Origin of the sequence: Tsukamurella sp. 8F, assembly GCF_029167375.1 — a bacterium.
Lineage (GTDB): Bacteria > Actinomycetota > Actinomycetes > Mycobacteriales > Mycobacteriaceae > Tsukamurella.
Map to the genome: position 1 here is coordinate 1 of NZ_JARFTP010000008.1, position 175,794 is coordinate 175,794.

Annotated in this window: 151 protein-coding genes and 1 tRNA gene; 50 read left to right on the forward strand and 102 right to left on the reverse strand. The window is 69.8% G+C overall.

Features of this window, described 5'->3' with window-relative positions; all coding sequences use genetic code 11:
- Positions 1 to 172: 172 nt before the first annotated feature.
- Positions 173 to 664: an FxsA family protein gene (locus tag P0W64_RS08255; RefSeq protein WP_275479606.1), complete on the reverse strand. Its 492-nt coding sequence runs from the start codon at positions 662 to 664 to the stop codon at positions 173 to 175.
- A gap of 92 nt (positions 665 to 756) precedes the next feature.
- Here P0W64_RS08255 and P0W64_RS08260 point away from each other — a divergent pair, with 92 nt between their 5' ends.
- The 5 genes from P0W64_RS08260 (at position 757) to P0W64_RS08280 (ending at position 5,569) form a co-directional block, all read left to right on the forward strand.
- Entirely contained in the window at positions 757 to 1,761 is a 1,005-nt protein-coding gene (locus tag P0W64_RS08260) for an iron-siderophore ABC transporter substrate-binding protein (protein WP_275479607.1), read from the forward strand.
- 117 nt (positions 1,762 to 1,878) lie between these two features.
- A complete protein-coding gene (locus P0W64_RS08265; protein WP_275479608.1) occupies positions 1,879 to 2,838 on the forward strand; it encodes an amino acid ABC transporter permease in 960 nt (319 codons plus the stop codon).
- Positions 2,835 to 3,590 (forward strand): amino acid ABC transporter ATP-binding protein, encoded by a 756-nt coding sequence (locus tag P0W64_RS08270; RefSeq protein ID WP_275479609.1) that lies wholly within the window; start codon positions 2,835 to 2,837, stop codon positions 3,588 to 3,590. The genes P0W64_RS08265 and P0W64_RS08270 overlap by 4 nt, the downstream gene beginning before the upstream one ends.
- A gap of 27 nt (positions 3,591 to 3,617) precedes the next feature.
- Positions 3,618 to 4,544 carry a transporter substrate-binding domain-containing protein gene (locus P0W64_RS08275; RefSeq protein ID WP_275479610.1) on the forward strand — a complete coding sequence of 309 codons (927 nt, stop codon included), beginning with the start codon at positions 3,618 to 3,620 and terminating at the stop codon, positions 4,542 to 4,544.
- The gene (locus P0W64_RS08280; protein ID WP_275479611.1) at positions 4,544 to 5,569 is read left to right on the forward strand and encodes an LLM class flavin-dependent oxidoreductase; all 1,026 of its coding nucleotides are present in this window, start codon (positions 4,544 to 4,546) and stop codon (positions 5,567 to 5,569) included. Before P0W64_RS08275 ends, P0W64_RS08280 begins: the two co-directional genes overlap by 1 nt.
- Before the next feature lie 16 nt (positions 5,570 to 5,585).
- Here P0W64_RS08280 and P0W64_RS08285 read toward each other — a convergent pair whose 3' ends face one another.
- The gene (locus P0W64_RS08285) at positions 5,586 to 6,275 is read right to left on the reverse strand and encodes an NAD(P)H-dependent oxidoreductase (RefSeq protein ID WP_275479612.1); all 690 of its coding nucleotides are present in this window, start codon (positions 6,273 to 6,275) and stop codon (positions 5,586 to 5,588) included.
- Positions 6,276 to 6,327: 52 nt separating this feature from the next.
- On the opposite strand from P0W64_RS08285, the gene P0W64_RS08290 reads away from it, so the two are divergent.
- Positions 6,328 to 6,777, forward strand: a complete 450-nt coding sequence (locus P0W64_RS08290; RefSeq protein ID WP_275479613.1) for a MarR family transcriptional regulator — start codon at positions 6,328 to 6,330, stop codon at positions 6,775 to 6,777.
- Positions 6,778 to 6,817: 40 nt separating this feature from the next.
- On the opposite strand, the gene P0W64_RS08295 is transcribed toward P0W64_RS08290, so the two are convergent.
- Entirely contained in the window at positions 6,818 to 7,387 is a 570-nt protein-coding gene (locus P0W64_RS08295) for a TetR/AcrR family transcriptional regulator (protein ID WP_275479614.1), read from the reverse strand.
- A gap of 92 nt (positions 7,388 to 7,479) precedes the next feature.
- On the opposite strand from P0W64_RS08295, the gene P0W64_RS08300 reads away from it, so the two are divergent.
- Positions 7,480 to 8,652, forward strand: a complete 1,173-nt coding sequence (locus P0W64_RS08300; protein WP_275479746.1) for an alpha/beta fold hydrolase — start codon at positions 7,480 to 7,482, stop codon at positions 8,650 to 8,652.
- Positions 8,653 to 8,690: 38 nt separating this feature from the next.
- Here the strand turns inward: P0W64_RS08300 and P0W64_RS08305 are convergent, their stop codons facing one another.
- From P0W64_RS08305 to P0W64_RS08335, 7 genes are all read right to left on the reverse strand, one after another.
- Positions 8,691 to 10,037, reverse strand: a complete 1,347-nt coding sequence (locus P0W64_RS08305; protein WP_275479615.1) for an NtaA/DmoA family FMN-dependent monooxygenase — start codon at positions 10,035 to 10,037, stop codon at positions 8,691 to 8,693.
- Positions 10,022 to 11,137, reverse strand: coding sequence for an LLM class flavin-dependent oxidoreductase (locus P0W64_RS08310; RefSeq protein WP_275479616.1), 1,116 nt, complete (start codon positions 11,135 to 11,137; stop codon positions 10,022 to 10,024). Before P0W64_RS08310 ends, P0W64_RS08305 begins: the two co-directional genes overlap by 16 nt.
- Positions 11,134 to 12,249: an LLM class flavin-dependent oxidoreductase gene (locus P0W64_RS08315; protein WP_275479617.1), complete on the reverse strand. Its 1,116-nt coding sequence runs from the start codon at positions 12,247 to 12,249 to the stop codon at positions 11,134 to 11,136. Before P0W64_RS08315 ends, P0W64_RS08310 begins: the two co-directional genes overlap by 4 nt.
- 78 nt (positions 12,250 to 12,327) lie before the next feature.
- A complete protein-coding gene (locus tag P0W64_RS08320) occupies positions 12,328 to 13,500 on the reverse strand; it encodes a CoA transferase (RefSeq protein WP_275479618.1) in 1,173 nt (390 codons plus the stop codon).
- Positions 13,497 to 14,669: an acyl-CoA dehydrogenase family protein gene (locus P0W64_RS08325; RefSeq protein ID WP_275479619.1), complete on the reverse strand. Its 1,173-nt coding sequence runs from the start codon at positions 14,667 to 14,669 to the stop codon at positions 13,497 to 13,499. The genes P0W64_RS08320 and P0W64_RS08325 overlap by 4 nt, the downstream gene beginning before the upstream one ends.
- Positions 14,670 to 14,868: 199 nt before the next feature.
- Positions 14,869 to 18,468, reverse strand: a complete 3,600-nt coding sequence (gene cobN, locus P0W64_RS08330; protein WP_275479620.1) for a cobaltochelatase subunit CobN — start codon at positions 18,466 to 18,468, stop codon at positions 14,869 to 14,871.
- Between the two features lie 42 nt (positions 18,469 to 18,510).
- Complete coding sequence (locus P0W64_RS08335) at positions 18,511 to 19,089, reverse strand: TetR/AcrR family transcriptional regulator (protein WP_275479621.1); 579 nt, start codon at positions 19,087 to 19,089, stop codon at positions 18,511 to 18,513.
- Positions 19,090 to 19,287: 198 nt separating this feature from the next.
- On the opposite strand from P0W64_RS08335, the gene P0W64_RS08340 reads away from it, so the two are divergent.
- The 4 genes from P0W64_RS08340 to P0W64_RS08355 are packed head-to-tail and all read left to right on the forward strand — an operon-like array spanning position 19,288 to position 23,515.
- Positions 19,288 to 20,349 carry a beta-ketoacyl-ACP synthase III gene (locus P0W64_RS08340; RefSeq protein WP_275479622.1) on the forward strand — a complete coding sequence of 354 codons (1,062 nt, stop codon included), beginning with the start codon at positions 19,288 to 19,290 and terminating at the stop codon, positions 20,347 to 20,349.
- 5 nt (positions 20,350 to 20,354) lie between these two features.
- Positions 20,355 to 21,401 (forward strand): precorrin-3B synthase, encoded by a 1,047-nt coding sequence (locus tag P0W64_RS08345; protein WP_275479623.1) that lies wholly within the window; start codon positions 20,355 to 20,357, stop codon positions 21,399 to 21,401.
- A gap of 9 nt (positions 21,402 to 21,410) precedes the next feature.
- Positions 21,411 to 22,046: a precorrin-8X methylmutase gene (locus P0W64_RS08350; protein WP_275479624.1), complete on the forward strand. Its 636-nt coding sequence runs from the start codon at positions 21,411 to 21,413 to the stop codon at positions 22,044 to 22,046.
- Entirely contained in the window at positions 22,043 to 23,515 is a 1,473-nt protein-coding gene (locus P0W64_RS08355; protein ID WP_275479625.1) for a precorrin-2 C(20)-methyltransferase, read from the forward strand. The genes P0W64_RS08350 and P0W64_RS08355 overlap by 4 nt, the downstream gene beginning before the upstream one ends.
- A gap of 46 nt (positions 23,516 to 23,561) precedes the next feature.
- Here the strand turns inward: P0W64_RS08355 and P0W64_RS08360 are convergent, their stop codons facing one another.
- From P0W64_RS08360 to P0W64_RS08375, 4 genes are read right to left on the reverse strand one after another with little or no spacing between them, the layout of a single operon-like run.
- Positions 23,562 to 24,152 (reverse strand): cysteine hydrolase, encoded by a 591-nt coding sequence (locus P0W64_RS08360; RefSeq protein ID WP_275479626.1) that lies wholly within the window; start codon positions 24,150 to 24,152, stop codon positions 23,562 to 23,564.
- Between the two features lie 24 nt (positions 24,153 to 24,176).
- The gene (locus tag P0W64_RS08365) at positions 24,177 to 24,977 is read right to left on the reverse strand and encodes a metallophosphoesterase (RefSeq protein WP_275479627.1); all 801 of its coding nucleotides are present in this window, start codon (positions 24,975 to 24,977) and stop codon (positions 24,177 to 24,179) included.
- Positions 24,974 to 25,321 carry a hypothetical protein gene (locus tag P0W64_RS08370; RefSeq protein WP_275479628.1) on the reverse strand — a complete coding sequence of 116 codons (348 nt, stop codon included), beginning with the start codon at positions 25,319 to 25,321 and terminating at the stop codon, positions 24,974 to 24,976. Before P0W64_RS08370 ends, P0W64_RS08365 begins: the two co-directional genes overlap by 4 nt.
- 18 nt (positions 25,322 to 25,339) lie before the next feature.
- A complete protein-coding gene (locus P0W64_RS08375; RefSeq protein WP_275479629.1) occupies positions 25,340 to 25,927 on the reverse strand; it encodes a TetR family transcriptional regulator in 588 nt (195 codons plus the stop codon).
- Positions 25,928 to 26,016: 89 nt separating this feature from the next.
- Between P0W64_RS08375 and P0W64_RS08380 the strand changes: the two genes are divergently transcribed.
- On the forward strand, positions 26,017 to 26,877 hold the full coding sequence (locus tag P0W64_RS08380; RefSeq protein ID WP_275479630.1) for an SAM-dependent methyltransferase: 861 nt from the start codon (positions 26,017 to 26,019) through the stop codon (positions 26,875 to 26,877).
- Here the strand turns inward: P0W64_RS08380 and P0W64_RS08385 are convergent.
- Genes P0W64_RS08385 through P0W64_RS08400 form a run of 4 tightly spaced genes read right to left on the reverse strand, consistent with a single transcriptional unit; the run spans position 26,852 to position 30,259 of the window.
- Positions 26,852 to 27,610, reverse strand: a complete 759-nt coding sequence (locus tag P0W64_RS08385; protein WP_275479631.1) for a cobalt-precorrin-6A reductase — start codon at positions 27,608 to 27,610, stop codon at positions 26,852 to 26,854. The two genes, P0W64_RS08380 and P0W64_RS08385, sit on opposite strands and share 26 nt — an antisense overlap.
- Entirely contained in the window at positions 27,607 to 28,359 is a 753-nt protein-coding gene (cobM, locus tag P0W64_RS08390) for a precorrin-4 C(11)-methyltransferase (RefSeq protein ID WP_275479747.1), read from the reverse strand. Before cobM ends, P0W64_RS08385 begins: the two co-directional genes overlap by 4 nt.
- A complete protein-coding gene (gene cbiE, locus P0W64_RS08395) occupies positions 28,356 to 29,477 on the reverse strand; it encodes a precorrin-6y C5,15-methyltransferase (decarboxylating) subunit CbiE (protein ID WP_275479632.1) in 1,122 nt (373 codons plus the stop codon). Before cbiE ends, cobM begins: the two co-directional genes overlap by 4 nt.
- Positions 29,474 to 30,259 (reverse strand): SDR family NAD(P)-dependent oxidoreductase, encoded by a 786-nt coding sequence (locus P0W64_RS08400; RefSeq protein ID WP_275479633.1) that lies wholly within the window; start codon positions 30,257 to 30,259, stop codon positions 29,474 to 29,476. The genes cbiE and P0W64_RS08400 overlap by 4 nt, the downstream gene beginning before the upstream one ends.
- 41 nt (positions 30,260 to 30,300) lie before the next feature.
- Here P0W64_RS08400 and P0W64_RS08405 point away from each other — a divergent pair, with 41 nt between their 5' ends.
- On the forward strand, positions 30,301 to 30,705 hold the full coding sequence (locus tag P0W64_RS08405) for a TIGR03618 family F420-dependent PPOX class oxidoreductase (protein WP_275479634.1): 405 nt from the start codon (positions 30,301 to 30,303) through the stop codon (positions 30,703 to 30,705).
- Positions 30,706 to 30,794: 89 nt separating this feature from the next.
- On the opposite strand, the gene P0W64_RS08410 is transcribed toward P0W64_RS08405, so the two are convergent.
- Positions 30,795 to 31,367 carry a TetR/AcrR family transcriptional regulator gene (locus tag P0W64_RS08410; RefSeq protein WP_275479635.1) on the reverse strand — a complete coding sequence of 191 codons (573 nt, stop codon included), beginning with the start codon at positions 31,365 to 31,367 and terminating at the stop codon, positions 30,795 to 30,797.
- Between the two features lie 92 nt (positions 31,368 to 31,459).
- On the opposite strand from P0W64_RS08410, the gene P0W64_RS08415 reads away from it, so the two are divergent.
- A complete protein-coding gene (locus P0W64_RS08415) occupies positions 31,460 to 31,921 on the forward strand; it encodes a nuclear transport factor 2 family protein (protein WP_275479748.1) in 462 nt (153 codons plus the stop codon).
- A 22-nt stretch (positions 31,922 to 31,943) separates the two neighbouring features.
- Here the strand turns inward: P0W64_RS08415 and P0W64_RS08420 are convergent, their stop codons facing one another.
- Together P0W64_RS08420 and P0W64_RS08425 are read right to left on the reverse strand one after the other, a co-directional pair.
- The gene (locus P0W64_RS08420; protein WP_275479636.1) at positions 31,944 to 33,377 is read right to left on the reverse strand and encodes a sugar porter family MFS transporter; all 1,434 of its coding nucleotides are present in this window, start codon (positions 33,375 to 33,377) and stop codon (positions 31,944 to 31,946) included.
- A 43-nt stretch (positions 33,378 to 33,420) separates the two neighbouring features.
- Positions 33,421 to 34,560, reverse strand: coding sequence for a Xaa-Pro peptidase family protein (locus tag P0W64_RS08425; protein ID WP_275479637.1), 1,140 nt, complete (start codon positions 34,558 to 34,560; stop codon positions 33,421 to 33,423).
- Positions 34,561 to 34,613: 53 nt separating this feature from the next.
- Between P0W64_RS08425 and P0W64_RS08430 the strand changes: the two genes are divergently transcribed.
- Entirely contained in the window at positions 34,614 to 35,543 is a 930-nt protein-coding gene (locus P0W64_RS08430) for a 5'-3' exonuclease H3TH domain-containing protein (RefSeq protein WP_275479749.1), read from the forward strand.
- A 9-nt stretch (positions 35,544 to 35,552) separates the two neighbouring features.
- On the opposite strand, the gene P0W64_RS08435 is transcribed toward P0W64_RS08430, so the two are convergent.
- Positions 35,553 to 36,365 carry a DUF4333 domain-containing protein gene (locus tag P0W64_RS08435; protein WP_275479638.1) on the reverse strand — a complete coding sequence of 271 codons (813 nt, stop codon included), beginning with the start codon at positions 36,363 to 36,365 and terminating at the stop codon, positions 35,553 to 35,555.
- Between the two features lie 88 nt (positions 36,366 to 36,453).
- On the opposite strand from P0W64_RS08435, the gene P0W64_RS08440 reads away from it, so the two are divergent.
- Positions 36,454 to 36,588, forward strand: a complete 135-nt coding sequence (locus tag P0W64_RS08440; RefSeq protein WP_275479639.1) for a hypothetical protein — start codon at positions 36,454 to 36,456, stop codon at positions 36,586 to 36,588.
- A gap of 143 nt (positions 36,589 to 36,731) precedes the next feature.
- Positions 36,732 to 38,141 carry an aldehyde dehydrogenase family protein gene (locus P0W64_RS08445; RefSeq protein WP_275479640.1) on the forward strand — a complete coding sequence of 470 codons (1,410 nt, stop codon included), beginning with the start codon at positions 36,732 to 36,734 and terminating at the stop codon, positions 38,139 to 38,141.
- A gap of 37 nt (positions 38,142 to 38,178) precedes the next feature.
- On the opposite strand, the gene P0W64_RS08450 is transcribed toward P0W64_RS08445, so the two are convergent.
- The 9 genes from P0W64_RS08450 to P0W64_RS08490 form a co-directional block, all read right to left on the reverse strand.
- Positions 38,179 to 40,917 carry a DEAD/DEAH box helicase gene (locus tag P0W64_RS08450; protein WP_275479641.1) on the reverse strand — a complete coding sequence of 913 codons (2,739 nt, stop codon included), beginning with the start codon at positions 40,915 to 40,917 and terminating at the stop codon, positions 38,179 to 38,181.
- A gap of 66 nt (positions 40,918 to 40,983) precedes the next feature.
- Complete coding sequence (tatC, locus tag P0W64_RS08455; protein ID WP_275479642.1) at positions 40,984 to 42,003, reverse strand: twin-arginine translocase subunit TatC; 1,020 nt, start codon at positions 42,001 to 42,003, stop codon at positions 40,984 to 40,986.
- Between the two features lie 60 nt (positions 42,004 to 42,063).
- Positions 42,064 to 42,330 (reverse strand): Sec-independent protein translocase subunit TatA, encoded by a 267-nt coding sequence (gene tatA / locus P0W64_RS08460; protein ID WP_275479643.1) that lies wholly within the window; start codon positions 42,328 to 42,330, stop codon positions 42,064 to 42,066.
- 90 nt (positions 42,331 to 42,420) lie between these two features.
- A complete protein-coding gene (locus P0W64_RS08465; RefSeq protein WP_275479644.1) occupies positions 42,421 to 43,380 on the reverse strand; it encodes a WYL domain-containing protein in 960 nt (319 codons plus the stop codon).
- Positions 43,381 to 44,370, reverse strand: coding sequence for a WYL domain-containing protein (locus P0W64_RS08470; protein WP_275479645.1), 990 nt, complete (start codon positions 44,368 to 44,370; stop codon positions 43,381 to 43,383).
- A gap of 18 nt (positions 44,371 to 44,388) precedes the next feature.
- Positions 44,389 to 45,747, reverse strand: a complete 1,359-nt coding sequence (gene pafA, locus P0W64_RS08475; RefSeq protein ID WP_275479646.1) for a Pup--protein ligase — start codon at positions 45,745 to 45,747, stop codon at positions 44,389 to 44,391.
- A 66-nt stretch (positions 45,748 to 45,813) separates the two neighbouring features.
- The gene (prcA, locus tag P0W64_RS08480) at positions 45,814 to 46,536 is read right to left on the reverse strand and encodes a proteasome subunit alpha (RefSeq protein ID WP_275479750.1); all 723 of its coding nucleotides are present in this window, start codon (positions 46,534 to 46,536) and stop codon (positions 45,814 to 45,816) included.
- A 2-nt stretch (positions 46,537 to 46,538) separates the two neighbouring features.
- Positions 46,539 to 47,321: a proteasome subunit beta gene (gene prcB, locus P0W64_RS08485; RefSeq protein WP_275479647.1), complete on the reverse strand. Its 783-nt coding sequence runs from the start codon at positions 47,319 to 47,321 to the stop codon at positions 46,539 to 46,541.
- The gene (locus P0W64_RS08490) at positions 47,318 to 47,515 is read right to left on the reverse strand and encodes a ubiquitin-like protein Pup (protein ID WP_275479648.1); all 198 of its coding nucleotides are present in this window, start codon (positions 47,513 to 47,515) and stop codon (positions 47,318 to 47,320) included. Before P0W64_RS08490 ends, prcB begins: the two co-directional genes overlap by 4 nt.
- A 107-nt stretch (positions 47,516 to 47,622) precedes the next feature.
- On the opposite strand from P0W64_RS08490, the gene P0W64_RS08495 reads away from it, so the two are divergent.
- Positions 47,623 to 48,009, forward strand: coding sequence for a hypothetical protein (locus tag P0W64_RS08495; protein ID WP_275479649.1), 387 nt, complete (start codon positions 47,623 to 47,625; stop codon positions 48,007 to 48,009).
- On the opposite strand, the gene P0W64_RS08500 is transcribed toward P0W64_RS08495, so the two are convergent.
- The 5 genes from P0W64_RS08500 to P0W64_RS08520 form a co-directional block, all read right to left on the reverse strand.
- Positions 47,982 to 48,473, reverse strand: coding sequence for a nitroreductase family deazaflavin-dependent oxidoreductase (locus tag P0W64_RS08500; RefSeq protein WP_275479650.1), 492 nt, complete (start codon positions 48,471 to 48,473; stop codon positions 47,982 to 47,984). The genes P0W64_RS08495 and P0W64_RS08500 overlap by 28 nt on opposite strands.
- A 2-nt stretch (positions 48,474 to 48,475) precedes the next feature.
- On the reverse strand, positions 48,476 to 49,969 hold the full coding sequence (dop, locus tag P0W64_RS08505) for a depupylase/deamidase Dop (RefSeq protein WP_275479651.1): 1,494 nt from the start codon (positions 49,967 to 49,969) through the stop codon (positions 48,476 to 48,478).
- Between the two features lie 17 nt (positions 49,970 to 49,986).
- On the reverse strand, positions 49,987 to 52,584 hold the full coding sequence (locus P0W64_RS08510) for an FHA domain-containing protein (protein WP_275479652.1): 2,598 nt from the start codon (positions 52,582 to 52,584) through the stop codon (positions 49,987 to 49,989).
- A gap of 74 nt (positions 52,585 to 52,658) precedes the next feature.
- Positions 52,659 to 54,407, reverse strand: a complete 1,749-nt coding sequence (gene arc, locus P0W64_RS08515) for a proteasome ATPase (protein WP_275479653.1) — start codon at positions 54,405 to 54,407, stop codon at positions 52,659 to 52,661.
- 45 nt (positions 54,408 to 54,452) lie between these two features.
- On the reverse strand, positions 54,453 to 55,280 hold the full coding sequence (locus P0W64_RS08520; RefSeq protein ID WP_275479654.1) for a tRNA (adenine-N1)-methyltransferase: 828 nt from the start codon (positions 55,278 to 55,280) through the stop codon (positions 54,453 to 54,455).
- 66 nt (positions 55,281 to 55,346) lie between these two features.
- Between P0W64_RS08520 and P0W64_RS08525 the strand changes: the two genes are divergently transcribed.
- Complete coding sequence (locus tag P0W64_RS08525; RefSeq protein ID WP_275479655.1) at positions 55,347 to 56,171, forward strand: thioesterase family protein; 825 nt, start codon at positions 55,347 to 55,349, stop codon at positions 56,169 to 56,171.
- 22 nt (positions 56,172 to 56,193) lie between these two features.
- Here P0W64_RS08525 and hisG read toward each other — a convergent pair whose 3' ends face one another.
- Together hisG and P0W64_RS08535 are read right to left on the reverse strand one after the other, a co-directional pair.
- Positions 56,194 to 57,039: an ATP phosphoribosyltransferase gene (gene hisG, locus P0W64_RS08530; RefSeq protein ID WP_275479656.1), complete on the reverse strand. Its 846-nt coding sequence runs from the start codon at positions 57,037 to 57,039 to the stop codon at positions 56,194 to 56,196.
- Positions 57,040 to 57,095: 56 nt separating this feature from the next.
- The gene (locus P0W64_RS08535; protein WP_275479657.1) at positions 57,096 to 57,359 is read right to left on the reverse strand and encodes a phosphoribosyl-ATP diphosphatase; all 264 of its coding nucleotides are present in this window, start codon (positions 57,357 to 57,359) and stop codon (positions 57,096 to 57,098) included.
- Between the two features lie 62 nt (positions 57,360 to 57,421).
- Here P0W64_RS08535 and P0W64_RS08540 point away from each other — a divergent pair, with 62 nt between their 5' ends.
- Positions 57,422 to 59,308 carry an alpha/beta hydrolase gene (locus tag P0W64_RS08540; RefSeq protein ID WP_275479658.1) on the forward strand — a complete coding sequence of 629 codons (1,887 nt, stop codon included), beginning with the start codon at positions 57,422 to 57,424 and terminating at the stop codon, positions 59,306 to 59,308.
- A gap of 48 nt (positions 59,309 to 59,356) precedes the next feature.
- Here P0W64_RS08540 and P0W64_RS08545 read toward each other — a convergent pair whose 3' ends face one another.
- Positions 59,357 to 60,199: a helix-turn-helix transcriptional regulator gene (locus P0W64_RS08545; RefSeq protein WP_275479659.1), complete on the reverse strand. Its 843-nt coding sequence runs from the start codon at positions 60,197 to 60,199 to the stop codon at positions 59,357 to 59,359.
- A gap of 102 nt (positions 60,200 to 60,301) precedes the next feature.
- Between P0W64_RS08545 and P0W64_RS08550 the strand changes: the two genes are divergently transcribed.
- Positions 60,302 to 61,060 (forward strand): SDR family NAD(P)-dependent oxidoreductase, encoded by a 759-nt coding sequence (locus P0W64_RS08550; protein WP_275479660.1) that lies wholly within the window; start codon positions 60,302 to 60,304, stop codon positions 61,058 to 61,060.
- A 19-nt stretch (positions 61,061 to 61,079) separates the two neighbouring features.
- Here P0W64_RS08550 and P0W64_RS08555 read toward each other — a convergent pair whose 3' ends face one another.
- The gene (locus tag P0W64_RS08555) at positions 61,080 to 62,297 is read right to left on the reverse strand and encodes a glycoside hydrolase family 27 protein (RefSeq protein WP_275479661.1); all 1,218 of its coding nucleotides are present in this window, start codon (positions 62,295 to 62,297) and stop codon (positions 61,080 to 61,082) included.
- A 37-nt stretch (positions 62,298 to 62,334) separates the two neighbouring features.
- Positions 62,335 to 62,991, reverse strand: coding sequence for an HAD family phosphatase (locus P0W64_RS08560; protein WP_275479662.1), 657 nt, complete (start codon positions 62,989 to 62,991; stop codon positions 62,335 to 62,337).
- A 109-nt stretch (positions 62,992 to 63,100) separates the two neighbouring features.
- Between P0W64_RS08560 and P0W64_RS08565 the strand changes: the two genes are divergently transcribed.
- Positions 63,101 to 64,132 (forward strand): iron-siderophore ABC transporter substrate-binding protein, encoded by a 1,032-nt coding sequence (locus tag P0W64_RS08565; protein WP_275479663.1) that lies wholly within the window; start codon positions 63,101 to 63,103, stop codon positions 64,130 to 64,132.
- A 10-nt stretch (positions 64,133 to 64,142) separates the two neighbouring features.
- Here P0W64_RS08565 and metH read toward each other — a convergent pair whose 3' ends face one another.
- Entirely contained in the window at positions 64,143 to 67,763 is a 3,621-nt protein-coding gene (gene metH, locus P0W64_RS08570; protein WP_275479664.1) for a methionine synthase, read from the reverse strand.
- A gap of 89 nt (positions 67,764 to 67,852) precedes the next feature.
- Here metH and P0W64_RS08575 point away from each other — a divergent pair, with 89 nt between their 5' ends.
- On the forward strand, positions 67,853 to 68,713 hold the full coding sequence (locus tag P0W64_RS08575; RefSeq protein WP_275479665.1) for a PAC2 family protein: 861 nt from the start codon (positions 67,853 to 67,855) through the stop codon (positions 68,711 to 68,713).
- Position 68,714: 1 nt separating this feature from the next.
- Here the strand turns inward: P0W64_RS08575 and P0W64_RS08580 are convergent, their stop codons facing one another.
- From P0W64_RS08580 to dapA, 7 genes are all read right to left on the reverse strand, one after another.
- Positions 68,715 to 69,026 (reverse strand): hypothetical protein, encoded by a 312-nt coding sequence (locus P0W64_RS08580; RefSeq protein WP_275479666.1) that lies wholly within the window; start codon positions 69,024 to 69,026, stop codon positions 68,715 to 68,717.
- 59 nt (positions 69,027 to 69,085) lie between these two features.
- Positions 69,086 to 70,327: a cysteine--1-D-myo-inosityl 2-amino-2-deoxy-alpha-D-glucopyranoside ligase gene (gene mshC / locus P0W64_RS08585; RefSeq protein WP_275479667.1), complete on the reverse strand. Its 1,242-nt coding sequence runs from the start codon at positions 70,325 to 70,327 to the stop codon at positions 69,086 to 69,088.
- 65 nt (positions 70,328 to 70,392) lie between these two features.
- Complete coding sequence (locus P0W64_RS08590) at positions 70,393 to 71,223, reverse strand: SCO1664 family protein (protein WP_275479668.1); 831 nt, start codon at positions 71,221 to 71,223, stop codon at positions 70,393 to 70,395.
- Positions 71,220 to 71,804 carry a DUF3090 domain-containing protein gene (locus tag P0W64_RS08595; RefSeq protein WP_275479669.1) on the reverse strand — a complete coding sequence of 195 codons (585 nt, stop codon included), beginning with the start codon at positions 71,802 to 71,804 and terminating at the stop codon, positions 71,220 to 71,222. Before P0W64_RS08595 ends, P0W64_RS08590 begins: the two co-directional genes overlap by 4 nt.
- Before the next feature lie 87 nt (positions 71,805 to 71,891).
- Positions 71,892 to 72,560, reverse strand: coding sequence for an MSMEG_4193 family putative phosphomutase (locus P0W64_RS08600; RefSeq protein ID WP_275479670.1), 669 nt, complete (start codon positions 72,558 to 72,560; stop codon positions 71,892 to 71,894).
- Positions 72,557 to 73,168, reverse strand: coding sequence for a hypothetical protein (locus P0W64_RS08605; RefSeq protein WP_275479671.1), 612 nt, complete (start codon positions 73,166 to 73,168; stop codon positions 72,557 to 72,559). The genes P0W64_RS08600 and P0W64_RS08605 overlap by 4 nt, the downstream gene beginning before the upstream one ends.
- A gap of 64 nt (positions 73,169 to 73,232) precedes the next feature.
- On the reverse strand, positions 73,233 to 74,129 hold the full coding sequence (gene dapA / locus P0W64_RS08610) for a 4-hydroxy-tetrahydrodipicolinate synthase (protein WP_275479672.1): 897 nt from the start codon (positions 74,127 to 74,129) through the stop codon (positions 73,233 to 73,235).
- Positions 74,130 to 74,199: 70 nt separating this feature from the next.
- On the opposite strand from dapA, the gene P0W64_RS08615 reads away from it, so the two are divergent.
- Positions 74,200 to 75,057: a LysR family transcriptional regulator gene (locus tag P0W64_RS08615; protein ID WP_275479673.1), complete on the forward strand. Its 858-nt coding sequence runs from the start codon at positions 74,200 to 74,202 to the stop codon at positions 75,055 to 75,057.
- Here the strand turns inward: P0W64_RS08615 and P0W64_RS08620 are convergent.
- Positions 75,044 to 75,904 carry an undecaprenyl-diphosphate phosphatase gene (locus tag P0W64_RS08620; RefSeq protein WP_275479674.1) on the reverse strand — a complete coding sequence of 287 codons (861 nt, stop codon included), beginning with the start codon at positions 75,902 to 75,904 and terminating at the stop codon, positions 75,044 to 75,046. The genes P0W64_RS08615 and P0W64_RS08620 overlap by 14 nt on opposite strands.
- Positions 75,905 to 76,000: 96 nt before the next feature.
- Between P0W64_RS08620 and P0W64_RS08625 the strand changes: the two genes are divergently transcribed.
- The 4 genes from P0W64_RS08625 to P0W64_RS08640 all read left to right on the forward strand — a co-directional run bounded on the left by P0W64_RS08625 (position 76,001) and on the right by P0W64_RS08640 (position 78,899).
- Positions 76,001 to 77,014, forward strand: coding sequence for a hypothetical protein (locus P0W64_RS08625; protein WP_275479675.1), 1,014 nt, complete (start codon positions 76,001 to 76,003; stop codon positions 77,012 to 77,014).
- 8 nt (positions 77,015 to 77,022) lie between these two features.
- Positions 77,023 to 77,259 (forward strand): DUF5703 family protein, encoded by a 237-nt coding sequence (locus P0W64_RS08630; RefSeq protein WP_275479676.1) that lies wholly within the window; start codon positions 77,023 to 77,025, stop codon positions 77,257 to 77,259.
- A gap of 6 nt (positions 77,260 to 77,265) precedes the next feature.
- Positions 77,266 to 78,348 carry a quinone-dependent dihydroorotate dehydrogenase gene (locus tag P0W64_RS08635; protein WP_275479677.1) on the forward strand — a complete coding sequence of 361 codons (1,083 nt, stop codon included), beginning with the start codon at positions 77,266 to 77,268 and terminating at the stop codon, positions 78,346 to 78,348.
- A gap of 83 nt (positions 78,349 to 78,431) precedes the next feature.
- Positions 78,432 to 78,899, forward strand: a complete 468-nt coding sequence (locus tag P0W64_RS08640) for an SRPBCC family protein (RefSeq protein WP_275479678.1) — start codon at positions 78,432 to 78,434, stop codon at positions 78,897 to 78,899.
- A 66-nt stretch (positions 78,900 to 78,965) separates the two neighbouring features.
- Here the strand turns inward: P0W64_RS08640 and P0W64_RS08645 are convergent, their stop codons facing one another.
- Together P0W64_RS08645 and P0W64_RS08650 are read right to left on the reverse strand one after the other, a co-directional pair.
- On the reverse strand, positions 78,966 to 79,505 hold the full coding sequence (locus tag P0W64_RS08645; protein ID WP_275479679.1) for a YbhB/YbcL family Raf kinase inhibitor-like protein: 540 nt from the start codon (positions 79,503 to 79,505) through the stop codon (positions 78,966 to 78,968).
- A gap of 11 nt (positions 79,506 to 79,516) precedes the next feature.
- Entirely contained in the window at positions 79,517 to 80,863 is a 1,347-nt protein-coding gene (locus tag P0W64_RS08650; protein ID WP_275479680.1) for a M20/M25/M40 family metallo-hydrolase, read from the reverse strand.
- Between the two features lie 110 nt (positions 80,864 to 80,973).
- Between P0W64_RS08650 and P0W64_RS08655 the strand changes: the two genes are divergently transcribed.
- Both P0W64_RS08655 and P0W64_RS08660 read left to right on the forward strand, forming a co-directional pair.
- Positions 80,974 to 81,059, forward strand: a tRNA-Leu gene (locus P0W64_RS08655).
- 231 nt (positions 81,060 to 81,290) lie between these two features.
- Positions 81,291 to 82,634: an MFS transporter gene (locus P0W64_RS08660; RefSeq protein WP_275479681.1), complete on the forward strand. Its 1,344-nt coding sequence runs from the start codon at positions 81,291 to 81,293 to the stop codon at positions 82,632 to 82,634.
- Positions 82,635 to 82,659: 25 nt separating this feature from the next.
- Here P0W64_RS08660 and P0W64_RS08665 read toward each other — a convergent pair whose 3' ends face one another.
- Positions 82,660 to 83,154 (reverse strand): gluconokinase, encoded by a 495-nt coding sequence (locus tag P0W64_RS08665; protein ID WP_275479751.1) that lies wholly within the window; start codon positions 83,152 to 83,154, stop codon positions 82,660 to 82,662.
- A gap of 96 nt (positions 83,155 to 83,250) precedes the next feature.
- On the opposite strand from P0W64_RS08665, the gene P0W64_RS08670 reads away from it, so the two are divergent.
- Positions 83,251 to 84,687, forward strand: coding sequence for an SDR family oxidoreductase (locus P0W64_RS08670; RefSeq protein ID WP_275479682.1), 1,437 nt, complete (start codon positions 83,251 to 83,253; stop codon positions 84,685 to 84,687).
- A gap of 4 nt (positions 84,688 to 84,691) precedes the next feature.
- Here the strand turns inward: P0W64_RS08670 and P0W64_RS08675 are convergent, their stop codons facing one another.
- Entirely contained in the window at positions 84,692 to 86,173 is a 1,482-nt protein-coding gene (locus tag P0W64_RS08675) for an NAD(P)/FAD-dependent oxidoreductase (RefSeq protein WP_275479683.1), read from the reverse strand.
- Between the two features lie 56 nt (positions 86,174 to 86,229).
- Between P0W64_RS08675 and P0W64_RS08680 the strand changes: the two genes are divergently transcribed.
- Positions 86,230 to 87,012 (forward strand): SDR family NAD(P)-dependent oxidoreductase, encoded by a 783-nt coding sequence (locus P0W64_RS08680; RefSeq protein WP_275479684.1) that lies wholly within the window; start codon positions 86,230 to 86,232, stop codon positions 87,010 to 87,012.
- Positions 87,013 to 87,016: 4 nt separating this feature from the next.
- Here the strand turns inward: P0W64_RS08680 and P0W64_RS08685 are convergent, their stop codons facing one another.
- The 4 genes from P0W64_RS08685 to P0W64_RS08700 form a co-directional block, all read right to left on the reverse strand.
- Entirely contained in the window at positions 87,017 to 88,795 is a 1,779-nt protein-coding gene (locus P0W64_RS08685; protein ID WP_275479685.1) for a hypothetical protein, read from the reverse strand.
- A 100-nt stretch (positions 88,796 to 88,895) separates the two neighbouring features.
- Positions 88,896 to 89,615, reverse strand: a complete 720-nt coding sequence (locus P0W64_RS08690) for a nitroreductase family protein (protein ID WP_275479686.1) — start codon at positions 89,613 to 89,615, stop codon at positions 88,896 to 88,898.
- Entirely contained in the window at positions 89,608 to 90,105 is a 498-nt protein-coding gene (locus P0W64_RS08695) for a DUF2505 domain-containing protein (RefSeq protein ID WP_275479687.1), read from the reverse strand. The genes P0W64_RS08690 and P0W64_RS08695 overlap by 8 nt, the downstream gene beginning before the upstream one ends.
- Positions 90,105 to 90,785: a flavodoxin family protein gene (locus P0W64_RS08700; RefSeq protein WP_275479688.1), complete on the reverse strand. Its 681-nt coding sequence runs from the start codon at positions 90,783 to 90,785 to the stop codon at positions 90,105 to 90,107. The genes P0W64_RS08695 and P0W64_RS08700 overlap by 1 nt, the downstream gene beginning before the upstream one ends.
- A gap of 81 nt (positions 90,786 to 90,866) precedes the next feature.
- Between P0W64_RS08700 and P0W64_RS08705 the strand changes: the two genes are divergently transcribed.
- The gene (locus tag P0W64_RS08705) at positions 90,867 to 91,697 is read left to right on the forward strand and encodes a class I SAM-dependent methyltransferase (RefSeq protein ID WP_275479689.1); all 831 of its coding nucleotides are present in this window, start codon (positions 90,867 to 90,869) and stop codon (positions 91,695 to 91,697) included.
- Positions 91,698 to 91,762: 65 nt separating this feature from the next.
- Here the strand turns inward: P0W64_RS08705 and P0W64_RS08710 are convergent, their stop codons facing one another.
- The 11 genes from P0W64_RS08710 to P0W64_RS08760 form a co-directional block, all read right to left on the reverse strand.
- Positions 91,763 to 92,989: an acyltransferase gene (locus P0W64_RS08710; RefSeq protein WP_275479690.1), complete on the reverse strand. Its 1,227-nt coding sequence runs from the start codon at positions 92,987 to 92,989 to the stop codon at positions 91,763 to 91,765.
- 19 nt (positions 92,990 to 93,008) lie between these two features.
- On the reverse strand, positions 93,009 to 93,848 hold the full coding sequence (locus P0W64_RS08715) for an ABC transporter permease (protein ID WP_275479691.1): 840 nt from the start codon (positions 93,846 to 93,848) through the stop codon (positions 93,009 to 93,011).
- Positions 93,845 to 94,675 (reverse strand): ABC transporter permease, encoded by an 831-nt coding sequence (locus P0W64_RS08720; protein ID WP_275479692.1) that lies wholly within the window; start codon positions 94,673 to 94,675, stop codon positions 93,845 to 93,847. Before P0W64_RS08720 ends, P0W64_RS08715 begins: the two co-directional genes overlap by 4 nt.
- Entirely contained in the window at positions 94,672 to 95,643 is a 972-nt protein-coding gene (locus P0W64_RS08725) for an ATP-binding cassette domain-containing protein (RefSeq protein ID WP_275479693.1), read from the reverse strand. The genes P0W64_RS08720 and P0W64_RS08725 overlap by 4 nt, the downstream gene beginning before the upstream one ends.
- The gene (locus P0W64_RS08730; protein WP_275479694.1) at positions 95,640 to 99,977 is read right to left on the reverse strand and encodes a type I polyketide synthase; all 4,338 of its coding nucleotides are present in this window, start codon (positions 99,975 to 99,977) and stop codon (positions 95,640 to 95,642) included. Before P0W64_RS08730 ends, P0W64_RS08725 begins: the two co-directional genes overlap by 4 nt.
- The gene (locus P0W64_RS08735; RefSeq protein WP_275479695.1) at positions 99,974 to 105,307 is read right to left on the reverse strand and encodes a type I polyketide synthase; all 5,334 of its coding nucleotides are present in this window, start codon (positions 105,305 to 105,307) and stop codon (positions 99,974 to 99,976) included. Before P0W64_RS08735 ends, P0W64_RS08730 begins: the two co-directional genes overlap by 4 nt.
- Before the next feature lie 18 nt (positions 105,308 to 105,325).
- Positions 105,326 to 110,629, reverse strand: coding sequence for a type I polyketide synthase (locus P0W64_RS08740; protein ID WP_275479696.1), 5,304 nt, complete (start codon positions 110,627 to 110,629; stop codon positions 105,326 to 105,328).
- Between the two features lie 4 nt (positions 110,630 to 110,633).
- Positions 110,634 to 115,292, reverse strand: a complete 4,659-nt coding sequence (locus tag P0W64_RS08745) for a type I polyketide synthase (RefSeq protein ID WP_275479697.1) — start codon at positions 115,290 to 115,292, stop codon at positions 110,634 to 110,636.
- Entirely contained in the window at positions 115,289 to 120,538 is a 5,250-nt protein-coding gene (locus P0W64_RS08750; RefSeq protein ID WP_275479698.1) for a type I polyketide synthase, read from the reverse strand. The genes P0W64_RS08745 and P0W64_RS08750 overlap by 4 nt, the downstream gene beginning before the upstream one ends.
- A complete protein-coding gene (locus P0W64_RS08755; protein WP_275479699.1) occupies positions 120,535 to 122,310 on the reverse strand; it encodes a fatty-acid--AMP ligase in 1,776 nt (591 codons plus the stop codon). Before P0W64_RS08755 ends, P0W64_RS08750 begins: the two co-directional genes overlap by 4 nt.
- A gap of 220 nt (positions 122,311 to 122,530) precedes the next feature.
- A complete protein-coding gene (locus P0W64_RS08760) occupies positions 122,531 to 123,244 on the reverse strand; it encodes an alpha/beta fold hydrolase (protein ID WP_275479700.1) in 714 nt (237 codons plus the stop codon).
- Positions 123,245 to 123,335: 91 nt separating this feature from the next.
- Between P0W64_RS08760 and P0W64_RS08765 the strand changes: the two genes are divergently transcribed.
- Positions 123,336 to 124,364 carry a nucleoside hydrolase gene (locus P0W64_RS08765; protein ID WP_275479701.1) on the forward strand — a complete coding sequence of 343 codons (1,029 nt, stop codon included), beginning with the start codon at positions 123,336 to 123,338 and terminating at the stop codon, positions 124,362 to 124,364.
- Between the two features lie 24 nt (positions 124,365 to 124,388).
- The gene (locus tag P0W64_RS08770; protein ID WP_275479702.1) at positions 124,389 to 125,042 is read left to right on the forward strand and encodes an ASCH domain-containing protein; all 654 of its coding nucleotides are present in this window, start codon (positions 124,389 to 124,391) and stop codon (positions 125,040 to 125,042) included.
- Here the strand turns inward: P0W64_RS08770 and P0W64_RS08775 are convergent.
- On the reverse strand, positions 124,985 to 126,241 hold the full coding sequence (locus P0W64_RS08775) for an adenylate/guanylate cyclase domain-containing protein (protein ID WP_275479703.1): 1,257 nt from the start codon (positions 126,239 to 126,241) through the stop codon (positions 124,985 to 124,987). The two genes, P0W64_RS08770 and P0W64_RS08775, sit on opposite strands and share 58 nt — an antisense overlap.
- A gap of 113 nt (positions 126,242 to 126,354) precedes the next feature.
- Here P0W64_RS08775 and P0W64_RS08780 point away from each other — a divergent pair, with 113 nt between their 5' ends.
- Positions 126,355 to 127,569 carry an acyl-CoA dehydrogenase family protein gene (locus P0W64_RS08780; protein WP_275479704.1) on the forward strand — a complete coding sequence of 405 codons (1,215 nt, stop codon included), beginning with the start codon at positions 126,355 to 126,357 and terminating at the stop codon, positions 127,567 to 127,569.
- A gap of 19 nt (positions 127,570 to 127,588) precedes the next feature.
- The gene (locus P0W64_RS08785; protein WP_275479705.1) at positions 127,589 to 128,884 is read left to right on the forward strand and encodes a styrene monooxygenase/indole monooxygenase family protein; all 1,296 of its coding nucleotides are present in this window, start codon (positions 127,589 to 127,591) and stop codon (positions 128,882 to 128,884) included.
- A 92-nt stretch (positions 128,885 to 128,976) separates the two neighbouring features.
- Here P0W64_RS08785 and P0W64_RS08790 read toward each other — a convergent pair whose 3' ends face one another.
- From P0W64_RS08790 to P0W64_RS08820, 7 genes are all read right to left on the reverse strand, one after another.
- Positions 128,977 to 129,444, reverse strand: coding sequence for a VOC family protein (locus tag P0W64_RS08790; RefSeq protein WP_275479706.1), 468 nt, complete (start codon positions 129,442 to 129,444; stop codon positions 128,977 to 128,979).
- 10 nt (positions 129,445 to 129,454) lie between these two features.
- Positions 129,455 to 129,886, reverse strand: coding sequence for an AraC family transcriptional regulator (locus tag P0W64_RS08795; protein ID WP_275479707.1), 432 nt, complete (start codon positions 129,884 to 129,886; stop codon positions 129,455 to 129,457).
- Between the two features lie 2 nt (positions 129,887 to 129,888).
- A complete protein-coding gene (locus P0W64_RS08800) occupies positions 129,889 to 130,353 on the reverse strand; it encodes a PPOX class F420-dependent oxidoreductase (protein WP_275479708.1) in 465 nt (154 codons plus the stop codon).
- 119 nt (positions 130,354 to 130,472) lie between these two features.
- Positions 130,473 to 131,855, reverse strand: coding sequence for a DEAD/DEAH box helicase (locus tag P0W64_RS08805; RefSeq protein WP_275479709.1), 1,383 nt, complete (start codon positions 131,853 to 131,855; stop codon positions 130,473 to 130,475).
- 291 nt (positions 131,856 to 132,146) lie between these two features.
- Positions 132,147 to 133,166 (reverse strand): methylmalonyl Co-A mutase-associated GTPase MeaB, encoded by a 1,020-nt coding sequence (meaB, locus tag P0W64_RS08810; RefSeq protein WP_275479710.1) that lies wholly within the window; start codon positions 133,164 to 133,166, stop codon positions 132,147 to 132,149.
- Positions 133,166 to 135,418, reverse strand: a complete 2,253-nt coding sequence (gene scpA / locus P0W64_RS08815; RefSeq protein ID WP_275479711.1) for a methylmalonyl-CoA mutase — start codon at positions 135,416 to 135,418, stop codon at positions 133,166 to 133,168. The genes meaB and scpA overlap by 1 nt, the downstream gene beginning before the upstream one ends.
- Positions 135,419 to 137,215 carry a methylmalonyl-CoA mutase family protein gene (locus P0W64_RS08820; protein ID WP_275479712.1) on the reverse strand — a complete coding sequence of 599 codons (1,797 nt, stop codon included), beginning with the start codon at positions 137,213 to 137,215 and terminating at the stop codon, positions 135,419 to 135,421.
- Positions 137,216 to 137,312: 97 nt separating this feature from the next.
- Between P0W64_RS08820 and P0W64_RS08825 the strand changes: the two genes are divergently transcribed.
- A complete protein-coding gene (locus tag P0W64_RS08825) occupies positions 137,313 to 138,005 on the forward strand; it encodes a TVP38/TMEM64 family protein (protein ID WP_275479713.1) in 693 nt (230 codons plus the stop codon).
- Here P0W64_RS08825 and P0W64_RS08830 read toward each other — a convergent pair.
- The gene (locus P0W64_RS08830; protein WP_275479714.1) at positions 138,002 to 138,688 is read right to left on the reverse strand and encodes a phosphonatase-like hydrolase; all 687 of its coding nucleotides are present in this window, start codon (positions 138,686 to 138,688) and stop codon (positions 138,002 to 138,004) included. The two genes, P0W64_RS08825 and P0W64_RS08830, sit on opposite strands and share 4 nt — an antisense overlap.
- Positions 138,685 to 139,425 (reverse strand): GntR family transcriptional regulator, encoded by a 741-nt coding sequence (locus P0W64_RS08835; RefSeq protein WP_275479715.1) that lies wholly within the window; start codon positions 139,423 to 139,425, stop codon positions 138,685 to 138,687. The genes P0W64_RS08830 and P0W64_RS08835 overlap by 4 nt, the downstream gene beginning before the upstream one ends.
- A gap of 144 nt (positions 139,426 to 139,569) precedes the next feature.
- Here P0W64_RS08835 and P0W64_RS08840 point away from each other — a divergent pair, with 144 nt between their 5' ends.
- From P0W64_RS08840 to P0W64_RS08860, 5 genes are read left to right on the forward strand one after another with little or no spacing between them, the layout of a single operon-like run.
- Positions 139,570 to 140,694, forward strand: a complete 1,125-nt coding sequence (locus P0W64_RS08840; RefSeq protein WP_275479716.1) for a TIGR03364 family FAD-dependent oxidoreductase — start codon at positions 139,570 to 139,572, stop codon at positions 140,692 to 140,694.
- 51 nt (positions 140,695 to 140,745) lie between these two features.
- Positions 140,746 to 141,780 (forward strand): 2-aminoethylphosphonate ABC transporter substrate-binding protein, encoded by a 1,035-nt coding sequence (locus P0W64_RS08845; RefSeq protein WP_275479717.1) that lies wholly within the window; start codon positions 140,746 to 140,748, stop codon positions 141,778 to 141,780.
- A gap of 2 nt (positions 141,781 to 141,782) precedes the next feature.
- Positions 141,783 to 142,967 (forward strand): ABC transporter ATP-binding protein, encoded by a 1,185-nt coding sequence (locus P0W64_RS08850; protein WP_275479718.1) that lies wholly within the window; start codon positions 141,783 to 141,785, stop codon positions 142,965 to 142,967.
- Positions 142,968 to 143,819 carry a 2-aminoethylphosphonate ABC transporter permease subunit gene (locus P0W64_RS08855; protein WP_275479719.1) on the forward strand — a complete coding sequence of 284 codons (852 nt, stop codon included), beginning with the start codon at positions 142,968 to 142,970 and terminating at the stop codon, positions 143,817 to 143,819.
- Positions 143,819 to 144,616 (forward strand): ABC transporter permease subunit, encoded by a 798-nt coding sequence (locus tag P0W64_RS08860; RefSeq protein ID WP_275479720.1) that lies wholly within the window; start codon positions 143,819 to 143,821, stop codon positions 144,614 to 144,616. Before P0W64_RS08855 ends, P0W64_RS08860 begins: the two co-directional genes overlap by 1 nt.
- A gap of 24 nt (positions 144,617 to 144,640) precedes the next feature.
- Here the strand turns inward: P0W64_RS08860 and P0W64_RS08865 are convergent, their stop codons facing one another.
- Positions 144,641 to 145,531, reverse strand: coding sequence for a LysR family transcriptional regulator (locus tag P0W64_RS08865; protein ID WP_275479721.1), 891 nt, complete (start codon positions 145,529 to 145,531; stop codon positions 144,641 to 144,643).
- Between the two features lie 70 nt (positions 145,532 to 145,601).
- On the opposite strand from P0W64_RS08865, the gene P0W64_RS08870 reads away from it, so the two are divergent.
- On the forward strand, positions 145,602 to 146,645 hold the full coding sequence (locus P0W64_RS08870; RefSeq protein ID WP_275479722.1) for a putative sulfate exporter family transporter: 1,044 nt from the start codon (positions 145,602 to 145,604) through the stop codon (positions 146,643 to 146,645).
- A 49-nt stretch (positions 146,646 to 146,694) separates the two neighbouring features.
- On the opposite strand, the gene P0W64_RS08875 is transcribed toward P0W64_RS08870, so the two are convergent.
- The 3 genes from P0W64_RS08875 to P0W64_RS08885 form a co-directional block, all read right to left on the reverse strand.
- Positions 146,695 to 147,240, reverse strand: a complete 546-nt coding sequence (locus P0W64_RS08875; RefSeq protein WP_275479723.1) for a hypothetical protein — start codon at positions 147,238 to 147,240, stop codon at positions 146,695 to 146,697.
- A complete protein-coding gene (locus P0W64_RS08880; RefSeq protein WP_275479752.1) occupies positions 147,237 to 147,818 on the reverse strand; it encodes a hypothetical protein in 582 nt (193 codons plus the stop codon). Before P0W64_RS08880 ends, P0W64_RS08875 begins: the two co-directional genes overlap by 4 nt.
- 101 nt (positions 147,819 to 147,919) lie before the next feature.
- On the reverse strand, positions 147,920 to 149,122 hold the full coding sequence (locus P0W64_RS08885; protein ID WP_275479724.1) for a flavin reductase family protein: 1,203 nt from the start codon (positions 149,120 to 149,122) through the stop codon (positions 147,920 to 147,922).
- A 123-nt stretch (positions 149,123 to 149,245) separates the two neighbouring features.
- On the opposite strand from P0W64_RS08885, the gene P0W64_RS08890 reads away from it, so the two are divergent.
- The 3 genes from P0W64_RS08890 to P0W64_RS08900 are packed head-to-tail and all read left to right on the forward strand — an operon-like array spanning position 149,246 to position 151,562.
- Complete coding sequence (locus P0W64_RS08890) at positions 149,246 to 150,559, forward strand: amidase (RefSeq protein WP_275479725.1); 1,314 nt, start codon at positions 149,246 to 149,248, stop codon at positions 150,557 to 150,559.
- 32 nt (positions 150,560 to 150,591) lie between these two features.
- Positions 150,592 to 150,894: a hypothetical protein gene (locus tag P0W64_RS08895; protein WP_275479726.1), complete on the forward strand. Its 303-nt coding sequence runs from the start codon at positions 150,592 to 150,594 to the stop codon at positions 150,892 to 150,894.
- Positions 150,891 to 151,562 (forward strand): response regulator, encoded by a 672-nt coding sequence (locus P0W64_RS08900; protein WP_275479727.1) that lies wholly within the window; start codon positions 150,891 to 150,893, stop codon positions 151,560 to 151,562. The genes P0W64_RS08895 and P0W64_RS08900 overlap by 4 nt, the downstream gene beginning before the upstream one ends.
- A 96-nt stretch (positions 151,563 to 151,658) precedes the next feature.
- Here the strand turns inward: P0W64_RS08900 and P0W64_RS08905 are convergent, their stop codons facing one another.
- The 7 genes from P0W64_RS08905 to P0W64_RS08935 all read right to left on the reverse strand — a co-directional run bounded on the left by P0W64_RS08905 (position 151,659) and on the right by P0W64_RS08935 (position 158,210).
- Positions 151,659 to 153,032, reverse strand: a complete 1,374-nt coding sequence (locus P0W64_RS08905) for an MFS transporter (RefSeq protein WP_275479728.1) — start codon at positions 153,030 to 153,032, stop codon at positions 151,659 to 151,661.
- A 27-nt stretch (positions 153,033 to 153,059) separates the two neighbouring features.
- Entirely contained in the window at positions 153,060 to 154,019 is a 960-nt protein-coding gene (locus tag P0W64_RS08910; RefSeq protein WP_275479729.1) for a PDR/VanB family oxidoreductase, read from the reverse strand.
- Between the two features lie 25 nt (positions 154,020 to 154,044).
- Positions 154,045 to 154,785: an SDR family NAD(P)-dependent oxidoreductase gene (locus P0W64_RS08915; protein ID WP_275479730.1), complete on the reverse strand. Its 741-nt coding sequence runs from the start codon at positions 154,783 to 154,785 to the stop codon at positions 154,045 to 154,047.
- Entirely contained in the window at positions 154,782 to 155,273 is a 492-nt protein-coding gene (locus P0W64_RS08920) for an aromatic-ring-hydroxylating dioxygenase subunit beta (RefSeq protein WP_275479731.1), read from the reverse strand. The genes P0W64_RS08915 and P0W64_RS08920 overlap by 4 nt, the downstream gene beginning before the upstream one ends.
- Entirely contained in the window at positions 155,270 to 156,574 is a 1,305-nt protein-coding gene (locus P0W64_RS08925; RefSeq protein WP_275479732.1) for an aromatic ring-hydroxylating dioxygenase subunit alpha, read from the reverse strand. Before P0W64_RS08925 ends, P0W64_RS08920 begins: the two co-directional genes overlap by 4 nt.
- Before the next feature lie 25 nt (positions 156,575 to 156,599).
- A complete protein-coding gene (locus tag P0W64_RS08930; protein WP_275479733.1) occupies positions 156,600 to 156,959 on the reverse strand; it encodes a hypothetical protein in 360 nt (119 codons plus the stop codon).
- 72 nt (positions 156,960 to 157,031) lie between these two features.
- On the reverse strand, positions 157,032 to 158,210 hold the full coding sequence (locus tag P0W64_RS08935) for an acyl-CoA dehydrogenase family protein (protein ID WP_275479734.1): 1,179 nt from the start codon (positions 158,208 to 158,210) through the stop codon (positions 157,032 to 157,034).
- 180 nt (positions 158,211 to 158,390) lie between these two features.
- On the opposite strand from P0W64_RS08935, the gene P0W64_RS08940 reads away from it, so the two are divergent.
- A complete protein-coding gene (locus tag P0W64_RS08940; RefSeq protein ID WP_275479735.1) occupies positions 158,391 to 159,857 on the forward strand; it encodes an ATP-binding protein in 1,467 nt (488 codons plus the stop codon).
- 53 nt (positions 159,858 to 159,910) lie between these two features.
- Here the strand turns inward: P0W64_RS08940 and P0W64_RS08945 are convergent, their stop codons facing one another.
- The 4 genes from P0W64_RS08945 to P0W64_RS08960 all read right to left on the reverse strand — a co-directional run bounded on the left by P0W64_RS08945 (position 159,911) and on the right by P0W64_RS08960 (position 163,303).
- Positions 159,911 to 160,477, reverse strand: coding sequence for a nuclear transport factor 2 family protein (locus P0W64_RS08945; protein WP_275479753.1), 567 nt, complete (start codon positions 160,475 to 160,477; stop codon positions 159,911 to 159,913).
- Between the two features lie 118 nt (positions 160,478 to 160,595).
- Positions 160,596 to 161,975: an SPFH domain-containing protein gene (locus tag P0W64_RS08950; RefSeq protein WP_275479736.1), complete on the reverse strand. Its 1,380-nt coding sequence runs from the start codon at positions 161,973 to 161,975 to the stop codon at positions 160,596 to 160,598.
- A gap of 28 nt (positions 161,976 to 162,003) precedes the next feature.
- On the reverse strand, positions 162,004 to 162,435 hold the full coding sequence (locus P0W64_RS08955) for an NfeD family protein (protein ID WP_275479737.1): 432 nt from the start codon (positions 162,433 to 162,435) through the stop codon (positions 162,004 to 162,006).
- A gap of 55 nt (positions 162,436 to 162,490) precedes the next feature.
- Complete coding sequence (locus P0W64_RS08960; protein ID WP_275479754.1) at positions 162,491 to 163,303, reverse strand: DUF3097 domain-containing protein; 813 nt, start codon at positions 163,301 to 163,303, stop codon at positions 162,491 to 162,493.
- A 49-nt stretch (positions 163,304 to 163,352) separates the two neighbouring features.
- Here P0W64_RS08960 and P0W64_RS08965 point away from each other — a divergent pair, with 49 nt between their 5' ends.
- A complete protein-coding gene (locus P0W64_RS08965) occupies positions 163,353 to 164,117 on the forward strand; it encodes a hypothetical protein (RefSeq protein WP_275479738.1) in 765 nt (254 codons plus the stop codon).
- 78 nt (positions 164,118 to 164,195) lie between these two features.
- Here the strand turns inward: P0W64_RS08965 and P0W64_RS08970 are convergent, their stop codons facing one another.
- From P0W64_RS08970 to P0W64_RS09005, 8 genes are all read right to left on the reverse strand, one after another.
- A complete protein-coding gene (locus P0W64_RS08970; RefSeq protein WP_275479739.1) occupies positions 164,196 to 165,254 on the reverse strand; it encodes a ferrochelatase in 1,059 nt (352 codons plus the stop codon).
- A gap of 2 nt (positions 165,255 to 165,256) precedes the next feature.
- Positions 165,257 to 166,102: an NADH-dependent enoyl-ACP reductase InhA gene (gene inhA, locus P0W64_RS08975; RefSeq protein WP_275479740.1), complete on the reverse strand. Its 846-nt coding sequence runs from the start codon at positions 166,100 to 166,102 to the stop codon at positions 165,257 to 165,259.
- Between the two features lie 43 nt (positions 166,103 to 166,145).
- Positions 166,146 to 166,874, reverse strand: a complete 729-nt coding sequence (gene fabG1 / locus P0W64_RS08980; RefSeq protein ID WP_275479741.1) for a 3-oxoacyl-ACP reductase FabG1 — start codon at positions 166,872 to 166,874, stop codon at positions 166,146 to 166,148.
- A gap of 63 nt (positions 166,875 to 166,937) precedes the next feature.
- Positions 166,938 to 167,921 (reverse strand): VWA domain-containing protein, encoded by a 984-nt coding sequence (locus P0W64_RS08985; RefSeq protein WP_275479742.1) that lies wholly within the window; start codon positions 167,919 to 167,921, stop codon positions 166,938 to 166,940.
- A 127-nt stretch (positions 167,922 to 168,048) separates the two neighbouring features.
- On the reverse strand, positions 168,049 to 168,945 hold the full coding sequence (locus tag P0W64_RS08990; protein ID WP_275479755.1) for a DUF58 domain-containing protein: 897 nt from the start codon (positions 168,943 to 168,945) through the stop codon (positions 168,049 to 168,051).
- 96 nt (positions 168,946 to 169,041) lie between these two features.
- Entirely contained in the window at positions 169,042 to 170,067 is a 1,026-nt protein-coding gene (locus tag P0W64_RS08995; RefSeq protein WP_275479756.1) for a MoxR family ATPase, read from the reverse strand.
- Positions 170,068 to 170,253: 186 nt separating this feature from the next.
- Positions 170,254 to 171,705: an NlpC/P60 family protein gene (locus P0W64_RS09000; protein WP_275479743.1), complete on the reverse strand. Its 1,452-nt coding sequence runs from the start codon at positions 171,703 to 171,705 to the stop codon at positions 170,254 to 170,256.
- Positions 171,706 to 172,056: 351 nt separating this feature from the next.
- Positions 172,057 to 172,695: a DUF6676 family protein gene (locus tag P0W64_RS09005; protein WP_275479744.1), complete on the reverse strand. Its 639-nt coding sequence runs from the start codon at positions 172,693 to 172,695 to the stop codon at positions 172,057 to 172,059.
- Positions 172,696 to 172,907: 212 nt separating this feature from the next.
- Here P0W64_RS09005 and acnA point away from each other — a divergent pair, with 212 nt between their 5' ends.
- A complete protein-coding gene (acnA, locus tag P0W64_RS09010) occupies positions 172,908 to 175,718 on the forward strand; it encodes an aconitate hydratase AcnA (protein WP_275479745.1) in 2,811 nt (936 codons plus the stop codon).
- Positions 175,719 to 175,794 lie beyond the last annotated feature (76 nt).

Below are 175,794 nucleotides of genomic sequence, written 5' to 3' on the forward strand. Positions count from 1 at the left end.
CCCCCCCCCCCCCCCCCCCCCCCCCCCCCCCCCCCCCCCCCCCCCCCCCCCCCCCCCCGCCCCCCCCCCCCCCCCCCCCCCCCCCCCACGACGGGGTGTAGACGTGGCCGCCGACGAGGAGTTCCGTTGTCACGGTCGTCCAGTGTGCCAAGCGACCGGGCGGAGCGTGACGTCAGATGGCGGGCGGGAGCTCGCGATACCCGGGGCGAGGTCCGTCCGAGCGGTGCGGTGTGACGACACTGCCTTCGACGACCGGACCCGCGCCGCCGGCGGTGAACGCCGTCGCGAACACACTGCCGTCGACGAATCTCGCGATCCGCTTCGCGCCGACGTACGCGGCCGCGGGGCGCGCCAACGCGCGGCCGGGGCGGGTCAGCAGGGCCATCCCCAGCACGGTGCTCACCACGCCCGGCACTGCGAGCAGGACCACGGATGACGCGAGCAGAGCCGTATCGAGCAGGACGGGCCCGGGGGCCTCACCGCCTTCGAGCGCGGCGTTGAGGCGGCGCAGCACGTCGCCGGCGGTGCGGCGGAGCATGAGGACGGCGATGGCCAGCGCGGCGAGCATCGCCAGCACCGCCCATCCGAACCCGAGCCACCACACGAGCCCGGCGAACGCGGCCACCTCGATCAAGAAATAGGTCGCAACAGCCAGGAGCTTCATGTCCGATACAACGCGTGGGGCCGTACGGGGAGTTCCCAGACCGAATTGTTAGGTTAGGTTCGCCTGCCGTCTAGATGCGAGGAGCATCCGAAGTGCGTGAACCCCATCATCGTGGCCGTCTCCGACTCGCTGCCGTAGGCGCTGCGGCGACGCTCGCCCTCGCAGGTTGTGCGGGGCAGGGCGCGGATACGGCGCGTTCGGGTGCCGGGGTGACCATCACGCACGCGTTCGGCACGACGAAGGTCGGCTCGTCGCCGAAGCGGGTGGTCGCTTGGGGCTTCGGCAGCGCGGACGCATTGCTCGCGCTCGGAATCGTCCCGGTCGCCATCCCCCGACAGGAGTACGGCGGCGACTCGGCGGGCGTGCTGCCGTGGATCAAGGACGCGCTGGCCGCGAAGCACGCCGCGGTACCGGTGGTCCTTCCCAACAACGGCACCGACGTGCCCATCGAGCAGATCGCGTCGACCCGGCCCGACGTGATCCTCGCACCGTACTCGGGCCTGACGAAGGAACAGTACGACGCGCTCAGCCGCATCGCGCCCACCGTTGCATTCCCGGACAAGGCGTGGTCCACGCCTTGGCGCGATGTGGTCTCCATCGTGGCGAAGGCCGTCGGCCGGGAGTCCGCTGGCGAGCGGCTCGTCGCCGACGCCGATGCGCTGGTCGAGCGGAAGGCGGCCCAGCATCCCGAGCTGAAAGGCAAGACCGTGGCGGCGGGCGCCGACGACGGTAAGCAGTTCGCGGTCTACCGGCCCAACGACCCGCGCGTGGAATACCTGCGCGACTTCGGCCTCGTCGACGCGCCCAGCGTGAACGAGCTCGCCAACGGCAACGAGACCTTCTACTACACGGTCGGATTCGAGAGTATGGCCCGGTTGACGTCCGACGTGCTGGTGTCGTACGCACCGGAGAGGGCCACGCAGGACACGTTCCTCGGCCGTCCCGCCGTCGCTGCGATCCCACAGGTCTCGGGACGCCACGTCGCGACCATCACCGGCCGTGACCTGGTCACCGCGGTCTCTCCCCCGACGATCCTCTCCGTCGGGTGGGGTGTCGACCGCGTAGTCGACGCCCTGTCGAAGGCCGCGAAGGGCTGATCTCCGGCCGGATACCCGGACCGCTGTGCCGCGGCTGATTCCGATCGGACGTTGTAGCGCTCAGCCCGATTCTTAACCTGTGCCGTGGGCGCCGGCGCGCCTAGCGTCGTGCGCATCATGGCAACACATGCGATCGATCTGAAGGCGCCGGACGTCGCTCCCCCGAATGCGGATCCGCCGCGGCTCGTGGCACGCAGGCATCCTGGCCGATGGGTGGCGGCCGCCGTCCTGGCGGTCCTGGCCGCGATGGCGGCACACTCGTTCGTGACGAACCCGCGTTTCGAATGGGGCACCGTCGGGTCGTACCTCACAGCCGATACCGTCCTGCGCGGCCTGGGACTCACCCTCGGGCTCACCGCGGCGACGTTCGTTGCCGGCTGGCTCCTGGGCATCGGTCTCGCCGCGATGCGGCTGTCGTCGAACCCGGTGCTCAGCGCGGTGTCGTTCGGCTACGTGTGGCTGGTCCGATCCATCCCTCCCCTGGTGTTGCTGCTCTTCTGGTTCAACCTGGCCGCCATCTACCCGACGCTGTCGCTGGGTGTCCCGTTCGGCCCCGAGTTCGTGCGGTTCGATACGGCGCACCTGTTCGGCGGGATCCTGGCCGCTTTCGTCGCGCTCACGCTCGACGTTGCGGCCTTCGCCGCCGAGATCGTGCGCGGCGGTCTCCTCTCGGTCCCCGCCGCGCAGCTCGACTCCGCACGTTCGCTGGGCCTGTCACCGCGACGCATCTTCCGGCGCATCGTTCTCCCGCAGGCCATGCCCGCGATCGTGCCGGGCGCCGGCAATCTCCTCATCGGGACGCTCAAGTCGACGTCTCTGGTGAGCGTCATCGCCGTCACCGACCTCCTGTACTCGGTGCAGATGATCTACGCCCAGAACTTCCAGGTGATGCCCCTGCTCTTCGTGGCCACGCTCTGGTACATCGTCGCGACGACGGTGCTCGCAGTCGTCCAGTTCTTCGTGGAGCGCCGGTACGCGCGTGGGCGGGCCGGCTCGGGGCGAGCATCGTGGTCCGGCACTGCGGTCCTGGGTTCGGCGCTGCGATGGCGGCCGCGGCTCGCGGGCGGTGACCGATGAGCGCCATCGAGATCCGCGGGTTGCGGAAGTCGTTCGGGGGCCGGGTCGTGTTGGACGGTGTCGACCTCGACGTCCAGCAGGGCGAGGTCGTGGTGATCCTGGGACCATCAGGGTCCGGTAAGTCGACGCTCCTGCGATGCATCAACCACCTCGAGCGGCCCGACGCCGGCTACGTGCGCGTGGACGGCGACGTGATCGGCTATCGCGAGAGCGGTGCGGTGCTGCGTGAGCTCCCACCCGCAGCGGTCGCGCGGCAGCGGGCGCGCATCGGAATGGTGTTCCAACAGTTCAATCTGTTCCCGCACCTCACCGTCGAGGAGAACCTGCTCGAGGGACCGCTCGCCGCGGGCGCGGCGCGCACCGAGGTGACGGCCCGCGGCCGAGAGCTGCTGGCTCGCGTCGGGCTCGCCGGGCGCGAGGACGCTTATCCGTCGCAGCTCTCCGGTGGCCAGCAGCAGCGCGTCGCGATCGCGCGCACGCTGGTCATGAAGCCGGCCGCCGTGCTGCTCGACGAGCCCACGTCCGCACTGGACCCGGAGCTGGTCGGCGAGGTCCTCGACGTGGTCCGCGATCTCGCGTCCGGCGGGCAGACGCTCGTCGTCGTGACCCACGAGGTCGGTTTCGCGCGCGACGTCGCGGACACCGTCGTGTTCATGGAGGACGGCCGGATCGTCGAATCCGGTTCGCCCTCAGCAGTGTTCGGAGATCCCCGCGAGGAGCGCACCCGCGCGTTCCTGTCGGCCGTGCGCTGAATCCCCCTTCCCTTCCCGAGGAGAATCGTGTCTCTGCATCGTCGCCTGGCCGCCGCCGGAATCGCAGCCCTCTGCGCGACAGCGCTCGTCGCATGCGGAAACGGCTCCGACACAGGCGTCCCCGCCTCATCGTCGGCTGCCGTACCCACCGCCGATGTCGTCTCGTCTGTCGCGACCGACCCCGCGCTCCACTCCCGTGTCCCGGGCGGCGCGACCAGCCTGACGCTGGGCACTTCGCCTACGCCTGGAGTGAACAACCTGCCGCACGGAGGTGAGGTACCCGCTGGCCACGAGGTCGGCCTCGACGTAGACCTTCGCAACGCCGTCGCGAAGGTGCTCGGGGTGAACTGGAATCAGCAGCACGGAACGTTCTCCACCATCATCCCGGGCGTGCAGAGCGGCCGATACCAGGTGGGGCAGTCCAACTTCGGCGTCACAGCGGCCCGGCTCCAGGTGGTCGACTTCGCCACCTATCTGGCTGACGGACAGTCGTTCCTGGGGGCGCCCGGGACGAACCTCGGCACCGTCAGGAAGCTGACGGACCTGTGCGGCAAGAAGATCGCCACCGCCCCCGGTTCGACGTTCCAGGACCTGCTCGAGAAGGGCAAGAACGATTGCGCCAAAGAGGGTAAGCCCTCGTACACGGTGCAGTACTACAACGACAACGGCGCCATCACTCTGGCTCTGCAGACCAAGAAGGCCGACGTCCAGTTCGGCCCGACGCTGTCGCTCCAGTACACCGAAGGTAAGATTCCCGGCACCAAGTACCTCGGCCAGATCAGCTCCACCACTGTAGGTTTCGTGACCAAGAAGGGCTCGCCGCTCGCACGACTGTTGGTCGACGCCGTGAACAAGCTGATCGAGACGGGCGACTACGCGAAGATCTTCGCCAAGTGGGGTGTCGCGGAGACCGGGATCAAGAAGTCGGAGCTGAGCCCGGCGCCGTCGTTCTGATGGCGGTCGAGTCGCTCGCCGTCCTCACGCCGGGGAACTACCCCGACGACGATCCCGTGGCCGGTCTCGAATCCACGCTGCAGGTCTTCGAGCTCGCCGAGCGCCTCGGGTACCGCGGCGCCTGGGTGCGGCAGCGGCACCTCGAGCACGGGGTGTCCTCCGCCGCGGTGTTCCTCGCGGCGGCGTCTCAGCGCACCTCCCGCATCGAACTGGGTACCGCTGTGATACCCATCGGCTACGAGACGCCGTTTCGGCTGGCCGAGGATCTCGCCATGGCGGACGCTCTATCGGACGGCCGGGTCCAGGCCGGGTTCAGCACGGGGATGCCGCACTCCGACCTACTGGGCGACGTCGTGTACGACGGTGACTGGCGCTCTTATGATCTCGGATACGGCCGCGTACAACGCGTCGTCGGCCACCTGTCGGGCGAGTATCTCGGTGGGCCGGACGCGCTGATCTCCTCGCCCGGTAACCTTCAGCGTCCTCGTCTGCAGCCGCACCGGCCGGGACTGCGGGACCGTCTCTGGTACGGCGGTACCAGCGTGCCGTCGTCGCGATGGTCGGGTGGCGCCGGGCTGCATCTGCTCACCGGCAACATCGTGTCGGCGGCTGGATTCGACGCAGAGCTGTTCTCCCGTAGTGGGTTCGGCGGGGTCCAGCGGGCACTGATCGACGTCTATCGCGGTGCGGCCGAGAACGGCGGGTATCCGCCGCGCCGCGTCGCGGTGGGGCGTGTGGTCGTCCCGACGGACTCCGCGGACCGGGCCACGCGCGCCCGTTACCGCGAGTACGAGGCGGCGCGCCACGGTCGGACGCTCCGCGAACACGGTGACCGCCGGACGATCTTCGCTCCCGACCTCGTGGGGCCCGTCGCCGACATCGCGGAGCAGATCGCCGCCGACCCCGCCTTCGAGGGGGTCACCGAGCTCCGCCTCGAGCTCCCCTACGAGTTCCCGCTCGGCGACTACGAGCAGGTCCTCACAGACGCGGTGGGACTACCCGCCGCGCTCCGTGCCGCGGCGTAGGGTGCCGTGCGCGGATTCAGTCCGTTGCGAAGCGCTCGCCGAGGGCGGCGCCGGTTGCGGCGGCGAGCTCATGGTTGCGGGCACGAAGGTCGGCGGCCCTGTCGCGTAGATGGGCCATCGCGGGACTGCGGTCGGCCAGCGTCAGCTCGGTCTCGATGACCGTGACGTCGCCGCCGAAGATCTCGTCACCGAACATCCGCACCAGATACGGCACGGAGTGGTCCCAGCCCTCCTGCGGGGCGCCGGGCGACGCGCCGCCCCCGCGCGCCACTACGAGCACGATCGGGCGGCCGGCCAGCGGATACGTTCTTGGTGCGAAACGCGGGTCGGTCCAGAGCATGTCTATCCAGCATTTGACGTGCCCGGATACGCCCCAGTTGTACAGGGGCGCGCACACCAGGAGCGCGTCTGCCGCGAGCACTTCATCGCCCAGCTCCGTGGCCAGTGCGACCGCGGCTTGTTGCGCGGGCGTCGGAGTCTCGGCGCGGCGGCCCATCAGGGCGTCGGTCCACATCGCCGGCGAGACAGGGCTCTGTGTGAGGTCACGGCGTACGACACCAGCGCCGGGAAGTCTTGCTAGCCAGGCCTTCTCGACTTCGTCGGCGATCTCGCGTGTGACCGAGGCCGCCCCCTGGATGCTGCTGTCGACTCGGCAGAGACTGTGTACGGTCTTCATCTCATTGGACACCCACAAATACTCTGTCATACAGATGATCGTGTCAACAGATGATTTATGCGAGGGGTGATACCTTGTGCCGATGCGAGCACCGAAGAGTGTCGAACAGGATCTCGGCTGGGCTCTGTTCACGGTCGTCCGCCGGTATCGGAGACTCACCGACGGTCTATTGAACGATCTGCCGGGCGGTCCGCGCGGCTATCAGGTGCTGCTGGCCGCCCAGGCGGGCGGCCCGCGGAGTCAGCTGGCGCTGGCGCAATACCTCGGCCTCGATCGGACGGTGATGACGTACCTGCTCGACGAGTTGGAGCGTGCCGGGCTGGTGCGCCGCGCGCCCGATCCGGCCGACCGCCGGGTCCGCCGAGTAGAGCTGAGCGACCAGGGCGCCGCGACGCTGGCCGACGCGCGCGGCCGCCTGCGCGGCATCGAAGACGAACTGCTGGAGCCCCTCCCGGTGCCCGACCGGCACACGCTTCGCGGCCTGCTCCACCGTCTCGCCACGGGCGATCTCGGTGATGCGGGTCAGCTGTAGACAGCTACCCGACCGCGGTCGCCGCTGGATCTGGGCTCGATCAGGCCCGCGCGCCCTTCAGCACGAGATCCACCAGGCGCCCGGGCAGATCCGGCTCGATCGGTTGCCGGCTCACGAGGGCGCGGAAATGGAGGGGCGCTGCGAGCGTCTCGACCATCAGGGTCGGATCGGTATCGACGGAGAGCTCGCCTCTGCGGGTCGCTGCGTCGATCACGTCGGCGAGCGCATCGCGGCGGGAGCGCCAGAATGCCTGGAGCGCATCGTCGTACTCGGGTGAGGCCTGCGCCCCGGCGCGCAGCAGCGCCCTCCCCTGCGCCGACGAGACGAAGCCTGCGACCGCCGTCAGCAGGGCGATGAGGTCGCCGCGCAGCGATCCGGTGTCGGGCGGCGGGATCTCGGTGCGCGAATGGTCGATCAGCGCGTCGAGGAGCAGTGCCTCTCTGGTCCGCCAGCGGCGGTAGATCGAGGTCTCGTGTACACCAGCACGCCGGGCGATCCTCTGAACGGTCGCCTCATCGGCCCCGCTCTCCGCGACGACGCCGAGGGTCGCGTCGAGGACCGCCCGCCGTAGGGCCTCGCCCCGGCGCCCCAGTCGCGCGTCTTCAGCCATGAGCAGCAGAGTATCGCAACCAGCCTTGCGATATGTCGCGGCGAGGGCTACCGTCCATAACGCAAGTCTGCCTGCGATAGGAGTCCCTGGTGATGCCCCCGAAGCCTGTTCTCGACTGGCGCCCCGACGCCGCGGTGGGCTACCACCACTTCCACCCGGATCGCAGCCTGAACTTCCAGTGCAACCGCTGGGTGCAATGGATCGGTCCCGAGGCGATCGACGATGTGGCTGCGGTGGCACGATCGGCCACCGAGTACTCGCAATGGATCGACGGCTTCCTTGCTGCGGCTGGGCAGGCGCGGTCCGAGGGAAGGCGTCTCGCCGGTGCGTATTACGATCGCGCCGCCGAATTCTTCATGCTGCCGACGGATCCGCGACGACGCCCGACCCGCGAGCGGTTCGTAGGCGACATGCGCGAACTGTTCGAAGTGCAGCCGGAAGGTGTTCCGTACTCCGGCGGAACTCTGCCCGCCTACGATCTGACTCCCGCCGGCCCGGTGATCGACACCGTGCTGGTGTTCGGCGGGTTCGACAGCTATATCGAGGAGTTCCTCCCGCTCGCCACAGCCATCTCCGACGCCGGCTACCGGGTGATCGCGTTCGACGGGCCCGGGCAGGGCGGTGCCCTCGAGGACCACGGGATCGCGATGACGCCCGCATGGGAGCGCCCCGTGGGCGCGGTCCTCGACCACTTCGGGATCGATCACGGCGTCACCGCTATCGGTGTCTCGCTCGGCGGCGGCCTCGTCATCCGGGCCGCCGCCTTCGATCCCCGCGTTCGGCGGGTCGTCGCGTTCGACGTCGCGGACGACGAGCTCGACCTCGTCGCACGACAGATCGCTCCGGGCGCAGGCCCGGTCCTCCGGACGCTGCTGGCAGTGCGGGCACACCGGTTGATCGATCTCGCCGCGCGGCGCGCGGCCGCCCGAAGACCGGTCTCGCAGTGGGGGTTGTGGCAGGGTATGCACATCACCGGGACGCGGACTCCGCACGAGTTCCTGCGTGCCGCCGCCGCCACTCACACGCGCGACGTATCGGGTCGGGTGAGCGCGGATGTGCTGCTGCTCGCAGGTGCGAACGACCACTACATACCCCTCGGCCAGCTCGAGCGCCAGGCGGCGAACCTCACCGCTGCGCGGTCCGTTACCACGCGTGTGTTCACCGCCGCGGATCAGGCGGGCAACCACTGCCAGATCGGCAACGTGGGTCTGGCAGTACGTGTCGCGCTCGGATGGCTGGACACCGTTCGCGCCGCGGCCCGGTAATCGGGGTACCAGTCTCCGCGACGGCCGGACGGCACGCCTTATCCCGTCGCCCTGCCGGCACCGGCCGCATCTACGGGCGGGAGCCCCAGGTGGTCACGGAGGGTGGTACCCGCGTACTCGGAGCGGAACGCGCCGCGCTCCTGGAGGATCGGCACGACGTCGGCGGCGAAGTCGTCGAGGCCCGTCGGCGTGAGGTGCGGTACCAGGATGAATCCGTCGCAGGCGTCTGCCTGGACGTATCGATCGATCTCGTCCGCCACGCTCTCAGGGGTGCCCACGAACTGCTGCCGCGACGTCATCTCGATGACTAGTTCGCGTATCGACAGCCCATCGGCCTCGGCGCGGTCGCGATAGCGTGCGGCGATCTCTCTGGGGTCGCCCTGGCGTGTGCGGCCGAGAGTGACCGCGTCGAACGTCGGATCCTCCCGGGGTAGCGGCCCGTCCGGGTCGTAGCCGGAAAGATCGCTCCCCCATACCTGCTCCAGGAAGTTGATCGCGGTCTGCGGACCGACCTGGAGCCGTCGGATGTGACGAGCTTTCTCGTCGGCCTCGGCGGCACTGTCGCCCAAGACGAACGTCGCCGCCGGGAACACCTTGAGGTGCTCGGGATTCCGTCCGCGGGCGGCCGCTCGGCGCCCCACGTCCGCATAGAACTCGCGCCCGGCGTCGAGGGTGCCGTGCCGGGTGAATATCGCGTCGGCGTGTGCGGCCGCGAACTCCCGCCCGTCCGCCGAGTCTCCCGCCTGCAGCAGCACGGGACGGCCTTGCGGTCCGGGTGGGAGCACAGGATAGCCGTCGACGGCGAAGTAGTCGCCTCGATGCACCACACGGTGCGGCCCATGATCGTCCCACGCATCCCAGAACTCCCGGGCGACGGTCACGAACTCTCCGGCCCGGCGATAGCGGTCGGCGTGCGCGAGGAACCCGCCGCGACGGAAGTTCTCCCCGGTGAACGCGTCCGAAGACGTGACCATGTTCCAGGCGGCGCGACCGTCGGACAGGTGGTCGAGGGTCGCGAACTGCCGCGCCACCTCGAAGGGTTCGTTGAAGGTCGTGTTGATGGTGCCCGCGAGTCCGAGCCTGTCGGTCACCGCTGCGAGCGCGGCCAGCACGCCGAATGTATCGGGCCGCCCGACGACGTCGAGGTCGTGGATCCGCCCGAGGTGCTCGCGCAGCCGGAGCCCCTCCGCCAGGAAGAAGAAGTCGAACTTCGCGTCCTCGGCGACCTGCGCCAAGTGCTCGAACGAGGTGAAATCGATCTGGCTGCCGGCCTCGGGCACCTTCCAGACGGTGGTGTTGTTCACTCCCGGGAAGTGCGCGCCGAGGTGGATCGGTTTGCGGTGGCGCCCCTCGCGAACCGGGATGTCGCTCACAGGATCCCCCATTCCTTCGCCAGCAACTCGTGGCTGCGCAGGCGCGCAGCGTGGTCATGGGTCACGGAGGTGACGACGAGTTCGTCTGCGCCGGTCGCGTGGCCGAGGGCGCGCAGCCGCTCGGCGACCGTGCTGGCCGCGCCGACGAACTGTGTGTCGGTGCGGTCCGCGACCGCGGCGCGCTGCTCATCGGTGAGATCATTGCTATCGGTGGGGAACTCGATGGCCCCGTCACCGAAACGTATTGAGTGCACCCACTTCGGATACCCGGCGGCCAGTGTCGCGGCCTCCTGATCGGTGCCGGCCACCACGACGTCGGCAGACACCACCACGTGCGGCTGGTCCAGCGCCCCGGGGGTGAACGCCTCTCGGTACGCGGCCACGGCGTCGAGGGTCGTCGCCGGGCTCACGTGGTAGTTGGCGACGAACGGCAGCCCACGCGCACCCGCGACCGCTGCGCTCTCCCCCGCGCTCGAGCCGAAGATCCAGAGCGGTCCGTCCACCGCCTCCGCGACACGCGAACGCAGCGCGGTTCCGCTCACAGCGAACCGGCCCGAGATGAGATCCTCCAACTCGCCCACCTGCCGGGAGAACGATGGTGTCTCGGCCCCGCCGGGGATCAAGGCGTCGAGCCCTGCCAGCACCCTGGGCCGCGCGAGCAGCCGGCTCGGATCGAACGGTGCCGGCACGAGCACCCCGTCGACCTCCCGAGGCGGCGGGGTCGCGCGCTGCGCGTCGTCCGCAGTCGCCTCGCGAGCCTGCGCCTTGCGCTGCGCCGACCGCCCCAGCCCGAGGTCGACGCGGTCGGGGTACAGCGCGGCGAGCGTGCCGAACGACTCGGCCACCGCGGCGGTCGTGGTGTACCCGAGCTGGACGGCAGCCGAGCCGACGCGGATCGACGACGTCGCTGCGAGCACCTGCCCGATCAGTACCGCGGGCGACACGCTCGCTACGGCCACGAAGTGGTGCTCGGCCACCCAGTACCGACGGTAGCCCCACGCCTCGGCGTGGCGCGCGAGGTCGACCGCGTTGCGCAGCGCCTGGGGTGCGGAGCCACCCGCCGGCACGGGAGCGAGATCGAGGACTGAGAGGGGCGTGGGCTTCGTGGTCATGGCTCGTTTCGGGAGGTCGACGGGGACGGGGATGCGAAGCGGTGTACCGGCGTGCGCAGACCGAGCCGTGCACGCAGCGTGCCGGATTCGGGAGGCGGCAGCGGCGCGAGTGCCTCGGCGAGTCGCGGCAGGTCGACGGCGTTGACCGCCGGCCGGATCCGTGCGCCGTCGATACCCACCGCCTGCCATTCCTCGAGCAGGGCACGGAGCCCGGCGCCGGTACCGGCATAGACCAGGGTGTCGTCGGCGGACGGTTCGCGCCGGTCCAGCTTGGCGAGGCGCCGCACGGCGGTGCGCTCGCTGTCGGCGAGGAACACGGTGACGTCCGCTAGCACCGGTGTGCCCGCTCCGATTCCCGCGTCATCGAGGCGATCTCGGGTGGCGGCGGCGTCATGATCGGACGTGACGGGCGCGAACACGAGGTCCGCCGACCGTGCGGCGAGCCGGGCCTCGTCGTCGTCCGTCACGCGGAGGGCGACGACCGGCTGCCCCTGGGGTGGCCGCGGAGTGATGGACGGCCCCTTCACCGAGAAGAACTCGCCCTCGAAGTCGATGTAGTGCAACCTCTCCCGGTCTACGTACCGGCCGGAGGCCGCGTCTCGGATCACGGCGTCGTCGTCCCAGCTGTCCCAGAGGTCGCGGAGCACGTGCACGTAGTCGGCGGCTTCGCGCAGCAGCGTCTCACGGTCCCGCTGTGGTGCACGTCCGAACAGCGCGCGGGCCGCGGCGGACTCGGTGACCTGTGGTCGCACGCCGCCGCGCCCACCACTGATGTGGTCCAGCGACGCGACCGCCTTGGAGGTGTGGAACGGCTCGGTGTGGGTGACGGTCACGGACGGCACGAGGCCGATGCGGTGCGTCGCCGGAGCAACCCGGGCGGCCAGCAGGGCTGCGTCGAGCCGCCCCGACAGCCGGTCACGGGCGGTCAGTGTGAACGAGTCCTCGAACGTCGCCAGGTCTGCGCCGGCGTCCTCTGCTGCGCGCGTCAGAGCAGTCCAGTGGCGGCCCGATGTGGCCTCGGCCGCCTCGCCACCCGTCTCGGCGAACGCGGCCGGGTGCCAGCCGAAAGGCTCGAGCGCCACGCCGATGATCGGTCGTCTGCCTGTGGTCACGAATCCCACGCTAGAGCGCGCTCCGTCCGATGAACCGGGTTGCGCTCACCGTGGCTGCAACCAGGGGCGACGGGAATTTCAGCCGGGGCCCGGGGCGCTGTCCTCTCCCAGCCTGGGCGGCGCGCAGCGATACGTCGCGGGTGTGGCGCTCAGACGGATCGGGTTGGCCGCCTGCAGGATCGGGGCGTCGCGGCGCGGATCCTCGATGGTGGCCGTGGCGTCCAGGCCCAGCCGCTCGGCCAGCGCGAAGGCGTCGGCGATGTCGTTGAGCGGTCCGCAGGGCACCCGCTTCGCCGTGAGCGCCTCGAACCAGTCGTCGGCTGCGCGGGCCGCAAGTGCCCGCTCGAGGAGGGCCGCCAGTTCGTCCCGGTGCGCCACCCGCGCGGCATTCGTGGCGTACCGCTCGTCCGTCGCCAGATCGGGCAGGCCGAGTACGTGGACCAGGGCCGCGAACTGGCGGTCGTTCCCGACTGCGAGGACGAGCGGACGGTCCGCAGTCGGGAAGACCTCGTATGGAGTGATGCTCGGGTGCCGGTTGCCCATCGCCCGTGGCACGATGCCTGCGGCCAGGTAGCCGGAGGTCTGGTTGACCAGTGCCGACAGCAGCGACGAGAGCAGGGCGACTTCGACCCGCTGCCCCTCGCCGGTCCGGTCCCGGTGCCGCAGCGCGGCCAGGATCCCGACGGTGGCATGCAGCCCGGTCACGACGTCCACCACGGCGACGCCCACCTTGGTCGGCGTCCGCGGATCCGGACCCGTGACGCTCATGAGCCCGCCGACCGCTTGGATGAGTAGGTCGTAGCCGGCGAGATCGCTCTGCCCGCCGAAGCCCGTGACCGAGCAGTAGACGATGTCCTCGTTGAGCTCGCGCACCTGCTCGTACCCGAGCCCTAGGCGATCCATGGTGCCCGGCAGGAAGTTCTCCACGACGACGTCGGCGCGTGTCACGAGGTCACGCGCGGCGTCGAGCCCGGCGTCGGTCGTGAGGTCGAGGGCGACCGACTTCTTGTTGCGGTTCACCGACAGGAAGTACGTGGCCTCGCGGTCGGTGCCTTCGCCTACCCACGGCGGGCCCCAGGAGCGGGTGTCGTCACCCGTGTCGGGCCGCTCGATCTTCACGACCTCCGCGCCCAGGTCCGCGAGCAGCATCGTGGCGTACGGGCCCGCGAGGACTCGCCCGAAGTCGGCTACGAGCAGTCCGTCGAGGGCGCCGGGCGTCCGTGGTGTAGCCGGCCCGTCGGCTCCGCTCACCGGAACGCGTCGGCGCCTGTGAGCGCCCGTCCGATGGTCAACTGGTGCACCTCCGACGTGCCCTCGTAGGTGAGCACCGACTCCAGGTTGTTGGCATGCCGGATGACCGGGTACTCGAGGGTTATCCCGTTGGCGCCCAGAATCGTCCGGCACTCGCGCGCGACGGCGATCGCTTCGCGCACATTGTTGAGCTTGCCCGTGCTCACCTGCGCGGAGGTGATCTCGCCGCGGTCCTTGAGCCGCCCGAGGTGGTATGCGAGGAGGTGGCCCTTGCCGATCTCGACCGCCATGTCGGCGATCTTCGCCTGCGTCAGTTGGTATGCGGCGAGCGGCTTCTCGAACACCTCGCGCGTCTGCGTGTACGCGATAGCGGTCTCGAGGCAGTCGCGCGCGGCCCCCACAGCCCCGAAGACGATGCCGAACCGCGCCTCGCCGAGACTGGTCAGTGGACCGCGCAGCCCCTGTGCGCCCGGCAGCATCGCGCTGGAGGGGAGCCGCACACCGTCGAGCACCAGCTCCGACGTGACGGACGCGCGTAGCGACATCTTCCGGCGGATCTCCGGGGCGCTGAATCCCGGTGTGTCCGTGGGTACGACGAAGCCGCGGATGCCACCTTCCGTCTGCGCCCAGACGACCGCGACGTCGGCTACCGAGCCGTTGGTGATCCACATCTTGGTCCCGTTGAGGATCCAGTCGTCGCCGTCGCGCTGGGCATGCGTGCGCATACCGGACGGATTGGAGCCGAAATCGGGCTCGGTGAGACCGAAGCAGCCGATCGCGTCGCCGGCGGCCATGCGCGGCAGCCACTGGTACTTCTGCTCCTCGCTTCCCCAGTGGTGGATCGAGAACATGGCGAGCGAGCCCTGTACCGAGACCAGGCTGCGGATGCCGGAGTCGACGGCCTCCAACTCGAGGCAGGCCAGCCCGTACGCGGTGGCGCTCATGCCCGCGCAGCCGTAACCCTCGAGGTGCATGCCCAGGACGCCGAGTCCGCCGAGTTCCTTCGCGATCTCGCGCACGGGCAACTGCGCATCCTCGAACCAGTCGGCCACGTTCGGCCGCAGGCGCTCATCGGCGAACCGAGCGACGGTGTCACGGATCTCGAGCTCTTCGGGCTCGAGTAGCGAGTCCAACGCCAGTAGCTGATCGACTGCGTGAGAGCGGGCCATTGCTGCCTCCGGATCGTTTCGCGGGAAGTGCGTCATCCAAATTAGTCCACGGCGGTATCGGCTTGCGAGGTATCGGTTGCGCCGCGACAGCTTGCCGTGGGCCGCAGCCGGACCGCCGGTCGTCGGCACGTGCATGCTTCGGTTCCACGATGTGCGCACGTTCCCGACCCGCACCGGGGCGAGGCCGATCCGAGGCTGATCAACGGTCCTCGATGTCCCCCTCGGTCTCGAGGTAGACGCGCTGAAGCTCAGAGAGGGTCTGAGGGTCGGGTTCGGCCCAGAGCTCCCGCTGATGTGCCTCGAGAAGCCGTTCCGCGATCCCGTGTAGCGCCCAGGGATTCGACTCCTGCATGAACTTGCGGTTCTCGTCGTCGAGGACGTAGCTCTGGGTGAGCTGATCGTACATCCAATCGGCCATCACTCCGGCCGTGGCGTCGAAGCCGAACAGGTAGTCCACGGTCGCCGCCATCTCGAAGGCCCCCTTGTAGCCGTGCCGTCGCATCGCCGCCATCCACCGCGGGTTGACGACACGGGCGCGGAAGACCCGGTTGGTCTCCTCGTTGAGGGTGCGGGTGCGCACCGTGTCCGGCCTCGTCGAATCACCTACGTACGCCTGCGGATCCGCGCCCGTGAGGTGGCGGACCGTAGCGACCATCCCGCCGTGGAACTGGAAGTAGTCGTCCGAGTCGGCGATGTCGTGCTCGCGGGTATCGATATTCTTCGCGGCCACTGCTATCCGGCGGTAGGCGGCGCGCATGTCATCGGCGGCGGGTGTCCCGTCGAGGCCCCGCCCGTACGCGAACCCGCCCCATGCGGTGTAGACCTCGGCGAGATCGGCGTCTGAGCGCCAGTTCTTCGAGTCGATGAGCTGCAGCAGGCCCGCGCCGTACGTGCCGGGCTGCGACCCGAACACACGCGTCGTCGCTCGGCGTCGGTCACCGTGCTCGGCAAGCGCGGCTCGGGTGTGCGCTGCGACGTAGTTCTCCTCGTCCGGCTCGTCCAGGTCGGCGACGAGATTCACGGCGTCGTCGAGCATGGTGACGACATGCGGGAACGCGTCCCGGAAGAAACCCGAGATGCGCACCGTGACATCGATGCGCGGCCGGCCCAGTTCCTCGATCCCGATCACCTCCAGACCGCTCACGCGCCGGGACTGTTCGTCCCACACGGGTGTGACGCCCAGCAGCGCAAGGACTTCGGCAATATCGTCCCCCGCGGTTCGCATCGCGGAGGTGCCCCACACGGAGAGGCCGACCGACGTCGGGTATTCGCCGTGTTCGCCCCGGTACCGGGCCACCAGCGACTCGGCAAGCTCCTGGCCCGTCGCCCAGGCGAGCCGGGACGGCACGGCCTTGGGATCCACCGAGTAGAAGTTCCGGCCCGTGGGAAGCACATTGACGAGGCCCCGCAGCGGGGAGCCTGACGGCCCCCCGGGCACGAAGCCACCGCCGAGTGCGTGCAGCACATGGTCCAGTTCGGCACCGGTTGCGCGCAGGCGTGGCACCATCTCGGTCGCCGCGAAGTCGAGGATTGCACGTACCTGCTGCACATCGGCGTCATCGGGCACGGGGAGTTGTGCGACGGCGTCGGGGGCCCATCCCACCGCGGCCGCCGCGCGCACGAGCTCTCGCGCGCGGGCCTCGAATGCATCTGTCGCGGACTTGGTCTCGGACCCGTCCTCCACCATGCCGAGGGCCTCGCGCAGCCCGGGGACGTGCGTTCCGCCCGCCCACATCTGCCGCGCGCGGAGCATCGCCAGCACCAGGTCCGACTCGGCGTCACCGGTCGGAGCCGCGCCGAGCACGTGGAGTCCGTCCCGGATCTGCACGTCCTTGATCTCGCACAGCCAGCCATCGACATGCAGGATCATGTCGTCGAACGTGTCCTCGTCCGGTTGTCCCTCGAGGCCCAGGTCGTGGTCCAGTTTTGCGGCCTGCAACAGCGTCCAGATCTGCTGGCGGATCATCGGCAGCTTCGCCGGGTCGAGGCTCGCGACGCTCGAGTACTCGTCGAGTAGCTGCTCCAGCCGCGCGATGTCCCCGTAGCTCTCGGCTCGTGCCATCGGCGGCACGAGGTGGTCGACGAGCACGGCATGCGCGCGGCGCTTGGCCTGCGTGCCCTCACCCGGATCGTTGACCAGGAACGGATAGACGAGCGGCAGGTCGCCCAGGGCTGCGTCCGTGCCGCATTCCGCGGACATGCCGAGAGTCTTCCCGGGCAGCCATTCCAGGTTGCCGTGCTTGCCGAGGTGCACCACGGCGTCGGCGCCGAACCCGCCCTCGTCCTGCCGCGCGGCGAGCCAGCGATACGACGCGAGATAGTGGTGGCTCGGCGGTAGGTCCGGATCGTGGTAGATGGCGACGGGGTTCTCGCCGAAGCCGCGAGGCGGCTGCACCATCACCACCAGATTGCCGAAGCGCATGGCGGCTACGGCGATATCGCCCTCGCCTGTGGTGAACAGCGATCCCGGCGCCGGACCCCAATGCTCGGTGACCGCGTCGCGCAGCGCGGCTGGAAGTGTGGCGAACCACGCCGCGTACTGCTCGCCACCGACGGTGATCTCGGCCGCCTCGAGGCGTTCGTCCGTCAGCCAGTCCGGGTCCTGCCCGCCCCGTTCGACGACGGCGTGGATGAAGGCGTCCGAGTCCCCCTGCATCAGTCCGGGTATCGCGTCCAGGTCGCCGAGGTCGTACCCGGCGCCGTGCAGGCGCTGCAACAGCGCGAGCGCCGACGCCGGGGTGTCCAGGCCGACGGCGTTGCCGATGCGCGCATGCTTGGTCGGGTACGCAGACAGCAGCAGCGCGATCCGCTTGTCCGCGTGCGGGATCGACCGCAGCCGGGCGTGCCGGATCGCGAGCCCGGCGACCCGCGCCGCGCGCTCGGTGTCCGGGACGTAGGCCGGCAGGCCGTCGTCGCCGATCTCCTTGAAGGAGAACGGGACCGTGATGATGCGACCGTCGAACTCCGGGATCGCCACCTGCGTCGCGACGTCCAGGGGCGACACGCCGTCGTCGGAGGACTCCCACTGGTCGCGCGACGTGGTCAGCGCGAGCGCCTGCAGGATCGGCACGTCGAGTTCTGCGAGCCGCCCCGGGTCCCAGGCCTCGTCGTCGCCGCCTGCACTCGCGGCGGCGGGCGTCGTGCCTCCGGCAGCGAGCACTGTCACGACCAGCGTGTCGAGCGTGCGTAGCTTTTCGAACAGCGCATCGTCGGCGGTCCGCAGCGAAGCGCAGAAGATCGGTACGGCCGTCGCGCCGCGCTTCTCGACCGCGTCTGCGAGGGCGTCGATGTACGCGGTGTTCCCGGCCAGGTGCTGTGCGCGGTAGTACAGGATGCCGATCCGTGGACCGGCGGCTCGGTCACCGCTCCCGGCACGGGGCACGAGGCCCCACTGCGGCGCCGTCGCGGGCGGCTCGAATCCGTGGCCCGTGAGTAGGACCGTGTCGGAGAGGAAGTGGAAGAGCTGCAGGAGGTTCTCGGGACCGCCCTCGGCGAGGTAGGCGTGGGCCTGCGTGGCGACGCCCGCGGCCACGGTCGACGCCTCCATCAGGTCCGCGTCCGGGGCCTGCTCCCCCGAAACGACGACCACCGGCCTGCCGCTTGCCGCGAGGGCGTCCAGGCCGGTCTCCCAGTAGCGCCTACCGCCCAGAATCCGGACGACGACGACATCGGCGCCGTCGAGAAGTCCCGGCAGGTCGAGGTCGACGCTGATACGCGCCGGGTTGGCCCAGCGGTAATCGGCACCGCTTGCCTTGGCCGAGAGGAGATCGGTGTCCGAGGTCGAGAGCAGGAGGATCACCGGGCCGACCCTACCGGGCCGATGAGGGCACCCTTCGCGGCGTTACCCTTCGGCCTTCCCCGGCTGTTCGGCCGCCTCACTGGTGCTGCGGAGGATGGCGTCGAGGAGGATCCGTACCGAGTCGCGGACGTCCTCGAGTGGCGAGATGTCGCGCGCCGCGCGGGATCGCGCGACCGCACCCTCGACCGCACTCATCAACATCGACGCGAAGACGCCCGCCGCGCCCTCCTCTGCTCCGGAGCGGACCAGTGCTGTCGCCACCTTCTGCTGGCACTCCTCGTATACGGCGGTCGCGGCGCTCTGCACGCGCGGCGCTCCGTCGGCCAGCGCGGCGGCCAACACCGGACAGCCGGTCTGATAGTCGGACGCGACGAGCACGCGCTTCCACAGCTCGATGAAGCGGTCGATCCACGCGTACGGATCCCCTGTGGACGTGGCTGCGTCGATGTATCGCGACAGCCGGCGCCCCGCGAGCCCCGTCGAGGTCTCGATCAGCTCCGCTTTGCCCTCTGGGAAATGCTGATACAGCGAGTTACGGGACGCGCGACTGTGCGCGGTGAGCTCGGCGAGACCGGCATCCGCGTAGCCGTGCTGCGATACCAGGGTCAGCGCGGTGTTCACGAGCCTCTGCTTGGGCCTCCCTCGAGTCGCCATGGCGTGCGCGGCCTCCCTCGTCGCGGCGGGCGCGTCGCATGGGCGACGCGCGAACGGTCTCGATCACCGGTTCTTGTTTGAACCGGTCGGTTCATGTTAAGCATGTACATCTTACTTGAACCGACCGGTCCACACTGCTGAGCCGAGGATGGAGATCCACCCGCCATGACACGAGCCACCGCGATCGCGGCACCGCCCGCGCCGAAGCTGCAGCACACGGCGATTCTGGGCGTCGGCGCGTACCGGCCGCGCCGCGAGGTGCCGAACGCGGAGATCGTGGACGCGATCGACTCGAGCGACGAATGGATCCAGTCCCGGTCGGGTATCAAGTCCCGCCGCTTCGCGGGCGAGGACGAGACCATCCTGATGATGAGCGTCGAGGCCGCCAAGGACGCGCTGCGTGCCGCCGATATGGAGGCGGATCAGATCGACGGTGTCATCATCGCGACCAACACCCGCATGGTGTTCGGGCCGTCGATGGCGCCCCAGGTCGCGCTCGCGCTGGGACGCAACAACATCGCCGCCTTCGACATCACGGCGGGCTGTTCCGGCTTCAGCACGGCGCTCGCCAACGCCGACTCCCTGATCCGCGGCGGCACGCTGCGGAACGTGCTTGTGGTGGGCGTCGAGCGGCTCTCCGATTTCGTCGACAAGCACGACCGGACCTGCGCGTTCATCTTCGCGGACGGCGCGGGTGCCGCGGTGGTCGGTCCGTCCGAGGAGGTCGGGATCGGCGCGGTGTCGTGGGGCGCCGACGGCAACTTCACGAATGCGATCTACCAGGACAAGGACTTCTCGTCGTTCTTCGACGAGGTCGAGGAGGTGCGGGGCGGCGCCGATATCCCCGAGCGCCCGTACATCCGCATGGAGGGCCGCCAGGTGTTCCGCTGGTGCGCGACGTTCCTCCTCGGTGCGTGCCAGGAGGCGCTCACGAAGGCCGGCATGCAGGCGTCGGACATCGAGGTGTTCATCCCCCACCAGGCCAACATCCGCATCACGCAGGTCCTCACCAAGGCGCTCGAGCTGCCCGAGGACGTCGTGATCGCGGAGGACATCGTCACCACGGGCAACACATCCGCCGCTTCGATCCCCCTGGCGATGGAAGAACTCATCCGCAGCGGCAAAGCCAAGCCGGGCCAGCGTGCCCTTGTCATGGCGTTCGGTTCGGGTCTCGCGTACGCCGGCCAGGTCGTCACGCTTCCGCCGGTCTCCGACCAGGACGCCTGACCGCGGTGCAGGACGCCTGCCCCGGGGTGCTACGGCCGCATGCCGCCGCGGACGGCGCCCTGCTGCGGGTCCGGCTCCCGGGCGGGCGGATCGAGCCCGCGCAGCTCGAGGCGCTCGCCGACCTCGCGGGCGACGACGGAGACCTCGAGCTCACGTCGCGCGGGAACATCCAGCTCCGGGCCGTTACGGCTCCCGATGCGCGCGAGCGACTCGAGACGGTCGGGTTGCTGCCCTCGGTGACACACGAGCGGGTCCGCAACATCGTGGCCTCCCCGTTGTCCGGGCGGATCGGCGGCGGCCCGGACGTCCGTCCGCTGGTGCGCGAGTTCGACGAGAGATTATGCGCCACAACCGCACTCGCGGACCTGCCAGGACGTTTCCTGTTCGCCTTCGACGACGGATGCCGCGACGTCGCGGCCCTCGGCGCCGACGTCGAGCTACGCGGCGACGCGCTCTACCTCGACGGTCGCCCGACGAACCTCCGCGGCACCGTCGACGGGATGCTCGCGGCCGCAACGGTGTTCGCCGACGTCCGCGAAGACTCCTGGCGTATCCGGGATATGCCCGGCGGGGCGGACTCACTCGCGCGCGAGCTCGGAGGTGTCGTCGTCGGCGAGCGAGACGTACCCGACCCACCCGCGCCTCCGGTCGGCTGGTTGACGCAGTCCGACGGCCGGGTGACGCTCGGCGCCGGAACGCACCTCGGCCGGTTGGGCGGGCGTACCGCCCGGTTCGTGGCTGCCATCGAACACCCGGTGACGATCACGCCCTGGCGAACGGTGTGCGTCCACGATCTCGACGACGACCCGGCCGAGACCGTCGTGCGCGTCCTGGCGCCCATGGGATTGATCTTCGACGCATCGTCGCCCTGGCTGCAGGTCTCCGCGTGCGTCGGCAATCGGGGCTGCGCCCGCGCCGATGCGGACGCCATCGGCGCCGCGGAGGTGCTGGCTGACGGCGGGCCCGGCGGGCGCGTGCACGTCGTGGCTTGTGCCAGGGGTTGCGGCGCACCCCCGGGTCCACACGATCTGGTCGTCGTGGGCTCCGAATAGAGTGGCCGCGTGCACGAGTACCTGACCGACGGCGCCGAGATATACCGGCGATCCTTCGCCATGATCCGCGCGGAGTCGGATCTCTCGAGGTTTCCCGGTAGCACCGAGAACGTCGCGGTCCGGATGATCCACGCGTCGGGCCAGACCGATCTCGCCGCCGACATCGAGATCTCCGCAGGCGCGGTGGGAGCCGGCCGCTCCGCTCTGGCCGCGGGCGCGCCGATCCTGTGCGACGTGCGAATGGTCGAGCACGGGGTGACGCGTAGCCGCCTGCCCGCCGACAACGACGTGCGGTGCCTGCTGGGCGATCCCCGCGTCACGGAACTCGCGGCCCGATCCGGCACCACGCGAACGGCCGCCGCGGTCGAGCTGTGGGGCGATGCCCTCGACGGCGCGGTGGTGGCCATCGCCAACGCTCCCACCGCGCTGTTCCATCTGCTCGATCTACTCGCCGCCGGCGCCCCCAGGCCCGCGGTGATCGTCGGTGCACCCGTGGGGTTCGTCGGCGCCGCCGAGTCCAAGGATGCGCTGCGCCGTGATGCGGTTCGACTGGGTATCGAGTACGTGACGGTGCGCGGGCGTCGTGGGGGCAGCGCCATCTGCGCGGCCGCACTCAACGCCCTCGCACAGGAGGAGGAGCTGTGACCGGCGTGCTGTGGGGCGTGGGTGTGGGCCCCGGCGATCCCGAACTCGTGACGGTGAAGGCCGCACGGCTCATCAGCGAAGCCGATGTGGTCGCGTATCACTGTGCGCGGCATGGCCGTTCGAACGCCCGCGCCGCGGCCGAGCCCTACCTGCGGAGCGGCGTCGACGAGTTGCGGCTGATGTATCCCGTGACGGTCGAGGCCACGGACCACCCTCGCGGCTATCGCGGAGCGCTCGACGACTTCTACGCGGCCGCAGCGTCTTCCATCGCGGAGCACCTCGAGGCGGGACGCGACGTCGCGCTACTGGCCGAGGGCGACCCGATGTTCTACAGCTCGTACATGCACATGCACAAACGGTTGCGTACGAGGTTCGAGTGCGTGGTCGTACCGGGCGTCACGTCGATCAGCGCCGCCGCGGCCGCGACCGGCGTGCCCCTCGTAGAGGCCGACGAGGTGCTCACCGTGCTCCCGGGCACCCTGCCCGAGGGTGAACTGCGCCGTCGTCTAGCCGAGACGGACGCGGCTGCGGTCATGAAGCTGGGGCGGACGTTCGGAACCGTCGACGCGGCCCTCGCGGCGTCAGGCCGGCGCGAGGGCGCCTGGTATGTGGAGCGAGCGTCGCGCCCGGACGAGCGGGTGGCGCGCGTAACGGACGTCGACGGGAACGTCCCGTACTTCTCGACCGTGCTCGTGCCGGGCAGGATCAACGCGCCGGAGAGTCTCTCCGGCGAAGGCGAGGTCGTGGTGCTGGGCCTCGGCCCGGGAGATCCCGGTTGGACGACCGGCGAGGTCCGTCGCGAGCTCGCCCTGGCCACGGACATCGTCGGCTACCAGACCTACACCGACCGGGTGCATCCGCGGCCGGGTCAGCGCGTGCACGCCTCGGACAACCGCGTGGAGTCCGAGCGGGCCAGGCACGCATTGGAGCTCGCGGCCGGCGGGGGGCGCGTGGCGGTGGTCAGCTCCGGCGATCCCGGCGTGTTCGCAATGGCATCGGCCGTCGCCGAGGTAGCAGTCGCGGACGAGTTCGCGGGCGTCCGCGTGCGAGTGCTGCCCGGTATGACCGCGGCACAGGCCGTGGCCAGCCGGGTCGGTGCCCCTCTGGGACACGACTTCGCCGTGATCTCGCTGTCCGACCAGCTCAAGCCGTGGGACGTGATCGAGGCCAGGCTGCGCGCGGCCGCCGGGGCCGATCTCGCTCTGGCCCTGTACAACCCGGCGTCCAAGACCCGAAGGTGGCAGGTGGAGAAGGCGCGCGAGGCATTGCTGTCGGTGCGCGCCGCCGAGACCCCCGTCGTCGTGGGGCGCGCCGTCGGGTCAGATGTCGAAGAGGTGACCGTGACGACGCTCGGACAGCTTGATCCGGATACCGTCGACATGCGCTGCCTGCTGATCGTGGGGTCGTCCCGGACTCTGGTCACCGAGCGCCCGGGCGGCCGCATCGTCCATACTCCCCGCCGGTACTGAGCTCCGCGATCGGAGAACGCCGCGAGCGGCTGGATGGACCGGGCCGCTACCCGAGCACTTCGGTCGAGGTGAGCGATCCCGCCGTCGTGAGCGCGAGATTCGCGAGCGACGCGGCGTGGGCCGCGGGGTCGGCCGCGGCAACGCAGTCCTCCACGACGTGGACCGTGTATCCGAGATCCGTCGCGTGCCGGGCGGTCTGCTCGACCGTGAGGTCGGTCGCCACACCGGTCAGGTAGAGGGTGTCGATGCCGCGTCCGCGCAGCCACTCGTCGGCGCTGTTTCCCGCCAGCCCCGACAGCTTCTGGTTGTCGAACACCTCGTTCGGCTGGTTCGTCATCCCGGCGATGAGCGCCGTGCCGGCCGAGTCCGGCCGGAACGACTCCTGTGCGTCGGCGACCGCGCACATGAACCCGGTATTGCGTACCAACTCCCCCTCGCCCTCGGGAATCGTGAACCTGGTGAACGCCAAGGGTGTTCCGACGGCAGCCGCAGCGTCATGGAACCGGATCGCACGCGCCACGACCCCACTCTCGGCCACCGGGACGGCGAGCAGGGGCCCGAAGAATCCGTCGGGCTCGATCACGTTCACCTGCCAGTGCAGGGCCAGGACTGCGGAGCGCCGTGCATCGATCGTCATCCGTCGATAATGCCCTGCGCAGGCTCACACGACGTGACCCTGCAGTTCCAGGGAGCGCCAGGGGATCACGGGATTGGTGTGGTGGCCCGGATCTATGCCGATGAGTCGCCCGCCGTCGAGAGTGATGATCTCGTGTTTGGACGCGTGGTCCGAGGTGATCCGGTGCGCGATGGCGGGCGGTAGTCCCACCGGGTCGATCCAGTCGTTCACTGTGGAGTGGCCGTATACCTGACTGAACGGGAGACGGCCGGCCAGCCAGCCGGGGACCAGTTCCGTGAGCGACTGCGCCCAGAGCGGCCCGGCGGCCGGGTCGTGCCGGCCCAGCATGACACCGGGGCGGAACAGCCGGTCGTCGTGGAGCACCAGCATCTCGTTGAGTGCTGCGGCCGCCTCCTCCGCTGTCTCGGGCGCTCGGAGGGCGACTCGCCAGAACGCCTCGGTCACGCCCGCGTGGGTCACCAGTAGGTGCTCGCTGTCGGTGACGATCGCGACTCCGGCGCGGGCGGAGCGGTGGTGCACCCAGCGCCGGAGAGTGGCCGCCGAGCGGCGTCTGAGCCTCTGTGGCCAGCGGAACACGGGGGCGTGCAGGTACTGCGCCTCGTGGTTGCCGATCAGCTGCACCCATTGCGTGGGTTGGTTGCGTAGGTAGTGGTCCACAAGCGCGATCACCGCATCGGAGTCCGGTCCGCGATGTACCAGATCACCGACCTGAACCACCGTCAGGTCGTCCGGCAGGACGTCATCGCGCGCGCCGAGACGTTTCAGCTCGACCTGCAGCTCCGTCAGATGCCCGGCCACGTCGCCCATGACGGCGACCCGGCTCACCGCTCTCCTCCGGCAGTCCGCCCGACGCCGATCGGCTCGCTGAGCCCGCGCCCGGAGAGATGCCCGCCGCCCCAGCTCCCGCTGCTGTAGGCATCCAGTTCGACGCGGTACTCGCCCGCCGGGAGCGATGCGGGGACGGCGAACCGAGCCGGCGAGCCGTCCGCGACGCCGAGGTAGGTCCGCCGGCCGTCCTGGGCGATCAGGAAGACTCGCGCGTGCGCGAACTCGGCGCTCGCGCCGGGACGGCTCGCGGCCCACTCGACGGCGATGCGCGCACCGTCGAGCACCAACCGCGCGTCCACGTGGACGACGGCCGGTATGGCGCTCGACGGGCGTTGTCGCATGACGCCAGAGCGTAGTCCCTATGACGCGGCGAGTGCGGTGAGCCAACGGACGATCGGTGTCTCGAGATCGGACCTGCTCGCACGCGTTCCCGGCTCGGGCGCGTGGAGCGAGCGCGTCCCGTAGAGCCGGTCGAACAGGAGTCCCTCGAGGAGGCTTAGGAGATCTGCCGCCGCGCGCTCCGGGGCTGAAGCGCCCAGTCCCTCTAGGAGTCCCGTCGCGGACGGTAGCGAGAACAGGCAGGTCGCGAGTGCGGCGTGCAGGGCGGGGTCCGATACGGCGTCGGGCGCGAGTGCATACCGTGCGAGCGCGTCCCTGCGGCGCGAGCCCGCCAGCAGATCCAGTTGGGTAGCGATGTGTTGCGCGGCTCCGTCGACGGTGAGCGGCCCGGCCGCGACCGCGAGTCCCTCTTCGTTCGCTGCGCGCGATGCCCGCGCAAGGTGCTCGATCGCCGCAGCCAGGAGCTCTGAGCGAGTCCGGTAGTAGTAGGACGTGGACCCGGCGGACAGGCGCAGTCGGGTGTCGACAGCACGGTGCGTCACCGCTCGGTTGCCCCCTGTCGCAGCAAGATCCAGTACTGCGTCGCAGATCTCTTCCCGCCGTGACATATCTCGCATCGTCGGCCTCCCGCCTCATGGTTCCTCTATAACTGTAGAGGACTCTACGAACGTAGAGGCACAGACCCGAAGGAGCACCCATGGTCACCGAACCGATCCGTCACGTCTCGGATACCGCGCGGTGGGTCGCCGCGCTCCGGGCGGAGGAGACGGCGCGGCCCGACGCCCTTTTCCGCGACCCGCTCGCGCACCGCCTGGCCGGGGTGCGCGGCGCCGACATCGCTCGACGCGGTCGCGCGCAGCAGGCGGCCGGCGACGACGCGTTCTTCGTCGTCACGCGTACCGCGCTTCTCGACAACGCGGTGGCGGCCGCACTGCGTGGCGGCTGTGACGCTGTGGTGAACCTCGGCGCCGGGCTCGACACCAGGCCATACCGGCTGGACCTGCCGCGGCATCTGGACTGGTACGAGGCGGACGACGCCGGGCTGCTGGAGGGGAAGGCGCGGCTGCTCGACGACGAGATCCCACGATGTCGGCTGTACCGCCGGGCCCTGGACGTGACGGACGAGAGTGCCGTGCGCGCGCTCCTGGACGAGCTCAGTGGCCGGCGCATCGCGGTCCTCACCGAGGGCCTGCTGATGTATCTCGACCCCGATGCCGTCGACCGGCTGACACTGCTCCTGCACCGGTCGGACGTTGCCACGTGGTCGTTCGATCTCAGCACAGCGGGCGTGGCCTCCGTCGTTCGCGAACGCAATGCCGGGCTGCTCAAAGCGTCACCGTGGCGGTTCCTGCCCGCGACCGGCGTGGCCTTCTTCGAGCAGCGCGGATGGCAGGTCGACGATGTCTACTCGATCTTCGTCGAGGCGGTGCGGCTGGGGCGCCTAGACGGGCCTGGTGTGCGCGAGGCGGCGGCCGGCCCACAGCCCGACCCCCGGGCGCCGGGCGACGTCCCCTACAGCGCCGTCGTATCAGTCAGCCCAGTGCACGCAGCCATGTGAAAGCCTCGGCCGCGGTGGCGACCGAGCGGACACCGTCGGGGCGCGGAGGGCGGTCCACCATGACCACATCGACCCCCAGCTCGCGGGCCGCGGTGAGCTTCGCGGAGACCAGGTCGCCGCCGCTGTTCTTGGTCACCAGGACATCGATCCTATTGCGGCTCAGCAGGTCTGTTTCCCCGTCGAGCGTATAGGGGCCTCTGTCCAGCAGCAGGGCGTGGCGGCGAGGCATCCCCTTGGACGGTGGATCGACCACCCGGATCACGAACCACCAGGCGTTCAGGTGAGCGAACTCGTGCACGTCCTGCCGCCCCGTCGTGAGGAGGGCGCGACCGGCTGTCCGGGCGTCGAGTTCGGCCGCCGCAGCTGCGACCGAGGGAACCCGCTCCCAGGTATCCGCGGGGTCGGGCTGCCACGGCGGGCGCACCACCGCCACGACCGGGACGTCGCACGCTCCGGCCGCCTCGGCCACGTTGCGGGAGATCGTCGCCGCGAAAGGGTGGGTGGCGTCGACCAGTGCGCGTATCCCCTCGCTCCGCACGTAGTCTGCGAGCCCGTCCGCTCCGCCGAAGCCGCCGATGCGTGAACGCCCAGGGGGCAGGCGCGGATTGGTGACGCGACCCGCCAGGGAGCTTTCGACCTCGTACCCCGGCTCGGCATCGAGCAGCCCGGCGAGTTCGCGTCCCTCGGCCGTCCCGCCCAGAACGAGTACCTTGATCGACTCGGGGCGGGTCAATGCGTCGCCCCCCGTGTACGGGCCGCCGAGTAGAGGTAGCTGTCGGGGAACTGTTCTGCGTCGAGTACCCTGCCGACGAAGATCACGGCCGTCCTCGTGATGCCCTCCGCCGCAAGCTGTTCCGGAAGGTCGCCGAGTCGGCAGCGGACCACCCGCTCGTCCGGGCGTGACGCGAATGCCACGACGGCGACCGGGCAGTCCACGCCGTAATGCGGGGCCAGGTCGTTCGTGAGGGCTTCCGCGCGGTGCGCGGCGAGATGCAAGGCGAGCGTCACGCCTGTGCGCGCCAGTGACGCGAGGTCCTCCCCCGGCGGCATGTCCGTCGACAGCGTGGATACGCGAGTGATCAGTAGAGACTGGCCCACCTCCGGCACCGTCAGCTCGCGTCCCAGCGACGCGGCCGCGGCCGCGAAAGCGGGCACTCCGGGGACGACCTCGTACGGGACACCCAGAGCGTCCAGTCGCCGCGCCTGCTCGGCGAACGCCGAGTAGAGCGACACGTCGCCCGAGTGCAGCCGTGCCACGTCCAGCCCTGACAGATGGGCGACCTCGATGCGGGAGATGATGTCCTCCAGCGGCATCCGCGCCGTGTCGATCAGCTCGGCTCCGTCCGGGCAGCGCTCCAGCATCTCCCCCGGCACCAGTGAACCCGCGTACAGGCACACCGCGCACCGGGCGAGGGTGTCGGCGCCGCGCAGAGTCAACAGATCCGGTGCACCCGGGCCTGCTCCGATGAAGTAGACGGTCACCGGGTGACCGCCCACTGCACCAGGGGCCGTCTCGGTGACCATGCGTTCGCTGCACCGAGGGGCGTGAGATCCGATGCCACATACTGGCGCAGCGTGCCGCCGTACCGCCTGTGCAGTTCGATCGCCAGAGCCTGATTCTCGACCGTGACGACGTTTGCGACGAGCCTGCCCCCCACCGGTAATGCGCCCAGGCAGGTCTCGGCGACCTCGTTCGTCAGCCCGCCCCCGACGAATATCGCCCCGGGGTCCGGGAGGCCTGCGAGGGCTTCCGGTGCCCGGCCGACGACCACCGTCGCGCGCACGCCGGCCGCCGCGGCGTTGCGAACGACCCGCTCGGCGCGGTCCGCGCGGGCCTCGACGGCGATGAGCTCTGCTCCGTGCACCGCCGCGGACGCGATACCGACCGAACCCGAACCGGCGCCGATATCCCAGATCCGCTGTCCCGGAACGGGTTCGAGCGCCGCCACCGTGAGTGCCCGGACATCGGGTTTAGTGATCTGGCCGTCGTGCTCTAGTTCGAAGGGCTGTGGCGTCGCGGGTTCCACGGCCACGACGTTCAGATCGTCGACGGCGGTGTCGCCGCGACCGATCCGCTCGTCGTCGGCGCCGAGTCGCTCGAGCACGGTCACATCGGCCGCGACACGAGCCTCGTCGAGCAGCGAGCGCACGTCGGCAGGTGTGGCGCCGGACTCGCTGAGTACCAACACCTTCTGTCCCATGCGGACGTGGCGAACCAGTGGCGCGGCGTCGCGCGCGACGGCGGAGACGATCGCGACGTCCTGCACCGCCCATCCGAGCCGGGCGCAGGCGAGCGACACGGAGGAGACATGCGGTAGCACCTTCAGTTCGAGGTCGGGGCGCCGCCGCGCGAGTGTGGCGCCGATTCCGTGCAGCATGGGGTCGCCGCTCGCGAGGACGTGGACGCCGTCGGGCAGGGCGTCGACCGCAGGCAGGAGAGGCGTCGGCCAGGGTCTGCGCGCGGCGCGCACGTCGTCGGTCAGGAGGGCCAGCTGCCGAGGCCCGCCATGGACGATGCGGGCGCGCTGCAACTCTCGCTGAGCGGTACCCGCCAGGCCCGGCCAGCCGTCGGCACCTATACCGACGACCGTCACCGTCATCGGGGCATCCTGCGCCAGAGGGGGTGGGGCAACACGCGCATGACCGCGGCGGCGCCCCGCAGGGTGCCCGGAATCCACACGACGCGTCGGCGACGGCCCAGCGCGGCCACGGTCGCGTCGGCCACCTGCTGCGGTGTAGACGACATCGGCGCGGGCTTGACGCCGGACTCCATGAGCTCCTTGGTCATCTGCCCGATCACGAATCCTGGCCGAGCCAGAAGTACCTGGACGCCGGTGCCCCCGAGCGCGTCCGCGAAACCCTGCACGAACCCGTCGAGGCCGGCCTTCGCGCTGCCGTAGACGTAGTTGGCGCGACGGACACGCACGCCGGCGATCGACGAGAACGCGATGATCGCCCCGCGGCTCCCCCGCTCGAGGGCCTGGCCTTTGAGCATCACCGCGAGTTCGGTGAGCACGGAGACCTGCGCGACGTAGTCGGTATGCGCGATCTGCACGGCGTGTGCGGCGTCCGCCTCGGCGCGGGCCTGGTCCCCGAGGATTCCGAAGGCCACGACGGCGACGCCTATCCGGCCGTGCCGCTCCGCGATCGATCTCAGCATCGGACCATGCGAGGCGGTGTCGTCGGCGTCGAACTCGACCGCCTCCACGGCGCTGGCACCGTCGGCGAGGAGTGCCTCGCGCTGGGCCGTGAGATCGTTGGAGCGGCGGGCCGCCAGCACGACGGTGCGTTGGACGCAGATCCGCCGCGCGACCTCGACGCCGATCTCGCTGCGGCCGCCGAGCACGAGGATGACGCCTTCCGGCGTCGGCTGTTCGGGCACCGTCCCACCCTAGCCATCCTCCGTGCGGTTAGGGTGCGGGCGTGCCTACCGATAGAGCCGGGCTCGGCGCGGCCGCCGCCGAGTTCGTGACCGAGCGCCACGTCGCCAGCCTCGTGACGTTGCGCGGTGACGGGACTCCGCACAGCGTCGCGATCGCCTTCACCTACGACCCGGATGCCGGGTCGGTGCGAGTGATCACCGATGGCGGCAGCGTCAAGGCACGAAACGTCCGGCGCCGTGGCTACGCAGCCGTGACGCAGGTCGACGGCGCCCGCTGGATCACTCTCGAGGGCACGGCCCGGGTACTCGATGACCCCGAGACCGTCCGGGACGCGGAGCGCCGGCACGCCGTCCGCTATCGGACCCCGCGCGAGAACCCGACCCGCGTCGTCATCGAACTCACCGTGACCCGGGTGTTGCAGTCCCGCGCCCTCCGCGCTTCTTGATCGCTACCGGGCGTGACAGCGCTCTTATCGGCACGGGGCGTCGTCGTCCGACGTCGGGCCGGCGGCTGTCGATCGGCTAGAGGTGCGCCCTACGCAGTCTGAGTCCTGAGAAGGCGCCCGGCAGCGTGACGGGCAGCATGCGCCGCGTCCGGACCGCCGACGATGCCGGCGGTGACTATCGCCCCCTCGGCAAGCAGATAGATCGCCTCGGCAACGGCCGGATCGCTCGAGTCGACGAGCGCCACGATCTGATCGTGGAAGGCACGCTTATGGCTGCGGACCTCTTCGAGTACGGCCGGCGACGTCGATCCGAGCTCCCCATGGACGTTGACCCAGACGCACCCGCGGAAGTCGGGCGCCTGGAAGAGGTCTGCGAGCCAATCGAAGACCGCGAGGACGCGGGCGGTGCCGTCACCCGCTCGGCTCGTGGACGCGGCCAGATCCGCCCGCCATCGCCGGTCCCTGCGACGAAGCACTGCGACGACGATGTCCTCCTTCGTGGGGAACATCGAGTACATCCGCTTCAGCGGGATGCCGGACTCGGCTCGAAGACGGTCCATCCCGACGGCTCGAACGCCCCGCGTGTAGATCAGCGACTCGGCTGTGTCCAGCAGATGCTCGCGGTCGGACGCCTGTCGGTCGGTACTGAGCCGGGTGGGCATGACTGGCGCTCCTGTTGACTCTGAGAACGTGTGTTCTCTAGCGTAGTCGACAACTGGGGAACGGCCGTTCTCCATTCACGATCGGAATGCCTGTGACCGAATTGCGCTCCCCGCTGCCACCTTTCACGCCGGAAACCGCCGCGGAGAAGGTTCAACTCGCCGAAGACGCATGGAACACCCGCGATCCCGAGCACGTGTCCCGTGCGTACACGCCCGACTCGATCTGGCGCAATCGTGACGTCTTCGTTCGCGGACGTTCCGAGATCGTCGAGTTCCTGACCGCGAAGTGGGAGCGCGAGCTGGATTATGCGTTGCGAAAGAGCCTCTGGGGATTTCGTGGAAACCGCATGGCGGTCCGATTCCAGTACGAGTGGCACGATCGGGACGGGCAGTGGTGGCGGAGTTACGGGAACGAACTATGGGAGTTCGACGACGCGGGCCTGATGTCCCGGAGGGAGGCCAGCATCAATGACCTGGCCATCGCCGAGCACGAACGTCGGATCCGGGGCCCCCGTCCCGTCGACGAACGTGGCGTCGTGATCCCGATCGAATGAGCGGCGCAGCTGCGCTGCGGGATCAGTCGGTGCCCATCGACTCCAGAGTCCGGCCCTTGGTCTCGTGCACGAAGCGGAAGACGAAGAAGAGCGAGATCACCGCGAACGCCGTGTACAGGCCGTAGGCGAGGCCGAGCGTCGAGGACAGCTTGGGGAAGGTCACCGTCACGACCCAGTTGGCCGCCCACTGCCCGGCGGCCGCGAGGGACAACGCGGCACCGCGGATGCGGTTCGGGAACATCTCGCCCAGCAGCACCCAGACCACGGGGCCCCAACTGACACCGAAGAAGACCACGTACAGATTGGCGGCGACCAGTGCGATGGGGCCGGAGGCACCGTGCAGGGTGGGGTTGCCGTCGGCTCCGACGTCTGCGGTGCCGAAGCAGATCGCCATCGTCGCGAGGGTGACCGCCATGCCCGCCGAGCCCACCAGCAGCAACGGCTTACGCCCGACCTTGTCCACCAGCATGATCGCGACGACCGTCACCACGACGTTCACGACCGATGTGAACACGCTGATCTGGTTGGACTGCGACTCCTTGAAGCCGACCGCCTGCCACAGCACGTTCGAGTAGTAGAAGATCACGTTGATGCCGACCGCCTGTTGCAGCACCGACAGGATGAGGCCCACCCATACGATCGGATAGATCCCTCCGTTCGGTCGTTTGAGATCCTTCCACGACGGCTTGGTCTCACCGGCCAGTGTCTGCTCGATGCGCGTGATGGTGACTTCGAGGTTCTTCTCGCCGAGCAGCAACGAGAGCACCTTGCGGGCCTCCGGAATGCGGTGGCGGGCAACGAGGAACCGGGGCGACTCGGGGATCGTCGTCGACAGGACGCCGTACACGACGGCCGGGATCGCCATCATGAGGAACATCCAGCGCCATGCCGGCCAGCCCAGCCACAACTCCTCGGCTGCACCGCCGGCGAGGGAGGCGAGCAACCAGTCCACGAGCAGTGACGCGAAGATGCCCAGGACGATCGCGAGTTGCTGCAGCGAACCGAGACGGCCACGGATGCGCGCGGGCGAGGTCTCGGCGATATAGGCGGGCGCGATGACGGAGGCGACGCCCACGCCGAGACCTCCGATCACGCGAAACACCACGAGCGACCAGATGTCCCACGCCGAGGCGGCACCGATGGCGCTGATCAGGAACAGGACCGCCGCGATCTGCATGACCCGGAGGCGGCCGATCCGGTCCGCGACGCGACCCGCGTTCAACGCGCCGACAGCGGCGCCCAGCAGAGCCGACGCGACCGCGAGGCCGAGGCCGTAGCCGGCCACCCCGAACTCACCTTCGATCGCCTTGGTCGCGCCGTTGATGACCGCGCTGTCGTACCCGAACAGGAGGCCGCCCAGCGCCGCGACGGACGCGATGCGGACGACACCGTGCCCCGTGCCCTCGTCCTCACCGAAGACGGAGCCCTCTCCGCCGACGGAAACTCCCTCGCCCATGATTCGAGCCTCTCGACGCTGGTAGGAACGACCTCGCTCAGTACTACAGGACCGTTAGGCCATGCGGGCGCGAATTCACTGCTTCGCAACCGTCTTCGGTGACGACGACTATGTCCTCGATGCGCGCTCCCCACTCACCGCGGAAGTAGATTCCGGGCTCGATCGAGAACGCCATTCCGGGCTCGACCGGATCCGTGTTGCCGGCCACGATATACGGCTCCTCGTGGACCGACAGTCCGATGCCGTGGCCGGTGCGGTGCACGAAGCGGTCCGCGAGCCCGGCGCTCGCCAGGATCTCGCGGCCGGCGGCGTCGATCTGCTCGGCTGTCGCGCCCGGGCGTACCGCGGCGACCGAGGCCGCCTGGGCCCGCTCGAGTACGGCGTAACTCTCGGCGATCGCCGGCGACGGAGCGCCCATCGAATACGTGCGCGTCGAGTCGGAGTTGTAGCCCGACGGCACGGGGCCGCCTATGTCGATCACCACCACGTCGCCGGCCTCGATCACGCGGTCGGATACCTCGTGGTGCGGGTCGGCGCCGTGCGGGCCCGATCCGACGATGACGAATTCTGCTCGCGTGTGCCCCTCTTCGGCGATCGCGGCCGCGATATCGGCGCTCACCTCGCGCTCGGTGCGCCCTACCCGGAGGAATTCGCTCATCCGCGCATGCACGCGGTCGATCGCGGCACCGGCGGCGCGCAGCTCGATGACCTCCGCGGCATCCTTGCGCATCCGCAGTCGCCGCAGCAGGTCGGTCGCGAGCGTCGCTTGCAGCCCCAATCCCTGCGCCAGGGGCAGCAGGTGAAGTGCGGGCATGGCGTCCGCAACGGCCACGGTGGCTCCGGGACCGGGCAGGGCACCGTCGAGGGCGGCTCCGACGAGCGCGTACGGGTCGGCCCCGTCGACCCAGTCCCGGACCTGCACGTCGAGGCCCGCTCCGGGGAGGTCGGGCACCGCGGATGCTTCGACGATCGCCACCTCGAGTCGGGGTACGACGACGGTGACCGCCGCAGGCGTGATCACGAGGGCGGTCAATCGCTCGAACGACTCGCTCCTTATCCCCGTCAGATATGCGAGATCTGCGCCCGGCGTCACGATGAGTGGAGTCCCGGCATCACCGGCGAGGGCGGCAGCACGGCGGAGTCGGTCGGCGTACACGGTCGGCGGGAACAGAGAGCTGGTCATATCCGTGATTGTGTCACGATGGGCGCGTGGCGAATCCCGATGTGCGGCCCCTGATGCTGTTGGACTCCGCGGGCCTGTGGTTCCGTGCCTTCTACGCGATCCCCGATAAGGTGACGACGGATGACGGGCGATCGATCAACGCCGTTCGGGGCTTCCTGGACATGACGGCGCAACTGGTCGCCACCCACCGCCCGGGACGGCTCGTCGCGTGCCTGGATCTGGACTGGCGGCCTGCATTCCGCGTCGAGCTGCTTCCGTCGTACAAGACCCACCGCGTGGCCGAAGAGGCGGGCGATACAGCGGGAGGAATCGCCGAGGAGGTACCGGATGCGCTGTCTCCGCAGGTCGACATGATCCTCGAGGTGTTGGACGCGATCGGTATCGCCACCGGCGGTGCCGAGGGCCTGGAGGCCGACGACGTGCTGGGCACTCTTGCCGGACGCGAGGCGGTGGACCCGGTGGTCCTCGTGTCCGGTGACAGGGATCTGTTGCAGTGCGCCGACGACGGCGCCCCCGGGGTGCGGGTCCTCTACATCGGGCGGGGCATCGCCAAGGCGGAGATGTACACGCCTGCCGACGTCGCCGCGAGGTACGGTCTGCCACCCGAGCGCGCGGGACGCGCATACGCGGAGCTGGCACTGCTGCGCGGCGACCCGTCGGACGGGCTGCCGGGAGTCCCCGGGATCGGCGAGAAGACGGCCTCGAAACTGTTGCTGCAGTACGGATCCCTCGCCGCGGTTCGGGCGGCGGCAGCGCAGTCGCCCTCGCCCCTGCCTGCACGGGTTGCGGCGGCGCTCGTGGCGTCGAGCGATTACCTCGACGCCGCGTGGGACGTGGTGTGGGTACGCCGCGACGCGGAAGTCGTGATGTCCCGGCCCGACGCCCTTCCGGCCGAGCCACGTGATCCGCAGCGCCTCGCGGCGCTCGCGGAGGAACTGCGGATCACGGCCCAGGTGGACCGGCTGCTCGCGGCCCTCCGCTGAGCGACTGCGTCACGCCGCAGGCGCGCCGACCTGGTACGTGCCGTTGGAGTCCTTCACCGTGACCTTGATGGTCTGTTCCTTGCCGCCGATGGTCGCGGCACAGTCGAAGGTGTTGCCCTCCTTGACCTTCACACCGTCGGTGTTGCAGGTGACCTTCGAGACGTCGGAGGCGTTGTACTGCTCCGTGAGAACCTTCTTGACTCCGTCGTTCACCGCGGCGTTGTCGAACTTCTTACCGCCCAGCACTCCGGTCAGGAACAGGACGCCGATCACGATGGCGACGAGGACGACCAGGCCGGCACCGATGCCGCCGAAGAGGAGCCCCTTCTTCTTACCCCCGCCTGCCTGCGGCGCGGCCGTCGCCGACCCGAAGCCGCCGGGCTGGTTGGGGTCGAACTGGCCCGTGCCGAACTGCTGCCCCTGCGGGAACTGTCCCTGCGGCGGGTACTGGTACTGCTGATTCGGATCGAACTGGCCGGGCTGCGGTACGCCCGGCTGACCGCCGAACTGCTGACCGGGGTAGCCGTACTGCTGCTGACCCGGTTGCTGATACTGCTGGCCCGGGTACTGCCCGGGCTGACCTCCCTGGAACTGCTGTCCGGCGTACTGACCGCCCTGGTACTGCTGACCGATCACCGTCTGTTCGCCAGGGTAGGCAGGCCCCTGGCCCTGCTCGGGCTGGCCCTGCTGCTGCCCCTGCTCGGGGGGCTGCCCCTGCTGGGCCTGGTAGTTCGGCCCGATCTGGGTGGGCTCGGCATCGCTCGGGTCGGACTGCTGCCAGCCCTGCTGCTGCCACTGGTTGGGGTCCTGCGGATTGCTCATGGTCTCCTCCACGTCCGGCTCCGGCCCCGGCATCGCCCACTCCCCCGTGCGGCACCTAGGACCCTGCAATCGCCTCGAACATACCCCAATGCGGCACGTCAGCCATGGAAGACGCGGGGGTCACCGGTTCGCGATCGGCGTCGTCGGCATCGGGACGCGCGACACGGCGTTCGTGGAGCCGCTGCTGATGGCCGCGGCATCCCGGATCGCACGCGAGGTGTAGGCCGGCGCTCCCGGCATCGTGTGCGTTGTGCACGCGATGTGCAGTTCCGTGCGCGAATGTCCAACCGCCGTGTGTCCGACCGGGCGCAGACTCGGTGTGACACCGGCTACACCTGGAAACGCACACCTGGATTGGGAGGGTCGATGGAGACCTACGAGAGCCTGCTCGCCGCGATCGTCGCCGAGAACGGCGACGCCAGCACCGATCCCGCGACCGACGAAGTCGTGGGGATCGCGCCGTCGCGGACCCCTGCGGACCTGGACCGTGCCGTCGAGGCTGCGAAGGCGGCGCAGCCGGCGTGGGAGGCGCTCGGACATGACAAGCGCTCGGCGCTCCTCATGGAGGCCGCCGACGCGGTCGAGCGGTCCGCGGACGCGCTCGCCGAGCTCATCTCACGCGAGCAGGGTAAGCCGCTCGACGGGCCGGCGCCGAGCGCGGGCTTCGAGGCGGGCGCTTGCGCGGCATGGCTGCGCGCCACCGCGTCCATCGAGTTGAAGCCCGAGGTCGTGATCGACGACGGCGAGACCTACGCGACAGTCGAGTACAAGCCCGTCGGCGTCGTCGGTGCGATCGGCCCGTGGAATTGGCCCGCCATGATCGCGATCTGGCAGATCGCCCCGTCGCTGCGGATGGGCAACACGGTCGTCGTGAAGCCCAGCGAGTACACCCCGTTGAGTGTGCTCGCGCTGGGCGCGATCCTGGGGCAGGTGCTACCCGAGGGGGTCGTACAGGTCCTGTCCGGTGGCCGCGAGTTGGGCGCGGCCTTCTCGAGCCACCGGGGCTTCGGGAAGATAACGTTCACCGGCTCCACTCCTACGGGGAAGGCGATCGCACGATCCGCGGCGGACAACCTCGCGCGATTGACGCTCGAGCTGGGCGGTAACGACGCCGGCATCGTGCTCCCCGACGTGGATGCTGCCGCGATCGCGCCCGGACTGTTCTGGGGCGCCTTCATCAACACCGGCCAGACCTGCGCCGCCCTCAAGCGGCTGTACGTGCACGAGGATGTGTACGACGCGGTCTGCGATGCGCTCGTCGAGGTGGCGAAGGCCGCCACCGTCGGGCACGGGATCGACGAGGGCGTCCAGCTCGGGCCCCTCACCACCCCGCAACAGTTCGGCATCGTCGACCGCCTCGTGGAGGACGCCAAGGAATCCGGTGCCCGAGTGCTACTCGGCGGCGACCCCGACCGCGACGCCCCCGGCAACTTCTACCCTGCGACTCTGGTGGCCGACATCGACCCCGAGCGGCCGCTTGTGACCGAAGAGCAGTTCGGGCCCGCGCTGCCGATCATCAAGTACCGCGATGTCGACGACGCGGTCGAGCAGGCAAACAGCGTGGGCGTCGGTCTGGGCGGCTCGGTGTGGTCCGCCGATCGCGAGAAGGCCCGCGCCGTCGCGGCCCGAATCCAGACGGGCACCGTCTGGATCAACCAGCACGGCATGGTCAACCCGTTCGTACCCTTCGGCGGGATCAAGAACTCGGGCTACGGCGTCGAGTTCGGCGTCGACGGGCTCAAGGCCGTGGCCGTGCCGCAGGTGATAAACGGCTAGGCCGACGAGCATCGGAGCAGCAGGAGGCGGCGGAGCCCTAGTTCGCGTCTAGCGCGACGACGCCGCGGCGCACAAGACCGACGGCGGTGCCCGCACGCGTGGCGAGACCTGGATCGGATTCGCGGCATACGACATGGATCTGGTCGAGCAGGTCGATGACCTGGCGACACCAACGCACGAAGTCGCCGGCGGACAGCGGTTGCCCGCGCTCCCCGGCCGCGACCAGCGTCGCCGCGAGCGTGCCGCCCGAAGCCCACTGGTACATGGGTCCCACGAAGCCGACGTCCGGCTCTCGGGACACCGCGAGCTTGTGCTGTGTCTCGGCCTCGCGCAGCTCGGCCCACTGATCGGCGATCTCGCGGATCGCATTCCGCACCGCCGATGGCACGCTCTCGCCGGTCAGGATCGCTCCGCCGCGATCGCCGCGGGACTCGAACACCAGCGCAGAGACGACCGCCGCCAGCTCCGCCGGCGACAGCCCGTCCAGCACGCCATCGTCGAGTGACTCGGCGAGCAGCAGATCCGACTCGCTGTACAGGCGCCCGAGCCGGATGCCGGCGGGCGTCGGGACGAGCTCGCCCTGCTCCTCCTCGAGGTACCCGCGCTCCGCGAGCAGGGCGACGATGCGCGCGAACGTCACGGCGAGGGAATTCGTCGTCGCGCGGACGGTAGCCCGCTGCGACTCGGTCTCGCGGTGCAGGCGCGCGTAGCGCTCGGCGAGGCGGTCCAGGCCGGGTGCCTTCTCGGCGCTGTGCGCGGGGTGCTCCCGCAGCCTGGCCTTGAGGTCCGCCAGCTCGCCGTCGGTAGCAGCGGGTCGCTTGGCCCTGGCCCTTTGCCGGGGGGCATCGATGCCGGAGTTGCGGAGCGTCGATGCCAGGTCACGCTTACCGCGCCCGGACCGGAAGTCCGCGCCCTTGCCGATGCGGATGGTTCCCAGAACGTCGACCTCCGACACGAAGTCCGCGGCCGACACCCGTCCGGACCACGCGTGCTCGGTGACGACTACGGGCTTGGGGTCGCGGCTGTCCCGGGCCGGGTCGACGACGACGGCGAGGCCTCGTCGGCGGCCACCCGTCACGGCCACGACGTCGCCCCGGCGTAGACCCGAGAGCGCGTCCTCGGTCACGTCGCGGCGGTCCGCCAGGAAGTCGCGGCGCAGCGTGCGCTCGCGGGCACGTACGGCCTCTCGCAGCTTCGTGTACTCCACGTAGTCGGCGCCGCCGGCTGCGTTCTCGATCTCGCCACGCAACCCAGCGAGCTCGCGCTCGTTGCGTTCGATGCGGCGCGCGGTGCCGACGACGGAACGATCCGCCTGGAACTGCGCGAAGCTCGCCTCGAGCAGGCGCTGCGCGCCCTCGCGGCCGAGCCGCGAGAGCAGGTTGATCGACATGTTGTAACCGGGCGAGAAAGAGCTGATCAGCGGGAAGGTCCGGGCGCCCGCGAGCCCGGCGACCTCCTGCGGTCGTACACCCGGCTGCCACAGCACGACCGCATGGCCCTCGACGTCGATGCCGCGTCGCCCGGCGCGGCCGGTCAGCTGCGTGTACTCGCCCGGGGTGAGCTCGAGATGTGCCTCGCCGTTGAACTTCACCAGTCGCTCCAGCACGACGGTCCGCGCGGGCATGTTGATACCGAGCGCGAGCGTCTCGGTCGCGAAGACGGCACGCACGAGCCCCTTGACGAACAACTCCTCGACTGCGTGCCGGAAGGCGGGCAGCATCCCCGCGTGATGCGCCGCGAAGCCGCGCTCGGCCGCCTCGCGGAAGTCGTGGTAGCCCAACAACTCCAGATCGCCGAGGGCGAATTCCGCGACGTGTCTGTCGATGATCGCGCCGATCTCGTCGGCCTGTTCCCGCGTCGTCAGCGTGACCGGCGAGCGCAGGCACTGCACGAGCGCACCGTCGCAGCCCGCACGCGAGAACACGAAAGTGATCGCCGGCAGCAGTCCCTCCGACTCGAGCAACGCGATCACGTCGGGACGCGGGATCGGCCGGCGGTGTTGCGGCGGCCGACTGCGGCGGCCGCCGCGACCGCGGCCGCGCAGCTCGGACGGATCTATGCCCCGATCGAGGGCCTCGCGCTGCTTGACCTGGCGCACCAGGGCTTCATCGAGCACCGGCGTGCCCCGGCCCCCGCTCGCGGCCAGTGCCTTGACATCGAACAGGTCGTACAGCCGCCGCCCGACCAACATGTGCTGCCACAGCGGGACCGGGCGCTCCTCGTCGACGATGACCGTGGTGTCGCCGCGGACCTCGGTGATCCACGCGCCGAACTCCTCGGCGTTCGACACGGTCGCCGACAGGCTGACCAGCCGGACATTCGTTGGCAGGTGCAGGATCACCTCCTCCCACACTGCGCCTCGAAAGCGGTCGGCGAGGTAATGCACCTCGTCCATGACGACGTGCGAGAGCGCGGCAAGCGCCGGGGAGTCGGCGTAGAGCATGTTGCGCAGGACCTCGGTGGTCATCACGACCACGGGGGCGGACGAGTTGAGTGAGACGTCGCCGGTGAGCAGGCCGACCTTGTCGCGCCCGTAGCGCGCGACCAGTTCGGCATGTTTCTGGTTGGACAGGGCCTTGATCGGGGTGGTGTAGAAGCATTTCGTGCCGCCCGCGAGCGCGAGGTGCACGGCGAACTCGCCGACGACCGTCTTTCCCGCGCCGGTCGGAGCGCACACGAGCACGCCGCGCCCGGCTTCGAGGGCCTCGCACGCCGATACCTGGAACGGATCCAGCCGGAACGTCAGAAGCTGGCGGAACTCGTCGAGCGCGGTCACAGGCTCTGCCCTCCGCATCCCGCTCGCACGCTCACAGGCTCTGCCCTCCGCATCCTGCTCGCATGCTCACAGGATGTCGTCGAAGTCGGTGCTCTTGCGCAGCGGCTCACGCCGGACGGGCGCTGGAGCGCCGACGTGGTGTGAAGCGCTGACCTGACCCGACCCGCCGACCGGCGCAGGTGAGGCCACCGACGACGCAGGCGCGACGGCGCCCGACCCGGTGACCGTGGGCGATGCCTCGTCATCGGGCAACTCGCTCCAGTCCTCGCGGCCTACACCCTTGCGCCGGTCGTGGACACGCGCGATCTGCACTGCGATCTCGAACAGAACGATCAACGCGGCGGCTAGGGCGATCATCGAGAACGGGTCCGACGCCGGGTTCGCGACGGCGGCGAACACCACGAGCGCGAACATGATGCCCCGGCGCCACTTCTTGAGGCGTGAATAGGGCAGGACGCCGACCAGGTTGAGGGCGAGGATGAGCAGCGGCACCTCGAAACTGAAGCCGAAGATGACCAGCAGATTGAGCAGGAACGAGAAGTACTCCTTGCCGGACAGGGCGGTCACCTGGACCTCGCTGCCGACCGACAGCAGGAACGAGAACGCGTGTGCCACCACGAAGTACGCGAGTACTGAGCCCGCGATGAACAGCCCGGCGGCGACGGTGACGAACCAGTACGCATAGCGCCGCTCGTGCTTGTGCAGCCCGGGAACGATGAACGCCCACAGCTGGTAGAACCAGAACGGTGATGCCAGGATCACGCCCGCGGTGATTCCGACCTTGAGGCGCAGCATGAACTGGTCGAACACGCCCGTGGCCAGCAGACGGCATTCGCCGTCGCCGGTCAGGTCGGCGCGCATGTGCGCGGGGAGCGAGCAGTACGGGCCGCGGATCAACTCACCTAGGGACTCGATCGGGCCGACGCGGTGGGTGTACCAGAAGAAGCCGACGAGCGCGCCCAGGAACACGAACAGCAGGGCGAAGATCAGCCGGTGGCGCAGCTCGTAGAGATGCTCGACGATGGTCATCGAGCCGTCGGGGTTGACCTTTCCCCGGCGGCGGCGCGGGTCGAGAGGGATACGCACGGATCGCAGTAGAGGCACAACGGAACGCACCCGCTCAGGCGGGCGCGTTCATGCGTGCGATCAGGCCGACTGGCGGCCGGGGTCGGTGGGGGTCGGCTTCGCGAGTGGATCGACGGTCACGGAGTCGGCGGACTCCGACTTCGCGGCGATCTGCTGCGGCGTCGGGGCCTCGGACTGGCCGTCGTTCTTCATCTCGTTGATCTCCGACTTGAAGATGCGCATGGAGCGACCGAGGCCGCGTGCGGCGTCCGGGAGCTTCTTGGAGCCGAAGATGATCACTGCGACCACCAACACGACGATGATGTGCCACGGCTGAAGTGCGCCCATGATGCCCTTTCAAGAGTGGAACAGCGGACGGTTTCGAGCATACCCGACGGCACCGGAGGGTCGCGCTGCGCGATTCGCCGGCGAGAGCGCCTAGCTGTAGTTGGCGAGCCCGGCCCGTGCGCGTGCCACGACCGCCGCGGCGAGCGGTTCCGGAGCGAGCACGGCGATCTCGCCGCCGAACCCGGTGACGAACCGGGCCATCCACTCCTCGTCGGCATAGCGCATGGTCGCGGTGACGGCGCCGTCCGCGTCGGGCTCGCCGACCACGGTCAGCGGGTGGTATTCGAGCGCCCATGCCGCCCGGTGGCCCAGACGCAACGTCGCGGTCTCGAGCTCCGAGTCCTCGGCGTCGTCGAACAGACTCGCCTGCGACCCCAGGCCCTCGGGCACCGTCGCGGGTTCGTCGAGCGCGGTCGCCGCGTCGATGCGGTCGAGCCGGAACATGCGGATGCCGGCGCTGTCGCGGCACCAGGCGCGCAGGTACGAGCGGCCGTCGAAGGTCTTGATCTCGATCGGGTCGACGGTGCGGTCGCCCGTCGAATCGCGGGACTCCGTGTAATAGCGCAGAGCGAGCGCCCGCCGGTCCTTCACCGCCGCTCGGACCGTCGCCGTGGTAGCGGCCTCTTCTGCCTCATCGGAGGCCTGCACGACCCCGACGACGTCCGGGTCGGCGTCGGCGACGGCCGCTCGGATCTTCTCGATCGCGCGCAGAACGGCGGCGGGGTCTGCCTGGCCGTCCGTCTCGGCCAACATGCCGAGCGAGAAGAGCAGCGAGGACGCCTCGTTGCGCGTCATCTTGAGCGGTCGATCGATCCCCGCCGCGTACGTGACCACCGCGCTCGTGTCGCCCATGTCGACGTCGATCAGGTCACCCGGCATGCCGCCGGGCAGGCCACAGAAGAAGATCGCTTCGAGATCGCGCCGGATCGTCTCGGGTGTGGTGCCCAGGTCCGAGGCCGCCTTCTGGTACGTCGCGCCCGGGTTGGCCACGTAGTACGGCACCAGCGCCAGCCATCGGTTGAGCCGGCTCAGCATCGCTTCCTTGGCCATTCAGGCCTTCCCCGCTCCGGCCGCGCCGGTCAGCCTCACGATCACCGCATCCCGCAACTCCGGCGGCTCGAGCACAACGGCGTCGGGGCCGAGCCCGGCCACCTGCCGGGCGGTGTTCTCGACCGATCCGATCCGTACGGTCACCTCGGTACCCGGCCGGTCGCGGAACTCCGATTCCGCCGACGACGATGCCGCCCGCCGCAATGCGTTCCCGCGGCCGGGAGCCAGCCAGATCCGGGCCTCACCCTCCCCGTCGGTGTATTGGCTCAAGGTGTCGGCGAGCTCGTCGCGCGCGTCGAAGCCCTCGGGGGGTGTCACCGTCGCCGGGTCGTCGAGAACGGATACCGCGCCGATGCGCGAGCCCTTGAAGATCCGCACGCCGTCGCGGACCGCGTCGTGCCCCACGAGGTACCAGGTACCACGCCGGGTGATCACCGCCCACGGGTGCAGCGTGCGGTCCACGAACGGCCGGGTGCGGTCCGGGCGGTGGGCGAACCGTACGACCCGGTGCTCGGTGATGCCGGCCAGGAGGCGACTGAGCGCTGCCTCGGCCCCACTGCCCGCGGCGAGAGGCGTGCTCAGTCCTGCCGCAGCACCGGGGCCGTCGACCTCGATCCCGCTGGCCTTGAGTTTGACCAGCGCCGCCTGGTTCGCCTGCGTGAGCTCGGAGCTGCCCCACATCGCGGCGGCCACTGCGACCGCGGCGGACTCGTCCGGATCCAGGTCGATGGGGTCCATCTCGTACTCGTCCGGACGGATCCGATACCCGTCCTCACCGTTGATGCGCGACGTCTTGCCGATCTCGAGCGGGATGCCCATCTCGCGCAGGTCCTTCTTGTCGCGCTCGAACATCCGGTTGAATGCATCGTCGGACTGGTCCTCGTACCCGTCGACCTTCTCGCGGATCGTCTGCGCCGACACGTACCGCGTCGTCCACTTCAGGTAGATCAGGAGGTTGAACAACCTCGCGATGCGCTGCGTCTTGGCCACGGCACCAGCCTAATTGAGTCAGAGCGACGCGATGAGCCGCTCGACACGCTCGTCGACACTACGAAACGGGTCCTTGCACAGGACCGTGCGCTGCGCCTGGTCGTTCAGCTTGAGATGCACCCAGTCGACGGTGAAGTCCCGGCCGGCCGCCTGTGCCGCTGTGATGAACTCCCCGCGCAGCTTCGCGCGTGTCGTCTGTGGCGGCGTCGAGACGGCGTCGGCGATCGCCTCGTCGGTGGTGACGCGGGCCGCCAGCCCCTTCCGTTGCAGCAGATCGAAGACGCCGCGGCCGCGCTTGATGTCGTGGTACGCCAGATCGAGTTGCGCGATCTTGGGATCGGCGAGATCCATTCCGAACTTCTCCTGGTAGCGCTGGAACAACTTGCGCTTGATGACCCAGTCGACCTCGGTGTCGACCTCGCTGAAGTCCTGCGTCTCGACGGCGTCCAGCACGCGACCCCACAGGTCGACGACGCGTTCGATCTGCTCGTTCGGCTCGCGCGTGGCGAGGTACTCGACGGCGCGGTCGTGGTACTCGCGCTGGATGTCCAGGGCCCCCGCCGTGCGCCCGCCCGCGAGGCGCACGGCGTGCTTACCGGTGACGTCGTGGCTCACCTCACGGATGGCTCGAATCGGGTTGTCGAGTGCGAAATCCCGGAACTGTACGCCCGCCTCGATCATCTCCAGGACGAGTGCGGCACTGCCGACCTTGAGCATCGTGGTGGTCTCGGCCATGTTGGAGTCGCCGACGATGACGTGCAGACGACGGTACTTCTCGGCGTCGGCGTGCGGCTCGTCGCGCGTGTTGATGATCGGCCGGCTGCGGGTGGTGGCGGACGAGACGCCCTCCCAGATGTGCTCGGCGCGCTGGCTCAGGCAGAATGTCGCGGTCTTGGGGGTGTGCAGCACCTTGCCCGCGCCGCAGATCAGCTGGCGGGTGACGAGGAAGGGCAGGAGCACGTCCGCGATGCGGGAGAACTCGCCGACGCGGCCTACGAGGTAGTTCTCGTGGCAGCCGTACGAGTTGCCGGCCGAGTCGGTGTTGTTCTTGAACAGGTAGATGTCGCCGCCGATGCCCTCGTCGGTGAGACGCTTCTCGGCATCGAGGAGCAGGTCCTCGAGGACGCGTTCGCCTGCGCGATCATGCGTGACGAGTTGGAGCAGCGAGTCGCATTCGGCGGTTGCGTACTCGGGGTGGCTGCCGACGTCGAGGTACAGCCGGGCGCCGTTCTGGAGGAACACGTTGGACGAGCGTCCCCACGAGACGACACGCCGGAACAGGTACCGGGCGATCTCGTCCGGGCTCAGGCGTCGGTGTCCGTGGAACGTGCACGTGACACCGAACTCGGTCTCGATTCCCATGATTCGCCGCTGCACCCCTCGAACATACCGCGCGGGTCTACGGCCCACTGCGCAGCGTTGTGCGAGAGCGCCGCGGCGCAGTCAGGGCAGCAGGTCCGCGACCTCCGCGGGCCTCAGGCGCTTGAAGGTGCGGCGTGGCCGACGCCGATCCAGCAGCGCCACCTCGAGTTCCAGCTCGGTGAACGCCTTGGCTTCGCCGTTCGGCGACGTGGAGTTCCCCGAGGCGGGTGGCGGCGCGCCGAGCGCCTTCACGGCCAGCCGGAAGGCGGTCTGGAGATCCTGGTCCTCGACGTACTCCTCGGACATGACGGCAGCGACCGGCTCGGTCTGCCCGCCCATCACGAGGTACCGCTTCTCATCCGCGATCGATCCGTCGTAACCGATGCGGAAGAGCTGAGCCGGTAGCTGGGACTCCGGCGGCGGGACCTCGGCCACGCACAGCTCCACCTCGTACGGCTTCGGCTGCTCCGTGAACACCATGCCCAGCGTGGACGCATACGCGTTCGCGAGCGAACGCCCCGTGACATCGGCACGGTCGTACTGGTAGCCGCGCGTATCCGCGTGCTGGATCCCCGCACGGCGCAGCGACTCGAACTCGTTGTACTTGCCCACTGCGGCGAAACCGATGCGATCGTAGATCTCCGAGACCTTGTTGAGGGTCGCAGACGAGTTGTCCGCGACGAACAGCACACCGTCCGCGAACTTCTGAACCACGACGCTGCGGCCGCGTGCGATCCCCTTGCGCGCCAGCTCCGAGCGGTCGCGCATGATCTGCTCGGCCGACGCGTAGTACGGCATCGACATGCTCATCGGTTCTCCTCACCGCGCCGTGCTGCGACGACGCGCTCGGTCGCGGCCTCGACCTCCAGCTCGGGAACGTCCTCGGCGCCGTCCGCGGTGATGCGGACCGCCGTCGGGTACAGCCCCCGAATGACGTCCGGGCCACCGGTTGCGGTGTCGTCGTCAGCGGCGTCGAACAGGGCCTCGGCCGCTGCCTCAAGGGCACGGCCGCCGTCCAGGCCGGCGCGGTACAGCTTCTTGAGCGACGACTTGGCATAGGCGGAGCCCGAGCCGATGGCGTGGTACTGCCGCTCGTCGTGCCAATCCCCGGTGGGGTCGTAACTGACGATGCGGCCCGCATCCGCCGAGAGGTCGAAGCCCACCAGCAGCGGCAGCGCGACGAGACCCTGCATAGCGGCTGGGAAGTTGCCGCGGACCATCCCGCCGAGGCGATTCGCCTTGCCGCCGAACGTCAGCGGCACGCCCTCGATCTTCTCGTAGTGCTCGAGCTCCACCGTGAAGAGCTTGACGATCTGCTTGGCGATACCCGCCGTGCCTGCGATGCCGACCGCCGTGTGATCGTCGGTGATGTAGGTCTTGCGGATGTCGCGCTGCGCGATGAGATTACCCATCGTCGCGCGGCGGTCGCCTGCCAGCAGCACGCCACCGTCGAAGGCGAGCGCGACGATGGTCGTGCCGTGCGGTAGGTGCTCCGTGGGGGCGATCGGGGCACCCGGGAGAGACTCAGGCGACGTCCGCGCCAGATGCTCGGCGAACGATGATCCCACGCCCCGCAGCGGCCCCGTCACTGCCCGCCCTTCTGCACATACGCGCGCACGAAGTCCTCGGCGTTCTCCTCGAGGACGTCGTCGATCTCGTCCAGCAGGTCGTCGGTGTCGTCGGTGGCCTTCTCGAGACGCTCCTGCCCGGCACCTCCCGACGGCGCCGCGACATCGTCGTCCTCGTCGCCGCCACCACCGCGCTTGGTCTGTTCCTGAGCCATAACCGTCTCCTTCACCGCAAACCAATCTCCCCATCGACCCTACCGGGCGCGACGGCCGACACGCTGCGACACGACGTCAGTGCACCTGGCGCGCATACACTGCGGGCGTGGACCCCTACCTCCCGAACCACCCCCAGGAACCCGTCCTGGTGACGATCGGCGACATCCACGTCACCGCAACGCAGGTCATCACGCCGGTCGGTGCGTTCCCCCTGGAGGGCAGCCGTTGGGTCGCCGTCGACCAGGTGGGCGTCGAGCGCAGGATCCCGAGCTGGGCGGTCATCGCCACGGTGGTCGGGTTCTTCTTCGTCGCTTGCGTCTCGCTGCTCTTCCTCCTGGTCAAGGAGCAGCGGACGGTCGTCTACAGCACGCAGGTCACAGTCGTCGGCCCGCAGGGGCAGACCTATACGACGACGGTGCCCGTCGGTTCCCCGGCCGCGGCGGCCGATATAGCCGGGCGCCTCTCCTACGTCCGCGCGCTGGGCTCGGCCTGACCGCGGGTTCCGACCGGGGACAGCACGCAGACCGGTATGGGCCGGCGGGTCATCGTCTGGTACTGGGAATAGCGGCCGCGGTTGGCCCGATCGGCCAGTTCGAAGAGGCGGGCGTAACCGTCGTCGCCTGGTACGAGGGTGGTCACCCGAGCACGCATACGACGTGTGCCCACTCGCAGCCCGACCTCGCCCGCCGCACGGATGTTGTGGTACCAGGCCGGGTTACGCGGCGCTCCACCCGCGGACGCGACGACGACGTAGTCGTCGCCGTCGCTCGCGTATGTGAGCACGGTGCTGCGCGGCTCCCCCGACTTCGCGCCGACCGTCTCGACGATCAGGTTCGGTACGCCCAGCAACCTGTGCCCGACTCGCCCACCGGACCCGATGTAGATGCGTCCGTGGAGATGCAGTACCTCCGTGAACGCCTTGCGGTACGCCCGTGCCAGCTTCTTCTCGATGTCCATGGTCAGCCCTTCAGGGAATCGACGAGGTCACGTGCCGATGCGGAGTCGTCGAGCAGGCGCTCGACATGGTCGCGGGTACCGCGGAGCGGCTCCATCGTGGGGATGCGGACGAGCGAGTCCGCACCGATGTCGAAGATGACGGAGTCCCAGCTCGCGGCGGCGATGTCGGCGCCGAATCGCCGCATACATTCGCCCCGGAAGTATGCGCGAGTCGACTCGGGCGGGCTCGTGATCGCATCCAGCACCTGCTGCTCCGTCACCAAGCGTTTCATCGAGCCTCGGGCGACGAGACGGTTGTACAGCCCCTTGTCCAGGCGGACGTCCGAGTACTGCAGGTCGACGAGTGCGAGTTTCGGTGCGGCCCAGCCCAGGCCCTCACGCTGCCGGAGCCCCTCGAGCACCCGGAGCTTGGCCGGCCAGTCGAGCGTGTCCGACAGCCCCATGGGGTCGTCCGCGAGCCGATCGAGGACGCTCACCCAGGTCGCGTGGACGTGCAGCGCGCGCTCATCGTCCGATCCCGCCAGCAGCTTGCCGACCCGCTCGGCGTAGATGCGCTGGATGTCGATCGCCGTCATCCGGCGGCCGTCGCGAAGCGGTACGAGTTGCTTCAGCGAGACGTCGTGCGAGACGTCGTGCACCGATGTGACGGCATGCTCCAGCTCGAGGTCGGAGAGGTCAACACCGGCCTCTATGAGATCGAGTACCAGGGCCGTGGTGCCCACCTTGAGATACGTGGCCGTCTCCGCGAGGTTCGCGTCCCCGATTATCACGTGCAGGCGCCGGTACTTGTCGGGATCCGCATGCGGTTCGTCGCGAGTGTTGATGATGCCGCGCTTGAGCGTCGTCTCCAAGCCGACCTCGACCTCGATGTAGTCGGCGCGCTGGGACAGCTGGAACCCGGCGTCGTCACCGGACTGCCCCAACCCGACACGCCCGCTACCGCAGAACACCTGACGCGTCACGAAGAAGGGCGTGAGCCCGGTGACGATCGACGGGAACGACGTGTCGCGGCGCATCAGATAGTTCTCGTGTGTGCCGTATGACGCGCCCTTGCCGTCGATGTTGTTCTTGTACAGCTGCAACTGCGGGACGCCCGGCACGGACGCCGCGTGTCGTGCGGCCGCCTCCATGACCCGCTCCCCCGACTTGTCCCAGATGACCGCGTCCATCGGGTCGGTCACCTCGGGCGCCGAGTACTCGGGGTGCGCGTGGTCCACGTACAGCCGCGCGCCGTTCGTGAGGATCATGTTCGCGGCGCCGATCTCGTCCGCGTCGACGATGGGCGCCGGTCCGTTGTTGCGCCCCAGATCGAATCCGCGGGCGTCGCGCAGCGGCGACTCGACCTCGTAGTCCCAGCGGGTGCGCTTGGCCCTCGGGACTCCGGCGGCCGCCGCGTACGCGAGGACCGCCTGGGTCGACGTCAGGATCGGGTTGGCGGACGGGTCCCGCGGCGCGGATATTCCGTACTCCACCTCGGTGCCGATGATGCGCTGCATACCGCCCAGGCTAGCGATCAGCCGACGCGCCGCCGGATGCGGCTCCACACCAGGACCCACAAGACCACGGCCTGCGCCACCAGCGCGCCCATCGCGGTCAGCCACGCGCCGCGCGTGTGGTTCCACAGCGGGTCCAGGTCGACGATTCGCGCCTCGCCCGTTCGCGGGTCGTTGATCATGGTCACGTGCTGCAGGTCGATCGTCGAAGCCGCCCCCGCGAAGCCCCAGCGCGAGGGGAACAGCCACGACACCTGCTCGAGCACCACCCGGCCATGGAGCCCGAACAACCCGCCCGACATCACCAACTGGAGCATCACCACCACCACCAGCAGCGGCATCACCTGCTCGGGCGACCGCGCGAGCGCTGAGATCAGCAGACCCACCAGGACCGACACGCAGGCCGTCGCCGCGACCGCGACGAATATCTCGACCGTGGGGCTGGACACGACGTTGCCCTGGATGATGGGCTGCTTGATCCCGACCGCGACGATCGCCGTCATGACCGCGCTCTGCAGGACCGCCGCGACGAAGAAGACCAGCGTCTTGGCGGCGAGATAGGCCCCGGGCCGCAGCCCGACGGCCTTCTCCCGCAGGTAGATCACACGTTCACCGACCAGCTCACGGGCCGTGAGCGCGGCACCCATGAAGCACGCACCGATCACCATGAGCACCAGGATGATCGTCGGTCCGCCGCTGTCGTCGGTCGCCTCGATCTTCCGCAGCCCACTGGGCGACGGGACTATCAGCGTTATCGCGCCCAGCACGAACGGCAGCGCCACCAGGAACGCCAGATAGGCACGGTCGGCGAGGATCAACCTCGCCTGCCGCCGGGCGACCACGGACAGCTGGCGTATTCGCGACGCCCTCGGCGCCTTGACGGGTGGCGCCTCGGCACGGACCGCGGGCTGAGCCATCGTCGGTGGGTTGGCCGCGCGATACCGCTGCTCGGCCTCCTCGGGACGGCGGGCCACGAAGTCGAAGATCTCGGCCCAGTCCTTGGTGCCCATGGCCTTCCCGACACCGTCGGGCGCTCCGCAGTACGCGGTCCTGCCGCCCGGCGCAAGCAGCAACACCTGGTCGCACATGTCGAGGTGGGTCAGGGAGTGGGTGACGACGATGACCACGCGGCCGGCATCCGCGAGGCGGCGCAGCGTCTGCATGACCTGTCGGTCCAGCGCGGGGTCGAGGCCCGATGTCGGTTCGTCCAGGATCAACAGCGACGGGCCGGTGAGCAGCTCCATCGCGACGGAAGCGCGCTTACGCTGGCCGCCCGAGAGCTTGTCTATGCGGGTCTCGGCGTGCTCGGACAGCTGCAGCTCGGACAGCACACCGTCGATCACGCCGTCGCGGTCCTGCTTCGACATGTCCGGCGGCAGCCGGAGCTCGGCCGCGTACCGCAGCGCCTGGCGCACCGTGAGTCGCCGGTGCAGGACGTCGTCCTGCGGGACCATGCCGATGCGGGAGCGCAGGGCGTCGTAGTCGCGGTGCACGTCGCGACTCTCGAACTCGACGGTGCCGACGGTCGGGACGAGCTCGCCCGAGACGATCCGGCTCACCGTCGACTTACCCGCGCCCGACGGCCCGATCACCGCCGTGAGCGTGCCCGGTGCGGCATCGAGCTCCACGCCCCGCAGGAGGGTCTTGCCGCCGTCGACCGTGAGTCCCAACGTCCGGACCACGAGCCCGGCGCCCGCCAGCACGTGCGGCTGCGGGCGTTGCAGGGCACCGCCCTGCAGGACGAGGTCTGAGTTGCCCACAGTGACCACGTCGCCGTCGTGCAGCGGCGTCGGACCCGCGATGCGGCTGCCGTTGACCTGCGTACCGTTGGCCGAGCGCAAGTCCTCGAGGACCGGTCCCTGCGCCGTGGCCACCACGCGCGCATGCCGGCGGGAGACCAACATGTCGTCGATGACCAGGTCGTTGTCAGGCGTGCGGCCGATGGAGACCGCCTGGCCTGACACGGCCTGCGGGGCCGGGGCCGCGACGCGATACAGCCCGGTGTTGCCGGCCATGGCGCGCAGATGTGGCGGGAGGTCACCGACCGGCCGCGGATCGGGCACGGCCCCGGGGCCCGAGGGACCGGCGGCCGGGGCACCGGGCACGCGCTGCTGGGTGCTCGGCCGGGGCGCGGCCGGGCGGAAACCGCTCGATGCCTGCGCGGGTGGCGGCGCCGTCGGGGTGGACGGTGCGGGCGGCCGCTGCCCCGCGGGACGCAGCACCTGCGGCCGCGGCTGTCGGGTCTCGGTCCGCCTCGGCGGCTGCTGCGGAGGTCGGGGGGCCGGCTGGGCCGGCCGGGGCGGCGCGGTCACCGCCGCGCTCGGTGTGAGGGTGAGGGCCACTCCGGCCCTGGGGTCGCCGAGCTGGACCGTGATCGGCCCGCGGACGGCCACCGAGCCCTGCTGCGCCCCGTCGAGGAATATGCCGTTGGTGCTGCGATCGGTGAGCAGCCACGACTCGCCCGTGTGCGCGAGCACCGCGTGGCGGCGCGATACCAGCGGGTGATTGACCGTCAGGTCGTTGTCGGCCGTGCGGCCGATGGTCGCGGTCTTACCCGGGACCACCGTGAGTGTCTGGCCGCCCGCCGCGAGCGTGAGCGACTCCACCTGTGTGTTCATCGCCCTGAACTATATGTAGGCACGCCAGCGCCCGGCCTGCTTCGCACTTAACGAGCAGGCCGGGCGCGTGGCGGCTACAGGTACTGGCCGGTGCTGGTCTCGGTGTCGATCGCCCGCGACGCGGACGAGTTCTTGCCCGTCACCAGTGTCCGGATGTAGACGATGCGCTCGCCCTTCTTGCCCGAGATGCGGGCCCAGTCGTCCGGGTTGGTCGTGTTCGGCAGATCCTCGTTCTCGGCGAACTCGTCGACGATCGACTCGAACAGATGCGTCACCCGCATGCCTGCTTGGCCGGTGTCGAGGTGCGCCTTGATCGCAGCCTTCTTCGCGCGGTCCACCACGTTCTGGATCATCGCACCCGAGTTGAAGTCCTTGAAGTACATGACCTCCTTGTCGCCGTTCGCGTAGGTGACCTCCAGGAAGCGGTTCTCGTCGGTCTCGGCGTACATGCGGTCCACGACGCGTTCGATCATCGCCTTGACGCAGGCCTCGCGGTCCCCGCCGAACTCGGCGAGGTCCTCGGGGTGGATAGGCAGCGCGGACGTCAGGTATTTGCTGAAGATGTCCTGCGCGCCCTCGGCGTCCGGCCGCTCGATCTTGATCTTCACATCGAGGCGGCCGGGACGCAGGATCGCCGGATCGATCATGTCCTCGCGATTGGACGCGCCGATAACGATGACGTTCTCCAGACCCTCGACGCCGTCGATCTCGGACAGAAGCTGCGGCACGACGGTGGTCTCGACGTCGGAGCTGACACCCGAGCCACGAGTGCGGAAGATCGAGTCCATCTCGTCGAAGAAGACGATCACAGGTGTGCCCTCGGACGCCTTCTCGCGTGCCCGCTGGAAGATCAGGCGGATGTGCCGCTCGGTCTCGCCGACGAACTTGTTGAGCAGTTCGGGGCCTTTGATGTTGAGGAAGTAGGACTTCGCCTCGCGCGAGTCGTCCCCGCGCACCTCGGCGATCTTCTTCGCGAGCGAGTTGGCGACGGCCTTCGCGATCAGCGTCTTGCCGTTGCCGGGCGGCCCGTACAGGAGCACCCCCTTGGGCGGCCGCAGAGAGTAGTCCTTGAACAGGTCCTTGTGCAGGAACGGCAGTTCTACCGCATCGCGGATGAGCTCGATCTGCCGGCCCAGGCCGCCGATGTCGGAGTAGTCGACGTCCGGCACCTCCTCGAGGACGAGATCCTCGACCTCGGCCTTGGGGATGCGTTCGAACGCATACCCGGCCTTGGTGTCGACCAGCAGGGAGTCGCCGACGCGGAGCCGGCGACGGGTGCCGTCCTCATCGTCGGCGGCGTCGCGCTCCACCTCGACGAGCGGGGCCGCGAGGCGCACGACGCGCTCCTCGTCGGCGTGCCCGACGACCAGGGCGCGCTGCCCGTCGTCGAGCACCTCGCGCAGCACACAGATCTCGCCGACGGTCTCGAACAGGCCCGACTCGACGACGGTGAGTGCCTCGTTGAGACGCACGGTCTGGCCGATGCGCAGAGTCTCCGGCTCGACGTTCGGCGACAGCGTCAGCCGCATCTTGCGGCCCGAGGTGAACACGTCCACCGTCGCGTCCTCGTAGGTAGCCAGCAGTACGCCGTACCCCGACGGGGGCTGCCCGAGCCGGTCGACCTCCTCACGCAGAGCGATAAGCTGCGCGCGGGCGTCGCGGAGCGTCTCGAGCAGCTTCGCATTGCGGGTCGTCAGGGCCTCCACGCGCTCGCGCAGCTGCGCGTCGTTCGCCCCGGTGGCACCGTGGGATGCGGCGCGAGGCAACGGATTCGAACCGGCGGCGCCGGACGGCGCGGGGCGGTTCTCAGCGGGGTCAGTCATAGCGTGCTCCCTTCGAGCGGGGTATTACCACGCTACCGTCTCCGCTCACCCCTTGCTCGGACGCCGCCGGGGGCGTGGCGGCTCCGTACCGTCGGCGAGCCGACGCGTCGTCACGAGGAACGCCGTGTGACCTTGCATTCTGTGCTCCGGCCGGACGGCCAGGCCCACGACGTGCCATTCGCGTAACAGTGATTCCCACGTGCGGGGCTCGGTCCAGTTGGCCTGCTCGCGGATCGCCTCGACGACCTTGGACAGCTGCGTGACGGTCGCGACGTACACCACGAGCACACCACCCGGCACCAGCGCCTTGTTCACGGCCTCCAGGACATCCCACGGCGCCAGCATGTCCAGCACGATGCGGTCCACCTGCGGGCCGTCGTAGTCGGCGAGGTCCCCGATGCGCAGGTTCCAGTTCTCAGGGCGGCCGCCGAAGAACTCCTCGACGTTGCGGACCGCATGCTCCGCGTGGTCCTCGCGGATCTCCCACGATGTGACGTGACCGCTGGGCCCGACGGCACGCAGGAGCGAGCACGTGAGCGCACCGGAACCGGCCCCGGCCTCGAGCACCCGCGCCCCCGGGAAGACATCGCCCTCGGCGACGATCTGCGCCGCGTCCTTCGGGTAGATGACCTGGGCGCCGCGTGGCATCGACAGCACGTAGTCCGTGAGCAGTGGGCGCAGCGCGAGGTACGGCGTGCCGTTGACGGAGTTCACGACGCTGCCCTCGGGCGCCCCGATCAGGTCGTCGTGGCGGATACCGCCCTTGTGGGTGTGGAACTCCCGGCCGGCCTCCAGGTGAACCGTGAACTTCCGCCCCTTGGCATCGGTGAGCTGCACCCTGTCCCCGACCACGAACGGTCCGCTGTCTGCCATGGTGAACAAGGGTGCCAGCAACCCTGGTGTGACGGCGATCCGGCCCGTGCGATAGGTGTTTACACCATGGACGCGTTCTTCCATCCCGGCCCCGACGTCGACGTCGACGGGGCCCGGTACGAGGTGTTCGAGCCGACCCGTCTGACCGCGAGCGTGTGGGCCGACACGATGCAGCACGGCGCGCCGCCCGCGGCCCTCATGGTGCGTGCCCTCGAGCGCGCATGTGCGCCGGGGCTGCAGATCTCGCGCGTGACGATCGAGTTGCTCGGCGTAGTGCCCATCACGCAGTCGCGGGTACGCGCATGGGTCTCACGTCCGGGGCGTGCCATCTCACTGTTCACCGCGGAAGTCGAGTGCGCGGACCGGAGCGGGGAGTTCCGGCCGGTCGCGCGGGCTCACGCGTGGGCCCTGTCCACATCGGACACCGCAGCGTTCGTTCGCGACGTCGTCCCTGCGCTGCCCGCCGACGGCGACGCGCCGGCCCCTGCCTTCTTCGAGGCCGTGCGCGAAGCCGGCTTCCTGGGAGCCTGCGAATGGCGGTTCGTGCCGCCCGCGGTAGAGGATGGAGTCGAGGGCGCGCGACACTGCTGGGTGCGGGCCCGTGTCCCCCTCGTGGCGGGCGAGGAGCCGACCGACCTGGTGCGTGTCTTCTCGGTCATCGATGCCGCGAACGGCATCTCGGCTCGGATGGATCCGACGCGTGTGACCTGGATGAACATGGACATGACCGTGCACCTGCACCGTGCTCCGCGGCTCTCGGCCGGCTGGGTCGGGATCGCCGCGGATCAGCAGATCGGTCCTGAAGGGCTGGGCGCCACGGCATCCGAGATATACGACGCAGACGGCCACTTCGCACGCGGTTCGCAGACCCTGCTGGTCGCGGCGCGCTGACTCCTGCGCCCGCGCGCGGACGTCAGAATCGACAGCTACGGATGTCGGACATCAGGATCGCCTTCGCGCCGATATCCGCGAGTTCGTCCATCATCGTGTTCGCGTCCTTCCGCGGGACGAGGACGCGGACCGCTACCCACGCCTGGTCGGCCATGGGTGACACCGTCGGGGACTCGAGCCCGGGCGTGACCTGGACCGCCCGGTCGAGGATCTCCTTCGGGCAGTCGTAGTCCAGCAGCACGTACTGCCGTCCGAACACGACGCCCTGCAGCCGTGCCGTGAGCTGGTCGCGCGCCCGGTCCGTCGCCGAACCGGCGGCCTCGATGAGCACGCCCTCCGAACCGATCAGCGGCTCGCCGAACGGCACCAGATTGTTCTGGCGCAGCGAGCGACCGGATTCGACGACGTCCGCGATGAGGTCCGCCACGCCCAGCTGGATCGAGATCTCGACCGCGCCGTCGAGGCGGATGACGTCGGCGGCGAAACCCCGGCGATCGAGGTCGGCCCGTACCAGGTTCGGGTACGACGTGGCGATGCGCTTGCCGTCCAGATCGCCCACGGTCCACTCGGTGCCCGCGGGGCCCGCGTACCGGAAGGTCGAGCGGCCGAAGCCGAGCGCGAGACGTTCCGTGAACTCGGCACCGGAGTCGAGGGCGAGATCACGCCCGGTGATGCCGAGATCCAGCTCCCCGGACGCGACGTAGAGCGCGATGTCCTTGGGGCGCAGGAAGAAGAACTCGACCTCGTTGGCGTTGTCCAGGACGGTCAGGTCCTTGGAATCCGTACGCCGGCGGTAGCCGGCCTCGGACAGGATCGTGGCGGCGGCCTCGGAGAGGGCGCCCTTGTTGGGTACTGCGACGCGCAGCATGTGTGGTCTCTTTCCGCTGGTTCGTCGGGGCTGTACGCGGTGCGGCCTGAAAGCCGCTACAGATGCGCGTACACGTCGTCGAGAGTGAGCCCTCGCTTGACCATCATCACCTGCAGCCAATACAGCAGTTGGGACATCTCCTCGGCGAGCTCGGCGTCGCTCTGATGCTCGGCGGCGATCCAGACCTCGCCGGCCTCTTCGATGACCTTCTTACCCAGGAAGTGGACGCCGCGATCGAGTGCCTCCACCGTCCCGCTCCCGGCGGGGCGCGTCCGGGCCTTCTCCGCAAGCTCGGCGAACAGCGTCTCCATGGTCTTCACGGTCGGCCATTCTCCCATGCCCCGGCGGGACGACCGGAACAGGCCTCAATACAGTAGAGCGAGTGGACACGGACCTGGATGCGGACGGCGACGCCGGATCCGCCGACGGTCCGGACACCGTCCCGTTCAAGGTTCGCAAGGGCACCGGGCCATACCGATTCGTGCGCGGTGCGGTCGGCGCGCGCATGCGCCTCGTCAGTGCCCTGCGGGATCCGGACCGCTTCATCCAGGAGAGCCTCGACGAGCTGCACGAGCGGCACCCCTTCCTCGCGTGGCTGTGGAGCCTGCTCCACCTGGACTTCGCCGGGCTGTTCGTGGGCGGTGTGTTCCTGGAGCTGTCGTTCACGGTGTCGCTGCTCCCCCGTGGCTGGTTCTTCCAGGGGTTCATCGCCGGTATCAACGCCGTCATCGGTTACGGCGTGGGTGCGTTCGCGAAGTGGCTCATCACCGATCTGCTGGTGCGCGGGCACCCGATCCGGACGCGCCCCCGGCTGGCGCGGCTGATCCCGTTCCTGCGCGCGGCGATCGTCCTGATCAACCTCGCGGGCGTCGCGATCATGCTCGTGATCTCCCGGCGGTGGCAGGCCGATATGCGAGCGCTGATGGGACAGCCGGCAGAACACGGCTACTGGTGGCTGCTGATCCCCGCCATCGCCTTTGTCACGTCGGTCCTGCTGATCTCGGTGTTCCGCGCGCTGCGCGACCTCGCACGGCTCCTGGCGAAAGAGGGCAACAGGTACCTGCGCATCCCGCCCGCCGCCGCCCGGATACTCGGCGCATGCCTCGTGGTGCTGCTCGTGATCCTGGTGTTCGACGGGGTCGTGTTCCGTGCCTTCCGCACCGTCGCCAACTCCATCGCTTCGACGAGCAACGACGCCACCCGTGCCGGGATGCGGCAGCCGATGGAGTTCGAACGCTCGGGCTCCCCCGACTCGGCTGCGAGCTGGTCCGGGCTCGGCTACGAGGGACGCAACTTCGTGGCCGGCGGTCTCCGCAAGGCGGATATCGAACGGTTCACGGACCACCCCGTGACCGAACCGGTGCGGGTGTACGTCGGGCTCGAGAACGCGTCGACGCCCGAGCAGCGCAAGGCGATCATGCTCAGGGAGTTGCAGCGGACGGGCGCTCTGGACCGCAAGTACCTCGTCGTCATCCCCACCACCGGCAGTGGTTGGGTCAACCCGACCGCTGCGCGCGCTCTCGAGCTGATGTACGACGGCGATGTGGCACTCGTGGCCGCGCAGTACTCCTACCTGCCCAGCTGGATCTCGTTCGTCACCGACGGGCAGCTGTCGCTGGAGGCCGGGAAGAGGCTCATCGACACCGTCCACACCGCAGTCGACGCACGCCCGCAGGCTCAGCGCCCCAAGCTCCTCGTCATGGGCGAGTCGCTCGGAACGCGCGCCGGCGAGGGCGCGTTCGATTCCCTCGCGCAGATACGCGAGGAGGTCGACGGCGTCGTCTGGATCGGGCCGCCCGCCGCGAACCCCATCCACGGGGCGCTCACCCAGCGCCGCGATCTCGGCACGCCCGAGGTGCTGCCGACCTACTCCGACGGGCTGGTGGTGCGGTTCACCGACGGGGTCAAGCCGCTGACGGGCGGCCCCGAGTGGCTCGAGCCGCGCATAGTCTATGTGCAGCATGCGTCGGATCCCGTGGTCTGGTGGAGTCCCGATCTTCTCCTGCGTGAACCGGATTGGTTGCGCGAGCCGCCCGGCAGAGATCGCTCGCGGGCGATGGCGTGGTACCCGTTCGTCACGTTCTGGCAGGTGTCTGCGGATCTCGCGAACGCCGCGGGCGTGCCCGACGGCCACGGCCACAACTACGGCACCGCGGTCGTCGATGCGTTCGCCGCCGTGATGCCGCCCGCCGGGTGGACGCCCGCAGACACCGAGCGCGTGCGTGTGGCCACGATGGCCAGCGCCGCGCTCGACGGAGCCGAGAAGTAGCGTGCTGCGGAGTGCCTCCGCACGAAGCGGTTCACGAACACGCCGCGGTCAGGTGCCGAACCGCTGACTACCGACCACGGCGAGCAATGCGAGCTTCTCCGCTGCCTCGGTGTTCGGTGCCGCGGTCAGCACGAGTAGAGCCTGCGACTGGTCCTCGGTGAAGAGCACCTGACAGTCCACCTCGATCGCGCCGATCTCCGGGTGCAACAGCACCTTGTGATCCTCGAATCGGACCGCGACCTCGTGCCGGTCCCACAACTCGCGGAACTCGGCGCTGCGGTGCCGGAGATCGGCCACGATCTCACCTGCGGTCGAACGCGGGCCGAGGCGGCCATAGGCGGCGCGCAGGTTGGCGACCAGGGCGCGGCTCTGCCTGGCGTGATCGTCTGCGGGGTAGCTCCGGCGCGCTGTGGCCGGATCGGCGAACCAGCGGTGGATGTCGCTGCGGGCCAGTCCTGTTCGTCCGCTCGTATCACCGAACAGCGCACGGGCGGGCTCGTTCTGTTGAAGTGTCTCGCCGATATCCGACAGGATCAGAGCCGGTGTGTCGGAGAGCCGGTCGAGGACACGCAGCAGCGCAGGCGACACGTGCCCCGAGCCCCCGGATCGGTCCGGCGCGCTGTGGCCTGCGACCCGGTACAGATAGTCGCGCTCGTCCGCGGTCAGGCGCAGAGCCCGGGCCAGCGCATCGAGCACCTGCGTCGACGGTTGCGGGCCACGCCGCTGCTCGAGCCGGGACAGGTAGTCGGTGGACATCCCGGCGAGCATCGCGACCTCCTCGCGGCGCAGCCCGGGCGTGCGGCGGCGAGCACCCTCGGGCAGGCCGACGTCGTAGGGTGTCAGGGCCTCACGACGTCTGCGCAGGAAGTCGGCGAGTACGGATCGGTCCACGAGTTCCATCATGCCGGGGTCCGGCGACCGCCAGCCAGGGACCCGCGGTCCCTGGAGATCCGCTCTCTGGTCGGTCCACCTCGTCGCCGCCAGGCTGGGATCATGCAGATAAACGGAAACACCGTCTTCATCCCCGGCGCGACGAGCGGCATCGGGCTCGCGCTCGCGCTCCGCCTGCGCGCGGCAGGCAACACCGTCGTCGTCGGTGGCCGCAGGCAGGCGCTACTCGACGAGATCGCAGCTACGCACGGTATAGAGGGCGTGCGTATCGACACGGCCGACGCGGACAGCATCGCGGACGCGTCGGCCGAGATCCTGCGCCGCTTCCCCGACCTGAACGTCCTCGTGACGATGGCCGGCGTGATGCGCGCCGAGGACTGGCACACGGCCGGATTCCTCGCCGACGCCGAGGCGCAGGTCGTCACCAACCTGCTGGGACCGATCCGTCTGATCGCGGCGTTCACCGCGCATCTGCAGGCCCGCCCCGATGCGACGATCGTGACGGTGTCGTCGGGTCTCGCCTTCGCGCCGCTGCGCGTCACTCCCACCTACAACGCCACCAAGGCCGCGATCCACATGCTGTCGGAGACACTGCGGCTGCAACTCGCGGACACATCGGTGCGCGTACTCGAACTCGAACCCCCGGCCGTCCGCACGGCGCTCATGCCCGGGCAGGAGGAGAGCGAGTTCGCGATGCCGCTCGACGACTTCGCCGACGAGGTCATCGAGATCCTGCGTACGCAGCCGGAGGCGACCGAGATCCAGGTCGAGAACGTCAAGTTCCTGCGTTACGGAGAGGCGCGCGGCGACTACTCGCAGGTCGTGTCGACCCTCAACGAGCTGGACCCGCACGGACACTGAACACGGCCACTCGGCGCGGTCAGCGCAGGTCGAAGATCGCCGTTGCGTGCGGGGCGAGTTCGGCGCCCACCCATGCGGACGGCTCACGGGAGGTTCCACTCCAGAGATCGGTCACCGCCGGCGGCGGACCCGACCAGCCCAGCGACGACGGCGTGGCGCCCACACGGGCGGGGTGGTCCGAGTCGTTGACGAAGGCCACGGCCATTCGCCCGCCGGACAGCCGCCGGACCCATGCATCGCCCACGAGATGTGCGGGCGCCGATGCGTCCTGGTCGAGCGCGATGAGCGCGCGGTCGGCCAGCAGATTCCGCACCGCGCTCGGCATGCGTGTGAGGTCATTGCCGGCGATGAGCGGTGAGCCGAGCATCGACCACATCGCCACCTGCGTGCGGGCCTCGTCGTCGCTCACTCCGGGCAGCCCGGCGACCAGCATGTCGAGGTCGCCGGTCGCGCCGGTCGCGCCGGGCGCGGAGGCCTGATCGATGGCCTCCGCGATCCCCTGGTTCCCGAGCGGTCCCGTCCCCACTCGCCAGGCGGGCACGACGTCGTTGGTGACGCGCACCTGATTCGCCACACCGGACCACACGCCGTCCCGACCGGGAACCGCGTCGGCCACATGGCTGTTGGGGTTGATGGCGTACTCGACGGGGCGTCCCGTGTCACCGAGGGCGTCCCGCATCGTCGTGAACGCGATGATCTGTTGCTGCGGGTCGGCTGCGGCGGAGCACCAGTCGTACTTGAGGTAGTCGACGCCCCACGCGGCGAAGGTCTTCGCGTCCTGGGTCTCGTGCCCCGCGCTGCCCGTCGCCCCGGGGTATGTTCCCGCCAGCTGCGCGCACGTGCGGGCGCCCGGCGACTCGTACAGCCCGAACCGCAGCCCGCGCGCGTGCAGGTACGCGCCGAGCGCGGCCATGCCGGAGGGGAACCGGGACGGGTCCGCACGGAGCGATCCGTCGGGGGCTCGCGTGGGGGCGAACCAGCAGTCGTCGACGGTGACGGTGCGGTAGCCCGCGCCGGCGAGCCCGCTGGACACCAGGGCGTCCGCCTGTCGCTCGACGTCGCGTTCGGTGATGTTGCAGCCGAACGCGTTCCAGCTGTTCCACCCCATGGCCGGGCGCGAGGCGGCGGCGGGAAGTACGCCGGGCGGGTAGCTCAGCGGTAGGTGCGCGCCGGAGGCCGGCACGCCCACCAGCGCCACCGCGGTCGCGGCGGCTGTGGTGAGGCGCGTCCGGTTCACCGTTACGTGGGTACCGGTCGACTCTGTACGGCCGCTGTCAAACGAGCCGCAGATCGGCTACGGCCAGGCCCGCGAGGGTCGTGCGGTGCCGGGCTTCGGTGCCCGGCACCACCGGCTCGGGTCCGACGGTGACCACCGTGCAGCCCGCCGCGAGTGCAGCGCGTGAGCCGGTCGGCGAGTCCTCGAATGCGAGCGCCCTCCCGGGCTCGGCATCGGCGAGTTCGGCGCCCAGCAGGTAGGGGTCCGGCGCGGGCTTGGCCGCAGGCACTTCGTCGCCACACACCGTCGCAGCGAAGCGGTCCCGCCCGAGGGTCCCGAGCGCGTGCTCGGTGATGTCGCGGACGGTGTTGGTCACGAGCACCATCGGGATGTCCAGCCCAGCAACCAGCTCGAGGGCGTCGCGTGCGCCGTCCATCCATGGGATGCCGTCCTCGAACAGCTCGATAACGCGTCCGGACAGCCAGGCGTCCCGCGCTGCGAGGTCCGCCGGCGAAGGTTCGACGTTCCCGGCGGCGGCGAAGATCTTCCGCAGTGCGTCGCCGGTCGCGTTCCCCAGCGTGGAGAGACGCAGCTCCGGTGTCATCTCGGCACCGAGATCCGCTGCGAGTTCCTCGACCGCGATGTCCCAGAGCTTCTCGGAGTCCAGCAGCGTACCGTCCATGTCCCACAGGACGGCGTCGGGCATATTGCTCATGCGTTGCACAGTATCCCGGCTCACGGGCGAACCCGAATTCGCCGACGCCCGCCTCGAAGGGCTAGGTTATCCTGCCCTCAGTAATGCGCCGACCAAAGGAGTCCCGATCATGCACACCGGTTCGTGTGGAACGCTCGACACCCCGACCACCCGGCGCACTCTGTTCCACGGCGCGGGACTGGTGGGTTTGGCGGCCATCGCTGCGGCGTGCGGCTCGCGCGACGCGCAGGCGCCGAACTCGGGCGGGCGTACGGTCGAGCACCTGCGCGGGGTGACGCGCGTGCCGGACGATCCGCAGCGCATCGTGACGGTGGGGTACAGCGATCAGGATCCGGTCCTCGCGCTGGGCGGGAAGGTCGTAGGCGTGACGGACTGGTACGGCGACTATCGCTACGCCACGTGGCCCTGGGCGCAGAAGGCGCTCGGGGACCAGAAGCCCGAGGTTCTGAACAAGGGGCAGTTCACCGGAACTCCGGACTACCGGTACGAGGAGATCGCGGCGCTCCGCCCCGATCTGATTCTCGGCCTGTACACCTCGATGAGCCAGGACCAGTACGACCGCCTGTCCCAGATAGCGCCGACCGTCGGACCGCCGAAGGGGTACAGGTCTTTCACCGTGCCGTGGGACGTCGCGACCCGCACGACCGGTGACGCCATCGGACGCAGCGATGAGGCGCGTCGGCAGATCGCGTCCGTCGAGGATCGAATCGGGCAGGCGAAGTCGGCGCATCCCGAGTTCCACGGGCGCACAGCGGTCGTCGTCGAACGCTTCCAGCAGGGATCCGTGTGGGTCCGCGCCCAGGGGGACCCGCGCTCGCGGCTCCTCTCCGGGTTGGGGTTCACCGTGCCCGACCTGGCCGCGCGCATCGCGAAAGGCAACGACGGCGCTGCGCTGGCCGAGGAGAAGATGGGAATCCTCGATCAGGACGTCCTCGTGTGGAACGTCGGGTCCCAGCCGTCGCGGCAGGGCGAGATCGAGGCGCTCCCGATCTACCACACCCTCCCCGCCGTCCAGCGGGGTCGCTCGGTCTTCATCTCCGATCCGCTCGTGTCGGCGGCATGGACGTGGGGCACCGTCCTGAGCCTCCCCACCGCCGTCGACGGGCTCACGAACAAGCTCGCACCAGCCCTGAGAGGCTAGGTGTCCGGCCCTACGTGTTGAAGTACTTGGCCTCGGGGTGCGTGAGGACGAAGGCGTCGGTGGACTGTTCGGGGTGCAGCTGCAGTTCCTCGGAGAGTTCGACGCCGATCCGGTCGGGCTGTAGCAGATCGACCATCTTGGCGCGATCCTCGAGGGTGGGGCAGGCGCCGTACCCGAAGCTGTAGCGGGCGCCGAGATACTTCAGGTCGAAATAGTCGGTGACCGCGTTGGGGTCGGCGTCGGCTACGACGCGTCCGCCGGGCAGTGTCAGCTCCTCGCGGACGCGGCGGTGCCAGTACTCGGCGAGCGCCTCGGTGAGCTGCACGCCGAGGCCGTGCACCTCGAGGTAGTCGCGGTACGCGTTCGCGGCGAACAGCTCGTTCGCCAGATCGGCGATCGGCTGCCCCATGGTGACGAGCTGGAACGGCAGGACGTCGACCTCGCCGCGTCGCTGCGCGGTCCGGCGGTCTCGGATGAAGTCGGCGATGCACAGGAACCGCCCGCGCTGCTGCCGCGGGAACTCGAACGAATGCCGCACGGGCGCGTCGGGTTCCGGCGACTCGAGGACGTCGACGACGGGCCCGTGGCTGACCGCCGGGAAGTACCCGTACACCACCGCGGCGGAGTCCAGGATCTGCTCGGCCTTCAGCCTGTCGAGCCAGTACCGCAGCCGCGGGCGGCCCTCGGTCTCGACGAGTTCCTCGTACGTGGGCCCCTCGCCCTTTCGAGCACCACGCAGCCCCCACTGCCCCAGGAACAGGGCGCGCTCGTCGAGGAGCTGGGAGAAATCGGCCACGGGGATGCCCCGGACGATGCGCGTGCCCCAGAACGGCGGCGTGGCCACGTCGAAATCGACTGCCACGTCGGAGCGTTCGGGAATCACCGCAGGGGCGGCCTCCGCCTTGCGCTTCTCCGCGATCCGCTTGCTGCGCGCGTGCCGCTCCCTGCGCTCGCGGACCTTCTCCGCGGCCGCGATCGCCTCCGGGCTGTCCGGGTCGGGCCCCTCGCCGCGCTTGACGGCCATGATCTCGTCCATCAGCCGAAGTCCCTCGAACGCGTCCCTGGCGTAGGAGACATCGCCGGCATAGATCTCGGACAGGTCGTCCTCGACGTAGCCGCGGGTGAGCGCCGCGCCGCCGAGCAACACGGGATACTTCTCCCCCAGGCCGCGGGAGTTGAGCTCCTCGAGGTTCTCCTTCATCACCACTGTCGACTTCACCAGCAGACCGCTCATGCCGATGACGTCGGCGCGCTTGTCCTCGGCGGCGTCGACGATCGCGGCGATCGGCTGCTTGATGCCGATGTTGACGACCTCATAGCCGTTGTTGGACAGGATGATGTCGACGAGGTTCTTGCCGATGTCGTGCACATCGCCCTTCACGGTGGCGAGCACGATCCGGCCCTTGCCGGCCCTGCCGTCACCCGAGTCGTCGGCCTTCTCCATATGCGGCTCGAGATACGCGACCGCGGTCTTCATCACCTCGGCGGACTGCAGCACGAACGGCAACTGCATCTGACCCGACCCGAACAGTTCGCCGACCGTCTTCATGCCGGCCAGCAGCGTGTCGTTGATGATCTTCAGCGGCGGCACCGTCGTCATAGCCTCGTCGAGGTCCGCCTCTAGACCGTCCCGTTCGCCGTCGACGATGCGCCGCTCGAGCCGCTCGAACAGCGGTAGCTTCGCCAGCTCCTGTTGCCGCGTCTCACGCGCGGACGCCGCGGACACGCCCTCGAACAGGGACATAAGCTTCTGCAGCGGGTCGTAGTCGGCGTCGTCTCCGGTGCCGCCCTCCACGCCCCGCCGGTTGTACACCAGGTCCAGGGCGGTCTCGCGCTGCTCGTCCGGGATCCGGCTCATCGGCAGGATCTTCGACGCATGCAGAATCGCCGAGTCCAGCCCCGCCTCGGTCAACTCGTGCAGGAACACCGAGTTGAGCACCTGCCGCGCAGCAGGATTCAGGCCGAACGACACATTGGACAACCCGACGGTGAAGTGCATGCCCGGGTACGCCTCGTGCAGCCGCCGCACCGCATCGATGGTCTCCACGGCGTCGCGTCGCACCTCCTCCTGGCCGGTGGAGATCGGGAACACCAGCGGATCGATGATGATGTCCTCCAGCGACAGCCCCCAGTTCCCGGTCAGATCCGCGATGAGCCGGTCCGCGATCCGGACCTTGCCGTCCGCGGTCCGGGCCTGGCCCTCCTCGTCGATTGTCAGGCCGACAACCGCAGCGCCGTGCGCGGACACCAACTCCATGATCTTGGTGAACCGCGACTCCGGCCCGTCACCGTCCTCGTAGTTGACCGAGTTCACCGCGCACCGACCGCCCAGATGCTCGAGACCCGCCTGGATGACCGCGGGCTCGGTCGAGTCGATCATGATCGGCAGCGTCGACGCCGTCGCCAGCCGCGACGCCAGCTCCGTCATATCGACCGCGCCGTCACGGCCCACGTAGTCCACGTTCAGGTCCAGCATGTGTGCACCGTCGCGGGTCTGGTCCTTAGCGATGTCCAGGCACTGCTGCCACTCGCCGGCGATCATCGCGTCACGGAACTTCTTCGAGCCGTTGGAGTTCGTGCGCTCGCCGATCATCAGAATCGAGCTGTCCTGCGCGAACGGCACCGTCGTGTACAGCGAGCTGATCGAGCTCTCGGCCTGCGGTGCGCGCGCCGCAGGCACCAGGCCGCGCACCGCCTCAGACACCTGCCGGATGTGCTCGGGCGTGGTGCCGCAGCAGCCACCAACCAGCGTCAGGCCGTAGTCCGTGACGAATCGCGACAGCGCCTCCGCCAACTCGGGCGCCGTCAGCGGGTACTCGGCACCGTTCGCGCCCAGCACCGGCAGCCCGGCGTTCGGCATCACCGACACGGGCACCGGCGCGTGCTGCGACAGATACCGCAGGTGCTCGCTCATCTCCGCAGGCCCGGTCGCGCAATTCAACCCCACCATGTCGATGCCGAGGTTCTCGAGCGCCGTCAACGCCGCACCGATCTCGGAGCCCAGCAGCATCGTCCCGGTCGTCTCCACCGTCACATGCGTGATGATCGGGATCCGCCGCCCCGACCGCTCCATCGCCGCGTGGCAGGCCAGCACGGCCGCCTTCGTCTGCAGAATGTCCTGACACGTCTCGACCAGGAACGCATCCGCGCCGCCGTCCAGCATGCCTAGCGCCGCCTCCGCGTATGCGTCACGGATCACCCGGAACGAGGTGTGCCCCAGCGTCGGCAACTTGGTACCCGGCCCCATCGACCCCAGGACGAACCGCGGCACGCCGTCGGCGTCCGTACCGAACTCGTCGGCGACACGGCGCGCGATCGCCGTACCCTTCTCCGCCAGCTCCCGATTCCGGTCGGCGATGTCGTAATCCCCGAGGTTGCTCAGGTTGCAGCCGAACGTATTGGTCTCGACCGCATCCGCACCCACCTCGAAGTACGCACGGTGGATCGTCTCCAACACGTCAGGACGCGTGTCGTTGAGGATCTCGTTGCACCCCTCGAGGCCGCGGAAGTCGTCCAGAGACAGATCCGCAGCCTGCAGCATGGTGCCCATGGCCCCGTCTCCGATCAGAACACGGCGTTTCGCCGCCTCCAGGAACTTCGACTGCAGCGGCTGCTGATGGGTTCGGGTCATGGGACCAGGGTAATCCGCGTCGCCAAATCGAATTTCGGACCCGGGCCTCCGGGCGCGCCGGCGGGCGTGTCGGACCGTACGCTGGGAGGGTGACGTCCTTCCCGCGGCTGGAGAAGCCGATCCTGATCGCGGCCTTCGAGGGCTGGAACGACGCCGGCGATGCCGCCAGCGGCGCCGTCGAACATCTGGAACTGCTGTGGGACGCCGAGATGCTCACCGAGATCGATTCGGACGACTTCTACGACTTCCAGGTCAACCGCCCGCTGATCAAGCAGATCGACGGCGTGACGCGTGCGATCGAATGGCCCGCCACCACGGTCTCCGTGTGCCGCCCCAAGGGCGCGGAACGCGACGTGGTGCTGCTGCGCGGTATCGAACCCAACTTCCGCTGGCGCGCGTACTGCGATCAGCTGATGGAGATCTTCCGGGAGCTGCGGATCGACACCGTGGTGATCCTGGGCGCGCTGCTGGCCGACACGCCGCACTCTCGCCCCGTGCCGGTGACGGGCGCGGGTTACGACGAGGAGTCGGCCAAGCGGTTCGGGCTGGAGCAGAACCGCTACGAGGGCCCCACGGGCATCACGGGGGTGCTCCAGGACGTGTGTGTACGCGCCGGATTCCCGGCGATCTCGTTCTGGGCGGCCGTTCCGCATTACGTCTCGCAGCCGCCCAATCCGAAGGCGACGATGGCGCTACTGCGGCGCGTCGAGGAGGTGTTGGATCTGTCGATCCCGGTGGGCGAGCTGACGCAGCGAGCGCAGGAGTGGGAGGAGGCCATCTCGGAGATGACCGCCGATGACGAGGACATCGCCGAATACGTCCGGGGGCTGGAGCAGCGCGGGGACGCGGCAACCGAGATGAAGAACGCGGCTCAGGAGATCGACGGCGACGCGATCGCCGCCGAGTTCGAGAAGTACCTCCGCCGTCGCGGGCCGGGCTCGGGTCCCTGACTCAGCCGATGCGCTCGATGCTGACGACCGGCGTGGTGATGCGCCAGGTGCGCACGTCGGGATCGTCGGCGGCGCGGACCCAGAACTGCGCGGACTCTCCGACCCGGCACGCCTTGATGCCGAGGAGCGGGATGTCCTCGGAGTCCCGACGGAGCTGACTGATCCCCCACTTGTCGTCGTCCCGGTCGCTGCCGATGCCGGGCGCGCGCATCAGCGTCATCTCCGAGAGGTCGAGCACGTAGGTGGACGTGCGGGTCTGAACGGTCCACACGCCCTCGGTGAGCTCGGGCGTCAGTTCGAGCACAGTCTTCACAGCCGATGAATATAGCGGTGTACGTACGCCACCCGGGCGATCCACCCGCGATTCGCCGGTCACGAAACGGCAACGCCCAACAGTGCGTCGACGGCGCGCCCCACCGCCGCCGGCGCCGCGTCGTCCGGTCCGCCGCGGGTCACGGCCTGTTCCGCCCACGCGTCGAGGGCGGTAAGGGCGCGGGGTGTGTCGAGGTCGTCGGAGAGATGTCGGCGCACATTCGCGATCACCTCTTCGCCGTTCGGGCCCGACGGGGCGGCGAACGCCCGGCGCCACAGATCCAGCCGCGCCTGCGCCCGCGACAGCACCTCGTCCGTCCACGCCCGGTCGTCGCGGTAGTGGCCCGCGTAGAGGGCTAGCCGAATGGCCGCCGGGTCGACACCGGCCTGCCGCAGCTTGGACACGAGCACCAGGTTGCCGCGGCTCTTGGACATCTTCTCGCCGTCCAGGCCGATCATCGCGGCGTGCACGTAGTGCCGGGCGAATCGGCGCTCTCCGGTGGCCGCCTCCGCGTGTGCCGACGAGAACTCGTGATGCGGGAAGATCAGGTCGCTGCCACCGCCCTGGATATCGATGGTGTCGCCGAGCCGGTTCATGGCGATCGCCGCGCACTCGACGTGCCAGCCGGGGCGGCCCGGACCGTGCGGCGACGGCCACGCGGGCTCACCGTCGCGCTCGGCGCGCCACACGAGAGCATCGATGCGGTCGTGTTTGCCGGGCCGGTCGGGGTCCCCACCGCGCTCGGCGAAGAATCGCTCCATGGTCGGCCGGTCATAGCCGGACTCATAGCCGAACTGCGGCGTCGCATCCGCACGGTGGTAGACGTCGGGGTACTCGGGATCGTCGACGACGTAGGCCGCGCCCTGCTCGAGCAGGCGACCGACCAGCTTGGACACCTCGTCGATGGACTCGACGGCACCGACGTACTCGCGCGGCGGAAGAACCCGGAGCGCGGCCATGTCGGTGCGGAACAGCTCGATCTCCCGGTCCCCCAGGTCGCGCCAGTCGATGCCGTCGCGCGCGGCGCGCTCGAACAGCGGATCGTCGACGTCGGTGATGTTCTGCACGTAGTGCACATCGTGCCCATTGTCCCGCAGTACCCGATTGACCAGGTCGAATGTCAGATACGTAGCGGCGTGGCCCAGGTGCGTCGCGTCGTACGGGGTGATCCCGCAGACGTACATCGTCGCGATCGGACCCGGAGCGACCGGGCGCACGACGGCATCGGACGTGTCGTACAGGCGCAGCGGGACCCCGCTACCGGGGATGGACGGGACATCTACGCCGGACCACGATCGCATGTCCCCCACTGTATTCGTCGGCGGCGAGCCGCCGATTCCGGGCCGATCGGCTCGCCGACGGCGCGTCAGAACGGTGGCCAGGGAATCGGCCGCGAGGTCGAAGGCATCGGCATGACGGGGTCGTCGGCGAAGTCGGCCGCCCGCGTGAGCAGTGTCTCGACCTCGAGGGGCGTGATGAGGGCGCCGAGCTCGTCGACGTCGATCCGCTCGGCCAGGGAGGCGACCGGCACGACCAACTCGTCGGGCGCCGTGCGGCCGGCCCAACCCCACAGCACCGTGCGCAGCTTGGGTTCTCGGTGCAGGCAGATGCCGTGGTCGACGCCGTACAGGCGGCCGCCCGGCCCCGCAAGGACGTGCCCGCCCTTGCGGTCGGCGTTGTTGATCAGCACGTCGAGCACGGCCATGCGCATGAGCCGCGGGTCATCGGCGTGCGCGAGCACGACCTCGCGGTAACCGTCGGCCTCGTCCCTGTCCTCGACCAGGCCCGTCACGATCGGAAGGTAGCCGTCCGGGACGTCACCGACGTCGAACATGTCGACGGGATCGTGCTCCGCCGGCGCCGTGGCGCCGGCGTCCGCCTCGCTGTCCTCGGAGTCGTCCGCGCACTCTTCCGGGTCGTCGATCCACAGCTGCACCATGCCGGGGCCGACGGGGCCGTCGCGCAGCACGGTCGGCGGCACCACGCCCCAGCCGAGGGCCTCCGATACGAGATAGGACGCGACCTCGCGGCCCGCGAGGGTTCCGTCCGGGAAGTCCCACAGCGGGACCTCGCCCCGCACCGGCTTGTAGACGCAGCGCGTGCCCGAGTCGGCGAGCTCGCACAGCAGCGTCGCGTTGGACGCGCTCGCGATGCGCCCGAGCACCCGCAGGTCGGCCTCGCGGAGATCGCCCGTCACTGCTCGGCAGCCGACCCGAACGCCTCGCCGCGGCGGTAGCCGTTGAGGCGAACGCACATGTGGCCGTCTGCGTCCAGGGGGTTGCCGCAGATCGGGCACGGTGGCCGGCCCGCGCCGATGACGCGCTCCGAGCGGGTCGCGAACTCCCGCGCCGCCGTCGGTGAGAGGAAGACCCGCACCGCGTCGGGGCCGTCCTCTGCGTCGTCGGCGAGGACCACCGACTCGTCGAGCTCGTTCTCGGTGATGGCCAGCAGCTCTACGACGACGGAGCCCGCCTCTGCGTCCCAGCCGAGTCCCATCGTTCCCACCCGGAACTCGGCGTCCACGGGTGTGACCAGCGGGCTCAGGTCGGAGACCGTCTCGGCCTCGGGTGGTACGTCCGTCCCGAACCGCCGCGACACCTCGTCGAGCAGCGCGCCGATGCGCTCCGCGAGCACCTGCACCTGCTGCTTCTCGAGCAGCACCGAGACCACCCGCGCATCGTGCACTGCCTGTAGGTAGAACGCCCGGTCGCCCGGCTGCCCGACGGTGCCCGCGACGAACCTATCGGGTGTCCGGAAGACGTGAACCGATCTGCTCATCGGGGCCTCCTCACCCTGTTCCAACACTGATCCATCAAGATCCATTAAACCCGCTGCCGAACGGCCCGCCTGGCCGGGGCGCGCGCGTCAGACGCCCCGCTCTCCCCCGACCGTCGCCTCTTCGGGTTTGCGCTTGGGCAGCACTGCCGGCCCGGTCGAGTTGTTGACCCAGTGCACGACGGGACGATGCTCGCCGTAGGTGACCACGGACGTCGACGCCGGGTTCACGACGATGCGCTGGAACTGGTCGAGGTGGCTCCCGACGGCGTCGGCGACGATCGCCTTGATGACATCGCCGTGCGAGCACGCGACCCACACGGCGTCGGGTCCGAACTCCGCGGTCACTGCGCGGTCGTGGGCGCGGACGGCCGCGACGGCACGGGCCTGCACCTGTGCGAGCGCCTCGCCGCCGGGGAACTCGGCGGCGGACGGCTGCTGCTGCACCACCTTCCACAGCGGCTCGTTCAGCAGCTCACCGATCTTGCGACCGGTCCACGAACCGTAGTCGACCTCGGCCAGGCGATCGTCGACCGTGGCGTCGAGAGCGCGCGCCGAGAGCAGGGGAGCCAGGGTCTGTTCGCAGCGCAGGAGCGGCGACCGGACGGCGGCGACGATCTCCACGCCACCCAGCCTGGTGACCAGGTCGTCCGCCTGCGCGCGGCCGACGTCGTCCAATGCGACGCCCGGCGTCCGGCCCGCGAGAACCCCCGAGGTGTTCGCGGTGGATCGGCCGTGCCGGATCAGGATCACGGTCATGGGATCCGAGTGTAGGCACCCGCCCGAGGAGGCTGCGGGACCAGGGAGGCCGCCAGCAACAGGAGCCCCACGCAGAGAAGCAGCCCGTGTCCTATACGGACCTCGATCGGAGCGAAGAACTGCGGGAGGTAGCCGACCAGACCGACGCCGGCGACGATCGCACCGACCCGCGCCGCGATGCCCCGCAGGCGCCGGCTGAGTACGACGAGCCGGACACCGGAGGCAGCCCACATCAGCAGTCCCAGCCCGAAGATCGTCATCGCCACGGGTTGGTAACGGAATGCGTCAGCGGCCTCGATCGCGCCGGGATCCTGCTGCTGCAGCGCCGTACGGCCGAGAGCATGGAGGCCGAACGCCTCCGCGCCGTAGTACGGCAGCACGGCGACGGTACCGATCAACGCGAGCCGGGCCGCCCATCGATCGACCGCCTGTAGGCCGCATGCCGTAGCGATGAACCCGAACATGCCGAGACAGTGCGCGACCAGCCAGGCGGGTCTTGCGTACAGGGCGGCGCCGACGAGGCCCTCCTCACTGCCGGAGCCACGGAGGACGGGGTAGACCGCAAGCGCGAGCCCCGCAGCTCCGAGCGCCGCGGCGGCAGATCGCATATGTCTTGTAGTGGTTGGTGGAACTAGCGACATGACTTCTCCTGAGAGCGGTGCTCGCGTTTTATTACACCAGTCTGACCTCTTGGAAGCGGTCACGCAACCGACCGAGGGCGCGGACCGCGTCGGCGGTCGATTGCATGCCGGACGGGAGCAGCGGTAGCCGGACCGCGGGCGACGATATCCGGGCCTGCGCCGCCAGAGCCGCCTTGATGACCACGGGATTGGGTTCTGCGAAGAGGGCCGCGGCGATCGGCACGAGTTCGGCTCCGAGCGCTCGGGCTTCGTCGACCCTTCCATCGCGCCACGCTGCGACGAGAGCGACGAAGCAGTCGGGTGCGACGTTCGCCGAGGCCGTGATGCCCCCGCGGGCGCCCAGCGCCAGGACCGCGGGCAGTTGGGTGTCGTCCCCTCCGAGGACCGCATGCGGCTGCTCGGCCAACAGCCGCATCGTGACGTCGGTGACCGCACCGGGGGCGTGCTTGAAGCCGATGACACCGTCGATGTCCCCGAGCGCCCGGAGTGCCTCGATGCCGAGTGGACGTGCGGTCCGCTCGGGGGCGTCGTACACGATGATCGGCGCCGAGCTCACGCCCGCGAGCGCGCGGAAGTGCTCGACGACGCCCGCTTCGGTCGGACGCGTGTAGTAGGGCACGGTGACGAGCGCGGCGTCCGCGCGCGGGTCCAGTGCCGCCAGGTCCGAGGCGGTAGCCGCGGTTGCGTTACCGCCGGCGCAGACGGTGAGCAGGGCACGTCCGCCGCACGCGGCCGCACACACGTCGACGACGGTGCGTCGCTCGTCAGAGGTGAGCGACGCCGGCTCGCCGGTGGTGCCGAGGGCCACCAGGCCCGCGGCCCCCGCGTCGAGCGCCCGGGCCGCGAGCGACTCGAGTGCGGCGGTGTCGACGCGATCGTCTGCGGTGAACGGCGTCACCAACGGGATGTGCAGTCCGGCGAGGTTCATATGTGAAGAGTGCGGCACGCATAGCAACAGAACCAGCACACATATCCGAGGATGAGCATAAGCTGAGCCGATGCTCGACGTACGTCGCATGACCCTGCTGCGCGAACTGGCGCGACGCGGCACCATCGCCGCGGTCGCCGAGGCCCTGTCGTACACACCTTCCGCGGTGTCCCAGCAGCTGGCGACGCTCGAACGCGAGGCCGGCGTGCCGCTACTGGAACGTACCGGCCGCAGCGTCGCACTCACCCCGGTCGCCGAGACCCTGGTCGCTCACACCGAGCAGGTCCTCACGACGCTCGAGGTGGCCGAGGCGGAACTGCGCAGCGCGGGCGGGCGCGTCACCGGAAGCCTTGCGATCGGCGCGTTCGCCACGGCGATGCGCACCCTCGTCACGCCGGCGCTCGTCGCGCTGAGCACCGACCACCCGGCCCTGCACGTCGGCGTGGTCGAGGTCGACCCGGCGACGGCACCCGGCGATCTCAGGGCCGGCGGCCTGGACATCGCGCTGCTGCACACCTACGACGGCGTCCCCGAGTCGCGGGATCCGGGCCTCGAGTACCGGCCGCTGCTCGGCGAGGCACTCCTGCTCGCGGGCGGGCCGCGGACGGTCGCCGACGCAGCCGACCAGGACTGGGTGACGGCGTCGCCCGGCACACTGTGTCACGCGGCCACGGTGCGGATCTGCGAGGCTGCGGGATTCACACCTCGCATCCGGCATCACGCGGACGATTTCGCCGCGGTGATCGCTCTCGTCGACGCCGGCCAGGGCGTCGCACTGGTCCCGGAGCTCGCGGCGGATGCCGCGACGGGTTTCCGGCCGATCGGCGCACGACGACACACCTGGCTGGCCTATCGCAACGGAACCGGCGGCGATCCCAGGGTCGCCGCCGGCCTCCGCGCCCTTAGGACGGCAGCTACGTCGCGCTGACCACCCCCGTCGTGAGCAGCCCGAGGACGATGACTCCGAGTGCGATGCGGTAGCCCACGAACCAGTTGAGCGAGTGCTTGGCCACGAAGTTCAGGAGCCATGCGACCGATGCGTACCCGACGACGAATGCTATGACCGTCGCCACCAGTAGCTGCGGCCCGGACGCCTGGAGCCCGACACCGTCCGACGTGAACGCGTCGGGCAGGCTGAACAGCCCGGAAGCGGTGACCGCCGGGATGGCGAGCAGGAATGACAGCTCGACCGCGGCACGCCGTTCCAGCCCGAGGAACAGGCCCGCGCTTGACGTGGCGCCGGATCGGGACACACCGGGCACCAGCGCGAGGCACTGCGCGAGGCCCATGATCACGGCGTCCCGGGCGGTCATCTCGTCCATCGCCCGACGCTGCGTCGCGAACTTCTCGGCGAGGAGGATCACAAGGGAGAAGAGGATGAGCATGCTCGCCGTGAGCCACAGATTGCGGGCACCGCTGCGGATCTGGTCCTTGAAGAGCAGCCCCAGCACGCCGATCGGGATCGTGCCGATGATCACATACCAGCCCATGCGGTAGTCGAGTCCCTGGTCGCCCGCGGGCTCCTTGCGGATCATGCCGCGGATGACGTTGGACATCCCGATGAACCACGCGCGCACGATCTGCACGATCTTGGTGAAGAAGTACACGAGCACCGCGGCCTCGGTGCCGAGCTGGGTTACGGCCGTGAAGGACGCGCCCGCGTCGTCGCCGAACCAGATCGCCGAGACGATCCGCAGGTGCCCGGACGAGCTCACCGGCAGGAACTCCGTGAGCCCCTGAACGAACCCGAGCACGACGGCCTGCAGCCAGGTCATGTCCATCAGACTTCAGTCCCCCGCAATCGCATCACGTGTGTCTTCCACCCCGCGCACGCTACCGGGTGCCGCGCGACCGGTAGTTTCGAGATCATCATGTCTCGCACCATCACCCGGCGCCGCCGCGCGACCACCGCCCTCGGTGCGGTTGCTGTCGCCTCGGCCGTTGCCCTCTCCGGCTGCTCGTCGTCGAAACCGGAGAATCGACCGACCATCACTCCGGCGACCCCGGCCGCGGTCGCTCTGGCATCCGTTCCCGCAGGTCAGGTCGTTCCCGCCCCGGCGTCGAAGGCTATCGCGTTCGACACCGAACACCGCATTCTCGCGATGGCGTCGAACTCCGACATCGTGTTGTTCGCCGTCGACGGGGGGCTGCGGCAGGTCGCGACCGTGCCGCTGGGCCAGGGCGCGCCGGCGCATCGCATCGTCCCGGGCGCACCCGGCCACCTGTTGGTGGCCGCCCGTGACGCCGTCCTCGACGTCGACACGCAGACGCGCACGGCCCGCCCGTTCACGGTCGACGGCGACGTCCTGGACGTGACGCGACTCGCCGACGGCCGCATAGTTGCGGGCCTCGCCGACGGCCGCATCCTGGTGCTCGACACCGATGGCGGCGTGCAGAAGACCATCTCGGGCCTCGTCGAGGCGAGCCGCATACTCACACACGCCGGGCACGTGTTGGCTGCGGACCGCAAGCAGGCTTCGCTCACCGAGGTGGACCTGGACAAGGGAGTGCTGGGACAGTCGCTGCGCGTGGGCCGCGGGATCACCGAGGCCGAGGTGGACACGTTCGGTCGCGTCGTGGCGGTGGACACGGGCAAGGGCCAGATCATCGGCTACACGATGGCTCCGTTCATGGAGCGGTTCCTCTATCCCGTGCCGGATTCGCCGTTCGCCGTAGACTACGACGACGTCGCGAAGCTGACCTGGGTGTCGGTCACCGGTACCAACCAGGTGGTCGGCTACGCGCTGTCGAGCGGAATCCCGGTCGAGAAGCAGCGCAAAGCCACCGTCGCCCAGCCGGACGCGATTGCCGTGGACCCGCGCGACGGAACGGTCTTCGTCGTCTCGGCGTCCGGCGGCGGCGTGCAGGCGATACCGACCCGCTAGGAGGAGACGTGAAGGCTTCAGCCGGAGCGACCGATGCCGAGTACGACTTCCTCCCTCTTCGTCTGCCGAAAGAGGTCTCGCGTGTCACCGCCACGATGCGGCTGCAGATCGAGGCGGAGTTCGGGGGTTGGGAGCTCTCACGCGTGCGCCTGTACACCGACGGGTCGAGGCGCGTACTGCTGCGCCGCAAGCGCACCAAGACCACCAGCATGCTTCCCGAACCGAGCACCACGAGGGGTGTCTAGCCGACGATGTACCAGTACCTGCTGCGGATCCTGTTCCTTGTGCCGCCGGAGCGGATCCACCACCTCGTCTTCGGATTGATCCGTGCCGTGACGTCGGTGGGGCCGCTCCGCGACGTCGTGCGCCGAGTCGGCGCCTATCGCGACCCGGTGCTGCGCCAGACCGTGTTCGGGGTCGAGTTCCCCACGCCGATCGGGCTCGCGGCCGGCTTCGACAAGAACGCGCGTGCCGTCAACGCGTGGGGAGCCATGGGATTCGGCTTCGCCGAGATCGGCACCGTCACCGCGTATCCACAACCCGGCAATCCCGCCCCGCGCATGTTCCGGCTGCCCGACGACCACGCGCTCATCAACCGCATGGGCTTCAACAACTACGGCGCCGGCGCCGCTGCCAACGAACTCCGCAAGCGGGCGCCCGGCAGCGCTGCCGTCCCGATCGGCGCCAACATCGGCAAGACGAAGTCGACGCCGCTCGACGAGGCGCCCGAGGACTACCGTGCGAGCGCGATGCTGCTGGGCCCGCTCGCGGACTTCGTCGTCGTCAACGTGTCCTCCCCCAACACTCCGGGGCTGCGCGATCTGCAGGCCGTGGAGAGCCTGCGCCCGGTCCTCGCCGCCGTCCTCGAGACCGTGACCGCACCTGTGCTGGTCAAGATCGCGCCGGACCTGTCCGACGACGACATCGACGCGGTCGCCGACCTCGCCCTCGACATGGGCCTCGCCGGCATCGTCGCCACCAACACGACCATCGCCCGCGACGGGCTGTCTACCGATGCGGGAGTCGTGGCCTCGTACGGCGCGGGCGGCGTGAGCGGACCGCCCGTCGCCCGGCGTTCCGTTCAGGTACTGCGCCGCCTGGCCGCACGCGTCGGCGACCGCCTCACGCTCATCTCGGTGGGCGGCGTCGAGGACGCGGGCGACGTGTACGAACGGATCCGGGCCGGCGCCTCTCTGGTACAGGTCTACACGCGGTTCATATACGGCGGACCGCTGTGGGTCTCGAGGGTTCAACGCGAGCTCGCCGCCCTCCTGCGCGCCGACGGCTTCGCGTCCGTCGCCGACGCAGTCGGTGCCGATCTGCGCACGCGGTAGGCCCGCGCCGGTTGACGGTATCGCCAGGAGCCGACTAGCTTTCGATGTGCACGCCGTACACATCGAAAGCCGAGGAGTATGCAATGGCCGACCACTTGACGGCGACCCGTACCGTCGCCGCATCGCCCGCCGAGGTGTTCGCAGTCCTCGCCGACCCCGCCCAGCATCGGTTCACGGAGCCGACCGACTGGGTCCGCGACGCGGTCGCTCCCGCGCCGATCACGGAGGTCGGTCAGCTGTTCGGGATGGACATGTTCCTCGAGCAGGTCGGCGGCGCGTACCGGATGGACAACAAGGTCATCGCGTTCGAGCAGGACCGCACCATCGGCTGGCAGCCCGGGCAGACCAGGGACGGCGAGTGGGGCTCGGGCGGCTGGTTGTGGCGCTACGACCTCGCCCCGACCGACGGCGGCACGACGGTCACCATCACATACGACTGGTCCGCTGTCCCGGAGCAGGTGCGGCGCGAGTTCGGCGGCTTCCCCGTCTTCCCCGCTGCGTATCTCGATCGCTCATTGGCAGCCCTCGAGACATACGTGACGACGCGCTGATCCCCCATGGCCGACTGCTCGGGGTCTCCCGCTGGGGAGAAACGCGAGCAGGCGGCCGGGAGGCTCTCAGTCCTGCGCGTAGAGGCCGGAGATCGTGGCGCGCGCGATGGCAGCGCCGAACAGGTTGAAGCCCAGGTACGCCGGGGTCGCCGTCTCGGGTAGGTCCAGCTTCTCCACACCGAGCGCGTGCACGACGAAGATGTAGCGGTGCTGTCCGTGCCCGGCGGGCGGCGCGGCACCGACGTAGCGCCGCAGCGACGCGTCGTTGGACAGCGTCTGGGCCCCCTCTGGTAGTGCGCCCGGCTCACCGCTGCCGGCGCCGGCAGCGAGAGACGTGACCGACGCGGGGATGTTCGCGACGGCCCAGTGCCAGAAGCCGGAGGCGGTGGGCGCGTCGGGGTCGTAGCACGTGACGGCGAACGACTTCGTCTGGTCCGGAAAGCCGGACCAGGAGAGCTGCGGCGACTCGTCGGTGCCGCCGGCTCCCATGATGCCGCTGCGCTGCGGGACGGGCAGTTCCCCGCCGTCGGTGAAGGTCTCGGATGTGACGGTGAACGTGGGCAGTGCGGGCAGTCCGGCGTAGGGATCGAAGCTGTGGTCGGGCATTTATGTCCTCTCTAACTGTGCATCAGGAAGTGCTCGAAGACGTTCGTCCCGAACACTAGTGCGTCGACCGGGACCCGCTCATCCACACCGTGGAACAGGGCGGCGAAGTCCAGGTCCTCCGGCAGCTGCAGAGGCGCGAATCCGAAGCAGCGGATCCCGAGTTTCGCGAACGCCTTGGCGTCGGTGCCGCCCGACATCATGTACGGGACGGTTCGCCCGTCCGGATCGTGTGCCAGGATCGCGGCGTTCATGGCGTCCACGAGCGCGCCGTCGAACGTGGTCTCGTAGGAATCGAGCTTCGTGATCCACTCGCGGGTCACGTCGGGGCCGATGAGCTCGTCGACCGTCTTCTCGAAAGCGGCCTGCCGCCCGGGCAGGACGCGGCAGTCGACCACCGCCTCGGCGGTCTGCGGGATGACGTTGGCCTTGTACCCCGCATTCAGCATCGTCGGGTTGGCGGTATCCCGCAGCGTGGCGCCGACGATCCGCGAGAGCCCGCCGATCTTGCCGAGCGCGGCCTCGAGGTCGGGCTGATCCGGCGCGATGTCGAAGGTCGACTCCTCGTTCAGTGCCTTCAGGAACTCGGTCACGGATTCGGACAGCACGAGGGGGAAGCGGTGTCGCCCTAGACGGGCGACCGCCTCGGAGATCAGCGTGACGGCATTGTCCTCATGCAGGAACGACCCGTGTCCCGCACGTGCCTTGGCGGTGAGCCGCATCCAGCCCAGCCCCTTCTCGGCAGACTCCACCAGGTACAGGCGCCTCTTGCCGCCGGAGGGGGTGTCGACCGTGAGGGAGAAGCCGCCGACCTCGCCGACGGCCTCGGTGACGCCCTCGAACAGTTCGGGCCTATTCGCGACGAGCCACTGCGAACCCCAGGTGCCGCCGGCCTCCTCGTCCGCCACGAACGCCCAGACGATGTCGCGTGGCGGCACGGTGCCGGACGATCGCAGCTGCCGCGCGAGCGCCAGCATCATGCCGCACATATCCTTCATATCCACGGCGCCGCGGCCCCATACGTAGCCGTCCTCGACGGCGCCGGAGAACGGATGGACACTCCAATCGGCGGGTTCGGCGGGCACCACGTCGAGATGACCGTGCACCAGCAGCTTGCCCCGCGAGCGGTCCGCGCCGGGGAGCGTGGCGAAGACGTTGCCCCGGCCGGGCTGGCCGGACTCGACGTAGGTCGTCTCGTAGCCGACCTCCTCGAGTCGCGCCTGCACCCACCGGGCACACGCCTCTTCACCCTTCGTGGTCGCGAGCTCGCCGGTATTGGAGGTGTCGAACCGAATCAGGGTGCCCACGGTGTCGACGACCTCGTCGACGGCGACGGTCGGGGCTGCGGGATTGTCTGTCACGCCTACAGTCCTACCACGGGCGCGACCAGCGTTCAGGACGGCCGCATAGGCTCTGACGTGGCGATTTGGGAACCCGAGCGGCGATGGATTACTGTGGTCAACGTTTCCCGGCGCGGGTGGCGGAATGGCAGACGCGCTAGCTTGAGGTGCTAGTGTCCTATTAACGGACGTGGGGGTTCAAGTCCCCCTCCGCGCACAGTCAAAGCCCTGGATCTTCTCGATCCGGGGCTTTTGCCGTCGCCTCATCGAAACGCCTGACGAGTGGGCTTTTCCCGTTGCCGCACACCGGCGTTCCGAGATTCGTGCAGCCTGCGTGCAACCTGCTGTGAATGGGACGAACGGCTCGGCGATTCGCGCCGTTCGCCTGGGTAGCCCGAATTATGGTGATCACGCCAGACCCTTACCCCCTTACGAGGAGCAGCCGACGATGACCGAGACCAGCGCTCATCCCCCGAGCCGCAGCAGCGGAGCGGAGACCCGCCGAGCGATATGGAACACGCTCCGAGGCTCGTCCGGCAACCTCGTCGAGTGGTACGACGTGTACGTCTACACGGCGTTCGCGACATACTTCGAGGGCCAGTTCTTCGACAAGGCCGACAAGAACTCGACCATCTACGTGTACGCGATATTCGCGGTCACGTTCCTGACGCGCCCGCTCGGCTCGTGGTTCTTCGGGCGCTACGCGGACCGCCACGGTCGGCGCGCCGCCCTCACGTTCAGCGTGACGCTGATGGCGGCCTGCTCGATGATCATCGCGGTGGCGCCGACCCGCGAGGCGGTCGGCGTGGCAGCACCACTCATCCTTATCGTGTGTCGCCTCGTACAGGGCTTCGCGACGGGCGGTGAGTACGGCACGTCCGCCACCTACATGTCGGAGGCCGCGACCCGTGAGCGGCGCGGCTTCTTCTCATCGTTCCAGTACGTGACGCTGGTCGGCGGCCAGGTGCTCGCTCAGCTGGTCTTGTTGGTCATCCTCAACGTCATGCCCGAGGACGATGTGCGAACGTACGGCTGGCGCGTCGCGTTCGGCATCGGCGGCGTCGCCGCGGTCGTCGTGTTCTGGCTGCGCCGCAGCATGGACGAGTCACTCAGCGCCGAGCAGTTGACCGCGATCCGCGCGGGCCGGGACCAGGTATCGGGTTCTGTGCGCGAGTTGTTCGTCAACTACTGGCGCCCCCTGCTCCTGGTCTTCTTCATCACCATGGGCGGCACTTGCGCGTTCTACGTGTACAGCGTCAACGCGCCGGCGATGGTCAAAGCCACCTACAAGGACGCCCCGACCACCGCGACATGGATCAATCTGTGCGCGCTGATCGTCTTCATGCTGCTGCAGCCCGTGGGCGGGATCATGAGTGATCGGTTCGGCCGGCGTCCGCAGCTCATCGCCTTCGGTGTCGGCGCGTTGTTCTACACGTACGTCCTGGTGCACTTCATTCCTCAGGTGCACACGGCGCTGCTGTCGTTCCTCATGCTCGTCGTGAGCTACGTCCTGGTCACCGGCTACACGTCGATCAGCGCGCTCGTGAAGGCCGAGGTCTTCCCATCGCATATCCGGGCGTTGGGTGTCGGCATCGGCTACGCACTGGCCAACTCGATCTTCGGCGGCACCGCACCACTGATATACGAATGGGCGAAGTCGGCCGGCCACGTCGACTGGTTCATCGCGTACGTCACGCTCACCATCGCAGGCTCGCTGATCACGTACATCTTCTTCCTACGCAACAAGGCCGAGACGCACCTCGACAACGAGCGGGGTCACGCCTACGCGTGAACCGGCACCGCGTCGATTCCGGGCATCACGTCATACCCTCCTCGGCTTCGAGGTCGGCGACCAGCTCGCTGACGACGTCGGGGACGTCCCGGTCGACGTCGACGGTGACGCCTGCCTCGTCGGGCCCCAGCGACTCGAGGATGGCCAGCTGCGACGCGAGCATGCCCGCCTCCATGAAATGTCCCTGCCGAGCCTGCATCCGCTGCTCGAGGAGCTCGGGTGCGCCGGTCAGCAGCACGAAGTACACGTTCGCGCCCGCGCCGCGCAGCCGCTCCCGGTACGCGCGCTTCAACGCCGAGCACGCGACCACCACGGCACGGCCCGCTGCCGCCTCATCCGCAAGATAGCGCCCGATGCCGTCCAGCCAGGGCGCACGGTCCGCGTCGGTGAGTGGATGGCCGGCCGCCATCTTGTCGCGGTTGGCCTTGGAGTGGAAGTCGTCGCCGTCGGCGAAGGTCCGATGCAGCCGGCGGGCCAGCTCGGAGCCGACCGTGCTCTTGCCGGAGCCGGACACTCCCATCACGCAGATCTGGATAGTGGACACTTGTCGAGTACAGCACGCGACTCGCCCGCGTCCGTCACGGACGCCACGTATCGCACAGGCCCGGAGGGAACCATGCCCGCATCCATCGACCCCCACGACCTCGCCGCGTTCCACCGTGTCCTGCAGGCCGCGGCCGAGCTCGACGAGGACGACGCGCAGTCGATCGAGGTCCAGCGGGCGGTCGGCCACATGTTCAAGCGGGCGAAACGCCTGCGGCGCAAGGAGGCCCGCGCGGCCGCCCGAGCCGCGGACCGCGCAGTGCTGGAACGCACCGCCACCGGGTCGGCGGACCGCATCGACGACGAGACCGCGGGGATCCTGCTCACCACCCCGACCGTGGGCGATTCGGCGGGCGACCTGGGCACGCCGCAGAACTGCTACATCTGTAAGACGCCGTACACGCGCGTCGATGCGTTCTACCACCAGCTCTGCCCCGAATGTGCGGCGATGAGCCACACCAAGCGCGAGCAGCGGTGCGACCTCACTGGTCGCCGCGCGCTCCTGACCGGCGGCCGTGCCAAGATCGGCATGTACATAGCGCTGCGCCTGCTGCGCGACGGCGCGGACCTCACGATCACCACTCGCTTCCCGGCCGACGCCGCCCGCCGCTTCGCCGCCCTCTCGGACAGCGCGGACTGGCTGGACCGGCTGCACATCGTGGGCATCGACCTCCGCGACCCCGCACAGGTGGTCTCACTCGCCGACACGGTCTCAGAGCGTGGACACCTCGACATCATCATCAACAACGCCGCGCAGACGGTGCGCCGCTCCCCTGGCGCCTACTCTGCGCTCGTGGCGGCTGAGAACGCCGATGTGCCGGCCGAACTCGCCTCGCGCATCGTCACGTTCGGGCGCGCGAGCGCCGCACATCCGGCGTCCCTGTCCCAGGCGCTCGTCGACCATGGTGACGACGCCACGCACGCCGCCGCCCTCACGGCGCTCGCACTACGGGGCGGCTCGGCGTCCGCCGCACGCATCGCCGACGGTTCCGCGATCGATGCCGGCGGCCTGCTACCGGACCTCGTGCGCACGAACTCGTGGGTCCAGACCGTCGAGCACATCGAGCCGCTGGAGCTGCTGGAGGTGCAGCTGTGCAACTCGGTAGCCCCGTTCATCCTGTTGTCCAGGCTCCGGCCCGCGCTCCAGGCCTCGCCCGCGCGCCGCAGGTATGTGGTCAACGTGTCCGCGATGGAGGGCCAGTTCTCCCGCGGTTACAAGGGGCCCGGCCATCCGCACACGAATATGGCGAAGGCTGCGCTCAACATGCTCACCCGCACGTCCAGCGAGGAGCTGCTGGGGGACGGGATCCTCATGACCGCGGTCGACACGGGCTGGATCACCGACGAGCGCCCGCACTACACCAAGATGCGGCTGGCCGACGAGGGCTTCCGTGCGCCCCTCGATCTCGTCGACGGCGCGGCGCGCGTGTACGACCCGATCGTGCAGGGCGAGAACGGCGTCGACCTCTATGGGTGCTTCCTCAAGGACTACCGGCGATCACCGTGGTGAGCGATCAACTGAAGTCGTAGTCGGACAGCGGGAACCGATCCTGCGTGCGCACGGCGTCGCGGACCGACGTCGGGCGGAAGAGCGGCGCCTCGCCGCGGTTGTTGATCCAATAGGAGTTCGACGACGCGCAGTTCCCGAGTCGGAACACCGAGTCCTCCAGCAGCCCCTCCATGCGGGCCAGGAAGCGCGCGTTCGCCGCCTCGGTGACCTCGAACGTCGAGGCGCCGCGCCGCTCGAGCTCCCCGAACAGCCGACGGATGTGTCGCATCTGGTACTCGACGGTGTTGAACCACGACAACCCGACCCACGCATACGGGCTGGCGAGGGTGAGGAGATTCGGGAAACCGGGCACCGAGACACCTTCGTAGGCCTGGAACCTGGTGTCCCGCCACCATTTTCCGAGGTCGCGGCCGTCGCGGCCGATCACCTCGAGTGCGGGCAGGTTGGTCTTCCAGACGTCGAAGCCCGTGGCCAGAACCAGGGTGTCGATCTCACGACGAGTACCGTCCGCACCGACGACGGCGTGCGGCTCGATCCGCTCGATACCCGCGGTATCCAGGGTCACGTGAGGCTTGTTCAAGGCGCGGTAGTAACCGTTGGACACGGTAGGGCGCTTGCAACCGTAGTCATAAGACGGAGTCAGCGACTTGCGTAACGCGCGGTTGCGGATCGATGCGAACCGGTGCACTCCCGCGGCCTGCGCCGCGAAACCGTTGAGCCGCCGGAACGTTCGGTACCTCCACATGGCCACGACCATCAGGAACTCCATGAACGAGTCGGTGGTCAGACGCACGGCCCGCTGTGTCGCCGGTACCCGGGCGAACAGGCGTCGCAACGGCGCCGGGAACTTCACGTCGAGCTTCGGCATCACCCAGATCGGTGTCCGCTGGTACACGGTCAGCTCGTCGACGTCCTTCGCGAGCTCCGGGATGACTTGCACCGCCGTCGATCCCGTGCCGATCACAGCGGCCCGCTCCCCCGCGAACGAGTGCTCGGCGTCCCATCGCGCGGTGTGTACGACGGCGCCTTCGAAGGATTCGATACCGGGGATGTCCGGCACGGCCGGCTGAGACAGGAACCCGGTGGCGCACACCAGGAAACGAGTTCGAACCGTATCGCCTCCGGCCAAGGCGACATGCCAGCACGACTCGTCCTCGTCCCACCGTGCGCCGTCGACGGCGGTATTGAACCGCATGTGCCGCCGTACGTCGTACTTCTCGGCCACGCGCGTGGCATAAGCCTTGAGCTCGGGGCCCCGAGCGTACAGTCCGGACCAGTCCGGATTCGGCTCGAACCAGTAGGAGAACGTGGTGGACGGGACGTCGACGGTGAGCCCCGGGTAGCGGTTGACGTGCCACGTGCCGCCCAGGTCGTCCTCGCGGTCGAGGATCAGCAGGTTCTCGTAGCCGAGCTGCCGGAACGCGATCGCCGCGCCGATTCCGCCGAAGCCGGCTCCCACCACGACCACGTCGTAGGCATCGCTCATGGCGTCACGCTACCGCACACCGATACCGACAGGAGGTGCCGCGTACGCTGGCGCGCATGGATCTGCGGGACGCGCATGTGCTTGTTACCGGAGCGACCGGCGGTATCGGCGCCGCACTCGCGGAGGCGTTTGCGGCCCGCGGTGCGCGCCTGACGGTGACCGGCCGGGACGAGGCCGCGCTGGCCGCGGTCGCGGAGCCGCTGCACGCCGAGGCGATAGCGGCCGACCTCGCCGAGAACGACGGTCCTGCAAGGCTTCTGAGTGAGGTCGGTCGGGTCGATGTGCTCGTGGCCAACGCGGGGATCCCCGCCTCCGGCCAGGACTACGACGTCGAGGACATCGACCGCGCGCTCGCAGTGAACCTGCGTGCGCCGATCGTGTTGTCTCGCCTCGCATCCCAGCAGATGGCCGAACGAAGGCGTGGCCACGTGGTCCTCCTGTCCTCCCTGTCCGGAAAATCGGCGTCCGCGCATCTCGCGCTGTACAACGCCACCAAGTTCGGGGTCCGCGGTTACGGTCTCGCGCTGCGCGCCGACCTGCGTCCGCACGGCGTGGGTGTATCGGTGCTGCTGCCCGGCCCCGTCCGGGATGCGGGCATGTTCTCCGACGCGGGCGTCGAGATCCCCCGCTCCGGAACCGTCACCGCGGAGCGGGTCGCGCGCGCCGCGGTGCACGCGACCGAGCGCGACCGGGGCGAGGTCACGGTGGCTCCGTGGCCCCTGCGGGTCGGAACCGCCGTGGGCGCGCTGCTCCCCGGCGTCACCGCCACCATCGCCCGACGAGCGGGTGGGGACGCGATGATGGAGGCCGTGAGCCGGGGCCAGCGCGACATGCACTGAGCGGTCAGTTCGAAGAGCCGGCGGAGCCCGAACCCGAGGAGCCCGACGACTTCGAATCCGACGAACCCGGGTCCGACGACTTCGAGTCCGAGGAACCGGAGTCCGACGACTTCGACTCCGAGCCCGACGACTTGGCATCCGATGAGCTGGAATCAGACGACTTGGCATCCGTGGAACCGGAGTCCGACGACTTCGAGTCCGAGCCCGACGACTTGGAATCCGACCCGGACGCGCCGGCACCGGCCGCATCGGCGACCTTGCCCGCGGCACCGGCGACAGCGCCCGCCGCGCCTTCGGCGGCCTTCGCGGCGCCGCCTGCGGCCTCGCCGACGACGTTCTTCGCCCCGGAGTCACCCGAGTTCGTGGAGGCCCCGGACCCCGACGTGCCGGACCCGGACGTGCCGGTGGAGCCGCTACCGGAGGTCGCCGCGCTCTCGGAACCGGTACCCGCAGAATCCGTGCCAGCAGAACCCGTTGTAGCAATCGAGCCGGCACCGGCCGACTCTGCCGCCGTGGTCGAGCCCGCCGATGCCGCCTGGGTGGCGGCCTTGGCGGCACTGCCGACCGGCGTCAGCGTGTAACCGTCACCCGTGGACGAGTACGTCGGGCCGGAGACGACGGAGGCGGCCTTGGATGCGGCCGACGAGGCGCCCGAGGTAGCCGGGGAGGCCGTCGCGGCAGACCCGGCGGAGGCGCCGAACGGCTCGAGGATCGAACCGATCACGTCGGTGCCCAGCGAGCCGGCGTTCTGGCCGACCGCCCCGATAGCGCCGAGGATGCCGGCCGGCGCACCCGTGATCCACGGTCCGTAGATGCCGGCTTCGGTCTTGACGAAGTCGAGCGCCTGATCGATCTGCTTCTGCGAGTAGGACGGGTCCGTCGCCGACTTCTGGATGTCCTGCCACAGCCGCGCCTGCCCCTCGGGGCTCCAGAGCGACAGCGCGTCGACATTGCCGTCGGGCGCGGTCGGGTCCGGATGGCCCGGGCGGTCGGTGTCGGTGAACTGCTGACCGAGGTCGGCGAAGGTGTACCAGTTGCCGAACAGCGGAATGCGCGTGAGCGAGTCGGGCGCGCCTGGCGACACGATCTGGCACGGCAGGCAGTAGGTGCCGTCGACGAACGGATTGAGCGAGTTGAACGAGTTGACGCCCATGTCCAGCAGCGCCTTGGCGTAGTCGCCGACGCCGGGGACGTCCTTGAACCCTGTCGGGTCCTGCGTCAGGGTGTCCCAGATCGCCCCGACCGGGCCGAGGGGGTTGACCTGACCCGTGGTGTTCGACCACGGGATCGGGATGGTCGGGTCGATGGTGTTCTCGACGTCACCGAACTTATAACCCGAGAGCAGGGTCCAGGGCGCGACGTTGAAGTACGGGGTCCAGTAGGTCGCGCTGGCGCACGGCCCGGGGATGCCGGTGCAGTTCGCGGTCATCGGGAACTCGGCCTCGGCGATGGTGTTCAGCGGCGCGGCGACCGAGGCCGCCAGCTTGGGCACCGGGATCAGCAGCTTGGTGATCCCGTCGATCTTCGCCTTGTCGGCCTGGTCGAAGCCGATCACGTTGGTGGGCGTGTACAACCACCAGTTGCCCGACTCCTTCATGGCGTCCGAAGTCGCCTGGATGCCCGCGAGCTCGTTGGCGGGCAGGTTGTACAGCGTCTGGAGAACGTTGAGCGGGATGTTCGAGATCGAGTTCGCCGCGAGCGCGACGTCAGGCCGCCCCACGGTGGTGACGGTCGCGGCGACGCCGACGGCGACCGCGGCGGTCAGAGGCTTGCTGAAACGCACGTGTCAGCCCTTCGGTAGTAGAGATGTGTCCAGAATTTACGAGTACATTACCTTCACGTCAGCGGATTTGCGATGCCCGCCACGTAAACAGCAACCCCTGTCATCCGCCGGGGTCCAGCCAGTAGCGGTTCCCGTACGCATCACGGTGAGTGACGTCTCCGACGGGTATCCGCGCCGAAGGGCCGTATCGGCCCTTCGGCCAGCCGAGCGGCACGACGCACACGGGGGTGACATCGACGGGCAGCTCGAGCATGCGTCGTGCCGCCGTGAGGTTCCACAGCGGCATGGTTACGAGCGACGCACCGAGGCCCATCGCACGTGCCCCGAGCAGCAGGTTCTGCACTGCCGGGTAGATCGATCCCCAGTAACCGGACTCCGCGATGTGCGGCATCCGCACCAGCGGCACGCGGCCCTCGCGCACGCCCAGGCGGATGCACGCCACGACGAGGACAGGGATCTCCTCGAAGTGGTCGACCTGCCACTGCACGGCCTTCGCCATCCGTGCCTTGGCCGGGTCCTTGGCGGCCACATGTCGATACACGGTCCGCCAATACAGGTTCCATATCCGGCGGTAGCTGCGGCCGAGTCGCGCCTTCGCCGCGCGGTCCTGGACGACGACGAACTCCCACTGCTGGCCGTTCTGCCCCGTGGGGGCACGCTGCGCGAGTTCCAGCAGCTTCAGGACGATGGCGTCGTCGACGGGATCGGGGTGGACGCGCCGGATGGCTCGCTGCGTCATCATGGCGTCGACGAGGGGCATGTCGAGCCGCGCGAGCGCCTCTTCGGTCGAGGGGACGACGGCCACGGGAGTGTCAGACATGCGCCGCGATCCATTCGTTCGTGAACGCCTGGATGTCGGGGATGTGGCCGGCGAACTGGGCCGCGACCACCTTCTCCACGGGCCCCCCGAGAAGTGGCACCTTCACGCGCACCTCCCCGTCGACGCGCATCGTGGATCCGGGACCGGCAGATGCCAGCCGGGCCTTGCAGGCCCCGGAGCCGGGCGCGCCGCGCACCTCCACGGAGATCGCCCCGGTCGCGCCGTCGGCGTCGGGGGCCCACCGCTCGCGCCCGACGATCTGCAGGTCGCGCGGGTAGACCCTGGCGACCAGCGGATGCAGGCCCTCACGACGCAGGTCCTGCACGGTCTCGACGGTGACGGTCCCCGCCTCGTCCGTGCCCAGGTGAGCGAGCTCGACGCCGCCGCCGAAGTGTTCGAACCGCGCGCGCCAGTAACGCTCGTCCCCGAACGCCGAGAGCACCTGCGGGGCGGTGGCGGGCGACGTGACCGTCGCTTCGAACCGGCGCATCAGCCGTCCCGCCCGACGAGGCTGTCGGCGAGCGACTCGGCGAAGCCGCGAGCCTCGTCCAGCTGCGCTGCCGAAACGTTGGTGGGAGGCAGCGTCACGCCCAGATACTTCTCGCGGTACTCACCCGAGCCGAGGTAGCTGGTGAGGGAGAGCATCGACGTGACCTCGTTACCCGGGTACGTCGCGTGGTACTCCCCCGCGTACCGCCCGCCCTGCCAGCGCCCGAGCTTCGTGATCTCCGCGAGGTTGCCGCGCCAGCGGCCACGGCATGCTATGAAGACCGCGAAGTTGTTTCCTGCCAAAAGCTTCCGAGCGTCGTCGGACTTCAGGAACGAACGCATCGGCATGCTGGCAGCACTCCACCAGGTGGGCGAGCCCAGGCACACCAGGTCGTAGTCGCCCCCGACGACCGACTCGGGAACCGTCACCGCGCACGTGGCACGCCGTGCCTGCGCCGGCAGGACGCTGAGCATGTCAGGCCACACACGACGCATCGGGAAGGTGCCGAAGCGGCGGGCGATGCGCGGATCCTCGGGCACGATCGGCGCGGATTCGACCTCCCAGCCGCGTTCGGCGAAGACGTCGCCGGCGGCATCGAGCAGCGCGCGCGTCTGTCCCGTGTAGCTGTAGGCGAGCAGCAGCACCCGCGGCGGCCGCCTTCCGTCCGACGGTGCGCTCACGCTGCCGCCTCCCCGGCCGTTCGGCCTCGAATCGATGCGCCCACAGCGGGCATTCGGTACATCCCGGTATCCTCCGTACTCATGACCGACAAGGCCACCGTCGACCTCTCCGGCGCAGCGCAGACCATGCTCACGACGCTCTACCTCAAGGCACTCGACGCCGAGGGCCCCGCTCCGGTGCTGGGCGACCGCTTCGCCCGCGATACCGTCGCCGGGCTCGACTACGACTGGGACACGTTGGGTGTCGGTCGCGGCTGGGCGCCACTGGTCACAGTCCGCACTGCCCTGTACGACAGCTGGGCCCGAGAGTTCCTGGAGCGCAACCCCGAAGCCACGGTGGTGCACCTCGGCTGCGGTCTGGACAGCCGCGTGTTCCGGCTCGATCCGGGCCCCGAAGTGCGATGGTTCGACGTCGACTTCCCGCGCGTGATCGCGCTCCGCGAGCAGGTCTACCCCGCGCGCGACGGCTACCGTCTGCTGGCGTCGTCGGCGACGGACACGGCGTGGCTCGAGGAGATCCCGGCCGACCGTCCGACGCTGTTCCTGGCCGAGGGCATCAGCATGTACCTGACCGCGTCCGAAGGCGCAGACCTGTTGCAGCGCATCGTCGATCGCTTCCCGCGCGGCGAGCTGCAGATCGACTTCTACAGCCGCCTCACCATCGCGTCGCAGCGCCTGCACAAGCTGAACCGCACCACGGGTTCGACCCTGCACTGGGGCGTCGACCGACCATCCGATGTGCTCGGCGCGGTGACGGGGATCCGGCCGCTCGACGCCGTCACCTTCTTCGACGCGGAGACGTTCGACGAGAGCTCCCGCGGCTTCCGCGCGGCGCGGCGGGTGGCCCGAGTGCTGCCACCCCTGCGCCGCAGCCTCCAGTACCACCGCTACGGGTTCGGCCCGATCGACTGAGACCTCGGCCCCATCGACCGGGCCCTCGGATCGATGATCCACGGGGCCGGGCGCGGCGGCGGGATTCATCTCGGCCCCGCCAGTTCCTCTAGGACACCGCGGATCGCCTTCACGCGGAACTCGGGATCCGGTGCGTGAGTATGGTATTCGATCTGCAGACGCCCGCGGAAGAGCTTCGACGTGTACATGTCGATACCGGAACCGACCTGGAAGTACAGCTCGCCGTGCACGGCCGTCAGCTCCACGCCGGGCGGCATCGGTACGGGCGGGATCGCCCCGTTGTCCGTGAGCATCACCACGTCGGGTAGACCCGGCGGGTTGCCGGCGTACTGGGGTGTGAAGTGCAACAGGGACTGTGCCAGCACACCCTCGGACAGGTCGGCGCGGAACGCCTCTGCGATCTCTCGGCCGAGGGCGAGAACGTCGGTACCCGAGTCGATCTCGGCTAGATAGGTCGCCACTCCGACCGGATTCGTGCAGCCCGTGGCCGAGACGGCGGGCGTCAGTACGTAACGCAGGTCCACGGGATACAGGTAGGGCACCGGAATCCGCGCCTCGCCGCGCAGCCGCCACTCGGCGACGAGCACCGCGGCCGACAGGATCCCGTTCAGGCTCACGCGGTGCTCGCGTGACAGGGCGACCAGGGAATCGGTCTCGGCCTCGGTCAGCGTGTGCTGCGCCATCGGCACCAGCACCGGCCTGTCCGGCTCATCGCCCGTCACCGCGCGCCGGGACGGCGGCAGGTCGTACGCGAACATCGCCGGCACGAAGCGTTCGAGCCCGGAACGCCGCCCCTTGCCGACGCCCCGCTCGGCGAGCACGGTCTCGAGAGGCTCCGGCGCGGGTTTCGCCGGCCCGGGGTCGACGGTCCCCGTGGTCACCAACGCCGTATACAGCGCGAACAGCTCCTCGATGAGGGCGAACTGGTGATGTCCGTCCGCCAGCGCGTGGTGGACGTAGAGCGTTGCTGCGGTGGCCTCCCCGTCGGGCACCACCCGTAGGTGGACGAGCGCCTGGGACTGGTCGAACCTGATCCGCAGCTCGCTGCCGGGCGGATCGACGACGATGCCCTCATGCAGCAGGTCGTCGGCGACCAGGCGCCACCCGTCGCCGACGGGTTCGATCCGGGCACCGAGTACGGGCCGGGCTTCGAGGAGCGCGTCGAACGCGTCGGCCAGGGCGTCCACGTCGACGGGACCGCTCAGGTGCGCGCCCAGTCCCACGAAGTTGTGGGTCTGCGCGAACATCTCCTCGCTGCGTGCGAGGGGCCGGATCTCGGTGGCGTCGAACATCAATTCCTTTCCCGGGTCGTCATCCGCGACGGCTCGCCTTGCGGTAGCCGATGGCCAGCGGCACAGCGCATACCACGACCACCCCTACGGACCAGGCCAGCAGCTCGACCAGCGGACCGAACACCGCTCCGCCGTGCGCCAGCCCGCGCATAGCTTCGACGGTGAGGCTGAACGGCTGGTGCTCCACGATCGGCCGCAACGCCTTCGGGTACTGGTCTAGCGGCACGAAGCCGGTGCAGAAGAACATGCATAGGCCCGATACGAGCGCGGTCGCCTCGACGACGATGGTCTGCGCCGCGTACACCGCCACCGTGAGCACGGCGACGGAGAACGCGACCCCGAACGCCACCGGTACGAGCAGCCAGCCGACGGCGCCCAGGACGCCGTTCTCGAACCGCAGCCCCATGACCACGCCCGCAATGGTGAGCACGGCCGTCGCCACCACGATCCGCAGCGCCTCCGCGAGGAGCCGTGACAGCACTCCGGACGCGCGGTGCACGGGCAGGACCCACAACCGGGCGAGTAAGCCCTCGTCACGTTCGCGCATGACGCCGAGGCCGCCTACCGTCGCCCCCTGCGTCGCCGCGACCATCGCCACGAGCGGCACGCTGCCGTATAGCGCGTCGTAGCCCGCGATCCGCGTGATGCCGTCACCGAGCACGATGTCGAGCGTCACCAGGAACGCGACCGGCACCAGCGCGGTCTCGGCCAGCGTGGCGGGATCGCGCAACCACCGCTTGATGATCCGGCCCGTCAATAGCAGCGTGTTGCGCCGCAAGAGGATCGATGCGCCCTCGCCGTAGGTCCAGCGCTCGGGCGTCGGCTGCGGGACGGCCCTCACGTCCGCGCCGGCGATCATCGGTTCCTCCTCATGGACACGGCGGCGTGCAGCGCGATGCACACGATCGCGACGCCGCCCGCCCAGTACACGGACGGGCCGACCACAGCCCACGTCGCCTGGCCCGCCGCCGGTGTGGAGTCGCCCGCGAGCGCCCGGAGACCGAACACGAACTGCGAGATCGGCTGGTCCCGAACGAAGCCCTGGATCCAGCTCGGGAACCGCGCGACCGGCTGCACGCCCACCGACAGCAGCCCGAAGACCAACTGCGGCAGCATCATCAGGTGCGTCGTAGCGTCCGGGTTCTGCGTCGCGGTGCCCACCAGATCGCCGAACACCGTGAGCGATGCACCCACCAGGAGCACCACCACGCAGAAGGCGATGGTGTGCAGCCATCCGCCGTAGAAGCGGAAGCCGATCACGTGACCACAGGCCAGCGAGATGGCGAGCGCGATGGCGCACCGGTACAGGCCCGCGGTCATGCGCGCGGCGAGGGGGGTGAGCCTGCCGATCGGCATGGATCGGAAACGCCGGTCGATACCGGCCACCGAGTCGGTAGCCGAGCGGAAGCCGCTCGAGATCGCGGCGAAACAGATGGCCTGCAGCGCGATCAGCGGCATCAGGTACTGCGCATAGCTGCTCATCTCGGCGGCGTACACGCCCATGAAGTTCTTGAGCGGGAAGTAGAAGCCGATGGTGAACATCACGGACGCGGCGACCTGCGTGACGAGCTCGCCGTTGCGCAGCGTCGGCACGACGGCACGGGTGGTCAGCACCCACCACTGCTGCACCGGCGACGTCTCGGGACGCACGGCCTCCCGCGCGCCCGTGGTCGCCAGGACCGTCACGCTCCCACCTCCACCGGTCCGGGCGCGTCGCCGGTGAGCGCGAAGAAGACCTCGTCGAGCGAAGGTCGGCGGAGCGCGACGTCGTGTACCTCGACCCCCGCCGCGTCGATGCGGGAGACGGCCTCGACCAGCGTCCGCGGGCCGTCGGGCGCCGGCATCGACAGCCGGTCGGCCGCCGGTTCGAGGGTGCGCAGGTGCGGCGGGAGCAGCGAACCCAGTGCATCGACCAGTAGCGGCAGGTCTGCGCGCCGGCGCGGCACGACCTCGCAATAGGTCGCGCCCGTACGCTCCTTGAGCTCGTCGGCGGTGCCCTCGGCGATCACTGTGCCGTGGTCGATCACGACGATGCGGTCGCTGAGCTCGTCCGCCTCCTCCAGGTACTGCGTCGTCAGGAGGGTGGCGATCCCCTCGTCGCGCAGTCGGGCGACGAGGTCCCACACCCCCTGACGACTTCGCGGGTCCAGGCCGGTCGTGGGCTCGTCGAGGAATACGACCGACGGCCGCACCACGAGCCCGCACGCGATATCGATACGCCGCCGCATACCGCCCGAGTAGGTGCCGACGCGACGGTCGGCGGCATACTCGAGGTCGAAGCGGGCGAGCAACTCGTCCGCCCGGGTCCGAGCGTCGGGCTTGCGCAGTCCCTGGAGCCGGCCGAACAGCACGAGGTTCTCGCGCCCGGTGAGCATGTCGTCGAGCGACGCGTGCTGCCCCGTCAGCATGATCTCGCGCCGCACGGCCGCCGAAGCGGTGGCGACGTCGTGACCGGCGACCACGGCCCGCCCCGACGTCGGTTTCGACAGCGTCGCCAGGATGTCGACGGTCGTCGTCTTCCCCGCGCCGTTGGGGCCGAGCAGCCCCAGGATCTCGCCCGGCGCGATCTGGAAGTCGACTCCGCGCAGCGCCGTGAAGTCGCCGAAGGACTTGGTCAGCCCCTCGACCTCCACGGCCGGTCCGTGCCGGTTCATGCGGTTCCTCCTCCGGCGCCCAGCGCCGACAGGTCCACGAGCTCCAGCTCGTCGACATCCGGATCATCCTCGGCGCCCGCACTTCTCGCGAGCTCCGGTAGCGCGACCTGCAGCGCCGCGGCCAATGCGTCGACGCGCGCACGGCTGACGCGCTGCTCGTCGTACCACCAGTCCAGGTGCAGTGCACCGGCGGCGCGGTACACACGCAGCGTGAGTGCGTGCCCCAGCGCCGGCACGGTCTCCCGCACCGGGAGCGCCGTGTCGGGGTCGAACCCGACTGGCGCCGCGGGATCGTGCGGTGGCGCGTCCGGCACGGTGCCTACCACGTCGAGCTGCACGTCCGGCTCCCTGAGCCGCGCGAATGCCGCGGCGGTGGGCGCATGCAGGTACCGCAGCAGCCCGTATCCCAGGCCGTGGTGCGGTACAGCGCGGACGGCCTGGCGCGCGGCGTCGAGCTCTGCGCCCGCATCGATACCGGCAGCCGCGTCGACCGCGACCGGGTACACCGTCGCGAACGCGCCTGCCGTACGGCGCAGGTTCACGTCCGGCTCGAGCACGGCGCGGGCGCTGCCGCCCATATCGACGGCGAGCCTGCCGGGCCCGACGACGCTACCCGCGGCCCGCGCGAGCGCGGCGAGAGCGAGCTCCTCGAGCCTGATCCCGGTGCGCCGCCGGGCATCGTCGACCTCGCTCGTGGCGACGGTGCCGAGCGTCCCACCGACCCGGACCAGGTCCGAGCGTTCGGGTCGGCGGGACGCAGGGAGGTCGGGGAGCGCCAACGACGCGCCCGACAGTGCGTCGCGCCAATGAGACCGGCTCGCAAGCACATCGGGGTGTGTGGCCAGGCTGCCGCACCGCCGTGACCACTGCGCCCACGACACGGGTGGCTCGGCTAATTCGACATCGCCGCCTGCGGCACGCTGCGCGAACCCGGTCAGGAGGTCGGCCAGCAGGACGTCGCGGGACTCCGCCTCGCCGGCCAGGCCGTGCAATGCGAGCACCAGGGTCGACGGGCCACCGTCGGGATCCGTCAGCAGCTCAGCGGCGAGCGACGGTCCGCCCGCAGCAGTGAGCCGTTGAACCGACTCGGCCGTCGGCCCGGATCCGGTTGTCACGGAGACGTCGGTCGAGGGATCGACCTGCTGCTCCCACACGCCGTCGACCTCGGCGAGCCGCACGCGCAGCGCGTCGTGCCGCTCCGCTAGGGCCGTGAGGACGGCGCGCACGTCCGCGGCACCCATGTCCCGGCGCACCCGCAGCACTATGGGCACCCGCCACTGGGCGGGGTCGGCCAGGCCCGACGAGACCAGCCGGGCGAGGCTGGGAGGCAGGGGAAGCGGAGCGTCGCCGGAGGGATCGCGGGCCAGACCGCCGACCTCGTAGCGGGCTTCGAGCGCGGCCGCCAGCGAGGCGACCGTCGGGTGATCGTAGAGATCCTGTGGTGTGAGGTCTATGCCCTCGTGCCCCGCCGCCATGGCGACGCCGATCGCGATCAGCGAGTCGCCTCCCAGGTCGAAGAAGTCGCCGCCGCGGTCCACCGAGTCGACCCCGAGGCACTGCGCCCACACGCGGGCGAGCCGATCCTCGATCCCCGCGGACGGATCATCGTCGACCCGGGCGGCCTCCGCCGAGCCGAAGCCCACGCCGGAGCGCCGCTCGGCAGGGAGGTAGTCGACCCAGTAGGTGTCGCGCAGGAACGGGTACCCGGGCAGGAGCAGCCGCCGCCCGCCGGTGCCGGGCGCGAGATCCACGGCCGCCCCGGCCGCCCACAGCGCGCCCAGCCCGGCGCGGAAGGCCTCGTGGTCGTCGCGATTCTGTGCGCGGTGCCGCACGAGTCGCACGACCGCGTGCCCGTCGTCCCATCGCGGATGGCGCTGAGCGGCAGACGTGAGTGTGCCGCCCGGGCCTACCTCGACGAGCACGCGATGCGGCTGCGCGAGCACGCTCGCAAGCTCGTCGGCGAACCGCACCGTGGCCCGGATCTGGCGCCCCCACATCCCGGGGTCGGTCGCCTCCGCGCCGCTCATGGGTGCCCCGGTCACGTTGGAGAGCAACGGAATCCGTGGCTCACGGAGCTCGACGCGGGACATGTAGGCCGTGAACCGCTCCACAACGGGCGCCATCAGCCGCGAATGGAACGCGTGCGATGTGCGCACGCGGCGGGCGGCGACGCCGTCGGCTGCGAGCTTCTCCGCGAGCGCCGCCACGTCCTCCTCCGTGCCGGCCACCACGCAGGCGCCCGGCTCGTTGACGGTAGCCACGTCGAGCGCGCCGGCGGTGAGATACGGAGCAGCCGCATCGGGCGCCAGCGGCACGGCGATCATCGCACCGCGGGGCGCCTGCTGCATGAGGGTGGCACGCTCGGCGACCGCGGAGACGGCCGACGGCAGGTCCATGACGCCGGCCAGCGTCGCGGCGACGAACTCGCCCACGCTGTGCCCGACGAGAGCAGCCGGAACGACACCGTGGTGTTCGAGCAGCTTCCCGAGTGCGTACTCGACCGCGAACAGCGCCGGCTGGGTTCGATCCGTGCGTTCCAGCTCGCGCGGGCGACCACGGAAGACTGTCGCACGCAGGTCGATTCCCAAAGCGGCATCGAATCCCGCTGCGCAGCGGTCGAAAGCGTCTCGGAACACGGGTTCGCCCTCGTACAACCCCTGGGCCATGCCCACGTACTGCGAACCCTGCCCGGGAAACAGGAACACGGTGCGACCGTCGGCCCCGGCTCCGGCAGGGGCCGTCGTGGGTGGGCCACCCGCGTGTAGGGCTTCGACGGCGCCGTGGACGTCCGACGCGGCGACCGCCAGGCGTACCGCATCGGCGGGCCGCGATGCGAGCGTGTGCGCGACGTCGGCGAGGGATATCTCCGGGTCGGCGGCGAGCTCGTCGGCGAGCTGAACGCGGGCCACGTCGATCCGCTCGGGGCTGCGCGCGGAGAGCGTCAGTACGTGCGGACCGCTGGCGGTCGACGGTGTCTCGTGCCCGGGTGCCTCTTCGAGCACGACATGGACGTTGGTTCCGCCCACCCCGAACGAGCTGACGCCCGCCCGCAACGGCCCGTCCCATTCCCACGGGGCGCTCTCGCCCTGCACTTCGAACGGCCCCTGTTCGAGGTGCAGTTCCGGGTTGGGCGCCGTGTAGTGCAGCGTCGCGGGCAGCTCGCGGTTGCGCAGCGCTAGCACGGTCTTGATGAAGCCCGCGATGCCGGATGCCACCTCGAGGTGCCCGATGTTGGCTTTGACGGACCCCAGCCGGCACGGCCCCGTCCGGTCGCTCGAAGCGAGTGCGAAAGCCTGTCGAAGACCGTCGATCTCGATCGGGTCGCCGAGCGGCGTCGCGGTCCCGTGCGTCTCCACGTAACTCACCGACGACGCGTCGACGCCCGCGATGGCGTGCGCCTCTGCGATCACCTCGGCCTGACCTACCGCGTTGGGTGCCGCATACGTCATCTTGCCCGCACCGTCGTTGTTGACGGCGGAGCCGCGGATCACCGCGTGGATACGGTCGCCGTCGGCGAGCGCGCGCGAGACCGTCTTGAGTACCACCGCGCCGACGCCACTGCCGAACACCGTGCCGTCTGCGCGCACGTCGAATGGGCGGCAGCGCCCGCTCGGCGACGTCATGGCGCCTGGCTCGTGCCAGTAGCCCACGGAGTCGGGCACTCGGATCGACACGCCGCCCGCGACCGCCGCGTCGGTCTCACCCGACAGCAGAGACTGGCATGCCAGGTGCACCGCCAGCAGGGAGCTGGAGCACGCAGTCTGCACCGATAGAGCCGGGCCACGTAGGTCGAAGGCGTGCGCGACGCGGGTCGCGACGTGGTCCTTGTCGTTCTGCAGCGACAGATCGATCATCTCGAACGACGCGCCCTGTCCGATGACGCGCTGCGGGTCGAGTCGCGACATCAGATTGTTGAGGAGGTAACCGCTCGCAGAGCTGGTGCCGAACACGCCGACGGATCCCTCCAACGCGTGCGGGTCGTACCCGGCATCCTCGATCGCGTGCCAGACCGTCTGCAAGAACAGGCGATGCTGCGGATCGAGCGTGCGGGCCGCGGCCGCACCGATACCGAAGATCTCGGGGTCGAACTCGTCGAGCCCCGCGAGCGGCGCGCCGCGTCGGATGTATCCGGGGTCGGCGAGCGCGTCGTCATCGATACCGTGGGCGCGCAGAGTCTCCTCGTCCAGCGGGACGATCGATTCGACTCCGCCCACCAGATTGCGCCAGTACTCCCCCACGGTGCGGGCTCCGGGGAACCGCCCGGCCACGCCGACGACGGCGATCGCGTCGGCCAGCTCCTCGGGGCACTCCTGGGTGTCGAGACGCTGGGTCATGCGGTCTCCTTTCGTCGAGATGCGGCGCGGCGGCGGGCCGCGGCGCGCTGCTGCACACGGCTCGCGAGGGCGCTGCCGGGTGCGTCGGCCTGATCGGTCTCGGGCTCGTCCACCCCCAGTGAAGTGGCCAGCGCCGCGGCGAGGTCGGTGAGGGACGCCCCCTGCAGGAGCAGCGCGACGGGGGGCTCGATGCCGAAGTCGGCGCGCGCGGCGTTGCGTATACGTACCGCCATCAGCGAGTCCATACCGAGTTTGGTGAGCGGCTCGGCGGGATCGATGCCGCCGCCGGCGCCGTAGCCCATCACGGCCGAGATGCGGGATCGCAGTCGGTCCAGTACCGCTTCGCGCGCCTGCGCGGCAGGCATCGCGCGTACTGCTTCGAGGCCCGGCCATGCATCGTCGTCGGCCGAGTCCAGCTCGGCGACGAGCGGCGCGAAGTAGCCCTGCCCCTTCAGTTCCGGGAACACGGCGGCCGCGCGGTCCAGCCGTAGCCGGACGACGCCGACGGCCCGGTCGGTGCCGGCAAGCACAGCGTCCAGTGCCTCCAGGCCCTCAGCCGGGGTCATCGGATCGACGGCGTCGATCGCGAGGGAGCGCGCCAGGCCCACATCGGCCCACTGGCCCCACTGGACCGACGTCGCGGGCAGCCCCGCGGCGCGGCGGCGGTCGACGAGCGCATCGAGATAGCCGTTCGCCGCGGCGTAGGCACCCTGGCCCGGGGACCCGAGCAGCGACGCGACCGACGAGAAGAGGACGAACCAGTCGAGCTCTCGGTCCGTGACAGCCGCGTCGAGGCGTAGAGCACCTGTGACCTTGGGCGCCCATACACGCGCCAGCGCGTCCTGGGTCAGAGCAGCGACCAACTGGTCGTCGAGCACCGCAGCCGAGTGCAGCACCCCGCGGAGCGTGAGCCCGTCCCGCTCCGCCGCGGCGACCAGCCGCTCGGCCGTGCCCGGCTCGGAGAGATCGCCCTGCACGTACTCGGCGCCGAGCGCGTCCACCTCGGCCTGGTCTCCTGCGTCGAGCGCGCGCCGACCCGAGAGGACCACACGCCCGGCACCGACCTCGCGGAGGTGCCGTGCGACGACGAGACCGATGCCGCCCATGCCGCCCGTCACGATGTATGCGCCGTCGGCGCGCACCGTCGGCCCTGCCTCCACAGCCGCGTCGCCGGCACGTGTGAGACGGGCCGCGAAACGCTCGCCACCACGCCACGCGACGACGTCGTCCGCCCCGGCGGTCTCCGCCGTCAACACCTGCGCGGCGTCGGCGTCCTCAGGCACATCGAGGAGCGTGGGGCGCAGGCCCGCATGCTCGTACGCCAGGACCCGAACCAGGCCGCGCAGTGCGCCGGCGCCGGGGTCGCCGGGTTCGTCCGCTCGCACTGCCATGCCCTCGCGGGTCACGAGCCAAAGGCGCGGCGGCTCGCCGAGCCATCCCGTCGCGACGGTCCGCACCACGGACGTGACCTGCCAGAGCAGATCGCGCGCCGCCGTGCCGTCGACGTCGTCCTGTAGGGCGGGTACGAGCACGACGACGCCGACCGGGGGCATCGCCGGATCACCGGCCGCCTGCCCGAACGCCTCCGACACCGCTGCGTCGTCGCCCAGGGACGCCGTGACGACCCGGCGCTCGGGCGAGGAGAAGCTACGCGCGAACTCCGTGGCATCCGCGCCGACGACCAGCCAGCTACCGGGCCGCGTCGAAGCTCCCGTGGGAGGTTCGACCCGTAGCCATTCCGCTCGGAACATCTTCTGCGCCAGTGGAAGCGGGACTGTGCGCCGCTGTACGCGGCGGAGGAAGACCCCGTTCACACGTGCCGCGAGGGTGCCGTCCTCGCCGAGCACGACGACGTCGCCGAGCGCGCCCTCGGAATCGACGCTGCGGAACGACGCCCGGCATGTCACCTGGCGACCGAGCACGCCGAACACCTGGATCTCCTCGACGGACACGGGCAGGTAGGTGTCGTCCCCCGCACCGCCGAGTCGGTCGGCGGGCATCGCGGCGGCGAGCGTCTGCAGCGCCGCGTCCAGGAGGACCGGGTGCAGGACGAGCCCGCGGTGCGCAGTCGCGGTGGGCGGCAGCACCGCCTCGCCCTCCGCGACACCGTCGCCCCGGATCAGCCGGGTGAGCGCCGCGAAGGCGGTGTCGTGGTGAGCACCGGTCCGTCGCAACGCGGTGTAGAAGTCGTTCGGCGCCACCGGATCGCCGGTCACCGGCGCCGAATCGTGCGAGCGCGCGCGCACCGGCGTTCCTGTCGAGGCGGCTTCAGCCGCCACGTCGGCCACCGCGTGCCGGCGCCATGTGTCGCCGTCGCCCGTGAACACCTCCACACGACCCGTGGCGTCGCCCGTGCGCGTCAGCTGTGTCGTCAGACGCACCGAATCCGCAAGCGGGAGCATCTGTTCCACCTCGAGCCGGCGCACCGTCACCGCCGCCGGATCTACGCCGAAGGCCTGTGCGGCTCCCGCCAGCACGGCCTCCGCGAAGCCGGCAGCGGGCATGATCGCCTGGCCGTGCACCCGGTGGTCGGCGAGCCACGGCAGCGCAGCCAGGCCGACGTCGCCGCTCCATAGATCGCCGCTGCCCGACGGGACGGCGACATGGGCGCCCAGCAGTGGATGCTCACCTGAGACGCGTGTCCCGCCCGCCGGCGGCGACATCCAGTACTCACTGTGCTGCCACGTGTGCGGCGGCAGGTCGATGCGCGGCGCACCGGTGACCGGTACCCCGGCGACCTGGGCGCGGTGCACGTGGAACGTCAGCGCCTCGTCCTGGTCGCGCAGGAGCGTCGGGAGCACCCGCGCGCCACGGCGCTCCGCCAGTGAATCGGTGAGGGCGTGCGTGAGTATGGGGTGGGGAGAGACCTCTACGAACGTGCCGTGCCGCTCACCGGCCGCCGCCGCGGCGCCCGCGAACTGCACGGGATGGCGTAGGTTGTCCGCCCAGTACGCGGCATCGAACACCGGCGCCGTCTGCCCCGGCTGCACCGTCGAATACACCGGGATACGCGGCGCCCGCGGCGAGATCGACGCAAGCTCCGCACGCAACTCACCCAGAATCGGATCCACCGTCGCATGATGCGACGCCACATCCACCTCCACCCGACGCGCCAACAGATTCCGCCCCGTCACCTCAGCGACCACAGCATCCACCTGCCCCGGCGCACCCGCCACCACTGTCTGCCGCGGAGACGCGACCACGGCAACGGACACTCCCTCGAAGCGTGCGATGAGGTGTTCCGCCTCTGCGGCGTCGAGCTCGAGCAACGCCATCGCACCCTGACCCGACAACTCCCGCCGCATCAACCGCGACCGCGTCGCAATCACCGTCAACCCATCCCGCACCGACAAACCACCCGACACGACAGCAGCCGCAACCTCACCCATCGAATGACCGACCACCGCATCCGGCTCCACACCATGCGCACGCCACAACGCCACCAACGCCAACTGCACACCCACCAACACCGGCTGAATCCGATCGATACCCACCACCGGCTCACCCGACTCCAACACCCCACGCAACGAGAAACCCACCACCGCAACAAAATCCACATCGATCTCATCCACAGCAGCACCAAACGCCGGCTCCGCCACCAACAACGACCGACCCATCCCAGCCCACTGCGAACCCTGACCCGAGAACACGAACACCACACCGGGCGTGGACCGCCCCTGGGCCTCGGCCACGCCCGCGGCGGGCGTGCCCGCCGCAAGGGCGCGCAGACCCGCCACCGCGCCGGCCACGTCGCGCGCGACGACGATGCCGGACGCGGGAGCACCGTCTGCCTCACAGTGCAGGGCCGCGGACACATCGCCGAGGTCCGCCCGGCCACCGGCCAGCCACTCGGCGAGGTCGGCGGCGCGCGCCCGCATGCGCTCGCCCGTCCGGCCGCCGACGGCGAGCGTCTGAACGCCCTGGGCAGGGGCGGCCGCAACCGCGTCCGGCCCCTGCTCCAGGACGATGTGTGCGTTGGTGCCGCCGAGGCCGAAGGAGGAGACCGCCGCGCGCCGGGGCCCGGACGCGGAGGGCCACGGATCCGCCTCGGTGGGCACGTAGAGACGCGTACCGGACGGATCGATTGCCGGGTTCCACTTCGCGAAGTGCAGGTTGGGTGGCACCTGTCCGCGCTGGACCGCGAGCACAGCCTTGATGAAGCCCGCTATTCCCGCCGCGGCCTCGAGGTGTCCCATGTTGGTCTTGACCGCACCGAGGGCGCAGCGCCCGGCGCCGCCGCCGTACGTCTGGGAGAGTGCGTCGAACTCGATCGGATCACCGAGACCCGTTCCCGTGCCGTGGGTCTCGACGAGGTGGACGGACGAAGCGGGTAGGTCGCCCAGCGCGGCCGCGATCACGTCGCGCTGCGCCGGCGCATTGGGTGCCGTGAGGCCGTTGGAGCGACCGTCCTGGTTGACCGCCGAGCCACGCACCACCGCCAGCACACGGTCGCCGTCGCGTACGGCGTCCGTCAGACGCTTCAGCACCACGACGCCGCAACCCTCGCCGCGTACGAAGCCGTCGGCGGACGCGTCGAACGCGCTGCACCGGCCGCGCGGGGACAGCATCCCCCACTTCCCCAGCGCCAGCTGGGTCTCCGGTCGCAGGATCAGGTTGACGCCGCCCGCGAGGGCGAGGTCGCTCTCGCGCATCCGCAGGCTCTGGCACGCGAGATGCACGGACACCAACGACGACGAGCACGCCGTGTCGACGGCGACCGCCGGACCGCGGAGGCCGAGCAGGTAGGCGATACGCCCGACCGTCACGCTGTGCGCATTGCCGGTCGCGGAGTACGCGTCGATGGCGTCCGGGTCGCCCGCGGATGCCGCCTGGTACTCGTTGTAATACACGCCGACGGTGACCGACGCACGAGTGCCGGACGCCGCGTCGGGGGTTATCCCGGCGTTCTCCAGGGCCTCCCAGGCGACCTCGAGCAGGACTCGCTGCTGCGGGTCCATGGCCTCGGCCTCGCGGGGCGAGATCCCGAAGAACTCGGCGTCGAATCCGCGCACGTCGGGAAGGAACGCGCCCCACTTCGATGGCATGCGCCCCGGCACCTGCGGGTCGGCGTCGTAGTAGGCGTCGGCGTCCCAGCGATCGGCGGGCACCTCCGTGACCGCGTCGACGCCGCCGCGTAGCAGGTCCCAATACGCCTCGGGCCCGGCGGCGCCGCCGGGGAACCGGCAGCCGATGCCCACGACGGCGATCGGCTCCGCCGCCGCTATCTTCGCGGACTTGTCGAAACGCTCGGACAGAGCACCGCGCTGTGCGTCGGACATGCTCGCCACACGGTCGTATGTCGTTGCGCGCGCGGCCTGCTGCTCGCTCATGTTCTCTCCAGTCCTCGCCTACAGCGTCTCGACGCTGTCGAACAACTCGTCCAGCAGCCCGGCCTCATCGCCGGTCCCGGGCAGATCGTCGCCGCCCGCACCGGGATCCGGTTCGGGATCCGTTGCGCCCGCGACCATCTCGGCGAGACGCGCGGACAGCAGCGCGACCGTCGGGTGGTCCCACAGCAGCGTGGCCGAGAGCTCGACGCCGACAAGTGCCCGCGCATCGCGGAGCACGGCCATCGCCATCATCGAGTCGAGTCCGAGCTCGGGGAACGGGCGGTCGACGTCGACCGCGTCGGTAGGCATGCCGAGTTCCCTCGCCAGCACGGCGCGGATCGCGGAACCGATCGCCTCGCGGGCCTCGGCCACGCTCATCGTCGTCAGGTCCAGGGTGGCCGCGGGCAGATCCCCCTGCAGCACGTCCGGGTCCGCCACCGAGACAGCCGAGTAGCGCAGGTCGGTCAGCTCCAGCCACGGCGCACCGTCAGGACGCGTCACCCGCAGGTCGACAGCGAGCGACCCGTCGGACGCGAGCCGACGCCTGGCATCGACGACGCAAGCGTCGCGGCCGGGCGCGCCGATCGCGATGCCGCCTAGAGCGGACGGCAGCAGCAGGCCGTCGCCGACGCGTCCCAGCAGCCGTCCGACATGTACCGCGGCGTCGAGCGCCGCAGCCACGGTCGACGTGGGGCCCTCGTCCGGCAGACGGATCTCGGCCCGCAGGGCGCCGGGAGCGGCCGTGTGGCCGGTGACGCTCCACGCGTAGGGGCGGCCTTCGACGCCCCACGAGCGGGCGAGGTCCTCGGCGGCGGCCTCGCTGTAATCGGGGATCTCGGTCGTGTCGGGCTCGACATGCCCACCGTCCGCGGTACCGATCGCCGCGGATGCGTGCCGCACCCAGCGATCGACGGGAGCCGACGGGTCGGTATGCGACGTGATCGCGATCCGTCCGTCTTCGACCGCGACACGCACGGCCCGCGGCTGGTCCAGCAGCACGGGGTACTCGAACCGGATGTCCCGCAGCGCTTCCGTACCGGCGCGGGCACCCGCCGCGGCGAGCGTAGCGGCGAGTACGGACACGGGAACGAGCTCGGTGCCCTGCACCCGGTGCGGTGTGGGATAGGGCAGCGCCGACGCGAGAAGAGCGGCATCCCAGCGGTTTCCGGCATCCGATTCGGGGCCGAGGAGTGTGCCGGGCAGCGGAGCCGGCAGATCCGCGATATCCGCACTCGTGGCATCGAGCAGGTCGTCTACCACGCGGAGCGGCACCCGCGTGCGATAGGCCTCGGCCAGCCGCGGCCAGTCGGCTCCGGCGATGATCGAACGGGTCGGTGCGTCGGACCCCAATGCGTGGGCGAGGGCCGCGACCGCGGCCCCGTTCGGCATCGGCTCCAGCCCCGCCGCCGCGGTCTCGGGCTGCGCCTCGGCCCACGACGCGAACAGACCCCAGTCCACGACGGTGGCCGGGAGGCCCGCCAGCCGCCGAGCGGCGGCGAGGCCGTCGGCGTACGCATTGGCGGCCGTGTAGTGGCCGAGCCAGCGCGATCCGAGGATGCCCGTGATCGACGAGAACAGAACGAATCGGCGCACCGGATGCTCGATGGTGAGCTCGTGCAGCACGGCTGCGGCGTCGACCTTGGGTGCGAACATCGCGGCGACGTCGGCCTCCCCGAGATCGGCGAGTTCACCTGCACCGCCCGCGAGTGCCGCGAGGTATACGCCGTCGAGCGGTGGGAGATCGGATCCGAACCGCGCGAACAGCTCTCGCATCGCGTCGGCGTCGGCGGCATCCGCGGCGACGGGGATCACGCGGGTCTCACCGAGGTCGCCCAAGCCGTCGGGAAGCGTGCCGCGACGGGACACGGCGACCACCGTTCCCGCGCCCAGCTGTGCGAGTCCCCGCACCAGATCCGGGCCGATGTTGCCTGTCGCGCCCACCACGAGCTGCGCGGCGTCGCCGTCCAGCCGTGTCACTGCGGGCGCGGCCGAACCACGGCGCAGGCGCGGGACCCGGCGCACGCCGGAGCGGTAGACCACCTGGTCCTCGCGGTCCTCCGCCGCCGCCTCGGCGTGCAGGGCGCGGGCGACCAGCGCCGGCGGCAGCGCGGCATCGACGTCGATGAGCCCGGCCCACACTGCGGGGAGCTCCAGCGCCAGCGTGCGTCCCGCCCCCCATGCGGCGGCGTGTGCGGGGTTCGCGCCCTCGCCCTCGGAGGTGGCGACGGCGTTCCGGGTCAAGATCGTGAGGCGCGGCGCCGAGCCCGCGTCGCGCAGCAGAGCAGCCAGGCGAGCGACGGCGACCGTGACTTCGCGCGCGGGCGCGGGACCGATCCGATCTGGCGCGACCGGCGGCGCGTAGACCACCCGGTCCACGTCGGCGAGCGCGGCGCGAACGGCGTCCGGGTTCTCCGTGACGCTGGTTGCGGCCAGGTGCCGCGAGCCTCCGCCGAGTAACTCCGCGAGGCGCGCTCCGCTCTGGTCGGCCAGAACCAGCCAGCGCTGCGACGGTCGTGCCGCATCCGTCGCGGCGGTGAGCTCGCGAGCAGGGTGATCGAGCGTCAGGAACCAGCCGTGCGGACCGCCATCAGGCGCCGCGACGGCATGGGCGGGTGCGGCCTGGGGCGTCGCGGGCGTGATCCAGTGGCGGCCGTGCTGCCACGCCATCGTGGGCAGCACGCCGTCGGTGCGTGGCCGCCGCGGCACATTCGCGGTTCCCGCCCCGAGAACGGTGAGCAGGTTCGCGCCGAAGGTCACTCCCCCGTGGGTATCGCGCGCGAGAGTGCCGAGGACACGGTGTCCGTCGAGGCACTGGCCGAGCGGGTGACCGAGGATCGGGTGGGGCGATATCTCGACGAATGTGCCGTGGCCGGCCCCTGCGGCGACGACCGCATCGGCGAACCGTACCGGCCTGCGGAGGTTGTCCGCCCAGTACGCGGCATCGAAGACGGGGTTCGTCTCGCCGGGTCGCACGGTCGAGTACACGGGGATCCGCGGCGTCCGCGGTGAGATCGACGCAAGCTCCTGCCGCAACTCGCCGAGGATCGGGTCGACCGTCGCGTGGTGCGACGCCACGTCCACCTCGACCCGGCGCGCCAGCAGGTTCTGTGCCGTGACGGCGGCGACGACGGCATCGACCTGCTCGGGCGGACCCGCGACGACGGTCTGCTTCGGCGAGGCGACCACAGCAATCGATACATCGGCGAAGTCCTGGAGCAGCGTCTCGACGGCGTCCGAGTCGAGCTCGAGTAGCGCCATAGCGCCCTGCCCCGACAACTCGCGCCGCATCAGCCGCGACCGCGTGGCGATCACCGTGAGTCCGTCGCGGACCGACAGGCCGCCCGAGACCACGGCCGCTGCGACCTCACCCATCGAATGACCGATCACGGCGTCCGGCTCCACGCCGTGCGCGCGCCACAACGCCACCAGGGCCAACTGAACGCCAACGAGTACGGGTTGGATGCGGTCGATGCCGGTCACGGGATCGCCGGATTCGAGCAGGTCTCGTAGCGAGAAGCCCACCACCTCGCGGAAGTCCGTGTCGATCTCGTCGACGGCCGCCGCGAACGCCGGCTCCGATCCCAGTAGTGCCCGGCCCATGCCTGCCCACTGTGAACCCTGGCCGGAGAAGACGAACACCGTTCCCGGTCCGGGCGACGCCGCCACGGGCACGACGCCGGGCGCCTGGTAGCCGCCGGCAAGCGCACTGAGTCCGGCGATCGCCTGTGCCCGGTCCGCCGCGACCACGGCGGCGACGCGAGGGAACCGGGCGCGCTCGTACGCGAGCGCGGATGCGATGTCGGCAAGGTCGGCGTCGGAGTCGGCGAGCCGGTCCGCGAGACGCCCCGCGGCCGCCGCCACGCGTTGCGGTGTGCGGCCCGACACGAGCAGCGTCGAGACCTCCTGTCGGGCATCGTCGCCGTCGGCCTGCACCGGCATCGGCGCCTGTTCGACGACGACGTGCGCATTCGTGCCGCTCACGCCGAACGACGACACTCCGGCGCGGCGCGGCCGGTCCACCTCGGGCCAGGCGGTGGTGTCGGTCGGGAAGACGAACTCGGAGGCACCCTCGGTCGCGCGTGAGGTGAGCCGCGTGAAATGTAGTAGCCGGGGGATCCGGGCATGCTGGAGGGCCAGCACGGTCTTGATGAAACCCGCTATACCCGCCGCGGATTCGAGATGGCCGAGGTTGGTCTTCACAGTGCCGACGACCAGCGGCGCCGAGTCCCCGCGATCCCCGAAGACGCGATGCAGGGTGTCGAGCTCGATGGGGTCCCCCAGCGACGTCCCGGTACCGTGCGCCTCGATGTAGTCCACATCCGAGGGCGCGACGTCGCCGAGAGCCTGCCGGATGAGCGCCTGCTGCGCCGGGCCGTTGGGCACCGTCTGGCCGCTGCTGGCTCCGTCCTGGTTGACGGCCGTGCCGCGTACCACCGCGAGCACGCGGTCGCCGTCGCGCTGGGCGTCCGAGAGCCGCTTGAGCACGACCACGCCCGCGCCTTCGCTGCGCACATAGCCGTCGGCGTCGTCGTCGAACGCCTTGCATCGTCCGTCCGGGGCGAGCATTCCCCAGCGTGAGCACGCGATGCTGTTCTCCGGACTGAGCACGAGGTTCACACCCGCGACGAGCGCGGCGTCGGTCTCGCGCTTGCGCAGCCCCTGCGCGGCGAGGTGCAGGGCGGTCAGCGACGACGAACATGCGGTATCCAGCACCACCGCGGGGCCGCGGAGGCCCAGGAAGTAGGACAGGCGCCCGGCCGCGAAGTTGTGCGCGCTGCCGAACGGCACGTAGGGGTCGATCTCCTCGGGAGCGAGCGCACCGGCGAGGCGCAGCGAATAGTCCGTAGTCGTCAGGCCCACGTACACGCCCGTGCGACTACCGGACAGCGATTCGGGCACGATGCCGCCGTGCTCCAGCGCCTCCCAGGCGACCTCCATGAGCAGCCGCTGTTGCGGGTCCATACCGGCGGCCTCGCGCGGCGATATGCCGAAGTGCTCGGCGTCGAACTCGGCAGGGTCCCAGCCCGTGAGGAACCCGCCCTCACGGTTCACGATGGTGCCCGGCACGGTGTGGTCGGGCGAATACAGCGCATCGGCGTCCCACCGGTCGCCGGGCACGCGCACGACGCCGTCGCGCCCCTCCTCGAGCAGGCCCCAGAAGTCGTCGGGACCCATCACTCCGCCGGGCAGGCGGCAGCCCATGCCGACGACGGCGATCGGTTCACGGTCGCCCTCCTCGGCGACGGCGAGCCGCGCGCTCAGGTCGTCGATGCGGCGCAGCGCGTCCGTGAGGATCGCGCGGCGGTCGGGTGCGGCAGTCATATGGCTAGCTGAGCCTTTCCGAGAGCTGGGCCAGGAGTTCGTCTTCGCTGAGGTCGTCGTAGTCGTCGTCGGGCTCCGCTGCGTCGCCGGCGAACTCAGGCAGCACACTCGCGAGGTGTCCCGCAAGTGCAACGACCGTCGGGTAGTCGAAGACCGCGGAGGTCGGCAGGACGTCACCTACGTCGCGGGCGAGTGCGCGCGCCGCGGTCACGACGGTGAGCGAGTCCATGCCGGCCTGGAAGAATCCGGACCGTCGGTCGACCAGTTCCGGCGAGACGCCCAGGGCACCGGCGACCGCCGCCGCGACGCGGTTCTCGAGCATCTCGTAACGTCGCTCGGGATCGGCGGCGGCGAGCTCCTGCCGGAAGGCGGTCACGGCCTCGTCGGGGGCATCCGTGGCGAGTTCGTCGACGAGCCGCAACGCGGCGTGGATCCGGTAGGCGGCGGCCATGCGCGGCCAGTCGGCGGCGACCACCACGGAGCGGCCGCCGCGGGCGAGCGCCGGGCCGAGTGCGCGGATCGCGGTGTCGTCGTCCATGGGGACGAGACCGGACCCCGCGGTGGCCTGGCGCTCGAGTTCCCCCTGCCGGGCGTCCAGCGACGCCCACAGACCCCAGTTCACCGCGCTGCCGGGAAGCCCGGCCGCACGTCGCGCCGAGACCAGCGCGTCGAGGAATGTCGTGGTCGCCGCGTAGTGAGCGAGCCACCGCGAGCCCGTGAGCCCGGAGATCGACGTGAACACCGTGAAGTGGCTCAGGTCGATGCGGCGCGTGAGGCGATCGAGGATCTCCGCGGCGCCGAGCTTGGGCGCGAACATCGCGGTGACATCCCCATCGGTCATCTCCGCGAGGGTCACCGGTCCCCCGCCGAACGCGGCGAGGTGTACTCCCGCGAGCCGGGGCAGCTCGCTGCCGAACCGCGCCAGCAGCGCGGCCATCGCCGGTTCGTCCGTCGCGTCCGCAGCGGCGACGACGAGGCGCGTCCCCCGCGCCGCGAGCTCGGAGGCCAGTGCGTCGAGTCTGTCGCCGGGAGCGCGCGACACGGCGACCAGGGTGCCGACGCCGAGGCGCGCCAACTCGCGCAGTACCGCCGGGCCGAGGTTGCCGGTCGCACCGACCACCAGATGCGCACCGTCGGTGTCGATCTCGCCCTGCGGGCCGGGCGACGCCGGCACCAGCCGCGGCACATGGCGGCGTCCGGCGCGGTATACGACCTGGTCCTCACCACCCGACCCGTCCGCGTCGGCCTCGGCGCGCAGGTATCCGGCGATCACCCGCTCGGGCACCGACGCGTCGACGTCCAGCAGACCACCCCACGTCTCCGCGTTCTCGAGCGCGAGCGTCCGGCCGAGACCCCACAGTGCCGCGTGCGCGGGATCGGCGGGCTCGCCGTCGACGACGGGCTGCCCGTTGCGCGTGACCAGATGCAGGCGGGCGTGCCCGCCGGCCGCGACCGCGACGGCGACGGCGCGGGCCGCGTCGAAGAGGGCGCGCGCGGTGTGCTCGGCCGTGGAGGAACCAACCGGACGCGGGGCGAACACGACACGGTCGGCGCGCGCGACCGCGACCTCGGCGTCGATCCCACCGATCGCGAACAGATCGGTCGACATCGCGGTGCCTCCGAGCGCGTCGGCGAGCTCGGGATCGCCGACGACCAGCCAGGTCGCGGGCGCGGAACGGATCGTCGCGCTGGCGGCCGGTGCCGTCCGCTCGGGCCAGGTCAACTCGTACCGCCAGTCGGCGGGTACCCCGTCGACTATGTCGGCCGTGTCCACGTGCATGCCGGACCGAATGGATCCGGCGGCGGGAGCCGGCAGCCAATGCGGGGTCTGCCGCCAGGGCGTGGCGGGGAGACCGACGACCGGCCGGGGTGCGTCCGGTACGGACGGGTTGGCACCGAGCGCCAGCGCGGCGGCCTCGAGGGCGACCGTGTCGTCCCCGTCTCGCGACAGCGTGGCGATGGTCCGCGCCTCCGGCACCGTGTCGGTGACCGCGCGCAGCAGCGTCGGCTGCGCGCCGATCTCGACGAATGTCGAGAAGCGCTGCGCGGCGGCCTCGATCGCCTGTCGCAGTCGTACCGGCTGCCGCACGTTAGCGGCCCAGTACGCCGCGTCGACGACAGGTGTCTCGGTCTCGTTCACGGTCGAGAAGAACGGCAGCGCCGCGGGCAGGCTCTCGAGGTCCTCCAGCTCGGCCTGCAGGGGTGCGACGACCGACTGCATCAGAGCCGTATGCGACGCGACCGTCATATCGACCCTGCGCGCGAACAGGTTCCGCTCCGCTGCAGCGGCGAGCACGTCGTCGACCGCATCCACCGGGCCGGCGACGGCGATCTGTCGAACCGACGTATACACCGCGATCTCGACGCCGTCGTGCCCCGCGATCAGCTGACGCACAACGTCCTCGCCGGCCCCGATCACCGCGACCGCACCCGGCCCGGCCTCGGACATCAGGCGCGCGCGTGCGCCGATCACGCGGGCACCGTCCTCCTCACGCAGCGCGCCGGCCACGACTGCGGCGGCGACCTCACCCACGGAGTGACCGAGCACGGCCTTGGGCCATATGCCCCGGGCCGCGAGTGATTCGACGATCGCGAGCTGGAGCCCTAAGATGGCGGGCTGTACCACTGCATCACCCCGCAGCGGTCCGCCGCTCTCCAGGACCGCCCGCAGGTCCAGCCCGGTGTGGGCGGCCAGTACGGGCGTGAGGCGATCGACCGCACCGGCGAAAACCGGGTCGTCGGCGAGGAGACGGCGGCCCATACCCGCCCACTGCGATCCCTGGCCTGAGAACACGAACACCGGTGCAGCGCTGCCTATCTCCGGCACCGGCGAGACGCCGTCCCGCTGCTCGCCCGCAGCGAGGGCGCGGAGCCCGGCCACCGAACCGGCCGCATCGCGCGCGACGACGGCCGCGCCGCGCACGCCGTGGGCACGGCGGGCGAGTTCCACAGCCACCGAGCCGAGCGGTACGTCCGCCCCGGGGCCCTCGAGCCAGTCCGCAAGGCGGGTCGCCCAGGCGGCGGCGCGCGCCTCGTCGCTCCCGGACACCACGAGTGTGGTGACCGGGGTCGCGGTAGGAACCGGTGCGTCCGCCCCGACCGGCGCCTGCTCGATGACGGCGTGCGCGTTGGTGCCTCCGAAGCCGAACGACGAGATCCCGGCGCGCCGCGGGCGGCCTGTGGACGGCCACGGCAGGCGTCCGTCGGTGACCCGCAGGCGCAGCTTGTCGAACGGGATGTGCGGGTTGGGCTCCGAGTAGTGCAGCGACGCCGGGATCTCGCCCCGCCTCACCGCCAGGACCGCCTTCAGCAGCCCGACGACTCCCGCCGCACCCTCGAGGTGTCCCACATTGGTCTTGACAGAGCCGATCAGGAGCGGAGCGTCGGCTTTGCGCCCCCGGCCCAGGACGGTCCCCAATGCACGGGCCTCGATCGGGTCGCCGAGCGCGGTGCCTGTGCCGTGGGCCTCGACGTAGTCGACCTCCCGCGGCGGGACGCCGGCGGCCGCGTAGGCGGCACGCAGCACGTCCATCTGCGCGGCGGGGTTCGGAGCGACGAGCCCGTTGGAGCGACCGTCCTGATTGACGGCCGACCCGCGTACCACGGCAAGGACGCGGTCTCCGTCGCGCTCGGCATCTGCGAGCCGTTTGAGCACGACGACACCGCACCCCTCGCCACGCACGAAACCGTCTGCGGCGGCATCGAATGCCCGGCACTCACCGTTCGGGGACAGGGCACCGGAGGCGTCGAAGCCCCCGAAGACGACCGGAGACAGGAGCAGATTGACGCCGCCTACCAGAGCGGTCTCCGATTCGCCGGTACGCAGGCTCTGGCAGGCCAGATGCAGTGCGACGAGCGACGACGAGCACGCGGTGTCGACCGTTAGCGACGGGCCGCGCAGGTCGAGCAGGTACGAAACCCGGTTCGCGATGATGCTCAGCGCGCCACCTGTATTGCTCCACGCGTCCACGGCAGGCAGATCGGCCGCGCCCAGGAAGGCGTATTCCGAGAGGCAGGCGCCTATGAAGACGCCGGTGCGGGTGTGCCGCAACGAGTCCGGGGCGATTCCGGCGTGCTCGAGCGCATCGTGGGCGACCTCGAGAACCAGGCGCTGCTGCGGGTCCATCCGCGAGGCCTCGCGGACGCCGATGTCGAAGTGCTCGGCGTCGAAGCCCGCGATGTCGTCGAGCACGCCGCCCCAACGGGTGGTGCCGGCGAGCGCTGCCGCCACCTCGTTGCTGCCGTCGTCCCATGGCGCCCAGCGGTCCGGGGGCACCTCGCCGATGGCGGTGCGCCCCTCGGCGAGCAGGTCCCAGAATGCGTCCGGCCCGTCGATCCCGCCCGGGAGACGACAGCCGAGGCCCACGATCGCGATCGGGGCGTCCGCCGCGGCGACCGGAGCATCAGGCGTGCCGGTCATGGATTCCGTTGCGGCGCCGGTGAAGTACGCCGCAAGCGCGTCGATGGTCGGATGCTCCCAGAACTCGACGGGCGAGACCGGGCGACCCAGGCGCTCACCCAGCTCGCCGGACAATACGACGGCGTCCTTCGAACCGACACCGAGATCCGTGAGCGGCGCAGAGGGGTCCACGACCGCCGGGTCCGCCCCGAATCGGTCGACGATGTAACCGACCAGCCAGGCCCGCAATTCGTCGGTCGTCACAGGGCGTCCTCCTCTGCGCTCGCGAACAGGCTGTCCAGGAACGCATCTCCGTCGCCCGCGGATTCCTCGGCCGACTCGTCGGCGTCGTGCACGGGCTCCTCGGCACCGCCGGCTCCGACCCGTTCGGTCAGGTGTGCCGCCAGATCCGCGATCGTCGGGTGGTTCCAGAGCATCGTCACGGACAGCTCGGTCCCTACGAGCTGCTCGGCGTCACGGCGGATGGACATCGCCATGATCGAGGTCAGGCCGAGCTCCGCGAACGGGCGATCCGCCTCCAGCTCCGAATCGTCGAGGCGCAACTCGCGAGCGAGGATCGCGCGCAGGCCGTGCTCGAATTCGCTGCGGACCTCGTCCGCAGAACGATCCGCCCACGACGGCGCGTCACCCGCCGGACGGACGGCGTCGGCCGTCGGCCGCGGAACGAGTATCACGTGCGCGACCTCGAGGCCCTCGGCCCGGTCCCACGCCGCCAGAGCCTCCCGGGGCCGCAGCGGACGGGTACCGCGGCGTTCCAGCTCCGCGGCGACCACCGCGGCGTCGGCGCCGAATCCCGTGTCCCTCCAGGCGCCCCAGGCGAGGCTCACCGCTCGGTCACCGGCGGCGCGGCGGGCGCGGGCGATCGCGTCCAGGTACGCATTGCCGGCCGCGTAAGCGCCCTGGCCCGGGATCCCGTATGCGGCGCCGGCCGAACCGATGAGCTGCAGGAAGTCCAGCTCGCCGGGCGGAAAAGTCTCCGAGATCGCCTGCGCACCAGCCACCTTCGGCGCGAGGACCCGCCGCGCGCCAGCGGCGTCGAGGGCGGATAACAGCGACGCATCCGCGACGCCGGCGGCATGTACGACTCCTCGGACAGGCGGGGCGCCGGCGCGGTCGCGCTCCGCGACAGCGGCCGCGAGCGCGCCGGGTTCGGCCACGTCGAGCGCCACCGCATCGACGGCGACCCCTCGACGCTCGAGGGCGCGGACCGCGTCGATCCGCACCCGAACGGCGCCCTGGGCACGGTCCCACTCGGAGCGCGGTGGGAGGCCGGTACGACCGACGAGCACGAGTCGCCGCGCGCCGCGGTCGGCGAGACGCGCGGCGGCGACGAGGCCGATCGCGCCGAGACCGCCGGTGACGAGGTAGGAGGCATCGGGTCGCAGCGCCGGCGGTGCCGCAGCGGGGCCCTCGGCGGTCACGATCCCAGCGACCTCGAGGCGTCCATCGCGGAGCCGGATCGGCTCGCGGCTCGAGCCTCCTGTCGCGTGATCGACGTCGGCCGAGTAGTCGCCGCCGTCCGCGGGAAGGTCCAGGACGCCGCCCCAGCGCTCGGGGTACTCGGCGGCGGCGACGCCGGCCAGCCCCCACAGCACGCCCTCCGCGGCGTCGCCGGTTCCGTCCGCCACACCGCGGGTGATCAGCCAGAGGGGCGCCGCGGACTCGCGCCCGGCGAGTGCTGCGACCTCTGTGGCCATACGCGTCGCGGCGTCCAGATCGCTCTCGCCCTCGCGCCGGGCCGCCCGGTAGATCACCGGGGTCGCGCCCGTGGATTCAGGCTCCCACACCGTCCAGTCGCGGACGTGCACGATCTCCTCGGGAACGGCGTCGCGCTCGGAGTCGGCGGGTTCGATTGCGGCGTAGCGGACCCCGCGTATGGTCCCGTAGCGAGATCCCGCCCCGTCGAAGAGGTCGACGTCTACGACCAGCTGCTCGCCCGCACGTCGGCGCGCGACGACGGTGCCCCGCTCGGCAGGGTCGGCAGCCAGTGTCACGGATTCGACGGCCTCGGGCACGAGCAGGCGCGGGTCCTCGTCGACGAGGCGCGCGAGAGTCGCGGCCGCGTCGAGCACGGCGTCTCCGGAACCCGCGATGTCGGCGGATACGACTCCCTCCGCGTGGCGAAGCGTGGTGGCACGCCACGAGTAGGCGGTCCCCTCGACACCCCACCCGCGCGCGAGTTCCTCGAGCCGCCGCGCCAGATCCGGTGCATCTGCGAGGCCGGTTACGACGAGCGGCACGTTGTCCGGCGCTCCCAGGCGCCCCGCGATGTTGCGGGCGGCACCCTCGACGGCGAGTGAGATCGCGCCGTCGGAAGCCGTGACCTGCAGCGTCGCAGGAGCGTTCGCGGGCACCGGGCGTTCGAGCCGCACGTCCTCGACACCGAGGGCCCCGGCCTCCCCGGCTGCGGTCGCGAGCGTGCGCAGGAGCACGGACAGCGGCACCACGTCGGCGCCGTGGATGCGGTGCTCACCCGGGTAGGGACGAGCAGCGGGCGAGAAGCGCGCACGCCACAGCACCGCCGGCCGGTCACCGGCGAGTCGCACGGGGTCGCCCAGCAATGTCCCGGGTCGCGCGGAGAATCCCGCCTCGGAACGGGACTCGACCGACTCCACCCAATGTCGGGTGTGGTGCCACGGCGTGGTCGGCAGGTCGATGTGCGGCCCCTGCCGCGTCCCCTTGGGCACGGGTGCGACGGTGGCCAAAGCCGTGTGGAAATCCAGGACCTCGTCGCCGTCGCGCGACAGGGTGCCGAGCGTCCGATGCCCGTCGTTGCCGAGCGTGTCGTCGATCGAGTAGGTGAGTATGGGGTGGGGAGAGACCTCTACGAACGTGCCGTGCCGCTCGCGTGCGGCGCCCGCAGCGTCGGCGAATCGCACCGGTCGGCGTAGGTTGTCCGCCCAGTACGCGGCATCGAACACCGGCGCGGTCTGCCCCGGCTGCACCGTCGAATACACCGGGATACGCGGCGCCCGCGGCGAGATCGACGCAAGCTCCGCACGCAACTCACCCAGAATCGGATCCACCGTCGCATGATGCGACGCCACATCCACCTCCACCCGACGCGCCAACAGATTCCGCCCCGTCACCTCAGCGACCACAGCATCCACCTGCCCCGGCGCACCCGCCACCACTGTCTGCCGCGGAGACGCGACCACGGCAACGGACACTCCCTCGAAGCGTGCGATGAGGTGTTCCGCCTCTGCGGCGTCGAGCTCGAGCAACGCCATCGCACCCTGACCCGACAACTCCCGCCGCATCAACCGCGACCGCGTCGCAATCACCGTCAACCCATCCCGCACCGACAAACCACCCGACACGACAGCAGCCGCAACCTCACCCATCGAATGACCGACCACCGCATCCGGCTCCACACCATGCGCACGCCACAACGCCACCAACGCCAACTGCACACCCACCAACACCGGCTGAATCCGATCGATACCCACCACCGGCTCACCCGACTCCAACACCCCACGCAACGAGAAACCCACCACCGCAACAAAATCCACATCGATCTCATCCACAGCAGCACCAAACGCCGGCTCCGCCACCAACAACGACCGACCCATCCCAGCCCACTGCGAACCCTGACCCGAGAACACGAACACCACACCGGGGTCCACGGGGTCGAGCGGCGCGACGACGCCGGGGGCGGACGTGCCCGCCGCAAGGGCGCGCAGACCCGCCACCGCGCCGGCCACGTCGCGCGCGACGACGGAGCCCGCATAGCGGCCGCGCGAACGTCGGGTGGCGAGCTCGAGAGCCACATCGGCCGGTGTCGCATCGGCGTTCGCAAGCCAGTCGGCGAGCCGGGCCGCCGTTGCCGCCACGCGAGCTCGGGAGGCTCCTGTCACGGCGAGCCGCGCCGGTCCCTCATTGCTCTCGTGCCGTGCCGTGGGCCCTACGGTAGGCGCCTGCTCGAGCACGACGTGTGCGTTGGTGCCGCCGAACCCGAACGCGGATACGCCCGCCCTCCGGGCACGGCCGGACTCCGGCCAGGGGGTCGGCTCCGCCACCACGCGCAGGCGGTGCTCGGCGAAAGGGATATGCGGATTGGGCTGCGAGAAACCGGGATTCGCGGGGATCTCGCCGCTGCGGATCGCGAGCACGGCCTTGATCAGGCCCGCGATCCCGGCTGCCGCCTCGAGGTGGCCGAGCTGGGTCTTGACCGCGGACAACAGCAGGGGCGCCTCCGCGCGGCGGCCACGGCCGAGCACCGTGCCCAGCGCACGGGCCTCGATCGGGTCGCCGAGCAGCGTCCCGGTCCCGTGTGCCTCGACGAGATCGACGTCGCGTGGGGCGATCCCCGCGTCGGCGTAGGCGTCGCGCAGGACCGCCATCTGCGCGGCCGGGTTCGGTGCCAGGAGGCCGTTGGAGCGACCGTCCTGGTTGACCGCCGAGCCCCGGATCACCGCGAGCACGCGGTCACCGTCGCGTACGGCATCCGAAAGACGCTTGAGCACGACGACACCCGCGCCCTCGCCGCGGACGTAGCCGTCCGCCGCCGCGTCGAATGCGTGACAGCGGCCGGTCGGCGACATGGCGCCGAGCGCATCGAAACTACGTGTGACCGCAGGTGAGAGCAGAAGGTTCACTCCGCCCGCCAGAGCGAGGTCGGTCTCACCGGAACGCAGACTGCGCACGGCCATATGCACCGCGACCAATGACGACGAGCACGCGGTGTCGACGGTGACGGACGGGCCGCGCAGGTCGAACGTGTAGGACACCCGGTTCGCGATCACGCTGCCGGCTGCGCCGGTCCCCGACCAGCCGTCCACGCGACTCAGCTCGCTCGCCACGAGGTAGCCGTATTCGGTGGCGCAGGCGCCGGCATACACGCCGGTGCGGCTGTGCCGCAACGACCCCGGAACGATTCCGGCGTGCTCCAGAGCCTCGTGTACGACCTCGAGCAGCAGGCGCTGCTGAGGATCCATGCGGGCGGCCTCGCTCGGCGAGACATCGAAATGCTCGGCGTCGAAGCCCGCGATGTCGTCGAGGAAGGCACCGTGCCGCGTGGTCGCGGCGAGGGCTCCCGCCGACTCGGGGGTGTCCGCGACGAACGGCTCCCAGCGGCCGTCAGGCACCTCGCCGACCGCGACCCGACCGGAGGTGAGCAGGTCCCAGTAGGCGTCGGGGCCGTCCGCGCCACCCGGGAACCGGCAACCCAGCCCGACGATCGCGACGGCCTCGTCGGCCGATGCGTGCTGCGCAAGGCGCACATGTCCGACACCGTCGGGTGCCGGCGGCGAGGAGAGCGCAGAAGCGAGCCCGTTGACAGTCGGGTTCTCGAACAGCTCGGCCGGCGACACCGTGCGTCCCAGCAGCTCGGAGAGCTCACCCGACAGCACGACAGCGTCGGTGGAGCCGAGGCCGAGGTCGCGCACCGGTGCGTCGAGATCGAGATCCTCAGGGTCCGCGCCGACAACGTCGACCAGGTAATCGGTCAGCCAGCGCCGCAGGGCATCCTCGCCTGCGACGGCGGTCATCCGTCCTCGCCCAGCCGCTGGAAGCCGCCCGTGCGGTAGGTCTCGGCGGTCTCGCGACGGCGGGTCTTGCCGCTGGTGGTGATCGGGATCGCGCCCTGCGGCACGAGCACGATGTCCGCCGCCCGCAGGGTGTGGGCACGGGACACCGCGGACGCGACGGCGCGGCGCGTCTGCTGGACGTGCTCTGCGATCTCCTGCGGGTCCGTCGGGAGCTTCCGCAGCTCGGCGACGACGACGAGTTGCTCGGTGTCGCTGCCGGGGACCGAGATGGCGGCGGTGCGCGCGCCGGTGATGGACGTGACGGTGGACTCGATGTCGTCCGGGTAGTGGTTGCGGCCGTCGATGATGATCAGATCCTTGATCCGACCGACCATGAACAGCTCGCCGCCGGATATGACACCCAGGTCACCGGTGCGCATCCAGGGGCCCTCGGGCGTACCCGACTCGGTCTGCGCCAGCTTCGCGTCGAACACCTCGGCGGTGCGCGTCGGGTTGTTCCAGTACCCGGCCGCCACGTTGGCGCCGTGCACCCAGATCTCGCCGACCCGTTCGTCCGGGCAGACCTCGAAGCTCTCGGTGTCGACGACCCGGAAGACGGTACTGCGCTGGTGGCCCAGCCCCACCTGCTCCGAACCGCCCTCGCCCTCGACGCGCAGCGCGTAGCCCGCTGCGAGCTTCTCGTAGTCGAAGCGCACGATCGGCAGCGACGTGCCGGGCTCGAGCGACGCGACATACAGGGTCGCCTCGGCCAGGCCGTAGGCCGGCAACTGCACACCGTCGCGCAGCCCGGCAGCGGCGAACCGCTCGTTGAACCGGCGCACGGTGGCGGGCTGGACGCGCTCAGCCGCGTTCATGATCCCGTGCACGCCCGCGAGCGTCAGCCCCTCCAGGTCGGCCTCGCTCGTACGGCGCGCGGCGAGATCGAAAGCGAAGTTGGGCGCCGCCGAGTGCGCCCCCGGGTACTCGGCGAGCAGACGGATCCATCGGGAGGGCTTCTGAAGGAACGACAGGGGGCTGGTGAGGACACCGTGCCGGCCGGTGGCGACGGGCGCCATGATGCCCAGCATCAGGCCCAGATCGTGGAAGAACGGCAGCCAGGACACCAGCGTGGTGCCCTCCGGCGGGTAGCCGCCGACGTCGGCGAACTGGTCGGCGGCTATCTGCGCGACGTTGACCGCGATGTTCTCGTGCCCGACGGCGACGCCGGACGGCGTGCCCGTCGACCCCGACGTGTACTGCAGGAGCGCCAGCTTCGCGGCGGGCCGGTCGATCTCGTACGGGGCGGGCTCGTCGGTGTAGTCGAGCGCGTCGACCTCCACGACTGCGGGACGGACCCCGGTCGCAGCATTCACCGACGGCATCACGTCGCCCACCGCTGCCGTGGTGGTCAGGATCGCGGCGGCGGCGCAGTCGGCGAGCACCGACGAGACGCGCTCGTCGTGCGCGCCGAACATCGGCACCGACAGCGGCACAGCGACCATGCCCGCCTCGAGCGCGCCGAGGAAGCCGACCACGTAGTCCATCGACTGCGGCGCCAGGATCGCGACGCGGTCGCCGATTCCGCCGTGTCGGCGCAGCTCGCCGGCCACCACCCGCACGCGGGTGTAGAGCTCCGACCACGTCAACGTCTCCGCGTAGCCGTCCGGGTCGAGGTCGTAGTCCACGAACGTGAACGCCTGCGCCTCCGGCTCCGCGGCGGCACGCCGCTCCAGCACGACGGGGATGAGGGAGTCAGCGATGTGCTGGGAGTTCGACTGCTGGGGATTCGACACAGGAGTCCGCCTTCCGTTCGGGTGACGTGGGCCGCCGGCGCTCGGGCGGGGCTGGCACGCCACGTGACCGGCGCTCGTCGGCCGGTCCTTTCTGCCGCATGAATTGCAAGCAGTATGTCACGTATCGGACATTGATAAAAGAATCTCTTCCCATACCGGACGTGGGTTGTATTAACCGGCCCGGGCGTTCACGGGCCGCCACCCTGGCCGGAGCGTGCTGTCAGACGGGCCGCGCCGCGGCCCCGCGCCGCAACGTCGCCTCGATGTCCGCAGCCACGTCGCCTGCGTGATCGCCGAGGTAGAAGTGATGACCGGGGAACGATCGGAGCCCCAGGTATCCGCTCGTGCGCGCCGCCCAGCCGCTCATGCGCTCGGCAGTCGCGATCTCGTCCGTTTCACCCGAATACGCCCTGATTGCGCTTGTCACACGTCGAGCGGCATCCGGTCGGTAGGCCGTGATCGCCTGGAACCCCCGGAGTGTCGGAAGGATGCGTGCCGAGAACTCCTCGCTCCGCAGAAGCGCCGGATCCGCACCCGTCATGCGCGCGGCGGCGTCGAGCAACTCGGCGTCGTCGGCGGCGACGTCGAATCCGCTCTCACCCGGCGCCGCGCACGCGGACACGAACAGTCCGTCGACGGCACGGCCGGCGGACTCGAACCGACACGCCGTCTCGAACGCGACCAGCGCACCCATGCTGTGCCCGAAGAAGGCGATCGGCCCCTCCGCGGCGGTTGCGGGCGACAGCCGAGCCGATACCGCATCGGCGAGCGCCTCGATGCCGGTGAGCCCCGCCACGTCATGCGCTCCCCCGCGCCCGGGGTATGGAACCCCGACCACGCGGACGTCCGGTCCGAAAGCAGCGGCCAGCGGCACGTAGTACGAGGGCGATCCGCCCGCATGCGGGAAGACATAGAGCGTGGCGAGAGTGGGCACGGCCGACACCATACCTACAGGATCGGACATATCCTGCTGTCGACAGTTCACTCGCAGGAATCTCACATGTGTCAGCGGTTACGATGCGGGGGTGACGACGGTGGTGTTCGACTGCGATACGGGGATCGACGACTCGCTCGCGCTGCTGTACCTGCTCGCCCATCCGGACGTGACGCTCGAGGCGATCGTTTCCACCGCGGGAAATGTTCCGGCACAGCAGGTCTCGCAGAACAATCTGGGATGGCTCGAGCTGCTCGGGCGCGACGACGTCGAAGTCTGCCTGGGCGCCGACGCACCTCTGGCGACCCCGCTCATGACGACCGAGGAGACCCACGGCCCGCTCGGCGTCGGCTACGCGGAGCTGCCCGCCCCACGCCGGGGCGTGTCGGCCCGCCCGGGCGCCCAGGCGTGGTCGGAGATCACCCGCGCGCACCCGGGCGAGGTCGTCGGGCTGGTGACGGGCCCGTGTACCAACCTCGCGCTCGCGATCCGGGACGATCCGGGCATACCTGCCCGGCTGCGTCGCCTGGTGCTGATGGGCGGCGCGTTCCACCACCCGGGCAACACGACCCCGACGTCCGAGTGGAACGTCGCCGTCGATCCCGAGTCGTGGCATGAGGTACTGCATGCTTACGAGGCGCTCGACGGGACCGGTGTCGCGCTGCCCATCGTGTGCCCGCTCGACCTCACCGAGACCATCGAGATGACCCCCGACCATCTACTCAGACTCGCGGACAGCGCCGGCAGCACGCCCGAGGAGGTGCCCGCGGCAGATGACGCGGACGGGCTCCGGTCCGCAGCGAACAACGCGCTGGTACGGGCCGTCACCGACGCGGTGCGCTTCTACTTCGAGTTCCACCGGGACCACGACCAGGGCTACATCGCGCACATGCACGATCCCTTCGCCGCCGCCGTGGCGCTCGACCCCTCGATCGCGGAACTCCACGCGGCGCCTGTCGACGTGGAGCTCACCGGCAGCCTCACACGCGGTACGACGGTCGCCGATCACGCTCGCGTGTGGGGCCGCCCCGACACGGCCCGGATCGCGGTCGGTACCGATCCGGCGGCGTTCTTCGACACGCTCGTCGACCGGATCGGAGCCCTCGCCCGTGCCATCTGACCCCCGCGCCCCCTCTCCGTCCGCATGCTGATCTCGAAAGCGGTCGCGGAGGGCATCCGCGACGGGCGCATCACCGCACAGTTCCGGCGATGGGATGCTCCTCGAGTCAAGGTAGGCGGCACTCAGCTCACGCCCGCAGGCCTGATCCGGTTCACACGCGTGGTGCGGGTCGCCGACCTGGAGAAGGTATCCGACCGCGCCGCCCGTGCGGCCGGTATGAAGGACGCGGCCGCGCTGCGCAGGGCACTGGCTCCGCGAGCATCGGGCGGCGAGCGCCGCCCCGGAGACCGCCGGGCACGAGGGGGCGACACCGTCTACCGCGTCACTGTCGAGTGGGCGGGCGTGGATCCGCGAATCGCCCTGCGGGACAGCGTTCCCGACGATGCCGAACTCGTGGACATCGCAAGCCGCCTGGAGCGCCTGGACCGCCGGGACGCCGGTCCGTGGACCCGCGACATCCTGATCTGGATCCGCGACAATCCGCGTGTGGTGTCCAAGGAGCTGGCCGCCGAGCGGGGCGTCGAGCTGCTGCCCATGAAGGCGGATATCCGCAAGCTCAAGGCCCTCGGCCTCACCATCAGTCACGACGTCGGATACGAGATCTCCCGGCGCGGCGCTGCCTATCTGGACTGGCTCGGCTCCGCGCGGTCCGACGAGGCCTCGCCCACCAACAGGTAGGTGCGCATGACGCCTTTGCCCTTGATCTCGGAGGCGCCGCGCTCCTCGAACACGAAGCGCGTCGACAGCTGCTCCGCCATCCGTTCGGGCACCTGTATCCGCCCCACCGGCGCCGTGGACTCCATCCGAGACGCCACGTTCACGGCGTCGCCCCACACGTCGTAGAAGAACCGCTGCGAGCCGATGACGCCCGCCACGACCGGGCCGCATGCGAGACCGATCCGCAACGGGACCGTGTCGCCCCGGGCGTCCCGGAACCGTTCGACGGCCGCCGCCACATCGAGGGCGAGCGCCGCGAGCGCCTGAGCATGGTCCGAGCGCGGGTTCGGCACGCCGCTGACCACCATGTACGCATCCCCACTGGTCTTGATCTTCTCCAGACCGTGCTCCGCTACCAGGGTGTCCAGGCGCGAGTACAGATCGTTCAGGAAGGCCACCAGCTCCTCGGCCGTCTCGTTGCTCGCCCGCGTGGTGAAACCGGCGATATCCGCCATCAGCACCGAGGCCTCGTCGTACTCGTCGGCGATCACCGCGCCGCCGGACTCCTTGAGCCTGCGGACGACATCGGCCGGGAGGATGTTCTCCAGCAGGGCCTCCGACCGCTCGTACTGGCGCTCGAGGTCCGATTCGGCAACGGCTGTCTGCCGCATGCCGTACCAGATGATCGCGAGGGCGATCCCGCCCGCGCCGATCGTGTTGACCGCGTAGCTGAAGGTGAACATCCAGCGCGGCAGGTCGCTCACGTTGTACGGCACGTATATCTGCAGCAGGATGATGAGCGCGAGTCCCACGACGGCCGTCAGCACCGCGGCCCACGCCTGCTCGATGCCGGTCACGACGATGCCGCACGCGGCGGCCGCTATGAAGTAGAACGCCAGTCCCGAGCCGCTGCCGATGAGCATCCACAGCAGCGCCAGCGACGTGTACGACACGATCACGAAAACGGCGGGCGCAAGCAGCTCCGGGGTACGCGGCAGGTGGGGCATCACGAAGAACAGGAACGCGGCGACGGCGTCGACGAGGGCGATCGTCCACGGTCCCTGGTGCACGAAGGTCTGTACCACCGCGAAACCGAAGAACAGGAGTGCGGCCGCGTACGTAGCTCCCACCAGCATCCGTCGCCGAGCCCCGGCCTGGCCCTCCCGGTTCTCCCGCAGCGACGCGACCAGGTCGGCGCGTACCGGTAGCTTCGCCAACACGCGCGTAGCGTAACGCGGCCTCTCAGTGCCCGGACCGGAAGCCGGAGACGAGCACGATTCACGCCGCGCGCAATCATCGCCATCACCTTCCATCGAGGGCACAGTCGTACGCCATGACCACCTCACTCGAACGCACCACCGCAGGTGCATCGCTCACCGAACGCTTCCGGCCGGTCTTCGAGGAGATCGCGGCCGGAGCCGTCGCCCGGGAACGGGACCGCGAGCTGCCGTTCGACGCCGTCGCGCTGCTCCGCGACGCCGGGTTCACCTCGCTCCGGGTCCCGACGGAGCTCGGCGGATCCGGCGTGACACTCCGCGAATTCTTCGGCGTCCTGGTCGATCTCGCGGCTGCCGACTCCAACCTGCCGCAGGCGCTGCGCGTGCACTTCAGCTTCGTGGAGGACCAGCGCCTCGCGCGGTCCGACGACGGTGACGCGTGGCTGCGTGCGGTGGTCGGCGGGCTGATCGCGGGCAACGCGATCACCGAACCCGGTGTGGGCGCGGTCGATCGGTACCGCACGGTCCTCGTACCGGACCCGGACGGCGGGTACGTGTTGAACGGGACCAAGTTCTATTCAACGGGCACCCTGTACGCCGGGATCATCGTCGTGGCCGCCGATCTCGACGGCGAACGCGTGACCGTCCTCGTCGATTCCGAGGCGGACGGCGTGCAGCGGGTGGATGACTGGGACGGGTTCGGCCAGCGCCTGACCGCGAGCGGCACGACGACCTTCACGGACGTGCGCATACCGGCCGACCGCGTCGTCGGACCCGGCTACGGGAGCCCTGGGCCCACATACGCGACGTCCTTCCTGCAGCTGGTGCAGTTGGCCGGTCTTGCGGGTATCGCACAGCGCGCGACCGACGACATCTCCGACTGGGTGCGCGCACGCACCCGCTCCTACACCCATGCCGTGGCCGACCTGCCGCGCGAGGATCCGCTGGTGCAACAGGTGATCGGCAGGCTTTCGGCCGCCGCGTTCACCGCACGTGCGGCGGTCCTGGCCGTCGCCGACGTCCTGGACGATGTCCTGGCGGACCGGGTCGAGCACACCGAACTGCTTTCTGCCGCAGAACTTTCCGCCGCGCAGGCGCAGATCACCGTGATCGATCTGGTGCTCGAGGCCACCAGTCGGCTGTTCGATGTCGGCGGTGCATCGGTCGTCTCGGCCGATCTGCGGCTCGATCGGCACTGGCGCAACGCCAGGACCCTTGCCGTCCACAACCCCGTCGTCTACAAGTCACGCGCGATAGGCGACTACCTGCTCAACGGGACCGAGCTGCCCTACGCCTGGAGCGCAGGCCGCCGCCCCGGCAACCGACCGTAATTCTGGAGAAGGAGACCCCATGACCAGTTCCGTAGCGATCATCGGAGCCGGAGTAGTCGGCGCGACGGCGGCTCTCGCCCTCGGGGAGCGCGGCTTCGACGTCACCGTCTACTCGGACCGCACCCCGGACGAGCTTCGCGACGCCGTCCCCGCAACCGGCACGGCCGTGCTGTTCGGGCACTCGCGCGACGTAGACGTCGACCTGACCGGCGACACCTACGAGGAGGCGCCCCTGTCCACCGGCATGGCCACGCGCCTCACGTCGGGCGAGCCGGGTGAGTTGTCCGGGCTACTCGACTTCGATCCCGAGTTCGGATACGTGGCGTCGGGCATCGACGTCCGGCTGCGCGCCCACGACCGTCTGAAGCGGTTCATCGAACGGGGCGGTCGCTTCCTGGTCGACGCAGTGAGCCGCGAAAGCCTCGATACCATCGCCGCACAGCACGACCTCACGCTCGTCGCCACCGGGAAGGGCGGGCTGTCCGCGCTGTTCCCCGTCGACGAGTCACGAACCGTCTACCGATCGCCTCAGCGTCACCTGCTGGCGGCCGCTTTCACCGGCCTGGGACACGGCCCCGATGTCTTCCCGCGCAACGCTCGCACGCCGCGCACCGGGACACACAACGTGTTCAACCTGCACGCCGAGCACGGCGAGGCGTGGATCGGTCCCTACTGGCACAAGGATGCGGGCGCGACGTGGAGCTTCCTCGGATTCGCCAAGCCCGGTAGCCCCTGGGTCGAGCGGTTCGCGGCCGTCACCGACCCCGCCAGCGCGCGCGAGGCGGTGGTCGCGCTGTACCGGGACTACTTCCCCGACGACGCCCCGACCGTAGAGCAGCTCCAGGTCATCGAGCAGGATCCGCACTCGTGGCTCACCGGCGCCGTGACCCCGACCGTGCGCTCGGCCGTCGGCTTCACGTCGAGCGGGCGGCCCGTAGCCGCGATCGGCGACACCGCGATCGCGTTCGACCCGATCGCGGGCCAGGGCGCACAGACCGGGATCATCCAGGTCGCTGCACTCGCGCGTGCCGCCGCCGAGCGCGGATCCGACTTCACGGCGGAGTGGCTGCGCGAGCAGTTCGAACGGCACTGGACCGAGCGCGGGCACGCGGCCGCCGAAGCCACCCGCCTCTTCCTCGGCGACCCGGACTACGGCTTCGTCGCGGCGAAGCTGTTCCCCGCGGCACAGGAGGACGACGCGGTGGGCGCAGCGCTCTTCGGCCTGCTTTCCGAGCCCGCGCCTATCCTCGGCCTGCGCACGGACGAGGATGTGGACCGCTTCATCGCCGACGCGAAGGCGGCCGTACCCGCCTGACGGCCGACCCGAGCCCACCCCGTACGTGTGACCCGACACGCTCGGTGAGGTGGTTCACGGGTGCGGGGTGGACTCGTGCCGTCGGCGTGGTCTCACTCGCTGCCGGCACCACTCCAGCGCGCGACGTCGTCGTCGGTGATCTCCACGGGCCCCTTCTTGGGCGCAGTGATGCGGATATGGTTGCCGAACGGGTCGCGCAACGCGCAGTCGACTCCATACGGCTGCTCGGTCGGCTCCTCTGTGAACTCGACGCCCTTCCCTGACAATTCGGCGAAGGTGGCGCGGCAGTCGTCGGTGTTCAGGATCGCCGCCACTCCGAGGGCACCCTTGGTGACCAGGTCTCGCACCGCGGCCGCCGATTCCTCGGACAGGCTCGGCGGCCCAGGCACTTCCAGGAGGAGCTGCCGGTCCGGCTCGGAGGGAAGCGCGATGGTCAGCCAGCGCATGAATCCCATATCGACGTCGTCCTGGACCTCGAATCCCAGCTTCCCGACGTAGAAGTCGAGCGCCTCGTTCTGGTCGAGGACGTGTACGGAGGTGATGGCGATCGATGTGAACATGGGATCGACACTAGGGTGTCGCGGCCACATGCCGCTTCTCCGAAAGTGCTGTTCCCACGGGGCGCGTCCAGCGCCGCACGAAGCAGCCCGGCACCCCGAGCACGCGCACCGTGGCCCGGTACTCCGACGGCGAACGCCCGACTATCTCACGGAAGGTCCGGCCGAACGTCCCGATACTCGTGAAGCCCACGGCCAGAGCGACTTCGGTGACCGGATCGTCTGTATCGCGCAGCATCGCCAGGGCCCTCTCGACCCGGCGCCGCTGCAGATATCGATGCGGCGTCTCGCCGAACACCGTCTTGAACTCGCGGGTGAAGTGCGACGTAGACATATAGGCGACGGCCGCGAGCGCCGGCACGTCGAGCGGCTCCGCGAACTTCAGATCCATCGCATCCCGCGCACGCAGCAGCCGGCGGTTCGCGTCCTCCCGTGCCGTGAACACCGTCAATCGACCAGCCGCGGTGGGAATCCCCCAGTCGCGATGGGCCCCCACGTCTCGATACGGATACGGATCAGCGACTTGCCCTGGTCTCGCATCGCCTGCCGGTATTCCGCCCAGTCCGGGTGCTCCCCCGCGGCTGCGCGGAAGTACTCGACGAGACCCTCCACCGCATCCGGTGGGTCGATCACCTCGGCGACCCCGTCGACCTGTACCCACGGGTCGTTGAAGTCCGCACCGAGCGACATGAGCGAGCAGCGGCTGTCGCGCCGCAGGTTGGCTGCCTTGGCGCGTTCCGGATATGTGGAGATGAGGATGTCTCCACGAGGCCCCACCGCGTATGTGACGGGACTGAGCTGCGGAGCCCCCGACGCCCGGTGTGCGAACAGCACCCCGTTCTTCCGCGTCTGGAGGAATGCGAGCAGGCCCTCGCGGTCTACTCGGGTATTGGTGGCGATCGAGCGCGGCATGGCACCTCCTACAGTGACGTCTAACCGGCACCCTACCGCTGTGTCATGAAACGCATTGCGAGGACGTCTATCCCGTCATACAGCGGGATAGACGCCCTCGGCGCCTGCTAGGGCGTGAATCAACGTGCGGCGTGCGGTGCCCGGCCGCGCGATCGACCTGCGCCGTTGCGCGACTGTCCACCCCGTCCCTGTCCTCCGCGCGCCTGTCCTCCGCGCGCCTGACCACCGCGGCCCCGGCCGCCGGCGGAGCGCCGTCCGCCCTGCCCGCCCTGGCGCTGCTTCGGCGCGTGCTGCTGCGCGGACGCCACGGGTACCGGCTCGACATACGGGGCGACCTCGCCGACCAGCGCTGTGACCTCGTCCGACGCGACGGTCACGCGCTGCGGCTTGGCGTCGATCGAAGCCTTGCGCAGCAGGACCGATACGTCCTTCCGCTGCTCCGGCAGCACGAGGGTCACGACGTCGCCGGTATTGCCGGCGCGAGCCGTCCGGCCCGAGCGGTGCAGATAGGCCTTGTGCTCGGCGGGCGGGTCGACGTGGACGACCAGCTCGACCTCGGGCACGTGTACGCCACGCGCAGCGACATCGGTCGCAACGAGGACCCGCGCGGTGCCGCCGGAGAACGCGGCCAGGTTCCGGTCCCGGGCGTTCTGCGACAGGTTGCCGTGCAGGTCGACCGACGGAATACCGTCGGCGGTGAGCTGCTTCGCCAGCTTCTTGGCCTGGTGCTTAGTGCGCGTGAACAGGATGCGGCGACCGGTGCCCGACGCGAGCGTCCGCACCATCTCCTTCTTCGCGTCCGCCCCGGTGAGGTCGAAAACGTGGTGCGTCATCGCCTCGACGGGCGAGTTCTCGTCGTCCACGGAGTGCCGCACCGGGTCGTGCAGGAACCGTTTGACGAGCTTGTCGACACCGTTGTCCAGTGTCGCGGAGAACAGCAGACGCTGGCCGTCGTGCGGGGTCGCGGCGAGGATCCGGGTGACCACCGGCAGAAACCCGAGGTCGGCCATGTGATCGGCCTCGTCGAGGACGGTGATGTCGACCGAGTCGAGGCTGACGATGCGCTGCCGCATCAGATCCTCTAGGCGGCCCGGACATGCAACGACGATGTCGACCCCCGCCTTGAACGCGCGCTCCTGGCGCGACTGGTTGACGCCGCCGAACACCGTGGCGACCGTGAGGTCGTACGCGCCGGCGAGCGGGGTGAGGGTGCCCGCGATCTGGGTCGCGAGCTCACGGGTCGGAGCCAGGATCAGAGCGACGGGATGGCCGGGCCGGCCACGCAGACCCTCGTCGACGAGGCCGGCGACGACCGGAATCGAGAAGGCGAGCGTCTTGCCGCTGCCGGTCCGGCCGCGGCCCAGGACGTCGGCGCCTTCCAGCGAATCCGGCAGCGTGTCGGCCTGGATCGGGAACGGGGCGTCGATCCCCATGTCGGTCAGCGCGCGCACGAGGGGCGCGGGCACGCCGAGATCGGCGAAGGACGAAGAACTGGAGGTCATATGGCTGTGGTTGCCCCTTTCGGGCATAAGCGCGCCACAGCTTCGTCGCCGCGGCACGGTATCGGCGGATCCACGCCGGTGGGCGCGGACCGTTCCGCCGCAGAGAACTACCCCGTGCCGCACATGACGCGGCCGCGCGATCGAACAAGATCGCGGCGCGCTCCCGCAGTCGGCGGGTGCGCGAGTGGAAATCGTAGGCGGTCGGCACCGAAGAATGAACAGTGCCGGACCGGTCCACAATAGCGGACGGCGATCACTGATTGCGAGCAACTATCACGGACGTCACACCCGTCACGCTCCGTCGAAGGCGTCCAGCAGCTTCTGCGCCGCCAGCGCGGGTGTCAGGGCGCCGTGCCGCACGTCGTGCTCGATCTCGTCCCGCACCGCCCTCACGCCCGCCGAGTGCGTCACACGCGACAGCACCTCGTCACGCACCATCGACCAGGTCCACTCGACCTGCTGCCGCTGTCGGCGCAGGGCGAACTCCCCCGCGTTCTGCAAGGTGGTCCGATGCTTCACCACAGCATCCCAGAACTCGACGACACCCGTCCCCTCCATCGCGCTCATCGTGAGAACCGGTGGGCGCCATAGTGAATCGCGCGGATGGATCAGGCGCATGGCGGAGTTCAACTCGCGCGCGGCGACGCGCGCGTCCACCACGTGGTCGCCGTCGGCCTTGTTCACCACCACGACGTCGGCGAGCTCGAGGACGCCCTTCTTGATGCCCTGCAGCTGATCTCCGGTACGGGCCAGCGTCAGGAACGCGAACGTGTCGACCATATGCGCCACCGCCACCTCGGACTGCCCCACGCCGACCGTCTCGACGAGGACCACATCGAATCCGGCCGCCTCCATGAGGACTATCGTCTCGCGGGTGGCCTTCGCGACGCCGCCCAGCGTCCCGGATGTGGGCGACGGCCGGATGTACGCTCTCGGGTTCGTCGCCAGCGTGCCCATGCGGGTCTTGTCACCCAGGATCGACCCGCCGGACCGCGTCGAAGACGGGTCGACTGCGAGTACGGCGACCTTGTGGCCCAACGAGATCAGATGATTTCCGAGCGCTTCGATCGTCGTCGACTTGCCTACTCCCGGCACGCCGGTGATGCCTACGCGGATAGCCTCGCCCGCGTCCGGCGGCGGTGTCAGGGACAGCAGGAGTTCCTGCGCGAGCGCGTGGTGGTCGGGGCGCTTGGACTCCACGAGTGTGATGGCGCGGGCCAGGACGGCACGCTGGTCCGCGCGCACACCGTCGGCGAGCTCATCGGCCGACGGCAGCGCGGGACGCGCGGATGCCCTACCGGGGCGGCCCACTACAGCTCGTACCCCAGCCGCTCGCCCAGCCCCTTCACGAGGTCCGCCGCCGCATCGGCTATGACGGTGCCGGGCGGGAAGATGGCCGATGCGCCGGCCGCATAGAGGTCGTCGAAGTCGCCCGGCGGGATGACGCCGCCGACCACGATCATGATGTCCGGCCGGTCGACCGCCGCGAGGGCGTCACGGAGCGCGGGGACCAGCGTCAAGTGCCCGGCCGCCAGAGACGAGACGCCCACGACGTGCACGTCGTTGTCCGCGGCCTGCTGTGCCACCTCCTCGGGTGTGGAGAACAGCGGGCCGACGTCCACGTCGAAGCCCAGGTCCGCGAAGGCCGTGGCGATCACCTTCTGGCCGCGATCATGGCCGTCCTGGCCCATCTTGGCGATGAGCACGCGAGGCCGACGGCCGTCGGCCTCGGCGAACTTCTCGACCAGCTCGGTGGCCGCCGCCATCGCGCCCCCGGCGCCCGCCTCGTCCCTGTACACGCCGCTCAGCGTACGTATCTCGGCCTGGTGCCGTCCGTACACCTTCTCCAGCGCGTCGGATATCTCACCGACGGTGGCCTTTGCGCGCGCCGCGTCGATGGCCAGCGCGAGAAGGTTGTTCTCGAGTCCGCCCGCAGACGACGCCGCGGCGCGCGACAGTTCGCCCAGCGCGGCCTGCACGGCCGCCTCGTCACGCTCGGCCCGGAGGCGTTCCAGCTTCGCCAGCTGCTCAGAACGCACCTTGGAGTTGTCCACCTTGAGGACCTCGAACTCCGCGTCCTCGGCCACCTGGTACTTGTTGACACCGATCACCGGCTGCCGGCCCGAGTCGATACGCGCCTGGGTGCGCGCCGCGGCCTCCTCGATTCGCAGCTTCGGTATCCCTTCCGCGATGGCCTTCGCCATGCCGCCGGCGTCGGCCACCTCACGGATATGGGCTCGGGCGCGCTCGGCCAGCTGGTGCGTCAGGGTCTCGACGTAGTAGGAGCCGCCCCACGGGTCGATCGGCCGGGTGGTGCCGGATTCCTGCTGCAACAACAGCTGCGTGTTGCGGGCGATGCGCGCGGAGAAGTCCGTCGGGAGCGCGATGGCCTCGTCGAGGGCGTTGGTGTGCAGTGACTGCGTGTGTCCCTGCGTCGCAGCCATGGCCTCTACGCAGGTACGCGCCACATTGTTGAATACGTCCTGAGCGGTGAGCGACCAGCCGGAGGTCTGCGAATGTGTGCGCAGCGAAAGGGATTTCGGATTCTTCGCATCGAATCCTGCCACCAGCTCGCTCCACAGCAGGCGCGCCGCACGCAGCTTCGCCACCTCCATGAAGAAGTTCATCCCGATGCCCCAGAAGAACGACAGACGGGGCGCGAACCTGTCGACGTCCAGCCCCGCATCGATGCCCGCCTTGATGTACTCGACACCGTCGGCGAGCGTGTACGCGAGCTCGAGATCGGCGGTCGCACCCGCCTCCTGGATGTGGTAACCGGAGATCGAGATCGAGTTGAACTTCGGCATCTTCTGCGACGTGTAGCCGAAGATGTCCGATATGACCCGCATCGAGGGCGCGGGCGGATAGATGTAGGTGTTGCGCACCATGAACTCTTTGAGGATGTCGTTCTGGATGGTGCCCGCCAGCTTCTCGGGCGGCACCCCCTGCTCCTCGGCGGCGACCACGTACAGGGCGAGGATCGGCAGCACCGCACCGTTCATCGTCATCGACACCGAGACCGCGCTCAGGTCGATCCCGTCGAACAGTTGCCTCATGTCCAGGATCGAGTCGATCGCTACGCCCGCCATGCCGACATCGCCCGCGACGCGGGGGTGGTCGGAGTCGTAGCCCCGGTGGGTGGCCAGGTCGAAGGCCACCGACAGACCCTTCTGCCCCGCCGCCAGATTGCGGCGGTAGAACGCGTTGGACTCGGCAGCCGTGGAGAAGCCCGCGTACTGGCGGATCGTCCAGGGCTGGTTCACGTACATCGTCGGGTAAGGGCCGCGGACGAACGGCACCGAGCCCGGCAGCGAGTCGACAGGGAACCCCTCGTCGGCGACGGCGTCGCGGTCGGCTCGGGTGTACACGGGGGCGACGGCGATGCCCTCGGGCGTGTTCCACACGAGGTCCTCGGCTGCGTAGCCGTGGGCCGCGGCCGCGCCGTCGACCAGCTCGACGGTCTCCTGGCCCGTCGGGCCGGCCGGGGTATCGCCCGAGTCGAACGGAACGTCGGCGAAGCTCCCGATCCGTCCGGCCTCGAAGTCCTGCGCAGAGGTGGTCACTTACGCCCCCAACCGGTTCAGGAGGTCGCCGAGTTCGGCGACCGCGTCGATCTTCGTGTGCAGACAGCCGTCCACGCTGCCCTCGGGCAGGGTTCCGGCCGCGCCCGCGAGCAGCACACGGTCGGCGCCACCGGACCGTGCAGCCGCCGCGGCTGCCTCGCCTTCCTCCGCGTATCCGGCGTCGGACCCCGCGAGAACGGCGACCACCTCCCCGGGGGAACCGTCGACGCGTGCCGAGCCCGTAGCGGCCTCGGCCCGGTCCGCCACAGCCTCGATGCCGCCCGAGCCCAGCAGGTTGGTGACGAATGTGGACCGGCCGTTGTGCTGGGCGACGGTGCCGATCGTCACGAGCCACACGCGCGGGCGCACACCGTGCTCCTCCAGGAAGATGTCCGAGCGGGCGCGTAGGGCCTCGAACGGCGCGGCGTACGACCGGATCACGGCCCCGTTCTCGGCCGGCCCACCTGCGACGGGTGCCTCGGCCAGGTTCGGGAACTCGTTGACACCTGTGATCTCGACCTTGCGGCGGGCCACGGCGTCGTCCCGCTTCGCGGACGCCTCCGACAGCAGGCGGGACACCGTGCCGTCGGCGCAGGCGGCGGCGAGCCCGCCCGCACCCTCGATGTCCTGCAATACCTGCCATGCAGCCCGCGCGAGATCGTCGGTGAGCGCCTCGACATGCCATGACCCGGCGCCCGGGTCGAGGACGCGGCCGAGGTTCGACTCCTCCAGCAGCAACAGTTGGGTGTTGCGGGCGATCCGCCGGCTGAACGCCGCGGAATAGCCCGGCGCACCGGCGGCCAGCGCAGAGTCGAAGGGCAACGTGGTCACGTAATCGGCGCCGCCGACGCCCGCGCCGAACGCGGCCACGGTCGCACGCAGCATATTCACCCACGGGTCGCGCTGCGTGGTCGCTGCGAGCGATAACACCGCGTGTACGGGGGCCGCACCCTCGGCGGGATGGCCGAGGCGTCCGGCGACGCGAGCCCATACCGTCCGCCAAGCGCGGAACTTCGCGATACCCAGGAACTGGTCGTCGGTGACACCGAAGCGGAAGGCCAACTGCGACAGCGCTTCCGGTATCGTCAAGCCTGCCTTCTCGAGGGCGCGCAGGTAGTCGAGGCCGGCCGCCGCGGCGAGTCCGAGCTCCTGCGCCGCGGTGGCGCCGGCGTTGTGCAGGTCGGCGCCGTCGACGACGATCGCGCGCACGTCCTCGGGGCGCTCGGCCGCGGCCTTCGCGAGCCCCACGGCCTCATCGAGATCCACGTCGGAACGACCCACCACCGCGCTGGTGAGCGGCGCTGCCCCGAGATTGACGTGCACCCCTTCGGGGTCGATGCGCTCTGCACCGTCGAGGGCGGCATACAGGGCGCGCGCCGAGTCCGCGGCGGCGTCTCCCGCGCCGAGCCAAACGGGCGCGAGATCGAGTAGGACACCGCGCAGGGCCGCCGACGGGTCGCCGCTCAGCCACAGTGCGGACGCGCCCGATTCGAGGGCGCCGATCACGCCCTCCGCCTCGTCGGGCGCGAACCGCTCGGTGACCTTCCAGCCCTGCCGTACATCGCGGAGAGCGTCCGTCCCGCGTCGGAAGGGGAAGGTGCCGGGCAGCGGCGCCTCCGGGACCTCGTCGAGCGCGGTGTACAGCGGCGAGACGGCGATGCCGTCCTCCGTGCGCGCAGTCAGCGTCCCCACCGGATCATCCGGTGCATCCCCACCGCGGGACTTGGCCAGAACCGCCCCGACCGACTCGCGCCAGTCTTCATACCGTTCGGGCAGGCTCTCGCGATCCACCGCCACCGCACGCTCCTCGAGATCTGTTCGGTCTACACACCGATCACTTGGACATCCACGTGATATGGCCTACACGCTAACCCATCGGATAGCGTCGACCCACGTGGGTACAGAGCTGAGCGCGGGCGAGAAGACCGGGCGCCGTAGGTCGGTCGTGCGGACCGCTCTCGCCGTCCTCGCGGTGGTGGCTCTGGTGGGGCTGGGCATGCTCGTCCCCCTACCCGCGGCGGTGACGGTGCGGCAGTGGGCCGACTCGGTCGGGCCTTGGTTTCCTCTGTTGTTCCTGCTCGTCCACTTCGCGGTCGTGCTGTTGCCGATACCCCGTACGGCGTTCACGGCCGCCGCAGGGTTCCTGTTCGGTCCCGTGCTCGGGTTCGCAATCTGTCTGGGCGCGTCTACGGCCGCCGCCGCCGTCGCCTTCCTGGGTGTCCGACACATCGACGAGCGGCACGAGGCGGCCGTCCTGCATCGGATCCGAGAGCACCGGCTGTACATCCCGATCGCAGCCCGCCTGCGGGCTCGTGGGTGGCTCGCCGTCGGGTCCCTGCGACTGATCGCCGCGATGCCGTTCTCGATCCTCAACTACGTGTCGGCCCTCTCCCCCGTGCGATTCGTGCCCTACCTGCTGGCCACGATCATCGGTATGGCGCCGGGCACAGCTGCCGTCGTGCTACTCGGCGACGCGCTCAGCGGGCACTCGGACCCGTGGCTGCTCTCGATCAGCGCAGCTCTCTTCGCCCTCGGCATCGTGGGCCTCGTCGTGGACGTCCGCCGTCCGGTCGACACAGGACGCTAGCGCGGGATCTCCGCGAGCGCCGGGATGTCGGCGACGGCATCGAGGACGTAGTCGTGGTCCTCGGCCTCGAGCGTCGCGCGATCGGCCTTGCCGGTGAGGACACCGACGGAGAGACCGCCCGACGCACGGCCGGCGCGGATATCGACGACGGTGTCGCCCGCGGCGAGTACCTCCCGCACGTCTTGTACGCCGGTCGCCTCCATAGCGTGGAAGATCATGTACGGCGCGGGGCGGCCGGCAGCGACATCGTCGGTGGTCACGACGGCATCGACCGTGTCATCGGGCGCGGACCCGACGGACCAGCCGAGCGCCTCGAGCAGCGGCCCGGCCACATCGGCCGAGAAGCCCGTCGTCAGCGCCACCTTCACACCCCGCCGGCGCAGCTCGACCATCGCTTCGACGGCCCCGCCGACCGGGACCGGCGGGGCGGCGGCATAGCGCTCCTTCACGAGATCGCGGAAGCGCGCGAAGCACGAGGCGACCACCGCGCTCTCGGATTCGACGCCGCCGATGCGGAGTAGGTGCGTGATGGCCTCGACCTTGTCGGCTCCCATCCACGTCTGCAGATCAACGGGGGCGACAGAAGCCCCGGTCTCTTCGACGCATTCGCGGAGCGCGTCGTAGACCGAACCGCCGTCGTCGACGGTCGTTCCGGCGATATCGAGCGCGACGAGCGAGATCATGACGCTTTCCTCCTGGATCGAGTGGCCGCGAGCAGTCTGTTCTCGACCGTGATGGTGATGTACCCCGGGACGTAGCGGTCCTCGGCGCATTCGACGACGTCGCCCGCAGAGTCGGTGGTCACCCGCCGTACCCGGAGCAGCGGGGATCCGGGTGGCACGCTCAGCAGTTCGGAGTCCGAGTCCGTGGCCGCGACGGCGTCCAAGGTGTGGGTCGAGGCGAACAGGTCCGCCCCGCCATCGAGCAGGAACGCGTTGATGGAGCCCGAGTCGGGGTCCCACTCCATCAGCCGGCGCCCGAGACTCCAGACGAAGTGCATCTCCTCGATCAGAGCCGGGTCACCGTCGAGGAGCCGCACACGGCGGATGGTCACGACCGGGTCGCCCTCATCGACCTGGAGCCGCTCGGCGAGTTCCACGCCCGCGGCGTGCCGGGACTGTTCCACCGTCCGCTGGCCGACGTCGCGGCCGACGCTCTGCGCCCACGCGGTCAGCGAGCCCAGCGCCGAGGCCGCGGTCGCCCCGCTGCCGCGCCGCACCAGCGGCTGTCGCCCGCGCCCGCCCGCGATCAGCCCCTCCGCCCGCAGCGTGGCGAGCGCCTGTCGCACGGGTCCGCGCGAGGTGCCGAACTCCTCACACAGCGTCGCCTCGCTCGGCGCGGACTCGCCCTCGGGCCATCTCCCAGACGCGATACGGGTGCGGAACTCCGAGGCCAGACGCTGATGCAGAGGGGTGGACACATCTTGACTATACAAGTAGGAACACGTCCCGCTCGATAGGCGACGTGAACGGTGGATTAACGAATTCCCACAGCATGAATAAGTTCGCACAACTTGTATATACATCACTTGCCGTGGATGCCGGCTCGAGCGAGGGTTCCTGTTGTGAGCACAGCGCAGACCACAGAACTCCCCCGCAGCTGCGATGTCCTCGTCGTGGGGGCGGGCATCGTCGGACTCGCACATGCCGTGGCGGCCCTCGACGCGGGGTACCGGGTCTCCGTGGTCGAGCGCGACACGCGGCCGGTCGGCGCCTCGATCCGCAACTTCGGCCACGTGTGCGTGACGGGGCAGACAGGCGACCTCGCCGAGCTGGCCGCGGTCTCCCGAGAGCGCTGGCTCGCGGTCACCGAGCGCGCGGGGATCTCAGCCCTGCAGTCGGGCGGTATCGCGGTCGCACGCAGTCCGCAGGAGCAGGCGGTGCTCGACGAACTGCGGAGCCGGCGCCCAGGGGCTCTCGAGTTGCTCACCGCCGCACAGGTCCGCGCGGCCCTGGGCGGTTGCGGCGAGGACGTCGTCGGCGGCGCCCACTTGAGGGCCGACCTACGGGTCGACCCGCGCACCACGGTCGACGACCTGGCGCGATGGCTCGCCACGCAGCCGAACGCCTCCGTGCACTTCCGCACCGCGTACCTCGGTACCGACGGAACGCACGCCGAGACGACGCGGGGCCGGATCCGGGCCGACCGCATCATCGTGTGCACGGGCCACGACCTGGACCACCTCTACCCGGCGCTGGCCGAGCAGCACGACGTCCGCCGCTGCGCACTGCAGATGGGCCTCGTCGACGCCCCGGGCGGCCGCACGATCGCCCCGGCCGTCCTCACGGGGACGTCGCTGCTGCGGTACGACGCATTCGCCGAGACCGCAGCCGCCGCGGATCTGCGCACGCGCTTGGAGGCGGACCACCCCGAGTTGTCGACGATCGATGCCAACGTCATGTTCACCCAACGACCGGACGGGAGGCTGCTCGTCGGAGACTCGCACCGCAGCGAGCACACCGTGGATCCGTTCCTCGATGAGGACACCACGGACACCATCGCCGGGGAGATCGGTCGCGTCCTAGGCGTCGACTCCCTTCGTTTCCGCCAGCGCTGGCAGGGCGTGTATGCCACCAGTAACCGAGCGCCCTACCTCGCCGCCGACCTCGACGACCACCTCAGCGTGCGAATCGTCACCTCCGGGGTCGGCATGACAATCGCGTTCGGGCTCGCCGCGCGGGCGCTGTAGACCGTCATCCCCCTCTCACGCAGAATCCCCTCTCACGCAGAAGGAATCTCCATGCGCACACTGTTCCGCTCTTCGGCCGCAGTGCTCTCCGCGGTCGCCCTCACCACCATCGCTGCCTGTGGCGGCACCGGAGGCGGGGCCGCCTCCTCCGACACCGTCACCGTCTACAGCGCCGACGGGCTCGGCGACTGGTACGCCAAGGAGTTCAAAGACTTCACCGCAAGGACGGGCGTCAAGGTCAGCTATGTCGAGGGCGGCTCGGGTGAGGTCGTCTCGCGTATCCAGAAGGAGCAGTCCAACCCCCAGGCGGACGTGCTGGTCACTCTGCCGCCGTTCATCCAGCAGGCCGACGCCGACGGCGCGCTCGCACCCTCCGGCGCGGACGTCTCGGCGATCACCCCCGAACTCGCCGACCCGTCTGGCAAGTACGTCGCGGTGGTGAACAACTACTTCGCCATGATCCGTCACAACGGGCTGGACCCGAAGCCCGACGCGTGGACCGATCTCACGAGCGCCGCGTACAAGCAGAAGATCCAGTACTCGACTCCCGGCCAGGCCGGCGACGGAACCGCGATGCTCCTGCTGGTACAGCACGTACTCGGCGACCAGCAGGGGCTGGACTACCTGAAAGCCCTGCAGGCCAACAACGTCGGCCCGTCGTCGTCAACCGGCAAGCTCGGCCCCAAGGTCAGCAAGGGTGAGCTCTCGGTGGCCAACTCCGACCTGCAGATGGCGCTCGCATCGATCGCGAAGGACAAGAGCGCGTACCAGGTCTTCTACCCCACTCACGACGGGAAGCGCACGACGCTCGCGCTCCCGTACTACATGGGACTGACGGCGAAGGCACCGCACTCCGCGAACGGGCGCAAGCTGATCGAGTTCCTGCTGTCCAAGGAGGTTCAGCAGACGGTTCCGTCCGGTGCGTGGGGCGCCCCGGTGCGCACCGACGTCGCCCCGTCCGGTCCCGAGACCACGGCGTTCACCACAGCCCTTGCGGGAGTGGATATCTGGTATCCGGACTGGAACGCCATCCGCGGCGGGATCGATGCGCTCGTCAAGTCCTACAACACGGCGACGGGGCAGTGATCATGACGGACGACAGCCCTCGCACCGTGGCGGACGAGGTTCGCGTTCCCCCGGGGCTGCCCGACGACGCGGTGGACCGCACCGTACGCCGACAGGAAGCGGTGACACTGGAGCACGTCGAGGTCCGCTACGGTGAAACGCTCGCGCTGCGGGACTGCTCATTCGCGGTCGCGCGCGGTGAGACCGTGGCTCTGCTCGGCCCGTCCGGGTCCGGGAAGTCCACAGCACTCAAGGCGATCGCGGGATTCGAACCGGTCTCTGCCGGCCGCGTCACGATCGACGGGCGTGACGTCACGCACGCCTCGCCCGCGCGGCGCGGCATCGGCATCGTCGTGCAGTCGTACGCCCTGTTTCCGCACATGTCGGTGCGCTCGAACGTCGGCTTCGGCCTGAAGGCGCGCCGCGCAGACAAGGCCGAGATCCGTGCCCGGGTCGACGAGGTACTGCGTATGGTCGGAATGCTCGACTACGCCGATCGCCTGCCCAAGCAACTGTCGGGCGGACAGCAGCAGCGCATCGCGATCGCACGCGCGCTGGCCACCCGGCCCGGCGTGATCCTGCTGGACGAGCCCCTGTCCGCGCTCGATGCGGCGATGCGTAGGGACATGCTCGCCGAGCTGCAGCGACTGCGGCGCGAGCTTCCGGACGTTGCGATGGTCTATGTGACACACGATCAGTCGGAGGCGCTCGCCCTGGCCGATCGGATCGCCATCATGCGCAACGCGCGCCTCGAGACGATCGGCGCCGCCGAGCGCCTGTTCTCGCGACCGCCGAGCGAGTTCACGGCCTCGTTCCTGGGCGGAGCCGACATCCTCCCGGTGCGGCTCGAGTCCGGTGGCGGGCACGGCGCGGCGGTGGCCGGTCGCTACGGCGACACCGTCCTGCAGGCTGCGGCACACGACGGAGTGTCCGCCGCGGACGCGGTGTGTTTCGCGGTTCGCCCGTGGGCGTGGCGGTTCACCCGTACTCGGCCCGCCAACGGCATCGAGGTCGTCGTCGAGAACGAGCAGTGGCGCGGGGCCACCCGGCACGTGACGGTCGAGGCGACCGGCACAGGTCAGAGGCTCGGAGTCGACGTACCAGTACTCACCGGCCCCCCGTTGCGCGCCGAGCGGCTGTGGCTGGAGGTGGACCCGACCGAGGTGATGGTCGTACCCGCGGAGGCGTCCGCCGGGGCGGTGGCGTAGATGATCGCCGTCGCCACCCCGCCCACGGCAGGCCACCCTGCTGCGCGTTCGCCCCGGAACGCGGCATGGCTCTGGGTCCTTCCGCCGGTCGTCGTGATCGCCGCGCTGGTGGTCTATCCGCTCGCGCACGTGGTGGTCCGCACGTTTCAGGACAAGGCGGAGCGCCCGGCCGGGTTCGCGACCTGGTGGGCGACGCTCACGGACGCCGCGGTGCTGCGGGCGTTGTGGACGACGGTGGAGGTCGCGACGTTGTCGACGCTCGGCTGCGTCGTGACGGGAACCCTCCTCGCTCTGGTGCTTGCCTTCGTGCCCTTTCCCGGCGCCCCGCTGGCGGTGCGGCTGATCGAATCGGTGGTGTCGTTCCCGTCGTTCCTCATCCCGCTCGCTCTCGGCGTGCTTCTCGGACCAGTGGGCGTGGTGGGATCGGTGATCGGCGCCGGCTCGTTCACCACCTCACTGTGGGGCGTGGTGCTCGCCGAGACGGCGTTCTACGCACCGTTCGTGGTGCGGCCCGTGCTGGCGGCGTTCACGGCCTTCCCCTCCGTACAGATCGACGTGGCCGGGTCCCTCGGTGCGGGGCCACTCACGATAGTGCGCCGAGTGATCCTGCCCGCCGCGACACCGGCCCTGGCCTCGTCGGCGTCGCTCACATTCCTATTGACGCTCAACGAGTTCGGGATCGTACTGTTCACCGGCGCCAAGGACGTGATCACGCTTCCGATGCTGATCTACACGAGGTCGATGGTCGGCCTCGACTTCGCGACCGCGGCGGTGCTTGCGACGGTGCAACTCGCGGTCTCGCTCGCCGTGTACCTCGGATACCGAACGCTGCTGCGACGGGAGCGCGAATAATGCTGGTACACAACCGATTCACGCGGTTCGTGGTGTGGTTCGGCTTCGCGGTCGTGGCACTCGGCCTGGTGGTCACGCCGATCCTGGTCACCGTGATCACCGCCTTCGCGTCGTCGTGGACGTCGGCACTACCGTCCGGGCTGACGGGAAGCCATGTCGCCCAGGTGTTCACGGCCGAGAACGCACAGAGCGTCTCGGTGTCGGTGCAGACGGCGGTGATCGCGTCCGCCCTGGCAGTGGCGATCGGCACGTGGGCCGCGCTGGCCGTTCAGGCTCTGCCCGCGCGCCTGCAGGGGCCGGTGGACACGTTCTTCCACCTGCCGGTGGCCGTCCCGTCCGTGGTCGTCGGGCTCGGGGTGCTCATCGCCTTCTCTGCACCGCCGCTCGTACTCAACGGAACTCCGGCCATCGTGATACTGGTCCAGGCCGTGCTGGTCTTCGCATTCGCCTACTCGATGGTGGCCGCGGCGGCGTCTCAGCAGGATCCGACGCTGCTGAAGGTCGGCGGTGCGCTCGGCGCATCGGCGGTACGCCTGTTCCTGACGGTGCGCTTGCCGCTTCTGCTGCCGGCCATCGCTGCAGCGGCGGGACTATCGGTGGCTATGTGTATGGGCGAGCTGGGCGCAACGATCATGGTCTACCCGGCGTCGTGGCGGACGCTGCCGGTGACCGTCTTCACGCAATCGGATCGCGGCGACATCTTCGGCGCGGCCGCGAACACCCTGTTCCTGGTGCTGGTCACCGTCGTGATCCTGGGCCTGCTCGGCCGGGTGCGGCATCGCGGCCAAGAGCGGTAGGGGCGATACCTTCATCGGCGTGACTCAGCGCCGCCGGCCGGACGCGACCTCGAGGAGGGTGGATACCACGTTCCTCGGGGCCGCGTCCCGACGCCGCACGGCCCGCAGTCGTCTGGTGAGATCGATACCCTCCGTGGACACCTCGACGAGCCGGCCGTCCCGTAGGTCTGCGGCGACGGCCAGCTCGCTGAGCACTGCCGGATGCGTGCCGGAGGTGACCATCACCTTGACCGCGGCGTTCGAATCGAGGCTCGTCGCCGCGGCATTCCGCGTCTCGCCGGCCCTGGCGAGCGCGGCATCCAGGACGTCGCGGGTGCCGGCCCCCTCCTCGCGCGTCACGAGTTCGAGCCTCGCCAGCTCGGCGGCCGTCACCGGCGACCGCCGCCGAGCGAGCCGATGTCCCGGAGCGACCACAAGGGCCAGACGGTCGGTACGGATGGTGCGGGAGACCAGATCGCGCGGCGCCGTCGGGCCCTCGACGAAGCCCAGGTCTGCACTGTGGTCGCGGACGGCTGCGACCACCCCTGCAGAGTTGGCGACCCGCAGATGCACCGGCTCGTCGGTCTCCCGCCGCAGCTGGGCGAGCCACGCCGGTACGAGGTATTCGGCGATGGTCTGGCTGGCGGCGACACGCACCGGATGCGATCCCTGGAGCGCCGCGGCCCCGGTCTCCAGGGCGTCCATCGCGGATGTGACCGCGCGCGCCCACTCGGTCACCGCACGTCCCGCGTCGGTGAGCTCGGCGCCGCGCGTGCGTCGATCGAGTAGGTCCAGCCGCAGGGTTCGTTCCAGGTGCCTCAGCCGCGCACTGGCACTGGGCTGTGCAATACCGATCGCCCGGGCCGCAGCCGAGATGGACCCCAGGTCGGCAACGCACACGAGCAGCCGCAGTGACTCGATCGATACGTCCGACATAGCTTCACCCTATGCCCATATAGCGATCCTGCGGGTTCCGCATCCCGGCCTCACACGGGAGCCTCGATGCATGATCGAGATCGCTGCCCGCTCTGCAACGTCGCGTGGGCGTCGTCGAGTACGGGTACTGGCGCCAGGAGCGTGCCTCGCGCTTGTGGTGGCCGCCCTCGCCACTGTGGCCGGGCATCTGGAGCCGATGCTGGGTGCCCCCGTGGCCGCCGTCCTGCTGGGCGCGGCGGTGTCCACGGCGTGGCCCAGGGCGCGTGCTCGCCGCTACGCAGCCGGTCTGCGGGCCACGGGGTCGACGGTCCTGCAGGCCGCCGTCGTTCTGTTGGGCGCGCAGGTGTCTGCGGTGCAGGTTCTGCACACGGGCGCACAGACCATGCCGGTGATGCTCGGGACGTTGGCGGCCTGCCTCGTGGGCGCGTACGTTCTGGGCCGCGCGCTCGGCGTCGACGGGGATCTCCGCACCCTCATCGGGGTGGGCACTGCGATCTGCGGGGCGACGGCCATCGCCGCCACGGTCCCCGTGCTGCGCCCGTCGGCTTCACGAGTCGCGTACGCGCTGACGACCGTATTCCTCCTGAACATCGTTGCGGTCGTGACCTTTCCGCCACTCGGACACCTCCTGGGACTGAGTCAGCATGCGTTCGGGGTCTTCGCGGGCACGGCCGTCAACGACACATCGTCGGTCGTGGCCGCCGCGGCCACCTACGGCCGGCAGGCGACCGATACCGCAGTCGTCGTCAAGCTGACGCGAGCCCTGATGATCATCCCGGTGACTCTGGGTCTCGCCCTCGTGTTGCGGCAGCGCGGAAGGGGCGATGGCGACGCGCGGCCAGCGGTCTGGGCAATGGTGCCGTGGTTCCTGCTCGGGTTCCTCGCGCTGGCCACGGTGAACAGTGTGTGCCCCCTTCCGGGCGCGCTGCGGTCTGCGCTCGCCACCGCGGCGATGCTGCTCATCACGTGGGCCCTGAGCGCGATCGGCCTCTCCACCGATCTCGGTGCGCTACGCCGCGCGGGAGTGCGGCCGCTCCTGCTCGGGGGTGCGCTCTGGCTCGTGGTCTCCACATTCAGCCTGGGCCTGCAGGCCGCCTTCCTGGGGCTGCATTAGCACCGGATCCGCGCGCCGCAGATCGGCAGGCACGCGTCTAGCGCTGGTGTCAGGTGACGAGTGCGACGCCCACACCTGCGCACGCCGCCGCCCACAACACTGAGACGAACGTGCCGAGTATGAACTGCTCCGACGTCGTCGGGCTGCGCAGCTCCGGGTAGCGCGCCAGGCCCTTCGCCGCGACCACGACGGCCAGTCCGGCCACGAAGCCGGTAAGGACGCAGACCGCGATCGCCGCGCGCTCCAGGATGCCGATCGCCAACCCGCCGCGCAGGGCGCCCGCCGTGTCCTCGTCTGGATCCGATTCGCGATCGGGCGGGCCGCCCCCGCGCACGCCGGCCGCCGCGAACACCGCTGTGACGCACGAGCTCCCGCCTACCATGGCCGCGAGTACCGCCAGCACACGCGCGACCGCGGCGGTGACGCCGTGCGCCTCGGTGGCGCCCAGCGCGACCACTGCGGTCGCAGCCAGCGCGCCACTCGACGCCAGCGCGCCTGCGACGGCCCGCGGCACACCGGCCGCACCGGGCGGAACGAGCGTCGCGGCACCGACGACCGCAGTGATCGCGAGCAACACCAGCGCTGCCGCGATCACGAATCCGCCTCGCGCAGCAGATAGGCGGCGACGTCCCGTGCGGGGCGCTCGACCGTATAGCCCGCCGCCGCCAGCCGCTGGGACACTGCCTGCCTGCTGATACCGAGGCGTTCCGCGGCCACGGACTGCGTGATCCCCTCGTCCATGAGCGCGACCACCTCCCTGCCCTGTGCTGTCCTGCGCGCAACGATAAGACCCAGCACCGACAACATCGCCTCGGCGCGTCCCGCTGCGGCCGGCGATGTCCCTCTGACCTGCACGGGAACAGGGGCCGACTTCGCGGCCTCGACCGCGTCGCGTGCCGCCTCGAACGCCCGCCCGCGGCCCGCTCGCGTCGATCTCGGAAGGGGCTCGTCGACCGGACCCGTGCCGATGCCGACACTCCAGTGGCCGTCGGCGATGAGGTCCAGGACGGCATCGACCACCACGGCGGACTCCCCTGCGACCGCCTGCAGTTCGTCGCCGGCGGTCCGCTCGGGACGGCGCACCCAGGACAGGCGTTCGAGCCGGCTGATCGCCCAGTCGACACGGTCCGTGTCCTGCCGGCTGCCACGCTGATCAATGGTCATGACGAACATATCGTCAAGTTTCACAGCTTTCCTAGCTGCATGTCAATCTCTAGACCTTGTTGTAGTCGGTAGCCAGGATTCAACCTTGCGACCGACGAAGGGTCGGGAGTTCACCGCCACCGGCCGTCACCGACGGGACCGACCGAAGCGCCGACCTCGATCGCCCGATCGATCCAGCCGCGAGCGACCCGCACATCCGCGCCGGCGGGGAGGCGCGAGAGCCTCAGCGTGAGAGTGTGGGCGCCTTCGGCATCCCGCATGGGCACGACGATCGACGCGAGGTCGACCGTGCCCGACGCGGGCAGTTCCCTGGCCACGTAGTCGATACCTGCCGACATGATCGACTCGCGGATACTCCGCTCCTGCGCGGGCGTGACGTTACCCGCGTCGTATTCCCGCGTGGCGCGTGCGATACCCGCGTATCCGTCCCGCGAGCCGTTCGGCATGAAAGCGAGCACATAGCCGTGCATGCCGAGGAACTCGAGACGCGCACGGTACCTCTCCACCAGATCGCCGGGAGCACGGCCCAGCCGCGCCAGCCAGTGTTCCTGCTCTGCCGCACTGCGGTCGAAGTAGACGGAGTCACCGAGTGGTGGCACCAACGGGATCCGCCGAGCGAGCGACGTCACGGCGTCGTTTCCCGGCGCCGCCACGGACAGCACCGCGGCCATCTCATCGGGTCCGACCGTCGTGAACACTGTGGCCTCGCAGCCGATCTCACGCGCCATCGCCTCGACGGCACCACGTAGGCCGGCGACACGCTCCACCACGGGCGCCATCGCGTGATCCATGCGCGCCAGCAACGACGTCCCGACGAACGTGCCGTATCCACCCTGGAAGAAGATGAGCGGCGACACGGGGTTGATGATCTCCAGATCCCGGACGGCGCATAGAACGATCCAGTGGTCCCCGGCGTCGACGATCCGGTCTATCGCCGTATCCACCCAGGCCACCGACGCATCGAGAACGGGATCGCCTGCGCGAGAGGGAAACCAGTCCACTCCCTCGAACTTGTCCGAGCTCCGCCGGGCGATCGTGCACACGAGGTCCTCCTGGTCACCGCCCAAGATGTTGATACACAGCGACTCGCACTCGCGAAGCCGTGCGAAGGTCCGCGAAGACCGCATCGGCATGAACGACACCAGAGGGGGGTCCAGCGACACCGACGAGAACGTGCCGACCACCAGCGCCAACAGTGTCCCGTCGGTCGTGCGTCCGGTGACGACTGCGACCCCGGTCGGATAGTGCCCCATGACCTCTCGGAACAGGGCTGGATCGACGGCGGTAGCGTCCGGGGTCGGGTTCTCGGCCATCACGGGGCCTTTCACTCGTGGCTGCGGGTGGTGATGGTTCGAAAGCTAGGACGGGAACTCCTTCAACCGGTAGGCAGGATTCCCTTACTGTCCCGACCGTGTGCGCGACGCCACAATGGATGGGTGAACTCCGAGCAGCCGCCGGCGGTCAGCCCCGCCGTAACCGCGTCGATACTCGAGCAGGTCGCCGCAGTACGCGGTGGCGCTGTCACCGCCGAGGACCTGGCCGTACGGACGCGGAGGGCGATCCATGCGCGCGAAGACGACCTGCGTGCCTGGGTGATGCTGTCCGAGACCCTGGAAGCGGACGCCGCGCTCGTCGACGCCCGGATCGACGCCGGCGCAGACCTCCCCCTCGCCGGCGTGTCGATCGGCGTCAAGGACCTGATAGACGTCGCGGGTCTGCCCACGCGCGCGGGCTCGGCGATCACCCCGGCCGCACCCGCAGCCGCCGACGCCCCTGTCATCGCCCGGCTGCGCGAGCTCGGCGCCGTCGTGCAGGGCAAGACCGTCACCACCGAGTTCGGATACTTCGCACCCGGCCCCACCCGCAACCCGCATGCACTCGCGCACACGCCGGGCGGCTCGTCGAGCGGCTCGGCCGCGGCCGTCGGGGCCGGCACCGTGCCCCTGGCCCTCGGCACCCAGACCGCCGGATCGCTCACCCGCCCGGCCTCGTTCTGCGGCGCCGCCGGGATGGTCGTGGCGCATGGCGACGTCGACCTCGCGGGCGTGACGGGCCTGAGTCATTCGCTGGACTCACTGGGACTGCTCACTCGCACGGTCGCCGACCTGCGCGTCGTGTTCGACGCTCTGCTGGGCCGCACGTCCTCCGGTACCTGTGCCCGCGCACTCGTGTGGGCCGGTAGCGGGTTGGACGCCGTCGCCCCGGCGATGGAAGGGCTGGTGGCACACCTTCCCGGCCTACTCGCCGCCCTCGGTGTGCGGAGCGCGCCGCTCGACCGCGACGATCACATCCGCACACTCACCGATGATCAGGTGGTCGTCATGTCCTACGAGGCCGCACGGTCGCGTGCCACCGAACTGAACGAGCACGGCGACCGGCTCAGCACGCAGCTACACGACCTGCTGACCTCCGGAACGGCCATCGACGACGACGACTACAGCGCGGCCCTGGTACGCCGTGACCGCTCGCGCGACTTCGTCTCCGACGGGCTCGGCAACGACTCCGTCGTCGTCGGCCCCGCCGCGCTGGGCCCGGCACCGTCCGGTCTGAGCGCCACCGGGTCGCCCGTGCTGAGCCGCCCCTGGCAGCTACTCGGACTCCCGGTCGTGACGGTTCCCGGCGCCCGCACCCGTGCCGGGCTGCCCCTCGGCATCCAGGTGGTCGGCATGCCGGGCGCGGAGGGCGCCGTGTTCTCACTCGCGGAGGCACTCGAACCCCTGCTACGGGCCGTGCCGCCGATCGATCTATAGGAGAATCTTCCCAGCCCACGTTAGGAGTCGTCATGCCCGATTCGCACCGCCCGCTGCCGCCCCGGCCGGTGGTCCAGGCCCGCATGTTCCTCACCTGCTACCGCGACACGTTCGACTACGGATGGCATCACGTGGACCTGTTCGTCCACGACGACGTCGGCCGCGAGGTCAACTGGGTGCACTGGACCGTCGAGGCCGACGGCCCGGAGGCGGCCGACGCATCGGTCACCCGCGAGGAACCGCAGCTGCGCCGCACGACCCCCTGGGAGCATCACCTGTCCGTGGTGGGCCAGGACTACTGGACCGCCGAAGCGGAGTGGCCGGAGGCAGGATGAGCCGCGCCGTAAGGGGCTCCGAGCCGGACGGAGCCGGGCCCACGCAGGAGGCCACGGTGTACGTGGTCGACGACGACCCCGGCCTCTGCGAGTCCGTCGACTTCCTGCTGGGCTCGATCGACATCCACCCGGTGCTGTGCAACAGCGCCGACGAGTTCCTGGACGCATACGACGGGCGCAGCCCCGCGTGCATCGTGCTGGACGTGCGCATGCCCAAGGTCAGCGGGTTGCGCCTGCAGGAGAGACTGAACGAGATCGCGCCGCACGTCGCGATCATCTTCGTCTCGGCGCACGGCGACATCCGGATGTCGGTGTCCGCCCTCCAGGCCGGCGCGATGGATTTCCTCGAGAAACCCTACGATCCGCAGCGGCTGCTCGACGCGGTGCAGTCCTCGATGCTTCATGCCGTCGAGCGTTTCTCGGACTACGCGACGCGAACGTCGGTGCAGCGCAAGATCTACGGTCTGACGCCGCGGGAACGGGAGATACTCAGCCTGGTGGTCGAGGGCCTCCCCAGCCAGAACATCGCCCGCCGCCTGGGTATGAGCGTGAAGACGGTCGACGTGCACCGCGCGCGGATCAAGGCGAAGACGGACGCCGACAGCATCTCGACGCTGGTCCGGGACGTGCTGCGCTACCAGGTCGACGTGCCCGTCGACAGACACTGATCCTCCGACCGCATCGCATCGGACCGCATCACCGTCACGGCCGGCGGGTAGCTCGCTGGAAGGAGCTACCCGCCGGCCGCGGCCCTGCGGTGCCGGTCAGCCGCCGGCGACGATCCCGGCGACCTCGCCCTCGCCCTCACCCTCCCGCCGCGCCACACGCGCCGGTGCGGTCTCCGGCAGCAGCGCGAGGCACACCACACTGATCACCAGCACACCCGCCAGGTAGTAGCCGATGTTCGACGCGTGTCCGGTGCCGGCGATGATGCGATTGGCGACCATCGGCGCGATGCCACCGCCCAGGACTGCGCCCACGTGGTAGGCGATGCCCATGCCCGTCTGACGCACGTCGCGCGGAAAGAGCTCGGTGAAATACGTGTACATCGGGCCGAAGAGCACTCCCGTGGCGGCGAATCCGACGCAGATCGCCACGGCGACCGAGAAGACCGAGCCCAGCTCGGCCAGGCGGAAGATCACCAGCGCCGACGCGAGCGACGCGACGGCGCCCGCCATCATCACGGGGCGGCGACCGATGCGGTCGGACACCACCGCCGCGACGAAGTTCGCGATCGCGTGGAGGCCGAGCCCGGCGATACTCGCCCAGACGATGTCGGTACGCGGCAGCGCGAGACCGTCCGGCGCCTTCGCCGTCGCGTAGGAGAGCATGAAGATCGCCAGCACGAATGTGCTCGAGTTGAGCCCGACGTTCACACCGGCCGCCAGCAGCACGCGTCGCCAGTGCGTCTCGAGTACCTCGAGGGCCGGAATCCGACGGGCCTCGCCCTCGTCCTCGCCCTCGCGCTCGACCTGCATGCGCTTGAACACGGGGCTCTCGTGGACCCCCTTGCGAATCCAGATCCCAAGCACCAGAACGAATCCGCCGATCAGGAACGGGATGCGCCAAGCCCAATCCTGGACCGCCGCCGCCGGCAGCAGCAGGATCAGGGCGAAGACGCCGTTCGCGAGGATGCTGCCGACCGGCGAGCCCAGTGCGGTGAACACGCCGTAGCGTGCGCGCTGCGAGTCCGGCGCGTGTTCGATCGCAAGCACGGCGGCGCCCCCGGTCTCTCCGCCGCGACTCAGCCCGTGCACAAGCCGCAACAGCACGAGCAACACCGGTGCGGCGACGCCGATCTGGGCGTACGTCGGGAGGAATCCGATGAGCATCGTCGCCGCGCCCATCGACACGAACGTCAGCTGAAGGGCGCGACGGCGGCCGTAGGTGTCACCGACCCAGCCGAACAGCACCGCGCCGATCGGCGCCATCAGGAAACCGATGCCGAAGGTGGCCAGGCCCATGAACGTGCCGAACCACGCGTTCTCGGTGTGGAAGAAAGTGTCGGTGAACACCAGCGCGGTCGCGGTGCCGTAGATGGCGAAATCATAGAATTCGAGCGAGGTTCCGACGCCGCTGGCGAACGCGAGGCGTCCGAGCCCAGTGCGTTCGGCGGCCTGGGATTCGTGGTCGGCCATTGGGCCACCTCCGGGTAGATGAAAGGATCAGTAGTAGTCGAGGACCAACCGCGCGTCGCGGGTGCGAGACACGCAGACCGCCATGGTCTCGTTGGCCGCCTTCTCGGAGGCGGTCAGCACGTTGTCGCGGTGCTCGGGGGTACCGGACAGGACCGACATGATGCAGGTGCCGCAGATGCCCTCCTGGCAGGAGGTGTCGACGTCGCAGCCGTTCTCCTGGAGCACGTCCACGATGCTGCGGTCTGCCGGCACCTGGTAGACCTCGCCTTCGAGTTCCACCTCGAACGCCGTGTTCTCGGACGCGTCCGGCTGCTCGGTCGCGTGGAACCGTTCGAGGTGGATCGCCTCCTCGGGCAGCGACCGGCCCGCGACCGCCACCACGGTGTCCATGAATCCGTCCGGTCCGCACGTGTACACGTGGGACCCGGCTGGCAGGTCCGTCAGCAGCCCGCCCAGCACCTCATCGTGCTCGGCGCGCGGGATACCAAGGTGCGCATGCAACTTCGTCGGGCAACGCTCCTGCATGAGCGGGAGGAATGCGGCCTCCTCGGCGCTGCGCGCGAAGTAGTGCAGCTCGAACGAGATACCGTGTACATCCATGTAACGCGCCATGCTGAGCATCGGGGTGATGCCTATGCCCGCCGCGACCAACACGTGGTGCGCCGCGGCACGGTCGATGCCGAGCACGTTCCGCGGACGGCTGATCCGGAGCGTGTCGCCGACCGCCAACTCGTGCAGAGCGGAAGAACCGCCGCGTGACAGGTCCTCACGCTTCACGGCCACGATGTAGGCGTCATCGGCGTCAGGCGTGCCGCACAAGGAGTATTGGCGCGTCACGGCGGTGGGCCCGACGACGTCGATGTGCGCGCCCGGCGTGTAACTACCGATCGGCTCGCCGTCCGCGCGCACCAGCCGGAAGGACTTGACGGTCGGCGTCTCCTGGACGATCTCGGCGACCGTCACATCGATGAGGTCCGTATCGGACATGGCTGTGACTCCTGAGAGGGGTGGGCTAGCGGACGTACAGGCCGCCGTTGACGTCCCAGCAGGCGCCCGTCACGAAGAACGCGTCGTCGCTGGCGAGGAGACCGACCATGTCGGCCACGAAGGACGCACTGCCGAGCCGCCCGACCGGGATCGACGCCGTCACCGCCGCGAGCTTGTCGGCGGGCACGGTTCGGTGCACGATCGGCAGGTCGTGCGGACCGGGCGAGATCGCGTTGACAGTGACCCCGCGGCCCGCGAGCTCACGCGCGAACACCTTGGTGGTGGTGAGGATCGCCCCCTTCGATGCGGCGTAGTGCCCGCCTGTGGCGGTGCCGCCGTTCTGGCCCGCGAGCGACGCCATGTTGACGATCCGGCCGAACCCGGCGGCGGCCATCGCCGCGCCGAACACCTGGCATCCGAAGAAGATGCTGTCGACGTTGGTGGTCAGCACGCGATTGAAGTCGTCTGCGGCGAGAGTCATGAGGTCGGCCGCCTGCGTGACCGCAGCGTTGTTGACCAGTATCGTCGGTGTGCCCCAGTCGTTCTCGCATGCATCGAGAGCCGCCTCGAAGTCGGAGCGGCTCCCCACGTCGAGGCGTAGGCCGCGGGCCGAGGCGCCGTCTCGCGAGAGGTCCGAGGCGATGGCCCCGGCCGCATGCGCGTCGATGTCGGTCAGGAGCACGCGCCGGCCGTCGGCGTGCAGGCGCCGAGCGATCGCTTCACCCATCCCGCCGGCCGCGCCGGTGACCACCGCCACGCCGCTCACAACAGGTACCCCGAGGCGCGCACCGCGTCCTCGCTGTCGATGAGGCGGACCACCTTGCGGGAGATACGGTCTCCGCTGTCGGCCAAGGTGATCGTGTGCACCAGCTCGCCGCCGAGCGTGACGAACTCGTTGCGCTTGAACGCGTTGATTATCTGCGCGGAGCGCACCACTACCCGGGTGTCGTCGACGGAGTCGACGGTGAACCGGGACACGATGCGGACGGTGCGTGCTGCGGCGACGGCCGACGGCGCGTAGCCCTGCGTCATACGCTGCACCCGCAGGTTACGCATCCGCTTATCGTCGTACACCATGTTGAGGGAGGACTCGAAGTCCTCGGTATCGGGATCGATGGGGATCACGTACAGCCCGTCATCCGTGTACAGCTGTTCCCACGCGGGGTAGTCCTTGATGTCCAGCAGCCGCGCCTCGTGCCAGATCAGCTCGATCGCGCGCAGGACGCGCGGGTCGGTGAACGTCAGATCGCTCATCGGTTCTCGTCTCCCTCGGCCGCCGCAAGCGGACGCTCCATCATCCGCTTCCACATCGCGTACGACTCGCGCATGCCGGTCTCGTCCGTGACGTGCGACGTGGGCCAGCCCTCAGGGCTCGGCACCTCGCGTGCCTCTCCACGGTTCACCAGGATCGGCATCTTCGGGTTGCCGGTCGCGCCGAGCTGCACCCGATCCCAGCCCTCGGCGTCGTCGGGGCTGCCGAAGCCGAACGGCCCCTGGAAGTGCTCGTGGATCCGCAGGCGCTCCCGGTTGATGGACTCGGGACCGCCGTCCATTCCGATCGCGATGTGCCACACCTCGGTCTCGTCGACCGAGATCGGCACCAGGACACGGAAGAACGACGACGACATCGCGATGTTGGGGAACATGTTGAGGTTGAAGCCGCTGCCATGCATCGATCGCATATAGCGGCGGATTCGCTCCGGGCTCTCCCCCGCGGCCTGCAACTCGTCCACGAGATGCTGGAAGCGGGGCTGGATCTCCTCGTCGCCGTCGTCGACATCGAGGTCGGCGTGTGCGGCTGCCATTATGGCGACGCTGTGCCCGTTGCCGAGAGCGTGGGTCACCGCGGCCGGATCGTCCATGAACGACATCATGTTCGCGGTCTCCGCGTCGACCGACACCATCCACGACTTGTGCACCATCGGGAAGTGGTAACCGTCAGTGGTGTTCTCCAGCTGGATCTTCCAGTTGCCCTTGAACCGGAGTTTGTGGGCCCCCAGCACTTTGGTCGGGAATCCGTTGCTCTGCTTGAGGAAGCGGTCCATCCAGACCTTGGCGTCGCCCAGGTAGTCCTCGAGGGACTCGATGTCCTGGTCGAAGGTCGCGAAGATCATCCCGAGGTAGCTCTCGGTGCGCAACGTCTGCAGCGGATAGTCCGCCTTCTCGACGATGCCCTCGTAGCCGTCCGGATACGGGATGCCGCGCAGGCGTCCGTCGAGCGCATACGACCAGTTGTGGTACGGGCACGTGAAGCCGTTGGCCTTGCCGCTGCGCTGGTCGCATACCGTCGCGCCGCGGTGCCTGCAGCGGTTGAGCAGAGTGTTGAAGTCGCCTTTTCGGTCCCGCGTGACGATGACCGGCTGATCGCCGACCTGCGTCGTCTTGAAGGACCCGGCCTGGGGGATCTCGCTCTCGTGCGCGACCCACACCCACGTCCGGTAGAAGATCTTCTTCATCTCCTCGGCGAAGATCTCGGGATCCGTGTAGAGGCGGCCGGCGACGCGGTCGCTCTCCACCAGTCGGGCGTAGTCCTGCCGCTCTTCGGTGCTTGTCATATCTCGGTCTCCGTGGCTGGAAGGGTCAGGCTTCGACGTCGTCGCGGATAGCCAGCTCGCGGCCCATGCGGGCCTCGACCTTGAGGTAACGCCATAGCGCATGCTCCCCGATCATGGTGGTCCGCAACAGATTGCAGGCTGCCTTGACGGTCTCCTGATCGCGGACGTCCGCCAGCACGTAGCAGGTCCACGGCCAGCCGTCGGACGGCCCGACCATGTGTGCGTCGTCGTCGAACGTGCCGATGACCTCGACGCCGTCCATGTTCTTCAGCTGCGAGAGCATGGTCGACACCCCCACCCACACGGCACCGATGTCCGCCTTGGGGAGGTCGAAGAAGTTCTGGTTGTTGCCGTAGCAGAACAGGGTGCGCAGGGGCTCGGTCATGCCATGGATCCCTTCTAGGGCTGTTGGGGGCTGGGAGGGGAATGCCGACCGACGATGTCGGCCGTGCAGGTCTTAAGGGAAGCTGGGCACCGCGGGTTCCAGGCCCAACAGCACTGCGCCGGAGGCCTCGTAGGTGCCGGACTGCAACATCGCGTGCTGCGCCGGGATGATCCCGTCCTGGAGGTACCGTTGCAGCGGATGGCTCTCGTAGATCGCGCCGGTCCCGGCGAGGTCGAAGACGTCGAGGATCGCGCGCCGGCCTACATGCGCCGCGTGGGTGGCGCCCAGCCGCAGCAGTACGCGGTCCTCGTCACGCACCACGTCGCCGCGGACCACCCGGTCCCACACCTCGTCTGTGCCCTCGTAGAAGAAGGCCCGCGCCGAGCGCAACTCGGCCTCGGCGTGCCCGAGCCCCGCCTGATAGGACGGACGCATCCCGCGTCCCCCGCCACCGGTGATACTGGCCTTCGCCGCGCCGACCGCATGGGCGTAGTCCAATGCGCCGCGCGCCGCACCGAGCGCGACCACCGCGAGGACCTGAGCTGCGTACGCGACCGCCGGATAGCGTGTGAGCGGCTCGTCGATCGTGGGCTCGCCGCCCCGGATGAACGTCATATCCGCGGGGACGAACACGCCGTCGGCCCTGATCGCGTGGGAACCGGTGCCACGCATGCCGGCCACGTCCCAGTTGTCGACGATCTCGACCTCTTCCGGCGAGACCAGAGCGGTCAGCGGGCGCCCCTTCGTCTCCGGGCCGCCGGCGAGGCCCACGCCGAGTATGTCCGCGCCCTTGCAGCCGCTCGCGAACTGCCACACGCCGGAGACCCGGAAACCGCCCTCGACGGTCTCCGCCTTCTGCATCGGGAACATCCCGGCCGCGAATGCGATATCGGGGCCGTCGGCATAGATCCGCTCCTGTGACGAGGTCGGCAGGGCCGAGAAGTACTGCAGTGCAGAACCGAAGCTCGCCACCCAACCGGTGGCAGGATCCACGGCGGACACGCGCTCGACGAGCCGCATGAAGTCCGACGGTGCCATCGGCTCGCCGCCGAAGCGGGCCGGCGTAGAAGCCCGAAACATGCCGGCGCGTTTGAGTAACGCGATGTAGTCCTTGGGGACGTGACCTTGCCGCGCGAACTCGTCGCGGCGCTCGACCAGCACGTCGAGGGCTTCAGTGAACGCCGCGTCGCGCTCGGGGCCCGCGGGCGCGGCGACCCTGCGACCCGCGGGTGCGGTGCTCTGCGAGGTCATGATGGGCTCTGCGAGGTCATGAGGGCTGTCTCCGATCAATCTGCTGGACCGATGTGAATTACGCTACGAATCGCGGTCGTTCCCTGGTATCGGGACTTACCGCGCGGCAGGTAAGGCAATCCCCTATCGACACGGGAACGCCGCGGCAGGACCATCGGTCCGGACCGGAAGGGGCACACGATGTTTCCCACGTGGCGCGATGCCATGGCGATGGTCGAGAGCACCGGTACGGGGATTCTGATCCATGACGCCGCGACCAAGAACATCCTGTGGGCGAACACCGCGGCCTGCGACATGTTCGGGTTCACCCTCGACGAGCTGCGCCCACTCAAGGCGCACCACATGAGTAGTCAGGAGCGGCAGTACCGGCGCGAGGTCGGCGTGGCATGGCTGCACGACGCGGTGGTGCACGGCTCCAGCCGGCGCCAGTGGAAGTACCGAACCAAGGACGGACACGACTTCCTCACCGACGCGAGCGCGACCCTCGTCCGATCCCAGACCGGGCCCGTGGTCATGGTGGAGTTCCGCCGCGCTGCCGAGGAGGAGTTGCAGCACGAGCTCGACCGGGTCTCCGACTCCCTACAGCGGATCATGGCCTACACCGCCGCCGGGATCGTGGTGCTGGACAACGAGAATCGGATCGAGGACATCTCGCCGCTCGCCGCCCGCCTGTTCAGCCGGCGGGCCGAGGACCTGATGGGCGTAGGCCTGGAGGAGCTCGGCGAATGCGACCCAGCGCCGTCCGCTCGGGGCGTGGTCGACCGGCTCGCCGCGGGCACGGGGTCGGTGACCATCAGCATGCAGATCGCGCGAGCCGAGGGGGCGACGTGGCTCGCGGGCGAGCTGGAATCGGTCGAGCACGACGGCATCACCACACGCGTGCTCACGGTGCGCGACGTGACCGACCGCGTGGAGTGGGAGCGCCTGCACGCCTACCAGGCGGCCAACCTGCAGTACCTGAGCCGCTACAACGCCATGGGCGACATGGCTATGATCCTCGCGCATGAATTGGGCCAGCCGCTAGCGGCGTCGACGAACTTCCTGCGCGGGATCAAGGCGCGGCTCGGCGCGGGCACCGTCGACCCCGACAGTCTGGCGTACGGCCTCGATGCCGTGGAGAAGCAACTCGCCCGCGCCGCGGAGATCGTGTCCTCGGTCAAGCGGTACGTGCGTCGGATCGAGTCGACGCGCGCGGCGATCGACCTGTCGGACACGGTCGACGAAAGCATGTACTTCGTGCGTCTCCGGGCGGCCGAGCGGGGCGTCGACGTCCGGGTCGCGCGCGCCGAGGTGCCGCTGCCGATCGAGGGCGAGAGCGTCCTGATCGGACAGGTCCTGATCAACCTGTGCTTCAACGCGATCGACGAGATCGTCCTACCGACGACCGCGGTCAAACGGCTGGAGGTGCGCACGTTCGCGGACGATGACGCGGCATGCATCGCGGTGCTCGACCGCGGGCGCGGCATGACGGCGGCACCCGCCGGCCGACTCGCCGCGGATGCGTTCTCCACCAAGGAGGACGGCGCGGGGATCGGGTTGATCCTGTCCGAGCACATCGTCGAGCGGCACAACGGAGAGCTGCGATACGAACCCCGTGCCGGCGGCGGTACCGTCGCCACGATCAGGCTACCGATGCGCCCGGACTAGCGGTGCGACCTACGGAGCAACGCCCCGCTCTTGTTCCGTGCCGCTCCATGCCCCTAAGGCTTCATTAGGACCGACGCCGTCGCGTAGGCCTCGGCGAAGCCCTTCGGGAGGGGCGCCACGAAGACGTTCTCCGTCCGCGTACGGGTGATCAGCCACCGGTCGCCGGTGCGCCGAAACGCATTGTTGAGCCGGCTCGACCGCAGGAGTGCCGTACCGTCGCCGAAGAGCCAGGGCTGCACGTGAATCCACTGACCGTCGGCCTCGTCGCCACGGACATGGATCTGCTCGGACGTCAGGTAGTGGGCGTTGAGAAGCAGCGCGGGGTCCTGCTTCTCGCCCCAGAACCGCCCGAAGTGGGCACGGATCGCATCGGCTCCCTCGGCCCGGCCGAACTGGCCGTCGTAGTACTGGCCCACGCCCTCCCATACCGCATCTTCGGAATAGAGATCCATGATCGCGTCGATCCGCTCCGCATCCCCTTCTATCCCGAACTCGGGACAGGGCGTGTCGCACAGGAACATGTAGCGCGCCTGAACCCTCCGGATCTCCGCCTCGGCCTCGAGAACATCTACCCTCGCCTCGAGAGCGGTAGCCCTCGCCGCGAGCGCCTCGAAGTCCACCTGCTGCACCACCGTCGTCTCCGCTCCCGGCCGGATCGCCGAGGGTGCCGAATACACCACGCCGACCGTGCCACTCACGTTAGGAGCGGCGCGGCCGACGCGGCTATAGGTGATTTCCCTAGCGCGGGCCCGCGTACGGGCCCGACGGCGCGCCGCCCTGCGGCCCGGCCCAAGGCGGCTGCTGCGGTCGCGGCGGCTGACCGTGCCGTGGCGGCACAGGCTCGGCCCGCCGCGCAGGGTCGGTGCGCATCGTCGCCGTGTCCGCGGTGGGACCGTCAGCAGGAGAACCTAATTCGTGCGGCGGCGTGAAGGTCGGCTGCGCGTCACCCTCCGCACCCTCGCCGCCTGCATCCGGTTCCCCGGACTCGTCGGGTACCGCCTTCGACAGCGGCGGCACCTTCGGCATGCCCGGAACCAGCGGATCCTCGGGTTCCTCCTTGATCACCACCGGCGCAACAGGTTCCGGCGTCTCGAACCAGTTCGACGTGTCGATATCGGGCGCCTGCACGCCGTCGTCGGCCGACGGTTCGAAACGGAACACACCGTCATCGTCCTTGTTCCCCAAACCACGCATGAAACCCTGTAGCGCGGAGCCGAAGTCGGACGGCACGACCCATACCTTGCTCGCTTCGCCCTTGGCCATCTCGGGCAGCGTTTCGAGGTACTGGTACGCAAGCAGCTCGGGCGTCGGGCGGCTCGACTTGATCGCGGCGAACCGGGTCTCGATCGCTTTCGCCTCGCCCTGCGACTCGAGGTACTGCGCAGCTCGGCGGCCCTCGGCGCGCAGGATCTCGGCCTGCCGGTCGGCCTCGGCCGACAGGATCGCCGCCTCCCGCTCACCCTGTGCGAGCAGGATGCGGCTGGCCTTGTCGCCCTCCGCCGACTTGATCGCCGATTCCCGATGGCCCTCCGCCGCAAGGATCGTCGCGCGCTTCTCGCGGTCGGCCTTCATCTGCTTCTCCATCGACTCCTGGATGGAGGGCGGCGGGAAGATAGATTTCAGCTCGACGCGGGCCACGCGCAGTCCCCACCGCGAGGTGGCCTCGTCCAGGACCCCACGCAACTGCGAGTTGATGCGCTCGCGGGATGTCAACGTCTCCTCCAGCGTCATACCGCCCACCACGTTGCGCAGCGTCGTCGTCGTCAGTTGCTCGACACCGACGACGTAGTTGTTGATCTCGTACACGGCGGCTTCGGGGCGGGTCACCTGGAAATACACGACGGTGTCGATGTTCACCGTCAGGTTGTCCTGGGTGATCACCGGCTGCGGCGGAAACGACACGACCTGTTCACGCAGGTCGACCCGCGCACGGACCCGGTCCACGAACGGGACCAGGAGCGTGAGCTGCCCCGAGACCGTCTTCGTGTACCGCCCCAATCGCTCGATCACCGCGGCTGTCGCCTGCGGCACCAGCACGATCGATTTGACGAGCATCACGACCACCGCGAGCAGTATCACCGCCAGGATGATGATGCCCGCTCCTACTCCTGCTCCCATCGCCTTACTCCCTCTCTCATCGGGGCCCTCATGCCTCCACTACGACCGCCACGGCACCGTCGATCTCCAACACCGTCACCTCTGCACCGACCGGTATGGGCACGCTCTCGTACGGCGTGCGCGCGGACCACTCGTCCGCACCGATCCGCACCCTGCCCGCGGCGTGGTCGACCGGCGCGATGACCGTCACCGTGCGACCGGGCAACGACTGCAGATAGGACGCCGATTCGGGTTGGTTCCGCAGCGCGAACCGCTTGAGCGGCGGCCGCACGCCGAGCACCAGGAGCAGCGACGCCAGCGCGAAGACGATGCCCTGCGCCCAGGGCGGAAGGCCCAGTGCATAGGTCGCACCGGCCGTGGCCAGCGCGCCGCCGCCGAGCATCAGCAGCACGAAATCCCCCGCGACGGCCTCCGCCGCGGCGAGAACGATAGCTGCGATCAGCCAGATTGCCGCTGCCATGACTCCATACTGCCAGGCACGGAGCCGGGCGAAGCGGTCATGGTGATGCCAGGCGTTACTCGGGCTCGGTGACGAAGTCCACGAGGCGCTCCACGGCTCCGATGAGTGTGGAGTCCAGATCCCGGAAGCTGGTGACCGCGCCCTGCACACGGCGCCACCCATCGCGAGTGTCCCCCCAGCCGAGCCGCGCGCACACCCCGCTCTTCCAGTCCTCACCGCGCGGCACCCGTGGCCAGGCGTCGATGCCGAGCGATTCGGGCTTGACCGCCTCCCACACGTCGACGAAGGGATGGCCGGTGACCATGACGTACTCACCGAGCGACTGCGTCATCCGCGTCTCCTTGGAGCCTTCGACCAGATGATCGGCCAGTACGCCCACGCGGCGTCCCGGGCCGGGGCGGAACTCCGCTAGCCGTTCGCCCAGGTGGTCGAGGCCTTCGAGTTGCTCTACGACCACGCCTTCGACGCGCAGGTCGTGTCCCCACACGCGCTCCACGAGCGCAGCGTCGTGGAGTCCCTCGACCCAGATCCGCGAGCCTCGCGCGACCCGCGCCGGGGCCCCCTCCACGCGCGTCGACCCGGACGCGCTGCGTGCCGGTCCCTTCGATGCGGCCACGCGCGGCCGTACCAGGGTCACGGGGCGCCCGTCGATCAGGAATGCGGCCTTCCGCATGGCGAACAGCCGTACGGTCCCGCGACCGTCCTCGAGCTTGACGAACTCGCCGTCGTAGCTCCTGTCGAAGCCGACCACGGCGCCGCAGAAGCCCGTGGCGGCGTCCTCCACTACCAGGTCACGTTCCGCGGCGACCTCCGGCACCCGAGCCGTGCGTTTGCGCGCGTGCCCCGCGTATATGTCCCCCGCATACATGTCCCTGCCAGCCACGACAGAGAAGGCTAGCGCCTATCCTGGACCGACCATGGCAATCCCGTATCTCCTCGCGCGTCGCTCCACGGCCGGCCCCGCACTGGGCATGGCCGCGTGGGCGTCGGCGTGGCTCGGCGGGCACACCGGCACCGACGACGTCGTCGCCGCGCTCGGGCACTGGGCGCAGGTGCACACCGTCGACGGCGGGCTGCCCGGCCTGCTGCTCGAGCTGCGCCGCTCGGCACCGACGGCTGTGCGGTTGCTGCTGCCCGCGCCGGGCGACCCGGCCGGCCTCCCCGCGGGCACCGCGGCCGAACGGGCAGCCCTTGCGCGCGGCGAGGCCGTCGGTTTCGACGGCGCAGGTTCCTCGCTCCTCCTGGTACCCACCGCAGAGTCCGCGGACGTGGTGGCCTGGACCTCGTTCCGTGTGGCTCCCGCGCTCGTCGATCGGGACCCGATCACGCTGGGCGAAGCCGAGTACGCGCTGCGCGACGCCGTACGCGACGCGACGTCTGCGCTCGCAGCCCTTCCCCCGGAGCCCGGTGCACCGAGCGCCCACGCGGCCGTCGCCGAGCTCGCGCAGCACCTCGGAGCCACTCCCCTGCCCGCAATCGCCGGCGCTCGGGCACACCGGGTGCTCGACACGGCCGCGACGGTCGAGGCGATACTGCTGGTCGCCGGCGAACGGCATCCCGATGCGGGTATCGGCTTGGGCGGGGCACAGCGCGGCGACGCCGCTTACAGCGCCCTCGCTCGCGCCGTCCGGAGCGCACGCACCGCCGCGATCGACTCCATCACCCGCGACGCTCTGCGCTGACGGTTCGGACCCCGCCTGCTCACGCCGGTGTGGTCATCATGACGCTGCGGCCACTCTCCGGGCCGAGGGGCGGACCGGCTACGCGGGCCGCTTCGGCCGCGCCGAGGGGCAGCAGCCCGGGACGCACGCTGCGCCGTCGACGGTGCAGCCCAACAGGTCGGGGGGAAGCTCGGCCCCGGAAGTACGCTCCCGGATCAGCGCGGCGGCCATCGCGGTGAACCGAGGGTCGTACAGAGGCGTGGCAGAGCGAGCGAACGGAAGCGACAGCTCGGAAGCGAGATCGCGTGCCTCCGTGTCCAGGTCCCAGATCACCTCGAGATGGTCGGAGACGAAACCTATGGGGCACACGACGATTCCCGGGATGTCCGCATGGATCGCCGAGATGTGATCGCAGACGTCCGGCTCCAGCCACGGCACCGCCGGCGGGCCGGAGCGGGACTGCCACACCACGTCGTAGTCGGCTACGCCGACGCGCGCAGCGACGGCCGCGGCGGCGAGCCGTACCTGTCGGCTGTACAAGCCACCGTCCGGGCCGGCGACCGCGTCCGCTGCCTGGGGGATCGAGTGCGCGGTGAACACGAGCCTCGAACCGTCTGGCACCGCCGCGGCGGCCGCCCGAACGCCGTCAGCGAAGGCGTCGAGGAGTTCGGGACGCGACCAGTAGTGCGGCAGCTTCGTCAAGTGCGGCGCGCTCACGACGGATCGCTCACACCCGCGGCCTGCGCGCGTAGCGCCCACCGACGCGCGGGCGCGGGCGATGTCCTCGTCGTACTGGCGGCAACCCGAGAACCCGCCCCATGCCGACGTCGTGAACACGAGGGCGTTCCGTCGCCCATCGGCGGCCATCTGCTCGACGGTGTCTTCGACCAGGGGGTGCCAGTTCCGGTTGCCTTGGTACACAGGAAGGTTCGGGCCGCGCGCAGCGAGCTCGGCGCGTAGGTTCGATACGAGGTACCGAACCTGTTCGTTGATCGGCGACACTCCGCCGAAGCGGAGGTAGTGCTTCTCGACCTCGTCGAGGCGTGCCGCCGGAACGCCGCGGCCCCGGGTGACGTTCTCCAGGAACGGGCGGACGTCCTCCGGGGCCTCGGGTCCGCCGAACGACAGCACCAAGACGCTGTCGTAATCGGCGCTCACGTCTACTTCGCCAGCTGGCTGAAGTCGCCCTCCTCGGGGAACCACGTGTTGTGGCTCGCGCCGCCGTCGACGTACACGATCGAAGCGGTGGTGCCCGGCAGGTAGTCCGAGAACAGGGCACAGATCGTCTTGGCGACGGGCGTGGGGTCATCGACGTTCCAGCCGATAGGCGACGCCCCGTTCCAGTACGTGTTCAGCATGTTGAGCTGCTTGGCGTCGTCGGTCGCGGTACCTGCGATCGCCTTGGCGGCGAGCGTCTTGATAGGGCCGGCAGCCACCAGGTTGGAGCGGATCTTCTTGGCGTAGCCCACCTCTCGCGCCACGTACCGGTTCACCGATTCGAGAGCGGCCTTCGCGACACCCATCCAGTTGTAGTACGGCAGCGCAGTGCGCGGGTCGAAGTCCATACCGACGATGGAACCGCCCTCGTTCATGACCGGCAGCACGGCGCGGGCGAGCGACGCATAGCTCCACGCCGAGATCTCGAACGACTTGGCCGCGTCGGGACCGGGGCCGTCGAGGAAGGGAACGGCGTCGGGCCCCATGAGGGTCTTGGGCGCCATGGCGATCGAGTGCAGCACGCCGTCGACACCCTCGGGGGCGAGCTCGCGCACCTTATCGGCCAGCTCGGCGAGGTTCTCCTCGTTGGTGATATCGAGGCCGATGGCGGGCGGCACCTCCTGCGGGAGCCGCTTCGCGATGCGATCGATCAGCCGCAGCCGCTCCGGGATGCCGGTGATGATGACCTTGGCACCCTCGTCCTGGGCGACCTTGGCCGCATGGAATGCGATCGAGGCGTCGGTGATGATGCCGGTGATGAGGATGGTCTTGCCGTCGAGCAGGCCCACGTGTGTCTCCTTTGAAATGAAATCCGTTGCGGCTGAGGTGTTTCTAGTGGCCCATGCCCAGGCCGCCGTCGACGTTGATCACGTTGCCCGATACATACGACGAGTCGTCGGAGGCGAGGAAGGACACCACCGCGGCGACCTCCTCGGGCTGACCGATGCGCTTTGCAGGGATCCCCTGCTTGATCAGCGGCTCGGTGTACTCGGCCGGGAGCTCACGGGTCATGTCCGTGTCGATGAGGCCCGGGGCCACGACGTTCGCGGTGATATTGCGTGCACCGAGCTCACGTGTGACGGAGCGAGCAAGGCCGATGACACCGGCCTTCGACGATGCGTAGTTGGCCTGGCCGCCCGTGCCGGCGAGTCCGACGACGGAGCCGAGGTAGATGAACCGGCCCCAACGCTTCTTGAGCATGTTGCGCGTCGCGGCCTTCGTGACGCGGAACGCTCCCGTGAGGTTGGCGTTGACGACCTTCTCGAAGCTCTCCACGCTCATGCGCATGAGCAGGGTGTCCTCGGTGATCCCGGCGTTGGACACGACGACCTCGACCGGACCCTGATGCTCCTCGACGGTCTTGAACGCCTCCTCGACGGAGGCATCGTCGGTGACGTCGCACCGGACGCCGAACAGCCCTTCGGGGGCACCGGAGCCGCGGTGCGTGACGGCGACCTTGTGGCCGTCCGCAGCGAGGCGCTGCGCGATCGCGAGGCCGATGCCGCGGTTGCCACCCGTGACGAGGACGGACCGGGCGACGAAGTTCTCTGCGTTTGGCATGGCTGCCAACCTATCAATCGTGGTCGCGGCTACCAAGCCGCGCCTGTGCGGTTTCGGGGGCTGTCACGGCAGCCGACGATTCAATCCGACGGCTGCGGCGACGCCTACTGCGACCAGCAGCGTGCCCCACAGCATCCAGACGCGAGAGTTGTCGCCACGCTGCTCCTCGTAGCCGATCTCGTCCTTGAGGCTGCCGTAGGCCTTGTTCAAGTCGCCCAGCGAACTCGCGCTGAAGAACTGCCCGCCGGACAGGTCGGCGATCTGCTTGAGCGACGAGTCGTCGACCGGGACGCCGATCTGCTGTCCGCCGATCGACACGACGCCGTTCAGCGTCCCGAACGAGATGGTGGAGACCGGGATGCCTTTCTTCTTGGCCTCCTTCGCGGCCGTGTACGCGCCGCGCGGATCATCGAGGTTGTTGGGGACCGTCTGCTTTCCATCCGACTCGAGCACGATCCGCGCCGGTGGAGCGGTCTTGTCGCCACCCAGCACCGAGTTGATGTTCTCGATGGCCTGGATCGCAGCGTAGATGCCCTCACCGGTCGCAGTGCGCTGCGCGAGCTGGAGGTTGTCGATAGCCGCGCGGGCAAGCGCGCGGTCCGGCGTCGGCGACACGAGAAGATTGGCGGTCCCGGCGAACGAGATCACTCCGAGGTTGATCCCCGGTGTCAGCTCGTCGGCGAACTGCTTGGCCGCAGCCTTGGCCGCGGACAGTCGGTCCGGGCTGACGTCCTTGGCCTCCATCGACAGGGATACGTCGACCACCAGCATCACCGTCGCACGGTTGCGCGGTACCTTCCGCATCGCCGTCGGGCCCGCGAGGGCGATGGTGAGAAGCAACAGCCCCACGCACAGCAGTGCGATCGGGACGTGCTTCCACCGGTCGCGTGACTTCGGCGAGACCTGGTCCAACACAGGGGTGTTCGCGAAGCGAAGCGTCCGCTTACGACGCCGCAGCTCGTTGACGACGTAGCCGGCGGCGACAGCCGCGACCACCAGCAGGCCGAGCAACCACCAGGGGCTGGCGAGCGAGAACAGTCCCCCCATCAGTCGATTCCCCCGTCGCTCCGCTCGCCCATCAGTCGATTCCCCCGTCGCTCCGCTCGCCCATCAGTCGATTCCCCCGTCGCTCCGCTCGCCCATCAGTCGATTCCCCCGTCGCTCCGCTCGCCCATCAGTTCACCCCAGCGAGGCCGCGGCGGCGTGCAGCGACGAAACGCACGATGTCGGTGAGCCAATCGCGGTCGGTTCGCAGTTCCAGAGTCGGGGCGCCCACGCCGCGCAGCGTCCGGACCACCTGCTCGTGGTGCGCGAGCGCTGCCGCGGCGAACTCGGACTGCAATCGCTTGGTCACCGTCACCTCCCGGACCTCGCCGGACTCGGCGTCGCGCAGGCGTACCTCCCCGACGGCCGGGAGCTCGAGGTCGCGTGGATCGAGGACCTCGATCCCGAGCATCTCGTGCCGCGCACCGAGCCCGCGCAGCTCACGCAGGTAGTCGATGGGACCGAGGAAGTCGCTGATGATCACGACCAGCCCGCGCCGCTGCTGCGGTCGCCGGAGCAGATCGAGAGCGTCGGCCAAGTTGCCTCGCACGCCCTCCGGGGCGCGGGGGGCGCGAGCGATCGCGGACAACACCTGCTGCTGGTGCGGCCGGCCGCCACGCGGGGGGATGCGGGTGATGCTGTCGCCATTCGTGATCACGGTCCCAACGCGGTTGGCGGCACCGCTCACGAGGTGCGTGACCGCCGCCGACGCGGCGATCGCGAGGTCACGCTTGGTGATCGGCTCCCCGTCGCTGCCGGCGACGGTACCGAAGTCCAGGCTCGCGGACAGGTCGACGACGATCCAGGTGCTCAGCTCGCGGTCGGCGACCATCTGGCGGACGTGAGGGTGCGTGGTGCGAGCGGTCACGGGCCAATCCATGAGCCGAACGTCGTCACCCGGCGAATACGGCCGCGACTCCCCCGGCTCCGACCCGGGGCCAGGCAAGAGGCCCTGGTGATCGCCGCGCAGCACACCGTCGAGTCGCCGCTTCACGACGAGCTCGAGTGTCCGCAGCGCCGTCGTCAGCCGGGCCTCGTCGAGTGCCCCGCTCGCTACGCGCCCGGTGGCGTTGTCGACCCTCCGCGCCTCGAACCGGGGTGGGGGAACGAGCTCCGGCACGCGTCAGCCACCCTGCCCGGGCGCATGCTGGGGAGCTGGGACGGGAGCGCCGGGCTGCGGGGCCACCTGCTGCGTCTGCGATACGACCTGAGGCAGCGCTACCGTCTGCAGCACGCGGGCGATCGCCTGATCCGCGGTCACCTCGTCGGCGAGCGCGTCGTAGGACATCACGAGGCGGTGCCGGAGCACATCGGGGATGATCTCGACGACGTCCTGCGGGACGACGTAGTCGCGCCCGCGGAGCAGGGCGAGCGCACGGGCCGCGGCCACGATTCCGAGCGTCGCGCGAGGCGAGGCGCCGTACGTGACCCACGCCTTCACGTCCGGCAGACCGACCTGCTCGGGCGTGCGGGTCGCGGCGATCACGCGGACCACGTAGTCGACGAGGGCGTGATGTACGAACACCTCGGACGCGGCCTTCTGCAACCGGATCACCGTATCGGGATCGAGGATCTGCGAGGCCACCGGCGGCGTGGTGCCCATCCGGTAGACGATCTCGCGTTCCTCCTCGATCGTCGGGTAGCCGACGACGACCTTGAACAGGAAACGGTCGCGCTGGGCCTCCGGCAGCGGGTAGACACCCTCGTTCTCGATCGGGTTCTGGGTAGCGAGCACGAGGAACGGATCGGGCATCGGATACGTCTTGCCACCGATCGAGACGTGCCGCTCGGCCATGACCTCGAGCAGTGCCGACTGCACCTTCGCGGGCGCGCGGTTGATCTCGTCGGCGAGGAGGAAGTTGGCGGCCACCGGGCCGATCTCGGTGTCGAACTCCTCCCGACCCTGCCGGTAGATGCGGGTGCCGACGAGGTCGGACGGCACCAGGTCGGGAGTGAACTGCACGCGCGAGAAGCTGCCGCCGATCACCTTGGCGAAGGTCTCGACGGCCAGCGTCTTCGCGACGCCCGGCACACCCTCCAGCAGCACGTGCCCCTTCGCGAGCATGCCCACGAGAATCCGCTCCACGAGCTGGTCCTGCCCGACGATGACGCGCTTGACCTCGTAGACGGCCCGCTCGAGCGACTTGATCTCGTCCGCCGAGGCGTGTCCGGCTCCGGGCCGGGCGTCCTGGCCGGCGCTCCCGGCGTGGTGGGTATGGGTCAAGGCCGTCCCCTTCTCAAGGTCGTCTGGTTCTCGAGTCGTCGCGCGTGTGTAGTCCTCAGGCCGGACAGCGGTACGCCCGCCCGGATCTCCCGACCGAGAGTACCGACGTCGTCAGGAGTTGATGAGGCGCACCACGTACGGCATGGCGCCGGACGTACGCAGAGGCGAGATCTTGACCGCGGAGCCGGACTCGGGGGCCTCGATCATCTGGTTGTTGCCCAGGTACATCGCTACGTGCTGGCTGGCGTTCGCGCCGTAGAAGATCATGTCACCGCGCTTCATCTGCGCCAGAGGCACGTGCTGACCGATGTTGTACTGGTAGCCCGTGTAATGGGGAAGGTTGATGCCGACCGCGCCGTACATGTACATCATCAGGCCCGAGCAGTCGAAGCCCAGCTTGTCGAAATCGCCGTAGCGGTCCGCCACGCCGCCGTCCCGGATGCCCTTGGTCGCGCCGTACGGGCTACCGCCGCCCCACGCGTACTGCACGCCGATCACCGACATGCCGCGCTGGACGACGGTCTCGATCATCTGCGCGCCGGACATCGACGACACGTTGGGGACCGCGCCCGTATTGAGCCCGGGCGGAATGATCCCGACCCCGTTGCTCGACGCCTGCGGCGCGGTGAACCCGAACATGGATCCCGCGCCGTCGACGATCGACTTCGCGAAGTCCTTCGCGCCGGTGACCGCTGTGCCCGCCATCTGACCGATCTGGCCAGCAGCCTGGCCCGCACCCGCATCAGCGGTCGGAGCCCCGGCACCGGCGACGCCGTTCGGCGCCGTCCCAGCGGCGGCGGGAGCGGAGCCGCCGGCAGCGCCAGCCGCGGGCGTCACTGTCTGCGCCTGCTGCTCGGCGACGACGTAGCGCGCATAGATCTGCTGCTGCGCGGCGCGGTCGCCGGCGTGCTTCTTCGCCTCGTCGAGCGCCTGCTGAGCGAGGGTGCGCTGCGTGATCAGCCGCTGCTGTGCCGTCTGCTGCGTCCGGAGGGCGGATACGGCCTCGGTGATCGCGCTCTCGGCCCCCGCCTTGCGATCGGCCGCCGACGCGCGAGCCGAGTCGGCCTGCACCTTGGCCGCTTTCGCGGCGACCCGCTGCCCGACGGCCTTGGACTTGGCGGCGCGCAGTGACTGCAACGCCTTGCGCTGCTTGTCGGCGACCTGCGTGAGGACGCTCTGGCGCGCGATCACGGCGTCGGCGTCGGATCCGCCGAGTACATCGGCGATACCGCCGCCCGTGTTGCCCTGCATGTACGCGGCTCGGACCATCGAATCGAACGTCTTCTGCGCGGCGGTGAGCTTCTTGTCAGCGGTAGTGACGGCGCCGTCCGAGACGGACAGGGCCTTGGCCGCGGCCCTGGCGGCGTTGTCCGCGGTCTGCAGGTCGATCACCGCGCGGTTCACCGACTGCTGCTTGGCCGAGACGTCGCCGGAGAGATCTGCGAGCTTCTGATCGGATGCCGCGATGCGGTTCGCGAGCGCGGCGACGACGTTGGTCTTGGCGTCGACGTCGGTGCCGTCACCGGGCGCAGCCACGGCGGCGCCGACGATGCCCGTGGTCAAGGCACCGGTCATCGCTACGGCCAGCACTGACCGCGCCGCGACCGCTCGTGCGGACTGTGTCGTACGACGCCTCAAAGGTGTCTCCCTCGTTCGACTCATGTTCCGTCACATCGATGCCAGTGAGCATCAACTGCAACAACTGCGTCACGAGTACCGTACGGCAACATAGGTCCCTAGGAAAACATGAGTAACAAATTACAAAGATGTGACTAAACGCCAGGTCAGCGCCACCTGCGCGTTCGCAGGAATCGATCACTCGATTCGGAACGGCGCGAACCGGCGCCGGCCCGCTGAGCGGAACACCTGAGAGTCATGGAGGCGCCTATCGACGCGGCCACGGGTGGGGCGGGATCAGGCCTTCGGATCGTCGTCGGCGACGTCCGGCCCGGGGCCGCCCCCCGCGGTGGCCGCGGCACTCCCCGGCGCGATCCTGGCGTCGACCAGCCCGGCGGCCCGGCGCGCGGCGTGGACGGCCCGGCTGCGCCGGCGCGTCACCACGCGACCTACGGCCGCGCCGAGCACGGCGACGAGTATGAGGGTGTAGGTGATCGCGGTCCACGGCGTCGTGGCCCCGACTGCGACATCGACGAACATCGATGCGGCGGCCGGCGGGTTGCCCAGTTGGAGCTTGTCCGTCTTGCCGCGGCCGTCCTGCCCCTTCTCGATCTGGAAACGGCTGAGCTGATTCGACTGTCCCGCGACCATGTGCGGCGACATCGTCAGGACCGTCATCGTCCCGCCCATGTCGTCACTGACCGTGCGCCCGAGGTCCCGGAGCGACGTATCGGGGAAGTAGTCGTGGGCCAACACGATGATCTTGAAATTCTGGACGCCTTTGGCCTCGGCCTCGCGGACCACCTTCTCGAGCGCCGGCACATCGGCCTGGTAGTCCGGGTTCAGCACGGCGACGCCCGTCGCCTGCAGTTGCGCCTCCAACGCGTGCAGATCCACGTCGTTCGGCACCGCTGTGAATATCGGCATGTGGCCCATGGACCCACACAGTACGACACAATGGGGATGTGTCCGCCCGCCGAACGCGACGGCCCGCGCGCGGCGGCGCCGGTCACGGCACAGCCCGGAACGCGGTGGCCTGACGAGAACACCCCTCCGCGTTCACAGGACAAGCGTACTGTATTATCTGGAGTAGGCGCCGACACAGCCCGTCGGCGTTCAACGATCACGAGTGGGAGCAGACGTCAGCGATGAGTATCGATTCATTCTCCGCCCGCGGCACGCTCGAGGTGGGCGATCAGTCGTATGAGATCTTCCGCCTCAGCGCCGTACCCGGCACCGAGAAGCTGCCCTATGCCCTGAAAGTCCTTGCAGAGAACCTGCTTCGGACCGAGGACGGGGCGAACATCACCGAAGAGCACATCAACGCGATCGCGCACTGGGATCCTTCGGCCGACCCGAGCGTCGAGATCCAGTTCACGCCGGCGCGCGTGATCATGCAGGACTTCACCGGCGTCCCCTGCGTCGTCGACCTCGCCACCATGCGCGAGGCCGTGACTGCGCTCGGCGGCGATCCGAACAAGGTCAACCCGCTGTCGCCCGCTGAGATGGTGATCGACCACTCCGTGATCCTGGACGTGTTCGGCACCGCCGACGCGTTCAACCGCAACGTCGAGCTGGAGTACCAGCGCAACGGCGAGCGCTACCAGTTCCTCCGTTGGGGCCAGGGCGCGTTCGACGACTTCAAGGTCGTCCCCCCGGGCACCGGTATCGTACACCAGGTCAACATCGAGTACCTCGCCCGCACCGTCATGGTGCGGGGTGGTCAGGCCTACCCCGACACCTGTGTGGGCACCGACTCGCACACCACCATGGAGAACGGCCTGGGCGTCCTGGGCTGGGGCGTCGGCGGTATCGAGGCCGAGGCGGCCATGCTGGGCCAGCCGGTCTCGATGCTCATCCCGCGTGTGGTCGGCTTCAAGCTGACCGGCGAGATCCAGGCGGGCGTCACTGCGACCGACGTCGTCCTGACGGTGACCGACATGCTGCGCAAGCACGGCGTCGTCGGCAAGTTCGTCGAGTTCTACGGCGACGGCGTCGCCGAGGTGCCGCTCGCCAACCGCGCGACCCTCGGCAACATGAGCCCCGAGTTCGGTTCGACCTGCGCGATCTTCCCGATCGACGAGGAGACCATCAACTACCTGCGCCTGACCGGCCGCGACGATCAGCAACTCGCGCTGGTCGAGGCCTACGCCAAGGAGCAGGGCATGTGGCACGACCCGGCCCACGAGCCCGCCTACTCCGAGTACCTCGAGCTGGACCTCTCGACCGTCGTGCCGTCGATCGCCGGTCCGAAGCGCCCGCAGGACCGCATCCTGCTGTCCGAGTCGAAGGTGGCCTTCCGCAAGGACATCCACAACTACGTCGAGGAGCAGTACCCGACCGAGCACACCCAGCTCGACGAGGCCGTCGAGGAGTCCTTCCCGGCCTCGGACCCGGTCGCCCTGTCGTTCGCCGACGACGGTGCCGTGGACGTCCAGTCCGCGGCGAACGGCTCCGAGGGCCGCCCGACCAAGCCGATCCACGTGAAGGGTGACCGGGGCGAGTTCATCCTCGATCACGGCGCCGTCGCCGTCGCGGGCATCACCTCGTGCACCAACACGTCGAACCCGTCGGTGATGATCGGCGCCGCGCTGCTCGCACGCAACGCCGTCGAGAAGGGACTGACATCCAAGCCCTGGGTCAAGACCAACATGGCCCCCGGCTCGCAGGTCGTCACCGACTACTACGAGAAGGCCGGTCTGTGGCCGTACCTCGAGAAGCTGGGCTTCTACCTGGGCGGCTACGGCTGCACGACGTGCATCGGCAACACCGGCCCGCTGCCGGACGAGATCTCCAAGGCCGTCAACGACAACGACCTGAGCGTGACCGCCGTGCTGTCCGGTAACCGCAACTTCGAGGGCCGCATCTCCCCCGACGTCAAGATGAACTACCTGGCGTCCCCGCCGTTGGTCATCGCATACGCCCTGGCCGGCACGATGGACTTCGACTTCGAGACCGACGCCTTGGGCACGGACAACGACGGCAACGACGTCTTCCTGAAGGACATCTGGCCGTCCGCGCAGGAGATCGACGACACGATCAAGAACGCGATCAACCAGGACATGTTCCGGAAGTCGTACGCCGACGTCTTCAAGGGCGACGAGAACTGGCAGAACCTGGCCACCCCGGAGGGCGACACCTTCGCGTGGGACGAGAACTCGACCTACGTCCGCAAGGCGCCGTACTTCGACGGCATGAAGCTCGAGCCGGAGCCCGTCTCCGACATCAAGGGCGCCCGCGTCATGGCGCTCCTGGGCGACTCGGTCACCACCGACCACATCAGCCCTGCCGGCCCGATCAAGCCGGGCACTCCCGCGGCCCAGTACCTGGACTCGCACGGCGTGGCCCGCAAGGACTACAACTCGCTGGGTTCGCGGCGCGGCAACCACGAGGTGATGATCCGCGGCACGTTCGCGAACATCCGCCTGCAGAACCGTGTCCTGGACACCATCGGCCTGGAGGGTACGCAGGGCGGCTACACCCGCGACTTCACGCAGGAGGGCGGCCCCAAGTCGTTCATCTACGACGCTTGCATGAACTACCAGAAGGCCGGCACCCCGCTGGTCGTTCTGGGCGGCAAGGAGTACGGCTCGGGTTCGTCGCGCGACTGGGCAGCGAAGGGCACCGTCCTCCTCGGAGTCAAGGCCGTGATCACCGAGTCCTTCGAGCGAATCCACCGCTCGAACCTCATCGGCATGGGCGTCGTCCCGCTGCAGTTCCCCGAGGGCGAGACCGCGAAGACCCTCGGACTGGACGGCACCGAGACCTTCGACATCGAGGGCATCGAGCAGCTGAACTCGGGCACCACCCCGGAGACGGTGCACGTCACCGCCACCAAGGAGGACGGCGACAAGATCGAGTTCGATGCCAAGGTCCGGATCGACACGCCCGGTGAGGCGGACTACTACCGCAACGGCGGCATCCTGCAGTATGTGCTGCGGAACATGCTGAAGTCCTGAACGGACGACCGCACGCTCCCGGCGGGGGGGGCCCCCCCCCCCCCCCCCCCCCGGCGCCCCCCCCCCCCCCCCCCCC

Excerpts from the sequence above, each read along its gene's own strand:
- P0W64_RS08255 (WP_275479606.1), bottom strand. The coding sequence starts at position 664 with ATGAAGCTCCTGGCTGTTGCGACCTATTTCTTGATCGAGGTGGCCGCG.
- P0W64_RS08265 (WP_275479608.1), top strand. The coding sequence starts at position 1,879 with ATGGCAACACATGCGATCGATCTGAAGGCGCCGGACGTCGCTCCCCCG.
- P0W64_RS08270 (WP_275479609.1), top strand. The coding sequence starts at position 2,835 with ATGAGCGCCATCGAGATCCGCGGGTTGCGGAAGTCGTTCGGGGGCCGG.
- P0W64_RS08280 (WP_275479611.1), top strand. The coding sequence starts at position 4,544 with ATGGCGGTCGAGTCGCTCGCCGTCCTCACGCCGGGGAACTACCCCGAC.
- P0W64_RS08285 (WP_275479612.1), bottom strand. The coding sequence starts at position 6,275 with ATGACAGAGTATTTGTGGGTGTCCAATGAGATGAAGACCGTACACAGT.
- P0W64_RS08290 (WP_275479613.1), top strand. The coding sequence starts at position 6,328 with ATGCGAGCACCGAAGAGTGTCGAACAGGATCTCGGCTGGGCTCTGTTC.
- P0W64_RS08295 (WP_275479614.1), bottom strand. The coding sequence starts at position 7,387 with ATGGCTGAAGACGCGCGACTGGGGCGCCGGGGCGAGGCCCTACGGCGG.
- P0W64_RS08300 (WP_275479746.1), top strand. The coding sequence starts at position 7,480 with ATGCCCCCGAAGCCTGTTCTCGACTGGCGCCCCGACGCCGCGGTGGGC.
- P0W64_RS08305 (WP_275479615.1), bottom strand. The coding sequence starts at position 10,037 with ATGGGGGATCCTGTGAGCGACATCCCGGTTCGCGAGGGGCGCCACCGC.
- P0W64_RS08310 (WP_275479616.1), bottom strand. The coding sequence starts at position 11,137 with ATGACCACGAAGCCCACGCCCCTCTCAGTCCTCGATCTCGCTCCCGTG.
- P0W64_RS08325 (WP_275479619.1), bottom strand. The coding sequence starts at position 14,669 with ATGGCCCGCTCTCACGCAGTCGATCAGCTACTGGCGTTGGACTCGCTA.
- P0W64_RS08340 (WP_275479622.1), top strand. The coding sequence starts at position 19,288 with ATGACACGAGCCACCGCGATCGCGGCACCGCCCGCGCCGAAGCTGCAG.
- P0W64_RS08360 (WP_275479626.1), bottom strand. The coding sequence starts at position 24,152 with ATGACGATCGATGCACGGCGCTCCGCAGTCCTGGCCCTGCACTGGCAG.
- P0W64_RS08370 (WP_275479628.1), bottom strand. The coding sequence starts at position 25,321 with ATGCGACAACGCCCGTCGAGCGCCATACCGGCCGTCGTCCACGTGGAC.
- P0W64_RS08375 (WP_275479629.1), bottom strand. The coding sequence starts at position 25,927 with ATGTCACGGCGGGAAGAGATCTGCGACGCAGTACTGGATCTTGCTGCG.
- P0W64_RS08380 (WP_275479630.1), top strand. The coding sequence starts at position 26,017 with ATGGTCACCGAACCGATCCGTCACGTCTCGGATACCGCGCGGTGGGTC.
- cbiE (WP_275479632.1), bottom strand. The coding sequence starts at position 29,477 with ATGACGGTGACGGTCGTCGGTATAGGTGCCGACGGCTGGCCGGGCCTG.
- P0W64_RS08410 (WP_275479635.1), bottom strand. The coding sequence starts at position 31,367 with ATGCCCACCCGGCTCAGTACCGACCGACAGGCGTCCGACCGCGAGCAT.
- P0W64_RS08420 (WP_275479636.1), bottom strand. The coding sequence starts at position 33,377 with ATGGGCGAGGGAGTTTCCGTCGGCGGAGAGGGCTCCGTCTTCGGTGAG.
- P0W64_RS08425 (WP_275479637.1), bottom strand. The coding sequence starts at position 34,560 with ATGACCAGCTCTCTGTTCCCGCCGACCGTGTACGCCGACCGACTCCGC.
- P0W64_RS08430 (WP_275479749.1), top strand. The coding sequence starts at position 34,614 with ATGCTGTTGGACTCCGCGGGCCTGTGGTTCCGTGCCTTCTACGCGATC.
- P0W64_RS08435 (WP_275479638.1), bottom strand. The coding sequence starts at position 36,365 with ATGAGCAATCCGCAGGACCCCAACCAGTGGCAGCAGCAGGGCTGGCAG.
- P0W64_RS08440 (WP_275479639.1), top strand. The coding sequence starts at position 36,454 with ATGCGGCACGTCAGCCATGGAAGACGCGGGGGTCACCGGTTCGCGATC.
- P0W64_RS08445 (WP_275479640.1), top strand. The coding sequence starts at position 36,732 with ATGGAGACCTACGAGAGCCTGCTCGCCGCGATCGTCGCCGAGAACGGC.
- tatA (WP_275479643.1), bottom strand. The coding sequence starts at position 42,330 with ATGGGCGCACTTCAGCCGTGGCACATCATCGTCGTGTTGGTGGTCGCA.
- P0W64_RS08465 (WP_275479644.1), bottom strand. The coding sequence starts at position 43,380 with ATGGCCAAGGAAGCGATGCTGAGCCGGCTCAACCGATGGCTGGCGCTG.
- prcA (WP_275479750.1), bottom strand. The coding sequence starts at position 46,536 with ATGTCGATGCCGTACTACGCGTCGGCCGAGCAGATCATGCGCGACCGC.
- P0W64_RS08490 (WP_275479648.1), bottom strand. The coding sequence starts at position 47,515 with ATGGCTCAGGAACAGACCAAGCGCGGTGGTGGCGGCGACGAGGACGAC.
- P0W64_RS08500 (WP_275479650.1), bottom strand. The coding sequence starts at position 48,473 with ATGGACATCGAGAAGAAGCTGGCACGGGCGTACCGCAAGGCGTTCACG.
- dop (WP_275479651.1), bottom strand. The coding sequence starts at position 49,969 with ATGCAGCGCATCATCGGCACCGAGGTGGAGTACGGAATATCCGCGCCG.
- P0W64_RS08510 (WP_275479652.1), bottom strand. The coding sequence starts at position 52,584 with ATGAACACACAGGTGGAGTCGCTCACGCTCGCGGCGGGCGGCCAGACA.
- arc (WP_275479653.1), bottom strand. The coding sequence starts at position 54,407 with ATGACTGACCCCGCTGAGAACCGCCCCGCGCCGTCCGGCGCCGCCGGT.
- P0W64_RS08520 (WP_275479654.1), bottom strand. The coding sequence starts at position 55,280 with ATGGCAGACAGCGGACCGTTCGTGGTCGGGGACAGGGTGCAGCTCACC.
- P0W64_RS08525 (WP_275479655.1), top strand. The coding sequence starts at position 55,347 with ATGGACGCGTTCTTCCATCCCGGCCCCGACGTCGACGTCGACGGGGCC.
- hisG (WP_275479656.1), bottom strand. The coding sequence starts at position 57,039 with ATGCTGCGCGTCGCAGTACCCAACAAGGGCGCCCTCTCCGAGGCCGCC.
- P0W64_RS08550 (WP_275479660.1), top strand. The coding sequence starts at position 60,302 with ATGCAGATAAACGGAAACACCGTCTTCATCCCCGGCGCGACGAGCGGC.
- P0W64_RS08560 (WP_275479662.1), bottom strand. The coding sequence starts at position 62,991 with ATGAGCAATATGCCCGACGCCGTCCTGTGGGACATGGACGGTACGCTG.
- P0W64_RS08565 (WP_275479663.1), top strand. The coding sequence starts at position 63,101 with ATGCACACCGGTTCGTGTGGAACGCTCGACACCCCGACCACCCGGCGC.
- metH (WP_275479664.1), bottom strand. The coding sequence starts at position 67,763 with ATGACCCGAACCCATCAGCAGCCGCTGCAGTCGAAGTTCCTGGAGGCG.
- mshC (WP_275479667.1), bottom strand. The coding sequence starts at position 70,327 with ATGCGATCGTGGTCCGGCGTAGATGTCCCGTCCATCCCCGGTAGCGGG.
- P0W64_RS08595 (WP_275479669.1), bottom strand. The coding sequence starts at position 71,804 with ATGAGCAGATCGGTTCACGTCTTCCGGACACCCGATAGGTTCGTCGCG.
- P0W64_RS08600 (WP_275479670.1), bottom strand. The coding sequence starts at position 72,560 with ATGACCGTGATCCTGATCCGGCACGGCCGATCCACCGCGAACACCTCG.
- P0W64_RS08605 (WP_275479671.1), bottom strand. The coding sequence starts at position 73,168 with ATGCGATCTGCCGCCGCGGCGCTCGGAGCTGCGGGGCTCGCGCTTGCG.
- dapA (WP_275479672.1), bottom strand. The coding sequence starts at position 74,129 with ATGAACCTCGCCGGACTGCACATCCCGTTGGTGACGCCGTTCACCGCA.
- P0W64_RS08615 (WP_275479673.1), top strand. The coding sequence starts at position 74,200 with ATGCTCGACGTACGTCGCATGACCCTGCTGCGCGAACTGGCGCGACGC.
- P0W64_RS08620 (WP_275479674.1), bottom strand. The coding sequence starts at position 75,904 with ATGACCTGGCTGCAGGCCGTCGTGCTCGGGTTCGTTCAGGGGCTCACG.
- P0W64_RS08625 (WP_275479675.1), top strand. The coding sequence starts at position 76,001 with ATGTCTCGCACCATCACCCGGCGCCGCCGCGCGACCACCGCCCTCGGT.
- P0W64_RS08635 (WP_275479677.1), top strand. The coding sequence starts at position 77,266 with ATGTACCAGTACCTGCTGCGGATCCTGTTCCTTGTGCCGCCGGAGCGG.
- P0W64_RS08640 (WP_275479678.1), top strand. The coding sequence starts at position 78,432 with ATGGCCGACCACTTGACGGCGACCCGTACCGTCGCCGCATCGCCCGCC.
- P0W64_RS08645 (WP_275479679.1), bottom strand. The coding sequence starts at position 79,505 with ATGCCCGACCACAGCTTCGATCCCTACGCCGGACTGCCCGCACTGCCC.
- P0W64_RS08660 (WP_275479681.1), top strand. The coding sequence starts at position 81,291 with ATGACCGAGACCAGCGCTCATCCCCCGAGCCGCAGCAGCGGAGCGGAG.
- P0W64_RS08665 (WP_275479751.1), bottom strand. The coding sequence starts at position 83,154 with ATGGGAGTGTCCGGCTCCGGCAAGAGCACGGTCGGCTCCGAGCTGGCC.
- P0W64_RS08670 (WP_275479682.1), top strand. The coding sequence starts at position 83,251 with ATGCCCGCATCCATCGACCCCCACGACCTCGCCGCGTTCCACCGTGTC.
- P0W64_RS08675 (WP_275479683.1), bottom strand. The coding sequence starts at position 86,173 with ATGAGCGATGCCTACGACGTGGTCGTGGTGGGAGCCGGCTTCGGCGGA.
- P0W64_RS08680 (WP_275479684.1), top strand. The coding sequence starts at position 86,230 with ATGGATCTGCGGGACGCGCATGTGCTTGTTACCGGAGCGACCGGCGGT.
- P0W64_RS08690 (WP_275479686.1), bottom strand. The coding sequence starts at position 89,615 with ATGTCTGACACTCCCGTGGCCGTCGTCCCCTCGACCGAAGAGGCGCTC.
- P0W64_RS08695 (WP_275479687.1), bottom strand. The coding sequence starts at position 90,105 with ATGCGCCGGTTCGAAGCGACGGTCACGTCGCCCGCCACCGCCCCGCAG.
- P0W64_RS08705 (WP_275479689.1), top strand. The coding sequence starts at position 90,867 with ATGACCGACAAGGCCACCGTCGACCTCTCCGGCGCAGCGCAGACCATG.
- P0W64_RS08710 (WP_275479690.1), bottom strand. The coding sequence starts at position 92,989 with ATGTTCGACGCCACCGAGATCCGGCCCCTCGCACGCAGCGAGGAGATG.
- P0W64_RS08715 (WP_275479691.1), bottom strand. The coding sequence starts at position 93,848 with ATGATCGCCGGCGCGGACGTGAGGGCCGTCCCGCAGCCGACGCCCGAG.
- P0W64_RS08725 (WP_275479693.1), bottom strand. The coding sequence starts at position 95,643 with ATGAACCGGCACGGACCGGCCGTGGAGGTCGAGGGGCTGACCAAGTCC.
- P0W64_RS08730 (WP_275479694.1), bottom strand. The coding sequence starts at position 99,977 with ATGACCCAGCGTCTCGACACCCAGGAGTGCCCCGAGGAGCTGGCCGAC.
- P0W64_RS08735 (WP_275479695.1), bottom strand. The coding sequence starts at position 105,307 with ATGAGCGAGCAGCAGGCCGCGCGCGCAACGACATACGACCGTGTGGCG.
- P0W64_RS08740 (WP_275479696.1), bottom strand. The coding sequence starts at position 110,629 with ATGACTGCCGCACCCGACCGCCGCGCGATCCTCACGGACGCGCTGCGC.
- P0W64_RS08750 (WP_275479698.1), bottom strand. The coding sequence starts at position 120,538 with ATGACCGCCGTCGCAGGCGAGGATGCCCTGCGGCGCTGGCTGACCGAT.
- P0W64_RS08770 (WP_275479702.1), top strand. The coding sequence starts at position 124,389 with ATGCTGATCTCGAAAGCGGTCGCGGAGGGCATCCGCGACGGGCGCATC.
- P0W64_RS08780 (WP_275479704.1), top strand. The coding sequence starts at position 126,355 with ATGACCACCTCACTCGAACGCACCACCGCAGGTGCATCGCTCACCGAA.
- P0W64_RS08785 (WP_275479705.1), top strand. The coding sequence starts at position 127,589 with ATGACCAGTTCCGTAGCGATCATCGGAGCCGGAGTAGTCGGCGCGACG.
- P0W64_RS08790 (WP_275479706.1), bottom strand. The coding sequence starts at position 129,444 with ATGTTCACATCGATCGCCATCACCTCCGTACACGTCCTCGACCAGAAC.
- P0W64_RS08800 (WP_275479708.1), bottom strand. The coding sequence starts at position 130,353 with ATGCCGCGCTCGATCGCCACCAATACCCGAGTAGACCGCGAGGGCCTG.
- P0W64_RS08805 (WP_275479709.1), bottom strand. The coding sequence starts at position 131,855 with ATGACCTCCAGTTCTTCGTCCTTCGCCGATCTCGGCGTGCCCGCGCCC.
- P0W64_RS08830 (WP_275479714.1), bottom strand. The coding sequence starts at position 138,688 with ATGATCTCGCTCGTCGCGCTCGATATCGCCGGAACGACCGTCGACGAC.
- P0W64_RS08845 (WP_275479717.1), top strand. The coding sequence starts at position 140,746 with ATGCGCACACTGTTCCGCTCTTCGGCCGCAGTGCTCTCCGCGGTCGCC.
- P0W64_RS08850 (WP_275479718.1), top strand. The coding sequence starts at position 141,783 with ATGACGGACGACAGCCCTCGCACCGTGGCGGACGAGGTTCGCGTTCCC.
- P0W64_RS08855 (WP_275479719.1), top strand. The coding sequence starts at position 142,968 with ATGATCGCCGTCGCCACCCCGCCCACGGCAGGCCACCCTGCTGCGCGT.
- P0W64_RS08860 (WP_275479720.1), top strand. The coding sequence starts at position 143,819 with ATGCTGGTACACAACCGATTCACGCGGTTCGTGGTGTGGTTCGGCTTC.
- P0W64_RS08865 (WP_275479721.1), bottom strand. The coding sequence starts at position 145,531 with ATGTCGGACGTATCGATCGAGTCACTGCGGCTGCTCGTGTGCGTTGCC.
- P0W64_RS08870 (WP_275479722.1), top strand. The coding sequence starts at position 145,602 with ATGATCGAGATCGCTGCCCGCTCTGCAACGTCGCGTGGGCGTCGTCGA.
- P0W64_RS08880 (WP_275479752.1), bottom strand. The coding sequence starts at position 147,818 with ATGTTCGTCATGACCATTGATCAGCGTGGCAGCCGGCAGGACACGGAC.
- P0W64_RS08885 (WP_275479724.1), bottom strand. The coding sequence starts at position 149,122 with ATGGCCGAGAACCCGACCCCGGACGCTACCGCCGTCGATCCAGCCCTG.
- P0W64_RS08895 (WP_275479726.1), top strand. The coding sequence starts at position 150,592 with ATGCCCGATTCGCACCGCCCGCTGCCGCCCCGGCCGGTGGTCCAGGCC.
- P0W64_RS08900 (WP_275479727.1), top strand. The coding sequence starts at position 150,891 with ATGAGCCGCGCCGTAAGGGGCTCCGAGCCGGACGGAGCCGGGCCCACG.
- P0W64_RS08905 (WP_275479728.1), bottom strand. The coding sequence starts at position 153,032 with ATGGCCGACCACGAATCCCAGGCCGCCGAACGCACTGGGCTCGGACGC.
- P0W64_RS08910 (WP_275479729.1), bottom strand. The coding sequence starts at position 154,019 with ATGTCCGATACGGACCTCATCGATGTGACGGTCGCCGAGATCGTCCAG.
- P0W64_RS08920 (WP_275479731.1), bottom strand. The coding sequence starts at position 155,273 with ATGAGCGATCTGACGTTCACCGACCCGCGCGTCCTGCGCGCGATCGAG.
- P0W64_RS08925 (WP_275479732.1), bottom strand. The coding sequence starts at position 156,574 with ATGACAAGCACCGAAGAGCGGCAGGACTACGCCCGACTGGTGGAGAGC.
- P0W64_RS08930 (WP_275479733.1), bottom strand. The coding sequence starts at position 156,959 with ATGACCGAGCCCCTGCGCACCCTGTTCTGCTACGGCAACAACCAGAAC.
- P0W64_RS08935 (WP_275479734.1), bottom strand. The coding sequence starts at position 158,210 with ATGACCTCGCAGAGCACCGCACCCGCGGGTCGCAGGGTCGCCGCGCCC.
- P0W64_RS08940 (WP_275479735.1), top strand. The coding sequence starts at position 158,391 with ATGTTTCCCACGTGGCGCGATGCCATGGCGATGGTCGAGAGCACCGGT.
- P0W64_RS08950 (WP_275479736.1), bottom strand. The coding sequence starts at position 161,975 with ATGGGAGCAGGAGTAGGAGCGGGCATCATCATCCTGGCGGTGATACTG.
- P0W64_RS08955 (WP_275479737.1), bottom strand. The coding sequence starts at position 162,435 with ATGGCAGCGGCAATCTGGCTGATCGCAGCTATCGTTCTCGCCGCGGCG.
- P0W64_RS08960 (WP_275479754.1), bottom strand. The coding sequence starts at position 163,303 with ATGTATGCGGGGGACATATACGCGGGGCACGCGCGCAAACGCACGGCT.
- P0W64_RS08965 (WP_275479738.1), top strand. The coding sequence starts at position 163,353 with ATGGCAATCCCGTATCTCCTCGCGCGTCGCTCCACGGCCGGCCCCGCA.
- fabG1 (WP_275479741.1), bottom strand. The coding sequence starts at position 166,874 with ATGCCAAACGCAGAGAACTTCGTCGCCCGGTCCGTCCTCGTCACGGGT.
- P0W64_RS08985 (WP_275479742.1), bottom strand. The coding sequence starts at position 167,921 with ATGGGGGGACTGTTCTCGCTCGCCAGCCCCTGGTGGTTGCTCGGCCTG.
- P0W64_RS09005 (WP_275479744.1), bottom strand. The coding sequence starts at position 172,695 with ATGGGCCACATGCCGATATTCACAGCGGTGCCGAACGACGTGGATCTG.
- acnA (WP_275479745.1), top strand. The coding sequence starts at position 172,908 with ATGAGTATCGATTCATTCTCCGCCCGCGGCACGCTCGAGGTGGGCGAT.